The following is a 230,686-nucleotide window of genomic DNA, read 5'->3' on the forward strand; positions in this document are numbered from 1 at the left end:
AGTGGAAACTCCGGCTGTTAAATAACCTATGAAAAACACCAAGATCAAAATTAAACATATATATAAATTTTGAAAAATATTTTTTATTTTCTTTTGTAGTTGCTTTTCAGCAGTTTCAGGATATCTGATTCTTTAAATAGTATTTTGCCTTCTATTTGAATATAAGGCAATAGCCGATCATCCCTGTACTGTTGAAGTGTGCGCTTGCTGATATGCAGTCGCGAGCAAACCTCTGGACCTGATAAAAAGATTTCACCATTGAATACCGGGCGGTAGTGTTCCCTGATAAATAAGAGTTCTTTTTTTATTTGGTTTAGCGTATCTAAGTATGCCTGCCCTTCATCGTTATTTTCTTTTAATTCTTTCATGCATTTTGGGTTTGGATTGGAGAAGTACTGCAACATCTTCGTATTTAAAATAATTCTTCCTGTTGATACAACTGGCAGCAAGTAAGCCACGGTCTTTATAAGATTGGAGGCTACGTTTACTTATATTAAGCAGGATACAGACTTCCTGCGCATCCAGCCATTTTACAGGTCTTCCAAGGTATTCATAAGGCCGAACCAGTTCTTTGGTTAATACTGATACCTCTGCCAGCGCTGTGGTGAAGGCAATAAATTGGACCTTTTCAAAAAACACTATTTCCATTGTTCACGGGTTTTGATAATCGTAAACTTATACTGGATTACAAGCCCTGGGTGGATAATTGCCAACAGTTGTATAATTTGGCTTAAATAAGCCTAAGAGTATATATAAAAAAGCTGTCTCATACACAGCATGAGCTGGCTATGGACAGCAGCCTGTGTGATCAGGCCTTACTTTGTTATGAACAGTCGCTGATCGTGCTGTTAATAGGGGTTGTCTGTATGGACAACCTTTATCGCGCTTTCAGCATTTTAGTTTAAATTTCAGATAGCAGCTGAATAACTTTTTTGCATCCTACAATTGGGCCGTTCTACTTGCAAGCCTTACAGGAGACAGAGATAGCACTCAATAGAAAATCAACATAAATGTTTTAATTCTTCTTAAGTGGCAGTTTCCAGAAATAAGCGGGATCGTGTGTAATTGTGTTGCCCTTCAAGTAATGGTTTTGCGTTTCATCAAATCCCGACGGCACAAGGGAGACGAATTGCAACTCTTTGTCCAGCGGCCGGTACCTGCTTTCGTTATTGAACCGGCTCTGGTTGGTACATTGTATCCAATAAAGGTTTTTGGCCATATAGTAGTCGAGGTACCAGTCTTTGGTTACTTGTGTTTCTTTGTTCAACTTCAGTGGACTGTTGTTTTTCAGGCGGTCTCTCACCTCTTCTATACTCAGGATACTGTCATGCTCGTCCATCACATAAATACCGTGGGACGCATCCATCCAAAGCCATTTATTCAGTGTTTCGGAATAAACACAATTGATAACATGACAGTCAGTATCCTTGTCATCTTTGGGCATACAAGTCACGTAGCGCGATTTAAAACCCAACGCCAGGTACATTTCATTAAGAGTCATAGCCTTATGGCGGCAATTAATACCCCTTCCGGTTGTCTTATGGTAGTTGTAAAAATCTATGGCATCAAACTCACATAGTGCCCAATTGGTGCCGTCGTAGGCGATTTCTCGGGTTACAAAGAGCATCACATTAATGAGTCTTGATACTTCGTCGCCATTACCTGAAATGGAATCAAGGTTGAAGTACCGTCGTATTTCTTTGAGGTTGGATTGATCTGCGGACTGGTAGTAAAATGCAGGCAATGAGTCTTTGTACTCGGTATGGTAGCTGCCTGACTGCTGAAGCAATAGCAGCTTGTCGTATTGTTTTAATTGCCCGAACAGTAATATGAATTTTTTCTCTTTGCGGATGTTGTCGAGATCAGTATCCTTTTTGACATGCTGGTATTCGGTATAACCAAAATTGATCGCGTTTTCAAAACTAGCAATTGCCAGCTTTTTCTGCCCCAGTAATGATTGTACACAGGCGAGGTTATAAAAAGAATTTGCTTTTATCATTCTGATATTGGACTCGACTTTCTTCTGTTCCGTCGGCGATAGTTGTAATTTATCCAAATTCGAAATTACTTCTTTCAGCACCCATTCAGCTTTTTGGTATTCTTTAGCCGTGTAATGGGTATTATACTGCGTTGAGAGATCGGAAAGTTTTGCCAGGAACGTATTCCAGTTGGCTGAATTGGTTTGTGCAAGTGAGCAGAGTGCAAAGAGAAGTGCCGCAACAAAAGTGATCAAGGATTTCATGTTCAATTTAGTTTTAGTAGAAAAAGGAGTTGGTTACAGCACTCTATGCTCTTCAGGTCACAAGGTTTTATGTATGCGTAGTTATACTGTTCCGTAATTATGATTATGTAAAGATAGAGAGGGCGGCTCAAAAGGACACCTCTTTTTTGTGGTTGTTCACAGATATAGATAAAAATAAACTGCTGAGTCTTGTAGTTGTTGTTGCGTTGTCGTTTAATAATGCATGGGTAAATCAGACGTCATCTTTAAAATATACAATCAGCAGCAGACCATGCTACCGCCTGCGGACCTGAAAGAGTTGGTAGAAAAGACACACGCGGTATGGATCATCAATATTATAATCGATCATTTGAATATTGATGGTATTTAGCAGCCAGTATAAAGGTCGCGGTACCACCAGTTACAATAATCCGCGTATGCTGCTCAGGGCGCTGGTATATGTCTATATCTGTAACGAGTACAGTAGCCTTAGAATAGAACATTATTGAGGCGGGGAATCGTCCAGCCGATATAGAAGCTGTTTTTGATACTAGCAAACACAACAAAGGCGTTAGAGCGTTATGATCAGAGGAATGGAAAAAGTATTGATAGAAACAGGGCTCCAACTAGCAACATAAAAACCTGAAAACGACCGACTCGCTCCTACGAAAATGAAAAAACCGCCTCAAATATTTTGAGACGGCCTCTTGTTGGGCAGTGAGGTTTGTTAAGCGCTTTGGTAAAATTGCGTCATGCCCTTTATTTTATCAGCCGCCTTCTCCATGTCTTTACCTATTTTTTCATTGATGATTTTAGCATAGATCTGGGTAGTGGAAAGTATTTTATGTCCCATCATTTTGCCTAAAGTTTCCAGTGGAACACCTTCGGTAAGTAAGAGGGTAGCAAATGTATGACGGGCGCTGTGAAAAGTAAAATACCGGTTCTTTAAGGATTCTATTTCACCGAATAACTTTCTCAGGTTCTTGTTGCATGACGTATTACAGGACATAGGAAAGATCCGGTCATCTTTTGAGACGCCCTCATATTTTTCAATGATCAGTTTGGGTATATCCAGCAAGGGTACATTGGAAGTAGTCACCGTTTTTTTCCTACGGGTGATTATCCAGCTTTTACCATCAAAGAAATCCTGGATGTTACTTTTGGTCAGCCTTTTAATATCTATATAGCATAACCCTGTAAAGCAACTGAAAAGAAAAAGGTCTTTTACCAGTTCCAGCCTTTCATTGGATGGCTGGTGAGCTATTAGTTGTTCTACCTCCTTTTTAAGTAGGTATCCCCGGTTTGTTTCTTTACAGCTGTTTTCATATTCATCGAAAGGATTATGATTGAGCAGCTTGCGTTTGATCGCCAGCTTGGTGACTGTAGTCAGCCCTATCATATACACCCAAATGCTGTTGTGTTTTAAACCAACATCACCCCTGAGGTAGAAATCAAAGTCCTGGATGAACTCTGGTGTCATATCACTAAATGAAATATCTTCTTTTTTGTGTTTAGTGGCAATATAGTCTTGCAAATGTTTAAGCAGCGTGCCATATTTATCATAAGTAGAAGCCGACCGGGTTCCATTGTCCACCATTTTTTTAAAGTTCTTGTTGAACTGTGTAAAAAATGCAACGATAGAGGGGTCGTTGATGTTATTGCCCAGCACTATATTTTTTAGCTCTTCAGCTTTTACCCTGCCTTGCTTACCAAGTAAAGCAGTATAACATTCTTCAGTACGCAGCCGTACTTGTCCGAGCTTCTGATTAAGGGTCAGTGCTTCTTTACTTTTACCGCTTACCCTTCCATACTTTAAGTCCCAGTTTTCGGGGCTTATGTCAAGCTTCGTACTAAATTGAGCGATTTCTCCATTGATGGTAATTCTGGCCATAACAGTTACCATCCCGTTTTTCTTAGGAGCATTTTTTTTGAGATAAAATAGCAGCTTAAAAGTGCTTCTTTTTGTTGTTTCCATAACTCTAGGATTTTAATGTTTTAAGTTATAATCTGTTGAGTTACAGTTGTGTATGAAAGGTAGCGCAGATGAGTGCTGTATTACTAAAGCGGTTTTAGCTTAAATTTAAAACAGGTAATGATTTAGTAACCTATCTTTTGCAGAATAGCTTCATTCTTTTGCATTGTCCTGCATGAAAGCTTAAAGAACAATTTTAATAAAACCCAGTACTGTAGCCACTTTGCTCCGTTTTTTCCTCCTTTTTCTTTTTTGCTGTATTTTTAAAATATAAAAATTACCTGGGCGGAAGTTTTGTAAGTAAGGAGAAATTCAAAGAATGCTTTATCATTTCTTCGGAGAATTACAGCAAGCTTGAGCCTTATTTGCTGCTTCCTGTACAAACACCTGATCATTTTAAAAAGTCCGGTGGCCAGTACGCTATAAAATCTGATATCCGGTATCATACATTTGACCCCAACGTTTTAGATCTGGATGGCTGGAAAGCCCTGGGATTTTCTGAAAAACAGGCAGGCACAATTGTTAATTACCGTGACAGAAATCTCAGGGAAGTTTTAAATCCCTGGAAGATATACAGAAGTGTTTTGTTATTTCTGCTGATAAATTTCAGGAGTTGAAACCTTATATTAAGCTTGCCCCAACAGCAAATCAGGTTCAAAAACAGGAAACCGATTTTTCAAAAACCGACCTTAATACTATTACGTTTAAACAATTGCTGGAATTCGGACTGGATGAAAGAAGTGCCGGATCGATCATCGGCTTTAGAAAAAAACTGAGAGGTTTTATCAATAAACAACAAATTTTAGACACTTATAATATTGATAAAAATCTGGTTCAAAAACTAATTTCTATTGCTCCGCTGGATGTTTCAAATGTCCCTAAATATACTTTAACAGAAGCTCCTGAAGAATGGCTGAAAGATCATCCCTATTTCAAATATTCTGCTGATAAAATCATATTCTACCGGACTACCTACACAGATGACAAGAAAATCCTAAAGCTTTTAAAATTAAAGCCTGAGTACGAAGAAAGAATGAAATTGTATTTAAAATAACTGAAAATCATATAGTAAAAACTACCCAAAACAATATCTGCTATTTTGGATAGTTTTTAACCTGGTGCATTATTTTAAGTTTTAGTGATGCATGTAGCTGCTGGGACCATTGGTTCCTTCAATCGATTCGGGGAGTATTCCGTATTTGTTGCGCAAATCAATTGTTCCTAATGTTTTCCCTGTCTGAATTTCAATGACACTAATGGTGCCGGAATTTAAGTTTGGAAGATCCAACAGGTTATTTTGTACTGCTACAACTTCTTTTCCTTTTTTGGTCTTAAAGAAAACCATATGATGTGCTCCTTTATCTGCGGTAAGGGTTTTTAAAAGCTTTAGTTGGGGAAGGTTACTTATATCAAAAACCAGAACTTTTCCGGGATCTGCAAAACTTACATAAAGTCTGCTGTTATCATCGATGTACATTTCGAGTGCCCAGCCTAATCCTTGCGCACTTCCTTCAAATATTTTACTAAAAGCATCATATTTCTTGGTTGTCGCATTGTATGGAGCAATCCAGATATCACCGCCTAACATTGTTGTAGCAAGGGCATATTGTGGAAATTTTCCACGCAGCAACAGAACCTCAACAGGACTGGACATATCCGTTTGGGAGTCTGCTACCAGATAGGTCTCTTTTAATTCATAGGTATTCATATCTAATAAAGTACAGGTATTTCCCATTCCGGTAGTAAGATCCGGGTGAATGGTTGAAGTGACCATCATTATTCCTTTTTCCTCATTAACAGAAATACCGTGCGGGTACATAATAAATTGATTAGGGTTGGTTTGAATAGGTGCCTTAATTGTTTTAATAAGCTGGTTATTATTTGCGTTAAAAACACCTATGCTGCCATCTCTTGGGCCTCCTGCCCCTCCCATAAAAGTCATAAAATATCTTCCATCATTGGTAAAAAATAAATTTTCTCCTACTGTATTTTCACCTGTATCAATAGGTGTGGCATCAACTAATTTTGGCTGTCCGGTTTTGTCTTTTTCCGTTTTTATCTGGTAGAGATACTTCCCTCCTAAAGCAGTGGTATATAATTTATTTGCACCCTGATTATAATAGAGATGGTGAGGCAGGACGCCAACGCCCAATTCAAGTTTGCTGCTGATATGTCCAAAATTTGGGGCTTCAGGATCAAGCTCAATTACCGCTATTCCATCCGATAATCCTTTCAAGCTTCTATAGTCAATGTAGAATGAAGTATCATGCGGAAGATCTACATTATGGTTATCATTTTGACAATTATAAAATATTGTTAAAATAATAAGGGAGAGTAAATTAAACTTTAATTTCATGGTGTTTTAGTTTTAATAGTTAGTTTCATAAATATAATATATTTTCACCAACAAACTAAAAATATTACACCAATGTGTGAATATTAGCAAATTATAAATTTACATATTTTCCATTACTTTATTCAGACACATTAGTCAGAAACAGGAACTCTGATCATTTAACAAAATAACAGGCATAAAAAAGTAAGCAGGAAATATTTTCCTGCTTACTTTTTATTATTAATGATCTGAATTTAATCGATTGTTTTACTGGAATCTGTAAGAAGAACGTTAAGTGTATTGAGTTCCTGCTCTGTAAGGTCACGCCATTTTCCCACCGGAAGATCCAGCTTAATGTTCATGATACGGATGCGTTTCAGCTTTTTTACTTCATAGCCGAGGAATTCACACATTCTGCGGATCTGCCTGTTCAGTCCCTGGGTAAGAATAATCCGGAAAGTCATATCATCGATCTTTTCCACTTCACATTTTTTAGTGACCGTATCAAGAATCGGGACTCCGTTTCTCATTTTATCAAGGAATTTAGGCGAAATGGGCTTGTCTACACGAACGATATATTCTTTCTCGTGGTTATTTCTTGCCCTCAGGATTTTATTAACGATATCTCCGTCACTGGTGAGCAGGATAAGACCTTCACTGGGTTTATCCAGCCTTCCGATAGGGAAAATCCTTTTCGGGTGGTTAATATAATCTACGATATTATTCTTTTCCCGTTTCGTGTCTGTAGTACAAACGATACCCACAGGTTTATTAAAAGCAATGTAAACAGGCTTATCCTGAGGTTCGCGGATCGGTTTTCCATCTACTTCCACAAGATCTTCATCCGAAACTTTGGTCCCCATTTCCGGAACTTTCCCGTTAATTGTTATCCTTCCTTCTTCCAAAAGCTTATCTGCGGCTCTTCTTGAACAATAACCAACTTCTGATAAATATTTATTGATACGCGTTTTTTCCATTAGTCTTCTCCGTAACCTGTATAATTTTAATTTCCGGGTATAAGTAAAAATACGACTTTTAATTATAAACTTTCAAATCTGTATTCGTTCTCCAGGAAATCTGTTGTTGCATTTTCGATGCTATAATCCCCTATTTTAGTACGTCTGAGCTGAGTAAGGTAGGCTCCTACTCCCAATTCCTGCCCGATGTCATGAGCCAGGCTTCTGATATAGGTTCCTTTTGAACAGCCTACTGTAAAACTGACCAAAGGAAGGTCTATTTTAACATCATTAATGTAGAAAATAGTCGTTTTCCTTGATTTCATTTCAACCTCCTCTCCTGCTCTGGCCAGGTTATAGGCTCTCTGTCCATCAACTTTTATTGCCGAATATACCGGCGGCTTCTGTTCTATTTCCCCTACAAATTTTTCAAGAACTTCTTTTATCTGTTCTTCCGTAATGTGGGCTATATCCTGGTGAAGTATTTCAGGTTTTTCCGTATCATAGGACTCTGTCTGTACGCCTATTTTAATTTCGGTCCAGTATTCTTTGGGAGCATCCTGGATTTCAGGAATTTTCTTTGTGAATTTCCCACAGCAGACAATAAGAAGGCCGGTTGCTCTCGGATCTAAAGTTCCGGCGTGGCCTATTTTAAATTTCTTGGGAAGATTAAACTCTCTTTTGAGCTTGTATTTCATTTTATTGACAGCCTGGAAAGAAGTCCAGTCCAAAGGTTTGTCCAATAAAAAAACATATCCTGATTGCAGTTCTTCGGCAGTCATTATTCTAAAATTTCGGTGATACTTACTAAACTTGGCAGCTTATTAACTTTCTGCCTGCATTCAGGGCCGTTTTCTACATTGACAAAACATTTTTTATCGCCAATGAAGTAATATATATTATTAAAAGGATACACGGAATTATTAGGGGCAATATTCACCGTATAATGTTCCGGTAAATTGAATTTATAACTTGTTTTACTGACGGATGTAATTTTCTGACGGTAACATTTTCCTTCTTTGCTATATTCCATAAAAGGTTTGTGGTCCAGCTTTTCATCCGGCACAAGCTCTTTGCAGATTAATACATCTTCAGCTGTATTTTTTCTTTCAGTTCAACAAAGAATTCTGTTCTTTCGCCGGTGTTATTCTTTACGAACAGCACATGGGCAGGCGTACAGGAAACAATTAAACCGGCAAATACCAATAGCTTTAAAATAGTATTAATCTTCATGAACTTATTTAAAGAAATAGAAATAGATTAGCAGGGCAATTCCCACAAAGATACGGTACCATCCCCAAGGTCTGAAACCATATTTGTTCAATACCCCGATGAATGCTTTAATAGCGATCAGAGCAACGATAAATGCCACAATATTTCCTATCACAAAGACCATGATATGATCCTGAGAAGCCATAATCATTTCATATCCTTTTTGAGGGTTTCCGGTTTCTTTACCCCAGGTTTTCAGGAAAACGGAATATACGGTTACTGCCAGCATGGTTGGAACTGCCAGGAAAAATGAAAATTCCGCCGCAGCTTTTCTCGTCAATCCCTGCGACATTCCTCCAATAATAGAAGCAGCACTACGACTGGTTCCCGGCATCATCGCCAGACACTGCCAAAAACCTATGGTAATTGCTTTCCTGATGGTAATTCCCTTTTCATCATCAATGACAGGATTCTTGAACCATTTGTCTGCAAAAAGCAGAACGACTCCTCCCAATACCAAAACCGAAGAAATAGCGATCTGGTTTCCCAGAACGGCTTCAATTTTATCATCAAATAAATAGCCCAGAACCAATGCCGGAACTACGGCAAAAGCAAGCTTATAGTAAAACTGAAGATTTTTCAGATCAAAAAACTTTTTCCAATAGGCCACCACAACGGATAAAATAGCCCCAAACTGAATAGACACCTGGAACATTTTCAGAAATTCATCTTCCTGCAGTCCCATAATGTTGGCTGCAAATCCCATGTGTGCCGTAGAAGAAATAGGAAGATACTCTGTAAGCCCTTCAATAATAGCAATAATGATTGCTTTAATTAAATCCATATTTTGTGTATATAAAAAGTTTAAAGATTAAAAGATTCTGAATTTAGAAAGCTTATCTAAATCCGTTCACCTTTTAATCTCTAAATAAAGAATGTATAATTTATTTTCTTTTTAAAATAGCGTAAACTTCTATTGCAAAGCCTATCACTACAAACAGCGGCGCAATTCTGATCCTGCGGATGGAAAAAATACCGTCATTCCATGCATTGGGATCAAATTTACCATCTACCGTGTTAGCGTCCGGTCCCATCATCAGTAGAAATCCTACTACGATAAAGGCCAGCCCAATCAGCATCCACTTGAAGTTCTCCTGCCCGAAATAAAAGGTATTTTCCTGTGGTACTTCGGTTTCCTTGCCAAACTCTGAAGCGGCCAGTTTATTTGTTTTTTTGCTCATTATTAAGAGTAATATAAATCGTCAACGTTTGATTTTAAGAATCTCCATGTAGCGAAGATAGTACTTAAAACAGAGATAAAAATTCCTACTCCAAGCACTAAGATAACCAGCCAGAAATATTGGTTGGTATCCTGTACGAAAGCCGAACCGATCTGGCTCGTAAAGTAATACCATACCCCACCAAGTGCCAGAAGCCCGATTAAGGATCCTATAGCCCCCAGAATAATTGCCTCAATGATAAACGGCTTAAGAATAAACCTCCTTTTTGCCCCTACCAGCTGCATGGTTTTAATGATAAATCTCTTGGAGAATATTTTCAGACGGATTGAGTTGTTAATCAGAACAACTGCCAGAATCAGGAATAAAATAGAAAAGCCAAGGATCCATTTCAGGATTCTGCTCAGGTTATTGTAAACGTCCACCATCAGAGTACTATCATTTTTAACATCTACAATTCCCGGGACGGCTTTAATTACTTTAATCGCTTCATCAATTTTAGCCGGATCCACATATTCAGGCTTTAATGCCACCTCGATAGATGAAGGGAAAATATTTTCTTCAAAAAGCGCATCACTGTCTATCCCCATTGTTTTTTTGGCTTCTTTAGCCGCCATATCTCTTGAAATATAGGTCGCTTTTTTCACAGGAGCTAATGTCTGTACCTTTTTAAAAGTTTCTTCCTCTAGTTTTGCAATTTTTACAGAATCCTTTACATCAAAATTTTCATCAAAATAAGCATTCACAACAAGCTGTTCTTTTATGTAGTCAGAATACTTCTGGGCATTGATTAAAATAAGCCCCATTAATCCTAACAAAAATAACACTAATGCGATACTTATTACTACTGTAATATTGCTTGACCGAAGCCTTTTCTTATTAAACTCATCAACAGATTTAGCCATTAATATTAAAATTTTTGGCTAAAATAGAAAAAATCTTCCGAAATTTGGGACGAAATAAAGAAAATCATTGTTAATAAAATCATAAAAAACTTTGAGTGTAAAAGCAAAAAAACATCTTGGACAGCACTTTCTGACAGATGAAAATATCGCGAGAAAAATCGTGGAAGGTCTTAGTTTTGAAGGCTATAAAAACGTCATGGAAGTTGGTCCCGGAATGGGCGTTCTTACCAAATACCTTCTGGAAAAAGATCAGTCGGTCTACCTGGCAGAGATTGATACCGAATCTATAGAATACCTGAAAAACAACTATCCGAAGATTACGGAAAATACTTTTGTGGGAGATTTCCTGAAGCAGGACTTCCATTTTATCGATGGAGAACAGATTGCGATCATCGGTAATTTTCCGTACAACATTTCTTCCCAGATTCTTTTCAAAATTGTTGATTATTATCAGCAGATCCCTGAAATGGTAGGAATGTTCCAAAAAGAAGTGGCTGAGAGAACGGCTGCCGTACCCAGAACTAAAGATTACGGCATTCTTTCTGTGCTGATCCAGGCATATTATGATGTATCTTACCTTTTTACGGTTCACGAAAATGTATTTAACCCGCCTCCTAAAGTAAAATCAGGCGTTATCCGGCTGACAAGGAATCCGAAAGAAGGCCTGGCGGGGAATGAAGTTCTTTTTAAACAGATCGTAAAAGCCGGATTTAACCAGAGGAGAAAAAAGCTTTCGAATTCCTTGAAAATCCTGAATATTCCCGAAGCCTTAAAAACTCATGAATTTCTAGATAAAAGAGCGGAAGAACTCAGTGTTATAGATTTTATCGGTTTTGCCAATCTCTGGAAACAGAATCAATAAAGATCAATTCAAAAAATTAAAAAAGCCTTTCAAGTTTTTCTTGAAAGGCTTTTCTGTATGCTTTATCTTTTATTCGCGATTCTTAAGCATGATCCATCCGGACCAGTTCATCTGAGCTTTTGACTTAGGGTACTCAAAATTAAATTTATACCAATAAGTCGCTGTAGGAAGTTTCTTTCCTCCTACCGTTCCATCCCAGACCGGTTTTTCTTTAGAGAACCTGAACATTTCTACTCCATATCTGTCAAAGATAGATCCTGTGAAATTTTTGAATTCACCCAATGCTGTAAGATCCAGTACATCATTCACACCATCATTATTCGGTGTAATGATATTATTGATCTGAAGGGTATAGAAATCAAAAGTTCCTACGCAATGAGTTCCTACTCTTCTGATCAATATGGTATAGTTGGTATTGTCTAGAAGATTAGTGAAAATATTGGACTGCTGCCATGTAATTCCATTATCCAGGGAATATTCCAAAGTACTTGGAGTATTGTTCATCATAGGATTCTCAGCAATAATCGTCACTGTTTTTTTGGCACTTTCATACTGAACGGCTGTTACGAAAGGAGTGGCCGCCCCTCCTACTTTCGCCGTGAAAATCTTTTTACAGAATCCGTTATCAACTTCTACAGTGTAAATACCCCAGCTGTCTGCAGTAATAGTCTGAGTAGTTGCTCCCGTACTCCATAAATATTTATAGTTCGGACCGGCACCTGCGTCTAAAGTAATACGGTCACCCAGACACATTTCTACATCTTTTAAAGGTGAGGTAATTTCAGGAGTAACCTCTACTGTAATGGAAGCCGGGTTTAATGAACGACAGCCTTTTGTACCGACTGCATACACTGTAAATGTCGTAGTCTGGTATAAAGTTACCGTTTGGGTATTGCCGGTACCAGGGAAATTACCCCACTGGTAGGTTACCCCACCATCAGCAGTCAGTGTTACTGTTTCTCCCGGACATATCTTGATACGGGAAGATTTAATACCCGCCTTTGGTGTGGTTTCTTTTTGCAGGGTGAGTTCTATCATTTTGCTGCAGAAACCTCCGTTGGATACTACAACATACAGGATCTGTCCGTCCGTCCCGTTATAGTTTAAAATATTCTGAATATAATTACCATTCTGAGCCAAAGCATCAGCCTGATCAACATAAAACTTGAATACTGCTCCCGGAGTCGGGCTTATTGAAGGCATAGCTTCAGTCAGGTCAAAAGTGGTAATATCCGGTGTGGAACATAGCAGAAGCGTAGCATCCTGTGCCTGCGGAGTAGTTCCTCCATGAATCTGTATAGTCGCTTTACCCGGACAAGGATTCCCCGGAACACTTACCTCAATAGTATAAGTTCCCGGTTGAACAGCCGTAATGGTATTAGTCGTTGCACCAGTTATAGGGGCACCATTCAGATACCACTGGTATAATAAGTTAGGGTCGCTTACCGAAGCAGTAATTAACTGAGGTTCGTTATCACAAACATTAATATCAGAAGGTAAAGTGGCACCGCTAGGGTCTAAAAGCTCAACACCAATATTAAATGATCCTCCTTCTAAAAATACGGCAGAATCCCAGCCATGATCTTCATAACTTCCCGGTGAATAATCTGCAACGACCATTTTAAAGTGATATTGCTGCCCTGCCATTACAGTCGCAGTTGCAGTAAGAGGAATTGTTCTTCCTTCAAAATTTGTTTCAACATTACCGGTATTATAACCTCCAAAAAACTGTTCGTTAACAGCAGGGCATCCCCCGCCACCAGTAATTAACGGGTGAATATTGGTAATACTCACAGGACCGGCACCACCGGGAAGTATTGCCATATTCTGGTAAGGCCCACCCGATGTAGGTCTAAGCAAAATAGCAAAGGCATCTGCGTACTGACATGGAAATGAACCGGAGTACTCTTCGGATGCCAGGATATAATTAAATTTAATCTGTGAAGTAGTAGGAACAAAGTCGAATTCCAGAAGAACAGCATCCGTCAGTGTCCCGGTAGATCCAATGGCCTGTGCAAGATCGGAATCCGTTCCTCCTCCGTTATTGTCACTCAGGTTTCCTTCCGGTCCGTTACCGGCTCTTCTGGCTTTCCCTGTAGAAAGTACGATCCCATCTTTAAAAGGAAAATTGGTTGTTCCTTTGTGGAAATATCCCCATGATCTGTCAGCATCAGATACGGCATGGTTCGGAGTAATTTTCACATTGGATACCGCAGGTGTTACGCAGGTATTTGTACCTGAAGAGATCAGGACATCTTTTACCAGTTGTGTAATGGAATAGCTGGATTCCGTATATCCCGGAGCATTCACATCAATAAAAGTGCCCGCTTTCTGAGTAGCTGATCCTGAGGGTTGATTTTTGGGAGGCTTGCGGGGCCCGTCTGTTTGAGAATATAAAAATGTCGATACGACTAAGAAAAATAAAAGGAATAGTAGATTTCTTCGCATAATACTTTTGTTTCAACAAATTTAATTTATTTCTAAATATATCCTATATTTTTTATCTATTTTTTAATATAAAAAAAACAAACCTTCCAAATATGGAAGGTTTGCATGTTAGTTTCTATTTTTTAGCAATATCCAGCCTGAGCGGAGTTCAAGCTTTTTACTTGCCGGATTTTCCCATTGTACCTTATACCAGTAAGTGCCAGTAGCAAGGTTCAGACCTTTTAAAGAGCCTCTCCAGACTGCATCGGTTTTAGTAGCCCTGAAGAGTTCTGCACCATAGCGGTCAAAAATTGATGCTGCAAAATTATTATAGCCGCTGATTCCGGAGAAATCAATCGTATCATTCACTCCATCCATATTAGGTGTAATAGCATTGCTGATTACAAAGGTGAAGTAATCCAATGTTGTACCACATTTTGCATCTACTACCCTTACCATCAGATGGTAATTGGTATTGTTCAATACATTATAGAATATATTGGATGACTGCCATACTACTCCGCCGTCTATGGAGTATTCTAAAGCACCTCCTGTAGGATTGCTTGCCGTAAGGGTAAGCACATGGTTATCGTATACGACATTCGTAAATTTAGGCAGATCCGGATTTAACAGTTTCCCAGTAAATGTTTTGGAACACGTTCCGTTACTGATGGTAACGGTATAAGTTCCGGGAACATTGGTAGATATGGTTTGAGTGGTTGCTCCGGTATTCCATAAGTAGGTATAATTCGTACCTGGGCCGGCATCTAAAACTCCTGTATCTCCTTCACATACATATACATCTTCCAATGTAGATACAATTGCCGGTACCACTTCAATCGTTACTTTCGCCGGGTTTATTGAGCTACATCCATTACCTCCAAGTGCATAAACAGAGTATTCCGTAGTAATTGTAGGGGTAACTACCTGTGTATTTCCATTACCGGGAAGTCCTACCCAATTGTAGGTAACTCCACCTGTAGCGGTAAGTGTAACGGATTCTCCGGCACAGATTTTTATTTTGGATGCCGATACTCCTGCTGTTGGAGGTCCAACAACAACAGTAACCGTTGCCGGTGTTGCAGAAACACAACCATTAGCAGATACTGCATATACGGTATAAACCGTAGTTAAAGTCGGTGAAACTACTTGTGTGTTCCCATTTCCTGGAAGTCCCACCCAGTTATAGGTAACCCCACCAGAAGCTGTCAAAGTTACAGATTCACCCAGACATATTCTAGGTTGTGAGGACACCACAGTAGCTGTTGGCAATGTTGTATTTTGAGTTACAGTTACGGTTGCTGTATAAGTACAGGTTAAATTCCCAGGCTGTGACACATTGGTAACCGTAAGTGTATAAGTTCCTCCTGCATTAACTACAGGGGTAAGAGTATTCGCACCTGATACAATATTCCCGCCTCCTGCTGCTGTCCATGCAATGGTAGATCCTGCAGGCACTACAGATGCCGAAGCATTTAATGTAGTCTGAGGTGTAGTACAGGTTATTTCCTGCGGTGCTGCTATCGTAAGTGTTGTTTCAGCTGTTCTCAGTAGTTGAAGAGAAACTACATAATGACATCCTCCGTTTTTCACCAACACATATATAGTCTGATTTCCCGGAGGAGAATAATTTGTAGGGGTTGCAATGAAATTAGCATTGCCTGCAAGAGCATCAGCCTGGTTGATGTAATAGGTAAAAGTAACTCCAGCTCCTGCAGAAGTAATCTGACTCTGAGCAGTTGTCAGGTCATAGGTAAGTCCCGGCGCATAGCATTTATGCAATACAGCATCCTGTACAGTAATAGGCTGTGAAACTTCAATAGTGATTGTTGCAGGATTTTGAGATACACATCCATTGGCTCCTACTGCTGTTACTGTATAAGTTGTGGTTGCAGTAGGTGATACGGTCTGTGTATTTCCTGTTCCCGGAAGGCTTGTCCAGTTATAGGTAGTACCTCCTGATGCCGTTAAGGTTACCGATTCACCGCTGCATATCTGGATTTTGCTTGCTGTAAGTCCTGTAACCGGCGGAGCGCTGTCCCCGGTAACTGTAACATTGGCAGTAGCGGTACAGATTACCCCTCCTGGCTGATAGGTTTTCGATATAGTTAAGGTATAAGTTCCCGGAGCATTGATAACCGGGTTTAAAGTAGTTCCTCCTGAAACGATATTTCCTCCTGTAGTTGTCCAGTTAAAAGTAGATCCTGCAGGATACACAGAAGCTGAAGCATCCAAAGTCGTCTGTGAGCTGGCACAGGTTAATACTGCCGGCGGCAGAATTGAAGCTGTCATTTGAGGAGCTTTTACCAGCTGCAGCTCAGCTACTTTGGAACAGAATCCGTTTTTGACAAGAACATAGACTGTCTGTCCTCCCGGGCTGGAATAGGTGGCAGGGCTGGGAATCGTATTAGCATTTCCGGCATTGGCATCTGCCTGGTTTGCATAGTATGAAAACGTTGCACCGGGCGTTGTACTGATAGAAGCATTTGCGGAAGGCAGGTTAAAAGTTGCATTTCCGGCGGTATAACAGGCCGTCAGGGTCGCATTCTGTACGGTCGGGGAAGTTCCTCCCACTACTGTAATGGTTCCCGTTCCGGGACATGTATTTCCCTGGATGAATACCTGAACACTGTATACTCCAGGCTGTGTAGCAGTATAGCTCGGACCAGTCTGGCCAGGAATAGGATTATTATTTAAAAACCACTGATAGGTAACATTAGGAACCTGTACAGAGGCTGTAAATGTCTGTGGAGCATTATCGCACATATAAACCGTATCAGGAAGCTGAACTCCTGCAGGGTCTAAAATTTTCACCCCAATATCGAATGATCCTGCTTCCAGAAATACTGCTGAATCGTAGTTTCTGTCACTGAAATCTGCCAAAACCATTTTAAAGTGATAAGTTACCCCCGGAGTTACGGTGGCTTTTGCAGTCAAAGGTATTGTGCGTCCGTCAAAATTGGTTTCAATAACCGGATTGTTTATTCCTGCAAAATAAGAAGGGTTAACGGCACCACAACCTCCGGGAATTGCCGGGTGGATATTGGTAACACTTACAGGTCCTGCGCCTCCGGGAAGCACTGCCAGATTGGTATAGGTAGGATCTGTTGCCTTTTTTAGCAATAAAGCAAATCCGTCTGATTTGGTACAGGCAAACTGGAACCCGGGAGCATATTCTTTGGAGGCAAACAAATATCTGAATGAAATTTCTGTAGAAGCCGGTACAAAGTCAAATTCTATGTAGGTGGCATCTCTCAATTCGGCATTATTAATACCCAGAGCTGAAGCCAGATCTGTATCTCCAAGAGTATTTATACCGTCATTCAAAATACCCTGATAAGTATTTCCTGCTTTTGCAGCATATCCTGTAGAAAGAACGATACCTTTTGCAAATGGAAAAGCTGTAGTTCCTTTATTAAAGAATCCCCAGCTACGGCCAGGATCGCTCACTGTTAAATTGGGAGAAACACTTACGTTGCTTACATTAGACGTAGAACAGGCTCCTCCGGAGATCAGCACTTCTTTGACCAGCTGTGTAATGCTGTATCCGGACTCTGTGTAATTGGGTGTATTTACATCTATAAAAGCACCGGCTTTCATAGAGGTTGCATTGGCTTTTTTGCAGGAATCGTTGCTCTGTCTATGTTCTGAGCAAAAACAAAGTTTCCGATTAATGCAAAAAATAACGCCAAAAATAAATTTCCAATCCTCCTATTTAACATTTTATAGTATTTTAAACAAAAATACTATTTTTTTTGATTGAAAGTTAATTTAACACAATTTACATTATCACTAATACAAGTTTATTTATTCTGCAATATAAATTTGCTTTATTTGAAAATAATAAGAAAGGCTGACAAAAATGCCAGCCTTTCTATAAATTATATAATGATTATTCTAAGTTTTTAAGAAGAATCCATCCTGTTTTCACAGCCATTTGTTTACTGGCAGGATCCTGGTAAGTTACCTGGTACCAGTAAGAGGCGGTAGGCAGACGTTTCCCCTGGAAATAGCCATCCCAATACGGTCTGGTTTTTCCGGCTCTGAATACTTCTTTTCCGTAGCGGTCGAAAACCAAACCATTAAAGTCTTTATAACTGCTTACCCCGCTGAAATCAATGATATCATTCACATTATCTCCGTTAGGGGTGATCACATTCTTCATGACGAATGTAAAGTATTCCAAAAAGCCTACACAGCTGGTATCCTTCACTTTAACCCGGATAGATATGACCGTATTTTTAGGAACATTGGAAAATACATTGGAAGATTGCCATGTAAACCCATTGTTTACGGAATATTCCAGGATACCGTTGCTAGGGTTAGTGGCTGTAAGGACCATTGTTCCGTTGTCGTTATAATCAACTTTTATAATTTCCGGAATCCCAGCCTGTATTACCAGGGTTTTAAATTCTTTGGAGCACACTCCGTTGCTGATCGTTACCGTATATTCACCCGGCGTTCCTACTGTAATAGCCTGCGTTGTTTCTCCGGTATTCCATTCGTAAGTATAGCCCGGACCGGATCCGGCGTCCAAAAGGATCATATCTCCTTCACAGATCTGGCCTCCTTTCAATGAAGAAACAATGGCAGGAACTACGTCAATGGTAATAGTTGCCGGCTGTAAAGATTTACACCCTTGTGCACCGATAGCATATACGGTATAAGTGGTGGTCTGGGTCGGGCTTACTGTTCTTACTCCTCCGCTTGCAGAAGTATCTCCCCATTGATAGGTGACACCGCCGGAAGCAGTCAGTACCAGAGATTCTCCTTCACAGATTCTTAATCTTGGAGCATTAAGCTGAGCAACAGGTGTTTCTTCTCTTTTTAAGGTCAGGGTCACAAGTTTGCTACAGAAAGCACCGTTGGAAACGACTACGTAAATTACCTGTCCGTCGGTACCGTTATAGTTTGTAAGGTTTGTAATAAAGCTATTGTTCTGTGCCTGGGCATCCGCCTGATTGGCATAAAAACGGAATACTGCACCTGCGGTTGTACTGATCTGTGGCTTTGCATCTTCTAAATTGAAAGTACTGTGGGCAGGAGTGGCACAAAGTTTCAGTGTTGCATTCTGGGCAGCCGGAGATGTTCCGCCTATAATGGTAATGCTTGCCTGCTGACATTCTGTTCCACCAACGAAAGTTTTTACTTGATATACGCCCGGTGAGGTAGCTATGTACGTAGCACTCGTTGCATTAGGAATTACAACTCCATCTTTATACCATTTGTAGGTCATTCCCGGAACGGTAGATACCTGTGCTTTTAATATCTGAGGGGTATTATCACACATATTGATGGTATCTCCCAAAGGATTTCCGTTACCGTCAACAATAGTCATTCCGATATCAAAAGATCCTCCCTGCAGAAATACAGCAGAGTCATAACGCTGGTCCAAAGCATCTGCAAGGACAAGCTTAAAATGGTATGTCTGGCCCGGAATAACCGTTGCCACTGCTGTAAGAGGAACTGTTCTTCCTATAAAATTGGTTTCAATATTTGTAGTATTCAGTCCGGCGAAATATTGTTCATTAATAGTTTCCCCATCACATCCTACTCCATGCGGTATAATATTCGTAACACTTACAGGGCCTGCCCCTCCGGGAAGTACTGCCAGATTGGTGTAGCTAGGATCACCGACTTTTTTAGAAGAAGGGCAAAACTGTCGGCAAAATCACCACATGGGAATCCGCTTGTATATTCTTCCGAGGCAAATAAATAATTGAATTTTACCTGGTTGCTGTTCGGAACGAAATCAAATTCAACGGCTACTACATCCTTTAAGGTAACCGGTGGATTAACGGCAGCTACAAGATCAGGATCATTAATACCGGAACCCGGAACTTCATCTGAAAGCGGGTTGGTTCCTTCGTACCCGTTTCCGGCCCTTCTCGCTTTACCGGCGACTAATACTATACCATCATTGAAAGGAAAGTTGGTAGTCCCTTTATTAAAATATCCCCAAGCCCTTTCCGTATCCGTTGCCAGCTGATTGGGAGATACCGTAACATTGGTTACATTAGGAGCGGCACACACAGACCCTCCGGATATCAGTACGTTTTTTACAAGCTGTTCAATGGTATAAGCAGACTGAGGATAAGTCGGAACATTCACATCTATGAATGCACCTGCTTTCATGGTAGCAGGGGTCGCTTTTTTGGGAGGTGATGTCCTTCTGATATTCTGGGAAAATACTGCTGCAGAAGTAAACAGTAATACCAGAAATAAAAAGTATTTGTTTAATCTATAACCTAACATTTTATAATTGTTTGTTCAAATGTAGCAAAAATATCAGTAAAAAACATCTTTTTAACACAACATACAAACAATTCACCATATGCATTCACAATAAATTTATTTTATAATTATATATTCCACAAAATTAGTAGGATTTGTTTTTTCATATTAAAACAAAAACAGACCGGATATATTAACCAGTCTGCTTACTTTTAAGAAAATTATTCTTTTTTATTCATTGTCTTTTTTCAGCTGCTCTATTTCTGTCTGAAGCTGGCTGATAATATCTTTCAAAGCCTTGATTTCATTTTTGTTGGAACTCACATTACTTTTGAGCATTACATTTTTGGCTCTTTCATTATGGTCTTCATCATCTTCATCCTCGTTGATTTCCTCAATGTCTTCCTGGATATCTTCAATGTCCTCGTTGATCTCCTCGATATCCTCACTGATCTCTTCAATGTCTTCGCTGATCTCTTCGATATCTTCCTGAATGTCTTCAATGTCTTCACTGATCTCTTCGATATCTTCCTGGATATCTTCGATCTTTTCATGGCTCTTGTTGACAGACATCTGAATGAAAATAGCCAGATAAATTGCTTCTAAAGAGACTACTGTGGTAAGGATCAGAAGCATTTTATCAAACTCAACAATATTGAGCATGGGCAGAAGAAATGAGATGATAAAAAATAAGGTATGAACAATAAGTGAAGGGATAGATCCCACCCACCAAGTAATACCATTGGCTATTTTCTCTAAAGCTTCTGTTTTTTCTTTTTCCTTTTTCATCTTTTCTGTGTTATAAAAGTTCTTTGGTTACTCCAAGACCAAACAGGGCAAAATCATACTTTGCCGGATCATTTTCATCGAATTTCCTGATGGCAGCATCCAGTTCTTCCACGGTTTTCCAGTCGTTCTGAGTTCTGAAAACCAGTCCGAGCTTTCTGGAAATATTCCCGGTATGTACATCTAACGGAATCGAAAGGTGTTTCTGGTCTATATTCTCCCAAATACCAAAATCCACGCCACGTTTGTCTTTCCTCACCATCCATCGTAAAAACATAATGATCCTTTTGGAGGAAGAGTTTTTATAAGGAGAGCTGACATGTTTATGGCTCCTGTGCTTTTCTGTTTCCAGGAAACTGCTTCTGAATCTTTCAATAGCATGTTGGAAATTCGTCTCCTGATCTTTTACAAGGAATAGGTTTTCCAGACTTTCATTTTCTTTATAGATTTTATGGAACTGCCTGATGAAGTAAGCAAAATCCTCACCGTTGAATGTTCTGTGAATGCTTTTGTCCTGAAGAGTTTCCAGGTCCTTTTCAGAATGGTTCAACACGAAATCATAAGGAGAATTTCCCATGATATCCAGCATTTTATCTGCTGACCGGATGATGGATTTCCGGTTTCCCCATGAAATAGTGGCTGCCAGAAAACCTGCAATTTCGATATCCTGTTTTAAGCTGAAACGGTGCGGAATCTGTATAGGATCATCTTCAATAAAGTCAGGACTGTTGTACTGATCTGCCTTTTCATTCAAAAAGCTTTTTAGTTCTTCAAAATTAAGCATACAGGTTCTAAATTTTTACGCTTTCCAGTGCTTTTGGTAGAAAGGTATTGGGAAAAACATTTCTTGCCTCATCAGTAAACACTGTCAGGTCTGCATACCGGTTTGAAAAATGTCCCAGGATCAGTTTTCCCACTTCGGCTTTCTGAGCGATCATTGCTGCTTCCAAAGCAGTGGAGTGTCCCGTATAGTCTGCCATTTCTTTCAGATCGTGAAGGAAGGTGGATTCGTGATACAGGGCGGTTACATTTTTAATGATCGGGATCACTGTTTCAAGATACCGGGTATCGCTGCAGAAGGCATAGGAAACAGGAGGTGCTGGATCCAGGGTCAGCACTTCATTTTTAAGGACATACCCATCCTTCAAAATAACATCTTTTCCTGCTTTTATATTGTGATAATCGCAGGTTTCTATTTCGCTGTACTTGGCAATTTCCTTCATATTCAGGTGCCTGTCTTTGGGTTTTTCTTTAAAAAGATATCCGTTGCAGTATATCCTGTGATCCAATGGAATGGTATATACTTCTACCCTGCTGTCCTCATAGATCTTTTCAGAATAATCTTTATCCAGCTCATGATAAATCACTTCAAAACCCCTGTGCGTTTCTGTAATGGTAAAGATGGTTTCCAGCATTTTCTTGATTCCTTTCGGCCCGTAAACATGCAGGGGAATATCTCTCCCCAACAAACGGAAGGAGGCAATGAGACCCGGAAGACCAAAACAGTGATCCCCGTGAAGATGTGATATAAAGATATGATTGATCTTTGAAAATCTCGCTTTCGCTTTTCTTAGCTGTACCTGGGTTCCTTCTCCACAATCGATCAGGAAGTGTCTTTCTTCCATTTCCAGCAGCTGTGCCGTAGGTGAAGAATTAATGGTCGGAATAGCCGAATTGAAGCCTAATATCGTTAAATAAGTACTCAAATCAATAGTTTATTGTAACAAATGTACGACAGAAAATCTAAACATAAATTTAAAGATTCAGGTTTAAATGCTGAAAAGCATAGAATATTATTCTTTTACTTTTAAGAAGTCCAGAAAGAGGTCTAATGCCTGTTTGCGGTGGCTGATCTTATTTTTATCTTCAGGATTCATTTCCGCAAAAGTTCTGTCATAACCTTCAGGAACGAAAATAGGATCGTAACCGAACCCTTTGTGTCCTTTATTTTCTGTAAGTAAATTTCCGTGTACTCTTCCTTCAAAATAGCGGGCACCATTTTCGTCATAATAGCAAAGAACAGTAATGAAATAAGCTTTTCTATTTTCCTGACCTTCCAGCTCGCTTAAAACCTTTTCGATATTTTTTGCAAAATCATGGTCTCCTGCATAGCGGGCAGAGAAAATTCCCGGTCTGCCATCCAGAGCCTCTACAACAAGCCCACTATCGTCTCCTAAGCTGGGAATTCCGGTTTTTTCGAAACAATATTTCGCTTTGATCAGGGCATTCGCATTGAAAGAATCGCCATCTTCTACAATCTCTTCGTGAATATCATAATCTGTAAGGCTTTTTACGGTAAAATCGTTTCCTAAGATCTGTTGTATTTCTTCTTTTTTGTGTTCGTTATGGGTAGCAACTAATAATTCCATTATTTCTAAAAATTTTCTATCTTGAAGTTTTTTATCTTGTACTCTGCTTTAATATATCTGTTTAATTCCTTAATTATATCTTTAGCTTCGTTTCGTAGATCCGCCTTATCTGAACTATCGTTAAAGGTTCGGAAAATCTTTGTCGGATTGATAATCAGAACCGGTTTTATCATATTATTCCTCAGTCTTATTTCGATGGTTCCATACATCCTTCTTATCGATTTTTTTCTAATATAAGCCTGTTCATCTTTGCCGGATATGATGAATTCTTTAATATCCTGAAGTTCATAGGTGTCCGATATAAGTAATGTTTTTCTGTGAACAAGTTTTCCCTCTTTTTTTAAAATTCTGACAATATTTCTTCTGACTCTGATAATCATAGAAACAGCATCAATAAAAAACACACACCCTGCAATAAGAAACCCTGCACCTATAACCAGTTCCAATATTGTATTTTTATAAACAGCCCCATATAGAAAAAGGGAACCTATTGATAGAGGTAGTATGGCTATGGTAAGTTTAACAGCAAAATCAATCCAGTCTTTTTTCGAGAGAGAATAATGCAATGAAACTATTTCTTCATTTTCTTCAATTGAAAAGTTACCGATCTGCTTTATCATGAAAAGTTACATTTCAGTATAGTGTACTTTGTTCCTTACCGTAAAAAGATAATAAAACAAAGAAAAAAGTACAATTCCGGCAGCTAAAATAACCCATTCGGAAATTTTAAAAGCATCGGCAAAGCTTTCGCTTTTGGTATAAGTGACCAGCAATGAAGAACACAGATTGTTAAACCCATGCAGCAACATTGGCAGCAGCAATGATTTTGTTTTGTAATACACCAGCCCCAATACACATCCCAGTAATACTGCTCCTACAAACTGCCATGGATTGGCATGAACCAGTCCAAAGATAATGGAGGCATAGACAATAGCTCTCCTGGGATCTACTCCTTTATTCATGAGTCCTTTCTGAATAATTCCCCTGAAAATAATTTCTTCAAAAATAGGTGCCATAATCACAGTCATGATGATCATAACTACCGGTTCAAAGGTCAACTGCTCCATAAGCTGTGAGAAAAATTCATAATATTTTCCCCAGAAAGGGCCTGTAGTCGGTATGAGAGAGGTGATAAATTCTGAAATAAACATCATCCCGATCATCATAGGAAATATCAGGAGGTAGGTATAAAAATTCGTTGGTGAAAAATTGAAGTTCAGTTTTTTCCGGTGGAAGGTCTTACGATAAAAAAATCAAAAAAGGCAATAGCAGTTAAGAATCCGGCTGCATTGGTCACCATCAGAAACCAATCTTTCAGTTCGAGATTTTCCCTGAAAGCAATTTTCCAGAAACTGCCGAAAAAGAAACAGCCATTGTTCCTATAAATAACCCTGCCAGTAAAACAAGACCGCCTATCCATGTAAAGGTAAACTTCGGATACCTGCTATTTTCCATACTTTTCTCTGTAAAAAGTTTATAAAAACAAAGGTAATTTTTTTGAAAGCCTTAGGCAACTAAAAAGGGAAATTCTTGGATACAGGTTTCGGGGTGCGGGTTTCGAGTTCTGGGTTTTCACTGTTGAAAAGTTTTAAAGATTAAGTGTTTTAGAGTTTGATGGCTTTGATGAAAATATAAATTATTCAATTTTGCTTCATTGCCGTTGGCTTCGAGAGCCTCAGCCAACTAATATTTGTTGTTCATTCATTACTTATTGGGTTATACACTTCTGAGCCACAAACTCGAAACCCGCAACTCGCAACCGTAACCCGAATCCCACAACTTATTCTCTCAAATTATTTGAAACCTCGTAAAAAATCCCGATTTTTGCAACTTCAAAATACACTATGTCAGACTTAATCAAAGAAATACAAAAAAGAAAGACTTTCGGGATTATTTCCCACCCGGATGCCGGAAAGACAACCCTTACAGAAAAGCTGCTGCTTTTCGGGGTGCTATCCAGGAAGCCGGTGCGGTAAAGTCCAATAAAATAAAAAAGGAGCTACCTCCGACTTTATGGAAATCGAAAGACAGAGAGGGATCTCCGTGGCGACTTCCGTATTGGCTTTTGAATACAGAGACCACAAAATCAACATCCTGGATACACCGGGTCACAAAGATTTCGCTGAAGATACCTACAGAACCTTAACAGCTGTAGATTCTGTAATCGTTGTGATTGACGTTGCCAAAGGGGTTGAGGAACAGACTGAAAAACTGGTGAAGGTCTGCAGGATGAGAAACATCCCGATGCTGGTATTCATCAATAAACTTGACCGTGAGGGTAAAGATGCGTTTGATCTTTTGGATGAGGTTGAGCAGAAATTAGGACTAAGAGTGGTTCCGCTATCTATTCCAATCGGTATGGGAAGTGATTTCCAGGGAATTTACAATATCTGGGAGAACAATATCCAGCTGTTTCTGGAAGAAAAGAAACAAAAAGTAGGTGAAACTATAAAATTTGACGATATCAATGATCCTTCAATAGATGAGGTAATCGGCGAAAAAGCTGCACAGAATCTGAGAGACGAGCTTGAGCTTGTTCAGTCTGTGTATCCTGAATTCAACCGTGAAGATTATATGAACGGTGATTTGCAGCCGGTTTTCTTTGGTTCGGCTTTAAATAATTTTGGAGTCCGTGAGCTATTGGATGCATTCATTGAAATTGCTCCGATGCCTCAGCCTAAAGAAAGTGATGTACGTATTGTGAAACCGGAAGAGACTAATTTTACCGGATTCGTTTTCAAAATTCACGCGAATATGGATCCTAAACACAGGGACCGACTTGCCTTTGTAAAAATCGTTTCGGGAACATTTAAAAGAAATGAAAACTATCTACTGGTAAGAGAAGGCAAAAAAATGAAATTCTCTTCTCCTAATGCTTTCTTCGCCGACAAAAAAGAGGTGGTGGACGAAAGTTTCCCGGGAGACATCGTAGGACTTCATGATACAGGAAGCTTCAGAATTGGGGATACATTGACAGGAGGAGAAAAACTGAGCTTCAAAGGAATTCCGAGCTTCTCACCTGAACATTTCCGTTATATCAACAACAATGATCCTCTTAAAGCCAAGCAGCTGGCAAAAGGTATTGACCAGCTTATGGATGAAGGGGTTGCCCAGTTATTTACCCTGGAAATGAACAACAGAAAGATCATCGGAACGGTTGGTGCGCTTCAGTATGAGGTTATCCAGTACCGTCTGGAGCATGAATATGGCGCCAAATGTACATATGAGCCTCTTTCCATGCATAAAGCATGCTGGGTGGAAGCTGATGAAAAGTCTGAAGAGTTTAAGGAATTTGCAAGATTAAAGCAGCGTTTCCTTGCAAGAGATAAGTATAACCAGCTTGTATTCCTTGCAGATTCTTCGTTCACTATTCATATGACGCAGGAAAAGTTCCCGAATGTGAAACTGCATTTTATAAGCGAATTTCAACAAAGCTAAATTGTGATAAAAACAAAAAACCGTTCAGAAGAACGGTTTTTTTATTTATTGTGATGATCTGTTATCTAGGTACCATCATTAGTTTCTTAACAATTTTTTCCCCATCTACGGTAACATGAATCATATAGGATTCGGTAGGTAAATGTTTTAAGTTAATCTGCTCCAGAAGTTCATCAAATATATATTTGGTCTTTTTAGGAACAATCAGTTTTCCATCCATTGAAAATATTTCGTAAGTAACAACGTACGGACGAAGGGGAACCTGTCTTGGGAAATCTGCTTTGATATAAACATATCCATCATTGGAAGGTACAGGATAGATCATCAGCCCCTGGTATACTCTTGTAGGTATTACCGGATTTCTTGGATCTGGTCCCGGATCTACTACCGCTGATGAATTAATTGTAAAGTTCTTTAAATTGACATTAAAGAATATATTATTAGCAGCTTTCACCATAATTCTGGCATTATTGGTAATGGTACCAAGACCGCCCGGAACAGTATAATTATAAGAACCTGTATTAGGAGTGCTTGCCACCAAAACAGTTGAGAACGTAAGACCTCCGTCTTTTGACAACAGGATTGTTACATTAGGTGCGCTTATCGGTGCCGCTGTTGTATTGGCTACATCCCATGTAATTGGATACGACTGACCCTGAGTCCAAACAACTCCGGTAGTGTTTTGTGAAGTTACGTTAAACGGGCCTGCAGCTGCATTTACTGTAACTACCATATCATCAGAATTGTTTCCAGAACCTCCCGCTCTGTTGTCACGAGTAGTAAACCTGAAGTTATAGGTTCTCGCAACATTCGATAAAGCTTCTACAGCAATTTCTGAACCTTGAGTGGTCGTGCTTCCAGCTAATACCGAAGTCATTGCTGGAAAATATCTGACAGGAGTAGTTTGCGGAGTCCAGGATCTGAAAGTAGGACCAGAAGCTTTTGTTGCAGTTGCCGCAGAGTTTGCTCCGGTTTGCCCGGAAACGGCTTTATCCATTTGCTCCCAGATATAGGTCAAAGTATCTCCATCTCCGTCAGTACCTGTTCCTGTAAGCACAAATGGAGTGCCCTTCGGAATGATATAATCTAATCCTGCATCAGCTGTAGGAATCGTATTTCCGGTATTGGTAACTACCGGGCAGGTTTTTGTTTTAATGTTATTGGTAATCTGCTGAATGCTTATAGCATGGAAAAACGGATCTGAATGTTGTTGCACATCCTGGTTGGTAATCCCTGCATATCCCATAATGGTAGACCCTGAACCGGGCTCCATATTTACCCCTGCTGATTCAATATTGTGAGAAAATGTATGGTTCCCTCCAAACTGATGCCCCATTTCATGGGCAACATAATCAATATCAAAATTATCACCAGATGGAATACCATCTGCCGGCGAAGTATATCCACTTCCTTTTGATCCATTGGTACAAACGCAGCCAATACAACCAGCATTTCCACCACCACCGGTTGCTCCGAATAAATGGCCGATATCGTAGTTTGCTTCTCCAATCGTCGCAGTTAAATTACTCTGTAACTCAGCATTCCAGTTATTCATTTGAGCTGAAGGGGAATAAGGATCCGTAGCTGCATTCGTATAAATTACAGTATTATTGTTGGCAATAATGACCATTCTTGCAGAGAAATCTTTTTCAAAAACCCCGTTTACACGAGTCATTGTATTATTCATCGCTGCCAGTGCACCCACTACTGTTCCTCCGAAATAGGTTGTATATTCACCTGTACAGGATAAGGCTAACCTGAAAGTTCTTAATTTTCCGTCATCAGCATTGGGTCTTGCGGTAAGATCAGAATTATTCAGACCTTTTTGAGCCACATCAAGCACCGTACATTCAAATTTATCTAAACTCTCTTTTTTGTCTGATTTTTTATAAACGACATAGGTTGAAAGGTCTTTCGTATAGGGCTCGATAAAAACCGCCGATTTGTTTCCATAAATCTCCATTGAAGATAATCCCAGTGGTGAAGTACTGAAATAAATGGTAGAACCAGGGTCGTCCTCACCTACCCCGACATAAGATTTAATATCCGGGTATTTTGCTGCCAATTCAGGATCGAAATTTGAGTTTTCTCTTACTTTGAAATTTTCAAACTCGCCATTGGAATTCGGGAAAGAAATAATAATATCAGACTTTCCTTTAGCTGCAAATCTTTTGGGTGCTTTCGCCAAAGCATTCTTTAAATTATCAAAATCAAGACTATAGATTCTTGGGTGAAGAATGCTGGTCTTATTTTCAAAGATTTCAGAAGTATTTTTTGAGACACTTCTTTCCAAAGCCGGCTTGTTTGTGCAAAAAAAACATTGGAAATAAGAAATATCCCCATCAAAAGTATTTGTTTTTTCATATAGTTTTTCTTTTTTAAACTTATTATTACGGTTATTAATCTTTTTAATATTAAATAATATAATTTCATCATCAACAAATGTGGATGATTGCGCTATTAAAAACGAGAACAAAACACACGTCTTTCATTATAAAATCTTAAAAAGCAAATGTAAATATTATAATATTCATAATCAGCATTTGAATGTTATTTTTCAAAAAAATGTTAAATTTATTATAAAACAATCACAAAAAATATAACCCGTTACCATTATTCACTAGGAAAAATACAAGACAATAATGAATAAAACAGATTGTTATTCTATGTATTTTTTATAAAGCTTTATTTTTTCAACCTGATGATTATAAAAAAATAATCATTTAATTTATTGTTGAAAATAATTTTCATTCAATTTGTTTTTGTAAATCTTTTGTAAAATAAGTTCAATAAATTGATTTTCAATTTATTAAAATTTTACCAGAACAATACTTTCTATTTACAAAAGTATGCTTCCGTTCCACCACTAATTTTACTTCATCAAAATTAATGTTATGAAAAAGTTCATATTACTGGTAGCTGTATCCGGCACTTTCATTATGTGCAAAAAGGCAGAAGCAACAAAATCCCAGATAGAAGATACTATACATGCGTCAGACAGTACAGCTGCTGCTGTGAATGAAACCATAAGTTCCATAAGCAATACTGCGGATAAAGTTTTAGATTCGGCCAATGTCAGGATAAAAGACTTTGATGATACTAAAGGTGAAATTCAGCAGAAAATAGAAAATACCTCCAAAATGGTTGACTCCTTATCTGATAAAATTTCTTCCATAAAACTGGAATCAAAGATCGAAAAAAAGGATTCGGCAGAGAAAAAAGCCGAAAAAATTGTGGTGAATGTCCCGGCTCCAAAAGTTATTAAAGAAACAAAAATTGTTTACAGGGAGAAACCTCAGAATGATGCTTATGAGCTCAAAAATAAGATGGTGAAAACCGCTATTCTTTCAGTAAAAGCGGACAATGCGGAAACCGTAAAGGAACTTGTAAAGGAAGAGACGGTAAAGAATAACGGTTTTATAAAAAGTGAAGAGCTTTCCTATATTGCTACAGAACCAGCCAACAGAAGCTCTTACGACGAAAACAGCCAGAGAGTATACTATATGGATATTAAGGTTCCGATGCAGAATTTTGACGGCTTAATGAATGACCTGAGTGATATCGGTGATATTGAGACCAAGAGCATACAGACTTCCGGAGACAGCTATGCAGAAAATACGTTATGTACCATAACCCTGACCCTCACAGATCAGTCAGAGCATAAAAAAGCTCCTGAAACTTTCGGTGAAAAATCTTTGGCAGCAGTTTCCTCCGGTTGGAATGTGATCACTTCTGTATTCTTATTTATCCTTCCATTATGGCCTTTATTCCTGATCGGTGGCATAGGATATTATTTTTTCAAGAAGAGAAATAATCAATCGACTGGCAACCCTCAATAATTTTATTTTAATAAAAATCAAATCCCTGTAGGATAGCTTCTTCGTATCTTTAAGCATTCGCAATTGAGGCTGTATGACAGCTTGTAGAATATCTGATTTTAATAAGTATGTAATTTAATCAACCGACTTTACCTTGGTTAAATGTATATTATAAAAGTGGTTTGTAAATGGAAAGGCTCCCGATTGGGAGCCTTTCACTATTTCATATTCACTACTTTGTCTACGATAAACTTTGTGTTTCCTCTCCACGGAAGCGCGCCATTGTATTCTTTGTAATGAAGATCGAAAGTTTTGCCGCTGTTGGTCTCCAGCTGCTTGAAAATTTCAGGATCTTCTACAGAAAATTCAAATTCATAGCTTGTAATGGTTCCGGTCTTTCCTTTTCCAAAACCTTCCTGAATGAGTTTTCCTTCATATGTTTTGAAAACATAGCCTTTTTTCATGGCATAATTCAGATAGCCAGACTTCACTCCTTCCCCGAAGACGAAATAATATTTATACCATACCGTTACTCCTATCAGAAGAAGAATTACACCGAGGCTGATCCACAAAGTTTTTTTCATAAGAAGTGTGTTTTATAGTTATTATTTAGCGATGCTTCTGGAAATCACAATTTTCTGGATTTCAGAAGTACCTTCGTAGATCTGCGTGATTTTCGCATCTCTCATCATTCTTTCTACGTGGTATTCTTTCACATATCCGTATCCACCGTGGATCTGTACGGCTTCAATAGTCGTATCCATAGCCACCTGAGAAGCATATAATTTGGCCATTGCACCGCTTTCAGAGATATCTTTACCTGCATCTTTCTCACATGCAGCTTTGAAGCACAACATTCTTGCCGCCGTAATCTGAGTAGCCATATCTGCCAATTTAAAAGCAATCGCCTGGTGGTTGATGATCTCAGTTTTGAAAGCTTTTCTTGTTTTAGCATATTTCAGAGCCAATTCGTAAGCACCTGAAGCAATACCCAATGCCTGAGAAGCAATACCTATTCTTCCTCCATTCAATACTGCCATGGCAAAATTGAATCCGAATCCGTCTTCCCCGATTCTGTTTTCTTTCGGTACTTTTACATTATTGAAGATCAAAGAGTGCGTATCACTTCCTCTGATTCCCAGTTTGTCTTCTTTCACCCCTACTTCAAATCCTTCCCATCCTCTTTCAACGATGAAGGCATTAATTCCTTTATGCTTTTTCTCAGGATCCGTCTGTGCAATGACAATATAGTAAGTAGCAGTACCTCCATTGGTAATCCAGTTTTTGATACCATTCAGAAGGTAATAATCTCCTTTGTCTTCTGCTGTTGTTTTTTGGGAAGTAGCATCAGAACCTGCTTCAGGCTCGGATAATGCAAAAGCACCTATAACTTTTCCGCTCGCAAGAGGGGTAAGGTATTTCACTTTTTGTTCTTCGGAAGCAAATTTTTCAAGACCTGCACAAACCAGAGAGTTATTTACGGACATTACAACCGCTGCAGAAGCATCTACTTTTGCGATCTCCTCCATTGCCAGAACGTAAGAAACGCTGTCCATCCCTGCTCCTCCGTATTTAGGATCTACCATCATTCCCAGAAGTCCCATTTCACCCATTTTCTTCACTTGCTCCGTAGGGAATTTCTGATCACGGTCTCTTTCAATAACTTCAGGTAGTAGTTCATTTTGTGCAAAATCTCTTGCAGCCTGCTGAATCATCAGCTGTTCTTCCGATAAATTAAAGTCCATAAAAAATAATAATTAGATAGCCGTAAATTTACACTTTTTAACGAAACCTGAAAATAGAATTGGAAATTAGGGCTGGAAGGCGGTACAGATTCAAATTCAGGATGAAAATAGATGATTTACCAACATCTGTATTTTTGAGATAATAATGATGAATTCTTGTGATTATTATGGCAGGCATTCAATTAATTCACGATTGATGATTTGTGATGATCACAATTAAAAAAAATGCTTATATTTAAAATTCTTTAAAAATTGCTTAAAAAATCATGACAATCAAAAGATTATTCGATATTCCAAACTACGCTTTAGAAAAATTTCCTAAAGCGGACATGTTTGTGACTAAATACCAGGGTGAATGGAAAAAAACTTCAACACTGGAGTTTATCAACCAGGGAAATAAAATATCCAGGGGATTACTGAAGCTGGGTATAAAACCCGGTGACAAGATTGCCCTGATCACTACCAATTCCCGTACGGAATGGGCGGTGATGGATTTCGGGCTATCCCAGATCGGTGTAGTTTCGGTTCCTGTTTATCCGAGTATTTCTGCTGAAGATTATGAATTTATATTTAATAATGCTGAAATACAGTATTGCTTTGTATCCGATAAGGAACTTCTTGCCAAGGTAATGAAGGTGAAACATAATATCCCTTCACTTCAGGGAATTTTTACTTTCGATAATATAAGCGGGGCCGCCAACTGGAAAGAGATCCTGGATCTTGGCGAGGACGATTCTACACAGATTGAGGTGGAAGATCTTTCCAATGCCATCAATTCTGAAGACCTGGCTACCATTATTTACACTTCAGGTACTACAGGAAGACCCAAAGGAGTGATGCTGACCCATCATAATATTGTTTCCAATGTGTTAGGTTCTGTTCCGAGGATTCCTAAGAAAAAAGTCTGGATTACAAGGATACAAGAGTTCTGAGCTTCCTTCCTATATGCCATATTTTTGAAAGGATGCTTTTTTATCTTTTCCAATACAATGGTTTTTCAGTTTATTTTGCTGAAAGCATTGATAAAATGGGTGAAAATGTGAAAGAAGTAAAGCCGCATTATATGAGTGTGGTACCCAGACTGGTAGAAAAAGTATATGATAAGATCTACAACACCGGTTCTTCAGCCGGCGGGCTTAAATCAAAAATATTCTTCTGGGCTTTAGATTTAATCAGTAAGAAAAAAGACATTTCCAAACCTTCCGGATTACAGGGAATCATTGCAGATAAACTGGTATTTTCTAAATGGAGAGAAGGATTGGGAGGAGAAATCGTCACTTTGGTTTCCGGTTCCGCCGCTCTGTCCACAAGATTGAATCTGATGTTTCAGAATGCCGGTATCCCTATCTTAGAAGGTTACGGTTTAACAGAAACCTCTCCGGTTATTTCCGTAAACAGTTTCGAAAAAATGAAGATCGGTACAGTGGGCAGACCACTGGATAATTTACAGGTAAAGATTCAGGAAGATGGCGAAATCACGGTAAAAGGTCCATCCGTCTTCAAAGGCTATTTTAAGAATGATGAGATGACCAAAGAAGCTTTTACAGAGGACGGTTATTTTAAAACAGGAGATATCGGGCATATTGACAGTGAAGGATTCCTTCAGATCACTGATCGTAAAAAGGAAATGTTTAAAACCTCAGGCGGAAAATACATTGCCCCTCAGACTATTGAGAACCAGGCTAAAGCTTCAAAATTCATTGAACAGATTATGGTTGTGGGAGATGGCGAAAAAATGCCATGCGCATTGGTACAACCTGATTTTGAATTTGCCAAAAACTGGGCCATGAGAAATAACCTGAATATAGGTTCCACCCCTGCAGAAATTGCCAAAAGCCCTGAATTAAAAGAAAGAATAGAAAAAGAAATAGATGGGATTAATGAGCATCTCGGAAACTGGGAAAAGATCAAAAAAATTGAGCTTACCCCTGAAGTATGGGCGATTGATACTGGCCTTCTTACCCCAACTTTAAAGCTTAAGAGAAAAGCGATAAAAGAGAAATTCATAGATCTGTACAATAAAATGTATGAACATCATGACTAACAATACGAAAGCTGCTTCGTTTCTGAAGCAGCTTTTTTTATGTTTCTTGGCTATGTTTTTGGTAAAACCGGAGATTGATTTTTTAATTTATTTGAACGGGCTGAAACCTTTCTATATCCGGATATCGTCAGCACATTAAATAATTCTACTCTTTACTCTAATGTCTTAACAAAAATGTGTTTCATTTTTTAAATACAGAAAGCTATGCTTATGTCCTTTCATTAAAAAACAGCTTCGGCGGAAACTTTGTTTCCGCCGAAGCTGTTTTTATCTTAAAATCTGATTAAAATTTAATTACAGATTTCATTTTTTCATTTTCTTCCATTACCAATTCGTCATCTACAAGGATTTTTCCTGAGTGCTCATCAATAATGATTTTCTTTCTTTGGGCGATCTCCATCTGCTTTTGAGGAGGAATAGTGAAGAATGAACCTTTCGGTGCTCCTCTTTCCAGACCTACAACAGCTAATCCGTTGATAGAGCTTTTTCTGATTCTGTTGTATGAAGAAAGCAGTCTCTCATCAATTTTACCGGCAAACTCTTTAGATTGTTCCAATAAGTATTCTTCTTCTTTCTGAGTTTCAGAGATCAGACCATCCAATTCTTCTTTTTTGAATTTTAAATGGCTTTTCAGATTACTGATCTTATCATTAAGCTCGCTTAATGTTTCATTTTTGTGAGCAATTTTAGCCCCGAATTCTTTAATTCTTTTTTCAGCAAGCTGAATTTCCAGATCCTGGAATTCTATTTCTTTTCCTAATGCTTCAAACTCTTTATTGTTTCTTACATTATCCTGCTGAGATTTGTATTTTTCAATTAAAGTTTTTGCATGGTTAATCACTTCATGCTTGGTTTTGATCTGATCTTCCTGATCTTTAATGTCTGCATGAAATTTTTCAGCTCTCTTCTCAAGTCCTTCAATCTCAATTTCAAGATCTTCAACTTCAATTGGCAATTCTCCTCTGGTATTTCGGATTTCATCCAATCTTGAATCAATGATCTGTAAATCGTATAAAGCTCTTAATTTTTCTTCAACTGAAATATCGTTGGTTTTTGCCATATTTAAATGAAATAATTTACTGGGTTTGTTTTTTCAATAGATTTTGAAATTGCAAATGTACTAAATTTTTGTGACAAAATTTCAAATAATTGTTGAGTTACAAATTGTTCTGATTCATAATGGCCTATGTCACAGATCAACATTTTGGATTCTGCCTGAAAATAGTCGTGGTATTTGATATCTCCCGTCAGGTAAGCATCACATTTTTGGGATAAAGCAGCTTTTATACCACTGGCTCCGGATCCGCCCAGAACTCCTACTCTCTTTATTTTTTTATGGGTAAAATCGGAATGTTTAATGATCTCAAGACCGAATTTTTCTTTTACCATTCTTAAAAAATCCTGTTCATCCATTTCATCATCAAGTTCCCCGTACATTCCCAGGCCGGAATATTGGTTCTCGTTGTCCAGCTGATAAATCTGATAAGCCACCTCTTCGTACGGGTGTGCAGCCTTCATGGCAGAAACAATCTTTCCCTTTTTATAATCTTCAAAAATAACGGAGATCATATCTTCGTCAGCGTTTTCACGGATATCCTGTTGCCCTGAGAAAGGATTTGAGCCTTCAACCGGCCTGAATGTTCCTTCTCCGTTCAATGTAAAACTGCATTCGTCATAAAAGCCTATATTTCCGGCTCCTGCTGCAAAAAGAGCTTCTTTTACGTTTTCAGAATGATCTTTTGGAACAAAGACGCTTAACTGTTTCAGGCTATTTTTTTCGGCTGAAGGATTTTCAGGTCTTTTAACCCCAACTGACGGCAAATTCCGTAATTTACTCCAAAGAAGTCATTGTCAAATGCCGTGTGGATGGCATAAATGGCAACTTTGTTCTCAATAGCTTTCAGTACTGCCTTTTCCACATAATTTTTACCAGTAAGGGATTTTAATCCGGAGAAAATAATGGGATGAAAACATACAATCAGATTACAGTTCTTCTGAATAGCCTCATCCACAACATTTTCCAAAGCATCATGACATACAAGTATTCCGCTGACATTCCGGTCAGGAACTCCGCACAGCAATCCTACATTATCAAAATCTTCTGCCTGCTGCAGGGGAATACGGGTTTCTATTTTTGAAATTACTTCGCTTATTGTCATTTTATTCTGTATGTTTGCTACGAAAATAACGATAATTTGTTAATTTTAAAAAACATTGAAAATGGAAAGAGAACATAATCTTGTTCCTGAAGACAAGCTTTGGAAAAGATTTCTTTACAGGGTAATCTACCGTGCCGATACGAAGCTTGGTAAGCTATTCGACATTACCTTATTATCTCTTATCCTGATAAGCACTGCCATTATTATGATGGAAAGTGTTCCCAAACTTGACAAAAAATTCCATTACACATTTCTGATCCTGGAATGGATTATTTCAATCTTTTTCACGATTGAATACTGGATGCGGATCAGTGTAGTAAAAAATAAGAAGAATTATATTTTCAGCTTTTTCGGAATCATCGATTTTCTGGCACTTGTTCCTTTCTACCTGAGTTTCTTTTTTCCTGTGACGAAATATTTCCTGATCTTCAGGATGCTCAGAATGCTGAGAATTTTCAGGATTTTCAATCTTCTGGATTTTATGAATGACGGTTACCTAATTGTCCGTGCTTTAAAAAACAGCTCCAGAAAAATATATATTTTCCTTCTGTTCCTCATTATTTTTTCGGTGATCGTAGGCTCGCTGATGTTTATGGTGGAAGGTGGAAGACCCGGCTTTGAAACGATTCCCCAGGCCATTTACTGGGCAGTGGTAACAGTAACAACTGTGGGTTACGGAGATGTGTCTCCCATCACTCCGATGGGTAAATTTTTCGCCGTTATTTTAATGCTTGCCGGTTACTCTATTATTGCTGTTCCGACAGGAATTGTAACGGCAGAAATGCGCAACAAAAGACAGAATCTGGAAAAGATCTGTGACCAGTGCGGAAATGAAGATATAGATGATGATGCAAGGTATTGCAAACAGTGTGGCAAGAAATTAGCTTAGTATTTGGTATCGATATTAATCTATTAACCCAATACCACAAAAATCATGGAACCAAAAAAGAAAAATAAGCCTAACAGTCTCGTCATTATCCTTTTCTCTTTAGTTGTACTGATGATCATTATTTATTTTATACTCGTAATGTTTTTCCCCGCTGTCTTTGAACATATGACCACAGGAGATATACAACCGGTACCCAATAAGTGATAAATGATGAGTGATGAGTAATGAGTAATATAAAAAAGACGGCTGGTGCCGTCTTTTTACTTATATATTATTTATTCTGATTATTTTTTGATTGCTTTGATCATCTGTTTGGATCCGTCTTTCATATTTAAAGTAACAAAATACAATCCTTGCTTCAGGTCTCCTAAGTGAAGAGCAGAAGATGGATTTTCAATGGTTTTACCAATCGTCCTGAAATATCGGAAACGGATACTGATTTTACCAGATCTGCTTTTGAAATATTCAATACATCAGTAAACGGATTCGGATAAGCCTTAATATCTTCTTTGTCTTTAGTAACTTCAGAGGTTGCCAGTGTTGCAGATTCTACTTTAAAGTTATCAATAAAGAATTCGTAATCTTCAGTGTCATTCACAGTTCCGTCGGAAGCATAAAATGCAAAGACTGTATTGGCTCCCGTATAAGATGTTAAATTATAAGAATAAGTAGTAGAGGCATTGGATGGTGTATTGGCTGCATTCCATGTCTGCAGAACCGTCCATGTAGTTCCTCCGTCACCGGATACTAAAAACTGAACCACATCATCAGATCCCATAGCAGAAGGTGTAGTCTCGAAAAACTCTGTAACTCCATAATCGAATTTAACTCTATACCCCCCAGCAGACAGATTGAAAGGTACGGTTTTCAGCCAGGCTGCAGTTCCGGTAAAATAAAGGTTTATTTTAGCAGAGTTGTTACCGTCTCCCGCATTAAGGAAATCTCCGTCATACCATAATTCTTCTGTATCATTAGGCCCTGTTGTTGCATCTCCGCCTGAAGCCTGCTCCCAGCAATTTCCCGGGAATGTGGAGAAATCATTGGTGTAGGCCGTTGTAGGCACTACAACAGCACAGTCGGTGGTGAATGTTGTTCCTAAGGACCATCCACTTCTGTCAGCAGCACTGCATACGGATCTTACCCACACATAGTAGGTGGTTGCAGCAGTCAATGAATTTAAAGGAGTAGATAAAGTTGAAGCTCCTACACTTCCTGTTGCAGCAGTAGTACTTACCGGAGCTGTATTGGTAGTAGAATAATAATATTCGTAGCCTACTCCAACAGTACTGGTTGGTGCCGTCCAGGAAATAGAAGCTGAGTTTGAGGTAACACTGCCGGAAGATAAGTTACCCGGTGACAGGCAGCTTGGTGCAGCACCTATTACTACCGTATAGTCATGGGCTTCGCCATAACCGGCTGTATTACAAGGCTCAGGCTGGCTTGAGTACCGGTCCCCCACTCTCATCCTGTAAGTTCCGGGTGTAACTGTGGAAGGAATTGCTATGACGCCATTGGTAAATAGATCAGTTCCACTGGAAGCTTCAGCTACCAGCTCAGGTGCAGCATCATCAAAGGTTCCGTTGTTATCAAAATCGATCCAGACCCGTACATTTTGATCTTCGTAGTCGTGAGTAATGTTGAAGGCATAGTTAACACCTGCATTCATATTGATGGTCTGAGCTGTATAATCTGCATATGCTGCCTGAGAACATCCTGTATCAAGATGACTAAACCCGGCTGAGGGAATAGTAAAACTGTCTATCATATCTCCTCCACTACAGCCACTGGAAAACTCCGGCGTACAATAGGTCTGCGCAAAGGCACACGTGCTAATCGTTATTAAATTCACAAGTAAAATCTTTTTCATATGCAATTATTTTATGGTTTAAACAAATTTAATAAAAAAAATACAAGAACCCTTTGATTTAAACAGAAAAAAAGACAGTTTTTTACTGTCTTTTTATTAATATTTTAACTTCAAATTCTATAAATGAAGTCTTAAAATAAATTTTCAACCTTCCCAACTACAACAGGAGATAAAACTCATAAAAAAATAGCAGCCATTTTTGGCTGCTATTGAGTTTAATTATGATTAATAAAATTATTTCTTAATCGCTTTGATCGTTTGTTTTGATCCGTCTTTCATATTAAGAGTTACAAGATATAATCCTTGTTTTAAATCTCCCAACTGAAGAGCTGAAGAAGGGTTTTCAATAGTTTTTACCACTCTTCCCGCAACATCAACAACCGATACTGATTTCACTTTAGAGATATCTGAAATATTCAGAACATCTGCAAAAGGATTCGGGTATGCTTTAAGCTCATTTTTAGCTTGTGAAACTTCAGATGTTGCTAAAATTGATGAATCGTAAGCTGAAACCTGGAACTGACCATCTGTTGCTGTTGAATATCTCCAAACACTGATATACAATATTGCTCCAGGTGTCTGACCTGTTAATACAATTTTAGAGAAATTTCCATTTCCATCGTCGTCATTACATGCTATAGAAGTAGTCGTTGTACAATCTGCAAATACTGAAACTACAGTGTCTGCAAGTGCAGATCCAGTTACCGCATCTGTTTCAATAGTTAAGCTACCTGAAGCCGGCACCACTACACTATACCATACATTTCCTCCCACGTTTGTTGGGGTAGTTAAACAACTTGCTGTTAAAGCTGGTGTATTAGTTGAACCTGCAGTATTTCCTGTTACAGCATGATGAGCAAATGAAGCTCCTGGAGTTAAGGCAATAGCCCCTGAACAGTTATCATTAGCAGGAGGAGGAGGAGGAGTTCCTACACAAATAGTAAATGATGCAGTAGTAGTTGTTGTTGAAGTATAGGTCCATACTCTTACTTTATACTCCTGGCCAACTGTCAATCCTGTTAAATCCATTGTATTAGGATCACTACACATCACTTGTACCAAGCTTCCACAAGCACCGCTATAAGCAGCCATTGCCATATCTGTTGATCCTGATACATTGGAAAGTGTTACTCTGTGTGCAGTATTTGTAGCTGTAAACTTATACCACACATCATCATTTGTTCCAGATGCAGCACACGATGGTGCAGTTTCTGTAGAAGGAGTAGCACCCAGTGTTGTTCCTGAAGCAGTAGTACCACATGAATAGTCCGGATTTACTGTCAATGCAACAGCAGCTGAACAATCGTCATTTGCAGGTGCAAGAGCAAAAGAAACCGGCCCTACCCAAGAACTTTGATCATTAGCAGAACAACGAGATCTTACCCAAACGTAATAGGTACTACCCGCAACAGCATCATTAATTACATAACTTGTTCCTGAAATAGCAGTCATATTCGGTGTAGAAGCAGCTGTAGGAGCTGTACTTGAAGTGCTGTAGTAAATATCATATCCGTTTCCTGGCGCAGTAGCAGGTGCAGTCCAGCTAATAGTTGCTGTTGTAACTGTAGTTGCTGAAACTACGGGAGTTACAGGGGATGAACATGTAGGCATTTCTTTTATTTCTACATCATCCAGCAATAGGTTATCATAGAAATATCCGTGACCTGCAACATCTTTATCAACAACAAATCTTACCTGCACAGTAGCTCCGTTATAGGCAGCAGGTAAAGCAACACCTTCTGTTCTCCACACAGAACTGTTGGTAGATGAAGTGAAGATAGTTTCCCATGTTGAGCCTGTTACATTTTTCACCTGCACAGTAAGCTGATTATTATCGTAACCTGTTGGCAAGGTTCCTCCTGCTCCATTTAAATGATTTTTAAACCATTTGAACTGAACATAAGGAGCTGTAAGACCAGCAAGGCTAATTTGAGGAGAGGTTAAAGTAACATCATGAACCCCTGTATAAGGAGAAGATGCATCTACAAAAGCAACTGTTCCTGAAGCCCCCATACCTGTAGTACCATAATCCTGAGTGCCCGTAAATTGCCATAAAGCATAACTTGTATTGTTTGTACTGGAATTAGCCCAGCAGCTTGGTAAAGATCCTGAATTGAATGATTCCAGGAAAGGAGCCGGTAAAACACCACAAATAGTTGTAAAGTTTCTTTCAGAGCATGAGGCTGAGGTATTAGTCCCATCATATGCATTAACACTATAATAGTATTTTGTATTGTTTAATAATGGGGAACTGAATGTATAAGAAGTTACATTCCCCAGATCTGCGTTATTAACAATATCAGTTCCTCCTGCAGTGGTCCCTACTCTCAGTTTATAACCGGTAGCTCCTGTTACAGCTCCCCAGGTAATAGTTGGTGTAACAGATACTCCTGTAGCCGCTGAAGCTGGTGCAGAAACCGTAGGACAAGGAATATTTAATGTTGTAAAAGATCTCTCACTGCATCCGGCAGATGGAATTGAACCGTTATATGAACTTACTGTATAGAAATACTGCTTATTATAACTTAGTGGTGTTGCAGGAGTATAGGTAAGAACGTTCCCTACATCTGAATTGTTCAATACATCAGTTCCTCCCGCAGTAGTACCGATAGACAATCTATATCCTGTAGCATTACTCACGGCTACCCATGTAATAGCGGGGGTAACAGAAACTCCTGTTGCAGCAGCTGCAGGCGCAGATACAGTCGGACATAGAGGCACAGGATTAGGAGTAAGGCCAAGTAATGTAACTACAGATTGTGTAGCAGATCTCGTTCCTGTTTGTGTAATTGATGCAGGATTGGGATTGGTGCTATCGCTTCTGTAATACAAGGTCTGATTAGAACCGCTTGAGTAGGTATAAAAACGTTCTCCACCATCATCACCAGCTTTGTTTTCATCTATAGCAATTACCAGATTACTAGCATTGTCATAAGCAAAAGGTGTTGGAAGAGTAATTTCCACAACACCAGCATTGTTTGTTACAGTCCCCGCAAAAACCTGTGTAAGCGAAGAAGTAGGGATCCAGTCTGTTGTAGACGAAAAAGCATTCTTACTGGTAAGCCCTAAATAAACTACAACATCATTAGAATTTGTAATAACAGATGAAGCTCCAAGATAAAATTTTAATCCGGTAATATTTCCTGCTGCATCAGCATTAATATTAGTCTTTGTTAAAATTTGCTGTGCATAGCTATAACCATAATAGGTACTCCAGGGTACTGTCGTGGCACTTGTAGATGCCCCGGCACTAGTAGTTCCGGAACCCAAAGTGATTTGAGCCGAAAATAATGTACCTACTAAAGAGAGGTACGTTAGTAAAAGTTTTTTCATATGTAGTAAAATAAAATTAGAGGGTAAAAGTAAATAAATATTTCATAAAAAATCAAAAATTATCTTAAAATATTACATACAATACTTTAAAAACCAGTAATTAATACCACAAATCAAATAAACGTTTAATTTCAATGTTAAATCACTAATATCTGATATTTATATAACACGCTGATATATAATAACTTATACTGAAATAAAAAATCACTAAAAATAGATAAATTTCCGACTTAACATAAAATAATTTTTTGTATTTTTTTATCAACAATTACACTTTATTTTTATCATTAAAGTAAAAAAGCGGCAAAATGCCGCTTAATAACTCTAATTTTTACCAATTATTAATTCAGATAAAATTCATACTTATTGAGAAGCTGAATTTCCTTAATCAAATCTCCGTTCAGATCGACGGAATGTTTCATGGACTGAACTTCAATCTGGGAATCATCTTCAATATTTTTAATGAAGAACTTAAGCTTCTGGTTTCCTTTATTTCTTTCAAGAACCGTTCTGAAAAAGTCAAGGTCTTCCGGGCGGACATCCATTACGTCCATCACTAGGGAAATACTTTTTGCAAATCGTTCAAAAGCTTCCTGAAGCTCTATAACATCAACTACATTCACAAAAACCCTTCCGTCCTTCACCTGTGCAAATTTTATTTTAAAAATCACAAATCTCTGGACTTCCAGCTTTTCTTTAAGGCGCATATAATCCCTGTCTCCCAACCTGAAGGAATAAGATCCTGAATAATCTTCCAAAGTTACAAAAGCAACTTTTTCACCACTTCTGAAACCATCCTGCACCCTGTATTCGGTAATTAATCCGGCTACCGTATACTCTTTTCCACCGCCGCCGTTCTCTCTTTCTTTCTGAACGGTTTTCCAGTCCTTTTTCTTTTCTTCAAAAAGCTCTTCCTGCTTATTGGAAAAAGCCTGCTCTTTGTAAGCATCCACCTCATCCAGGTTCAAAAACAGGAAATTACCTTTAGGTTCAGCCTTTTTTGTTACTTCTTCTATGATTTCCTCATCCCCTTCCCCTACCGACATATCATCGGAAACAATTTCAATAAGATCTATTGTTTCATCCTGGGAATCTTTCTCTAAAATAGGGACTTCTTCGGTTACCGGCTTTTCTTCGTCTTTTTCCAGGACACTTTTTTAGAAAGCCTGCCCTGCATAAACTGGAACTGATATTTGAATTCATCCAGCGGGTGTGCAGACAAATAGAATCCGATGATTTCTTTCTCTTTATTAAGTTTGTGCATATTAGGCCACTCCGGGCACGGGAGCAGTTTGGGCTGTTCAATCTGTACCTCATCGGCAAAATCAGCAAAAAGAGAATGCTCCATTTCATTTTTACTTTCCTGGAAGCTCTGTCCGTACCTGATGAGTCTTTCCAGGTTTGTTTTTCCGGACATATCAACGTCAAAATACTGACCTCTGTGATAAGATCCCAATTCGTCGAAAGCTCCGGCCAGCACTAAACTTTCCGCCACTCTTTTATTCATTTGAGAAGGAAGAATTCTTTCAAAGAAATCATACACATTTCTAAATCTTCCGTTAGCTTCTCTTTCTCTTGTAATAGCCTCACTCGGCCCTTCCCCTATTCCTTTAATAGCTCCCAGACCAAAACGGATCTGCCCTTTTTCGTTTACTGAGAATTTATACTGGGATTCATTGACATCCGGTCCTAAAACATCCACTCCGATACTCTTACAGTCCTCCATGAACATGGTAATAGAATCTGTATTGTTGATGTTATTACTCATTACACTTGCCATATATTCAGCCGGATAATTGGCTTTCAGGTAAGCGGTATGATAAGCAATTAAGGCATAGCAGGTCGAGTGGGATTTGTTGAAAGCATATTCCGCAAAAGCTTTCCAGTCGTTCCAGATCTTATTTAAACGGTCTTCATCAAGATTATTTTTCTTACCTCCTTCAATGAATTTGGGGTACATTTTATTCAGAACGTCAATCTGTTTTTTACCCATTGCTTTTCTCAGTGTATCGGCTTCACCTTTGGTAAAGTTGGCCAGCTTCTGGGATAAAAGCATTACCTGCTCCTGGTATACGGTAATTCCGTAAGTTTCTTTTAAATATTCTTCGGTCTCAGGAAGGTCATAAACAATTTCCTCAATTCCGTGCTTTCTGTTGATAAAGTTCGGGATATATTTGATGGGACCCGGACGGTAAAGTGCATTCATGGCAATAAGATCGGCAAAAACAGTAGGTTTAAGCTCTCTCATGTATTTCTGCATTCCCGGACTTTCATACTGGAAAATCCCGACGGTTCTTCCTTCTTTAAAAAGCTGATAAGTCTTGGCATCATCAAGCGGAATTTCATCCGGATCGAGATCAATATTATGTCTCTGTTTAACCAGCTTCATGGCATCCTTAATGATCGTAAGGGTACGGAGACCCAGGAAGTCCATTTTCAGAAGTCCCGCACTTTCAGCGACTGAGTTATCAAACTGGGAAACTAAGATATCAGCATCTTTCGCCGCAATGGTAATCGGAACAAGGTTACTTACATCTTCAGGGGTGATAATTACCCCGCAGGCATGGATTCCCGTATTCCTGATACAGCCTTCCATTTTTTGGCACTGGCCAGGACATCGAAGCGGGGATCTTCAGGGTTGTCCAGAACCATTCGCATTTCATCCACCAGCATCTGTTCCTCCGGTTTCAGCTTATCATATTTAGCCAAAGCTTTGGCAATATTCATTCCCGGGCTTGGAGGAATCAGTTTTGCAATATTATTGGTATCGGGAATAGGAACATCCAGAACTCTTCCGGCATCTTTAATAGCAGATTTTCCACCAAGAACTGAGTAGGTAATGATCTGCGCTACCTGGCTCTGACCATATTTTTCAATCACCCATTTAATGATCCTGTCACGTCCTTCATCATCAAAATCGATATCAATATCGGGCATGGAAACCCTTTCCGGATTCAGGAATCTCTCAAAAAGGAGGTCGTATTTAATAGGGTCAACATTGGTAATTCCGATACAATAAGCTACCGCTGAACCTGCTGCAGAACCCCTTCCTGGGCCTACCCAAACGCCCATATTCCGGGCTTCGTTACAGAAATCCTGTACAATAAGGAAGTATCCGGGATAACCTGTATTGGCAATTACATCAAGCTCAAAATCAAGACGTTCCTTGATTTCATCTGTAATTTCTTCATATCTTTTTCTTGCCCCTTCATAAGTTAAGTGAGTAAGATAAGCCATCTCTCCTCTTTTTCCTCCATCTGCTTCATCTTCTGCATGAATAAATTCTTGAGGAATGTCGAACTTGGGAAGAAGAACATCTCTTTTTAAGGTATATGGACTGAATTTTGCAAGGAATTCATCGTAAGCTTCAAAAGCATCCGGATAGGCCAGAAACGCTTCTTTAATCTCGTCACTGCTTTTAATATAATATTCTCCTGTAGTTAACCCTCTTCGCTTTCCGAAGCCTTTTCCTACCGGTGTCGTTAATTTTTCACCATCTTTAATGCAGCTCACGATATCCTGGATATTTGCATCTTCTTTGCTGGTGTAGAAGGTTTCGTTCTGAGCAAGAATCTTCGTATTATATTTATCTGCCAGATATAGCAAAACTTCATTTAAATGTTCTTCTTCCGGCAGCTGGTGATTCTGAAGCTGTACATAAAAATCATCTCCGAAAGTGTCTTTCCACCATTTAAAGAGCTCCTCTCCTTTCTGTTCCCCGGTATTAAGAATGGCATCCGGGATATCTCCCAAAATTCCGGAGGTCAGTGCTATAAGACCTTCTTTATACTCAGCAATCAATTCCCTGCTGATTCTCGGTACTCCAAAATAAAAACCTTTTAAAAATCCTATACTTGAAAGTTTTGCCAGATTTTTATAGCCGTTAAAATCTTTTGCCAGAAGAACAACCTGAGTTCTTCTGTCCGGATCATCTTTTGTAAACTGCTTTTGCTCATACCTGTCTGAAATATAAAATTCACAGCCTACAACAGGAATAAGCGGTTCAGAAACAGGTTCCTGTTCAGTAAATTCCGTTCCGTTCTCTTCTGCTTCCTGTTTTTTTGCCAGATATTCTTTATGCTTTTTCGCGCGGTCACCATTCGCAGCCTCAACGGCTGAAACAAATTTAAAAGCGCCCATCATATTCCCGATGTCGACTATTCCTACTGCCGGAAAATTATCATCGGAAGCCTTTTTGATCAGATCATTAATGCTTGAAGTGGCCATCAGCGTAGAAAAAACACTGTGGTTGTTAAAATTGAAATACTTACCGATATCAATTTCATCAATACTTCCAAAATCCTGTTGTTTTTTCTTATTGTTAAAATCGGCAACCTGCCTTCTGATAACAATATTAAACGGTTGTATCGGATCCGGATAAAGCGTTTTGAAATAGCTCAGCTGGTCTTCTGAAATTTTCAGGATCTCAGCAGGAATTACTCCAATCCTCATCATTTCAAAGAATACCCGGGCCGTTGCATTTACGTCGGCAGCTGCATTATGGGCTTCGTCAAATTTGTGACCGTAAAGCTTTTCATACAGCTCTTCCAGTTTAGGAGATTTATATCTTCCGCCTTTTCCACCGCCAAGCTTACAGTAATCTGTTCCTAAAACCATAGTATCGGCTTTAGGCTTCTCCTGAAGGTTGTCTTTTATATTTTTCCTGTAGAATTCTGCTCCTACAATATTGTAATCGAATTCTACATTATGCCCGGACACTACCCTTACTCTATCCAGAACCTGAGAAAACTCTTCCAGGACCTCCTGCAGGTCCCTTCCTTCTTCGTTGGCTATTTTGGTGGTAATTCCGTGAATCCTCGCGGCATTGAAGGGAATATCATACCCTTCAGGTTTTATTATATAATCCTGATTTTCAATTAAGTTACCATTATCATCATGCACCTGCCATGCAATCTGGACCATTCTTGGCCAGTTGTCGGAATCTGAAAGCGGAGCATTGAAATTTTTAGGTAATCCGGTTGTTTCTGTGTCAAAAATTAAATACATATAAGTTTCTAACTTTTTTAAAAAGAGAATGTAAAGTTACTTCATTTTTTCCAGATTTCTGCCTTATAAAGTTATAAGTCAACATCGTTATTGATCTTCTGCAAGAAAAGGACAGTTTCGATAAAATCTGCAAACAAATGATCTTAACAGGAACAAGATTTTTACAAAATACTAACGCTTGTTAGTATTTTATTTTTTTGTGTATATTTGCTTTCTATGGAAAATACACTTCACGAAAAGGTTTCTCAGGATATTTTGCTTAAAGCGTATAATCATATGATGCTGGCTAAGGCTATGGCGGATATCTATGAGGAAAACAGAAATATCTGTAAATATGTTCATAGTACTTCAAGAGGTCACGAAGCCATCCAGCTGGCGACTGCTTACCAGTTAAAAAAGAAGACTGGGTATCTCCTTATTACCGTGATGAAAGTATTCTTTTAGGGATCGGTTTTGAACCCTATCAGCTTATGCTGCAATTGTTGGCAAAAGCAGAAGATCCGTTTTCAGGGGAAGATCTTATTATTCCCATCCTTCCAGCAGAGACGAAAACAAACCCAAAATCATTCACCAGAGTTCTGCAACAGGTATGCAGACCATTCCTACGACTGGTGTGGCACAGGGAATAAAATATATCCAGGATTTTAATTTACAGCAATTCGAGAATAATCCGGTTGTGGTTTGCAGCCTTGGAGACAATTCTGTAACGGAAGGTGAAGTAAGTGAGGCTTTACAGTTTGCAGCCCTTCACCAGCTCCCTATCATATTCCTTGTACAGGATAACGAATGGGGAATTTCCGTAACTAAAGAAGAAGCAAGAACCTGTGATGCTTACGATTTCGTAGCAGGATTTACAGGGCTTAGCAGAATGCGTGTGGACGGAACAGATTTCGTGGAAAGCTTTGAAGCCATGAAAAAGGCTGTAGATTTTGTAAGAAACGAAAGAAAACCTTTGGTTGTCTGTGCCAAAACCGTTCTAATCGGTCATCATACATCCGGTGTAAGAAGAGAATTTTACAGAGACGAAGAAGATTTAACAAAACATAGGGCAAAAGATCCGGGAGAAATCCTCAGAAAACAGCTTCTTGAATCAGGAGTTGACGAAGATCTTTTAAAGCAGATCACTAAAAAAGCCCGTCTTGATGCAGAAGAAGCTTTTGAAAGAGCAAAAAATGCAGAAGATCCGAAGCCTGAAACAGTAATGCAGCATGTTTTTGCCCCTACTCCAATCACAGAAGAAACTGGAACCCGTGAACCTGCAGGCGGTGAAAAAATCGTGATGGTAGATGCTGCTATCCATGCGGTTCAGGAGTTAATGTGGAAGCATCCTGAAGCTCTTCTTTACGGGCAGGATGTAGGAGAAAGAATCGGAGGTGTTTTCAGGGAAACAGTGACTTTAGGTAAGAAATTCGGAAGCAAAAGAGTATTCAATACTGCTATCCAGGAAGCATACATCATTGGTTCAACGGCTGGAATGAGTGCTGTAGGATTAAAGCCTATCGTGGAAGTTCAGTTTGCCGATTATATTTACCCGGGGATCAACCAATTGATTACCGAAATCTCAAAATCAAGCTATTTAAGCCAGGGAAAATTCCCTGTAAGCAATATTATCCGTGTACCAATCGGTGCATACGGTGGTGGCGGGCCTTACCACAGTGGAAGCGTTGAAAGTATATTAGCCAATATCAAAGGAATTAAAATAGCCTATCCAAGTAACGCAGCCGATTTCAAAGGCTTATTAAAAGCTGCTTACTACGATCCGAACCCTGTTATTATGCTGGAGCATAAAGGTTTGTACTGGAGCAAGGTTCCGGGAACTGAAGATGCCAAAACCATTGAACCGGCAGAAGATTATATTCTTCCTTTCGGAAAAGGAAAAGTGATCATTGAAGCGCATCAGAATGAAACTGAAAAAGGCAGAACTTTACTGGTTGTAACCTACGGAATGGGGGTTTACTGGGCTAAAGAAGCTGTGAAGAACTTTGGCGGAAGAGTTGAAGTAATTGATCTGAGAACAATCATCCCTCTTGATGAAGAACTTGTTTTCGAAAGAGTGAAAGCCCATGGGAAATGTATTGTTCTTACCGAAGAGCAGCTTAACAATTCATTTGCAGAAGCATTTGCACACCGTATTTCGAAAAACTGCTTCAAATATCTTGATGCTCCTGTTGAAACTATGGGCTCCCTGGATGTTCCGGCAGTTCCTATTAATCTGGTACTGGAAAAAGAAATGCTTCCCAATGCGGAAAAGCTCAGCAAAAAGATTGAAGAAATGCTGCGATATTAGTCAGCTTTATAAATTATATGGAACCTCTAATTTTTTAGAGGTTTTTTTATTACATTTAAATAAGCATTAGAAAACCCTGTTTGGTATTTCTTTTGTTTATATGCACACCAAATTTCGTACAGCATTATGATCACCACAAAATACGTCAATTACAAACAGGTTTTAAACCTTTCCGGTATCCATTTGATCTGGATTTCTGTTTGGTGCACCCTGATTACAGCACTGTTTTATTTTTTCAACTGGCATTGGATGATCATTCCCTGGGTACCGGTGGCATTAATTGGTACGGCAGAAGCTTTCCTGGTAGGTTTTAAAAATAACCAGGCCTATGACAGGTTGTGGGAAGCCCGGAAAATATGGGGCGGAATTGTTAATTCAAGCCGGTCATTTGCTGCCATGGTCTATGCTTTTGATACTGAAAATGAAGAAACCGGTGTTTTTGACCTGGAAGACCGCAGAAAAAGAATCATTTACCGCCATATTGCGTGGCTTTATACTTTCCGGGAGCAACTCTTGGTTCCTGCAGAATGGGAGCACATCAGCTACGAAGAAGATAGTTTTAAAAATATTGACCTCAAACGTCACAGGCTGATCAAAGCGGGGTTCCCTGATTACGGAAGAACTCCTATCTTTTTGCATAAATATCTTTCTGAAGAGGAATTCGAACTGCAGTCCGAGTATAAAAATTTCGCTACGTATCTGATTTCAAAGCAAGCCAAAGAGATCAATGAATTAAAGAACAAAAAAATCATTTCCGAATTTAACCAGATGCAGCTGCAAAACTCTTTGAATGAATTTTATAATTACCAGGGGCAGGCTGAAAGAATTAAAAATTCCCTTCGCCAAGGCAGTTTGCGAGTACCGCATTTGTATTCAATATCCTTTTTATCCTTTTGCTTCCCTTAGGTTTGGTCAATGAATTTGCCAAGCTAGGCGATTGGGGAATCTGGACTTCTATCCCATTCTGTATTATCATCGGATGGATCTATATCATCATGGAACTGGTAGGCGATTATTCTGAAAACCCTTTTGGCGGATTAATGTTTGATATCCCGATGCTTTCTATATGCAGAGCGATAGAAATTGACCTTTTACAAATGGGAGGTGAAACGGAGCTTCCGGAAGCCATCTCATCCAAAAACGGAGTTCTGGTATAGATTTTAAAGTACAATTGCCGTTGTATTCTTCACTTCAGAGATCATAAAAGAGCTGTGGGTGCTTGCTATATGCTGAAGTGCCGTCAATTTGCTGAGCATAAAATTACGGTAATCCTCCATATCCTTCACGCCAATTTTAAGGATATAATCGTAATCTCCACTCACATGAAAACATTCCGTGACTTCCTGGAGATTCATTACTTCTCTTTCAAACTGCAGCACAAATTCTTTTTTGTGCTGTGTTAATTTGATGTGACACAATACAATAAAATCCCTGTTTATTTTATGACGGTCAAGTAAGGCTACATATTTTGAGATCACGCCAAAGTTTTCAAGCTTTTTGATGCGTTCATAAACAGCTGTTACAGACAAATTAAGCTTGTAAGCCAGCTCTTTGGTTGTTTGCTTACAGTCTTCCTGGAGGAACAGCAGCAGTTTTTTATCAGTTTCATCAAAGTTCATAGATGTTTTTTTGGATAAAGTTTAACAAATTCAAATATAATAAACATATTTTCTATATAATATAAAAATTATAGATTTATATTCTACAAATTCAAATATATCTTGTAATAATTATGAAAACAGAGCATATTTAGGCCGATAAATAAAACCTAAAGCTTATGGAAAATTTTAATGCAGCTAATGAGATACAGGATCTTCAGTATTTTGGAGAATTCGGAGGGGTAAATCCATCTATTTCTGACAGTTCTACGTATACATTCCTTTCTGCTAAAACTATGTTTGATACTTTTGAAGGCAACGCGGAAGGATGCTATTTATACTCAAGACATTCATCCCCGATGAATCTTTATCTGGCACAGGCACTCGCAAAAATGGAAAACACCGAAGCCGCCAACGTTACAGCATCCGGAATGGGAGCTATTACCTCAGTCCTCATGCAGGTATGCAAAAGCGGTGACCATATTATTTCCAGCAGAACGATTTACGGAGGAACTTATGCTTTCCTCAAAAATTTCCTGCCTCCTTTTCATATTGATACCACTTTTGTAGATATCAGCAATTTTGAATCTATAGAAAATGCCATAACTCCCAATACAAAAGTTATTTATTGTGAAAGTGTAAGCAATCCGCTTCTGGAAGTAGCAGATCTCAGAAAGCTTTCTGAAATCTGTAAAAAATATAATTTAAAACTGATCGTAGACAATACTTTCTCCCCACTTTCTGTTTCACCAACATTACTGGGAGCTGATATCGTTATTCACAGCTTAACAAAGTTCATTAACGGAAGCAGCGATACCGTAGGCGGTGTTTACTGCGGAAGCCAGGAATTCATTAATGACACTAAAAATGTAAATAACGGAGCATGCATGCTGCTGGGCCCTACCATGGACAGCTTCCGTTCTGCAAGCATCCTTAAAAACCTGAGAACTCTTCACATCAGAATGAAACAGCACAGCCACAATGCCATGTATCTTGCTGAAAGATTTGAAAAGGACGGTCTGAAAGTATCGTATCCGGGCCTGAAATCCCACAAGGACCATGAATTGATGAAAAGCATGATGCACGAAGAATACGGATTCGGAGGTCTGCTAACTGTAGATGCAGGAACCACTGAAAAAGCAAATGAGCTGATGGAAATGATGCAGCAGGAAAATCTGGGATATCTGGCTGTAAGCTTAGGATTCTACAAAACTTTATTTTCATGCTCGGGAAGCTCCACATCATCGGAAATTCCGGAAGAAGAGCGTGAAGCAATGGGCATATCGGACGGACTGATCAGATTCTCGATCGGACTGGATCACGACATTGCAAGAACTTATGAAAAAATGCGGGAATGCATGCTGAAAACAGGCGTTCTCAACCATGAAACTTTATTCATATCCTAATTTATTGTTATAAAAGCTGTTGGAACTTCCGGCAGCTTTTATTTTTTATTTAAGGTGGAAATGTTTGGGAAAGGCTTCTTCGGGCTTCATTCTGAAAACATTCAGCAGCACCCATGATTTCAGGAAGCCGTATCCATAGGAAAACATCTGGATATAAGTGGAAATCACCGCCATTCCGGCAATGCTGATATTTTTAATGACAATCAGTGCATGGAATAGTACAAGGAATGTATACAGCCCGTAAAACGCCAGGATAATTCCTCTGCCCAAAACAAAATACTCTATAAATCCTAAAATATAGCCCAGCATGAAAAGTGTAGGAAATGCAAATGAGATTTTGACATAATTGGGATGTCTTTGGTTAAGAATGGGTCTGGCACATCCAAATTGATAAACCTGCTTTGAAAATTTGCCTAAATCTACCCTACGCTTATGATATACAGCAATATCATCAAAAAATGCAGTAGTAAAACCGTTTTCCCAAAGGGTCATGGACAGGTCCGGATCTTCACCGATCCTCATTTCGGAAAAGCCGCCTACTTTTTCAAAAACCTCTTTCTTTACCCCCATATTAAAACTTCTAGGCTGAAATCTGGAAACCGCCTTTTTACTTCCCCTGATTCCACCTGTTGTAAAAACCGAAGTCATTGAGTATGAAATGGCTTTTTGCATCAGGTTAAATCCTTTATGGGCTTTATCCGCCCCACCGAAAGCATCACACGGAATGGTCTCAATATCTTTTTTAAGATTTTCGATATAATCTTTTTCTACAATCACGTCGCTGTCTACAAACAGAAGCCAATCATTCTGAGCTCTTTTCGCCCCATAATTCCGGGTCAGACCGGGACCGGAATTATCCTTCCTGAAATATTTGATATCCAATAGTTCTTCAAAGTTGTGAATGGTTGGTTTAAGGTCAATAAAGGATCCGTCATCCACAATAATCACTTCAAACTCTTTGTCTGTCTGAAAAGTCAAAGAATTCAGCAATTCAAAAAGTTCGTCTTTTCGGTTGAAAATGGCAACAACAATGGAAATGGTAGGTCTCAAATTGAAAATTTTTCAAAATTACTTATTCGCTGAGGAACCTACAAACAGTTTAACAGGTTATTGGAAGAAATTTACTTTTAAGCCAACTGAGGATATTCATCCCATGAAATTCTTAACAAAATGATTTGACATTTTAAACAAAATAACAAGAATAAACAGCCTGTACCTTTGCTATAGAAATTTAAACCCAAAAAAATGACACACAACATCAATCCACTACAGCACCCTATCCAGTCAGGGTTTAACGCAAAGACTGCAGCATCGGAAATTATAAAAGGAACCGACCTTACCGGTAAAACAGTAATCATCACAGGCGGCTATGCAGGAATCGGCCTCGAAACGACTAAAGTTCTTGCAGCTGCGGGAGCCAACGTAATTGTTCCTGCGAGAGACATTGAAAAAGCAGGAAAAAATCTTGAAGGTATTGACCATATTGAATTTGAAAAAATGGATCTGATGGACCCTGCCTCTATTGATGAGTTTAGCCAAAGATTTCTGGCATCCGGAAGAAAGCTTGATCTTTTGATCAATAATGCCGGAATTATGTGGGTGTCTCTGAGGAGAGACAGCAGGGGCATCGAATCACAGCTGGCAACCAATTATCTGGGGCAGTTTCATCTTACAGCCAGACTTTGGCCTGCATTGAAAAGATCAGGCAATGCAAGGGTTCTCAGTGTTTCTTCATACGGCCACCAGATGTCCGATTTTAATTTTGAAGATCCGAACTTTGAGCAAAGGGAATATCAGACCCTGCTGGGATACGGACAGTCGAAGACAGCCTGTAATTTATTTGCCGCAGCATTGGATGAAAGAGGAAAAAGTTCAATATCAGAGCCTATTCTTTACATCCCGGCTCTGTTTTCGGAACCGATCTCGGAAGAGAAGAACCCATAGACCTTTTTATTCAGATGGGTACTCATGATGAGAACGGAAAAATAAAACCTGAAGTTGAAGCTAAATTAAAAACGATTCCACAAGGTGCTGCCACCACAGTTTGGTGTGCAACGAGCCCTGCTCTTCAGAATATCGGTGGAGTTTACTGTGAAAACTGCGATATTGCCGAAATAGATCTCGGACAGATAGAACACCGATTTGATGATCCTGAAACCATTCGCGGTGTCCAGCCTTATTCAATTGACAGAGATAATGCAGAAAGATTATGGACATTGAGTGAGCAAATGCTTGGCTTCAGATTCGATACGGAATAATCTCATTTTAATACATTTGCATCTATAAAACCAAGATCATGGATTTCAACATACAGTACATCACTCCGGACATCAAGCTCTCTACCTATGACGATAAGCTTTTCAAGACTGAGACCGTTTTTGAATTTCATATGCTCGTCTGGTTTATATCAGGGGAAACAAAGATCATCCAGGCTGATAAAACCTATGTATTCAGGGCCGGGGACATCTTCCTGATCCCGAGAAATCATCTGGCCACCATCATCAATTATCCCAAAGACGGACTTCCCCATAAAGCTGTAGTAATGCACCTTACGACAGAGCGGCTGAAACAGTTTTATGCTTCCGTTGAAGTGAAACATAAAGCGTTTAGCCGGGAGTCTAAAATTCACAGTTTTCAGAGTCATCCATTGCTGAAAAGCTGCCTCGCCTCCCTGATCCCCTATTTTGAAATGGAAGGACTTTTTCCGGAAAATATTGCCTCACTAAAAATCACTGAAGCCATCAGCATTTTAAGGGAATCTGATCCGGATATAGATGCTGTTCTCACCGATTTTGAAGAACCGGGAAAAATTGACCTGGCCGGATTTATGGAAAGAAATTATATGTTCAATATGTCTTTGGAGCGTTTCGGATACCTGACGGGCAGAAGCTTATCCACTTTCAACAGGGATTTCAGAAGGATTTTCCATACTACACCTCAGCGCTGGCTTACCCAAAAACGCCTTGAATTGGCTTATTATCATTTAAAGGAGAAGAATAAACGGCCTTCGGATGTATTTCTGGAGGTAGGTTTTGAGGACCTCTCCCATTTCTCGTATGCCTTTAAAAAACAGTATGGCTTTGCACCTTCACTGGCAATATAAAACAAAATAGGCTGTACTCCTGTGGTACAACCTATTTTTTATTTTAATTACTACTGTAATTATTTTTTCTGTGAACTATCCGGATCTTTTGAATCCTTCTTTTGAGATATTACATTATGATTTAAAGCCTTTCTTTCAGGTTTTGAAGGTGATGATTTTGATCCAGAACCCAAAAGACCGAATAAATCAAAAACAACATCAAATATGTCAAAAAAATTCCAGGACATCAGTTTATTATTTTAAACTTTATTTATTATCTTCTAATTTATGTACCTTTTTCGTGCCCTCGTACATTTCGTACTGAAGGAATCTTGTTTCCAGTTTTCCATTGAAAAGCTTGATTTTTCTTGAAGGACGAAGCCCGATTTTTTCACAGCTTCCAGATCGGAAGAGATCAGCCATGCTAAAGTATTGGGATAACTTGTTTTGAATGTATCGCCGATTTTCTTGTAAAAATCATCATCGTTTATAGAAATTCTCTCATCGTAAGGAGGATTGAAAACCATCAGTAATGGGAAAAGATCTTTCTTGGAATCAAAGAAGTTCTGTTTTCTTACTTCAATCACATCTTCCATTTCAGCTGCTTCAATATTGATTCTGGCTGCATTCAGCATTCTGGCATCAATATCATAACCGACAATCTTTCCTGTAAATTCTTTTACCCTGTTAACTCTGACTTCTTTAATTTTAGCAAAAAGATCGGCATCATAATTATTCCAGTTCTGGAAGGCAAATCTTCTTCTGAAAATCTGTGCAGGAAGATCCATGGCAATCATGGCCGCTTCAATAAGAAGGGTTCCTGAACCACACATCGGGTCTAAGAAGTTTCCTTTTCCGTCCCAGCCTGCCAGCTGCAGCATTCCGCTTGCCAGCACTTCATTGATAGGAGCTTCGCCCTGTTCTTTTCTATATCCTCTTTTAAACAAAGGATCTCCTGAAGAATCCAGAGAAACAGTAACCAGTTCCCGGTCGATATGCAGGTGGAATTTGATGTCAGGGTTTCTTGTTTCTACGTTCGGACGTCTGTTGAATTTATCCTGAAAATAATCAACAATAGCATCCTTCATTTTCAGAGTCACAAACTGGGAATGCTTGAATGTTTCCGAATTTACAGTGGAATCAATCGCGAAAGACTGATCTACATCCATATATTCTTCCCAGGCAATCGCAGAAAGTTTACTGTAAAACTGGTGCTGGTTAAATGCCTTAAATTCAAATACTGGAATTAAAATTTTTAATGCAGTTCTTGCGGAGTAATTAATTTTATAGAGGAAACCCAAATCTCCTTCACAATTAACCGCACGGTTTTTAATCTCTACATTTCGTCCTCCTAATTTTTTGATTTCTTCAGCAAGAATCTGCTCCAGTCCGAAGAATGTCTTTATCTGAATCTTTAGATTTTCTGTGTTCATAAATATATCTTAAAAGATTTAATGATTTAATAATTAAAAGATTACGGATTCAATTTTATTGCTCATTGAATTTTTCGATCTTCCAATATTTAAATACTTTGCTTTTAACCGCACAAATTTAGTTATTTTTGCATTATGGAATGGTTTGAATCTTGGTTTGATACGCCTTATTATCATCTTCTTTATAGCAACAGAGATTATACGGAAGCAGAAAATTTCATTACAAAGCTTACTGAAGACCTTCAGTTACCGCAATCATCCAAGATTATTGATCTGGCGTGCGGAAAAGGCAGGCATTCTGTTTTCCTTAACAAATTAGGCTACGACGTTCTCGGGCTGGATCTTTCCAGACAAAGCATTGAATTTGATAAGCAGTTTGAAACCCAGACTCTTCTTTTCAATGTTCACGATATGCGGAATCCTATTGATGCAGATCCCATGGATGCAATATTCAACCTGTTTACCAGCTTCGGATACTTCGACAATGAAAACGATGACAAAAAGTTTTTCAGTCGGTTTATGATGTTTTAAAACCGGGAGGCTATTTTGTTCTTGATTACCTGAACGAAGAATATGTAAGAAGAAATTTAGTTCCTGAAACCACCATAACCCGCGGTAATATTGATTTTAAGATCCTGAAAAAGATCGAAGGAAGACATATCATCAAAGATATCCGTTTTGAAGCGGACGGAAAGCCTTTTCATTTCTTTGAAAAAGTAAAGCTTCATACCCTGGAAGCCATCAACTCATATGCAACCGACTGTGGTTTTGAAAGAATTAAAATCTGGGGCGATTACCAGCTGAATGAATTTGACCGTGAGGTTTCACCACGATGCATCAATTTATTTAAGAAAAAGGCATGATAACCGTCGTTTTACTGATATTAAGCGTCATCACAGGCGTTTTTTTAGGCAAGCATTTCGGAAAAAAAGAAAAGCTGGCTAAAAATCTGCTGGTGCTGAGCGCCGGATTCCTGATCACGATCTGCCTGAATGAAGTTTTCCCGCAGGTATATACTTCTGAAGCAGGAAGCAGTCTGGGAATTTTCGTTATAGCAGGTGTTTTGCTTCAGATGATCCTAGAAGCCCTTACAAAAGGTTTTGAACATGGACATTTCCATCATCATAATGAGCACAACATTCTTCCTGTGGCATTAATGGTGGGCTTGTTTATCCATGCTTTTATTGAAGGAATTCCGTTGGCTAATGAAAAGGAACATTTATCCCCGTATCTTCTGGGAATCGTATTTCACAATCTTCCGATCTCCTTTATACTCGGAGCTTTTTTGTTCAACAGAAAAAACGAATCTAAAACTTCGCCTTATCCTTCACTGCTGATTGTAGCGTTATTTGCTCTTGCTTCTCCAATGGGAATGCTTCTTGGAAATTATTTCAATCCTGATCTGCAGCCTTATTTCCTGGCTATTGTAGGAGGAATTTTCCTTCATATTTCATCCGTTATTATTTTTGAAAGCAATAAAAACCACAATATCGACTGGGTAAAGATCGGACTTGTCATTATTGGGGTTTCTTTAGCACTGATCATGCATTTGTTCCATCATCATCCTGTAGCCGGACATTCACATTAATCTTTTTTATACCGGATCAGCAAATAAAAAAGCCCCGAATTAAATCCGGAGCCTTTCAATTTAATCACTCATTACACATCTGGAATTAGAACTTCCAGCCTAATGTAATAAAGAAGTTATTCCTGTTATTTTTAACTTCTGAAACGGCAAAGTAATCTGATGACATAATTCTTGTATCAGAATAATAAGCTGTATCAGTAGAAGGATTACCTGTTTCTATACCTCTTAAGAAAGGATTGCTGTACTTGGACGTTACATATTGATAAGATGCATCTATATAAAATGATTTGAAATCATATCCCAGACCAAATGAGGCAAGGTTTCTGTTATTCAGCATCATATTGCTGTATGACTGATCTGATGTGGAAGCATCCGGATTTACCTGGCTTACCGTTAAAGCATCGAAAGGATTGGATACGTAAGAATAACCACCTCTCAGCCTAAACTGCTGTATTCTGTATTCTGCCCCTATTCTTACTTCAGACAGATTCTTATAATTGTCTTTAAAGAAATTGTTTAGTTCAGTTTCAACCCCTGTAACTACTTTGTATTTTGGTTTTGTAAGCCCAAGGGTATAGTCTACATTCAATGAGAAGTTTTTGCTGGCAACAAAAGCAGCGCTTACCGTTGCTTTAAGCGGTGTTGTAAGATCTCTGGATTCACCACCCGTACCATCTCCATAATCAGGATCGTTATAGAAATTGTAAGCCCTGTCTATACGCCAGAAAGTTGGGGTTTCTATGGAACCACCAATTCTGAAATTAGGGCTAAGCTTTCCGATTACCCCTAAGGAAGCAGAAAAACCGGAAGATCTTTCACTCATAGGCGTATTCTGTCTGTTAAAATACTCTATGGAGCCATTGTCTAATGACTGGAAGGCTGCCGTATCATACTGATCTATGGATGCACTTAAAAAATTGAATCCTGCACCTATATATAAATTATGATTATAATTGGCACCTACCCCAAAACTTGTTCTGGAAAGATTTCCATATCTGTTATAGGCATGTCCTGCCAATGATGCGCTTTTATCCGTAAAATCTTTGATCACATTACTGCTTCCGGGAGATTCTACATAATTATCCAATGATTGATTGGAAAAATTGATCCCGATATTGATGAATTTCCATCCTGTTTCAGTCATAAGAGGAAAAGCCATTACAGCACCCGCGTTTCCAAGATCCGTATTGGTTTTACTGTAATCAATGGTAGATCCGGCCCAGGTACTCTTATTTTTATTTCCTGCGATAGACAGCGTTCCCGAAACTTCTCCGGAAATAGCTACTCCCAAACCTGCAGGGTTGGTAAGCAGTGAATTGGCATCGCCTCCTAATGCTCCGTTAGCCCCTGCCATTGCATTAAACTTTGAAGAACCCACCATAGGAGTACTGGAATAAACATCTACAGTATTTCTCAATATGGAAACATCCTGTGCCTGCGCAAAAATGCAGCAGAAACACTCATTAATACTAAAGATTTTTTTAACATTATTTTTTTAATAGTTATTAAGTTCAAAATTATCTGCCGCCTCTGAAGCCGCCGCCTCCGCCGCCAGATCTCATACCTCCTCCGCCTGAAGAGCCACCTCTGAAGCCGCCTCCGGAACTGTTAAAACCTCCGCTTGATCGGAAACCTCCATCATTAGATCTGAAACCTCCATTGTTATTATAGTTTGGCTGTGAGTTATAACTAGGTCTCGGTTGAGAATTTGAATTACGGAATCCTCCTGACTGTTGCTGCGTTCTGTAACCGCCGTTTCCTTGTCTGAATCCTCCGTTGTTGTAAGAACCGCTATTTCTAAAGCCTCCGTTCGTACTTCCGTTTCGGTACCCGTTGGTTGATGTATTTCTGAAACCGTTTCCACTGTTTCTGTAGGTATTGGTTCTGTAAACAGCATTGGTTAAGCCCGGATTACTGAATCCTCCGCCACCGCTTCTTCTGTAAACAGGTCTGTAACCGTTACCCCAGTAGCCGCCGCCCCAATATGGATAGCCGTAACCGCCACCCCAGAATGGGTCGTAGTATCCTCCCCAATAAGGAGAATATCCCCAGTAAGGGCTTCCCCAGCCCCAGCCGAATGAGCCACCCCAGCCCCATCCAAATGAGCCGCCCCAGCCCCAGGATAAATTCATACCCCAGCCCCAGCCGCGGTTCATGCCCCAATACGGGCTATAACCATACCATCCCCAAGGATAATAACCCCAGGAATTGTCATAATAGTTGGTCTGAGATCCGGCAAATGCACCCCAATCGGAATCGGTAGCATTCGTATTCCAGTTAGCATTGGTCCCGCTCCATTCGTTATATCTGTTATTCTGCTCTCTGGAATTGGCTTCTGCATTCTGGATCACGTTGGAATCCTGGTAGTAGTCATAGTTTTCGCCTACCCTGTTACCGCCATCATTGATGATCACGCCTTCCGGCAGTGTATCTTTGTTGGGGTCGTAGTATACCCCGTCAGTCTCGGTGTATCCACCCATCTGGGCACCACAGGAGACAAGCAGCAATCCGCCTGCTATTGTTAAAACCCCTTTGGATTTTAACATACCAAGCAAATTTTTATGTATATTTCTTTTCATGATAACGTAAAGATTTTTAATTTAAATTATATTTGCAATCTGTACCAAAAATGTACCAAAACACTGGTAAAAAAATCTATCAAAAATAGATTTTTATTTTTAGATTACAATAATCAACAAAAGTTAAAAAAATTTAAAAAAATAATGGCAAAATTAACCTCAAGAAGCGAAGATTACAGCAAATGGTATAATGAGTTGGTGGTAAAAGCTGACTTAGCTGAAAACTCTGGAGTGCGAGGATGCATGGTAATTAAACCATACGGCTATGCAATCTGGGAAAAAATGCGTGATGAAATGGACAAAAAGTTCAAAGAAACAGGTCACGTTAATGCTTATTTCCCGCTTTTTGTGCCCAAAAGCCTGTTTGAGGCAGAAGAAAAAAATGCAGAAGGTTTTGCTAAAGAATGTGCAGTAGTTACCCATTATAGATTAAAAACAGATCCGGACAATCCTCACAAGCTTATTGTGGACCCGGATGCCAAATTAGAAGAAGAACTTATCGTACGTCCTACTTCTGAAGCAATTATCTGGAACACTTACAAAAACTGGATCCAGTCTTACAGAGATCTTCCGATATTAATTAACCAATGGGCCAACGTTGTCCGTTGGGAAATGAGAACCCGTCTGTTCCTTAGAACAGCAGAATTCCTATGGCAGGAAGGGCACACAGCCCATGCTACCAAAGATGAAGCAGTGGAAGAAGCTATAAAGATGAATGATGTATATGCAGATTTTGCAGAAAATTTCATGGCAATGCCTGTTATTAAAGGATTGAAAACACCTTCTGAAAGATTTGCAGGAGCTGATGAAACCTATTGTATCGAAGCATTAATGCAGGATGGGAAAGCACTTCAGGCAGGAACATCTCACTTCTTAGGCCAGAATTTCGCGAAAGCTTTTGATGTAAAATTCACCAATAAGGAAGGAAAAATAGAACACGCATGGGCAACTTCATGGGGAACTTCTACCCGTTTAATGGGAGCACTTATTATGACGCATTCCGATGATTTCGGACTGGTACTCCCTCCTACCCTTGCACCAATCCAGGTAGTGATTGTTCCGATTTTCAAAGGAGATGAGCAGCTGGCACAGATCAGTGAAGTGGCTCTTGATATTCAGGCTAAATTAAAGGCAAAAGGAATTTCAGTGAAATTCGATGACGATACACACAATAAGCCGGGATGGAAGTTTGCGGAATATGAATTGAAAGGTGTTCCTGTGAGAATTGCAATGGGACCAAGAGATCTTGAAAACAGATCTGTTGAAATTGCAAGAAGAGATAATTTAACGAAAGAAGTCCGTTCTATTGATGGTCTGGATTCTTATATCGAAGAACTGTTACAGACTATCCAGAAGGATATTTATGAAAAAGCTTTAAACTTCAGAAAAGACAACATCACAAGAGTTGATACTTATGAAGAGTTCAAAAAAGTTCTCGAAGAAAAAGGAGGCTTTATATATGCTCACTGGGACGGAACAGCAGAAGAAGAAGAGCAGATTAAAGACGAAACAAAGGCTACCATAAGATGTATTCCTTTGGATGACGACGTTGAAGAAGGAGTTTCCATGGTAAGTGGAAAACCGTCTAAAAGACGTGTATTATTCGCAAAAGCTTACTAATTTTTTTTGCTTATTTCCAAAGGTTTGCCGGGAAATTAAATAAATATTCAAAAAAAATGACTTTTGGACAGATTTTTGTTTAAATTTATGCAACATTAATCTAAAAAAATAATTTATTATGTCTTTAAATGTCATTGATTTAATTAAAGGACAGTTAGGTCCCGCTTTAGTTTCGCAAGCAGCTTCTCAGTTTGGAGAAAGTGAGTCTGGTATTTCAAAAGCAATCGGAGGTTTATTGCCTGCCGTTGTTGGAGGATTAGCAAACAACTCTGATAATCCCGGAGTTTTGGATGCTATTACCAATGCCTCGTCAAGCGGAATTTTAGGAAATTTACTAGGTGGTTCATCAAGCAACCCTGTAATTTCCAATCTGTTGACCTCTATTTTTGGAGATAAGATCAGTGGAATCGTGAATGCTATTGCTACCTATGCAGGAATCAGCAATAACACTTCCAGTTCCCTTCTGAATTTAGTAACAGGAGCTACGGTAGGTTCTATCGGTAAATATGCTGCTGATAATAATTTAGGCAAATCTGGTATTTCCAACCTGTTGGGTGAACAAAAAGGAATCATTTCTTCACTTTTACCTGCAGGACTTTCTCTTGCATCTCTGAATATCGGGGACTGGGCAAAAGGGTATAAATTTGATAATGACAATGATGCCATCAGACCAGCAGCCAGTGAAGAGCCGAAAATAGAAGTTACAAGAAGTACTACATCTGCAGGAACCAATCCTGACAGAAATAATAATGATGGCGGAGGTTCAATCTGGAAATGGTTGCTTCCGCTTTTACTTTTAATCGCTGCGGCTTATTTCATCTGGAAACAGTGTGATAAAAAACAGACGACTACAACGACCACTACCGCAGACTCTACTGCAGCACCTACGGATACAGCTGCTACTGTTACAACCACGGATACGGCTTCAACAACAGCTGCCGCACCGGTAACAAGAACAGATGAAAATATTGATCTTAACGGTGTTATGCTGAAAGGTTACAAAGGAGGTATGGAAGATCAGATGATTACTTTCCTTAAATCGGGAGATTATAAGAATGCAGCTGATGATGCAGCATTAAAAGATAAGTGGTATGATTTTGACCATGTAAACTTTAAAATGGGAAGTTCTACTGAACTGGAAGCAGGTTCTCAGGGGCAGCTTGATAATCTGGTAGCTATTTTAAAAGCATTCCCGGATGCAAAAATCAAAATCGGAGGTTATACTGATAAAACAGGAAATGAAGCTTCCAACGTAAAATTATCTCAGGCCAGAGCTGATTTCATCAAAAATGCTTTAGGAAAAGCAGGAGTTGGTGCTCAGGTTTTAGGAGCTGAAGGTTACGGAAGTAAATTTGCAAAAGTAGATGCTAAAGCTTCTGATGCAGAAAGAGCAGCGGACAGAAAAATGTCTGTAAGATTTGCAAAATAGGTCTTTAGAATCTTTAAAAATAGGATCCCGGAAACTAGTTTCCGGGATTTTTTTTATTTCATGGCTTTCATATTTATATTTATTTAATTAAATTTGTTAGTCATTTCTAACATTTATGAATTTCAAATTAAATAACGCCTGGCGTAAAGATAAAACATCACATTCCCTCTCTGAGGTATATTCCTCTATAAAAGTTCCCCGAAATGCCCCGTTTTGGAGAAAGTATCTTGCTTTTGCCGGACCTGGGCTGATGATTGCCGTTGGATACATGGATCCGGGAAACTGGGCCACGGATATTGCAGGCGGGGCACAGTTTGGATATACCCTGCTTTCGGTAATTCTTATTTCAAACATTTTCGCAATGGTTTTACAGCACTTATCTGTAAAATTAGGTGTTGTTGCCGAAAGAGATCTTGCACAGGCCTGCCGTGACCATTTTAATCCCGCTACTAATTTCATTTTATGGATGTTCTGTGAAATAGCCATTGCAGCGTGTGACCTCGCCGAGGTAATTGGATCTGCCATAGCATTAAATCTTCTTTTTCATATTCCTTTAACCTGGGGAATTGTCATAACAACCGTAGATGTTCTCATCATTCTTTTACTTCAGGCTAAAGGCTTCAGATGGATAGAAAGTATTGTCGGCGGACTTATTTTTATCATTCTTGCATGCTTTATTTATGAAATTGTCATTTCGCAGCCGGCCTTTAATGAGATTCTTGGCGGATTGGTTCCTCAAAAGGAAATCATTCAAAATCCGGCCATGCTTTATATTGCGATCGGAATTCTGGGAGCTACCGTTATGCCTCATAATTTATACCTCCACAGCAGCATTGTCCAGACAAGAGATTATCCAAGGGATAAAGAAGGAAAAAAGGAAGCCATAAAATTTGCAACTATCGACAGTACGGTTTCACTCATGTTGGCTTTCTTTATCAATGCAGCTATTCTTATTCTGGCCGCAGCAACCTTCCATACTACAGGAAATAAGCATGTAGCAGATATTCACGATGCCTACAAGATGCTTACTCCCATATTAGGAGCCTCTATGGCAAGTATTGCTTTTGCCATTGCTTTATTGGCGTCAGGACAAAATTCTACGCTTACGGGAACTCTTGCGGGACAGATTGTCATGGAAGGTTTCCTCAATATCAGGTTAAAACCATGGCTCAGAAGATTAATTACAAGACTGATTGCTGTAATTCCCGCTTTAATAGTGACAATCCTCTATGGTGAAAAGGGAACAACCGATTTGTTGGTTTTAAGCCAGGTCATTTTATCCATGCAGCTGAGTTTTGCAGTTGTGCCATTAGTTATGTTTACCAACGATAAGGCTAAAATGGGGGAATTTGTCAACAAACCTTGGTTAAAAATAGCAGTCTGGATTATTTCGGTTATCATCATTGTTCTAAACCTTTATCTGCTTTACCAAACATTTACGGGATAGAAGTATAATTGGGTGAACTGTCAATCGTCAATGGTGAATTTTTAGTCCCACAATTCACTATTCACTTGCATAGCAAAATTGACCATTCACAACCAAAGAATAATGAATTACCGTGAATAGTCAATTGTCAATGGTGAATTTCTAATCCCAACAATTCACTATTCACTTGCGAAGCAAAATTGACCATTCACACTTCACTCTTCATTCCTTTTTCTGCCTTAATGTCCATTTTTTGCATTTGGCAGGTTCTTTGTCAAACAATTCTTTAAATAAATATTGAATTATGGAAAATCAGGATATTAACGAAGAAAGCATCAATAATCAGGAAGAAAACAACATTCAGAACGAAGCTGTATCTGAAGAAAATGTGACAGCAAAACCTTCTGCAGAGGAACTTTTGGCAGAAGAAAAAGACCGTTACATCAGATTATACGCTGAATTCGAAAATTATAAAAAAAGAACGGCAAAAGAGAAGATGGAATTCTTCCAATATGCCAACCAGGATCTGATGATCTCTATGCTCGGAATTTTAGATGATTTTGAAAGAGCTTTAAAAGAAATTGCTAAAAACGGCAATGCATCAGACCTTCAGGGAGTAGAGCTGATCTATCAGAAATTTAAGAACAGACTTACTGAAAAAGGTTTAAAAGCGATGGAGGTAAATGCAGGTGATGCATTCAATGTTGACTATCATGAAGCTATTACCCAGATTCCTGCCCCATCTGAAGATCTGAAAGGCAAAATCGTAGATGTTATTGAAACAGGATATACTTTGAATGATAAAGTGATCCGTTTTGCAAAAGTAGTAACAGGAAACTAATAGTAAATAAATGATAAATGATGAGAGATAATTGATTGACAGCAGGTTTCAAACTATTAGCAATAGGCTTCAATTATCATTTATCAATAATCAATTATAATCAATATGTCAAAAAGAGATTATTACGAAGTTCTTGAGATCAGTAAATCTGCATCTTCCGACGAAATAAAGAAAGCGTACCGAAAAATGGCCATTAAATATCACCCTGATAAGAATCCGGGAGATAAGGAAGCTGAGGAGAAATTCAAGGAAGCTGCCGAGGCCTATGAAGTACTAAGCGACGATCAGAAACGTGCAAGATACGACCAGTTTGGCCATGCCGGAATGGGTGGTAACGGAGGTTTCGGAGGCGGAGGCTTCGGCGGAGGGATGAACATGGAAGATATTTTCAGCCAGTTTGGAGATATTTTCGGTGGAGGCTTCGGAGGCTTTGGTGGAAATGGCGGCGGACGCCAGCAGGTGAAGGGCTCCAATTTGAGAATCAGAATTAAGCTGAATCTTGAAGAAATGGTGAACGGAACCCAGAAAACCATCAAAGTAAAGAAAATGAAAATGGCAGAAGGGGCGACTTCAAAAGTATGTCCTACCTGTAACGGTTCCGGTGTTCAGCTTAAAGTAATGAACACGATGTTCGGACAGATGCAGACCCAGACTACCTGCGGTACTTGCCAGGGAATCGGGAAAGTTGCAGATAAAATTCCTGCAGGTGCTAATGCACAGGGATTAATCAAGGATGAGGAAGAAATTTCCATCAATATTCCGGCAGGAGCCAGAGACGGCATCCAGCTTAATGTAAGAGGAAAAGGAAATGATGCCCCTTTCGGCGGAATTCCGGGAGACTTATTGGTGATCATTGAAGAGGAAGTAGATAAAACCATCAAGAGAGAAGGTGATAATCTTCATCAGGAATTATATGTTTCTTTTGCAGAAGCAGCTTTAGGAACCAAAAGAAGTTCCTACGGTAGGCGGAAAAGTAAAAATTACCGTTGATCCGGGAACTCAGTCCGGAAAGATCCTCAGACTGGCAGGAAAAGGCCTTCCAAGCATCGACAGCTACGGAAAAGGTGATATGTTCATCCACATTAATGTATGGACTCCTCAGAAGCTTACGAAAGACCAGAAAGATTTCTTTGAAAAACAGATGTCAAGCGGCGAAATGGTTGCAGAACCTTCCGGAAAGGAAAAAACTTTTTTTGATAAAGTAAAAGATTTATTCAATTAAAAATATTTAAAAAGAGGCTTTTTAAGCCTCTTTTTTGCTACTAAAATTTTCGGCGCGGCTTCTACGAAGCCGCGCCGAAAATTTTTAGATTTATATAAATTCTATTTCTTTTTCACTAAAGAAACAACACCCTTCCCCATTGTAAAAAGGGCAACAGCAAATAAACCTCCTGCAAGACCAAGAATAATTTCTTTTACTATAGTAAGAATCTCATTAGAGGACCAGGAAGGCAAAACATGGTGAAGAAATTCTATTCTGTGTGCAAAAATACCGCCGGCAACCATAATCAAAGCAATCGTTCCGATAACTCCCAAAGCTTTAATGACAATTGGTAATGCTTTCACCAATAAATGCCCTAGCTTTCCAAAGAAGCCTTTGTCATTACTTTTTTTGATTAATTTGAATCCTGCATCATCCATCCTTACAATTAAGGCAACTATACCGTAAACTCCCACTGTCGCTATAAAGGCAACCAGACTCGTTACCAAAATCTGTGTAATAAAAGGGTGGCTTTCTTCCAAAACTGTTCCTAAAGCGATAATGACAATCTCAATGGATAAAATAAAATCTGTGGTAATGGCCGATTTTACCTTTGCTTTTTCTATTTCCTCATCACTTCTTTCGTCTTCTGCAATTTCTTCTACTACTTCATGGCCTTTTTTATCGCGGTGGAAAAGAAATTCTATGATTTTTTCAACACCTTCAAAAGACAGATATAATCCTCCCAGGATCAACACATAATTGATCGCCGGAGCATAGAGCCAGTTGAGAAGAAATACAATAGGAAGAATAATGAGCTTATTGATAAAAGATCCTTTTGTAATGGCCCATAAGACCGGAATTTCCCTTGAGGAAAGAAAACCTGTAGCCTTCTCTGCATTTACTGCCAGATCATCACCAAGGATACCTGCTGTTTTCTGCGTAGCTATTTTACTTGTAACGGCCACATCATCCATCAGTGCTGCAATATCATCTAAAATTGCAAAAAAACCAGATGCCATATTATTTTAATATTTTTTTAATATATGTTAAGTCGGGCAAAAATAATTATTAAAATCTATTTTTATTTGATTCTGTATATTAATTTTAAATATTTTCTGCCTATAAACGTACTATTTGAAAAAACTCTGCTTACTTTTACTCTGTTTTAAAACAATAATCATGCTCAACAAGTTCCGTATACTGTTTTTAGGAATAAGTTTTATATTCTGCCTATTCTGTTTTCCTTTAAAAGCACAAAATAAAGCGACTATAAAAAGAGAAAGTGTAGAAAAGAAAAAAAGGAAACTGACAGTATTATCAAGGCATATGCAGATGTCAATAAATTTAACGGAACTGCATTGATCCACTATCACAATTCAACCATTTTCGAAAAACCTTATGGCTGGCAGGATGCGGAAAATAAGATTCCAAACCGGAATGAAAGCATTTTTCAGATTGCTTCTTTAACCAAATCTTTTACTGCATTAACTATTATAAAACTCAGTGAAGAAGGAAAACTATCTGTGAAAGATCCTGTCTCCAAATTCATTGCAGATTATCCCAGGGGAAATGAAATTACTATTGAGAACCTTCTTACCCATACTTCGGGAATTTATGAGCCATTACGCAATAAGGAATACTTCCGGCTTCTTCATACCGGAGAGAAAATTACTCAAAATAAGGAACTTTCTTTTTTAAAGATGAACCTTTAGATTTCGAGCCGGGCACCCGGTTTTCCTATACCAATTCCGGGTATATTCTGCTCGGAATTATTATTGAAAAAGTTACAGGTCTTTCTTATGAAGATGCCGTAAGAAAAATCATTTTGGATCCACTGAAAATGACTCATACAGGCTTTGATTATTTGGCACTGAAAAGCCCATATAAAACAGTTCCTTATTCGTACCTGTCAAAAACAAAGCATGAAAAAACGGAGATATGGAATCCTGAATTAACCGGCCCGGCAGGACAGATTTACAGTACTGCTGAAGACCTGTATAAATATTACCAGGGGCTCAAAAACTATAAAATTGTTTCGAAAGAATCATTCAGAAAAATGACTACTCCATTTCTTAGCGGTTATGGTTACGGCTGGTTTATCGATGATCTCTACGGAAAAAAACTGATCAATCACGGTGGGAATATAGAAGGTTCAACAAGCTATTTTGCGATGCTTCCTGAGGATGATATCTGCATCATACTGCTTAACAATATTACGAGTAAAAAACTGGAAAAAGCAGGCAATACAATTTTAGCCGCTCTTTTAGACCAGCCTTTTGATCTTCCGAAACCTAAGAAAGAAGTAGCTCTGGATGCTTCATTACTTAAAAGGTATGCGGGCGATTATGCCTTACCGGAAAACAGCATTATCCATATTTTATATGAAAACGGACAGCTTTTTATTCAGAATAATAATGATCCTAAAGTGAGAATGCTGGCTGAAAAAGAAGATGTCTTTTTCCTTGCCGATGATGATACGGAAATCACATTCACTCTAAAGAATGGAGAAAAAGATATTATAACAATCAAAAAGGGGCTTGCATCCCAAACGGCTGAAAAGCTTTAATAACGGAGCCTGAACTGTCAAACATCATCTTTCAAAAATATTGTATTCCGTAACTTTTTTTTACATTTAATTAATGAAAAAGCTGATTCTCAGATACCATTTTTTTGTTGTAGGATGCCTCAGTTTCCTGTTACAGTCCTGCAATACCAAATTCAGGGTTTGGGTAGGTACCGGCGGCCAGCAGAAAATATACAATTTAAAATACGGAGAGCATAAAAGACAGAAAATGGATGTTTTTCTTCCGTTGGATTACGCACAAGATGCTCCTGTAGTTCTGATCGTACATGGAGGCGCCTGGACTCTCGGAAAAAAGGAACATATGATCCAGATTCAGAAAATGCTGTTTGAAAACAAAATCCCAAGTATCAACATGAATTACAGATTGGTATCTAAACGGAAAAACATTACTTACAAACAACAGCTGGAAGATATCGGATTGGCAATCAACAAGTTTAATTCTCTGGCCGAAAAAGCTGAACTTCTGCCTGACAATTATATTCTTCTGGGAGAAAGTGCAGGCGGGCATCTTGCCCTACTCTACGGCTACAAACATCCTGAACAGATCAAAAAGATCGTTTCCATGAGCGGTCCTACAGATTTTTACAGTCCGGAATACCTGAATTCATTCTATTCCAAATACACTTCTCCAACCTTCCAGAAAGTGGTAGGAACGAAATTTGACCGCAAAAATGTATCTGAAGCCTTTAAAGAAGCAAGCCCGATCGCCAATATATCCAATGTTCCCACATTACTGTTTCAGGGAAATAATGATTTTCTTGTCAACCAGCATCAGGGTATTTCCATGGATTCTGCGCTTACGAAACAGAATGTACCCCACAAGCTTGTGTTTATGAAAAGAACAGGTCATGCTCCCAGGTTTTTCAGCAAAATAAAAAGAGACAGCATCATCTATCCGAATATTCTGGAATGGATAAAAAAATAACCTGCGGGAAAGCAGGTTATCTATATTTTCAATATTATTTCTTATTCAAGATCTTTATCCTCGTATTTTGAAAAATCTTCTTTTTTACCAAAAACAAATTTGATAATCACAGGAAGTGTGGTTATCAGAACAATAACGATGATAATCAGTTCCAGCTTTTCTTTTAAATTGATACCAAACTGCTCCTGGAAAAGTTTGTCCAGATAATGCCCTGCAAAGATCAGGATAAATGACCAAAGTACTGCTCCGATAATATTATCCCTTAAAAACTCTTTTTTATCCATTTTTACAATCCCGGCAACAATAGGGGTAAATGTTCTTACCACCGGTAAAAATCTGGCCATAATGATGGCCAACGCCCCATGTTTTTCAAAAAAATCATGAGCCTGATAAAGATATTTTTTCTTGAAAAGCATTGTGTCTTGCTTTTTGTATAAAGCAGGACCTGTTTTCACCCCAAAATAATAACCTATTTCGTTTCCTATAATGGCGGCAAGCGCTACACATGAAGCAAGAATAGTGGTATCCAAGAAATCGCTCCCGGTGGAGCCAAAAGTCTCTTTGATGATTTCAACTGCATAAATGCCCGACACAAACAGTAATGAGTCTCCAGGTAAGAAAAAACCTACAAAAAGACCTGTTTCTGCGAAAATAATAAATAAAATAAGCCAGAACCCACCCATTTTAATGTAAAACTCGGGATTCAGTAAATCCTTCCAGCTATTGAAATCTTCCATATATAACGATTAACAACAAAAATAAGCGTAAAAAGTCTGAAACAAAAATTAATTATAAGTTTTTAACTAAAATCCGGGCATGATATTTTACAAGTCCATATCATCGTCTGAAACTGCAGTTCCATCAGCCATCAGAAAGGCTTTCAGAAATGGTGTGATATTTCCGTTCATCACGGAATCCACATCCGAAGTTTCGTAAGCAGAGCGGACGTCTTTTACCAATTTATACGGATGCATCACATAGTTTCTGATCTGGCTGCCCCACTCTATTTTCATTTTGTTGGCTTCTATCTCGTTTCTTGCTTTCATACGGGCTTCAAGCTCCATTTCATAGAGTCTTGAACGAAGGAGCTGCATGGCTTTTTCTTTGTTTTGAAGCTGAGAACGGGATTCGGAGTTTTCAATGATAATTCCGGTCGGTGCGTGGCGAAGACGTACGGCGGTTTCTACCTTGTTAACGTTCTGTCCACCGGCTCCGGAAGACCTCATGGTCTCAAATGAAATATCGGCAGGATTGATATTGATTTCAATAGTATCATCCACCAACGGATAAACATAGACGGAAACGAAACTGGTATGCCGTTTTGCATTACTGTCAAATGGTGAAATTCTCACCAGCCTGTGCACTCCGTTCTCTCCTTTCAGGTATCCGAAAGCATATTCACCATCAATTTCGAGGGTAACAGTTTTCACCCCGGCTACATCACCTTCCTGATAGTTAAGCTCACGGATCTTATACCCTTGCTTTTCAGCCCACATGGTATACATTCTCATCAGCATTGAAGCCCAGTCGCAACTTTCCGTACCTCCGGCTCCCGCAGTAATCTGAAGCACCGCAGAAAGTTCGTCGCCCTCATTGGAAAGCATATTTTTAAATTCAAGGTCTTCTATTTTCTCTACAAGCTGTGGGAAAGTTTCATCCAGCTCTTTTTCAGAATCGGGATCTTCTTTGGCAAATTCTGCCAGCACCTGAAGATCTTCAAACTGGGTACTGATTTCTTCATAATCTTCCACCCATTTTTTTGGAACGGAGCTGCTTCAGAAATACCTCTGCTTCTTTTGGATTATCCCAAAATTCGGGAGCAGCGGTTTTTTCATCATCATTGGCTATTTCTATCTTCTTTTTTCGATCTGAAGGTATTTATATAAATCGCCGATTCTGGCCTGTACTTCTTTTATCTGGTCGTTGTTGATCACGAATTTTTTATTTTATACAAAAATACGGATAAAATTATGAGTAATGAAGAATAAGCTACTTCATCAAAACCTTTTTATATTTGTTAATATGTATAACCTTATCAAAAAGAATTAATTTATTCAATAAATTAAAATATGAGCGAAAGGTTTTTACTATCTCTGATATTTTTAATTATTTATTTTTTATGGCTTTAAAGGTTTTAACGGTGCCATCTTTATATTGCAATAAAATAAGATAAACACCTTCATAAAATTCTTTTAAATCAAGCTCTTTTGAGGGTGCTAAAGTTTTAATTAGTTTTCCTGAAAGATCATGAACTTTAATAGACTTAACATTTTTAATATCTGTAATATTTAACACATCTGTAAAAGGATTTGGATAAATATTCAGATCGTCCTTTTTATTAATATCTTCTACCGCTAAAACATTAGTCTCTATTATTTTGATATTATCAATGGCCAAAGCACGTATAAATCCATTAGCATATGCATCAAACCCGAAATAGTAAATTCCATTAACCGGTACAGTAAAAATATGTTCGGCAAAACCGCTGCCTGGCAAAGACTGATAATCCGCCAAAACTGTTGTCATTGAAGTCGATGCTGGTGAAGCTCCGTATGCCACTTTTAATTTGTCATAAGCAAGAGTGGTTCCTTTACCATATTTATAACTTATCTTATATTGTTTTCCTGATTCCAAATTTATACCAGGTGTGAAAAACCAAGAAAAGGTATTGGTAACATCATTAAAATGAAAAGCTTTACCCGGCCAATATATAGAATTCCCACCCATTGAAGAGTAATAATAATTATTATAGACAGTCCAATTATTTCGAGAGTCTTCACTTTGTAATATTGTACAGTTGGGTATACTTCCAGCAATGCTCCCTTCAAAATCCTCTATATAAGGAACACTGTAAGAAGGTTCACAACCAGCAAAGAAACTTGTTCCTTTCCAGTCGCTGAATTGGGAAGAAGAACATCTGCTTCTTACCCATACGTAGTATCTTTTACCTGGAGTTAAGGATGACAGATTCTGTGAAACTCCTGAAATTCCTTGATAACTTGGTATGGTTGATTCTGTAGGTTCAACATAGCTCGTGCTATAATATAAATCATACCCTTCAACAGGATTTGAAACTGATGCATTCCAATTTACAACTGCGCTATTTTGAGTGATCGACCCTACCGAAACGGTATCAGGAATCAGACAATTTGATATATTAATACTAATATCATCAATGTTAAGCATGCCTTTTCCCGTAGTTCCTGTGGGGGTATAACCATTAAATCCAAAGAAATATTCCCCGGTTGACACAGGTGTAAAATAGACAATTTCAGTTTCTGCATTAGTAGTTTGAACGGCTGTAAAATCTTTTATAATATTCGTCATAGAAGTAGAATTAGCAGCAGTACCATATGCCACTTTCATCCGATGATTTACTGCATCCTTGATGTTTTCGTTTCCCTTTTTAAATTTTAAAACATAATTAACTCCTGCCTGAAGACTAAGCTTTGGAGTATACCACCAAGTGTTCACTGAAACATTATCAAAATTCACATACAACACTTTACCTGGAGCGAAGTCCCAACCTGAAGCAATTGTAGTTACCCTCCAAGAATTGGCATAATATGGAATTGCTTCTACTGCTGTACATGGAGGTATTGAAGTTACTCCAGTTTGCTCAAAATCCTCATTATATGGCACATCACTAGAACAAGGAGTCGTCAATGTATAACCAGATCCCCAACTACTAATTCCTGAATTACAATGAGCTCTCATATAAATCTTATATGTTGTATGAGGTAATAGCCCACTCAGAAGGAGGGATAATCCTGAAACTCCACTAATTGTTGGTGGTGTAGTAGGGGTAGGCAAAGTATTATTTGTGCTGTAATATACATCTAAATTATTTACAGGAGATGAATTACCACTAATAAACCAATTTATAACAGCACTATTATGGGTCAAATTAGTAACATGATCTACCATAGTGGAAAGACAAGGAATAGTCTGTGTAAGAACTACATCATCAATGATCAGCTTCCAGTCACCTGAACCAACATTATTGGCAGTAATTCTAAATCTGTTACTACCTCCTGAAAAGTTTCCCGGAACCGTTCCTGTAAAAGTTACACATGCAGCTGAAGGATTTGTTAAATCAATCTGAGAACCTACTAATTGAAAATTATTTGCAGAACCGCTTGCTGAATATTCCACTTTTATATTTCCATTCACTGCGGGATTTGCAGGATCTGTTGCTATAACTCTATACTTAAATGATATGGAAACCGTAAGGCCATTAGAATTTGCTATCGAATAGAGCGCGGAAGCTGTCTGTAAAGCAGAAGAAAGATGCGAAAGTATTGCACCGTCTCCACTGCATGGTATACTATTCGCGGAAGAAATTCTCTCAAATCCGGAATAGCTCCATCCTGCCGGAGTTGAAGGATCTTCAAACCCCTCATTTACAGAAAACTGAGCATAGGATACTATATTTAACAAAAGTAATAAAAACCCTAGTACTTTTTTTTCATTTGAATTGAATTTATACAAATATAATATTTTACATCCATGAATTTCATTTCTGCATGATATATTCATTTTTAAGAAAATTATTTTTATAAATTTTATAGGTTGTTGATTTAATATCAGCTCTACTTTAAATCATTTCAGCCACCATCTCTCCTATTTTCGGGGCCAGTGCCACTCCCATCCCGGAAAGCCTTACGGCGCAGAACTGTCTTTCTGAAAGTTGTTTTACAATAGGCGTTTTTTCTGAACCCATCGCCATAATTCCAGACCAGCGAAGCGCGATCTTAAAATCCTGCCCGGGCAAAATGACGTTCCGTAAAAAATTTTCCAAATGCTTTTGCAGAAATTCTGTGGTTTCAAAATCTGTGGTTTCTTCGGTTTTAAAATCCTGATTTCGTCCGCCACCCAGCAGAACTCTGTTTCCTAAGTTCCTGAAATAATAAAATCCTTCATCATAATGGAAAGTTCCCCTGAGTTTCAGTCCGTCAATGGGTTCCGTTAAAAGAATCTGTCCGCGTGCAGGAATAATTTCCTCTTTTTCAAGAAATCTTGAACTGAATGCGTTGGTGCAGTAAATCATTTTATCAGCCTTTACAGTAAGGCCTTCCGAAATATGGATCTCTATCTCATCCTGATTTTCATCAATCTTTTTCGCGCCGGTTCCAAAAAGAAATTCAATTTTCAGTTCATGGCATTTTTCAAGGAGTTTTTGCAATAACTTCCCGGAATGCAGGCTTCCTTCACAGGGATTTTCAATCAGAAATTCAGATTTTCCGAGACCGAATTCTGCTATTTTTTCCTGATTAAGGATATAGGTCTGCTCAAGGTTTGTTATTGTTTTCAGCTTTTCATTTACAGTATCTAAATGCTGTAAGGGTTCACTGTTATTTAAAATTTCATATCCACCGCTCAGTTCAAAATCTATTTCGTTACTCTTAAAATAGCTTCTGATTTTCTGGAGCCCTTCGAACCTCATTTTAACCAGTTCCAAAGTTTTTTCCCATCCCATTTTCTGAGAATCGGCAATCACTTCTGTAAGGCTTCCAAAGCATGCGAAACCTGCATTACGGGTTGAAGCTCCCAGCGGAATTGTATTTCTTTCAGTAATGAGAACAGATTTTTCCGGATATTTCTCTTTAATGGATATAGCTGTCCAAAGCCCGGAAAATCCGGCACCAATGATAACCATATCTCTTTTCCTGTAGAAGGTTTCGAGTTCCCAGATGCTGTTCATTTTTTTGTAAAATGTAAAAGGTATTTATGTATTAATGATGATTTAGGTGTCAGATTCTAGATTTCAGATTTCAGACTGAGGTATTTAGATAGTAGATGTAAGATGCAGGTACAAATTTAAGCTTAGGCATTAAAAAGTACTCATAGTGTTGCAAAGCTTCAACCATACATTAAAAACACTTCAACTCTAAAACTCTACAGCTCTAATACTCACTCACCCTCAAACTCTAAAACACTCCAACTCGAATCCCGAATCCCGCAACCAACTACCGCGTTACCCCTGTGACTTACCGTCCTCTTCCTCATTATGCTGGAATCCAATTGCTCTTCGCGGCTCTTCTACAGCTTTATAAGTATCCAGTTCTTTTTTCAAAGCCTGAATTCTGAATTTGAATTCATCGAAATTATTGATAATCGCATCTGCAAGGAATCTTGCGACCTGATCCAGATATTCTTCAGTAAGTTTTCCGGCTGCATCCCGTAATGCTGCATCTAAAAGTTGCTGATCAATCTGAATGTTTTCATTTCGGGTTCGCTGGTACTGATTTTTTAGCCGTTTTTTAAGACTTTGTGTAAAATCAATCAGCATGGTATTGCTGAATGCCTTCATTTTGGATGCTACTTCATGCCAGAACGGAACTTTGTCGGCTTTGTTCTTTTTGAGGATTTTATATAGCAGGGAATCTTCTTCAAGCTCTTTGGTCATCGCATACAGAATAATTTCCGAACGTTCTGCTGCATTGGGTGGGAATATCGGGATCATCACATCAAATCTTCCGGGAGCAAGAATTTCTTCATCAATCTCCGAAACAGAATTTGCAGAGCCTACCATCAGCAGTTCTTCTTTTTCAAATTTGCCGATGTAATGCAGGATCAGTTCCTGGGTTTCCAGATTGCAGGAAGCAAGGTCTGTTTCTGCCCTCCTTTCCATCATGATCTCATCGAAATCATCAAGAAAAAGCAACACTTTCTCTTCTTTCATCATGGTGAGCAGAAAATCATTGAAATTGGTTTTATTGCCGTCTATGAAAGAGGTTCCCAGATAATGTTTTTTGACTTCTTTAAATTGGTATCCGATAATCTCTGCGATTTTGTTTGCCCAGAAAATTTTTCCGCTTCCCGGAGGTCCGTACAGGACAATTCCCGCAGGTTTGTGAATTCCCCAGTCTTTGATCTGCTGAGGATTCAGGAAGGGCTCCAAAACGCCTGATATATAAAAGAACAAATCCCTGTAGCCAATAAAGTCTCTGTACTTCAGACTGGTTTTCTGTCCAAAATAGTCATAGACGAACTGGTAATTCCCACCAAGCTTATTATCGATGCCATAGCTTGAGATCGATGAGCGGAAAAATCCGTTATCAAAAATATTGGGATTGGTCTCCTTGATAGCTTTTTCCACTTTCTCCTTGGGCTGATTGATCACCTCAGCGATCTGCTCCACGGTTTTATTTTTGTCCAGATCTTCTTCATAAAGCTTTAAAAAATCCATATTCTCACGGGCAAATTTTTCAAAATCTTCTTTCACTTCAAAGTTGGTACTGATGCATTCACCAAGCTCAAGGTCAAAATCCTGGATAAACTGCTTGATGGCTTCTGCGGAAACATTCAGCTCTTTAGCTAACTCAATTAACTTCATAAACTACCGATTAATTCAATCAAATTTAATATTTTAATCTTAATAAATAATTGAAAATATGGTAAAATAAATATTCATATTCCGCTAAAGCTGGCAGAAAAACGCAACATATCCCGGGAGTTCTTTATTGAACGGAAACTTTCTCAACCATATCATTCACCGCTTTTTCTATTACTTCCGGCTGATCCTGATTGATATAATGACCACTTTTTTCAGCTATAATCTGTTTGCTGTCAGTGGATAAATTCAGCAAATCTTTCTGCATCCTGTCCCATGCTCCCAGCATTTCATTTTTTATTTTCTGATCTTTAATGAAGCTGTCATATTTTGTTTTATCTCCTGCCGTAATAACATACAAAGGAACAGAGCCAAAGGTATTGATGACCGCTGCTTCTGTTTTAACAGATTTCATGTGATCCTGCTCTTCCAGTGTAGCATCGGCACTTTTGTAAAGCAGGGCCGGCATCACAGAATTCTGATATTGGTATCGGGCATTTGCCGGAAACATATTTTTAAACATAAGTCTTGCCGCCCCGAATGTATTGGCAAATTTTAAAATTCCGCCCGGCAGGCCTTGATTAACCATTTTATATAATTGCGGGGACAGGTATTTTTCATCAGCAGGATACTGGCTGTCTACCAGGATCACTCCGGCAACGTCCTGCGGGTATTTCTGAACAAAAAACCGGGTAAGCATCCCTCCGAAAGAATGCCCAACCAGAATATAAGGTTTGGGAGCCCTGGATTTCTCCAGAAGTGTATGAAGTTCTTCGGCCATTTTATCGCCTGTTTTGGAATTTGTCCCTCTTTCACTCCATAAAATCCCCGATCTGTCATAGGAAAATGTGGTATAGGATTTCGGAAGATCCTGCTGAATATGATACCATTGCAAATGCCCCGCAGGATCGAAAGCGGTTTCAAAAACTACTGTAGGACCTCCTTTCCCTTGCTGCAGGTAATGCATCTTGTGGTTTTCAACTTCTGCAAATTGCCCGTCAGGCTTTATTTTTTCAGCTATTGAACGTGATATTCTTTCATAAACAAATCCGGCCATCAACAAAAGGAAGATGATCAAGAGCAGGGCCATCAGTATTCTTTTTATCCATTTAAGGGTATTCATAGTTATTTTTTAAGTAATTGTTTTTCAATGGGTCTCTATTCAGGGAAAATAGTTACACCATTAAGACAATAACAGGATGATGATGATTACATTTCACTGTATCTTAATGATTCAAAATAAAACACGGGCTGTAACAATCCTTGAGTTATACAGACTACTACTATGTAAAACAAATTACATGGAAAAAATTTTGTCAGTAAAGAATTTAACAAAAAAATTCAAAAGGACTGTGGTGAATAATATTTCCTTTGATGTAGAAAAAGGAAATGTCTATGGTTTATTAGGTCCCAACGGAAGCGGAAAATCTACTACTTTCGGAATGCTGCTGTCTACGATCAACCCAACCAGCGGAGACTGGTACTGGTTTGGCAAAAAAGGGACGGACCCGGATACTCTGAAGAAGATAGGAGCTATTATAGAACAGCCCAATTTTTACCCTTACCTGGACGCTGAAACCAATCTTAAGATTGTAACCGAGATCAAAGGAACTCCTCATACAAGAATTGATGAAGTCTTAAAAACAGTAGGTCTTCTGGACAGAAAAAAGATGCTTTCAAAACCTATTCTCTGGGGATGAAGCAGCGCCTGTCCATCGCATCGGCCATGCTGAACAATCCGGAGGTGATGATCCTTGACGAGCCTACCAACGGACTGGATCCTGAAGGAATTATCCAGATCCGTGAGATCATCAGCAATATTGCCAGACAAGGCATTACATTATCATCGCCAGCCACCTTCTGGACGAAATCGAAAAGATATGCAGCCACGTCATTGTTTTAAAGGAAGGAAATGCCATCTACAGCGGAAGAGTGGATGAAATGACTGCCAATAACGGTTATTTTGAGTTAAAAGCTGATAATAATACACTGCTTTTAAGTGCCCTGCAAGACCTTCAATGGTTCAGTGCCGTGAAAACCGAAGGTGAGATCATTAAAGCCCAGATTCGTGAAGATGCATCGGTATCTGCTTCCACATTAAACCAGAAGCTTGCCGAAAAGGGAATCTATCTTTCTCATTTAACGAAGAAAAAACTGTCTCTGGAGACCCAATTCCTTGAACTTGTAAAAAACACGAATACCCATGCTTAAATTACTCAAACTAGAATATTATAAAAATCTGAACTACAGACCGTTCAAGATTTTCACCATCCTTTACTTTGCCATTCTGATTGCTCTTTTATTTATCGGACTGGTAGATCTGGATATTTTTGGAGGAACCATCAATTTAAAGGAACAGGGAATTTATAATTTCCCGGAAATATGGAATTTCACTACATGGATTGTTGCCCTGTTGAAAATTTTCCTGGGTCTGATTATTGTTTTTTCAATCTCCCAGGAGTTCACCAACAGAATGTTTAAGCAAAACACCATCGATGGACTGAGCAGAAAGGAGTTTATAGAATCAAAACTTTTAACGATTACCATTTTCACAACTGTTTCTACACTGATTGTATTTATCATCACCATGTTTTTGGGTCACCAATATTCCAAAGTGACTGATCCTGCAAAAACTTATGAGGAAGTTTATTATATCGGAAATTATTTTGTGAAGCTGTTTACATTCTTCTCTTTCCTGATGTTCCTTTCGATATTACTAAGAAAATCTATGTTCGTATTCCTTGGTTTCTTTGCCTATTGGGTAGCTGAAAAGATCTTAACAGGGATTGAAGCTTACCAGAAACTAAGCGGGATGCAGGGAGAACAGAGAAAAGCAGTCCTTGAGAATGACTTCTTCATTACCAGTCTTTTACCATTGGAAAGTATGTCCAACCTGATTCCCAACCCGTTAATGCGCCTGAATCTTGTCAAAGTAATGGGCGTAAAGTATGAAGCCCACTATCCTACAGAAAGTATGATCGCCTGCGTTATCTGGTCTGTGATCTTTATTTTGGGGTCTTACTGGATTTTGAGAAAAAGGGATTGGTAGGTTTTACAATTTAATTCAAAGATTAAAAGATTCAAAAATTTAAAGATTAAGTGGTCCATGGGATCACTTTTTTGTTTTTAACAGAGCTATAATGTTAAAAATGAAGTCTTTCTTGTCCAGGTATTTGGTTTTTCATTAATTTTATCAAAAGGACAGGAATGAAAAAATTTACTACTTCCCTGGTTTGATCAGCGCTATACTCATTCCGCTGCTGTTCTGGTATTATGGAAATAAGAGGGTTCAGCCGCAGTATACCGTAATGGACCTGGGAATTCCGGCAAAACATAAATACAATGATACTTTAGACAATACGCTTGAACCTTATAGGAACTGGAACTGCAAAAAAATTGTGGTAAAACCTAATACAGCTCTTCAAAACCAGCAGTATTATGTTTCGGAACTGAAAAAACTTCAGGCTAGAAATGAAAAAGAGACGGGAATTGAATTTGTAATCGGAGATAAAAATAATCTGCAAGATCTTATTGCTTTATTTGATGCAATGGCATTGGCAAAACAAGAATCTTATGGTGTAGATATAGAAAAAACCAACCATATTTTTGCCATTCATCAGTATAAGGATCCAAATATGATTGAAAAAAGACAAGGGATTGATTGTGGAACTGAAGCCGCTACTATTCATTATACAGTGCATGAGAACTATAAAGGTGTTGAAAAACTGAAATACCTTCTTCAGTTGCCCAAACAATCTTATTATTTGATATTCAGCTTTTTATTGTTTTTGAATATCTCTATGTTCAGCATTAAGAAAAATCTCCAGATTCAAAGAAAAAGACTGATATGAAAAAAATTCACTATTTCCCTGGTTTGATCAGCGCTATACTCATACCGCTGCTGTTCTGGTATTATGGAAGCCGGAAGTTTGAAGAAATAAACCTCAATGTTATTGATATCTGGCTTCCTGCAAAAGCGAAAAATGGAGAAAAACAATCGCTTTTAAGCTTTGAACCTTACAGAAACTGGAATTATAAAAAAATAAGAGTTGAACCTGATAAAGCTAAGGAAAATTCAGCTTTCTATGTTTCGGAAATGAAAAATCTGCAAAAAAGAAATGAAAAAAATACTGGAATTGAATTTATTTTAGAGAAAAGCAATACTTATGGAGATTTTGCGTCTTTATTGAATGATATGGCAATGGCCAAACAGGAGACCTATACATATGATTTAGAGAAAACTGGACATTTATTTGCAACTGTTAATTATATTGACCCAAATGCCATAGACCCCGAATATGAATGTCTCCTTTGCAATGATGTCATTGGCATAAATGAAGTTTATAAAGTGACTTTTTTTGATGAAGTTCAGCAATTTTTAACTCATCTTCCTAAAGAAGCGTATTATATTATTTTTGGATTTCTGTTCCTTTTGAATTTTTCAATGCTCAGTATAAAAGAAAGATTTCAAATTCAGTACTAAAGGGTATTTTATTTTGGGGCCTGTCTTTGGTTATTAATTATATAAATAATTAAACCTTATAGGTTTTAGAAACCTATAAGGTTTAAATTAATAAAACACAAACAACTGCTTCATCCGTAAATCTGCAGGAGAGTTTTATATTTTAGCCTAGGCAAAAAACAAAGACCGCTTTTCAGCGGTCTTCCTTCCTATTACTTTTTATCCAGCAGAGAGATATAATCTCCGTAGCCTTTTTTCTCCATTTCTGCTTTCGGTATGAACTTCAGCGAAGCACTGTTGATACAGTATCGAAGTCCTCCTTTATCCGCGGGACCGTCTGTGAAAACATGTCCTAGGTGGGCGTCTCCGGTTTTGCTTCTTACTTCCACTCTTACCATTCCTGCAGATTTATCCATTTTTTCTTCGATCAGCTTTTTGGTGATCGGTTTTGAGAAGCTTGGCCATCCGCAGCCTGATTCAAATTTATCGGTAGAAATAAATAAAGGTTCACCTGTTGTGATATCCACGTAAATTCCTTCACGGGTTTCGTCCCAGTATTCATTTTGGAAAGGTCTTTCTGTTGCATTTTCCTGAGTCACGTTATACTGTTCTGCAGTCAGTTTTTCTTTTAACACTTTTTTGTCCTGCTTCTGGTATTTTACTTTAGGAAGCGGGTTCGCATTTTTAGCCATTTCAAAAAGTCCCGGTTCGATATGACAATACCCTCCCGGATTTTTATCCAGATAATCCTGATGATAGTCTTCTGCTTTATAGAAGTTTTTCAGTTCAACAGTTTCTACCACTACAGGCTGAGAATAATTGGCAGATAATTTCGATACTTCATTTTTCACAACTGTTTCGTCTCTTTTATTTGTGAAATAAATACCCGTTCTGTACTGGTCTCCCCTGTCGTTTCCTTGTTTGTTAAGACTTGTAGGATCAATTGTTTTAAAATAAAGATCAATCAGCAGCTTCAGATCAACCTGGTCAGGATCATATTTTACTTTCACTGTTTCCGCAAAACCTGTAGTATGGCTCACCACCTGCTCATAAGTAGGGTTCTGGGTATTTCCGTTGGCATAGCCTACTTCAGTTCCTACAACCCCGCGAATCTGCTGAAAAAAGTGTTCCGTACCCCAAAAACATCCTCCTGCAAAATAAATTTCTCTTACATTTTTATTATCCATAATTTCCTGATTTTCCTTTTCTTTTGTTAATTCTTTGGACTTAGAATTCTTAAAAAGTCCCGATCCTGCAGCAAAAACTGCGACACCCAGAATAATTCCGAGCACGATAAATATATTTTTCATTTTTTTCTTTTTATCCATTACTTTGTATTGTTTGTAAGATCATTAAACCAAATCCTAACAGCATCACATCCTTCAGTATAAAGAAATCTGTGACAGGAACTCCATCTACAACCTTCCACACTCCAGGGGTTGTAAAAAGATAGCTCAGCGTTACCAGAAAGGTGACTATCATTCCGATTGCGGCATACTTCCTTAGAGATGCAAATTTCACACTAAATACCAGAAGTAATGCAATGATTATTTCTATCGCTCCGATAGCATTTGACACCGTCTGTATCCCTGCTATTTTATATACGAAGAAAGTAAGAAAATGGTTTTCCACCAGAGGTTTGATGGCAGCAGCTTCTGTGGGCGTAAATTTGAATATTCCGATCCAGAGCAGAATGAGTACAGCTCCGAAAAGCGAAATAAAATACCCTGATTTGTACGTTGCAGATTCAACGTTAATTGATGATGTTCCGTTCATGTCTTTTAGATTTTGAATGATACTTTATTATTTTCAAAAGTATAGTCGGAACCGTTTCAAAATCCTGACAGTATTTTGTCTAAATATCTAATTTATTTAAAACTTTATTTTTAAAAGACTGAATATCAGAATCATTTATTTCAATATTTTCTTTATGAAAACGTTTTCTTTTTAAAATATCATCTAAAATCTTCAGCTTTTCTTCATAAGCCCGGCACCACTTGCAGATTTTTAAGTGCATGGAAAGCTGTCGGTCTTCCTTTCGGGAGATGAGCTGTGCATTCCTCTTTTCCATCAGCAGGGTTGCTTTGCTGCATGGCAGGAACAGAATATGAATTAATTTTCTCAACATGTTTTGGTATGGTTATAGTTTGGCAAACCAGTTATTATCCAGGCATTCCCTCAGCTGCATTCTGCTTCGCTGAAGAACCTTCCACAGGTTAGTCGCAGAAATCTGCAATTCCTGACTCACTTCCGGTGCTTTTTTCTCCTGAAGGTAATACATTTTCAGCGGAATCTTCCATCTGGCGGGCAAATCCTCAATACAGTCCTCCAGGGTTTTATTAAAATCATCATTATCCAGCAGCTCGGTTTCTTTTTCTGAGACATTCCAGTCATTCAAAACGCCATCATTTTTCCAGGAACCGGTTTCATCAAAAAAATGATCCAGGCTGATCTGGGGTTCAGATTTATATTTCTTCCGGTAAAAGTCTGCGGCTTTTCTGTTTAAAATAGCATTCAGCCACGTCAGCGGCTGGCTTTTCCCTTCAAAAGATGCGTAAGACGAAAATGCAGCCAAAAAAACTTCCTGCACTATATCTTCAGCTTCAGTCCTGTCTGAAAGCAGATAGACTGCCCTTTTCAGAAGAGATTCCGAATATTGCTCTACCCAGCTTTTCAGCGTTTCGTTTTTCGTCATCAGCACATTTTAATATGATTAGCTCCGTATAAAACCAGAAGAAAAATTACGGAATATAGTACAGTAAGAAGTAATGCAAAATACCTTATCTTATTTTTTCTTTCAAGCTTTAAACTCCAAACTGCTAATATCCAACTTACAATAAGCATTGGAATTAATAGATAAATACAAAAATTCACTAATACAGACATTACAGAGTTTGTAATATATTCATTAAATAAATAGATGAAAATAATCAAGACAGGATAAGCAAATAAAATTACTATTATCCACTGAGCCAGTATTTGCGCTTTTGATTTCAATCTGTTTTAAATATTTTCAGAAAGGTAAATATTTTTTCTAAAATATTCGTTATTTGTTAGGGCAGATAGAATTGAAATGGCCTTGTTTTTAAATAATATTATTGAGATAGCTTCGTTGCCTACACTCCTCCCAATGACATATTGGAAAATAAGATTAATATTATTTCCATATATCCTGCACCATTCAAAACATAGCATAAAATTATTACAAATCGCCTAAAAACATTAAATTTGCATCTTATCAAAAATTGATAGTTTTAAAAGCAAAGCAGTACTATGACATCACAAGAGATACGTCAAAAATTTTTAGATTATTTTAAAAGTAAAGACCACCTGATCGTTCCTTCAGCTCCTATCGTGCTGAAAGACGACCCTACCCTTATGTTTTCCAACTCAGGAATGACGCAGTTCAAGGATTTTTTCTTAGGCTACAAAACCCCTATGGCCCCAAGAATTGCCGACACCCAGAAATGTCTTAGAGTTTCCGGAAAACACAATGACCTGGATGATGTAGGTAGAGATACTTATCACCACACCATGTTCGAAATGCTGGGGAACTGGTCTTTCGGTGATTATTTCAAAAAAGATGCTATTGCTTTTGCCTGGGAATTACTGACTGAAGTATTCGGAATTCCAAAAGAGAACTTATATGTAACCATTTTCGAAGGGGATGCTTCCGAAAACCTTGAAAGAGACCAGGACGCTTATGATTTCTGGAAATCACACATTTCTGAAGACAGGATTATCAACGGAAACAAAAAAGATAATTTCTGGGAAATGGGTGAAAGCGGGCCTTGCGGACCATGCTCGGAAATCCATGTTGATTTGAGAAGTGAAGAAGAAAAAGCTAAAGTTTCAGGACTTGAATTAGTCAATAACGACCATCCTCAGGTAGTGGAAGTTTGGAACCTGGTTTTCATGGAATTCAACAGAAAGGCAGATAAATCCCTTGAAAAACTTCCTGCACAGCATGTGGATACAGGAATGGGCTTCGAACGTCTTTGTATGGCACTTCAGGGGAAATCTTCCAATTACGATACAGATGTTTTCACTCCGCTTATTGCTAAAGTGGAAGAACTTTCAGGTAAAAAATATACCGGAATTTTAGAAGACGAAAAAGATATTGCCATCCGTGTTGTTGTAGACCACATCAGAGCGGTTGCTTTTGCTATTGCAGACGGACAATTGCCTTCAAACGGAGGTGCCGGATATGTGATCAGAAGAATTTTAAGAAGAGCTATCTCTTATTCTTACCGCTTTTTGGACATGAAAGAGCCTTTTCTTTATAAACTTGTTGCCGTGCTTCAGAAGCAGATGGGACCTTTCTTCCCTGAAATTGAGAAACAGGGAAAACTGGTTGCTGAAGTCATTAAAAGTGAAGAAGATTCATTCTTAAAAACAATTGAGAATGGTTTGATCAGAGTTGAAAAATTAATTCAGCAAACGATTGCAGACGGGTCAAAAGTATTACCAAGTGTAGAAGTTTTTGAATTATATGATACCTACGGGTTCCCGGATGATTTAACGAGAATTATTGCTGAGGAAAAAGGTTTGACGATTGATGAAGATGGATTTAAAGCTGAAATGGAGAAACAGAAACTTCGTTCAAAAGCTGATTCTGCCCAGAAAGTGTACGATTGGGTAACACTGGAGGAAAGAAGCGAAAACTTTGTAGGTTATGACCAGATTGAAGCTGAAACTTATATTACAAGATACAGAAAAGTAGAAAATAAAGACGGGGAATTTTACCAGGTGGTATTAAGCAACTCTCCTTTCTATCCGGAAGGCGGAGGTCAGGTTGGGGATAAAGGAGTTCTGGAAAATGCTGTTGAAAGCTTTGAGGTTTTAGAAACGAAAAAAGAAAACGGGCTGATTATCTCTTTGATCAATGGTCTTCCTAAGGACGCCGGAGCGGTTTTCTATGCTAAAGTTAATGCTGCCGACAGAAAAAATTCGCAGGCCAACCACTCTGTAACCCACCTTTTGCATGAAGCCCTGAGAGAGGTTCTGGGAACTCACGTGGAACAGAAAGGTTCTTACGTAGGCCCTGATTACCTTCGTTTCGATTTCTCTCATTTCAATAAAATGACGGAAGAAGAACTGGCTCTGGTAGAAGAAAAAGTAAATCATAAAATAAAGGAAAGTATTGCCTTACAGGAATTCAGAAGCATCCCAATTCAGAAAGCTTTGGATAAAGGAGCTATGGCTTTGTTCGGTGAGAAGTATGGCGACAATGTGAGAATGATCCAGTTCGGAAGCTCTAAAGAACTTTGCGGAGGAACCCATGTAAAAAATACCATCGAAATCGGTCATTTCAAAATTGTTTCTGAAAGTTCTGCTGCTGCGGGAATCAGAAGAATTGAAGCCATTTCCGGAGATAAATCTGAGGAATATTTCAAAAACCTGGAAAAACAAATCACTGAGCTTTCCCAATTATTGAAATCCAAAGATGTAGTAAAATCCATTGAAAAGCTGATGGAGGAAAATGCTTCATTAAAGGCTGAAGTTGAAGGATTCAAAAAAGAAAAGGCAAAAGGAGAAATCGGAGACTGGAAAAATGCTTACGAGCAAAAAGGAAACAAACAGCTGCTGGTGAAGAAAACTTCCCTTGATGCAGGTTCTGTGAAAGATATTGTTTTCCAGCTGAAAAGAGAGATCCCTTCATCCGTAACCGTTATTCTTTCTGATGCTGACGGAAAACCAATGATCACCGTCGGAGTGTCTGATGACCTTGCTGCAGAATACCAGGCCGGAGCTATCGTTAAAGATCTTGCGAAAGAAATCCAGGGCGGCGGCGGCGGAAACCCGGGTTTTGCAACTGCCGGAGGTAAAAATATTGACGGTTTGGAGAATGCTTACCAGAAGGCACTGAATATTTAGGATTAAACGTCATTTCAATATAAAACATTAAAAACTTCTGAAAAATTTCAGAAGTTTTTTTTATTTATAACCATTCTAATTATTGATCTTGTCTTAACAAACCATTACCTAAACTTAAACTATTTGTTTCGTCCCCGTAAAATATAATTCACACTAGACCTTTAGTTTTGCTACAATCGAAATTCAAAAAAGTAATTATGAAAATTAACAAAACTATCGGAGCATTATTGTTCGCTGCTATAGCTTTTCAGGGCTGTAATGATGATAATAATCAACAGGAAACCAATCCTGTCAATGAGAATATCAAGATTGACAACTTTTCGCAGGAACCGGCATTCGTCTATGGGATGACCGGGTTTGAAAACCTGAAAATCACTACCCTTATTTCAAGTTCTGATGTTCTTACAGGAACTCCGAATTTCGTTTTTGCAGGTCAGCCGGACGGTATGGGAATTATGAAAGATCCTAACTCCGACGGTTATTTAATGATTACCAATCATGAGATCACACAATCTGTTTCAAGAGTTTATTTAGATAAAACATTCAGGCCTGTTAAAGGGGAATATATTCTGAACGGAATCGGTGGTATGACCAGATTATGTTCTGCGACTCTTGCTACTCCTGAAATTCACGGATTCAGTGCATTTCTTACCGCCGGAGAATCGGGTGAAGAAAGTATGGTTCATGCCATCAATCCATTGGCTCCGGCTTCTCAGGCAGCTGACCAGACCAGAGTAAAACCGGCATTGGGGAAAGCTTCCATGGAAAATGCGGTTCCGCTTCCTAAAGACATTTCAGGAGGAAAAACGTATATCGTGATCGGCGAAGACCAGTCTTATTCATCATCACATCAGTCTGCAGGGCAGCTGATCATGTATGTTTCCAACACCCCTGGAGATCTTGAAAACGGGAAGCTGTATGCTTTAAAAAGAACCAACAACAACTATACGGAAACCAATATGGTGAAAGGAAGCTCTTATGATGTAGAATTTGTAGAAATTACCAACGCTAAAAACTCAACCGGAGCTCAGATTAACCAGAAAAACATTGACAATAATGCCATCCGTTTTTCAAGGGTTGAAGACGTAGATTACAGAAAAGGTGCTGGGAAAGGAAGAGAAATTTACTTTACAGCAACCGGAGAATCTTCAGACGGGGTAACGCCGAAACCGGGATTAACGATGTGGGGAAGAGTCTACAAACTTGTTCTTAACGAAAGTAATATGCTGACCGGAAAACTGGAAGTGGTGGCAGAAGGAGATTCTAACCCCGGAAATAATCTGATCAATCCTGATAACCTGTGTGTAACTGAAAATTTCGTCTACATCCAGGAAGATGGCGATTCTTACTATACTGCCGCAGCACATGATTCTTACATCTGGCAGCTGAATATCGCCACAAAACAGTATAAACCATGGCTGAATATGAAACACAACAGAACAGATTCGGCATGGCAAACAGCTTACAACCAATCCGGGGCACTTCAGAAATTCGGTTCATGGGAATATGGAGCGATGGTTGATATTTCAGACATCATCGGAGTTCCGAATACATTTACGGTAAACATACACTCACACACATGGCAGAAAGACAAGTTCAAGAATGCTGACGGTGCCGGTGTGAATACCAATAAAGAAGGTGGTCAGGTAGTAATCATCAGAAACGTAGAAAAATAATTTTAGTATCCAATAAACACTCAAAGTATCAGCGGGAGATTTCCGTTGATACTTTTTCACGCCTATGAAAATGCTTTCCAGATACCCGGTGCTTCTTGTTTTATGCACTGCTTTTTTTATTGCGGCACTTTTTCAATGCAAAAGTGATAAACACCTTCCCATTAATGAGGATTTGAGTGTCGTAAAAAGTCAAATTATCAAAAATAATACGTCATTCGAAAAACAGATCAACAAACTGATGGATCTTGTCTCCAAAAATGCGGATGAAAAAACCATTCAGGAGAAATTTTCTGAGCTCAGAATAACTTATAAAAAAATGGAATGGGCGGTAGAATATTTCTTACCGAACTCAGCCAGATTCATCAACGGTCCTGCTCTTCCCGAAATTGAAATGGATGAACACACCGAACTGGAACCCGAAGGTCTTCAGGTTTTGGAAGAAATTTTCTTTCCTTACACTCATGAAAATAAAGACGAAGCAATCCGGTATCTGAAAAAACTGATCAACAAAAACAATACGATTAAAACTAATTTTCAGGCAATCACCATCAGTAAAGATCAGGTTTTTGATGCAGCGAGACAGGAAATTTTCAGGATTTCAAGCTTAGGAATCTCCGGTTTCGATACTCCTCTTTCCGGAACATTTTTGAAAGAAATGCCCTACTCTCTGGAAGCAGTACAACTGACTTTAAGGCAGATTTCTACAGAGAAATCCAAAAGCAAAGCATTGAAAAACATTGACGCAGCAATAAATTCAGCCATTGGCGTTCTGAAAAAAATACGGACAGGAATACTTTTGATTATGTGAACTTTATTCCGGACCATTTAAATAAAATCTCTTCCCTATTATTAGAATTTAAAAAACAGGAAGGTATTCCGGATATTGAAGTGACTACTGCCTTAAGCAAGAATGCCGCTACTTTTTTCTCGAAAAATGCTTTTAATCCCAATGCATTTGTACCCGGAAAAGAATTTGAATTTTCAGATGAAAAAGCTGCTTTGGGCAAAAAACTGTTTAACGATAAAATTCTTTCCAACAATAATAACAGAAGCTGCTCGACATGCCATATTCCTGAAAAAGCTTTTACGGACGGACTTGCCAAATCTATGTCGCTTGAGAATGCAGAGCTTCAGCGGAATGCGCCTTCATTAAATTACGCAGGTTTCCAGCACGGACAGTTCTGGGATATGCGAAAAGACGATCTGGAAGGGCAAAGCTCGGATGTAATCTCCAACAAAGAGGAAATGCACGGTGACCTGAACATTATTCTCGGTAAAATCAACCAAAATAAAGAATATCTCCCTGAATTCAGGAAAATCTACAACAGTCAGAAAGCTGAAACCTGGCAGCTTCAGAATGTTCTGGCAAGCTATATCCGTTCTCTCGCAAAATTCAATTCGAAGTTTGATGATTATATGCGAGGAAACCGTACTGCAATGTCAGACAACCAGAAACAAGGCTTTAATCTTTTTATAGGAAAGGCACAATGTGCTTTATGTCATTTTATTCCTCTATTTAATGGTACTGTTCCCCCCAATTTCAAAAAAACAGAGCAGGAAGTGCTGGGAACTTCTGTCAATGGAGACAATAAGATGTTTGATAAAGATCTTGGAAGAGGAAAATTCCATGAGACCGTTAAAGCCTTACAGCATTCCTTTAAAACGCCAACCCTAAGAAACATTAGTAAAACAGCTCCTTATATGCATAACGGAGGTTACAAAACATTAAAAGAAGTAATGAATTTCTATAACAAAGGCGGCGGAAAAGGTTTTGGGTTTAAAGTTGAAAACCAGACGCTTTCTGATACTCCCCTGCAGCTTACAGATAAGGAAATGGAGATGATCATTGATTTTATGAATGCACTTGATGATCGGTGATTTAGAAATCTGTGTCAATCTGTGAATAAGCGAGAGATTTTAATAAATTCTTTTGTCTTGAAACAAAAGAACCAAAAATTCAAGACTGCAAACTTCCGCTAAAAATGAATCCTGTTCTCTAAAAATTCTAAAACTCGTGCGGATTCAATATTGTTGCTTCGGCTTTATATTTGTGCCGCACTCAAACAGTAGAATTTTCTTAACGTTCACAGGAATCATTTTCTTAACGCTCCAGTTTCCTATGTCGGTATACTGCTATTGTAAAGATTGTTCTCAAAACATTTGTATCACTCCTTAAAACCTTTAGCTCAAAAATCTGCGTAATCTGCAAAATCTGCGAGAGCCTTAAACAATTCTTTTGTCTTGAAACAAAAGAACCAAAAATTCAAGACTGGAAACTTCCGCTAAAAATGAATCCTGTTCTCTAAAAATTCTAAAACTCGTGCGGATTCAATATTGTTGCTTCGGCTTTATATTTGTGCCGCACTCAAACAGTAGAATTTTCTTAACGTTCACAGAATTCATTTTCTTGACGCTCCACTTTCCTATGTCGGTATTACCGCTATTGTAAAGATTGTCCTCAAAACATTTGTATCACTCCTTAAAATCTTTAGCTCAAAAATCTGCGTAATCTGCAAAATCAGAAAAGATTTGATGTAAATATTTCACTTAAACCTATCTCATGTGTGAAATCAGCTTAAGATAATTTTCAGTCCATTTTTCTATGATAAAATTAGATTGAATCTATATCACAACATATCATAAAAACTTTCTTACAACAAGAAATATCCTTACTTTTGATCTAGTTTTTGCATGAAAAGGTTTTTACTCTTACTGTTTTTTTTAATGTCTTTCTTTGGTTATTCCCAATCAAAGATCAGGGTCATTGACGATACTGACCAGAAGCCGATTTCCAATGCTAAAATATCCTGTGACGGCAAAGTTTTAGGGTTTACCGATATTCAGGGTTCATTAGAATTCAAAGCATCATGTGCTACCATTGAGATTCAGGCGGATCGCTACCAGAAAGAAACGGCTTCTGTAGAGGCTGATATGGAAGTTTCGCTGTTGAAAAAAACATCGAAAACCACTGATATTGAAGAAGTAGTCATTGAAGACCGGAGCGATCCAAGAGCTTTGGAGGTCCTGAAAAAAGTGAACCGGTTATTTAAGGAAAATTCACCTAAAAGCTTAGATTCCTATTCTTTTAAATCGTATGAAAAAGTCTCTCTGGATATAGATCAGGACAGCATCAGCCAGTTTAATAAATTCTTTAATGACACGGATTTTTTCAAGAAAAAGAGAGAGAAAGATTCCATAAGCAATATCTCGGCAAAACAAATCTTTTCAAAAAGCAAACTCTTCCTGTGGGAAAGAGCTCAGGAGTTCCTGTATGCCAAACAGTACGGTGAAAAGATCAATATTCTGGACAACAGGATTTCAGGTCTTAAGCAACCTATCTATGAAATGATTGCTGTGCAGCAAAGCAACAGGGATAAAATTCCAAACCAGATCAAACAGGAAAACAGAGGTCTTTACCGGTATTTCCTTTCCGATACCATTGAAGTGAATGGTAGAAAAACATTTGTGATCCGCTTCCGTGAGGTGAATTACAAAAAGCAGGACAAAAAAAGAAAGTACAACGGCGCCATTTATATAGACACGGAAACCTACGGAATCCAGAAAATAGAAAATTTCAGCAAGAACAAAAATGACGGCATCATTACCAGTACCTGGGTTTTCTATAATAACAAATGGTTCCTGTCTCAGGAAAAGGTAAAACTCAGAATGAGCAGGGTGGCTATGGAAGAGGATAACAAAAAGAAAACGGAAGAACATCCTGAAAAGAAAGACAAGACCAGCTTCGGAACCTATGCTTTCCTTACTTCTACCTATTTTGATTTCAAGTCACCTTCTGAAGAAACCAAAAATGATTTTAAAGGCTATACCTTTTCTGTGAAAAATGCAGACGGACGTCTTCTGGACCAGTACAGGACGGAACCTCTCACGGAAAGGGAAAAAAACACCTACACCACCATTGACAGCCTGGGCCAAAAATATAATATCGACAATAAAGCCAAAATACTGACCGCCCTTATCAACGGGCAGATCAGGATGGGTATTGTAGATTTTGCGGTAGACGAAATTGTGAACTACAACTTGTATGAAGGTTTCAGAGTAGGCTTAAAAGCTAAACTGAATGAGACTTTCAACCCTTATTTCTCACCGGATTATTATTTTGCCTACGGCTTTAAAGATGATAAGTGGAAATATGGAATCGGGCTGGATATGAAGACCACACTGGACAAAAATTCATTTTTCAGGATTGAATATTATGACGATGTAACAGCATCCGGAGAATTCTACAGAAGGCTCTGGAATTTCAAGATGAGAACAATGAATTACGGAAATAACATTAATAATGATAAATATTATCATTTCAGAGGAGCTTCCCTATCCTATCTGAACGATGTTACTAACGGGCTTACATTGGTTTTTGCAGCAAAAAGGAACATCGAAGACGCTAAGTTTGATTATGCCTTCAGGGGAAGAGGCGGAGAATTTGATAATTTCAATACTTTATTCACCTTAAAATATTCACCGAACTCTACCAATATCATGACCCCTCAGGGAAAATCGATTATTGATCAAAAATATCCTGAGCTGTATTTCAACTATGAACAGAGTTACAAAATACTGGGTGGAGATTTCAACTATACCCGTTTTGATGCATTGTTCGTCCATAACTTCAAAACCATACTCGGCACTACAGGATTCAGGCTGTATGGCGGAATAGTGTTTGGCGAAGCACCAATCTGGAAACATTTTACTATGAACGGACTGGCTTCTCCGAAAAAGGATTTTAATTTTAACCTTACGTCTTATCTTGGTTTTGCCACACTGGAAGGCGGAAAGTATTATAATGACAAATTCATCGCCTATTATTTTACCCACAAGCTTCCTTTGTATTTCAAAAGTTTCGGACAGAATATTTCCAGCTTTGATTTCGTATTAAGAGGAACTATCGGAGATATGAAGCATCCCGAATATCATGATTTTAAATTCAGAAAACTGGATCACCTTTACCAGGAAGTAGGCCTTGAATGGAACAATTTCCTGTCCAGTTATTTCAATTTAGGATTGTTTTATAGGGTCGGTTACTACACCACTCCCAATTTTAAACAGAATTTTGCCATCCAGTTTAAACTGAAACTCCTGGAATTTTAAAATCTGTCAAGCTTTAAAAATCCCTCCAAATTTAGTCAAAATCATAAATACATAAATACATAAATACATAAATCAAAATATGCAGAGAATAGAAATAAAAGCAGAACAGTTTTTTGAATTATTAAAATTAAAAGATACCTCGATGTGGGAAATTTTCTCACAAATGATCGACGGCAATGAAAAGGAAATTATATTTCTGGATAACGAAGACAAAATCCTTTTCAACTATATCCTTCCTGCTGAACAGGAAAAACTGGAGGAAGACAGAAAAGAATTTTCAAAACAGTTTTCAGATAAATTGGCTAACTTCAATTAAAAATTTTAGATGAATAAAAATTATATATTCTCTATTCTGGGTTTTCTTCTCTTTAGTTTCGGAAATGCCCAGAATTATAAAAAGCCACTGGTTTCTGCCATCAAAGAAGCTGATCTTAGGAAAGATATGTATGAGCTTGCCGCAGACCAGTTCTGGGGACGCGAGGCAGGAACTTTAGATGAATTAAAAGTATCCATGTGGCTCGCTGATAAAGCCAAGGAAGCCGGAATGAAGCCTGCCGGTGACAACGGTACATTTTTTCAGTTTTTTGATATGTACAGGCATCAGGTGATTCCTCAAAGCAGTTTAAAGATTGGTGACAACACCCTTAAATTATGGAAAGATTTCCTAGTGACAGAACCTGTCAACTCTTCCATTGATGCTGAAATAGTCTATGCCGGAAACACAGAACCTGAGAACCTTTCCCAACTGAATATCAAAGGAAAAGTTCTTGCCGTAAATGCTTCCGATAAAAATATAGATAAGGAAATGACTCTTTTTGTAAGAAGATATCCCGGATTTGTTCGGACTAAATATTACAATAAAGCCTATGAGCTGGGAGCCAAAGCAATTATCTTCATCACTGATGATATTTCCGAAAAAAGCTGGGTTGAAGTTCTTCCACAGATGACAAGAGGAATCTACGGTGTAGAGGGCCTGAGAGAAAAAATCACCACTAATATCCCTGTGTTATGGATCAAAAGAGAACATGCAGACTGGGTAAAAAACAACCCTAAAATTTCTCTTAACCTGATCACAGAAACCTATAAATACCCTTCAGTAAACATCATAGGAAAAATTGAAGGCACAGGCCCTAAACTTAAAGAGGAATACGTTCTATTCAGCGGACATCAGGATCATGACGGAATCAGACATCCCGTAAAAAATGACACCATCTACAACGGCGCAGATGATAACGCCAGCACTTGCGTGGCCATGCTGGCCATGGCCAGAGCCTACAAAAAGCAGCCCGGAAAAAGAAGCATTCTCTTTGTTTTCCATGGTGCAGAAGAAAGAGGATTACTGGGATCCAGATGGCATGCTGCTCATCCGGTAGTCCCGAAAGAAAAAATTGTTGCAGTGCTCAACGGTGATATGATCGGAAGAAATGACAATAATGAAGCTGCGCTCTTAGGAGGAAATGCACCACACAAAAACTCTGAAGAACTGGTAAAAATGGCTGAAGAAGCCAATAATGAAAGTACAAAATTCAAATACCTGAAAGATTGGGATTCTCCGAATCATGCAGAGTATTTCTATTTCCGAAGTGATCATTTACCCTACGCAAAAATCGGTATTCCTGCTCTATTTTTCACCAGCGTACTGCACGATCAGTACCATACCCCACAGGATGAGTCTGAAAATATCAATTACAAAAAGCTTTATAAAATGACAGAATGGATGTACAGAACATCCTGGAAAGTAGCCAATGAGGCGGAACGTCCGAAGGTTATTTCAAATTTTACGCTTGAGAGATAAAGTTTCGGCGGCCCGGATGGGCCGCCGAAACTTTTTTTGTCATTGCGAGGAGCGCAGCGACGAAGCAATCTATTTTATTCTTTTCTCTCTAATCTTTATTCAAATTACTTCACTGCCGGGTTCATAATGATGTAGAGACTTAATATATTCTTTTGTCTTGAAACAAAAGAACCAAAAATTCAAGACTTGGAAACTTCCGCTAAAAATGAATCCTGTTCTCTAAAATTCTAAAACTCGTGCGGATTTGATATTGTTGTTTCAGTTCGATGTTTGTGCCGCACTCAGACAGTAGAATTTTCTTAACGTTCACAAAATTCATTTTCTTACCGCTCCAGTTTCCTATGTCGATATTAATTTCCTTCAAAATATCTGTATCGATCCTTAAAACCCGTAGCTCAAAAATCTGCGTCATCTGCAAAATCTGCGAGAGATAATAACTAAATAAGCAGATTCATCAAAGACGGATCATTATTCAGATAATTGACAAAAAAGTCATACTTCTTCATATTATTGAGCAATGGCGTAAAATCTTCACTTTGTTTCAAACCGATTCCTACCACAGCAATTCCTTTCTCTTTTGAATTTTTTTGAGTGTATTCAAAGAAAGTAATATCATCATTTGGTCCCAGAACATTCAGAACAAAGTTCTTCAGAGCTCCCGGGCGCTGGGCAAACCTTACCAGGAAATAATGTTTCAAACCTGCATATAGCAGAGCCTTTTCTTTAATCTCTTCCATGCGGGTAATATCATTATTGCTTCCACTGATGATGCACACCACATTTTTCCCTTTAATCTGATCCTTATATTTTTTCAAGGCAGCTACCGAAAGAGCTCCGGCGGGTTCTACCACTACAGCATCTTTATTGTAAAGTGAAAGAATGGTTTCACATACCATTCCTTCATCCACAACAGCCATTTCATGGAGTACGTTTTTACAATGTTCAAAATTAAGATCGCCTACTTTCTGCACCGCGGCACCATCCACAAAACGACTGATCTTTTCAAGAAGTACCGGCTTTCCGTTTTCCAGTGCTTTTTTCATACTGGCTGCGGCAGATGGTTCTACCCCAATGATCTTTGTCTGTGGAGACAATTCCCGGAATACAGTACAAATTCCGGCAGCCAGGCCGCCACCGCCTATAGGAACAAAAAGGTAATCAACAGGTTCACCCGACTGCTCAAGAATTTCCAAAGCAGCTGTAGCCTGACCGTCAATAATATCCTGATCATCAAACGGATGAATGAATATTCCCTGCTTATCACGGCAAAAATCCAGTGCGGCATCTTTTGCTTCATCAAAAGTATCCCCAAAAAGAACAATATCTATAAAATCGCCTCCAAACATTTTTACCTGTTCCAGTTTCTGTCCCGGAGTAGGCAAAGGCATAAAAATAGTTCCTTTCACCTTCATGGTATTGCAGGCAAAAGCTACTCCCTGGGCATGGTTTCCTGCACTGGTGCAAACCACGCCTTTTGCAAGGTCTTCGGGAGACATCACTGCCATTTTATTGTAAGCTCCCCTGATTTTGTAGGATCTCACCTGCTGCAGATCTTCCCTTTTAAAGCTTATTTTGGCTTCATAAATACCGGACAGGTTATTATTAATGGCCAAAGGTGTTCTTACCACTACATTTCTGAGTCTCCGGGCTGCCTTATAAACATTGTCCAACACAGAAGGATACGTTTCTTCTTTTAACATAGCAGGTGGATTAATTGTTCTCCGGTCTGAGACTGCGGACAGTCTTCCCTGCTCTCCACATTTCACTTTCTCTAAGCTCTGTAAGCTCGACTTCAAGTTTTTCTCTGTAATCAGATTTACTGTTGCTGTCAATGGATCGTTGGGCTTCATCACCTTTTGCCACACTGTCATACAGTTCTTCAAACAATGGAGAGGTAGCATCCCTGAAACGTTTCCACCAATCTAATGCTCCTCTTTGGGCTGTAGTGCTGCAATTCGCGTACATCCAGTCCATTCCATTTTCTGCAACCAAAGGCATTAATGATTGGGTTAGCTCTTCTACTGTTTCGTTAAAGGCTTCGGAAGGGCTGTGGCCGTTTTTCCTTAAAACATCATATTGTGCTGCAAATATTCCCTGTACAGCTCCCATCAATGTTCCTCTTTCTCCTGCAAGGTCGCTGAATACTTCTTTTTTAAAGTCTGTTTCAAATAAATAACCGCTTCCTATAGCTATTCCCAATGCGGTTACTCTTTCCCTAGCCTTTCCTGTAGCGTCCTGATATACGGCAAAACTGCTGTTCAGTCCACGGTTCTGTAAGAACATTCTTCTTAATGAAGTTCCTGAACCTTTTGGTGCAACCAGAAACACATCAACCTCAGCAGGGGGAACAATTCCGGTACGTTCATTAAAGGTAATCCCAAAACCATGGGAGAAATACAAAGCTTTTCCGGGAGTAAGATGCTGCTTCACTTTCGGCCAGTATTCGATCTGGGCTGCATCACTTAAGAGATAGCAGATAATGGTTCCTCTTTGCAGAGCTTCTTCTATTTCGAATAGTGTTTCTCCCGGTACAAATCCGTCTGCTAATGCCTTATCCCAGGATTTTGAGTTCTTTCTCTGGCCAACAATTACATTAATTCCATTATCTTTTTGGTTAAGCGCCTGCCCCGGCCCCTGTACTCCATAACCGATTACGGCTACCACTTCATCTTTCAATACTTCCTGAGCCTTCTGTAATGGAAACTCCTCTCTTGTTACTACATTTTCTTCTACTCCGCCAAAATTCAATTTTGCCATTTCTTTAATTTTTTTATTGTTGTTAATGATTTATTTAAATTAATTTCTGATCAGCTTGCATGTACAATGGCTGTCAGGTAAGGGTTTTTATGGTAATGAACTTCCAGTACATCTACCTGTTTTTCCATCTGCCGGGTGATCTTCTGTACAGATTCTTCTGTTTCCCGGATAACGATGACAAACTTTTTAACCTTTTCAATATCAGAAGGTCCTGCATTAAAATTCACAATCGGGATTCGTCTCCTTGAGAAAATAGCGTTAATCCTACCGATTAATCCCAGATAATCTTCTGTATAAGCTGTTATGGTATATTCCCTGTTTTCTGATTTCATCTTTTTATATTTTATTGTTATGGTTTATTGTTGGTCAGTACGATTTCGGCAACACTTTTCCCTTGAGGAATCATCGGAAAAACATTATGTTCCTTTCCTGTCATTACTTCCAGAAGGAAAGCTCCTTCATGATGAAGCATTTCACTGAGACCGGCTTCAAGTTCTTCCCTTTCTGAGACTCTTTTCCCCGGAATATGATAGCCTTTGGCTACCTGTACAAAATCCGGGCTTTGAATATCTACCGAAGAGTATCTTTCCTCATGAAACAGCTCCTGCCACTGTCTTACCATTCCCAGATAGCAATTATTAAGAATTAAAATCTTGATATCAGGCCTGTACTGCATCAGCGTTCCAAGCTCCTGGATATTCATCTGGGCACCTCCGTCTCCCATCACCGCAATAACCGGACGTTTGGTTCCATAAGCTGCCCCTATTGCTGCCGGGAGGCAAAATCCCATAGTTCCCAAGCCACCGCTGGTAATGTTACTTCTGGAATGTTTGAAACTGGAGTATCTGCAGGTTGCCATCTGATGCTGGCCAACATCGCTTACAATTACAGCTTCGCCCTTTGTCATCTCATTAAGGTGACGGATCACTTCTCCCATTGTAATTTCACCTTCTGAAGGGTGCAGTTCGTGACTGATCAGCTGATGATGCTCAATTTCATAGCAATCTTTAAATTTCTGATGCCAGTCTGCATATTCTCTTTGTTTTATAAGCTGGGTAAGTATGGGTAAAGTTTCTTTACAATTTCCAAGAACCGGTACTTCAACTTTTACATTTTTATTGATTTCTGCTTTGTCAATATCTAAATGAATTATTCTGGCCTGTCTGGCATACTGATCCAGTTTTCCGGTAACACGGTCATCAAAACGCATCCCTACTGCAATCAAAACATCGCATTCATTGGTAAGGATATTGGGGCCGTAATTTCCATGCATTCCTACCATTCCTACTGCTTGTGGGTGATCGGTTGGAATAGCGCTCATTCCCAGGACAGTCCATGCTACAGGAATCCCTGATTTTTCAGCAAACTGCAGGAATTCTTTTTCTGCGTTTCCCAGCATAATCCCCTGCCCTGCAATGATGAAAGGCCTTTCCGCATTATTGATCAGCATACTGGCTTTTTCAATGTTTTCTATCTGGGGAACAGGATCCGGCTTATAGCTCCGCAAAGCGTGGCAAGGTATATACTCTCTATATAAAACCTTTTGCAGCTGAGCGTTTTTTGTAATATCTATCAATACCGGGCCGGGTCTTCCCGACCTTGCAATGTAAAATGCTTTTGCCAGTACTTCGGAAAGTTCATCTGCATCGGTGATCTGGTAGCTCCATTTCGTAACGGGGCTGGTTACATTCATCACATCAATTTCCTGAAAGGCATCGGTTCCCAAAAGATGTTCAAAAACCTGCCCTGTAATGCATACAACAGGAGTATTATCAAGTAAAGCATCGGCCAAACCTGTCACAAGGTTGGTGGCTCCGGGGCCGCTGGTAGCCAGCACCACACCTACTTCTCCTGAAACTCTTGCAAATCCCTGGGCTGCATGTACAGCTCCCTGTTCATGACGGACCAGAATATGTTCCAACTGATCTTTATAATCGTAAAGGGCATCATAAATTGGAATAATAGCTCCTCCCGGATATCCGAATATCGTTTTTACTCCTTCCTGAAGAAATGCTTCAAGGATGATCCGGCTTCCGCTGATTTCTTTTTCTCTGGATACATTTAGATTCTTCATTCTATTTTATTAAGTGATTTCGTCTGTTACACAGCCTTCAGCAGCTGATGATACGGTAAGTGCATATTTGTAAAGCAATCCTTTTTTTACTTTGAGTTCAGGTTTTTGCCATCCTTTTTTCTCTCCAGTATTTCTTCTTCGGAAACTTTCAGCTGTATGGTATTGTTTACGGCATCTATTTCAATCAGGTCGTTATCTTTTACAAAAGCGATGAGGCCACCTTCATATGCTTCGGGAGTAATATGCCCCACTACAAAGCCATGAGTTCCGCCACTGAACCGTCCATCGGTAATTAAAGCTACACTTCCGCCCAAGCCTGCTCCGATCAGAGCACTTGTCGGCTTCAGCATTTCCGGCATTCCGGGTGCCCCTTTTGGCCCTTCATGACGGATTACAATAACGTCTCCGTGCTGTACCCTTCCGTTTTCAATTCCTTTGATCAGATCTTTTTCTCCGTCGAATACCCTGGCTTTACCTGAAAATTTTTCACCTTCTTTTCCTGTTATTTTGGCTACACTTCCCTTTTCTGCAAGATTTCCATACAATATCCTGAGATGTCCTGTTTCTTTGATGGGATCTGATAAGGGTCTGATAATTTTTTGTTTTGAAAAGTCCAGACCTGGAACATTTTCAAGATTTTCAGCGATAGTTTTACCCGTTACTGTCAGGCAGTCGCCATGCAATAATCCTTCTTCCAACAGGTATTTCATTACGGCAGGTGTTCCGCCATGCTCATGAAGGTCCTGCATCAGATATTTCCCGCTTGGTTTAAGGTCAGCCAGCACGGGAGTACAGTCGCTCATTTTCTGAAAATCATCCTGGGTTATCGTAACTCCGACACTTTTTGCCATGGCTATAAAATGAAGAACAGCATTGGTGCTTCCTCCTAAAATGACAATGAGGCGAAGTGCATTTTCAAAGGCTTTACGGGTCATTATATCTGACGGTCTGATATCTTTCTCCAGTAGTAATCTGATATACTTTCCAGCTTCAAGACACTCATTCTGCTTTTCTTTGCTCAATGCGGGGTTGGATGATGAGTACGGAAGACTCATTCCCAGTGCTTCAATGGCAGAAGACATGGTATTGGCCGTGTACATTCCTCCGCATGCCCCAGCCCCGGGACAGGAATTTTTAATCACTCCGTTAAAATCTTCTTCTGAAATTTCTCCAGCTATTTTTTTCCTAAGGCTTCAAAAGCGGAAACGATATTAAGCGGTTCATTTTTATAACATCCAGGCGCTATTGTTCCGCCGTACACCATAATTGAAGGTCTGTCCAGCCTGCCCATCGCGATAATGGTTCCCGGCATATTTTTGTCACAACCCGGTAATGCAATAATTCCATCGTAGTATTGTGCCCCGCAGATGGCTTCAATACTGTCTGCAATAACATCACGGCTCACCAGTGAATACCGCATACCATCTGTACCATTGCTCATCCCATCGCTTACCCCTATCGTATTGAAGATCAAGCCTGCAAGACCATGTTCCCAGGTCCCTTTTTTGACTACTCTAGCAAGATCGTTAAGATGCATATTGCAGGTATTCCCATCGTAGCCCATACTGGCAATCCCGATCTGTGCCTTATGCATATCTTCTTCTGTAAAACCTATTCCATAAAGCATTGCTTTTGCGGCAGGCTGTTCACTGTTTTGTGTGAATGTTTTTGAATATTTATTTAACATATAATCCTGCATTTGCTGTTTTATCATTTCTCAGTGTAGTACCAGAATTTTTAATTTTTTCGAAATTCATAAAGGAATTTTTACTTAATTTTGGTCCAAAGCTATAGCTTGTAATATTTTTTTTATTTTCACTTTTAAGAAAATTACAATATTCAATCATTTAAAAAATAGACACAATTAATTGACAATCAAATATTTATAATCCAAAAATTTACAATGACAGAAGTCTTACCCGTTTCATGTAAGCCCGTTGCACTTTGTCACTTGCCGTGTCTTTCCAGTTCTTGGTAAAAGGAACATCATCCAAAGAATCCAGTGCTACGATCTCAGCTGCTGTGCCACAGAAAAAAGCAGCATCAGCACCTCTCATTTCTTCAGGTTTAAAGAAGCTTTCCTTAACGGGAATATTCAGCTCACTGCAAATTTCAAAGACCGTCTGTCTGGTAATTCCCGGCAATATATTTCCTTTTGCAGGGGTAAATAATGTTCCATCTTTTTCGTAAAATATATTGGCTCCTGAACTTTCAGCAACATTGCCGTTTTCGTCAAGCAACAGGGCTTCATCGTAACCTTTGTCTTTAGCATCCTGACAGGCCAGAATAGAATTAACGTAATGTCCGCCTACTTTGGCTTCCACTTTAAAGGCTTTAGGATTCGGACGCTGAAAACCTGAGGTCATGATTTTCATTTTGTCCGCTAGATAGCCGTTGCTCCATTCCCAGGCAAGCAGGGACAGATAGGATTCTTTTCCTTTTGAAAGTGACATATTGGGAGAACAGGTTACGAGCGGTCGGATGTAAGCATCACTGAATCCGTTTCGTTCTAAAAGTTCATAGGTAAGGTCTGTAAGCTGGGAGACTGAATAATGAAATGGAATATGCATAAGCTCTGCTGATCTTTTAAGCCTTTCATAGTGCTCTTCTGCCTTAAAGATCCTGGTTCCCTGTTCGGTGCTGTAGGATTTTATCCCTTCAAAAACGGAGTAACCGTAATGCAAAGATTGCCCGTAAAGGTCCGTTCCAGCTTCGCTTGCCTTGAGAAAGTTTCCATTAAAATACACGATAGTGTTGTCGCTGTAATACATTGTATAGGGTTTAAAAAAATTAACAAAAGGAAATAAAAAAAGCCCTCTCACGATGTGAGAGGGCTCAGATATGTACAGTCATAATCTATCCTTCTCACCAACGCAAGGGAATAATAATGACGATAATAATTACTGCTAATAACTGATTCATAATTTCTGAAATAAAAAAAGCCGTTTCATATTGAAACGGCTTCTATATAATTTAAATTAAAATATTTTACAATGCCGTTTCCTTACTGCTGCTAATAACAACAATAATAGTAGAAATGACCATAATATTTTTCTGATTCGTAAAATTCATACTGCAAATGTATAAACTTTTAATTATTACGCAAGCTTTTTTAACACTTTTTATTTTTTTCACAAAATTGCCTGATCGTATCTGTTGCTTCAGCTACATCATGTACCCTTAGAATCCGGGCTCCCTGCTCCAAAACTTTCATATGGAGTTTCTGAGTTTCTTCATTGATGTTCAGAGGAGATTTCCCAAGGGGTTTATAGATAAATGATTTTCTTGAAATACCTATCAGTAAAGGAAACTTACCAAATCCAAGATATTCAGTTTCATCGATCATTTTCATCTGGTCTTCTACTGTTTTTCCGAAGCCAAACCCCGGATCAAGAATAATATCTTTAACTCCTTTTTCAAGAAGTTCGCTGGTTTTCCTGGAAAAATAACGGTTGACCTCGAGGGTAATATCTTCAAATTTTATTTTGTCATGCATGATTTCATAAGATGGGTTTACATGCATCAGAATGTAAGGAAGTTTTGTTGCAGCTGCTGTATCAAACATTTCAGGGTCAAACTGTCCTCCGGAAATATCATTAATGATGTCGATTCCTTCATTAAATCCGAATTTTACGGTTTCTGAGTAGAAGGTGTCAAGTGAAATCAATGCTTGCGGGAACTCTTTCTTAATCTGAGAAATGATGTTTCCTATTCTCTCAATTTCTTCTTTGCTGCTCAGAAATTCAGCATGCGGACGTGTAGATTGTGGCCCGATATCAATGATTTCTGCCCCGTCTTTCAAAAGTTTTTCAGTGTGCTCCAATGCAGCTTTCTCACTGTTAAACTTTCCGCCATCGGAGAATGAATCCGGAGTCAGATTCAGGATTCCCATGATTTTTGGGGTATCTAGTTCTACCAGTCTTCCATTGCAGTTGATGGAGTGATGTTGTGTGGGAGGGTTTGAGGGTTGGAGAGTTGGAGGGTTGGAGAGCATGTTTATGGGTGATGATTGATGATTGATGATTGATCTGTATTCTGCAAAATTACTACTTATTGGGGAATGTTTGCTGTTGCTGTTTTTTTAGTTGCTGGTTTCTGGTTATTAGTTTTTAATTTTTTTTTCGTTTAAATGATTCAAGCCATGAAAATTAAGACTTTAAACATCAAACTTTAGACTTTGAACTTTGAACAATACAATTGAAAATACTACTTCTATTCTTTAAACCGACAACCAGCAACTAAAAAACCAGCAACCAGCAACTCTTAAACCTTCCACCCCGAAACTCGAAACACGAAACACGAAACCAAACGCTGACAAAAATCAATCACCGATTCCTGCTACCTAAAACCTAATTCGTATATTTGGGAGATTAAGAAAATTTATGTCAGAAACATCAGTACAGTTCGGGAAAGTTATCAGTCAGTGCCGTGATCTTTTCAGCAAAAAATTACAGGATTATGGGGCAGCATGGAGGGTTTTGAGACCCAGCTCCATTACGGATCAGATTTACATTAAAGTCAACAGGATCCGCACGCTGCAGATGACGGATAAAAAAATGGTGGATGAAAGTGAAGAGGATGAATTCATTGCGATTGTAAACTATTCTATCATCGGGCTTATTCAGCTTGAAAAAGGACTTTCGAATGATTTTAATGAAAATAAGGAGGAAATTTTAAGCCTTTATGATCAATATGCTCATGAAGCCAAGGCTTTAATGGAAAGAAAAAACCATGATTACGGTGAAGCATGGAGGGATATGAGAATTTCATCCATTACCGATCTTATTTATCAGAAGGTACTGAGAACGAAGCAGATCGAGGATAACCAAGGGAAAACTATTGTTTCCGAAGGCCTGGATGCCAACTATTTCGATATGCTGAACTATGCAGTTTTCTGCCTGATCAAGTTCTCTGAAAAAGAACCAACTTCCGAATCCAAAAAATAATTTAATATGATCAAAGGTTTATTACGTTTCATTATTGCTGTTATATTCATTCTTTCAGGCTTCGTAAAAGCGGTGGATCTGGTAGGATTTTCTTTCAAGATGGAGGAATATTTTGCACCGCCGGTTTTCAATATGCCTTTCCTGGAAAGGTTTGCGCTTCTGTTCTCGATTATTGTGGTAGTACTGGAGCTTTTCTTAGGTTTTATGCTGCTGCTAAAACTGAAGCTCAAGTTCACGCTTTCAGCATTAATTGCGCTTTGTATCTTTTTTGGATTTCTCACGTTCTATTCTGCCTATTTCAATGTAGTAACGGACTGCGGGTGTTTTGGTGATGCCATAAAGTTTACCCCATGGCAGAGTTTCATTAAGGATATTGTGCTTCTTGCAGGCCTTATTATACTGTTTGTCCTTTATAGAAAAGAATTTATTAAAAAGGATGCCTATGGAAGTACTGCAAAGGAATCTTCAGGTAAGTTCAAATATGTTCTTTTAGGACTTTTTTCTGTCATTATGATTTACATTATGGCTCAGGGAATTATGCATGAACCGGTGATTGATTTCCGTGATTATAAGGTAGGTACTGATATTAAAGCTGAAAAGGGAAAAATTAATAAAAATCCGTCTGAATACAAGACTTTTTATTCGCTTAAAAATCAAAAAACCGGAGAGGTTCTGAAGGTAAATCAGGATGATTACATCAAAGAAACAAAATACTGGTCGGAAGGTTCTCCATGGAAAATTGAGGAAGGGAAAAACGAATCTGTTCTGACGAAAGAGGGCTATAAATCTGAAATCGGAAAGTTCAAAATTGAAGATCCTACGGGTATGGAACTTACGGACGAAATCATTAACGCCCCAAAAGCCGTGCTTGTGTTTTCTTATCACCCGAAAGAGGTTCCTGCGGATCTTTTCCGTGAGGTTGAAGCCAAAGTGAATGCTCAGAAAGGGGCTGTTATTTATGGTATTTCCACAGATCATAATACTTTTAAAACCATTAAAAATGCTATGATGGACGGAACTGCAATCAAAACAATTGCGAGAAGCAATCCATTTGTCCTGACATTGGAAAAGGGTAAAATTGTAGACAAACAGCCTGCAAAAGACTACGTGAAGTAGGATGTTGACGGTGAATGGTGAATCGTCAATAAGTGAATTTTAAAACAGACTGTTTCGGAGTGAAAGACTAATGAATAAATTATTCAAATATCAAATTTAAACACTAAACTTAAACATACATTTAACAATGCAAAAATCAAATAAATCAATCGCCGGTTATCACCTTTTAATGATCCTTTCTTCTGTGGATGGAGAATTTGCTCCTGAGGAAGGAATGCTGGTTCAGCAGTATATGGCGGACGAGTTTCCATTCAGGATGAATCTTGACAATGAGCTGGAAATACTGGCTCTTTTACAGCCTGAAGAGTGGAAAGATCACTTTGAGTTCCATGCCAGATGCTTCCATGACGATTCTACGGAAGAGGAGCGTGTAAAGTTTGCCCAATTTGCCAAAACGCTGATCAAAGCTGACAATAAGGTAACTGACGAAGAGCATACGTTCTACAAGCTTTTGAAAAATCTGTGGAATTTAGCGTAAAGGGTTTGATTATCAGAAGAAATTAACAAATAATTTACTGCAGATTGTTATGCTATTTAATGAATCTGCATACAATATCAATAAATAACTTTAATAAGACTATGAGAAGAAAAATAGTTGCAGGAAACTGGAAAATGAACAAAAATGTCATTGACGCCCAACAGTTAATGATTCAATTACTGAGCTATAAAAACAATCACACCACGAACTGCGAAGTATGGATCGCGCCGCCTTCTTTATATTTAATGATGGCGAAAGATATCTTCGAAAAAGATGAGATCGGTGTATTTTCTCAGGACATGAGCGAGCATGAAAGCGGTGCTTACACAGGTGAGCTTTCTGCAGATATGCTGGAATCTATCGATGTAACCGGTTCACTGATCGGACACTCGGAAAGAAGACAGTATCACGGTGAAACAGATTCCCACTGCAACAGAAAGATCAAATTAGCTCTTGATAAAGGACTGATCCCTGTATACTGTAACGGTGAAACACTTGAACAGAGAAAAGCGGGACAGCATTTTGAAGTGGTAAAAAACCAGACTGAGGTTGCTCTTTTCACTCTTTCTGCCGAAGAGATCAAAAAAGTAGTGATTGCTTACGAACCTGTTTGGGCAATCGGTACCGGAGAAACGGCTACTCCGGAGCAGGCTCAGGAGATCCATGCACACATCAGAAGCATTATTGCTGCAAAATACGGTCAGGAAGTTGCCGATGAAGTTTCTATCCTTTACGGAGGTTCCGTAAAGCCTGATAATGCTAAAGAAATTTTCTCCCAGCCTGATATTGATGGAGGATTAATCGGAGGCGCAGCTTTAAAACTGGAGGATTTCTCTAAAATTATTGAAGGATTTAATTCGTAGGTTTCGGCTAATGCCGATGGGATTATAATTTTTCATTCAATGGGCTGAAGCCCACTGCTATTGAATGTTTTATAATCTTATACAATCAAAAACGGCGGCATCTTCGATGCCGCCGTTTTCTTTAAAAAATCTAATTATTGAATATCGACTACATACATTGTTCCTTTATCTACTTTCCCGGTTTTAGGTAGAATCTTGGCTTTCGGATTGCCGTTGCCGTCGTCTAAAATCCCAAAATCGTCATCATTGAAGACTGCCAGTTTATTATTTCCCAAATAAACAATGCCTTCAAATTTATCATGCTCATAGCCTAATTTTGCAACCAGATCTACGGCTAAGACTTTGGACACCGGTTTTATCCCGGCAGTGGCAATTTCATCCCAAGTGGATTGTTCCAGCGTTTTATTATTGATTTTCATTCCGTCTACAGCTGTAATATCGGTTCCGTTGACATCTGAAGCACCGGAAATATTAATCCTGTATACTTTTTGGTCCCGCCCTGCGATCCGAAGTTCCCGTCTCTTTCGATAACCAGGAATTCTGTATTGCTGATCGCTGTAATATCACATATCGAATCTGAACCGCCGCCGTTTTGCTTATACAGATACTGCTTGGTTTGGCCGGTTGCAATATCGAAAGTGACGATTCTTGTTAAGGTTGTGTTTGTGGCTAAGGCTTTAGTCGGCACATACATGGTAGATTGTATTGTTCCTACCAATGTTTTTCCGTCCGGGGTGATGCATAATCCTTCCATTCCTCTGTTGGCTCTTCTTTTTGCCAGAACAGCAGGCAGTTTTCTTGGTCCGGTATTCACTCCTATCGGGCTAATTCTTTCAAGTTCTACTCCGTCTGCGCTATAATGTACGATGTGCGGACCGTATTCATCAGACACCCAAAAAGTTCCGTCTGCTGCTGCTACAATGCTCTCGCTGTCCAGTCCGTAATTATCCGTTCCTAGAACATTTCCTGACGAATCATAGGCTGTTTCTCCTGTACTTCCCATTCCTGCAGGGTTTGGAAGGCCGGTAATCGGTTTGCCTGAAGGGTTTTTCAGTTTAATATATTTAATAACTTCAATATTCCCTTCTGCATTGATCTTAAAATGCATAATGGTTGGGGTAAAATTCGGGGCTGGAAATTTCTTGCCGTTCAGATAGTCTGTATTCGGACCACGGTCGGTAATGACATAAAATTCCCCTTTTCTATTTGGATGTGCGGCTGCACCGGAACCGAATCCGCCGTTAATGACATCTACTCCATTAACCGTCACCAGATTTGAAAAAGGAAATTCCTGAGGAAGCTTGGCATAATTGATATCCTGGTTGTTCATCTTATCGTCATCTTTACACGATACGAGTGCTGTGAACAGTACAGCGGATAACAGCAGTTTTTTCATATTTACTTTTATGCCGCGAAAATATACATTGATTGTAAACTGAGCCTGAACTTAATGATAATTATATTTTAAGAATGTTTGCTGAATGGTTTGACTTTTTAACCACCCCGTCAAAAATTCTTTGAATTTTCGCCACCCCTCCACGGGAGGGGAATTTTGATCCGACGAATTTTTGTCATTATCATTATGAAAATCTCTGATTTTCAAAGAACTTAAGTGGTCTTCTGTTTTCAAGCTTTTAAACTTCAAAATAACTAAAGTGTAAAAAGACCTTTTACTTCGTTTATTGGTTAAAATAAAAAACGCACCTCATCGGTGCGTTTCAATATTCCTGAAAAGGAAATTATTTTTTCTCTGTAGATCTCTGTAAAACCTCGTCTACCATTCCGTAGCCTTTTGCTTCCTCGGAAGTCATCCAGTAATCTCTGTCTGAAGCTTTTTCAACCCAGTCGTAGGTTTGGCCTGAATGCTGAGCAATAATGTCATAAAGCTCTTTTTTAAGCTTTAACATCTCTCTCAGGTTGATCTCCATATCGGAAGCTACCCCTTGAGCACCTCCTGAAGGCTGGTGAATCATTACTCTTGAGTGTTTAAGCGCTGAACGTTTTCCTTTTTCTCCTGCCACGAGTAAAACGGCTCCCATTGAAGCTGCAATACCTGTACAAATGGTGGCTACATCCGGCTTAATGATCTGCATGGTGTCATAAATTCCCAAACCTGCATATACGCTACCGCCCGGAGAATTGATGTAGATCTGAATATCTTTTGATGGATCTGCACTTTCTAAGAACAGAAGCTGTGCGGTTACGATGTTAGCAACCTGATCGTCGATGCCTGTTCCTAAAAAGATAATTCTGTCCATCATCAGACGTGAAAATACGTCCATCTGTGCAACGTTTAATCTTCTTTCTTCCATGATATACGGCGTAAGGTTCGTTGGGCCGTACATTCCCATATACTGATCGGTAGCCAGACCGCTGTTTCCTAAATGTTTTACAGAGAAATCTCTGAAGTCTTTTTTAATGTCCATATTTCTATTATGTATTATTAACTATTTTTTTCAAAGTTTAAATTACAACTTTTATTCCTAAAATTTTATAGGACTTTTTGTCACAGAATATCTGCCTGATGATCAGCAGAATGTCTGTAATTTATCTTTTCCTATCAACGTAGATGCCTTTGATGGGCGAATATTCGATAATATTGCTCAATCTGATCGAGGCTTGCTTCAGCAGGGTGATCTTTTTAATCAGTTCATAGTATTTGGTTTCATCTGTACCTCTGTACTCGTCCAGCTGCCGCGCTGTTTCTTTAATCAGGTAATCAATGTACCTGTATTTATGCAGCAGGACGTCGCCTTGTACCTGTTCGGCTATTTTGTCTCCGTAATTGGGTGGATAGATATTCCTGGAGCCCCAGTTTTCAAGTTCATCCAGAGGCATTAAGGCATCAACCACCTTGGAAGTAATTTCTTCATCCATAAATGTCACAAAAAAATTGCCGCTCCTCAGTTCATCTTTCTGGATACCCTCTTTTACCTGGTTGATGATAATTTCATTTCCTTTTACCAGAAAATTATACTGTTCTTCTTCAAAATGCATCAGGATTTCTTCAATAACCGTAATCTGATACTCTTCATTCTTTTCATTTCTCCTTTTCAAAACAATATCTCCAAACATCAGCATATGATCAACCAGTTTGCTTTCCATAAACAGGACATCATACAAATAGGGATCTTCTTTTTCTTCATCTAAAGGAACAATTTCCAGCTTGGGCTGAACTTTTTCCTTCTGCTGCTGAACATGCTGGTTCTGTGTGATCTGCTTCTGAACATCCAGCTCATTGAAAAGACTCTGCTCGGAAAGTCCGAATTTATTGGAAACTTCTTTCAGATAGACTTCTCTTTTCAAAGCGTTCTGAACAAAACCGACGGATTTTACAATATCCCTGATGGCTTCAGCTTTTTTGATAGGATCATTCCCGACTTCCTTTAAAAGAATCTCAGCTTTAAAATCAATAAAATCCATCGCTTCATTTTCGATGAATTTTTCTACATATTCCTGCGAATGTTTCCTGGAAAAGGAATCAGGGTCGTCCCCATCCGGAAAGAGGAGAACACGGATGTTCATTCCTTCGGTCAGAAGCATATCAATACTCCTGAAACTGGCTTTGATTCCTGCATTATCACCGTCAAAAAGAATGGTTACATTTTCTGTAAGCCTTTTGATAAGTTTGATCTGCTCCGTTGTCAGGGATGTTCCTGAACTGGCCACTACATTCTCAATTCCGGACATATGAAGCGCAATGACATCCATATATCCTTCCACAAGAAGACATACATTTTTTCTTGAAATCGCCTGCTTACTCTGGTTTAATCCATAAAGTACATTGGATTTGTGGTAAATTTCCGTCTCCGGGGAATTGAGGTATTTGGCTGTTTTTACATTATTCTTCAAAATTCTGGCTCCGAAGCCTAAAACTCTGCCCGAAAAACTATGAATCGGGAAGATCACCCTTTCCCGGAAACGGTCGATTCCTGAGGGTGTATTTTCGGGAAATATAGACAGTCCGGACTTTTCAAGAATTTCTTTTGTATATCCTTTTTCTTCGGCATACGCTGTGAAAGCATTTTTCTTCTCGGGTGAATACCCAAGCTGAAATTTCCTAATGATATCATCTTTCAGCTCACGCTCCCTGAAATACGCCAAACCAATACTTTTTCCCTCCTCCGAGTCCCAAAGTATTTCCTGATAGTAGCTGTTCGCCACTTCATGAATTTTATACAGCTGGTCTTTCTCTGTCTGGGCATTTTTTGCTTCTTCAGAAAACTCGCGCTGATCCTCTTCAACTTCGATTCCGTATTTTTTTGCCGCGTGGCGAAGAGCTTCGGGATAAGTAAAGTTTTCGATCTCCATCAGGAAAGAAATGGCAGTTCCCCCTTTACCTGTCGAGAAATCTTTCCAGATCTGCTTGCTTGGCGATACTACAAAACTCGGTGATTTTTCCTCATGAAAAGGACTGAGTCCTTTGAAATTAGACCCCGCTCTTTTCAGCTGAACGTACTCTCCTACAATTTCTTCTACCCGTATCGTTGAGAAAATTTTATCTATGGTCTGCTTGGAAATCATGATGTAAAATTAAGAAATTAGTTTTTCAATGTTAAATTTAAATTTCCAAAAAAGCCATAATTTTCTGTCAAAACCTTATTTTTGATGTTTTATATCTTAGATAAAATTGGATACCTTCAATGATCAACGATTACAAAACATTTAATATCTATATCCCTTCTAAAAATTTTGTCTGGACAAGATCAAGAATAATTTTGATTTTAATGACCATTTCTTTTGTTTCTATATTTTTTCTGTTGTATATTTTAAAAATTCCTGAAAAGCAGATTCCTAGATGGTTAGGGTTGAGCATTTTTGCTCCTATGCTAATTGGCTTTTTAGGATATCTTATAAACATGTGGTTTCCGGAAGAACTAAAAGGTAAAATTGAAGGAAAACTTATCTTTGAAAAAGAAAAAATAACCATTGATAATGAAGTTTTTCTTATTAAAGATTTAAAATATATTGAAATCATCCAAAATGATCATAAAGGCCGCTACATTTCCCGCAATGCTTTTGATGGAATGTTTTCACAAGGCTGTAATAATATACTTAAAATAAGACTTTTAAATAATCTGGAAAAAAAATGTTTCTTTCAGATTAATCATCCACGGGAACTTTTGCAAATATCAAATCAGCTAAATTTTTATATCGAAAACGGCTTACTCACCAAAGAAGCAAGAAACACTACATTAAACTATAATTGGTATGGATTTTACAATCAATAAAATTGAAGACTGGCAGGAAGTTGTCGACAGCATCATTCCGCAATTAAAGTATAACATTCTCCTTTTAAAAGGGAATCTGGGCGCAGGCAAAACGACATTTACCCAGTTTCTTCTTAAAAAACTGGGAAGCAGCGATGAAGTGAACTCTCCTACCTACTCCATTGTCAACGAATATAATACCCCAAAGGGAAAGGTTTACCATTTTGATCTTTACCGTTTAAAAAATATCGAAGAGGTGTATGACATCGGCATCGAAGAATACCTGGACAACGCTTTTTTATGCATCATAGAATGGCCTGAAGTGTATGAAGAAGAGCTGTATGGGCTTAACTACCACACTATGAGCATTGTGAATACGGGTGATGAAAGAGAAATTTTATTCGAGTAAATATTATGTATCTTTGCTTACTAATTCATAGTAAAATAACAACCTGTAAGATCTAATTTAATTAAAGAATGAGTACTACAAACATTTTTACTCCTTTTACTGAAGAAGAATTGATGCCGAAGGAAGAAAAATTGGAAGTTATCAAGAAAGGAAAACAATTCAGCATTGGTATTCCTAAGGAAACCTGTCTTAATGAAAGGAGAACGTGTATTACTCCCGACGCTGTGCAGGTACTGGTAGAACATGGCCACGAGCTTATTATAGAAGCAGGCGCCGGAGAAGGTTCTTTTTTACAGATCTTCAGTATTCCGAATCCGGAGCAAAGATCACCAATGATCCTAAAGAAGCTTTCGGGCAGGATCTTATTTTAAAGGTCAACCCGCCTACGGAAGAAGAGATTGAATACATGAAGCCTAATACCTATCTGGTTTCAGCCCTTCAGATCAATCTCAGGGACAAAAATTATTTTTTAAAGCTGGCAGAAAGAAAAATCAACGCCATTGCATTTGAATTTATTGTAGACGAGTACAAGCAGCTTGCTTTGGTAAGGCTGGTGGGTGAAATTGCAGGAACGGTCTCTATTTTATATGCATCAGAGCTCCTTGCTTTGTCAAACGGCTTAATGCTGGGCGGCATTACAGGAGTAAGACCTGCAGAAGTTGTTATTTTAGGAGCAGGAATCGTGGGTGAATTCGCCACAAAAGCAGCCATAGGACTTGGAGCGAGTGTAAGGGTTTTCGACAATTCACTTTCAAAGCTGAGAAGACTTCATACCCTTGTAGACAGCCGCGTTCCGACTTCCATTATCGATCCTAAAGAATTAAGCAAAGCATTAAGACGTGCAGATGTTGTTATCGGTGCCCTTCCAAGATTGAATATGACCCCGATCGTTACAGAAGAAATGGTCACAAGAATGAAAAAAGGCAGCGTTATTATTGATATTACGATAGACAACGGCAAGGTGATCGAAACCTCTGAGCTTACAACGATGGATAATCCTTACATCATTAAACACGGCGTGATCCACTGCGGACTTCCGAACCTTACCTCCAGAATGCCGAGAACCACGACCAAAGCAATCTCCAATTTCTTCCTTTCCTATATCCTGAATTATGATGAAGAAGGCGGTTTTGAAAATATGCTGATCCGCAAAAACGAAATGAAACAGAGCTTATATATGTATAAAGGAAGACACACTAAAAAAGTGATCTGCGACCGTTTCGGACTTACCTATCATGATATCAATCTTTTAATTTTCTAATGAAAAAACTTAAATTCTATTTAATAGGCCTTGTTCCGGGGCTGCTTATTGTATTTTTTATTTTAAACAAAAAAGGGGCAAGCTGCAGCGGGTATCTTCCCAACAGCCGGGTGATTGCAGAAACCCTTTCTAAAGAGTTTACCTACTCTGAGGATTTCAAAAAAGGAATGATTACTTATAAAATTGATGAAAAATTTGTAAAAGACAGTATCATTACCAAAGGAAAAGTGGATTTCGACAGAAGTCATGCACAGAAAAAGCCTTGCCCTGACTATGTTCTCAACTATCCTGAAAAGAACCCTACTTACGAAATTACGTTCGAAAAATGTGAGGAAACAGCGACTCTAAACAGCCTGAAAAAACTTAAATAATCCTGATCTTTTAGTTAAATTTGCAGAAAGATCATTAACGCTATTTTTATGGAAGGCAATTACTACATGATCCACGATTATCTGATATTCATTGGAGTTTTTGCTATTTTCTTTCTGCTTACCGTGAGTATTTACCTGCTCAGCCAAAACAATAGGATCAAACAGAGAAATACCCGCCTTTCCGAAACCAACAAGCTTATCGAGCAGAAACTGAATGAAGTACAGCTGGAGCACATCGGTACAAAACTGAATCCGCACCTGTTTAAAAATATCCTGAATTCCGTACAATCGCATGCTTACCAGACGTATATGTCCTTGGATAAGCTCGCCAACGTCCTCGATTATATTCTGTACGAAAGCAATAATAAATTTGTAAGCCCCAAAGAGGAGTTAGATTTTGCCTTAAGTCTTATTGAAATCAATAAAATAAAGGTTAATCCCCTTTTCGATTTCAGGATTAAATCTAGGATCGATAAATCTGATACCCTCTATGAAGAAAAGGTTTTTGCTCCCCTGATCTCCGTTGACCTTATTGAAAATGCCTTCAAGCATACTGATTTTCTAGCCCAGGATTCTTTTATCTCAATTCATATGGAGCTTGAAAACAGGATTTTCGTGATGAAAGTAAGCAACAAGGCCTCTTTAAAAAACAGCCTTGCAAAGGAAAACAGCGGCTTCGGAAGCCAGTCTCTGGATCAGAGACTTAAAATGATCTACAACAACCACTACCACCTGGAAAAAAGCTCGAAAAACGGTATATTCACAGCAGAATTAAAAATCAATTTAGGAGAATTCTATGATAAAATGCGTTATTCTTGATGATGAATTACTGGCCATCAGCTATTTAAAACTTCTATGTGAGCAGATCGAGAATGTAGAAGTGGTAAAAGCATTTAATGATCCTAAAATTTTTCTGAACGAAATAGACAGCCTCGACTGTAATCTCTGCATCCTTGACATTGAAATGCCGGGCATGACAGGACTTCAGGTAGCAGAGCGCATTTCCGGATCTAAAAAAATCATATTCACCACCGCCTACAAAGAATATGCAGCAGAAGCTTTCGATCTTAATGTGGTAGATTACGTGAGAAAACCCATCAAAAAAGAAAGACTGATCCAGGCCTTTGAAAAAGCAAAAGAGCTGGTAGATGTTCCTCATAAAAAGGATTTAATTGAATGGAACACCAATATCGGCAGAACAGTGATTTTCACGGAACAGATCACTTACATTAAAACCTCTGAGATCGACAGCCGCGACAAAGACATTATCCTGAACGACGGCACCACCATCGTCCTGAAAAACCTGACTTTTAAAAATCTTCTTGAAATGCTTCCTCCCAAAGATTTCGCACAGGTAAATAAAAAGGAGATCATTGCCCTGTCTTCCATCAAAGCTTTTTCTACCAACGAAATCATTACCACTGTTCAGATAGAGAATAATTCCCTGAAACTACAGATTGGCGATGCTTATAAGCACTCATTAATGGAACTGTTCGGAAAGTAACTTCAATTTCTCCAATTTTGTGGTATCTGATATTTGTAGGATTCATTTCTCTCTTATTCCTTTCTATCAGTATATTTTATTAATGAGGGGTGATTTTACAAAAAGCATGCTTGTCGAAATCCATTTTATTACATTTTTCAGAACATTTATTACATTTTAAAAAGAGAAGTTGTTTACATCAATATATTCTTATCAACTTTGCATTAAAATATAGGAATCATGAATTGGGGAAAATACAGAAACATTATCTTTTACATCAGTACCATTGCATTCTTTTCATGTCTGATGTACTGGTTTTTTATTGAGGGTAAAACGTTGGAGATAGGAGAAAACATTACTCCTGGTAAGACCACAGGCACCACCATGTGGGAAAACTTCTCGGATTCATTTCTTACCAATCTTCATCATCCTCTCGCACTGCTTCTTGCCCAGATCGTTACCATTATTCTGGTAGCCAAACTTTTCGGATGGATCTGTGTAAAGCTTAAACAGCCCTCAGTAATTGGAGAAATGATTGCAGGTATCGTACTGGGTCCATCTCTTTTCGGGCTTTATTTCCCGGAACTTTCAGCTTTTATTTTTCCAAAAGAATCATTGCCTAACCTGCAGTTTTTGAGTCAGATCGGTCTGATTCTGTTTATGTATATCGTAGGAATGGAGCTTGATCTGAGTGTACTCAGAAAAAAAGCGCATGATGCTGTGGTGATCAGCCATGCAAGTATCATTATCCCTTTTGCACTGGGAGTCGGGCTCTCTTACCTGATTTATAAGGAATTTGCCCCGGAAGGAATTCAGTTCAGTTCCTTTGCCCTCTTCATAGCTATTGCCATGAGTATTACAGCTTTTCCTGTGCTGGCAAGGATCGTTCAGGAAAGAAACCTTCATAAAACAAAAATAGGAACCGTTGTGATTACCTGTGCGGCGGCAGATGATATTACGGCATGGTGTATCCTGGCGGCAGTTATTGCCATTGTAAAAGCCGGATCTTTTTCAGGATCATTATTTGTAATCCTGATGGCCATTCTGTATGTATTCATCATGATTAAGGCAGTAAGACCGTTCCTGAACAGAATCGCCGAATCCCAGAAAGGAAAAGGTTTCATCAATAAAGGACTGGTTGCCATCTTTTTCCTTGTACTGATTATATCATCTTATGCAACAGAAGTTATTGGTATCCATGCACTTTTTGGAGCATTTATGGCCGGTGCGATCATGCCTGAGAATGTAAAATTCAGAAATCTTTTCATAGAGAAAGTGGAAGATATTGCTTTGGTATTATTGCTTCCTCTTTTCTTTGTATTTACCGGATTGAGAACCCAGATCGGGCTTCTGAATGATCCTCATTTATGGAAAATCGGGGGATTAATCATTCTTACTGCGGTAGTCGGTAAATTTGTAGGAAGTGCACTGACTGCAAAATTCCTGAATATGAGCTGGAAAGACAGCCTCACCATTGGTGCACTAATGAATACCAGAGGGCTTACAGAGCTGATTGTTCTGAATATCGGATATGATTTAGGCGTTTTAGGCCCAGAACTGTTTGCCATGCTTGTGATTATGGCACTTTTTACCACCTTTATGACCGGGCCTTGTCTTGATCTCATCAATTATCTTTTTAAAGGTAAAAAATCAATGATAGAAGAAGATGAAGAAGAAGAAGAAAATGATGCCAAATACAGGGTTCTGCTATCTTTTGAAACCGCCAAGTCAGGAAGTACCCTCATTCATCTTGCAGATAACCTCACGCGTAAAATGAACGGGAATAAAAGTGTAACCGCCATGCATATTGCCCCTGTTGATGAACTTCACACTTTCGACATCAATCACTATGAAAAAGAGCAGTTCAAAGAAATTATCGAGACTTCACATGATCTGAATCTGGAAATAACTACCCTCTTCAAGGCTTCCACAGACATTGAAAACGATCTTACGAGCATTTCAAACAAAGGAAATTACGATCTCCTTCTGATCATGCTTGGCAAATCGATGTACGAAGGAAGTTTACTGGGCAGGCTGCTGGGGTTCACCACAAAGATCATCAACCCCGAAAAGCTTTTTAATACGGTAAAAGGAAAAGGAAATATTTTCAATAACTCTCCTTTTGACGATTTCACGCTGCAGATTCTTGATAAAACCAATATTCCGGTAGGAGTTCTGGTGGAAAAAGATTTCAAATCGGCAGACAAGGTGTTTATCCCTATCTTTAACCTGAGCGATTTTTACCTTCTTGAATATGCTAAAAGATTGATTAATAATAACAATTCGCAGATTATCATTCTGGATGCAGCCGGGCAGATCCGCAACAATATCGAAGTGAAAGAACTGATCAGAAGTATTGAACAGGTAGCGCCGAATCATATTACTTTATATAACGAAAAAAAGATTGAAAAAGAGTTTCTTAACTCCCAGGACCTGATGCTGGTTAGCAGCAAAAGCTGGAAAAACCTGATCGATACTAAGAGTCTCTGGCTGTCTGATATTCCTTCAACCTTAATTATCTCTAATCCATAAATAAGAATAAACAGTACCTTTACAGAAAATTTAGTATGTGCCGATATGCTATGGTGGCTTATAAGCCGCATTATGCGTGTTTCAGCTGTCAAAAAACCTTTAAACGCTATTTGTTGAAAGATATTAACAGGAATGCAGACACTTCTGTTGATGCCAAATGCCCGCAATGTGGGGAATTAATGGCCAATATGGGACTGGATTTTAAATCTCCTGCAAAGAACGATGACAAACAGTGGCAACATATCAAAAGCCTCTACCGTGTAGGAATTACCTTTCATTCCTGCGGATGTTCCGGGCCCGGATATATTCCTGAAGACAAAGAAACCCTGATTTCTTATCTGGAAAAGATCCGCTCCGATTATCAGCAATCTCTTACATTCTGGAGAAACCGTACCGAACCCGAAAATAAGACAGAACGCGAAAAAGATTATCAGCGAAACTGGCAAAAGCTATCAGCTATTAGCAATAATGCTAAAAAGGAAGGGGTAAGCAACCTTGAAGGAATAGATTACTGGATTAAAAGAATCCATGAAGTAGAAGAACGCCTGCGTCTTGCTGCCCAATAAAAGAATATCACTATTTTTAAGCATTCTTCCTGTAGTAAAGAAACTGAATCTAATATTTTATATGAAAAAAATAAGTCTGGTCTGCCTTGGCCTTTTCATTTTTACAGCCTGTAAAAATGAATCAAAAAAACAGGACATGAAACTTTAATTGCTAAAAAAGACAGTATTCCTGCTCAAACCCACGTTACAGAAAATATACCTGCAGCTAAAACCAAGGAAACTCCTGTCCTGAAAGAATGCACGGAAAAGCAGATTGAATACGAGACCGAGCAGGAATGTATCTTTAAAAACACCAGCATTGCGCAGGTTTATCAAAGAACTATAAAAGATAACGAAATTGAAAAGGCAGAACTTCTATTGGCCGTTCTGCCGGAAAAAAGCGTTACAAAAGAAATAAATAACGACGGACTTATCTCTATAAGCTATACCGTTTCTCCTAAAAAGACAGACATTGAATTCCAGTTTGAAGGCGGCGTAACCACTTTAAGCCTGGAACAGCTTGATAAGGATGTAAAAAGAATAATCATCCACAGTGCCGATTAATAAAACCGGAAAATCAAAATAAGAATTAGAATTAAAATATCCTGAGTTTAAAAAATATTTTATACCTTCGCTCTGTGAATTTCAATAACGGAACATATTATTATAGAATTTTTAACTCAGATCTGGGCTAGGATTCTTATGAACATAACTTAAAACCTCGTCCCAGGACGGGGTTTTTTATTTTAAAAATTTAAAAAGATGAAAATAAGTATTATTGGTACAGGTTTAATCGGGGGTTCGATGGCTTTAAAATTAAGGGAAAAAGGCATTGCAGATTTCATCTACGGAATCGATAATAACCAGCAGCATATCAGTGAAGCACTGAGTCTTAATATTATTGATGCCGGTACTGATCTGGAATATGGTATTAAAAATGCCGACTTTATTATTATCGCTGTCCCTGTGGATGCAGCCAGAAAGCTATTGCCCGGAGTGCTGGACCTCATATCCGATAAACAGACTGTGATGGATGCCGGATCTACCAAAGCCGGAATTGTAAATGCCGTGAAAGATCATCCCAAGCGTTCAAGGTTTGTAGCCTTCCACCCGATGTGGGGTACAGAAAACAGTGGTCCCGGATCTGCCGTTTCCGAGAGTTTTACCGGAAAGGCCGGAGTAATCTGCAATAAAGAAGAATCTGCTGCCGATGCTCTTCAGTTGGTTGAAAAAGTGGCAGAAAACCTGGACATGCACCTGATCTACATGAATGCCGAGGATCATGACATTCATACGGCATATATTTCCCATATTTCCCACATTACTTCCTATGCTCTGGCCAATACTGTTCTGGAAAAAGAACGCGAAGAGGAAACCATTTTCCAGCTTGCCAGTTCCGGTTTTTCCAGTACGGTGCGTCTTGCCAAATCTCATCCCGAAATGTGGGTCCCAATCTTTAAACAAAACAAAGAAAACGTACTGGATGTTCTGAATGAGCACATCACCCAGCTTAGGAAATTCAAGGCTGCACTGGAAAAGGAAAACTATGAATACCTTGAAGAGCTGATCAGCAATGCCAACAGGATCAGGGGAATTTTGAGGTAATTTTTTTGGAGAAAAGGTGAAAAGGCGAATTTGCTGATTTGCTAATTCGATGATTTGATGATTTGATAATTCGATGATTTGATGATTGGCTAAATAACTAAAAAAGGGCAAAACCGGTTAATACAATCAGTTTTGCCCTTCTGCTTTTTTACAATTTAGCCTTTTCGCTTCTTAACATTCAGGAACGTTTACTGCAATAGCTAATCCGCCTTCTGAAGTTTCCTTGAAACGGTCACTCATGGACAAAGCGGTTTCCCACATGGTCTGAATTACCTCATCCAATGTTACTTTTGCCTTTGCAGGATCACTTTCAAGGGCAATATTGGCTGCTGTGATTGCTTTCATGGCTCCCATTGTATTTCTTTCGATACATGGGATCTGTACAAGTCCTCTGATAGGGTCGCAGGTAAGCCCTAAGTGGTGCTCCATAGCAATTTCCGCCGCCATTAATACCTGGCCTATGCTTCCTCCTAAAATTTCCGTGAGCCCTGCTGCTGCCATCGCAGAAGAAACTCCTATTTCCGCCTGGCATCCGCCCATTGCAGCAGAAATCGTTGCATTTTTCTTGAATAAAGTTCCGATCTCACCGGCTACAAGCAAAAATCTTACGATATCATCCTCACTTGTAAATTCTGTAAAGGCCTGGGAATACATTAAAACTGCCGGAATCACACCGCTGGCACCATTCGTAGGTGCTGTGATGATTCTTCCGAAGCTGGCATTTTCTTCATTGACTGCAAGCGCAAAACAGGCAATCCATTTATTAATATTCGTGAAATTCTCTTCCGCATCCACAACCTGCTGAAACCACTCATCAATATTGGTATAGATCTTATCTCCCAATAGCTTCCTGTTAATCCCCGCGGCTCTTCTGGTAACGTTTAAACCTCCAGGTAAAACGCCTTCTTTATTAACTCCTTTGTAGATGCATTCTTTGATATTTCTCCAGATATTCAAGGCTTCCTTTCTTGTTTCTTCCTGGGATCTCCAGCTTTCTTCGTTAACAAGGATCAGGTCTGAAAATCTTTCAAAGCCTAACTTTTCACAGTATTTTATAATATCCGAGCCGTGATGACATGGATATAAGGTTCGCACACAGTGTTTCTGGATAGAGTTTTTTCCTGGCTGGCAATAAATCCTCCGCCTACAGAATAAAAATCCTGAACAAGCTCGGTTCCGTCTTCAAAAACCGCTCTAAAAATCATTCCGTTAGGATGAAAATCAAGGGATTTATGCATATTTAAAACCAGATGGTGCCCATAAATAAAAGGAATTTCTTTTTCTCCTCCCAGATTAATGATCTGGTCTTTTTTTATTTTTTCTATTTTCTCATCAATTTTTGAGGTATTGATGGTTGTAAAGTCTTCACCGTTCAACCCGAGCATTCCGGCAATATCTGTTCCGTGCCCGATCCCCGTTTTGGCCAAAGAACCAAAGAATTCGAGGAAAACTTCCTTTACCTCTTCAATTGATCTTTCTCTTTTTATAATTCTGATGAATGCTAACGCAGCATTCCAAGGTCCCATCGTATGCGAGCTGGACGGGCCTATTCCTACTTTAATAATTTCAAAAACCGATATTGATTCCATAAATCACTGTTCATTTCCACTGAAAACAAAGATACATGATAAAATATTAATACCATCAGTCTCAAATTAGGTTTGTTATTAATTTAACCTGAGTTCGGGTTAAGATATTTTCGTTTGTATAATAAGATCAGGAAGTTTGAAGCCGGAAGAGGGAAGTTATTGAAGTCCAAAGACAAAAAATCCCGCGGTTTTTATTATTTTTTTAATCCTTCAACAAATTTAAGGGTTGATGTTTAATATCATTGTCTAATAGTAACTTCCAACCTCTCTCTTCCTGCTCCCAACCTTTTAATATTAACTTATCATCCCGAACTCAGGTTAATTTACCATTTGAGGCTTTCTTCGTGCTGGGAAATATCAAGTCCTTTATTTTCAGACTCTTCCGAAACCCTGAGGGTAATCATCGCGTTGGTTATTTTATACAAAAGCAGGGAACCGAAAAATGTAAAAACCGATACAAGCACCAAAGCAGCCATATGATGGGCAAAAACCTCAATTCCCCCGTGAAGAAGACTAGCTTTTTCACCATGGGCAAAAACAGCGGTAAGGATCATTCCCATAATGCCTCCTACTCCATGGCACGCAAAAACATCCAGGGTATCATCTATCTTCTTTAAAGCTTTCCAGTTCACCATGATATTGGAAACAATAGCTGTTGCAAATCCTATAAAAAGACTCTCGGGGATCGTTACAAAACCACAGCCGGGAGTAATGGCAACAAGCCCTACAACAGCTCCGATGCAGGCTCCCAAAGCGGAAACACTTCTCCCGTTGATCCTGTCAAAGAATATCCAGGTCATCATGGCAGAGGCAGAGGCAATGGTAGTTGTTCCAAAAGCTGTTGCTGCAGAGGCATTGGCACTTAAGGCAGAACCTGCATTAAAACCGAACCACCCGAACCACAGCATACCGGTTCCAAGAAGAACATAGGGAATATTGGATGGCTCATGATGCGGATTTTTCCTGTTTCCAAGTACTAAAGCACCTGCCAGAGCAGCAAAACCGGCACTCATGTGAACAACCGTTCCGCCTGCAAAATCCTTTACTCCAAAATATTTATTCAGAAGCCCATCGGGATGCCAAACCATATGACAAAGCGGTGTATAAATGAATAAGCTGAAAAGCACCATGAACAGCAAATAAGAAATAAAACGTACCCGCTCGGCAAAAGAACCTGTAATAAGCGCCGGAGTAATAACAGCAAATTTCATCTGAAAAAGGGCAAAAAGGACGAAAGGAATAGTGGAAGCCATCATTTTGTGAGGCAATGCCCCAACATGGCTGAAAAACGGATAACTCAGCGGGTTTCCTACGATTCCGTAGTGTACTCCATTAATGTTAAAGCCTAAAGAATCTCCAAACGACAGGGAAAAGCCAACAACCACCCACAAAATGGAAATAACACCAAGCGCAATAAAGCTTTGAAGCATTGTAGAAATTACATTCTTCTTTCCTACCATTCCTCCGTAAAAGAATGACAGCCCGGGTGTCATCAGCAATACAAGTCCGGCAGCGGCAAGAATCCAGGCCACATCTGCTCCTACGATCCTGTCTTCGCTAAGAAAGTTTCCTGTGTTGGGAAGATCTGCTACAGGACTCCAGAATAATCCTCCGAATGCCACAAGGGTAATGACAGAGAATGACACGATCCATTTTAAACCAATTTTCATATAATTTATATTTAACCCCATCAAAAGTAAATATAAATTTTATAAAAACATATAATTTTAATCAATACCCCTTAAAAAAACATGGTAACATTTTATATACATACTTTAAACAAAGACTTCTTTTAGTATTTTAGATACTTCTTTATATTTTGTCGCAGGAAAAAGATGGGTCCCGCCTTTAATGATATAATCCGGCTTCGAATATTTAATAGGAAAAACAATGTCTTTATCTCCCAATATCTGAATAACCTCCGGTGTTTCTTCAAACTTCCATTCGGAGACCTTTTCTACAGACCATTTCAGATAATAGGGATCCCTGACCTTAAAATATTCGAGAATCTTCGGATTTTTAGGGTCGAACAGTTTTCTGACTACGGAATAGACATTTGTAGCTTTATCATTAAACATCCCTACAGGAAGTATCCTCGGAAGCTTTGTAATCTCGCCGGTCTTTATAAATTTAGATTTTTCCTTATCTGATTTAATGCTTCCCAGAATGACCACCTTTTGCGCAGGCTTCAGCTTGTTGATTTCCTGCACCATAATGCCACCAAATGAGTATCCCAACAGACAGAACGGCTCGGAATCGTCTACTTTTTCCGCCATTCTTGCTACATAGGAATGAAAGGGCTCATTTTTTTCAGGGATAAGCCAGTCTATAAAAACCAATTCACAGTTTTCGGGAAATTCCAGTCTTTCAAGCACTTTAAAATCTGCTCCGAGACCGCTTACTACATAAATTTTCATAGTACTAATTTAAGAAAAACATGGTAAAGAATTTAATATTATCGTATTTCTGAAACATTAAGATTGAAGGTTGGGTCACGTTAAGCTTTGATTTAGATTATCTGTAAATTTATCTTCCCTGCTTTTTTTAAACAAAATTTCTAACGCAAAGTTTTAGTTTGATTCTTTTAAGCAAAGGTTGTCGACTACGTCGCTGATTAAGCTTTGGGGTTAATCTTGGTATTATGCATAAAAAATGGACGATTTATAAAAACCGTCCAATACATTTTCTTTTAGTATTTTTTACTACTTTTTCTTTACAGGAACTCTGTTGTCGTTATCCAGCTTTTCTGTAGAAACTTTGAACTGAATGTCCATTTCGTTCTTGATGAAATAATCTTTCAGTGAAGACTGGTAGAATACTTTGAAATCTCTTCTGTTTAATGAGAATTTCGCAGATTCCATTACTACCGTAAACTGGGTTACATATACGTTTGCCGGGAAAGAAATGGTTTTTCTCACTCCTTTGATGGTAACATCACCGTAAACTGTTGAATTGTACTCACTGTTTGCCAGAGGAATAATTTTAGTCAGATGGAATTTTGCAATCGGGAATTTTTTCACCTCAAAAAAATTGGTGCTTTTCAGCTCATTGGTAAGCTTTATCTGATCTTCCTCTGAAACATCTCCCGCCATCATGCTTCTCATATCTATAATAAACTCTCCGTCTACAAGAACAGTTTTATCAAAATTGAATTTCCCGCTTTTCAGCTTTACCGTCCCTGAATGCGAAGAAGCCTCAGTTTTTACAACTTTATATCCCCACCACCTGATCTCCGATGAAGTCACTTTGGAAACCTTATCAAATTTCTTCTGTGCAGAAACAAATGATATGCTCACACACATCATAGCAAACAATAGTAATCTTTTCATTCTTTTTTATTTACAATTCAACAAAAATAAAAAAAGTGTAGAACTTCTACACTTTTAACAATCTTTTTTGATTAAATTATTTAGCAGTCACCTTTACAAGCATATCGATGTCATCTTTCACAAAAACATCCTGCATGGTAGACTTGTAAGCAATATCAAATTTCTGTCTGTCGAAAGAGAATTTATCAGAAACAAGGCTTACTACTCCTTTGCTGTAAGCAATCTTGGCAGGGAAAGTGATTGTATTCGTTTTTCCTTTTACAGTAAGGTTTCCTGTTACCAGAGAGTTATAGATCTTATCGCTGTTTTTCTTTACGGAAGTAATTTTGAAAGAAGCAGTAGGGAATTTTTCAACTTCAAAGAAGTCACCGGTCTTAAGGTGTCCGTTTAATTTTTGCTGGTATTCTCCGGTAAGGTCAGTTGAAGTGATAGAAGTCATATCTAAAACGAAGTTCCCTCCTACCAGGTTGTTTCCTTTCATGATCATGTCTCCGGATTTTACTTTCACAGTACCGTCGTGAGAGCTTGCCTCAGATTTTGCTACTTTATACCCCCACCAGTGAACATCAGACGCTACAACTTTTTTTGACTGTCCGAATGCAAGGCCTCCGGCTAAAACTGCTAATAAGAATATTTTTTTCATTTGAATAAGTTATTTACTTGTTTAACGGTGCAAATGTAGCCAACTTATCCGATAGATTTCATTGATGTATATCAATAAAGCCAATTATTTCTATGAATAATATCATTCCATAAAAAAACTCCGAAAATTTCGGAGTTTGTATTTTAATTTTGATAATAAGCGGTATACAGTGCAGCGCCTTTTAACGCCGTGTGGTTCTGCTTGATCAGATAGATCGGAGTGTTTTTCAGCAATCCTTCCATTTTATCACTGATCTTGAATTTATCATAGAATTTATCTTTGTCAATATACTCTCTGATCGTTTGCGGAATATCTCCCGAAATCAATAGCCCGCCGGTTGCTTTAAGCTTCAGGACAAGGTTGTTGGCTTCTCTGGCAAGGAATTCAACAAAGGTATCTAAAGCAATTTTACAGATAAGAACATCTTCTTCTACTGCAGCCTTGTAAATTTCTTCCACGAAGTCTCCCTGAGCAAGACGCTCTGCCAGCCATTCCGGCTCCGGGTGTCTTTTTACATCTCTCAGGAACCTGTAAATATTGAAGAGACCTGTTTTAGAAAGTACATTTTCCCAGCTCACAATACCGTAGATATTGTTCAGAAACTGATAAAATTCAACTTCGACATTGGTTCTCGGCGAGAATTCGGAGTGTCCGCCTTCCGTTGCAAAAGGTCTCAGATTTTTCCCGTCAAAGAAATATCCGGCCTCACCCAGTCCGTTTCCGGGAGCCAGGATGGCTACATTTCCTTTTTCAAGATGCCCGCTGGTATAGATCGGGTCCAGATCACTGTCCTCAAGAAGCGCCATTCCGTAGGCCGATGCTTCAAGATCGTTCAGCATATCTCCTTTCTCAAAACCGAAATCTCTGGTATATTCTTCAATATCTAAGTCCCACCCTAATCTTGCAGGGTTACTTTTACCATCAATTACAGGTCCGGGCACAGCCACAGCCAGTCGTTTTACATTGGCCAGCTGATTATCCTGAATGAATTTTCTTAATATATCAGAAAATGAAGTATAATCTTTCGTATTATATTCATTCTGAATTTTTACCTCAAGCCCTCCGTTACCGGAAGCAAAATAGCCCAAGATTGTTATATCTTCACGGAGACTTGCACCAATGATTGTTACATTATCATTATTGGCGTTGTCTACTCCTGGTAAATAAAGCGGAAATTTTGGATTCAAAATCATAACCTCAAATTTTATCAAATATAATAATAGTTTTCGTAAATCCTGCAGGGAAGCAAAAAACCTTTTCATTTTCATAAAAAGGTTTGGTTAATAATTGCTTATATATAAATCTAACTACTTTCCTAATGGAATATTGTACCCGAATCCTACACCGATGTTCCCCACATTGTAGTCCTGTCCGGCCAAATCGCCTTTATCTCCTACAAAAACTTTCTGATACTGTACGAAGAAGTTCCAGTCTCTGTTGTGGTAACCGATTTCCGGCTTGATATAGAAACCTCCGTCCGGTCTGTTTACAGAACTATTGGCAGCCACTTTGTCATCTCCAACAAGGAAACCGTATCCTAAATCCGTTCCAAAATAGAAACCGGTCTGCTTAGGATAAATTCTTATCAAAGCTCCTACAGGGATTACTCCTACATCATTATTATCGTAACCATTGTTGCTTTTTCCAAAATAGTGGGTATATCCTGTTGCGATACCTAAACCAAATCCGGGAGTGATCAAATTCTGGTAAGAAACGTCTACGCCTACAGCTGCAGAAAGATTATCTGCCGGAACTGCCAAACCAGCGTTTGCTCCTACCTTGATCATATTATTCATTTTTGAGCTCTGTGCACTTGCGATACCTGCTGTTAAAATACCAGCCAGTAATATTGCCTGTTTTACCATTTTCATAACTCTAATTTTAAATTTTACTAATGCAATAGGCTGTAAAAATCGTGCCAAGGAAAGGTTTTTCTTTGATTTTAACACTCAATTACCCTGTAAAATAATGAATATCAATATGTTAATTTTTATTAAAAATTAAATGATTGTTTAAGTAAAATCTTAATAAAAACTAATATTACGGATTCTTAACCGTTATCATTTTAACCTTTTTCTTTCTCTATCATCCAAAAATCAAATCTCTCACCATGCCTGATTCATTACTATATAATAAACACCTACTCTGGCGCGCCGGTTTCGGAATTGGAATCAACCAGATTGAGGATCTTAAAGATAAAGATGCAAAACTGCTGGTCAGTGATTTGTTTACACAGGAAAATTTCACAGAAATCGGTTATGAAACCCCTGATGCAGATGCTGCAGACTATACAATGGATAGCAGGACACCGGCTGAAAAGAAAAAAGAGATGCAACAGATGATCAGGCAGCAAAACAACGAGCTGAACCTGAATTTCCTGGAAAGAATGGTGAACGGCAAAGATCAGATGAGGGAAAAGATGGCCTTTTTCTGGCATGGACATTTTGCCACGAGAATCAATAATTCAAAATTTAATAAACAGCTTCTCAATACCATAAGGAAAAATGCACTGGGGAATTTTAAAGACCTTCTTTTTGAGGTGAGCCAATCTCCTGCCATGCTGAATTTCCTCAACAACCAGCAGAACAAAAAAGGCCATCCGAACGAAAATTTTGCCCGCGAGGTAATGGAATTATTTACCATGGGAAGGGGAAATTACACCGAAAAAGATATCAGGGAGGCTGCCAGAGCTTTTACAGGCTGGGGATATGACAAGGAAGGTTATTTCAAAGAAAGAGCAAATCTTCATGATACAGGTTATAAAACATTCCTCGGAAAAACCGGAAATTTCACAGGAAGTGACGTTTTAAACATAATTCTTGAGCAGAAGGCCACAGCAAGGTTTATCACGGCAAAAATATACAGGTTCTTCGTTAATGAAAATGCAGACCACAGTGTTGTGGAGCAATTGAGTGCAAACTTCTACAATTCCGGGTACGATATTAAAAAACTGATGACCGAAATCTTTTCCAGTTCGTGGTTTTATGACAAAAAAATATCGGGAACAGGATAAAATCCCCCATAGAACTGATGGCAGGAATGATGCGGATGCTTCCTATGAACATTCAGAATCCGGAAAACCTGATCGTCTATCAGAAATTGTTGGGACAAATGCTTCTCTATCCGCCCAATGTATCAGGATGGCCAAGCGGCAGATCATGGATAGACAGTTCAACCCTGATGCTTAGACTTCAGATCCCACAGATCTGGTCCGGGCTTCGTCCTTTGGAATACAGCCCCAGACAGGATGATGATATCGACATGGGCATGAAATCCCGTGAAACCGCTTTCAACAAATCGTTTAAGAATCCTAATATCACAATCGACTGGAACAGGCTGGAAAAAGTGTTTGCAGACAAAAAATGTGAAGATTATCTGATCCAGAATACCAAAACCCTTGATATGGACTCTGTGAAGAGTTTTTCTGATAAAAGTGTTAAGATGAATATTATCAATTTGATGTGTACACCGGAATACCAGTTAAGTTAGGGAGTAGATGATAGGTTGCAGGTTGCAGGTAATAACAGTTGCAGTTTAGCCTTACAACCTTTGATATCATTGTTGCAACAGAATATGAATAAATAGATCAATCATAAATAAAATACAGCCCAGTCCTGCAACCTAACATCTGCCACCTGCCACCTTTAAAAACAATATTATGCTAATCAAAAGAAGAGAATTCCTAAAAATAAGTTCATTGGCTACCGCATCGCTCATGATGCCCAATTTCCTGAAAGCAATGACATTGGATGAAGCTCTGGAGCCCAGTCAGAAAATTCTTGTGGTGCTGCAGTTTACAGGTGGAAATGACGGGTTAAATACCATTATTCCGTCAAAAAATGATATTTATTTCAGGGAAAGGAACAGTATAGCGATCAAAGATTCTTTACCGCTGAATGATGAAACAGGAATCAATCCTGCACTTTCCTATTTTAAAGAACTTTTCGACAACGGTGAGCTTTCAGTGATGAATAATGTGGGTTACCCGGATCCTGATAAATCGCATTTCAGAAGTATGGATATCTGGCATTCTGCCAGCCGCAGTGATGAGTTTCTTGAAACCGGATGGCTGGGGCGTTTTCTTGATGAAGAATGCTACCGGTGCGAGCATCCCACACAAGCTCTGGAAGTTGACGATATGCTGAGCCTGGCTCTGAAAGGAGAAAACAATAAGGCTTTTGCTTTCAAAGATCCGAAAAGGCTTTACCAAACATGCCAGGAGAAGTATTTTAAATTTCTTTATGATCATCATCATGACGATGAAACAGTTTCTTATTTATATCAGACTTTAGGCTCTACCATTAACAATGCCGATTATATTTTCGAAAAAAGTAAGTCTAAAAAAACAGAGCAAACTTATCCAAATTCTCAGCTGGGAAAAGATTTTAAAACCGTAGCTTCCCTGATTAAATCTGATATCAATACCCAGGTTTATTATCTTTCCGTAGGAAGTTTTGATACGCATGTGAATCAGAATGACAGACAGAAAAAGCTGTTCACCGACATCAATGAAGCGGTAAAGGCTTTTGTCACCGACCTGAAAAGCAATGGAGTCTTTGAAAATGTGCTGTTAATGACTTTTTCAGAATTTGGAAGACGGGTTGCCCAAAATGCCAGCAACGGAACAGACCACGGAACAGCCAATCAAATGTTTTTTATAAGCGGAGGTCTTAAAAGAGAGGCCTTCTGAATGCACTTCCCGACTTGCAGAAACTGAATGAAGGAGATCTGATCTATACAGAAGATTTCAGAAAAGTTTATGCTACCATTTTGAAAAACTGGCTTAAAGCAGATTCTTCCAAAGTGCTGGGCTGGAAAAATGGAGTGTATGATTTTATTTAACTGCATCTGAAATAAAACTGCCATTCTGATTTTTTATCAAAATGGCAGTATGATTGCTTTTTTAATCCCTCGCAGATTTTGCAGATGTCGCAGATGTTTGCGTTTTAATTGCATTACTTTGTTTTTTACTGCTTGAAGATTTTTATGAAGCTGTCTTTTTCAAGAGTTTCCAGTGAGAAATCGAAATCGGCTTCTGCTTTTTCCGTTGTAATCTCAGCACCAAGCTCTTTTACAAGCTCGTTGAAAGACATGGCTTCATACCATTGCTGATACAATGCACTTGTTGCCATCATGGAAACCTGGTTATTTCCTGAAACATGAGAATGTCCGGCTCCGAAATTCAATAGTACGAAACATTGTTTTTCGTTTTTGGTCACCAGCATTCCCAGGATCGTTTGCTTCTGAACAGAATTACATCTGGCTTCAGCAAAGAGATTGTCAGGGTTCATCATATAGCTGTAGGAAATATTATCTCCTTTTCCGATCACAATTTTATATCCGCAATTCGCATCTCCGCTGAAAACGTTATTCATGACAAGCGTTGGCATACACTGCCCTTTGTTGGCATAAAGATATTCAACGGCACCGTGAGGAGCGGAAGTTATATCCCCGGAATACATCAGTTGGCCGTCACCCTGATTATAAGCGGCATTCCAACCTATTTTTCCGGCGATATTCAGTCCTGAAAGATCGAGATCCCAGGCACCCCATTTATTTTCCCAATAAATACCCACAGCCAGTCTTTCGCCATAAAAACGGGTTCCGGCAGGAATATTTCCAACAAACATCTTTTCGGAAGTTGGTAATGCAAATTCTACATTCTCAGGGAAATAGAATTTCTTTCCGGATAAGTTTTCATATTTCAGTTTCAGATAATCCAGAATAAAATCATAGTTGAACTGATTCACGTAAGTTTCCTTACCTTTTTTCACCCAGGATTTTCCGTTTCTCACTCTGTAAACAAATGTATCCTGGCCATACATTCTTGAATAACATGCTGACAATGCTTTGAATAATGCAAACGGTGTTGCATTTTCCAGCCAATGCCAATCGCTGTTTTCCAGCAATGTATTCGTAGCATCATTCAAAGGGTTTGAAATCAGCGGTTTATGATACACTTTAGAAAGCTTCGATATTTTATTGACTGCTTTCGGAGCTCTGTTTTTATAAGCAAGGAACAACGGCTTGAATCGGTTAAAAATTTCCGCCAGTCTTTCCATTCCGAAGCTTTCAAACAGATAGGTTGGATTGAATTTACTTTGCTTGATTAAATCAATCAGATCATCACTTTTGATCAAAAGCGTCGTATTGGTTGTTTTATAAATAACATAACGGAAAAACTCAACAGGATTTTCAGGGTATACATCGTACAGATCGGCTATTTTTATAACAGCTTCCTTATTTCTGATGTTTTCTTTTCCTGTAAAATCGTATTCCAGCTCCGTATGTAAAATATAAAGCAATTCATCAATAGTTTCTTCTTTTAAAGCAATTCCGGATCTCAAAAGAGACAGGCATTTTTCCTGCATTTCTTCTGCAGTATAGGCTTTGATGACTTTAAAAACCAGCTTGGTATCCGGAACATTCAATATTTCAGAAGGAATATAGATTTCGCTCTGGAAATCGCTTCCATACGTCGAAATATAATGCTGGATCTGCTCAAAAAACAAATCGATTCTGGAAGTATTTTTTATTTTCGCCCAGGATTTATGAAAGGTCTTATTCAAATCATTTCCATTTAATTTTTCTTTTGCATAATAAGAAATGATCTCATTTTTTGCCCATAGAGCATCAGGTTCAATGATAAAACCGTCATTCGAAATAAATGGTTCAGCATTCGATTCTTTAGCTAATACAGCATTGAATAATTTTAGTGTTTTCATTGTTTTTAATTTTAAAAATAAGTGAGGAGTAAATTCATTAAAAGTGAGGGATATAGGAACTCCTTTTACCTATAATTTATAAAAAGCGGGGAGTAATTTACCGAAAATATAGGAACTCCCTTTGCTTTATAATTTGTAAAAAGGCGGAAAGTAATTTTAACCTATAGGAACTTTCTTTGCCTTATTTTTTTTATTTTGAGGAGCAGACAGGACTCGAACCTGTGACACACAATTGGGATTCATAGGAACTTTATTTGCCTGCAGCGAAAAGTAATTTTGTTGCTCTAACCATCTGAGCTACTGCCCCTGCCTTATGAAAAAAGTTTTCATTAACTTTACAGGCTTTACACCTGCAAGGTTTGGTTATTAGTTCTTGTAAACCTTATAGGTTTTGAAAACCTATAAGGTTTGAATATTGTATTAATAATTATACTTTTCTGAATTTCTTCTTTTTCTTCCACGGAGCATTCTTCTGAACGTCTCCGGCCATGATACAACCGTAAGGCATCACCTCATCCAGGACTTCACAAAGTCCGTATTCTTCAATCTGCGCTCTTACGTTCTTAGCACTTTTATAAGCGCTTGGCAGCTCGGAAATATCAATTTCATTGGAGAAGAAACGGATATCTAATCCTGCTGTTTCCTCGTTGAAGATTTCCTCAGTCGTTTTATGAGCTAAAGATCTCTTATGCTGGCTTCTGCTGAAATTTCTTCCGGCTCCATGCGGTGCAAAACCCAAGTTTCTCCCGTTGGTTTTTCCCTGAACGATCAAAACGGGTTCTGACATATTCAGTGGAATCAGTCTTGGTCCGGTGATATCCGGCATAAACTTGTCATCCAGCGGAGTGGCTCCTTTGGCATGGTAGAACAGATCACCATCTTTGAAGACGAAATTATGTTCGTTCCAGTATCTATCCTGCTTTTCTCTTCCCAGCTTATTTAAAACCGCATCATGAATATTGGTATGATTTTCCTTGGTCCATGATCTTATTAACTGTAAAGCTTCCCAATAGGCTTGTCCTTCAGGTGTTTCAAAAGGAATCCAGGCATTTTCTTTCAATGTTTCAGGGAAATCTCCTGTCTGAAACGGTTGGCCACCTTCATTCCTTTATCGTAAAGGGCGGCACCCGGTGCTCTTGAACCGTGATGGGTCACCAGCATCGTATTTCCTGTATTTTTAGACTTTCCTACGAACAGAAAATGATTTCCGTCTCCCTGGGTTCCCATATGAGAACGGGCAATGCTAATCAGCTTTTCATCATTTAAAAATTCATTTTCTCTGAATGCATCCATCAGTTCCTGAGACATCGGCATCTGCTCTCCTCTCGGTCTTCCTCCATATCCGAAATGCGTTACTGAATGGGCAGCATCCAATACTTCTTTAGGATTAGCATCACCAAAATCTGTCAGCATTACAGAACAGCAGATATCTGCACTATGAAATCCTGGATGAATGGCATTTTTGGCAACCACCACTCCACCTACCGGGATCAGTCCTTCAGGTCCTGTAGGACAGGCATCCGGCATCAGGGCTCCCGCAGTCAGTGTAGGGGTTTTCATCAGAACTTTCATTGTGTTGATCACTTTCTCTACATTATCATCTTCACTTTCATGTTCAGCTCTAATATTGATGACAAAATCTTTGGCTGTTTCATGAAGGGGAATAATATCAGGCTGTCTGAACTGTTCAAGATATTCCCTGATCTGAGTTTCATCCAGATTATTTTCATTAATATGTGTAATAGCATCTTTAAACCATTTACCTGGTCTGTATCCTAATTCAATTAAATTATTTCCGTTAAATTCCATTAGTCTTTCATTTTGATAGTGCAAAGTAAAAACACAAGTACGCAATAATTTTGCGCAGATAAAATTATTTTAATTATTTTTGTAAAAAAGTGAAAAGCGAAGAAAATCTGAGAAAACAAAAGTCAAAATACAAAGGTTAAAACCTGTATAATTATTTGATTTTCAACACAATTCTCTATTCATTTTCATAATCAATTATTTAAACTAAAAAAGTATGCTATTAGAACAATTAAAAATCAATCCTGAAACGATTCAATTCAAAGAGGTTATCAACTATATTGATGAACATTATGATTTTACTCCAACCTCATTTAAAAATGGAGATACAGTGAATGAAGCCGGCCAGAATAATGGTTCATGTAAAGTTTTCAGTTTTGCCAGACTTCAGGGGCTGCCAAAAGATCAGACACTTCCTCTTTTTGGAGAGTTTTACAGGGAAGATGTATTAAAAAATCCGGAAGGTACGGATCACCAGAACATCAGGAACTTTATGGAATACGGATGGGAAGGGATTTCCTTTGAAGGAGAAGCATTGAAGCAGAAGTAATTATATAGGTCAATGGTGAATTTTGCTTCGCAAATGAATTGTTAATTTTGAGAAAAACTATTGATACATCATAAAAATTGACTTGCAAAGCAAAATTCACCTATCACTTTTCACTATCACTATTAAAACAAAGATCCATGTCGTCCAATAAAAATGCCCTCATCCGTTACAAAACATTAGACAAATGTCTTAAGAACAAATACCGTAAGTATACATTGGAAGATCTTATTGATGCCTGTTCTGATGCCCTTTTTGAATTTGAAGGAAAGGAATCTTATGTCAGCAGACGGACCGTGCAGCTCGATCTGCAGAATATGCGTAGTGAAAAATTCGGATATGAAGCCCCTATTGAAGTTTACAACAGGAAATACTACCGCTACAGCGATCCCGAATACAGCATCCATAACATTTCTGTGAACGAAAGCGACCTGAAAGCGATGAATAATGCGGTTCAGATCCTGAAGCAGTTTAAAGATTTCTCTATGTTTAAAGAAATGAACGGGGTTATTCAGAAGCTTGAAGACTCTATTCATTCTACAGGGCAGAAATCCATTATTCACCTGGATAAAAACGAACAGCTAAAAGGGCTTGAACATATTGATATCCTTTATGACAGCATTTCCAACAAAAAAGTCCTGAATATTCTGTACCGCAGTTTTACGGCCAGAGAATCCAGCAGCTATACCGTTCATCCGCAGCTTTTGAAGGAATTTAATAACAGATGGTTCCTGATCTGCCTGCATAAAGGAAAAATGTATAATCTGGCCTTGGACAGAATGGAAAAAATCGATTTGAAAGAAAATATTGACTATATCGATAAAGACCTGGATGGAGATGAATACTTTAAAGATATTGTGGGCGTTACCGTTTCCGAAACTCTGGCTCCAAGGAATGTTATTTTCTTTGTAGATTCATCCAATGCTCCTTATGTAAAAACCAAACCGCTCCATAAAAGCCAGGAAATCGTAAGCGAAAATGAAGAAGGGACAATATTTAAGATCCGTGTACAAATTAATTTTGAGCTTGAAAGACTTCTGCTTGGTTTTGGAGAATGCTTGATTGTTCACCAACCCCAAAAACTAAGACTGAAGCTGCAGGATAAATTTAAAGCCGGATATAAAAATTATGAGAATTTAATCGTTCCGGGTGAAAAGTGATCCGTTTAAACTTAATTTTCAGTAGAAAATTGGTAAAAACCCATTCAGATCTTTCAACATCTAAACTTTAATTATGACTGAAATTCGTCGGATCAAAATTCCCCTCCCGTGGAGGGGTGGCGAAAATTCGTAGAATTTTTGACGGGTGGTTCAAAATCCGACGAAACGGTTAAAAAAAAACAAAAACTTTCCTCTTCCCAAACACCTTCCAGCAGAGAGATTTTCAAAATGGCTTGGAAATTGTAGTAATCTGTTTATTAAAAAATCATACTATGAAATCAAGAATATTTAAAGCATTGATTGCCATTATAGCACCTATTGCGATAGAATACATCGTAAAAAAGATATCTGAGAAATTAGATAAGAAAGAAGAAGATAAGGGAAAAGAACCAAAGCAGATTACTGCTTAAAAAGTAGAAGTAGTTAGAATTTAATTTTATTGAAAAGAGGCTGTCATTTATTGTACAGCCTCTTTTTAGTGTTCTGCTCTTTACAGAAAGCATTCTTTATGTACATTTAATACTCTTACAACCATCCGTTAAGAATACTAAGATTATTTTTTCTTTGAAGCTTTGGCTATCGGATTGTAATCCAAACAGATTCTTATCCAGTATTCGAAATCATCCTTTTTTTGAAAACCTGCGGGTTCTACATAGCAGTAGCCTTTAAGTTGCTTTCCCTTCATTATCATAGGAAGAAAACCGTTTTTTCCGAAACTTCCTCTTCAAGATCAGGATGATAGCGGCACATCAGGTTGTCATGGCTCACATTAATACACATTTTGCCATTCACCAAAAAAGATAATCCGCTGAACATTTTCTTTTCACTGACCTCAATTCCGGGCTCTTTAGAAAGCCTTTCCCGGATTCTGTCTGCAAGATTTGTACTGTAAGCCATAAAATAATTTTAGAATTAAATTTAGCAAAAAACACCTTAACAAGGCTTATTTTCATTGTTAATAAACTTATTCAAATTAATGAAAATAAAATTTTATTTAAAATAATTATTGTTTTACGATAATTAATTATACATTTGCAATAGTTAAATAATTATTGCCATGAACCAGACTAAAATTATTTCGAAGATACTGTACTACATCTGCTCCGTAGTTTCGGCGGGCTATTTTATCATCACCATCTATTCGGTGTTCTGCCTGGCGACGGGTTTTGCAGTAACCCCTTATGGCGATGGCAAGTATCTTCATATCAATTTTCCCTTTACAGAAAAACCGTTTATGAATATTGATGACAATTATGCCTATATCATTTTCTCTTTTTTTGCGGTTTTACTTGCTTACGGGATATTTTTCTGGGTTTCAGCCTTGGTTTTCAGGGTATTCTTTCAGGAGAAATTGTTTACGGCGGGCAATATACGCCTGCTCACGATATTTTACAGATATAATATTTTCATTCCGCTACCATTGGTAATTATTACCAGTTTTTTTGTGGAAGTGGAAAGTGTTGTCTGGGGATTGGTTTTTATCCATTTCATGTTGGGAATTTTCTGTCTGTTTCTTGCAAATATCTTTAAGCAAGGACTACATTTGCAAAACGAACAAGATCTATTTATATAAAATGCCAATTATAGTCAACTTAGATGTCATGCTGGCCAAACGAAAAATGCAGAGTAAAGAATTGGCAGAAAAACTGGGAATTACTCCCGTTAACCTTTCCATTCTTAAAACCGGCAAGGCAAAAGGTGTCCGTTTTGATACCCTGGAAGCCATCTGCAAAATTCTGGAATGCCAGCCTGGTGATATTCTTGAGTACCGGGAATAGAGCTTCGGTTTCGGGATACGGGTTTCGGGTTTAAAGTTTCAAGTTCTTAATTACGAGGTTTAGAATAACAGGATTCAATCGTAAATCTTAAATAATATCTCAATCTTAATCTTAATTAAAAATCTTGATTCTTGGTTCTTGATTCTTGACTCTTGATTCTTGACTCTCTCTCCGACAACTTCCCTCCTCCATCTTCCTTCTTCCTTTTTAGCGACCCTCTACAGGTCTGCTCTACCCTTCTATTATCCAAACCTTATCATTATGAATACCTTAACCATCAACCATCTCAGCCTTATTTACAAAAACGGGTATCAGGCAGTTAAAGACCTGTCACTTGAGATATCAAACGGAATGTTCGGGCTGCTCGGGCCCAATGGCGCCGGAAAATCATCTTTGATGAAAACCATTGTAGGATTACAGAAACCTACCTCCGGAAATATTATTTTCAACGGGACGGATGTTTTAAAAGATCCTGATCATATCAAGCGAAATCTGGGTTTTCTTCCGCAGGATTTTGGGGTTTATCCAAAGGTTTCAGCGTATGACCTGCTGGAACATATTGCCGTACTAAAAGGGATCACAAACCGTACAGAATGTAAAAAACAGATCCTGAACCTGCTAGAAAAAGTTAACCTTTCAGAATTCAGGAAGAAGGAAGTCCATGCTTTTTCCGGAGGCATGAAACAGCGTTTCGGAGTAGCCCAGGCTCTGTTGGGAAATCCGAAGATTATTATCGTGGATGAACCTACCGCCGGTCTGGATCCTGAGGAACGCAACCGTTTCAATGCTTTGTTGAACGAAATCAGCCAGGATGTTATTGTAATTCTTTCCACCCATTTGGTGGAGGATGTCAGAAATCTCTGCTCGGAAATGGCTGTCATGAACAAAGGCCGGATCCTCCGGCAGGGAAAACCGGGAGTATTGATTTCGGAACTGGAAAACAGGATCTGGTCGAAACCCATCAGCAAAGATGAGCTTGAAAACTACGATTCCAGCCATGAGATCATCAGCAGGCAGCTGATTGAAAGAGAGCTTCACATTACCGTATTTTCAGAAGCGAAACCTGAAGATTTCGAACCCGTAAATCCACTGCTGGAACACGTCTATTTCCATACTCTTACCCAAAAACCTTAACTATGAATGCCCTACTTTTATTTGAAGCCGGACGCATTTCCAAGCACTGGCCAGCCTATCTTATAGCCCTGATCCTAGTAAGTATAGGTATATTCTGCGGTAATCAATTCAACCTTACCGTTGGAGACGGGATTTATCTGAATTCGCCCTATACCATCGGTTTCATGACAGGAATGCTCAGCTTATCCATCCTGTTTATTGCTGTAATTTATGCTGTTCAATTTCTTTTTAAGGATTCTGATTCAAAATTTGACCTTTTATTATTCTCATTTCCTTTTTCCGGATGGACTTATCTGAGTGGAAAGTTCCTTGTCTATTTTCTGCAGACTTTCTTTAGCTTTTCCTTTTTAATGACAGGCTTTCTCATAGGCCAGGTTCTGCGGACCGGAAGTGAAATGCAGCATCATTTTAATATTGGATATTATCTTTATCCTATGTTGATTTTCGGGTGTATCAACTGTTTTTTTGTATGCAGCTTTCTGTTTTTTGTTTCATTGACCACTAAGAAAAAACTGCTGGTTGTTGTAGGCGGATTGCTTTTATATGTACTGTATATGATTGTTTTGGTCTTCTCCAATTCTCCGTTTATGGCAGGAAGCTTACCCCAGTCGATAGAAACACAGCAGATTTCGTCTGTTTTGGATCCTTTCGGCCTGTCACCTTATTTCTTTGAAGCAGGAACATTTTCTGTTCAACAAAAAAATATTTTAATTGTGCCTCTTTCGGGATATTTATTGCTTAACAGAGTAATTTACCTGAGTATTTCTGCTGTATTCCTTCTACTTACCGACCGTTTATTTTCCTTCTCGGATCATTCAAAACAAAAAGTAAAGAAAACATTGCAGCAACCCGAAATCACAACTAAGGCAACGTTTTCTTATGGTGTAGCGCCAACAGATTTTGGCTGGAAAAATACATTCAGATCCATGCTGTCCTTCGCAAAGGTTGATCTGCTTTATCTTTTCAGAGGAATCCTCATTCCTGCAGTTTCCATACTTCTGCTTTTCTTCATCGGGATGGAAATGTACGCTGAGATTGAAAAAGGTATCCGTCTTCCACAGAAGTATGCCGGATCAGGTCTTATGGCAGCAACCATTTCAGAAAATTTCCCCTTGTTCGGTTTTCTACTTGCCGCTTATTTTATTAATGATTTATATTGGAGAAGTCATTCATCAGGCTTTTCGCAAATCGAAAACACGACTTTTTTTCGGAAAGCAAGCTCACAGGTCATTTCATTGCCATCAGCATTCTCCTTTTTTTCTTTACCGGAATTTTAATATGCGAAGGCATCTTATTTCAGGGGCGTATCACTACCTTCATATCGATTGGAGGGCCTATCTGGGAGTTTTTCTTTTTAATACTTTTCCATTAATTCTTTTTTCAGGATTGATCCTTTTGATTAATACTTGTATCAGAAACAAATTCATTGCTTTGGGTATTTCTGTTTTAGCAGTATTTCTTCTCACCGGTCCGGCTTCCGGTAAAATACTTCCTTATCCTCTTTTCAGAATATTTTCAGATTTTAAAGGAGCTTACAGTGATTTTAACGGATATGGACCTTACGCTCTTGCTTTTACAGAAAGACTTGTATTTGGTACCGGAGTCATTGTCTTTCTTTGGGTGATCAATAGAATTTTCAGGACTAAAAAGCGCAGTCGTTTTATTGTTATTGCCGGCATACTTTTACTCTCTTCAGGGGTTTTTGCCGGTACATTTTTTATGAAAGGCTATATTCCTAAAAATGAAGGAAAAGCAGTTATAGAAGCTATCCGGTACGAAAAAGATTTTAAAAAATATGAAAACCTGCCACAGCCTGAAATTTCAGATGTTACCACCGAAATCAGACTGTATCCTTCAGAAAATGCATATGAGATCATTGGAAAATATACCTTAACGAACTTTACGGATCAGCTGGTCAATAAGATTCTCATTAATTTCAATCCTGATCTCAAATTGGAATCCGCTGCTCTTCTATCCGGCTCTGAAATTCTGAGAATTAATAAAAATATCTCTGAAATTGAATTAAAACAACCTTTACAACCCAATGGAAAAGCCCATCTTGAATTCAAACTCTCATATAAATGGTACGCCGTTAACGGGCATCAGTCTTTTAATGCCATCATAAAGAACGGCTCTTTTATGAGGATCAGCAGATATTATCCGGTGATCGGGTACCAGAAAACGGAAGAAATTCAGGATGAAAAACTGAGAAAAGAAAATCACCTCGGAAAGCTTAAGGAGATGAAAAAACCTGAGGCTCCTGAAGTTTCTAAAAAGGATTTTATCAATTTAAATATGACCATTTCTACGGAAAGTGGCCAGACCGCGATAGGTACCGGAGATCTGGTCAGAAAATGGACAAAGTCAGGGCGCAGCTATTTTCAGTACAAGGCAGAAGATATTCCGTTCCGGTTTGCTGTTTCTTCAGGAGATTATGAAGTAAAAAGTACGAGCTATAAAGGAATTAAAGTTCAGGTTTTCTATCACAAAAACCATTTCGAAAATGCAGATCATCTCCTTGAAAATGTAAAAATCACATTGGATTACTGTACGAAAAACTTCGGAAAATATCCCTTCAAAACAATCAATTTTGCTGAAATTTCATCTTTTACCAGAGGTTTTGCTGCAACTGCTTATCCATCTGCTGTTTTTATGCCTGAAGATATGATTTTCCATGCCAATATTCATGCTGATAAGAAGCAGGATGTCATCAATGAACTTGCCGGGCATGAGCTTTCCCATCTGTGGTGGGGAAATAATCAGATTGATCCCGATGACAGGAAAGGTGCGGTAATGCTTACCGAAACACTCGCTATGTACACAGAAATGATGCTGTACAAAAAAATGCATGGTAAAGAAAAAATGATGGAAAGAATAAAAATGCACCAGCAAATTTACGAAAGTGAAAAAGGTTTTTCTGAAAATGTTCCAATTTATAAAGTAACAGGAGACGCCACGCATATATCTTATTCTAAAGGGGCTGTAGCTATGGTAAAATTGAGTGATCTGATCGGGGAAGAAAAAGTGAATAAAGCATTAAAAAGCTTTCTACAGAACAATAAATACCCAAAGAAACCCTCCTCTCTTGATCTGCTCAATGAGTTCTATAAAGTATGTCCTAATGAAACCGCAAGAAAGCAGGTTGATATATTATTTAAAACAATATAAATCATTCATCAACCAACTATTTATTCAAAATCATACGCAAACATCTGCTCAATCTGCTAAATCTGCGAGAAAATATTTTTAATCACTCGCAGATTGAGCAGATTGAGCAGATTTCTTTTTACCCATGCTTTATAGATAATAATGTATTGTAACAATTTTTAAACAAATATCAGAAAACACAATAGGTCAGATTATTTTTTACTTCTATTCATAAATCAAAATAAATCCCTCAATTTGAGGGATTTATTATATCTAAAGATTAATCTTAAGCTTCAGCTGAAGGGTTCTGATCTGCGGCAGGTTTTTCACCTTCCGGTCTTGCATTCTCTGGTCTGGCCGGTCTTTCAGGTCTTCCTTGTCCTTCTTGTCTTGGTTTTCCTTCAGGTTTTGGAGGTCTTGGTAAAAGCACTTTTCTTGAAAGTTTCATTTTCTTACGGTCATCATAACCCATGAACTTCACTTCTACTTCATCCCCTTCTGCATAAGGAACTTTGTCTAAACGAGACCATTCGATTTCAGAAATGTGAAGAAGTCCTTCAGTACCTTTTGCAATCGCTACGAAAGCTCCGAAATCCATTACTTTCACAACTTTTCCTTTGTAAACCTCTCCTACGACAGGAACAAAAGTGATTTCATTGATCTTGGCAACAGCAGCATTGATTTTCTCTCTGTCTGTACCGGCAATTTCGATACGTCCGATCTCACCGATCTCTTCGATAGCAATTACCGTATCCGTATCTTTCTGCATCTGCTGAATGATTTTTCCACCAGGCCCGATTACTGCACCAATGAAGTCTTTGGAGATCTCCATAACTACCATTTTCGGAGCGTGAGGCTTCACATCTGCTCTTGGTTCAGCGATTGTTTCTGTGATTTTATTCAGAATGTGTAATCTTCCGTCTTTAGCCTGCATCAAAGCTTTTTCCATGATGTCCATAGAAAGTCCCTGGATTTTGATATCCATCTGGCAGGCAGTGATACCGTCTTCAGTACCAGTAACTTTAAAGTCCATATCTCCAAGGTGATCTTCATCTCCTAAGATATCGGAAAGTACCGTGAATTTTCCTGATTTTGTATCGGTAATAAGTCCCATTGCAATACCAGAAACAGGTTTTGTAATCTGTACACCTGCATCCATCAGAGCTAACGTTCCTGCACAAACTGTTGCCATTGAAGACGAACCGTTTGATTCAAGGATATCGGAAACAATTCTGATAGTATATGGGTTTTCTTCAGGGATAACAGCCTGTAATGCTCTCTGGGCAAGGTTTCCGTGTCCTACTTCTCTTCTTGAAGTTCCTCTTAAAGGTCTTGCTTCACCGGTTGAGAACGGAGGGAAGTTATAGTGCAGGAAGAATTTTTCGTCGTGTTGAGAAATAACGCTGTCCACCATGTTGGCATCTTTTACAGAACCTAGTGTTACAGCAGTCAGAGACTGGGTTTCCCCTCTTGTAAATACGGCAGAACCGTGAGCTCCAGGAAGATAATCGATTTCTGACCAGATCGGACGGATCGTCTGAGGATCACGGCCATCAAGACGGATGTTGTCTTCAAGGATCATCTGACGCATTGCTTCTTTCTCTACATCATGATAATATACTTTTACGAAAGGTGTTACTCTCTCCAGTTCTTCCACATTATCTACATACTGTGCTAAAAATTCATCAAGAACTGCTTTGAACTTTTCGTGTCTTTCTTCTTTTCCGGATGGAGTTTTTGCCACTTCATATACTTTATCGTAGCATTCTTTCCAAACTTTCTCACGAATAGCTTCGTCGTGAGTTTCGTGGCTGTATTCTCTTTTCGGGAAAGCTTTACCTACTTTTTCAGCTAATCTTTCCTGAGCTTCAATTTGTTTTTTAATTTCAGCATGACCGAAGATGATTGCTTCAAGCATTTCCTGCTCAGAAATTTCTTTCATCTCCCCTTCCACCATTACAATAGAATCTTTGGTTGCTCCTACCATAATGTCAAGCTCTGAATTTTTCAGTTCTTCATAGCTAGGATTGATGGCCAGTTTACCGTCGAATCTTACCACTCTTACTTCAGACATTGGCCCGTTGAAAGGAATATCGGTAATAGCAATGGCTGCAGAAGCTGCCAAACCTGCTAAATCATCAGGAATTGTTTTTCCGTCATAAGAAATTAAAGAGATCATTACCTGAACTTCAGCATGGAAGTCTTCAGGGAAAAGCGGACGTAGAACCCTGTCTACCAAACGCATCGTTAAAATCTCCTGATCGGAAGGTCTTGCTTCTCTACGGAAGAAATTCCCTGGAATTCTTCCACCTGCATAGAATTTTTCTCTGTAATCTACCGTTAATGGTAAAAAATCTACACCAGGATTTGCTTCTTTATTGGCTACAACTGTTGCTAAAAGCATCGTTCCACCCATTTTTACTACAACAGATCCATCAGCCTGCTTAGCCAATTTCCCCGTTTCAATAGTGATTTCTCTGCCGTCTGCAAGAGTAATCGTTTCTGTAAACGCTTGAGGTACACTCATAAATTTGTCGTCTTAATACTCCGTATTGAGTATGAATTAATATTTAAACTCTTTAAATTTTCGTGTGCAAAGGTACTATATAATAATGAAATATTAAATTTTCAGCCCGAGAAATAGCATGCCGGACCCTAACATAATTCCCTTTACCTAGTATTAAAGCATTAAAAGTTATTCTGACAGTATTTCTGTATTTAACAGATTTCTTTAAATGAAACGGTTGTCATTTTAAACCTTGTATTTCATTATTCATAACAAGCAAAATAAAAAATCACCTTTAATGATCAATTGTTTAAAGCTGATTACAAAGTATAAACGGGCTGAGCCAAAGTTTTTTAACAAAATCGATCATAGAGTCCGGTCATTTTTCGTATTATTGTCTCAAAATAAGTAAATAATATTTTTTATCTTTTATGAAAAATAATTATTTATAGAAAAATACCCGAAAAGTTGCAGAAAACCGGCCTCAGCCTTATATTTGCTTGCTTCTCAAAATATATGCAGCAGAACGAAAACAACTGAAAGAGCTAATCATTCTTTTTCAAAATAAATAAATGTTTATGATCAATAAAGAAGTAACACAGAGCAGGAATTATACGGTTCCTTTAATCACAATCACTTTGCTCTTTTTTATGTGGGGATTCATCACCTGTATGAATGACATCCTGATCCCCTATCTGAAACAGCTTTTCAAACTCACTTTTTTCGAATCGATGCTGGTACAGTTTTGCTTTTTCGGAGCTTACTTTATCGGTTCCCTGATCTATTTCCTGATCTCTATTTCAAAAGGAGATCCTATTAACAAAGCAGGTTACAAGAAAGGAATCATCTTCGGGATTTTCCTGGCAGCTTTGGGCTGTGTCTTATTTTATCCGGCCGCCACTTTTTCTTATTATCCTCTGTTTTTGGGGGCTCTGTTTATTCTCGGACTGGGTTTTACCGTGCTTCAGATCACAGCAAATGCTTATGTATCCTTGCTGGGCAGTGAAGAATCTGCCTCCAGCCGTCTGAATATGACCCAGGCTTTCAATGCGTTCGGAACAACCATTGCCCCGGTACTTGGCGGACATTTGATCTTTGAGTTTTTCTCATCGCCTGACGGTTCATTCAGTGCCGTGGCCACCAGAATTCCTTACCTGATCTTTGCAGGTATTCTACTATTGGTTGCTTTACTGATTTCCAGAGTAAAACTGCCCTCTTTCCAGACCCAGGAAGAAGAAGTTGTAAAAGGATGGGGAGCCCTCCAGTTCAGCCACCTGAAATTTGGAGTTTTTGCCATGTTCTGCTACGTAGGCGGAGAAGTAGCTGTAGGAAGCTTTATCATCAGCTTTCTGGAACAGCCTCAAATTATGGGCTTTAACGAAATTATCAGCAAAAATTATCTTTCTCTGTATTGGGGTGGCGCCATGATCGGGCGTTTTCTTGGGGCTATTTCTTTAAACCAGTCACTAAGCCAGGGCAAAAAGGCCATATATATGTTGGGGGCAGCTGCTGCTGTTTTCCTTGTGATTTTCAGCATTGTAGATCTAAGCTTTGCCCAGATCAGTTTCTTCATAGCTTTTATTGTACTTAATTTTATCGCTTTCTTTATCGGAAAAGCAGCTCCGGCAAGAACCTTATCTATTTTTGCAGCAGTGAATGTGGCGCTTCTCATTTCAGCAATGGTAAATCATGGTGAGCTGGCGATGTACAGTATTTTGGGAATCGGAATTTTTAATTCCATTATGTTTTCGAATATTTATACGCTGGCTATTTCAGGATTGGGCAAATATACCAGCCAGGGATCTTCTTTGGTGGTAATGGCTATACTGGGAGGTGCTATTGTTCCTATTTTCCAGGGCTACCTTGCAGATCAGGTGGGTGTACAGCATTCATTTATCATTCCTGTGTTCTGCTATCTGGTGATTCTGATCTTTGGAGCATATTGCAGTAAATATTTAGGCCATGTTGAAAGCACTGAAGCGAAATCGGGACACTAGATTTTAAAACAACATTTTAATCAATCATATAAAGTGAGATGTTTCAGAACGTCTCACTTTTTGTTTTAAATCCGGAAATGTAACTTTTATACTGGATCATATACTTATCGGATAATCAATACCTTTTGCAATGAAGATTCAGTTACAGCTTGAGTATTTTGCCTTTTTACTGTTGGGAATATTGGCTTTCGAACAAACAGGGCTTTCATGGTGGTGGTATGCCGGGTTGTTTCTGGCTCCGGATATTTCCATGCTTGGATATACCGTCAATAATAAAACGGGAGCATTTTTCTATAACTTATTTCATCATCTTGGGCTGGCTGTTCTGATCTATCTTGCCGGAACTTATCTTTCTCTTCCTTACCTTCAGATGGCAGGCGCCATTTTGTTTGCCCATTCGGCATTTGACAGGTTGCTGGGCTATGGACTGAAATATCCGGACAGTTTCCAGAATACCCATCTGGGAAAAATTGGAAAAGAAAAGAAATAAGGATACAAAAAAAGCAGCTTCTTTCGAAACCGCTTTATCTTGACAATCTTTGTAGATTATTTTCTTAAACCTAGTTCAGCGATGATCGCTCTGTATCTTGCGATATCTTTATTTTTAAGGTAATCTAGTAAACTTTTTCTCTTACCTACCAATTTCACTAGAGATCTCTCTGTGTTGAAATCGTGACGGTTAGCCTTTAAATGCTGAGATAAGTGATTGATTCTGTAAGTGAAAAGAGCAACTTGTCCTTCAGCACTTCCTGTGTCTGTTGCAGATTTTCCATGTTTTGCGAAAATTTCCTGCTTTTTTCTGTTGTTAAGTACATTCCAATATTGTTTAATGATTATTATGTAACGGGTGCAAAATTACAACTATTTTTTAACTCAGCCAAACATTATTGATTTCGTGTATCAAAATTAATAGAAAAAAATGTTAAAAAATTCTTAATAAATTATGCGTCATCCGACGAAAAGGCAGTAATTTTGCATACGGATTACACAATGAAAAAATTTATATTCTTTACAGCGTTCAGCACTTTTTTATTAGTCGGTGTCATTTCAGTGAAAGCACAGAGAAATGCAGACAGTAAAACAAAAAAATCCTATACTTCAATCCCGAGGTAGAACCTGATATTGAAGAAATCAAAGAGCCTACCAACCTCGCTTTTTTCAGTGCTGTATCCGATAACTTCAGCGGAAGGAAGAATAAAATGCTCAGAGCTGAAGTACAGATTCCTTTCGATCATGTGGAAAAACAAGCTATCACCGATTACTGTGTCAATAATGATGCAGATTTTGCCATTGTTCCAAAAGTAAGATATTTCAAAGTCGGGATCGGTAAATATGTATTTTCCAATCAGGTGGTGGTCAGCATGAAGCTTTTTGACGCAAGCGGAAACCTGATTACAGAAGCCGATTATGATACCTACCGCAAAAATATGCGCCTCCTCGGCTCTACCGTAAATTCTATTAAAATAGGCACTGACGGGGCAATAAAAGACATCCTGAAAAAACTCAGAAAGCTTAAGCCTTCGGTTGAAGCGGAGTTATAGGGTGAGGCTGGCGGCTTGATGATTCGTTATTTATCAATAATCAATATTCTAGTGTGAATGGTCAATTTTGCTGCGCAGGTCAATGGTCAATTGGGGCTGCTTATAAAGTTTACGACTGACTTTCGCTATTTATCAATAATCAATGTTCTAGCTGTGAATGATCAATTTTGCTGCGCAGGTCAATGGTCAGTTGGGCCTGCTTATAAAGTTTACGATTGACTTTCGCTATTTATCAATAATCAATATTCTGGCGTGAATGGTCAGTTTTGCTTCGCAGGTCAATGGTCAATTGGGGTTGTGTAAAAAAATTCACCATTGACTTTTCACTATTCACATTTTACTTATTTTCCAATAAAAGCCAAAAACCTCTAAACACCCTGATTATTAGATCAATATTTTCATCATACGGTGAATAATTAAATATTTTTTATTATTTTAGTTATGCAAATTAAAACTTATATAATATGAAAAATTTAAAGAAACTCAACAGAGATCAGCAAAGACAGATCAACGGTGGCGCAATCAACAAATGCAGCCTTACAAGACCTTGCAGTATCGGATGGTGCTGTGACGGCGTTTGTAAAGAATATGCCTGTATAGAGCCTTAACTTAATAATGATTAAGCTATGAAAAATCTTAAAAAGCTCACCAGAAAAGAACAAAAGACGATCAAAGGAGGAATCATCCAAACGTGCCGGGATCATTCCCAGTGCGATTTCGGAGAATGCTGCGAGGGAAAAATGTGTGTTCCTTCTCCCTTCCCATTATGTGGACCTATTCTCGAATAATATAGGTTTTATGAATTAAAATTTAATTTTTGAACATCCGCTCCGGCGGGTGTTTTTTTGTTTCAAAAGAATATTATAAAGTATTTACAGTTTAATTGATCCTTAATTTTACCGCTTTCCTTCATAGTCTTAAATATTTGAATTATTTTTGCATATCCAAAAAATTTCACGTTTTGAATTCCAGAGACGAACTTATCTTTAATCCTGCCGATATTGCCGAAACTCTTAGCAACCTTCCTGCTGATGAGAGGCTTCTGGCATTTTTAAAAGTTCCGAAAGAGTACAAAGCAGAAGTTTTTTCCCATCTTGATCCTGATTTTCAGGAAGAAACCATCAGAAGTATCGGAAGCGAGGAAGTTTCTGAAATTCTGAACGGAATGACACCGGATGACAGGACATCACTTTTTGAGGATTTCCCGGACGAACTGATCAAATATTCGATCAATCATCTTAATCCGCAGGAAAGAAGGATCGCCCTGAAGCTTCTAGGCTATGATTCAGATTCCATCGCCCGTCTGATGACCCCTTACTACATCCAAATCCGTAAAGAGTGGACCGTAAAAAGATGTCTGCAGCAGATTAAAAAAGTAGGTAAAAGAGTGGAAACCATGAACCATCTTTACGTGGTGGATGAAAGAAACCGCCTGATTGATGATATTGCGTTGGGAAGCTTACTTTTAGCCGAAGAAGATACACTGATCTCAGATATTACCGACAATCATTTCGTAGCGATTACCACCACTACTTCCAAAGAAGACGCAGTAACCTACTTTGAAAAATACGACAGAACTGCCCTTCCCATTATAACAGAAGCCGGTGTTCTTGTAGGTATCGTAACCATTGATGATATCCTTGACCAGATTGAGCAGCAGAATACAGAAGATATCCAGAAATTCGGGGGTCTTGAAGCGCTGGATGATCCTTATACCCAAACGTCCCTGATGGAAATGGTGAAAAAAGAGGAACATGGCTGATTATTCTTTTCTTTTCCGAAATGCTTACCGCCTCTGCAATGGGTTATTTTGAGGATGAAATTCAAAAAGCGGTAGTTCTGGCTCTGTTTGTCCCTCTTATTATTTCCAGTGGAGGAAATTCCGGTTCCCAGGCAGCAACCCTTATTATCAGGGCTATGGCACTTCAGGAAATTGGTCTTAAAGACTGGTGGTACGTCATGAAAAAGGAAATCTTTACCGGATTATTCCTGGGCGGTATTCTTGGAGCCATTGGTTTTTTAAGAATCCTGATCTGGCACAAAATAGGACTTTTTAATTATGGAGTGTACTGGCCTTATGTAGGTTTAAGTGTAGCTGTTTCCCTGGTTCTGATCGTCCTTTGGGGAACACTTTCCGGTTCTATGGTTCCTTTCATCCTTAAAAAACTGAAACTTGACCCTGCTACTTCTTCTGCCCCGTTTGTAGCAACCCTGGTGGACGTTACCGGTCTCATTATTTATTTTTCCGTTGCAGGACTTTTCCTGACAGGAAAACTTTTGTAATTTAGGCAGACAAAGTCTGAATATGAAAGTTGTTTCTCTAGTCCCCTCTATCACAGAGGCATTATTTGATCTTGGCCTTACTGAAAATGAAGTTGTCGGAAGGACCAAATTCTGCATCCACCCTGAAGGTAAAGTAAAAAGCGTCCCCGTTATCGGCGGCACAAAAAACATCAATATTGATAAAATTAAATCTCTTAAACCGGATCTTATCCTAGCCAATAAGGAAGAGAATATCAAAGAACAGGTGGAAGCACTGATGGAAGACTATAAAGTTTTAGTAACGAATGTGGAGACCATTGAAGATAATTATTACCTGCTTAAAAACCTCGGAAATATCTTTAATAAAGAAGAACGGGCACAACAGTTCAATCTTAAGATTTACGATGTTCTGGAACAGGCCAAACTTGAATCACCCACAGTAAAAACAGCTTACCTCATCTGGAAGAATCCTTATATGACCATCGGTTCGGACACTTTTATCCATAAGATTTTAACAGAAATAGGCTTTGATAATATTTTTAAAGATAAAACCCGCTACCCTGAAATTAAAATGGAAGATCTTGCCGATGCAGATGTAATTATGCTTTCTTCCGAACCATTCCCCTTCAAAGAAAAACATATTGAGGAAATGAAAGCATTTTACCCTGATAAAAAGATTATGATCGTAGATGGTGAAGCTTTTTCCTGGTATGGAACTCATCTCGCAAAATGCGAGGATTATTTCAAAGAATTATTGGCGGAAATTCATGCAATGCAACGGTAATCTTTTTAAACGAGGCAAAAGATTTTAAACACTTAAGAGTATTAAGTTTATTATAGAGCGCAGAGAAAGAGCACTTAAGTTTACTGAAATCAAAGATTTTCATTTTCTAACGACAGAAATTTGTCGGATCAAAATTCCCCTCCTCCGGAGGGGTGGCAAAAATTCAAAGAATTTTTGACGGGGTGGTAAAAAAACTTCAACCAATCTCAACTGGTGGCTTCTAGTGCCTCAGCCACCAGATGGATTTTATACTACAGCTAATTACTCAATCCTAAGCCAATAAAAAGGCTCCGATCTTTGATCGGAGCTGATATTTATATTTTAAATTGAAATTCAATTACAAAATCTTGGAAACTTCATTACAAAGCCATTCCAGCAATTCGCGATCCTCTTTTGTGAACGGATCCACAGTATGGGAATCAATATCGATCTGGCCGATATTCTGGCCGTCCTTGAAGATAGGAACTACGATCTCAGCTTTTGTATCAATGGAACAGCTTAGGTAATTGCTTTCCTGGTGAACATCCGGAACTACGAAGGTCTCATTGGAAACAGCAACCTGTCCGCAGATTCCTTTTCCGTAAGGGATAATGGTATGATCTGTAGGAGCTCCCACGTAAGGACCTAATTTCAGTTCATCCTTGTCTCCGTTCTTAAAGTAGAAACCGGTCCAGTTGAAGTAAGAAATTTCCTGATCCAAAAGGTGGCAAACTTTCTCAAGCTTTTCCTCTGTATTATGTTTGGGACTTTCAAGAATGAAAGAAAGCCTTTTTTTTATTTCTGACATTTTATTTGTTTTTTAGGAGAATTGTTTGAAGGAAAGCTCTTCTTTATAGCCGAACATTCCACGTTCTTTTATCATTTCTGCAACGCCGTCAGGAACCTGATTTTCCCAGCCTTTAACGCAGCATGCAATTTTTCTTAAAATTTCTCTTGAATAGATTTCCAGGAACTCCGGGTTGTGATTCGTAATATCTACAATACGGTTATTGTGCTTGAAATATTTGTAAAGTTCTTTCAGATTCTCTTCCACTTTAAGATTCGAAGAATCCAGCAATTCATGGGTTTCAGGATCTTTGTACGGATAAAGGTATACTCTCATTCCGTTTCTGAAGAACTTTCCGAACGCTTCCAGAATCCCTCCCGAAAGATCTTTATAGTATTTTTCGTCAAATACCATCAGAAGGTTATTTACTCCCATGGCAACTCCTATATCTCCGGTGGTGTAGGATGCAAAATAATCGATCAGCCTGTAATATTCCGAGAAGTTTGAAATGATAACGGTGTAGCCTAGTTTGCCCAGAATATCCACCCTGTCCATAAAGTCTCTTTCATCGATATCTCCATCTGCCCTAAGGTTTGAAATTGTAATTTCAATAAGCACTTCTGTTTCTTCATGGGTACAGGTAGCATCTTTCTGAAACATTTCAAGACCGTTTTTAAGCATGTCGATATTCACTTTCGTTACCGGCCTGAAGCTTCCTCTTACCGCGAATATGTTTTTTTTGTATAAAACATCGGCAGGCAGCATATTACTTCCCTGAGAATTAAAAATTACCGCATCTGTCATTCCGTGCTTCACAAGCTGCAGAGACATCAATCGGTTATCAACATAGTCAAAAGCAGGTCCGCTGAAGTCGATCATGTCAATTTCGAGCCCGTCTTTTGCAATGTCGTCGTATAAAGATTCAATTAAAGTTCTTGGATTATCGTAGTAATGAAAAGCTCCGAATATAAGGTTTACCCCGAGGTTTCCTAAAGTTTCCTGCTGCAAGGTAGCATCATTTTCGTTAAACTTTACGTGAATAACAATCTCATTGTAATCTTCGTTTTCTTTTGTCTGGAAACGGATTCCTACCCAGCCGTGGCCTTTCAGTGTTTTGTCAAAATTAATCGTCGTTACCGTATTCGCATAAGAGAAAAATTTTCTGTTCGGATTATTTTCTCTGGAAATCCTTTCTTCAATCAATGCAACTTCATATCGGAGCATTTTACGAAGACGGTTCTGGGTAACATACCGGTTTTTGACCTCTTTTCCATAAATGGCATCACTAAAATCTTTGTCGTAAGCAGACATCGCCTTAGCAATTGTACCGGAAGCCCCTCCTGCTCTAAAAAAATGACGAACAGTCTCCTGCCCTGCTCCAATCTCTGCGAAAGTACCATAAATAGTAGGATCTAGATTAATTGTTAATGCTTTTTGTTTAGGAGTTAGTTTCTGATACATTAGGACGTGAAATTTTTCGTAAATTTACCAAAATTAAACCAACCTCAAAAGAAAATGAAGTTGAAATTTTTAGGAACCGGTACTTCCCAAGGTGTACCCGTTATAGGCTGTACTTGCGAAGTATGTACCTCCGAAAATCCCAAAGACAAACGCTTCCGCTCCTCCGTAATGATTACTACAGAGGAAAGCCGGAAAATACTGATCGACTGCGGGCCGGATTTCAGGCAACAGATGCTTCTTAATCACGAACACAACGTTGATATCACTCTTCTTACCCACGAACACAACGACCATGTGATCGGGCTTGACGATATGCGCCCACTGATCTTTAAAAGCGGAAAAGATATGCTCATTTATTGCTATCAAAGGGTTGGTCATGAGATTAAAAAACGTTTTCCTTATGCTTTCACCGATGTAAGATATCCGGGAGCACCTGCTTTTGAGCTTCATGAAATTGAAAACAAACCTTTTCAGGTTCTGGATACGGAAATTACCCCTGTTGAAGTGATTCATTATAAAATTACGGTCTTCGGATATAAGTTTAAAAACATGGCTTATATTACCGATGCCAATTTCATTTCAGATACGGAAAAAGAAAAGCTAAAGAACCTGGATGTGCTGATCCTGCCCTGCATCCGGAAATTTGATCCGCATCCCGCCCATTTTATTCTTCCGGATGTGATTGCCCTGTTTAAGGAGCTTCGGCCTAAAAAATTATTTCTAACCCACATCAGCCATCATCTCGGGCTGCATGATATTGAAGATAAGGAGCTTCCGGAAGGAATGCATCTGGCCTACGATGGTCTGGAAATAGAATTTTAAAATTTTTCCTTCAAAAAGCTTTTGAACATTAAAAAAAGTTTCTATATTTGCACACCAATTTAACACTAGCCCAGGTGGCGGAATTGGTAGACGCGCTGGTCTCAAACACCAGTTCTTAGGAGTACCGGTTCGATCCCGGTCCTGGGTACAGAAAACCTCTGAAATCTTTTTGATTCTCAGAGGTTTTTAATTTTCACACTCCCGACTTAATTTTTGGGTAACAATACTAAAATTAAAACTATTATTTGCCAAACTTTGTTCCACTTCTTTTTCGGTCAATGCCCAAAAATCAGTCACAGATAGTTTCATTATCTATAAAAATGAGAGTGCTATATTCCGGTTTTGAAGAAATAATAGCTATAAAAATAACAAAATAAGGATGGGTTGATTACTGCAAGCCAATATTTCAGTATATATTTTCCTACTCACCTAGTTTTTCACGGTGCATATTCCCCCAATCAGACATCGCTTTCAACATTGGAGCCATGGTCATCCCAAGATTTGTCATGCGGTATTCTACCCGTGGCGGAACCTCGGGATATACTATCCTCTCAATAATAGTGTCATTTTCCAGTTCTCTCAATTGGTTAACCAGCATGCGTTCAGAAATTCCTTCAATAGATTTTTTTAATTCCCCATAACGCATTGTTCCATGATTTAGCCTGCAAAGGATCGCCGGTTTCCACCTTCCCCCCACTACGCTCAGTGCTCTGGCCATTCCGCAACTGGCATTAATGAGTTTTTCATTCAAAGCGTTCGTAGATGTATTCTTTCTCATTTCTTACTTTTTTGTTAGTACTTAACAATTTCATCAGTACTTACAAATATATGATTTTACATCTACATTTGTATAAAAATTAAGCAATGAAAAATTTATCAGATAAAATTGCCGTTGTAACTGGCGGAAGCCGTGGAATAGGCTCGGCAATCACTCTTAAACTAGCTTCAGAGGGAGCTAAAGTAGTATTTACCTATCAAAATTCAGCAGAGAAAGCCCTGGCTCTGGCAGAAGAAATTAAAAACATTGGCGGAACTGCGATTCCTATGGCTGCAGACAGCTCAAGCCCGGAAGATCTGAAAAACGTTATAGAAAATACTGTGAAAGAGTTCGGAACGGTAGATATCTTAGTGAATAATGCTGGAATTTATGTCGGTAAACCATTTGAGGATTACTCGTTAGAAGATTACCACCTGACCATGGATGTGAATGTTAGGGCTGTTTTCCTGGCATCACAGGAGGCTGTCAAGCACATGCCTGAAGGCGGCAGGATCATCTCAATAGGAAGTAACATGGCAGAGAATGCCATTGGTCCCCAAACAACCTTGTATACTATGAGTAAATCTGCCTTACAAGGGTTTACCCGTGGTCTGGCCCGTGACCTAGGTTCAAAAAAATTACAGTCAATCTTGTGCAGCCTGGCCCAATCAACACGGATATGAATCCTGACAATACGGAATTTGCAGATTTTCTCAGAACCCGAATGGCTCTCGGAGAATATGGTAAAGCAAAGGATATTGCTAATGCCGTTGCATTTTTAGCTGGAGAAGACAGTGGTTTTATCACAGGAGCATTTATTACAGTTGACGGTGGCTTTAATGCTTAGATGTAATAGTTTAGCAGAATAATAAAGAGGGTATTCATCTTCATGAGTACCTTCTTTATTATTTCCGTAAATTTATTTTCACCTATTCGCTGGCAGGTTCAATAAATGCATACAGATGTTTTACTTTTCCGTTCTCCGTCAGGAAAAAGTCCATACTGTTGAGCATCCCTCTTCCGGTCTGAATGTGCCCAAAAAGTCGCGCACTGTTCTGAAGTGGCTCTATACGTTTTGCTTCGGAAAATTTATACGAAGGATCCTCGACCATAAGTTTTCCTATAAAATCAGAAATAGCTTTCAAGCCATCAAGGATAATCTCTTTATCATACATCTTAATATCATCTGCATAAATTTTTTTAAGAAGCTCTTCACGTTTTTTTACGTCTTTTTCATTCCAGGCGGCAACGTGTATTTCCTGTAATTGGTCAAATAAGTTTTCCATTATATTTTATTTTTGTTCAAAAATTTCCTTATTGCTGTATCCCGTACTTTCTAATTAAACAAAGTTATCCCGAATGAATTCGGCTTACGATGAGATATGATAAAAAAAAATGTTGATGTAGATCAACATTCCGCACTCAATATTTCTCTTTACATTTCCCTTCGAAGACAGGTTTATCGGAACTCCTATCTTCCAAAAAGTACGGCTCCAGCCGCTATCGGTCAATTTATCCCAAGTATGATATTTCCTGATTACACACCTTTTGTTTATCTTTACGAAATGCTTACTGCGCTTTTAAATTATCTGGACCAACAAACCGGTATTCCACTCTCAGAGGAGGATATTGAGTTGATGCGTAAGGCATTTATTCCCAGAAAGTTTAGAAAAAGGCAGTTCCTGTTACAGGAAGGTGATGTATGTAAGTATATTTCCTTTATTGTAAAAGGAGCCGTTCGTCAATATACGGTAGATGAGAAAGGAAACGAGCACGTGCTGAACCTTGCCATAGAAAATTGGTGGACCTCGGACAGGGAAAGCTATCATAAGCTAACCCCATCGATATATAATATTGATGCCTGGGAGGAAACTCAAGTATTGATGCTTCCAAAGGCAGATGGCTGGTATGATAAAGTTAACTCTATTCCCGCTTTTTGTCAGTTGCGGATAAAACTTGACGATGCCCATCATATGGCCATGCAAAGTAGGCTGCATTCCTCCATCAGCTATACTGCAGAATCTCGATATGAAGAATTGCTTCGAAAATATCCTGATTTCCTGAAACGGTTTCCACAGCACATTATCGCTTCCTATTTAGGAATTACCAAGGAAACGCTTAGCCGAATTCGCAATCAATCTCTTAAAAAGTAAAATAAAATCTTCCATATAAAGTTGTTGATGTCTATCAACAGTTTTTATTGCTGCCCGTCAACTCACCTCATTTTACTAGGGCTATGAATGCAAATAACCTCTGAAATTTTGATTATCAGAGATTTTTATTTTTCATGGGTGGCCAAAATGTTGACTATTATTTTTTTCGCTTGTTCCTAGGTTCTCTCTCATTATCTCGTACAGCTTTTCAGTAACTTTTCTACATCACTGTTTTAACGCCTAATTTGATTTGTTTTACGATTGGTTATTTCATTTTAGAGGGTTTTATTATTAATTCTTTTATCATTTAATTTTATTTATTTTTGCCTCATGAAAAAAATTTATCCTAACCTTAATTCCCTTCGGTTTATAGCGGCCTCATTGGTTATACTTCATCATATCGAACTTTATAAAAATTTATTTGGATTAAAAAACTTATGGGATGTTCCATTTTTTCAAGTAATCGGCAAGTTAGGTGTCGTCTTATTCTTTGTTTTAAGTGGATTTCTTATTACCTCTCTTCTACTTCATGAAATTGACCTAAAGGGTAAAATTTCAATTAAAAATTTTTATTTAAGGCGTATTTTAAGAATCTGGCCACTTTATTATTTAATTATTTTTCTAGGCTTTTTTGTTTATCCTTATATTCCATTTTTTGATATTCCTAATAAAGAAGTTTTCCCAAATGTGCTGGAAAATAGAATTCCAAATATTTTTTTCTATTTAACAATTTTTGCAAACCTTGCGATTCCAATCTTTAAAGATGTTCCATATACCTCACAAACTTGGTCAATTGCTACGGAAGAACAGTTTTATTTACTGTGGCCCTTTCTTTTTATATTTTTCCGAAAGAAATTACTTCCGGCGATGCTAACAATTTTGATAGGATATTGGTTTTTAAAATATATAATAGATGAAACTCACTATCCTTTAAAATTTATTAGCTTTCATACCAAAGTAATCATTTCAGGTTTTCTCTATTTTTTTAATATAAACTGTATGGCAATCGGAGGCATTTTTGCTGTATTGGTTTCAAAAAATTATAAATTTTTAAAGTTAATCTTTAATAAAACTGTTTTTATTTTAACCTCAGTTACTACCATCGGTTTATTAATTTTTGGTGTACAATTCGGATTTTTCCATTACGATATTTATGCTGTCCTTTTTGCGGTTATTATTGTAAACTTAGCTTGCAATAGTAGATTTAAAGACGTTTTAGAAAATAGAATCACCAATTATCTCGGCTCAATATCATATGGAATTTATATGTATCATTTTATAGCCTTAACAATTGCAATTAGACTATCAATTTATTTCGATACTTTATGGATCATTTATCCAATAACGTTTATTATAACTTTTATTATTTCTCATTATTCCTATAAATATTTTGAAAATTTCTTTTTGAAACTAAAATCAAAATTTGTCTAATTAGATTGATTTAGGAATAATAAGCTCACGGCTTCGGTCCTAGGTACAAGAAACCTCTGAGATTTTTTAATTCTCAGAGGTTTTTATTAATAAAAAAAGCATTCATCCAGGATTACCATTTGATCTTTGGCAGTACCTTTTTTATTTCTTTTCCTATATTATTCCCAGCTTTGCCTACTTCATTACCAATATTCTTTATTATTTTTACTGCTTCATGATTTTTCCCGGGGCCGTACTGAATATCGTGAACTGTGTTATTCCATGTTTTTACAATGTCATTAGTGGGACCAAACTGGTTCTGCAGCTCGAGCCCGATTTTATTTAAGCCTTTTACAATATCATTATTTTTACCAAAACAGCCGGAATCACCACCTACTCCATTGGTCAAACATTTATCAAGCTCTCTCGACATCAGCTGTCCGCCTGCACAGCCGGCAAAAACATAAGGCTGGCCTCCGGAAGTTACAGCGCACTGTACTACAATCTGGGCTTCTGTATTCAGGTTAAGTTTACCCGCTCCATAACACATGGCGGTATTCATAAAGCTCACCTGCCCATATTGCCCTTGCTGCTGTACACAGGATAAAAGCTTCTGAAGCTCAGGATCGGAAGATTCTCCGGCTAAGCATAAAGGATATTTGGTATAATCATTTCCGTACTGCTTATAACATTTAAGCAAAGAAGCAGAAATTTTTCTCTCGTTGGTACCTCCCATGGTTCCTACCAGACATAGGGACTGCTCCTCTGGTGTTGAAGCATTTTTCACACAGTTATAAATTTCGTTTTCTTTCTTTCCGGCCATATTCGCCACCATGCAGTCGCCAAATTTCTGCTTGTCCAATGTTCCGTTAAAGCTCATCGACTGTTCATAACATCCTTTTGCGGTCTGTTCATTGGTGATCATCAGATCCCCGTACGGATTATTGGTGTCTACAATCTGTGTGGGCAGGGGTTGAAATCCATCCGGTGTCTGGACACCAACATTCTGGCTGTATACCGGTGGGACATAATTAATCGTAGGGTTCTGAGGAACCGGAACATCTGCATAGCCTATAACCCTGCTTCCCAGCATATAATCAAGCTCAATCACATTTCTGTTATAGTCCAGAAAAAAGCTTTCTGGTATGGATTGGCAGCAGGAAGTCTCAGGTACATCATTCCGGAAGGATCGCGGAAAGTCATGCCTCTGTTCATAGGATTCCCGTCCTGGATCGTCATTCCGTCACTATACAGAGCAAAGCTCTGCCCATGCACCTGATCATAAATCCGCCCCATTAAAACAGGCTGTGAATAAAGATGCACACAGAGAATAAGTAAGCAGACACTTACAAAAATCTTGAAGCTTTTTAAAGGTAGTGTTTTCATGGTGTTTCGTTTTATTAGAAATTATTTATTTCAACTGTAAAACTGGTTATAAGAACGAAACAAGTCAATTACACTTTTGGGTACTATTTTTCCGGGATTTCGGTAATTATTTTCAAAAAAATCCTATCCCAAGTATTTCTAAGGATAGGATTCACACCTAAATAAAAAACTATGTTATACAATAAACAGCCCTGCGATAGCCTGGGCCTCACTTCCTGTTAGTATTTCATCATAAGCCGCAGATCCTGCCGCTGCTCCGAAAGCACTTCCGGTATTGTATCCGGCCTGATTTACATTATCTTCTCCTGCGTATACAGGATCTGTTGCAGAAGGCATGCTTCCTCCATTAGCTAATTCTATCCAGCCTTTATTTGCTCTCATTCTTCTTACCTGCGAGGCATGTCTTGCTTCTACAGAATGAATCTGTAATGCGGCCTGCAAAACAGCACCGTTGGCCATGACATTTCCAGCCTGTCCTTTATAAGCACGGACGCCGGTATCTTCAAAAGCCTGTGCCAGAATAAGAAACTGATTATAATCTGTAAAAGGTGTGAAACTTCCGCCAGCCGTGAAATCAAAATTTGGTTTTGCCCCGGGAGTTACTCCTAAGGAGGTCAGTGTGCTTTTAAGGAACGTTACGTGAGCCGATTCATGCTTTGAGATCTGCATGAAAACAGGCCGGTCTGAATTTGGAATAAGTCCGGCCGCAGCCAGTCCCATCGCATAATATTCGTTTTCCAGATATTCCAGAACCAATGCCAGCTGTAAGGCATCGGTAAGGGCATTTTTAAAAACATTTCCGGATGAATGGTCCGGCGTTTCCGCCTTAGCTGATGTTGTCATCAACGCTCCCAAACCTAGTGGAACCGAAGCTACGGCAGCTTTTTGGCCGAATGCTGAAATATGGGTAAGAGTTTCTAATCTTGTTGCTTCTGTGGTAAAAAATTTATCATTAGAAAGCTTATCGAGTAATTTAAGAATGTTCATAACTGTAGATTTTGAAAATGAATAATTAGCTGATTCCTCTTTCTTTCCATGTGAAAGGAGTTTTGATAAACCCTCCTGCCGCCATAACGATGTCTTTAGGCTCTTTGGCAAGATCAAGTCCGTTACTGTCAATCACATCATCCCCTGAAAAATCTGTTGAACCAGGATTGATGATATTTCTGATCGCAGAAGCATGTCTTGCTTCCACAGAAACGATCTTTCCAGCAATTACCAGATAGGCTGGATTTGTAATATACTTCCCGGCACCGTTATAGGCTGCAACTCCCGTATCTTCCAAAGCTTTTGCTGTGGCAAGAACTGAGTTTCTGTCGTTAAAATTCACATTGGAATACTGGAATTGAAGAGTTGGCAAGACATTCGAAGTCGCTCCACTGATGGCGGCTTTAAAAAAATCGCGGTGAATAACCTCGTGATGGTAAAGATCAATAAAGATCTCCTTTTCTATACTCGAGATCCCAGAGTAGAAATTATTGACCACTTTGGTATAAAAATCAGCCTCCAGCTGTTCCAGTGCATAGGCATAGTTCAGAACTCCGACGTCGCCGGTTCCAAGGTCAAAAACCTTATCACCCATCATTCCGAAGTCTGTATCATCATCGCAACCGATGAGGGTAAGTCCTGCCATAGCCAGTCCTATACCACCCAGTTTCAAAAAGTTTCTTCTGCTTGTATCCAGAGTCGCTCCCTGGCTAGAAACATTAATCGTTTTTTTCATAATATTATTAGGTTTGAGTGTTGAGAATATAAGAGAGAAAAAAACAGCATAAAAAATTATGCTGCTTAAAAACTAAAACATTACGGCATCAACACCGTATCAATCACATAGATCACTCCATTTGACTGGTTCACATCAGCTATTGTCACTTTGGCACTATTTCCTTTGGCATCCTGTACATAAAGGTCTTTTCCTTTGGTCCAGAAAGTAAGTCCTTCACCTTCTACTGTTTTCATCATGCTTTTCCCGTTTCCAGCTTTTACGGCGGCCCAGATATCTTTGGCATTGTATTTTCCTGCAAGAACATGATAGGTTAAAATCTTGGTAAGCATTTCTTTATTCTCAGGCTTTACAAGAGTTTCAACGGTGCCTATAGGAAGTTTAGAAAATGCGGCATCAGTAGGAGCCAGTACGGTAAAAGGTCCTGCACCCTGCAAGGTTTCTACCAGACCTGCTGCTTTTACGGCGGCTACCAAAGTTGTATGATCTTTAGAATGCACGGCATTTTCAATAATATTTTTGGAGGGATACATTGCTGCACCACCTACCATTACTGTTTTTTCTTTCATCATTTGTGCAGTTACCTTCCCACTGAAAGCAAATGATAAGGCTACCATTGTCAGAGCTGCGATTTTTGTGTTTGTGTTCATTTTATTGATTTTTTAAGTTAATGTCTGTTTTTATTGTGTTCTTAGAATCATTTACGATGTTGATTGAGAATCAGATTTAAAAAGTTTGTTTTTTTATTATTTTTTTTAAAAGCCTTTTTAGAATCTCGTCAAACAGGAAGTATTTACCGGTATTGATGATTTAATGATAATCTTAATAGGATCTATAAAATCATTTACGACATAAAAGATTTTCCGGATGTTATTTGTAATATATTTTATTTTATTACATTTGAAATGAAAATTATACACTATCAAAACAACCTATTCGGAAGAAGAGCTTATCGTTTTACTTAGAGATAGAAACGAATCAGGCTTTCATTATTTATATGATCATTATGCAGGAGCACTGTATGGTGTGGTTTTCCGAATCGTACAGTCTAAAGAATATACGGAGGAAGTTATCCAGGATGTTTTCGTTAAAATCTGGAATGCTGTTCATCAGTATGATTCATCTAAAGGAAGATTTTATACCTGGATGATTAATATTGCCAGAAATACGGCGATAGATTATTTAAAATCAAAAGGGTTTCAGAATGAGCTTAAAAACCAGTCACTTCCGGATTTCGTATATAACTCTGCAGAACTTTCAACAACTAACAATTCGTCCGATTTTATTGGATTTAATAATGTTCTTAAAGGTCTGGAAACAGATAAACAGGAACTTATTGATCTGGCTTACTACCAGGGATATACCCAGAACGAGATATCCGAAAAACTGAAGATACCCCTTGGAACGGTGAAAACCAAAATGCGGAATGCACTTATGAAATTAAAGGATTTGTTAAAAGATTATCAATAAATTGAACACAAAAGAATACATATCATCCGGAATTATAGAATCTTATATTCTAGGTCTTGCTTCTCCTGAGGAAGCAGGGATTTTGGAGTGTGTGATGAAAAACAATGCTGAAGTAAAAGCGGCTTTTGAAGAAGCACAGAAAACTTTAGAAGATCTGGCAACAAGCCAGGCCATAACTCCTCCTGCTGATTTAAAATCCAGAATCTGGAATAAGATCCAGCAACAGGAACAGACTGCCGAAAAAGTACAGCCTGTTGTTACAGATATTCCTGCTGCAAGACCTCAGGAAGAGACTAAACGTCAAGAGAAAAGCAGCTGGAAAGCCTATGCGGTTGCTGCTTCCGTGTTATTTCTGATCAGTGCTGCCGGAAATCTTTTCTGGATGAGCAGCAATGCTGAAACGAAAAAGAAATGGCTAAAATGCAGACTGAGAATAAGTCGCAGGAACTTGCCATGCAGAAAATGAATCAGAAGATGAGTATGTTTTCCAATCCGGATATGCAGATGGTAATGCTGAAAGGAGTAGAAAAACATACGGACTCCAAAGCAATGGTTTTCTGGGATAAAAAAACGAAAGAAGTATATCTTAACGCTGAAAGTCTTCCAAAAGCTCCGGAGGGAATGCAATATCAGCTGTGGGCTATCGCCGACGGGAAACCTGTAAGCGCAGGTATGTACAGCGAAGAAAAAGACAGCAAAATAGCTCTTGCAAATATCCCAAAAGCACAGGCATTTGCCATAACACTTGAAAAACAGGGCGGCAGTGCAGTTCCTACTATGGAAAATATGTATGTAATGGGCGAAATCTAAGCCTTCCGTAAATCAGCATAATTGAATATATTCTAAACAGATATGAACTCTTGCTTATGTGAGAGTTTTTTGTTTTTAAATGCTTTACTATCATCCGAAAAAACATGATATATTCCCTCAAAATACTCTAAAGTTTCACTTCTGTTCCTCAAAAACGGCTATATCCTGCTATATTTGCCTGAAAAAATAATTCGACAATTTATCATCAATGAGTTTATTATACGTTAACTGGAATGTAAGTCCCGAAATTTTCAATATTTCCGGCTTTCCTTTAAAATATTACGGCATGCTGTTTCTTGCCGGTCTTGTTTTATGCTATACCATCTTAAAATCTATCTATAAAAAAGAGAACCTGAGCACTCAGGCTCATGAAGCTCTTTTTTCTTATGCTTTCATCGGAATTTTAGTCGGTGCAAGATTAGGCCACTGCCTATTTTACGATTTTGATTATTACGCTCAGCATCCAATTGAGATTTTCCTTCCGATCCAAAAAGGGGCCGACGGAGCTTATCACTTCTCAGGATATGCAGGGCTGGCCAGCCATGGCGGAGGAATCGGGCTGATTATCATGCTTCTGCTTTATGCCAGAAAATTCTCCATTAAATTCATGACCGTTCTGGACGTCATCGCTATTGCAACCCCTTTAGCGGGAGCCTTTATCAGACTCGGTAACCTGATGAATTCTGAAATTATAGGAACCCCTTCCAATGCGCCGTGGGCATTTATTTTCAGACAAGTCGACAATATCCCCAGACACCCTGCACAGCTGTATGAAGCTATTTGTTATTTTATTATTTTCTTACTGGTATATTCTGTTTATAAGAAAGATATCTTTAAGGTGGGAAAGGGATTTTACTTTGGGATCACTACCCTGCTGATCTTTATTGTACGGTTTTTTATTGAATTTATAAAAGTGGACCAGGTGGATTTTGAAAAAGGGATGAGCCTGAATATGGGACAAATTCTAAGTATCCCTTTTCTGTTTCTGGGACTGTTTTTTATTATTAAAAGCATCCGGGACCGTAGGGACGTCAAAGTTTCATAATTAATAAAAAAATTTAAAAACCTCTGAGATTGATCATTTCAGAGGTTTTTTATTAAGGATCAAATGGGAGCATAAAAATTTTTTCCATTGAAGCTGCAAAATCAGTTAAAATTAAAAATTTCATTTTTTTGATCCTTATATGAGAGATATATCCCATTACGTACCAGCTGTATACACTCTCAGATTGCCCTGAAATTCGGCATCCGCATAAAAAAATCCAAAATTTGTGAGTTTTAGGCATAGCATTTGCTACTTTACGAATCATATTATACACCACTTCATTTTTATAATATATTATTTTCCACAATCCTCAGGCAACTGAGGATTTTTCTGTTAAATTAAGGTATTGGATTGTACTTTTTGTTTTGAACAATAAAATACATTTTTGATAATCAATGATTTAAAATAGGTTTATTCAGTTTATTATCGTATATTTGTATATTAATTGATAGGCCGCTGCCTTTGCCCTCTGTAATAGTATAGACATTCTTTCTTTTCAGTTCCCGCTTTTTCAGACGCCTCATTTTTTAAAAAATTCACTTCTTTTACTGATGAACGGCCAAAACAAACAGCTTTCGACGTTTCGTTTCACAAGGAAGATCAGACGGATGACTGCAACTTACAAGTATTTGGCAGATCAGTAACCAGTAACTACAATATAAAATTTAATACTAAAATAATTTATGGCAGACTCTTTTTCTAAAAAGAAAATTTCAAGAAAAAAATTCAAAAACAAAAAGAAAAAGCGCTGAGACGCGAAGATCGTAAGACGAACAACAACAAAGGGGCAGAAGATGTTTTCATGTATGTAGATGAATTCGGAAGACTTACCCCTACCCCTCCTGAAAACAGAGAAAGACAGGAAGTAAACATTGATGATATCCAGCTTGGTGCCGCTCCGATCGTTGAGGAAGACATCAGAAAGACAGGAATCATTACTTTCCACAGTGAGAAAGGCTACGGCTTCATTACTGAGGACAGCAGCAAAGAAAATGTTTTCTTTCACAACAACAGCTGTGCACACCCTGTAAAAAGGGTAACAAAGTATCTTTTGAGAAAGAAAAATCTCCAAAAGGCTTCTCTGCTGTTAATATCCAGTTAATCAAATAATGATCAGATCTGCTGAAAAACTGCAGGTTTTGTAAGACAATAAAAAGCCACCTTTAGGGTGGCTTTTATCGTAAGAACCAATTCATAATAATTGGTACAATTTATTTTTTATTGAACATTTTCTCCAGCACGGCATGCCGATAGCCGAAGATATGCTCCAATTTCTTTTTAACGAAAACCGCATGGGCTAATTCACCCAAAAATCCCATAGGAAGCTCATAATCTACAGTGTCTTTCATTAATACTCCCTTTTCATTCGGAATGAATTCATGATGGTGATGCCAGAGTTTATAAGGGCCTTTTTTCTGAAAGTCTATAAAGCTCTTTTGAAAATCTACTTTGATAATTTCCGTCTGCCATTTCATTTTTATCCCGAATAGCGGTGAAACGTAATAGTCGATCAGCATTCCTTCATAAATTTCGTCATTCTCCATTGCAGTCAGTACAATGAAATTCATGTCTTTTGGGGTAATTTCCGAAAGGTTATTGGCGGAAGAAAAGAACTTCCAGGCTGTTGCTATATCACAGTTTAGCTGCTGTTTCCGAAAAAGTCTGTGCTTCATAATTTTCTCAATATATTTACAAATAGATCCACATAAGTACAGGTTTACCAGAACCTTTTATCATTGGATCAATCTCCCTCATTGCGTTGTTGGAAACAGTGGGACAGCCCCATCCTTCAGGCGAGCCTTTTGGAAATACTTCATCATCACTCATCCTATCCCAGGAATGAAAAACGATGAATCTTTTCAAGGCATTACTGTTAGTTTCTTCCAAGCCGTGCATCACGTATTTTACGTTGATTCCCCATTCGCTGTATGCTCTTTCCTGCAGTTTATATTTACCTAATGATGACAGATGACTTCCGTCTTCATTACTGAACTTCGGATTCTCGTTTGAACTGTCTAAACTCCACGGGTTTGAACCGCACCCATGACCTACTAGGTATTTTTTTATCACTGATTTCTTTTGAAAATCCCAGATAAACATTCTCTTTACTCCGGAATGAAGGCTCATATCGATTAGAATACAGAAATCCGTATTGAGTTTTTTTGAATCACAGAATTTGAAGGCTTCTTCCGCTTTTATTGTCATTTTAGAAAAATCTGCCTCTGGTTTTTTCTCTACCTGAATGTCAGGGCTTACTGAAGCCTGATGATTTCTTTTACCGGGTTCATTACTGCATGAAAGCAGAACATAAAATGCAAGAATTACTGCAAAAAACTTCATTGAATTATTTATAGTGTCTGAAGATACCAAAATCGGAAGCCGTCCAGAGAGCAGCTTTCTGGCCTGCGGCTTTCAATGCATCGTTTGTCCAGGTATTGCAGGTATTCAGGAAGCTGTATTTTCCTTTGGCATCATAAAATGCATCATTTACATCATACACCGCATCGGTGGGAATCAGGATAAAATTCCCGTTCTGATCTCTGTCGAATTTATCCTCTACAAATTTCACCAGTCTTTTGTACTGATCCCTACTGATCATTATCTTCTTACAGTCTTCCCCTTCTTTCATGGCTGTATAATAAGTGCAGTGCATTGCAGAATCGCTAAGCCAAAAAGCAGCTTTAAAAGCTGTGGAAAATTTCAGGTCAGCCCAGGTTGGAGTATCCAGGTAAAATCCTTTATCGCCCCAGCCTATTCCTATATAATTATAATCTGTTCTTTTTGATTTTGTATTGGAAAACGGAACTTTTGCGCTCCAATCCTGAAGATCATTTTTTACAGGCATTACGACATCTGTATGCACTCCGTTGGTGTAAATATAGATGGGAATATCTTTCGGCTGCCCGTCATTTTCCGCAGAAACTTCTATAAGCGGCAGCAGAAGCGCCATAACGACGTACAGGGCAACAATTCCCAAAATAATTCCCAATGTTTTCAGGAGGTATACTATTACAATTTTCACAGTCATGTTTAATAAAATTTAATCTTCAATTTTCCGTAAAAGTATTTGTTTTAATCGAAAAAATGATTAAATTTAGTTACGAAATATTCACAAATATGCGTAAAAATACAAAATCACAAAAAAGATTTAAAATAAGAGTAAAAACAGCTCCGAAAAGAGTACAAAAAAAACGTTGATTTTCTGTGGGACATTCGTCTCCTGAAAGTCAATTTTTCTTTTTAGGAAAAGTTTTCTGCAGATTCTTAGTGAATTAAATCTTATCCTCCTTAAGACTACAGCTTAAGGGATGGCCGGTTACCCTCCTGAGTTTTGGAACCTTACCATTCCAGATGAGGATTTGTCACCACAAATTTATCCTAATGTTTATCTGCGGAACGTTCCAAAAATTCGATATTCCGCTTCAGTCCTGCAAACTTTGTTCTTTTTACGGGAGATTTTCTGAAGATCTCTGAAAATATTTCCTGGGTAATTTCTTTCCACTCTCCTTTCTTAAAGTTTTTTAATGCATCATTCGGAGTAAACCTGCTCTGGAGATTTGGGGAGGAAAACCGGTTCCAGGGGCACACATCCTGGCAGATATCGCATCCGAACATCCAGTCTTCCATTTTGTTTTTAAAATGATCAGGAATTTCGTTTTTAAGTTCTATGGTTGCATAGGAAATACACCGGCTTCCGTCAATGATCTTTTCCGAAACAATCGCGTCTGTAGGGCAGGCATCGATGCACTTCCTGCATGTACCGCAATGATCTGTGGTCGCATGGTCGGGAATCAGTTCAAGATCGCAGATAATTTCTGCCAGGAAATAGAAAGAGCCATTTTGTTTGGTGATCAGATTGGCATTTTTCCTACCCAACCTATTCCTGACTTTCTGGCCCAGCTTCTTTCCAAAACAGGCGCAGAATCTACAAAAACACGGAACCCGAACTCGCCTATCTCCTGCTGAAGCTCCGAAACCATTTCCCTGAGAATTTCTTTTACCACCTCATGATAATCTTCTGCGTAGGCATATTTTGAAATTTTATAATTTTCCAGTTCAGAGATCTTTTCTTTTGGAAAGTAATTATAAGATAGTGAAATAACGGATTTTGAACCTTCTACAAGCAGCCTGGGATCCAGTCTTTTATCGAAATGATTTTCCATGTATTTCATTTCACCATGGAAATTATTTTTAAGCCATTTTTCAAGGTTAGGAGCATCCTCTTCTAAAAATTCCGCTTTCGAGATACCACAGCTCTGAAATCCAAACTGTTCTGCTTTGGACTTGATGAGTCGGGAGTATTTTTCGGCACCGGCATTAAGGATTTCCATTCTGCAAAATTAAGATTAATTTACCAATCTGAAGATTTCAGGTAAAAGGTGTACTAAGCTTAACTTTTAAGGTTTTTTTGTGAAAAATTTAAGTTTCGATAAAGAGTTTTTTAAGCAAAAAATTACGTATTTTCGTTATTATTTTTAATCTAAATTAAATATTATGTCTTTAATAGAAGTTATACAGTCAGGAAACTATAAATTAATCGATGTTCGTGAGCCTATGGAGCTTGAAATGGACGGTAATATAGATGGGGCTCAAAATATTCCTTTGGGTGAGGTAGAGGACAGAAAAGAAGAAATTTTATCTGCTGAAAAACCTGTGATCTTATTCTGCAGAAGTGGAAACAGAAGCGGAAAAGCATTGGAATATCTTAACAGCCAGGGCTTGAAGGACGGTTACAACGGCGGAGGCTGGGCCGAACTGAAAGCAGTATTAGAAGCAAATCAAGGAACTTTTTAAGTTCCTTTTTTATATACCATTCTATGATGAATCTGCAGGAGAAATTTACGGAACTTTGTCTTCACTATTCAAAAGACCGGGATCTTATTGAAGGTCTGTGGCTGGAAATTGAAAAGAAATATTCGGAAAAAGGGCGGCATTACCATAACCTTTTCCATCTTGAAAGCATGTTTATGGAGCTGGAAAGTGTACAAAGCTCTATAGAAGATTATCATACGGTTTCATTTTCTGTATTTTACCATGATGTCATTTATGATGCTTCTTCAAAGTCCAATGAAGAAAAAAGTGCCGTCTTTGCAATGGAACGGCTTCAGAAAATAGAGTTAAATCCGGATATGATTTTAAATATTGAAGCCCAGATACTGGCAACAAAATCCCATCACAAGTCCGATGATACGGATACGAACTATCTTCTGGACGCAGATCTTTCTATCCTTGGAAAAGATTCTGCTATCTATTCCGATTACACCCGGAAGATCAGGAAAGAGTATTCGCTATACCCTGATATTCTTTACAAGCCGGGAAGAAAAAAGGTGCTGAAACATTTTCTGGAACTGGAAAGTATTTTTAAAACAGAGCATTTCAGGGATAAGTACGAACAACAGGCAAGGGAAAATTTAGCTGAAGAGCTTAAGCTTTTATAACAATGAAAAAGGAGATGCAGCAAAGCCACATCTCCAGAATGGAACCATTCATTCAAACACAACTTATCCATCAACTAAACCAAAGGGTAAATTTTAGAAGTTTCCGGTAGGAATTTTTTTCATCAAATTTGTTTTTAGAATCTTCTGTATCGTTGACTGATGTTTCAAAAATAGAAAATAAAATATCACATAAAGGTGATTTTATTTGTTTGTTATATGTAATTTTTCAAAGTAATTTACCGCCCAGGAAAACTGAATTCTGAAATCAAAAAAGGTTCATCTTTTTGAAATAAGAGGTTTAAAATTTTATCAGAAAACTAAATTTTCGATTTTCATATTTTCATCAAAACTTGTACATGGTTAATATACAAACAGTTTAAAAATATGTATTTGCCTGTTGAATTGTGGAGCTATTTGTACAAATTGCATCAATAAATTAAGCCCGGCTTGTTATAATGCATAAAAAAGCACCTTGCTGAAATCAAGATGCTTCTGTTACTGCTGATTTTACTTCCAGACAGCTATATTTTTTCTAAAACTCTGATACTTTATTGAGAACCAGCTCCGGAACTTCTTTATGCGGTGTATGCCCTATTCCGGGAATGATATATTTCTCTGCCTTACCACTAACCTGAGAAACTGTTTTCTCGACCTGATCCAGAGTACCATATTCGTCGGCCTCTCCCTGAATAAATAATAACGGGCAGTGAATATCTTTTAAGAGGTATTCAATATTCCAGTTTCTGTAGTCATCACGGGTCCAGGTTTCCGTCCAGGCTCTGAAAAGTGTTTCTACTTTATCACCATGATATTTAGCAAGACGTTCAGCAAGGTTGGTTGTTTTATAGGCATCCACAGCATCATTAATTCCTTTCAGGGTAACATCTTCTACAAAGATATGTCCTGCTTCACAGATAACAGCTTTAACTTTTTCCGGATATTTTGCCGCTGTGATGAGGGAAATAGTTCCTCCGTCGCTGTGCCCGAATAAGATGGCATTATCAATATTAAGCTCTGTTAGCAGATCATTTAGCAGATCAGCTTCAAGTTCCATGTAATTGACAGGCCTTTCGTGGGTAGTCATAGGTCCGGATTTTCCATAGCCAGATCTGTCATACATCAAAACATTACAGTTTGTCATTTCGGACAGTTTTAACGGAAAATCTCTCCAAAGCTGCGTACAGCCTAAGGAATCGTGAAGGAAAACAATAACTGGTCTTCCCTCAATTGTATTGTTGTATGCTATATAAAGTTTCTGATCTCTTACTTCAATGATTCTCTCTTCCATCTGTTCAGATTCTATAAAGCCGGTACTTTGACATCTTCAAATTCTTTCAGCAAATTCCTGAAAACGGTTTCTACCGGCAATATATCATTAATTAAAGCAGAAACCTGCCCTATTTCCAGCTCGCCATCTTCCATATCCCCTTCAAACATTCCGCGTTTGGCTCTTGCCCTTCCCAGTGAGGCTATTAAAGCTTCTTTATTTCTTCCTGACTGGTAAATATCTTCCAGTTCATTGAAGAACTTGTTTTTGACCATTCTTACAGGCGCCAGCTCTTTTAAAGTAAGATGGGTATCGCCTTCGTTGAGTTCTGTGATTTTCTTTTTCCAGTTTTCGTGGGCACTTGCTTCAACGGTAGCGGCAAAACGGGAACCGATCTGCACACCATCGGCACCTAAAATCATGGCAGCCTTGATCTGAGAACCCAATGCAATTCCACCGGCAGCGATCAATGGTTTGGAAATATGCTTTTTCACATTCGGGATCAGGCAAAAAGTAGTAGTCTCATCTCTACCGTTGTGTCCTCCTGCTTCAAAGCCTTCAGCTACAACAGCATCTACTCCCGCCTCTTCACATTTTACAGCAAATTTGGTAGAGGAAACTACGTGGGCAACTTTTATTCCTTCCTTTTGAAGGGTTTCCGTATAGGTTTTAGGATTTCCGGCAGAGGTAAAAACGATCTTTACGCCTTCCTCCAGTATAATCTGAATAATTTCTTCAAGATTAGGATATAACATGGGTACATTGACGCCAAAAGGCTTATCTGTAGCCTGCTTGCATTTCTGAATATTTTCTCTTAAGATGTCAGGATACATGCTTCCTGCCCCGATCAGCCCCAATCCGCCACAGTTAGAAACCGCCGAAGCCAGCTTCCATCCTGAATGCCAGATCATTCCGGCCTGGATAATAGGATACTGTATGTTAAAAAGCTCTGTAATTCTATTTTGCTCTGTCTTCATGTTATGAAGTTTTTTTGCTGAGTTAAAATCTATAAAATTGCTCATGCGTAAAAATACTAAAAACCCCGGATTTTAAAGGAAGTATCTTCATTTTTTCAGCCATAAAAAAACCTTCAGAAATTCTGAAGGTTTTGTATTTATTTTTTGATGGATTCTTTTTTCCAGTTGGCTTTGAACTTACAGTTATCGTAACGTCCGTCAATGGATATGAAGGTGGTCGGTAGTTTGGAGTTGACAAACTTCTCAATCATTTCATTCCGCTTTTTATTGAGCGCCATCTGTTTGATCCTATTATAGTCTGTTTCCAGGGTAATCTGGTGAGCCGGAATAACATCTTCTACCTTAATCATCTTAATGACTTTTCTTTTGTTATCCTCATCTTCGAACGGCGCAGTAATATCCCCTTTGTTCAGACCTGCCAATTCGTAAGTAATAGTTCCAGGGATACTTTCTCTCTCTATTTTGTCCGAACCATCAGCTCCTGAAATAATTCCGGCATTGAATTTCGTTTTCTTATCATCTGAGAATTTATAGGCAGCATCCTTAAATGTTATTTTACCGGCAATAATAAGACCTTTGATACTGTCTAATTTTGCTTTTGCCGTTTTTATTTCATCATCTGTAGGAGTAGCTTTCAACAAAATATGTCTTGCATCGTATACTTTCCCTGATTTTTTGATCAGCTGGATAATATGATATCCGAATTCCGATTCAACAGGATCTGAGATTTCGTTTTCCTGAAGGTTCAGGGCAGCCGCTTCAAACGGTTTTACCATCTGTCCTTTGAAAATATTTTTGTAAAGTCCGCCATTGGCAGCAGATCCCTCATCTTCGGAATAAATTCTTGCCTGGCTTTCGAAGGTTTCCCCAGCTGCAATATCTGCCTTGATTTTCTTTAATCTGTTGATGATATCTTGTTTGTGGGCTTCTGTCAGCTTAGGATACACCATGATCTGTGCTAAAGATATTTCATCCTTTACCTCAGGAAGCTGCATTTTATAAAGGTTGTAGAAGTCTGTAACCTCATTAGGCGTTACGTCTGCCTTTTCAGTGATACGCTGATATTTCGCCTGCCCGTAATACTGGTCGATATCGATCTTTTCGATAGCGTTTTTCATCTCATACCCGTTTCTGAATTTATAGGCAGCAAGCATCGTTTTTTCATCCGGAAACTGGGAAAGTAACTGACGGTATTTTGCATTAGCCTGCTCTTTAATGGCAGCAGAACGGTTTTCAATTAATGTATCTTTTTTGGCTTCGTAAACAAGAAGCTTATTGCTGATCAGGTTTTCAAGGAAGTCGCATTTATCTGTTTCAGAGGCTCCCTGTTGTTTGGCATAGTTCATCTGCTCATTTACATCCGATTCCAAAACAATTTCATCCCCAATAACAGCAGCAATACCATCCACTAATTCTCCCGGTTTTAGCTGAGCATTCATGTTTGAAGAGAATATCATCATGAAAATTCCAAGAAGAAAAGTGATTTTTAGTTTATTTGTCATTTTACTATTTTAAACAAGTTGCAAATTTAGAATTCTTAACGAATTTGTCTAAATTTTTTATTATAAATATTTCTTAAAAAGACTTATTTATTGCAGTTCAACATCGAATGTTGTTAATTCTTTGAATTGTCTCAATCTGCTGAATACATCAGATTCATTTACTTCCTCGATTCTTTCTGTTCCGAATTTCTCAACAGTAAAGGAAGCCATAGCTGAACCTACGATCAGGGCAGACTTCATGGTTTCGAAATCAAACCTGCCTTTTTTAGCAAGATAGGCCGCAAAACCTCCTGCAAAAGTATCTCCTGCTCCGGTAGGATCAAAAACTTCTTCCAAAGGAAGTGCCGGAATTGCAAATACTTTATTGTCGTGGAAAAGTAAAGCACCATGCTCTCCTTTTTTAATGATTACATACTCAGGTCCCATTGTATGGATCTTTTTAGCTGCTTTTACCAAAGAATATTCTCCTGAAAGCTGTCTTGCCTCTTCATCATTAATGGTAATAACGTCTGTTTTGGCAATCATATCCATCAGGATATCCCAGGCTGAATCCATCCAGAAGTTCATGGTATCAAGGATAACCAGTTTAGGACGGTTGTTCATTTTTTCCAGTACGGACAGCTGAACACCCGGGTGCAGGTTTCCTAGAAGAAGGATTTCCGCATCCTGCATAGAATCCGGAATTTTAGGGTCGAAATTCTCTAAAACATTCACTTCTGTAGCCAAAGTATCTCTGGTATTCAGATCATTATGGTATTTCCCGGACCAGAAGAAGGTTTTTCCTTCTTTTACGATCTCAATTCCTTCAATATTTACATCTCTGTCTGTAAACATATCAAGGTGCTCCTGAGGGAAATCTCCTCCAACAACGGAAACAATACCAGATTTAACGCCTAAAATAGAAGAAGTAATACCAATATAAGTGGCTGCACCTCCTAAAATTTTATCAGTTTTACCAAACGGCGTTTCGATTGCATCAAATGCAACGCTTCCTACAACTAAAAGTTTCATATATTTTTCAATGTATTTTAAAAGTCAATTATTTTTTCCATTCAAAAGTGTCCAGCAGGTGTTTCATATCATTTTTGATATAGCTCACTGCCGGGGCCAGAGAGTCGGGTTTTGGCCTTGTGTTAAAGTATAGATAAGCAGTCACAAAATGTTTTGTGCTGTCTGTAATGTAAAATTGAAGATTGGAAGCACTCTGCCCCTTCAGTTCATAGAAGTTTCCGTACACTTTTTTGTCCGGATATTCGAATGATTTGGTATCTATGGAACTTGCTTTAATCGTATGTTCGTAAACCATTTTCTCTGCTTCTTTAATGTGGTCTGCAAAGTCATTCTGTATAGGATAGTAGGTCACAAAAACCTTGGCTTTCATTTTAGGGTAATTGATATAGTACCAGCACAGCTTTTTGGCATCGGAAATAGATGCAAAATCTGAATATTCAAAAGTATAGGCACAGTTATTCTCAAACTTCTGATAGGCTGGCGCCGGATATTCCAGACGGAGTTCCCCGTAAGGTTTCGGAACATGGTCTTTTCCGCACGAAATTAAAAGCAGTGATACAAAAATAAAAATGACGTTTTTTATCATTTTGCAAAAGTACAAATTAGATTTCAGATTTTAGGAGACAAATTTCAGTCTTTCAGTGAGTTTTGGATATAGTTTTCCAACGGCTTGGGAAAGGATTTTTCATGAGAGTCCTCCAAGTCGGTAATGAGATACTGATTTGCAGATACAAATCTGTTCCAAACCACTTCTGAATCAACCTCAACACTTGAAATTTCAATCGTCAGATTCTTATGCGTAAGTTTATGGGTGATTGTTTTAATACCTTTGATAAACGGTTCAAGCTCTGCTGAAATAGCGGTAGGAAACTCAAATAATTTCTTCCAGATGAAGTCATCTTTTCTTTGCCTGATCAGGAACTGCCCGTTTCTGTGCACAAAATAGTATTTCAGCGATAAGTCCGAAGCTTTGACTTTCTTGGTTTTTACAGGATAATCCGATGTTTTATCCAGTGAAAATGCGAGACAGTCGTCATTTACAGGACATTCACTGCAAAGAGGATTTTTAGGTTTACAGATCTCGGAGCCAAGATCCATCATTGCCTGATTAAAATCGCCTACATTTTCGGGCATAATCAATCCCGCAAGTTGTGAGAAATAGGAAAAAGCCCTGGAATTAGAAATATCAAAGTCATCAGCAAAAATACGGCTTAAAACTCTGTAAAAATTACCATCTACCGCTGGCATTTTGCCACTAAAGCAAATACTTGAAATGGCAGCTGCCGTATACTTCCCTACTCCTTTTAATTTTAAAATCTCATCATAATCTGCCGGGAAAACACCATGATAATCGTTCATGATCTGTTGTGAAGCTTTGTGGATATTGATCGCCCTGGAATAGTACCCAAGACCTTTCCAGTAGAGCAAAACTTCATTTTCTTCTGCTTCGGCCAGAGTTTTTATATCCGGAAACCGGTTAATAAAATTGTTATAATGACCGAGTCCCTGGCTGATTCTTGTCTGCTGAAAAACGATTTCGCAGATCCAGATTTTGTAAGGGTCTTTGGTCTGTCTGAAAGGCAGATCCCTGGCATTTTTCCCATACCAGTTCAGGAGCTTGTTTCCGATATGAAGAAATTCCGAACTTTTATTATTTTTTTCCAAAAAGAGTCTGTCTGTTTAAAATTATACTGGGATCTGAACGAGCTTTTAGATGCTTCAGATTCCCGTCCTGCAAAGATAAAACTATTTATCCTTTTTAACGGAGTATACCGGAGCTGCTTTCAGCCACTGATATTTAAGGTTTCTTTCTGCTGCGATAAAGCGGAAACCTTCCAGTTTTTTCAGATAAAGATAAATTGAATCGTTTTTAAGCTTAAGCCTTTGATCTGAAAGAAACATAAAAGGATAGTCTGCCACTGAATCTCTTATTGTTTTTAATACTTTTCCGGATCTTACTTTGTAAAGAAAGAAGTTTTTTCCTCTTCCTTTCGAACTGTCAGCAAGTTTCACTTCTGAACTTGCAATAACCAGCTCGCTGCCGTCAAAGCATTCTTCTTCATTCATGATGTAAGCTTTTCCCTGCTGACGCTCGTCTTTAAAAAGATCTACGGCATAATGATCCGGCGCCTGGTATTTTTTTCACATCCCGATAATATCATCAGAATGAACAGAGGCAGAAAGCCTGTCAAACTTTTTTGATCACATTAATTTTCATATGAATTGGCAGTAAAAAACCGATGTATAAATGCATCGGTTTTTTTATTTTAATTGGGTTTGTTATTATTCCTGAGTGTATTGTGCATCCCATTCGTTGCCATCATCTCCTTTGTGTCCGTCTAATTTGATCACGAAACTTTTTGTAGGGAAATAAGGCGTCATACGGATATCAAGCCATACTCTGTCTTTGTTGACTCTGTCCTGCTCGAAACGAACAATTTTGAATTTTTCAATCAATTTATCCGGTCCTTTGATATTGTCGAGGAATGTTACGATCTGTCTTCTCAAATCGTCTTCGTTCTTGGCATTCCAGTTTTCGAAGGCTCTTCTGTTCAGGAAGTCCAGTAATACTTTGGTTACATAGTCGAATACACGAACTACGGAATAGGTCTGAAGACCGATATTATCTCCTGTGAACAATGTTTTGGCAGAGAATGCCATGATCTTTCCGTATTCGTTAACCATCGGAACAAGACCCATTTTTTCCAGTTGAGAAATTTCACTTTTCTTCAGCTCGAATTTTACAGCATCCACCTCGTTGATATTACCGTGTTTTTTACCTGCTGCTACCTGCGACATCAGTGTTTTGTGGATTTTTCCGGCTAATGAAGTGGAAGGTGGAAGCTCTACGTTTTCCTCTTCTCCTACTTCTTCTGCTCTTCCTCTTCCTACCAGCCAGTTACACGTCATAATAACGTTACTTCTGTGAAGCTCACCTCCTGTAAGGTTTGCAGAGTGGAATAAATCTACTACGTCATCCGGTTTGTCAAGGTTGGCGAAGTCGGTCACCATCATTACTTTGTTCTCGTTACAGATCTTTGCCCATTTTTCAATGACTTTATTTGAGCCTAAGTATCCAGGGATTGCCAGGATAGAATAGTTATCTCTAAGATCCAAACGGTCGTAATAGTTTTTGAATTCTTCTGAAATAGCATCGATAAATAAAGGATTATCAAGATCTGAAACCTGTTCAAGGCTTGCATTGACGATGCTTACGTTATCCACTTTATCCAGTTCTGTATTTTTGTAGAACTGGGCTACCGTTCTGTAGTTGGTTTCCAGCAAACGTACTGCATCCAGTGTATTTTTCAGATTGGTCTTTAAATTCTGGTCTGCGGCCTGTGCTTTGGCCTTGCAGGTATCTGCCATTTTATCTGCAGATTCGTTTCCTTCCAGAAGGCTTACCCAAAGGTTTATTTTTTGAAGAAGCTCTTTTCTTTCGTCTGCTTTATTATTGTCGTTCAAGAAAATTTCTTTCCTGGCTTTTCTCGTTGGGTTCATATTGGCGATACCGTCTACAACGGATTCAACAAAGCCAAAACCTCCTATTTTATTAAGCTCTGCAAGCGGGTTGCCTTTCGGCTGCCCTGAATGTTGCTGCTGACCCTGCTGCTGGCTTTCTTGTGCCTGTAATTTGCTATCCATGATTTGATTTAGTGTAAATAATTATTTTTCAAGTTCTTGTGCCACATCTTTCAGTACTTCGATGAATGCAGCTCTGGTCTGTTCATTCTCAAGCATATTACGCAGAATCTTATTGGTTTTCAGCTGGCGTACGATTTTGTTGTACTGCTCCTGTTCCATGCTAAGCTGCTGTAAATACTCTGATTTCTGGGTAAGATTTTTAGGGGTGAAGTCTGCAAGGTTCTGAAAACGGAATTCCTCTTCCACTATAGTTCCTTCTTCCGTTTCGTGCTGTACAGCTACGGATGGTTGAAAATGTCTGAAGACGTCTTCCACTGTTTTTAATCCTGTTACAATTTCAGGAGTATAAGATTCCTCTGTTGTAAGCTGGCTTACTATCAGCGATTTGTTTTCCTGTATTTCCTGAATCGCTTCATTAGCGTCTACTTTTACCTCGTTGCCGCCAACACCATAATTAAACATTGCCATATTATTGTTATTTTGAGATTTCTGATTTTGGTTCGGATCTGTCTTTGAGTAATTTACCGACGAATCGAATAAATTACCAATCCAATGTTTAAATTTAAAAAAAAACTGTAACATACAAAATTTTGTAAAGATTTTTCTTGAAATATTTAATTTGACCTAATTTATATTTAACGTAAAATCATGACTTTACGATATCACTAAACTATGAAAAATAAATAAACTTAAGCCAGTTTGGATCAGAAATTAATATTATTCGGCTGGAAGCTGGAAGAGGGAGGATCGAAGTTAATAAAACTCCCTGAAATGCTGATTTTGGTTTCAATAGTCTCTCTTTTCCGGCTTTCTGACATCATTAAAAACAAAATATCTTATTCATGACTCAGATTAAAATATGGATTTCTCTGATGTGAGGAAAAAATTCTTTATATTTAAACCAAGTAAACAGTGTCATGAAAGATGTAAAGATCGCGTTTAGAAAACCCATATACCCCGTTTCTGAAGCATTAAACCAGTATTTGGAGAAACATAACAGAACAACCAACATCCAGTTTCTATATGAAGACCTGCTAAGATTCAGCGACAGTATAAGTATTCTGGATAAGGACGGTAAGGATACTTTATGGCTTGGTGTAATGTACTCTGAACATGAATTTACAGAAATAGAGGCTAATTTAAATAAAATTTACACTCTTCTTCATTCCGATGGAGATGAAGCGACTTTACCTTATCTGAAAGTGGATACGATCGACTTCTGTACTTTCGGAAACTCCAAACCTTTCCGGATTCGGGTGAGAAATATTCTCAACGACAATCATACTAATTTTTATATCAAGCAAGCCGATGCTTCCCGTATATACGGACTGGAAATTGAAGACCTTCTTTCTCCCAACCGGATTAATTTTTTGATTCATAAAAATACTTTGATAGAAGAGCATATCTTAGGAATTCCGGGAGATGTTTTCATCCAAAAGCATTTACTTAACTGTACAGAACTGGAAAAAGCACAGATTTCCAAGGAGTTTGTAAAGTTCAATGAACGCTGCCTTATCGGGCTACTGGGTGACATGCGCTCTTACAATTATGTAATTATTCCTATTCACGATTTCGATCAGGTGATTTACAGAATCCGTCCTATTGATTTTGATCAGCAAAGCTATGAAGGGAATCTGAAAGTTTATCTTCCCCAATATTTCAAAGAAAACAATGCAATGGTTAAGATGGTTCTGGAAAAACTGAAACCTAATTCTATAGAACAGTACCGTAAAGAAGTCCGTTCGCAGATTGTAAAAAGAGTGACAAGCAGCCAAAGCAGATTCAATGAGCTTATTTCTATTATGAAAAAAGAAGAGATCGCGCCGGAAGCCAATGTCACAGAGCTGAAAACAGCTTTACAAAAACTTACCTACGATGTAAACTTCAAATATTGTAAAACAATGGGAGACATTATTGAAACCGGAATAAATTTTATAATCCGAAATTATAAGAAAGCCCATTAAAAAAGAGAATCCATCCCAATTAATATGAGATGGATTCTTTGTTTTCTAACAATTTTCGGCTGTTCTACCAAATTTTTATTCTGTCCTGAGGCGTTTTATACATTTTGTCTCCAGGTTTTATATCAAATGCTTTGTTGAATGCATCCTGATTCACCAGCGGACCAAATGCCCTGAACACTCCCGGAGAGTGCGGATCTGTCTTCACCTGATTGATCATATACTGGTCTGTAGATTTTGTTCTCCATACCGTTGCCCAGCTCATAAAGAATCTCTGGTCCTGGGTAAATCCACTGATTTTCCCTGGATTTCCTTTGTCTTTAAGATACATCTGAAGGGCATCATAAGCTACTGCTACTCCACCAAGATCGCCGATGTTTTCACCGCTTGTAAATTTACCGTTCACAAAGCTTCCTTTTACCGGTTCATAGGCGCTGTACTGGGCAGCAAGCTGGCCTACTTTTGCGTCAAAGTTCTTACGGTCTTCATCCGTCCACCAGTTGTTAAGGTTTCCGTCACCGTCAAAACGTGAACCGCTGTCATCGAATCCATGAGAAATCTCGTGGCCTATTACCGCTCCGATTCCCCCGAAGTTTACCGCTGCATCAGCTTTAGGGTTATAGAAAGGAGGCTGAAGAATAGCTGCCGGGAAAACGATTTCGTTGTTTGATCCGCTGTAATAAGCATTTACAGTTTGCGGAGACATTCCCCATTCTGTTTTATCAACCGGTTTTCCTACTTTGTCAAGGCTTCTCTGATACTGCCATGCCGATACATTCTGAAGGTTGGAATATAATGTTGCACCTTGTTTGGGAGATTCTACTTTTAACTGGGAATAATCCTTCCATTTGTCCGGATAAGCGATCTTCACCGTGAATTTAGAAAGTTTTTCCTGGGCTTTTACCTTTGTGGCAGGAGACATCCAGTCGATATCATTGATATGCTGTTTGAATGATCTTAAAAGGTAATCGATATAGGTTTCCATCTGAGCTTTTGCTTCTGGAGTGAAATATTTTTCAACGTATAATTTCCCGAAAGCTTCGCCAAGAACCCCGTTTACAAGAGAAAGACCTCTCTTATTCATCGGACGCTGCTCTTTCTGGCCCTGAAGGTATTTTGAATAGAAATCGAACCTGATCTGCTCCAGGTTATCATCAAGATTACTTGCGTTACCATTAATCAGGTGATATTTCAGGTAGTCTTTTAACAACGGAAGATTTTTCTGAGTCAAAAACTGATCCATATTCTGGTAATATTTCAGTTCCCCAATGATCACTTTATCGGTATTCACTCCTGCATCCGACAGGTATTTCGCCAGATTGATATTTTTAACAACACCTGATAATTCAGATACATTTTTCGGGTTGTATCTTAAATTGGCGTCTCTGTTCTGCTCTAATGTAAGGAGATAATTGGCCAGCTGTTTTTCAAAATCAACCACATTTTTTGCAGCTGCATCAGAATTTTTATACCCTAACACTCCGAATAGTTTGCCTACATAAGTCTGGTATTCTGCCAGGGTCTTTGTATTGGCTTCATTTACTTTCTGATAATAATCTCTTCCTAATCCCAGGTCCGGACCGCCAAGATATACAGCGTTCATTTTGGAATTCTTCATGTCTGCTCCTACTCTCCATCCGTAAAATGAGTTATCTCCTAATTTTGTAGCTTCAAGAAGGTATTTTTGAAGGTCATTCAGGTTTTTAATGGCATCTATTTTTGCCAGATCTCCTTTGATGGGAGAAAGCCCTTCAGCATTTCTTTTGTTTACATCCATGAAAGAGGCATACAGGTTCTGGATTTTCTGCCCTTCGGATCCTTCGGAATAACTTTCTGATAAAATTTTGTTCAGAATATCCAGGGAAGCATCATCCACATTTTCTCTCAACGCATTGAAAGAGCCCCAACTTGCCTTATCTGAAGGAATCTGAGTGGTTTTTACCCAATTTCCGTTCACATAGCTAAAAAAGTCATCCTGCGGGCGAACGCTCTTATCCATATAAGATAAATTGATTCCTTCTTCTTTCACTTCTTCTTTTTTTACTGGTTCTGTAACGGCAACTGTGGTTTCAGTCTTAGTTTCTGTACCGGCAGTCTTGGCCGTTCCGCATGAATTTAAAAATACAATCCCTGAAAGGGCAAGTACTCCAATATTTAGCTTTTTCATTAAAGATAATTTTTGATTTAACACAAACTTACCAAATATACGAACTTTAATGATAGGTGATTAATGATAATTGATAAATGATAAAAGGCTTTCGGGTTTCGAGTTCCGGGTTTCGAGTTTGAGAGTATTCGTGTTATAGGGTTTAGGGTGAGTTTTGTTAAAATGATATTTTGATTCATTTTTAACATTGAAAAGTATAATTATCATAATTCGAACCAGAATTTGTAACTCTCAACCGGAACTCGAAGCCCAAAACTCGAAACCCGTAACTCCTCCAACAAAAAAACCGCTCATTGCTGAACGGTTTTGCTATTTTTTGGTAACGATTACCAGATTTTAATTCTGTCCTGAGGAGCTTTGTATAGTTTGTCTCCCTGTTTTACATCAAATGCTTTGTAGAAAGCATCAACGTTGATAAGTGGACCGAAGCTTCTGAAATATCCCGGAGAATGCGGGTCTGTTTTCACCTGGTTAACCATATATTTTTCGCTGGATAACGTTCTCCAAACGGTTGCCCAGCTTAGGAAGAATCTCTGATCCTGAGAGAATCCACTGATTTTTCCTGGATTTCCTTTATCTTTTAAATACATTTGAAGGGCATCATAAGCAATGTTTACTCCACCTAAATCAGCGATATTTTCACCGTTTGTAAAGGTACCGTTTACGAAAGTTCCTTTTACCGGCTCGTATTTGTCGTACTGTGCAGCAAGAGCTTTTGTTGCTTTCTCGAAGTTGGCTTTGTCTTCCGGCGTCCACCAGTCAACAAGGTTTCCGTCTGCATCGAACTGGGCACCTGAATCATCAAATCCGTGGCTCATTTCGTGACCGATAACAGCACCAATTCCTCCAAAATTAACCGCAGCATCAGCTTTAGGATTGAAGAAAGGTGGCTGAAGGATTGCAGCTGGGAAAACGATTTCGTTGTTTACCGGATTGTAGTATGCATTTACCGTTTGCGGCGTCATACCCCATTCTGATTTGTCAACCGGCTTCCCGATTTTTGCAAGATCTTTGTTATATTGCCATTGCGTGATGTTCTGAAGGTTTGAATATAATGTTCCTCCTTTAGACTCAGGAACGATATCCAGTTTTGAATAGTCTTTCCATTTGTCCGGGTAAGCTACTTTTACAGTGAACTTGTTTAATTTCTGCATTGCCTTTTCCTTTGTAGTAGAAGACATCCATGCTAAATTGTTGATGTGAACGGCAAAGCTTTTCTTTAAATAATCGATCAGCTCTACCATCTGCGCTTTTGCTTCAGCAGGGAAATATTTTTCAACATATAGTTTTCCGAAAGCTTCCCCAAGAGTACCGTTGATAAGCTCAAATCCTCTCTTGTTCAATGCTCTCTGTTCCTGCTGGCCTCTTAAATATTTACCATAGAAATTAAATCTCATGTCACCTAATTTCTCACTTAAATAAGAAGCACTTCCGTGGATCATATGGAATTTTAAATAATCCTTGATCACAGGAAGGTTCTGAGCGTTAACCAGTTTATCAAAATCTTTATAATATCCGATTTCCCCGATGATCACTTTATCTGTACTTACGCCTACTTTTTTCAGGTAAGCAGGGATATCAACGCCTTTTACCAATGTTGAAAGTTCAGCCATCGTTCTTGGGTTGTACTGCAAAGTATTGTCGCGGCTCTGTTCGTTCGTCAGATAAGTCTTTGCAACGCTTTTCTCAAAATCAACGATTCCTTTGGCAGCGGCATCAGCATTTTTATAACCTAATTCTTTAAGCATAGACGCTACATACTTCTGGTATTCAGCGAGAGCTTCCGTATTTTTTTCGTTAACTTTCTGATAATAATCTCTTCCTAATCCTAATGAAGCATTTCCTAAATAAACCGCATTCATTTTAGAGTCTTTAAGATCTGCATCTACACCCCATCCGTAAAGTGTATTTTCACCGTCTTTGGTTACAGAAGTCAGATAATTTTGCAGGTCAGCCATGTTTTTGATGGCATCAATTTTATTCAGGTTTTCCTGAATAGGCTTGATTCCGTCTGCATTTCTTTTCTGCATGTTCATGTAAGTAGCATACAGATCCTGGATTTTTTTACCTTCGCTTCCGTCTGCAAATTTATCTTTCAGAAGGGAGTTCAGGATGGTCATTGAGTTGTTATCCGTATCTTCAGCCAGCTTGTTGAAGCTTCCCCAGGTTGGCTTATCGGATGGAATTTTGGCTGTTTTCATCCACGTTCCGCTTACGTAGTTGTAAAAATCATCCTGCGGACGTACAGAAGTATCCATAAGGCTAAGGTCCAGACCGTTATCTGTACCGTTAGCGATTGTTTTTACAGTTTTTGCCTGCCCGTTCACTGTGTTTAGTGCACAAACTCCGGCTAATAAAAACAAAGAAAGTGTTAGTTTTTTCATTATGATAGCAAATTTTATAATAAGTCTGTTGTTTTTATCATTTGTTACTTTTTATCAATGACAAATTTAAACAAATCTCAGGAAGCTACTATCTCTTTTACATTTCCTGTTCTTTTTAAAAATCCCCAGGACTGCATTTCCCCTTTCAATGCTTTTCTCAGACTTCTGAATAATACGATATACATCAACCATCTGTATCCGAACCGCTGCGGAATAACATACAACAGATTAGATAGTTTCTCCCGCTGCATAATGAAGGCAATCAGAGCCAGAGACGCATCTACCAAAAGAAAAATAAGATAATAGGTAAATATTTTCCCGCCATTTCCGGATAAAATTCCAAAGAACATAATCAGGTCTGCCAGAGGTGAAAAGAACGGGATAATATATTGAAACAATAAGATATTCGGCATTGCCCAAAGCCCGAGTCCTTTATATTTCGGATTGAGAAATGTCTGGCGCTGTTTCCAGAACATCTGCATAATTCCATAGGTCCAGCGGAAACGTTGTTTTAAAAACTGTTTCACACTTTCGGGTGCTTCAGTTACGGCAACCGCTCTGTTTTCATTGGCAACCGTATATCCGGCTCTTAAAATTTTCACGGTAATATCACAGTCTTCTGCCAGGGTATCGGTAGAATATCCGCCAGCTTCGATGATCACAGATTTTTTAAATGCCCCGATCGCCCCGGGAATTACTGTTACTGCATTAATGTAAGCATAGGCCAGCCTGTCGAAATTCTGGCTTGTGGTATATTCTATCGACTGCCATCTGGTGAGCCAGTTCACCGTATTTCCTACTTTTACGTTCCCTGCCACCGCAGCGATTTTCTCAGTAGGATTTGAATTTAAAAACCGGGCGATCAGATATTTTACAGCATCATACTGGAGTTTGGTGTCTGCATCAATACAAACTACGTATTCCGCGTCAGTCTGAGAAATTCCATAATTCAGTGCTGTGGCTTTTCCACCGTTCGATTTGGTGAAAATTTTCAGTTCCGGATGATCTGGAAATGCTTCTTTTGCTTTCTGATAGGTTGAATCCTTACTTCCGTCATCCACCATGATGATATCGAAGTTGGGATAGGTCTGCTTTAATAAATTATCCAGGGAAGAAACAATATTCACTTCTTCATTATAGGCAGGTACAATAATGGATACTTTCGGATAGGTTTCCAAAACAGGAAAATCAACCAGCAATTTTTCTTTTCTTCTTTCCTTAAAGGCCCAATACATCATCAGAATCAATCTCACCAGACCTAAACCAATAAAGATGGTGAAAAGAGCCACCAGAAAATGACTTATTTCATAGATTACCGTTGCAAGAACCAGATTGAGCTGCATGATATAATAAGATCTTGTTTTAGGAACTTCCGGCATCAACACGTTTTTGTTTTTATGCAGAATACTGGCAAGGTTCGTAAAATGATAGCCTTGTTTCTGAAGGGTAGGAATTAAGGTTTTAAGAGCTTTTACCGTTTCTTCCCGGGTATCTCCGCCGGCATCATGCAGAAGAATAATATTTCCCCGCTGCTGTCTGATCCCTGCCATTACTCTTTTTATGATCTCATCTGCCTTGATTCCGGGCTGCCAGTCTTCAGGGTCAATATTTTCTCCGATATCAAGGTAGTTTTGCTGTCTTGCCAGTGCCACGGGAATAATTTCCTCGGAAGTGGTAGGCTCGGAATCCGCATTATAAGGTGCCCTAAACAAAATAGTACTGTGCCCTGTTACACATTCTATAAGGAGTCTGGTAAGTTTCATTTCCAGCAATGCTCTTTCGGGGCTTACTTTTGCCACGTTTTCATGAGTGAAAGTATGGTTTCCTATTTCGTGGCCTTCACGGTAAATTCGTTTAACTAACGGAAGGTTTCTTTCAGCATTGAGCCCAACGAGGAAAAATGCAGCCGGAACATGGTATTTTGACAATACATCTAAAATCTGCGGAGTGTAGGTCTCGTCAGGACCGTCATCAAAAGTCAGTACAAGGTCTTTCTGTGGTGCTTCCCCATATTTTTTCACTTCATAAGAACTTGGATAGGTGATGTAGTTCTCATCTGTAATTATTTTTTCTTTAGGATCTATTTCCAGGGCTATTTTTCCGTCATGAGGGGTATTCAGAACATCCAGCACTTCTCCGTCGCCAATGTAGTCTACCATCGTCTGGCCTTTTACATTTTCCAGTTCTTTCAGATTAAGCTTAGACATGCCATTTGAAGTAAGATCTTTATCGTAAAAATTCCAGATTCTGCTGTCTTCACTACCGAGTCTCCAGACCGCAGTTCCTGCCAGCGGATATTCGGAGGAAAAACGCATGGTATTGAAAATAGAGGCAGCGTCATTAAAAAATACGGTGTGGGTATTGTTTTTAGAATCTGTGTAGGAGTAATTTAAATTGAATGTATTATCATCAAAATTAATAGCTGCTTTACTCGCGCTGGCTTTTGTAATGGCCTGCATATAGGTAACGGATGTATTGTCTTCCTTGTTGGTACTCCAGTCGTAGCCATACGCCCCCAAACCAAGGATTATTTTTTCCGGAGAGGTTTCTTTAAGGATTTTTTCCGTTTGGGCTTCTATCCATTTTTGTGAAGAGACCGGCCCCGCATCGCTGTCTTCTGCATATTCGTCATAGGCCATCAGGATGAAATAATCCACATAAGGATTCAGTTTACGGATATTATAATCATCATTATCCGTCATAATATCCATCGTAACCAAGAGCTTATTCTGTTTGAATGTTTCTGAAAGCTCTTTCATAAAGGCAATGAGGTATTCGTCGGAATCCAGGTTCATATCTTCAAAGTCAATATTGATGCCTTTGAAATGAAATTTCTGGCACTGCTGGGCAAGTTTGCGGATAAGCACAGTTCTTTTTCCCGGATCTTTCAATACTTTTCCAAGTCCTTCAGATCGGAATTCCCTGTCGGAATTGTTGCTTAAGATAGGCATTGCTGCCACTCCGGTTCTTTTAAGGATTTTGTATCCTTCAGGATCTATATTGGTCTTTAAATCTCCCGTTTCAGGATCGAGGAAAAACCATTCGGGAAAAACGAGATTGATATGTCTGATATTTCTTTTCAGGGACATCAGCGACTGCGGGTCCCAGGCTACATAGAATGCCGAACGGATCCCGCCCGGAAACTGGGACCAGCTTTTATTCTGATTTTTTAATCTTTCAGCTCTTGCCTGCTGGATTTTAGCAAGATTGGTATGCATTGTTTTTTCAGAAATAAAGCTTCTGAAACCTTTGTATTCTTTGGAAATTTTATTTTCCTGAAGATAGGGCTTACTGGCCGTCATTACCGCTTTATAATCTTCTTTGAAAGGTATTTTCGGGCTTTTGTCGAGCTTCATCATTAACCCTAAAGCAAGAATAAGCAATACTGCAACGAAAATAAAAATGCGGCTGCCCCATTGTACACTTCTCCAGCGTTTTTTGCTGTCAGTCTGAAAAATCTGTTTTGAATCTTCCACGTTATGAAATTTATCAAGAGGATTTCAAAAAGCGTGAAAAAGGGCTTCAATTTTAATTAAAATAAAATTAAAAAATCAATTGGCTTTTAAGTATTTATAAGAAGTCCTACGAGATCCTGAAGAATTTTCTGGGAAACGAAGTACATGAAATCCAGCCGGTCCAGATGAGGCATATATAATTTTGAAGTAGATTCCTTGTCTTTTATCCTGATGGTATAAAAAACGGTTCCCACTTCTTTGCCGTCCTCTCCTTTTCCCGGGCCTGCAACTCCGGTCGTAGACAGTGAAATATCAGTATCAAACAGTGTTTGGCAGCCTTTGGCCATTTCACTTGCTACCTGCTCGCTTACTACGGTAAACTGATCTACTGTTTCCTTCGAAACCTTCAGAATTTCAATCTTTTTATCCGTGGAATAAGGTACGATACCTCCCATAAAATGTTTGGAGCTTCCGGAATTGGAGGTGATCATTTTTGCCAGCTCGCCTCCGGTGCAACTTTCTGCCGTGGAGATGGTGAGTTTTCTTTCATTAAGAATCTCTGCAAGAATTTTTTCTATTTTGTCTTCCGAAACAGCAATAACATGATCTCCCACCAAAAGAAGCAGTTTCTGAATCTCATCTTCTGTCTGCTGTTTCAATACGGTTTCGTTATCTCCCGATGCTGTAATTCTGAGCTTTACCCGGGTTCCTACGGGCAGGTAAGACAATGCAAGGTTTTCAGGAAGTGCCAGTTCCCAGTCCTCGATCATATCTGCGAGAATACTTTCAGGAATTCCCACTACAGAAACGATTCTGGTATGGATATAATAAAGGTTGAATTTTTCTTTTAAATAAGGAACGATCTGGTCCCTGATCAGCGGCTTCACTTCATAAGGGACACCGGGAAGACTGAAGGATAATTTCCCGTCCTGTTCCATCATCATGCATGGCGCTGTTCCGAAATGGTTCTGAAAAACAACAGATTTTGTCGGAACAAAAGCCTGTTCCCTGTTTCTTTCAAGAATATCAATTCTTCCTCTTCTTTCCATATAGTTTTTAAGATGATTGAAGGTTACCTCATCCAGCGCAATTTCATCATTGAAAAATTCGGCCAGTGCTTTTTTGGTTTTATCATCCCTTGTCGGGCCAAGGCCTCCTGTGGTTATCACCAGGTCACCCAATTCAAAGGCTGCTTTTAAAGTATTTTTAATGGTATCGATCTCATCTGAAATAGTGAAGATCTGTATAACCTGTATGCCTATATTTTTGAGCTCTGTGGCAATAAAATTAGAATTGGTATCAACGGTATTTCCTGAAAGGATCTCATCACCGATAGTAATTAGAACAGCTTTTTCCATATTTAAATTCTTGAAAAAAAATCTTCTGCAAATGACGGTAAAAAATGTAGAAGGGCAAAATGGTTAAGTAATCAAAACGTGAAAAAGTGAAAGGGCAAAAGGGTTAAATGGCAAATTTGCTTTTTGCTCCCTTGCCCTTTTAGCAATTTCTCCCTTTTGCCCTTTTGCCTTTTTAGCAATTTAGCCCTTTTGTCCTGACTAACTATTGATTATGCTTCACCCAGATAAGCTCATCCGTACTGTACCCTATTTTTTTAGCTTTTTCAATGAAACGCTGTCTTATGCTTTCGGGAAGGGTTGTGGTACGGGAAAGGATCCACAGGTATTTCAGGCTGCTTCCTGCCACTAATGCATATTGATAATCTTCATCAATATCAATCACATTATAGCCGGCCCAGATGGGTTTGAAAAAGGATACTTTAAGACGGGCATCTGTTTTATCTTTTACAAATCTTGCTTCTCCTACAGATTCTTTCCATTCTTTTTTAATATAATCGTAGCCTTTATTGCTGACCCGGATGGAACCGTTGGGATTTTCGGAGTATTCGGCAGTTACATTGTCCATATTTTTCTCGAACCTGTAATCGAAACGGGCAATTTCATACCATCTGCCCAGATATTTTTTAGCATCAAAATTCTTAACAGCCGTCGCACCTTTGGGAATTCCCCCAGAACAGGAATTTAAAATAATCAGACCCAGGACACCTAAGGTGACCGGAACGGCAATTTTCTGAAGAGTTTTCATAATGGAATATTTTGTGTGATGGGGTGAAAGCTTCAAAAATAATGCCTTTGGGCTGTTAAGGAACGATAAATTCTAGGAAAAGACTTTCAGGAAATTATCTTTGAAACTCCCGGAAACTTCAATTTCGGTGTTGTCCGAAAGCGTAACGGTTCCGCTTTTGTGATAAGATTTTACAAATCCTGTATTGATGATATGAGAGCGGTGAACCCTTACGAACGGGCTTTCAAGAAGGTCATCAAAATGCTTCAGGAAACGGCATACCATTTTTTCGAGCCATCGGTAAGGTAAACCTGGGTAAAGTTTCCGTCTGCCTGCAGTCTCAGAATGTCTTCGGTTTTCACCACATCAAATCCCTGAAGGGTCGGTAAGATAAGCTGTTGTTTTTCGGGCTTCAGCTTTAGGTTTTCGAGAAGAATTTTATTACGGTTAAGCTCTTCTTTGCTTTCAATGCTTTCGGCTACTTTATTCACCGCCAGAATAAGCTCCTGAATATCAATCGGTTTTAAGATATAATAACTTGCGGATTTGTTGAGTGCCTGTAGTGAATATTGAGAAAATGCCGTGATAAAGATGGTTTCGTAGGAAAATTCTTTGGTGGCTTCCAGCACATCGAACGCATTACCGAAAGGCATTTCAACATCCAGAAAGACCAGTTGCGGCTGTTTTTCGGCAATCAACGGAACTGCTTCCCTTATATTTTCCGCCTCGCCTGCAATTTCTACCTGCGGGCAGTATTTTGTGAGATAGTTCCTGAGGACTTCTCTGGCAATGATCTCGTCGTCTACGATTACGGATTTTATTTTCATTTTTTCAGGTAATAGGTAGTAGGTAATAGGTGGCAGTTATTAGATAGCAGTTAACTGGTGGAGATTATAGGTATTTTCCGTTTTTAAATTTTAAGGTCCGGTAGGTGACTTTTGATGTTTCATGTTCCTTACAGTCACCATTTACTTCCTGGTTTTTGGTTTCAACGGATATGGTTTTGATCTTCAAATCTGTGAAATTATTGGTCTTTGTTTTATCCATTATAATCACTGAACGATCATCATTGAATTCCCCTGAGCATCTGGTATCCCATTCTCCGCCGTGGGAGCTTAATTCAAATGTGTTCAAAACTTTTTTAAGGGTTTTACCTTCAGGATAGTACAGTGAAATAGTGTCTGAGGAATACGGATTGGGCTGGCTTCCGTTGGCAACACTTACCGTTACACCAAAAGCGCGGATACCGCTGCTTATGTTGTATAGTCCTGTATCTATGGTTATACTTCTCAGCATAATAGCATCGGAAGTAATTTCCTCAGGATCGAAATACTGATTCTTTACAGCTCCTTTTTCATCTGTGATTACAATATAATTCCGGACTACGAAAAAATCTTCTTCCTCTTTGCCCTGCAGGATAGGAAGAACGGCAATATATGAATCTTCTGCATTCGGCATTTTCTTTTCCGTACAGAATTCTTCTTTAATGGTAGTCTTATCAAGCTTTAAGCTTTTCACTATATTTTCAAAGCGGGTGCTGTTTATTTCCTGTCCGAAAACTCCTACGAACAAAAATATCAATATCCCTGTGAATAAATGTTTCTTCATTTTATGCCAGATTAATCTTAATAGTCACCAAAACCCCGCTGTTATTCTCCTTATCCTTTATGGAGCAGGTTATTTCTTTTTTATAAAGGTCATTCAGCAGACTGATCCTTTCGAGGGTATTCTTCATTCCCCGCCCTTCTCGGGTTTTCTGGTGCAGGGTTTTCTGCTTTTTGCTTTCTTCAATACCAATTCCATTATCCTCGATAGTGATCTTTAGATGCTGAGTTTCTTTTTCAAAGCTCAGTTTTAAAAATCCTTTGTCAGTTCTGTAGCGCAATCCGTGCCATACTGCATTTTCGAGGAACGGTTGGACAAGCATTCCCGGTACTTTCAGGCTTTGCATGTTCAGGCTTTCATCTAATTCAATTTCATAATCGAATTTGTCTGCAAAACGGGTCTTCTCAAGAGCGAGGTAATTCTGAAGCAGATCCAGCTCCTGCTGAAAAGGAATGAAGTCTTCGGCAGAGTTTTCCATTACCCCACGCATCAGTTTGGAGAATTTTGTAAGATACTGATTGGCTTCCAATTCATTATTGGTGGCGATAAAATGATTGACACTGTTTAAGCTGTTAAAGATAAAATGCGGATTCATTTCACGTCGAAGCGACTGGAGGGCAATTTTTTTATTTTTAATCTGAACTTTCTTCAGTGTCCTGAAAATAAAGACAATCAGTCCGGTAAGCAAAACCAAGGCTCCGATCAGGCTGTAATTAAATATATTTTTTCTTCGGATCAGTGCATCTTTCAGCTCTTTTTCTTTTTCAAGCTGTGAAATTCTCTGTTCGGTATCTTCCAGTATCTTATTATCTACCAGGCTCCTGTCCTTGGAAACCAAATCGGGAAGCCTTCCCAGAAAATCCCTGTACAAAGAGACTGAAGCGTCGGTATTCCCTGCTATATTATAAAGACTGTCCAATTTTTTTACACTTTTCTGGGCTTCCAGGGTATGTCCTTTTTCCAGGGCAATTCCGTAGGCATTTTTCAATAAGGCCACAGCTTCTTCCGGGTCATTTTTTTTAATATAGATATCGGCCAACTCCTGAATCTGATTGACTTTTTCCTGTGAATTGTCTTTTACAAAATCTTCTTTCAGGACTTTCTTTTTGGCTTCAATGGCTTTTTCGAAGTTCTTGTTTTCCACATAGAAATTGGTCAGTTTCTGATTGATTTCCAAGGCCTGCTGCGGGGCTTCTTTTTTAGAAAGCACATAAGCATTGTTGAGGTTTTCTTCTGCTTTGGGAATATCTTTCTGCTGTATATTGACATCTGCCATCTGGCTGTAACTCGTTGCAAGATTTCCTTTATCTTTATCCTTGAGGCTGATATTGATATTATCCTGGATCGCTTCTGCTTTCTGCTCAGCTGAAGGAGAGGAAAGCCTTGCAGCATCATTAGTATTAACCGCTCTGCTTTTTTCACTGTAGCTAATTTCAGCCGCCCTGCTGTAATTACTGATAGCCGGGGTTATTTTGTTCTGCTTTTCCTGTGCCTGGGCGATTTTACGGGTTACTGCTTCCAGATTTTTTTGTCGTCGAGGTTTTTATAAATATTTCTGGCTTTTACCAGGAATTCTTCGCTCTTGGCATAATTCCCCTGATTGTAGTAGTCGTTGGCAATGCCAACATAGGTATCGGCAACGCCTTTATTATCATTATTGTCGACTGCTTTTTTCAGTCTTGCCGCAGATTTATAGGCTTTGGTAACCCGTGTGGAATCCTGTGCTGTACAGATATTTCCTGCAGCAAGAATGAAGATAAACAGTATTTTGAAAACTAATTTCACGGATTTCGGATCTTTAATGCAAAGTAAGTAAAACTTTATGTATCCTTATCTATTCTTTACCAAGTCAAAACTCCGTTTCACCAAGTTCTGCAGATTAAAAATGAGGATATTAGCAGTTTATATTTTTTCAGCTGGTAAAAGTTATTAAGATCAATCACTCTGATTTAAAATTTTAAACAAAGCCTGTTTTAATATACTTAATCACTTAAAATCTCTTAATGGTTAAAAAGTCTTCTGCTATGGTTTTACTGTTTTAAAGCCATCCACCAAGTGAAAACACCGTTTCACCAAGTCCCACCGTTTCGAGTTCCGGATCTCGGTAATTTTACTTCAGAATTTAAAACAAGAAATTATGAAATTAAGACATTTTTTATTGATCGGAATCTTTACTCTGGGAAGTTTTGCTCATGCACAGGAAGTAAAGAAAAATGCCATTGAAGTAACAGGTATTGCAGAAATGGAAGTGGAACCGGATGAGATTATCTTCAACATCGGCATTAAAGCGGATAACAAGAACGATCTGGCAGATAATGAAAAGAAGCTGTTTGAAACATTGAAGAATGGCGGAGTGAAGAATGAAGACATCAAATTTAAATCGATGTACCAGAATGTGTATGCAAAGAATGGAAAATTCACGAAAAGCTACCAATTTAAAGCAGGTACAAAAGCCAATATCAGTAAAATATTTGAAGACCTGAACCAGAAATGGGTAAGCAATCTGAATGTGGCAGAAGTAAAAAACACTAAAATTGCAGATTTCAAAAAAACAGTGAAGATCAATGCTCTGAAAGCTGCCAAAGAAAAAGCAGACTACCTGCTGGAAAGTATGGGTAAAAAGGCCGGAGCTCCGCTGGAGGTCATCGAAATTGAAGATTATACCAGCGATACGGTTCTTCCTGTAGCCTATAAAAGCAGCCTCAGAAATGTACAGCTGGAAGCAGCAGATGCCCCGGTAGATTTTTCTTTTGACAACATCGAGAATATCAAGCTGAAATACAGCATCAAAACAAGATACGAAATCCTTTAGAATTAACAGATTTAAAAGACAGTCCGAAAGGGCTGTTTTTTCTTTTCCACCTCGATCCTGGAATTCACCAAGTGAAAGTAAGGGTTCACCAAGTCTCCTGATTTTCAGCTTTAAATACAGATAATTTTACTTCAGGAATTTAAATTAATAAACTATGAAACGCTATTTATTATTACTCGTTACATTTTCCATATCGTTTTTAAAGGCGCAGGAAATAAAGAAAGAAATAGAGTTAAAGCAGGCCACCGTATTCCTCCAAGGGGCCAAAGTATTCGGAAGCACATCTGTTAATCTTCAGAAAGGAAGAAATATAGTGAGAATCATCAACCTTCCCAACAATCTGGATGAGAACACTTATAAAATCAATCTTGAAAAGAATACTACCCTCCTTTCCATAACTCCTCAAAGTAATTTCCTGAAAAATGATGAATTGTCCGAAGGTGAAAAGAAACTGGATGATGAAAGAAAGAAGCTCCAGAGACAGGTCAACTTACTGGATATCCAGATCAGGAATCTGACCGGCGAACAGAATATCATTAATGATAATCTGAAAGTTTCCACCAATGATAAGTCTACTCCACAGGAACAGCTTATTAAACTGACTAGGTTTTACAGAGAAAGAATGCTGGAAATTGATAATCAGGTTTTTGCTTTGAGTGAGCAGAAAAATGTTTTAGACGAAGGCATTGCCAAAATCAATAAGCAGTCCGCCGAAGAACAGACGAACAAAAATACCAACAGAAAAGAGCTCCTTCTTGAAATTCTTGCAGATAACGAAACTCATCTGGATTTAGGAATCAGCTATATCGTTGCTGATGCAGGCTGGGTTCCTTCTTACGACTTACGTGCCGAATCGGTAAAGAAGCCGCTTGAGATAGTTTACAAAGGAAAGATTTATCAAAAAACAGGACAGGACTGGAAAAATGTAAAGCTTTTTGTTTCTACCTACAGGCCGTCGTACAACCAGGACAGACCTATTCTGTCTCCGCTTTATGTTGCTGAGTATACAGTTTACAATCCACAGGCTGAAACGTCCTATTATAAACTGAAAACAGTCAGTAAGGAAGTCAATTCTTATCAGATGAGGGAAGATATTGCTGTCAAACCAAGCCAGATTCCTGTAGCAACCGTTTCGGACAGCCAGATGAATGTAATTTATGAGCTGAATTATACTCAAAACATTGTAAGCCAGGAAAAAGAGCAATATGTGATTCTGGATAAAAAGCAGATCGATGCGAATTACAAATACCATACAGTTCCAAAACTGAGCGATCAGGTATTTCTGATGGCATTCGTTAAGAACTGGCAGAACCTTAACCTGATCTCCGGAGAAGCCAATATTTATTTTGATGACAATTATATCGGAAAAACCAGTATCACAAGCAATTATGTGAAAGATGAATTCCCAATTTCTTTAGGCGTGGATGAAAGAATTACCGTAAAAAGAATCAAGCTTGAAGATAAGACTTCCCAGAAAACTTTAAATACCAATAAATGGGAAACGGAATCTTACCAGATCAGCATCAGGAACAACACCAAAGAAAGTATCGAACTGGAAATCCTTGACCAGCTTCCGATCAGTGAAAACTCCAAAATCCTTGTTAAAGCCTTAGAAACAGGAAACGGGAATTTTGATGAGAAGACAGGAAGCATCCTTTGGAACAGGAACATCAGCAGCGGAGGTTCGGATAAGATTATTTTCTCTTATGAAGTAAAATATCCGAAAGAGATGCAGATTCAATATTACAGCAGATAACCAATAAAAAATAGTATTATGACCACTTTAAAAATCTTAGCACTGGCCGCTGGGGCCGCTTTTTTAAGCTCCGGCAGCTTATCAGACATCCGATGCTCAAACAGCCATACGGCAGACAGGACGGCATTTATTCAAAATGCTTCTGTGAAAGACCTTCCGGTTCCTTCAAAGGATAATAAGATTCAGGTTGCCCTTCTCATGGATACTTCCAATAGTATGGACGGCCTGATTGATCAGGCAAAATCGAGACTGTGGAACATTGTGAATACCTTAACCACACTGAAGTACAACGGGCAGGCTCCCCAGATTGAAATTGCCCTATATGAATATGGGAACGACGGTATCCGCGATGATAACTATATCCGCCAGGTGACGCCTCTTACCCAGGATCTGGATCTGGTTTCCGAGAAATTATTCGCTCTGAGAACCAATGGAGGCAGTGAATATTGCGGAGCCGTAATCCGGGATGCATCCATGAACCTGAACTGGGACGGCAATGAAAAAAGCATGAAACTGATTTATATTGCAGGCAATGAGCCGTTTGATCAAGGGAGAGTAAATTACAAAGAAGTAATTTCCAAAGCTAAAAGTAAAAACATCTATACCAATACTATTTTCTGCGGAAGCAGGGATGAAGGGATTCAGACCTTCTGGCAGAACGGTGCTTCATTAGGCGACGGAAAATATTTCAATATCGACAGTGACAAGAAAGTGATTTATATTGAAACACCTTATGATGTGAAAATTTCAGAATGCAATACAAAATTAAATGACACGTACATCTTCTACGGAAGCCACGGCTCCGAATATAAGCTTAAACAGGCAGCTCAGGACAAGAATGCCGAGGTACAGTCAGTATCCAATTACGTAGAGAGAACCGTTGCCAAGTCTAAGAAAAATGCTTATAAAAATGATCATTGGGATCTGGTAGACAAGGCTGAAAAAGACGCCGGCTTCATTGCCACAGTAAAGGAAGATGCGCTTCCTGCCGAACTGAAAGGTAAAAGTACGGAAGAGATCAAAAAGGCTGTTGCTGCAAAATCTGCAGAACGCGGGAAGATCCAGAAAGAGATCGAAGAGCTGTCTAAAAAACGCCAGACTTACATTGATGCTGAAATGAAGAAACGAGGTACTACAGATTCTGACGATCTGGGGAAAGCCATCGAAAGATCTGTGATAGAACTGGCCAAAAAGAATGGCTACAGTTTGTAATTTATTAAAAAAGCCGTTTCAATAGTTTGAAACGGCTTTTTTTCTAAGGTTTAGGATGTAGTAAAGGTTTTCTTCATATTTCTATTTTATCTGATAAATATTAAAGAGGGATGAACCTCCTGACACTAAATTTAAAGCAACAAGTGTTGTTTTTACTCCAAAGAACATCTGGTCTCCTGCATTCAAGGCAACCATAGTCTGGGCTTTCCTTACAGGCGGCGACACATTAATGGAAAGCACACTTACAACTAAATAGCTTTCTTCTGCCATTAATACAGGCGAAGCAGTTCCTTTCTTCACAAAAATCCCTACTCCCAGATCGTCAGCAGAAACAAGGTTTGAAGCCTTTATCTGTACATATACTCCATAAATTCCATCTTTTGGTGCTGTAAATGTATTGTCGGATATATTGAAATCGTTATGCTCGTCTATAAGCTCTTTATCAAATGCTATCTTTAGCCAGTTGGTAAAGCCTGCAATAACAACCAGGGGAATCGTGGGATCTGCTCCGGTACCTGAAACATAGGATCTTCCGCCTGAATTCAATATCTGATCTCTTGAAACTGTCTGAACATATCCGCCGCTATTTCTTACCAAAAGAGAATCTGCACAGGGAGCTTCTATACATTTTTCTGCCATGCGAAGTCTGAAATTACCATTTACATCCAGCATTGCCGTCGGATTTTCTGTATTTATACCGATCTGGGACCCAACTTTTGCTGCTAATAAAAAAACAGCAATACTAAAATTTTTCTTTTGCTTTTCATGATCTATGGTTTGTATTGTGAAGCAAATTTAGATTTTAGAGGTAGAATAAGTCCACAGAAATTTCATAAAACAGTGACTTATTATCCAACGCTAACTCACTAATTAACAAATGTTAATATTAGAATTAAATATAGATTCATTGTCTAAATAAATTAAATAATAATTTATAAATTCCTAATTAAAAAACACGGTATGGATTACGATGAATTTATAAAAATCTATTTTGAGCAAAACAAATATTTAGACGAAAATGATAAACAGAAACTGTTGGGGATGGTAAAAATAATAAATTACCCCGCCAATAAAATAGTATTATATAAAGGGGAACAAACGGAGTATGTAGGCATCATTGAAAGAGGATTAATACGTGCTTATGATAAAAATAACAAGACAGTCTGGTTTTTTCACGAAAATAGTGTCTATGGATCGCTGGAAGTTTTAATGCAGAAACGTCCTTCATCACTTACCTATGAAACCCTGGAAGAAACAACAGTATTTTTATTTAATTATAATGATCTGGAGAATGTTATTAATGATTATCCTCACATTTCAACACTGCTTTTAATGTTTTGGAAGAATACCGCGAGGGAAATTTATCTTAACTTTTCAGCCTTCCTTCATTTAACTCCCGAAGAAAGATACCTGCATTTGCTTAGTCAGGATTCCAGATTAATTTTAAGGGTAAAATCTAAAGACCTGGCTACTTATCTGGGCGTACATCCTGTTTCATTAAGCAGAATGAAAAAAAGGTATTTCAATCCCAACAATAAAAAGTAAACCGGTGGCTTCGAGTGCCTCAGCCACCTGCCCTATCTGCTATCTGCCAAATTTAAAATATTCTGACAACAGATGTTTTTTGTTTTTCATAAAGCGGGAAGCCATTTCCATTCCCGTTACAGAGAAAGTAATTCCGTTTCCTCCAAATCCAAGGACAAAGTAAGAATTCTTAAACTTTTTGTGCTCTCCGATATAAGGCAGCCCGTCTTTGGTCTCTCCAAAAGTTCCGGCCCAGACAAAATCTGTATAGAAATGGTAATCAGGTTTTATTTTTTTCAGCGTTTTCAGGATTTCTTTTTCTTTTTTATTCAGAAGAATATCGCGTTTTTCAGCATCATAAAAATCTTCGTCACCACCACCTATCAGGAGTCTCCCATCATCCGTTGTCCGCATATAGATATAAGGGTCATCCGTATTCCAAACCAATGTATTGGTTATATTCTTGAATTTATCAACATCTATTTCGGAGACTATTGCATAGGTACTTTTTAAATTGACAAAATTTTCTTTGAGCAAGTTTTTACTTTCATAACCGATACAATAAATCACCTTTTTTGCTTTGATCTGGAAACCACTGTCTACCGTTACCAGATTGAAACCTTTATGATATTCCACTTTTTTCATTTCGGTTTTATCGAAGATCCTCAATCCCTTTTTTATATTGTACCCAAACAGCTCATGAGCAAATTTGAAAGCATCAATACTCGCTCCCTGACCTGATACAATACCGCCGTAGGTGTTTTCAAATCCGAACTGCTTTACAATTTGATCTGCTTCCAGCCATTTAACTTTAAATCCTGCATTTTTCCTGGCTTCATATTCCTTTTTAAGCCAGTTCACATCCTTCTTTTTTGAAGCAAAATACAAAGACTTTTTTCGTTTAAAACCAGCATCGGACCTGATTATTTTTGTAAGCTTTTCAAGAATATCAATAGCATCTGAACAGGCTTTGTAACTTTCTACCGCTCCTTTCTTCCCTATCATTTCGGTAAGTTCATAAAGAGGGATATCTATTTCGTACTGCAGCATTGAAGTGGTTGCAGAAGTACTTCCGTTACAGGCCTCCCGCTTATCAATCAGGATGGTTTTATAGCCGTCACTGACCATTTGGTGGGCAATCAGGCTTCCGGTAATGCCTCCGCCTATAATCAATACATCACATTCTTCATTTGTTTTCAGAGACGGATATGAAGCTGTTAATCCGTTTTTTAAAAGCCAGAAAGGTTCATTCGATTTTAGATCCATAATTGAATATTATATTTGAAATAATAACATTTATAAGTACTTTAACTATTTTTTGCCAATTTGTGGTGCAATTATTGTACCCAGTTTTAAAATCCAACCACTAAAATAATTACTATGATAACTATTATTCCAGAAGCTCCGGAAAATGTTGCGGCATTCAATGCGACCGGAGAAGTGACTAAAGAAGACTTTGACAACCTTGTCATTCCTCATGTAAAAGAAAAGGTAGAGCAGTTCGGTGAGCTGAATTACTTATTGTATTTGGATACTGATCTGGATAATTTTACCATGGGAGCATGGCTGAAAGATGCATTTTTAGGATTACAGAACCTTACAAAATGGAACCGTACAGCTATTGTTACAGACAAAGAAGGGGTACAGAACTTTACGGATATATTCAGTGTTCTGATGCCGGGAGAGTTTAAATCTTTCCCTAAAGAAAATTTGTATAATGCACTTTATTGGTGTAAAAACGGCAATGAAGTAGAAGTTTAGCATTATTTTGATAAAGAAAAGAGCCTTTGTTTACTATCAAACAAAGGCTCTTTTTTATATTTAAAATTTTAACAAAAGGTATAAAGTACCTCTTGATTCATAAGCTTTTTCTCTATTTATCACACGGAACACATTCTACCACTGCATCGTCACTGTCAGGAGTTTCTTTGCCGTACAGATATCTGTATCGCAGGCTTATTGCCAGGCCAATGAACGTCATCCCCACTCCTACCAATGAAGGATATTTGAATGAAAATCCATATTCCAAAGGAATTCCTCCTAAAAATGCTCCCATCGCGTTAGCAATATTAAAAGCCGCCTGCATAAATGCTGCAGCCATCATTTCACTTTTAGGCGCAGCCTTCATCATCATGATGTTAATAGGTGCGGCAACAGACATGGACAACGCTCCGCATACAAAAGTCAGGATAAGTGCCATATTCTGATGGTCTGCAAAGAAAAATACACCTGCAAGAGAAATCATCATCAGGAAGATTAATAATACACATGTTTTTTCAGGTCCCAGACGGTCAGAAATAAATCCTCCGGCCAGATTCCCAACAACCATTCCCGCTCCTGCCAGGATCATCACGTAAGCCATCTGATTGGTCTGAATTCCTGCTACGATTGTCATTAAAGGCGTAATATAGCTGAGCCATGTGAAAAGTCCCCCGAATCCAATGCCTGTAATCCCTAAAACCAGCCATGACTGTTTATTTTTAAGAAATTTAAGCTCCTCAAGAAAATGAGTATCCTGGTTAGCCTCCGTGGCAGGAAGCCATAATTTAAGAAACAATATGGCAAAAAGGCCGATGAATGCTACAATTGCGAAGTACAGCCTCCAATGATAAGCATGCCCGATATAGGTAACCAGCGGAACCATGATGAGGTTGGCTATCGTAAGTCCTGTAAACATTAAAGAAATGTAAAATGCCTCTTTTCCTTTCTCGGCCATCCGCGATGCCACCACCGTTCCGACCCCGAAAAATGCCCCGTGAGGAAGCCCGGACATAAACCTGATGATCAGCATCGTAGTGTAATCGGGAGCTACCGCAGAAAGTCCGTTGAAAAGTGTGAAGAGGATCATCAAAACCATCAGTACTTTCTTAGGCGGAAATTTCACCGAATATCCGATCAGGATCGGGGCTCCAATGACAACTCCCATGGCATAAGCCGAAATCAGGTGACCGGCTTCAGGAATGGTAATCTTCAAGGTGTGGGCAATATCAGGAAGCAGCCCCATTACGGTGAACTCTGTAGTTCCTATTCCAAGACCGCCTATAGCCAGCGGTATTATTCTTTTATCAATCTTCATTGTCAGTAAACTTCTTTTTCGAATTAATTTTTTAGTGATTTTTTTCCTGAAAATAAAGCCAGACCTCTATTTTACTTTGAAAATGCAAAATTCGCCAGAAATATTGTTTTTTACTTCTCTTGAAATGATCATAATTTGCTCCATATTAACCTTTTTATGTATTTTTAAAATCAGAAACAATCAAATGAGAACAAGATGAAGATTCAAAAAGAAATTATTGAGTTTGAAGACGGAAAGTCTTTCAAGCTTTTTTCACCTTCTTTGAAAAACTGCTTTTTCTGGCATCATCACCCGGAAATAGAGCTTGTTTATGTGGAAGCCATCAATGGAATCCGGCACGTAGGCAGGGATATTTCCGTTTTTACTGAAAGTGATCTGGTTCTGATTGGTTCCAATGTGCCTCATCTTAACTTTGATTATGGCATCCAGACAGAATGCAGGCAACTGGTGGTTCAGATGAGGGAAAATTTCCTTCAGAATACGATTCTTCCCGTTCCTGAATTTGAAAGCATTAAAAAGCTCCTGGAAAGATCATACCTGGGACTTTCATTTTCAGGTGAAACCAAGAGCATCGTTATTGAAAAACTTAATAATATAAAGGATAAAAACTCTTTTGATTCCCTGATAGGATTGATAGAAATCCTCCAGATCCTTGCCGGTTCGGACGAAGTAAAGGAACTTAACAAAGAAGACACGAGGATAAAATGGTTCCTGAACGATAAAATCAGAATGGGAACGATCTACGATTACATTCATGAAAATTATGATAAAAAACCTAATGTCAACGAAATTGCACAGATCGTAAGCCTCAGCACTCCGGCTTTCTGTCGCTATTTTAAAAAGCAAACGAATATGACCTTCACCGATTTTGTCAACAATTACAGGATCAGCCAGGCTAAAATATTCTTATTGAAAGATTATTCTGTAACGGAGGTTTGTTTTCAGGTGGGTTTTGAAAGCCTGTCGTATTTTAATAAATTATTCAAGCAACATACTGGTGAAACGCCTTCAGAATTCAGGAAAAAGCATTTGAAGAATATTGAGGTGCGGAATTAAGAGCTATTATTTAACCAGTTCTAAAAGCTGCAGCATCATTGTAATGCCCATAAAAGCCATTGTTGCAAGATATCCAATATATGATACATAAGTCCCTTTTCTATAAGAACTAAAATATTTAATATTAGTAATAAGACCAATGCTATTTAAAAGAATTAAAACAGAAAGTATTATTTTCTTACCAGGAAAGTAGGCCCCTAATATCCAATAATAAAATGCAATTCCAAGTAAAACAATAATTAAAGAGAATAAATCAATTTTTCTGTTCATATTGTGCGTTTTTGAATTTCTCTTTTACAAAAGAAACTGTATACTGATAAGAAAATTATTGATAAATATACAAATACGTAATAAATAATTTAGCTTCAAAAAATTGAAAAGGTTACTGAGATAAAGCCACACCCATATTAAATATTTTTGCAAATTCCCTTCATCTTTTAATTCTTTTAATCAAAAAAAACCGCCTCATTTCTGAAGCGGTTGTATTTTTTAGTGAATATGTTTTTCAGCGTGATAAGAGCTTCTTACCAATGGAGAGCTCTCCACATGTCTGAAGCCTAGGCTTCTTGCAAAGTCACCCAGTTCATCAAATTCTTCCGGTGTGATGAATCTTTTTACCGGCAGATGCTTTTTGGTAGGCTGAAGATACTGTCCCAGTGTGATAACATCAACATTGGCATTTCTGATATCCTCAATCGTCTGGAAAACCTCATCTTTGGTTTCTCCCAAACCAAGCATCACTCCTGTTTTTGTTCTTCTCTGGCCAGCTTCTTTTAAATATCTGAGAACGTCCAAGCTTCTTTCATATTTAGCCTGAATTCTAACTTCTCTTGTCAGACGTTTTACTGTCTCCATATTGTGAGAGATTACTTCCGGAGCCACTTCTACAAGCCTGTCGATATGTTTGGTGATTCCCTGGAAATCAGGAATAAGTGTTTCCATTGTGGTTCCCGGAGAAATTCTTCTTACGGCATTCACAGTTTCTGCCCACAGGATGGATCCCATGTCTTTCAGATCATCACGGTCTACAGAAGTAAGAACCGCATGCTTGATTTTCATCAATTTAATAGAACGTGCCACTTTCTCCGGCTCATCCCAATTGACATCAAGCGGCTTTCCTGTTTTTACACCGCAGAACCCGCAGCTTCTTGTACAGATATTTCCTAAGATCATGAACGTTGCCGTTCCTTCTCCCCAGCATTCACCCATATTCGGACAGCTTCCGCTCTGGCATATGGTATTTAATTTATATTTGTCCACCAAAGTCCTAAGTTCTCTGTAATTTTTTCCGGTAGGAAGTTTTACGCGGATCCACTTTGGCTTTTGAACGGTAGTATCTTGAACTAAATTTTCCATTTCTTAAATTGAAGTTCAAAGTTAAGGAATTTTTAATGGAAACCATCTACCGGCAAAATTGATGAAACAGATAATATAATAAAGAAAACTGTTCCTCTTTAATAAGAAGACTTTTCATTCCTCAATAAAGACAAAAAATTAGTCGGATCCAAATTCCCCTTCCTTGGAGGGGTGGCTAAAATTCAGTAGAATTTTTGACGGGGTGGTTAAAATAAATTATTAATGATCATCAAACTCATTATTCTTCAGAAGCTCCGCAAGAACCTTTTTGGCACGCATGACCCTGACCTTGGTATTGGCAACTGAAATCCCAAGTTCTTCCGCAATTTCTTTGATGCTTTTTTCCTCAAAAAATCTTAACCTGATGATGTCCTGATAATTGGCGTCCAGCGATTCAATGGTTTTGATGATCTTTTTCTGCTCTTCATTGGAGATCATCAGCTCTTCCGGAGATTTTGCAAACTGATTTTTAACCTCATCAAGATTTTCAGTAGGATCCTGGTTCTCGCGGCTTCTTTTTCTCCAGAAATCAATCACGGTATTCTGCGCAATTGTCAGCACCCAGGTTTTAAACTGAAAATGCGGATCGTACATATCCAGTTTCGACAACACTTTTGAAAAAACATTCACCGTGATTTCATCTGCATCATTTTCATCTTTCACTTTTTTCATCACAAAAGCAAAAACATCCACCCAAAAAATATTGATGAGTTTGGTCTGGGCCTTCTGGTCCTTTTCTTTTGCCTTTTGAATAAGCAGGAATAGCTGTTCGTCGTTCATTATTAACAAATATAATTTTTTTAAGTGAAAAAGCCAATAGCTGAACTTCTCTGTTCTTATTATACTTATGAATTTCTTATCTTTGCCCCATTAAAATTTTAAAGAAAATTATAGATGAATTCCTTTATAGAAGAACTGAAATGGCGTGGTCTTTTTGCCGATATGATGCCAGGAACCGATGAACAACTGAATAAAGAGGTAACTACTGCATATATTGGTTTTGATCCGACTGCTGATTCTTTACATATCGGAAGTCTTATCCAGATCAAAATTCTGGCGCATTTCCAGCAGCATGGGCACAAGCCTGTTGCTCTGGTAGGAGGTGCTACAGGAATGATCGGAGATCCTTCGGGAAAATCTGCAGAAAGAAACCTGCTGGATGAAGCCACACTTCTTCATTATGTAGACTGTTTAAAGAACCAGCTTTCAAGATTTCTGGATTTTGATGCTGATGGTCCAAATAAAGCAGAACTGGTCAATAATTATGACTGGATGAAGAATATCTCTTTCCTTGATTTTGCTAAAAATGTAGGGAAAAATATCACCGTTAATTATATGATGGCGAAAGACTCCGTAAAAAAGAGATTTTCAGGAGATGGCGGAGCAGACGGGATGAGCTTTACAGAATTTACGTATCAGCTTATTCAGGGATATGATTTCCTTCATCTGTATCAGAATAATAATGTAAAGCTGCAAATGGGTGGTTCCGACCAGTGGGGAAATATTACCACCGGTACCGAACTGATCCGCAGAAAAGCTCAGGGAGAAGCATTCGCTTTAACGGTTCCTTTGATCACAAAAGCAGACGGCTCTAAATTCGGGAAATCGGAAAGCGGTGAAAATTACTGGCTGGATAAAAAGAAAACGTCTCCATACAAGTTCTACCAGTTCTGGCTGAATGCTACTGATGATGATGCCGAAAGATTCATTAAATTCTATACATTCTTAGGTAAAGAAGAAATTGAAGCTTTGATTGAAGAGCACAAAACAGCTCCCCACGAAAGAAAACTTCAGAAGAAGTTAGCTGAAGAGGTAACAGTATGGGTACACGGAAAAGATGAGTACGAAAAAGCGGTGAAAGCTTCAGAAATTCTTTTCGGACGCTCTACAGCTGAGGATCTGGTAAGTCTTGACGAGGAAACATTCCTGGAGGTTTTCGACGGTGTTCCTCAAAAAGAGCTTCCTAAGGCTGATGTCCTTGGAATCAGTATTATTGATCTTCTTTCTGAAAAATCAGGATTCTTAAAGTCTAAAAGTGAGGCTCAGAGAGAAATCAAAGGAAATGCAGTTTCTGTAAATAAAGAAAAAGTAAATGATACTTACACCGCCAATGAAGGCGACCTTATCGACGGCAAATTCTTGCTCCTTCAAAAGGGTAAGAAAAGCTACTTTATTGTGAAGGTACAGTAAAAATCTTTAATGATATTATTTGAAAGAGCGGCTTTGATTCCAAAGCCGCTCTTTTTTAATACAAAATAACCTGAAAAGTTACTTCATCTTTGAAGAGAGTTAAACATAAAATTATAAAGTCTTACTGTTTGTATATAAATAATCATTTAATTGAATGAATACTGCTTTGTGAAATCGGCCCCGTTGGTTGTTAGATTAATAGCTTCATCAACTACTGCGGTTCCGTTTTTTTCTATTTTATAAGTTCCTGTAATGGAAGAATTATAGTTGATCACCTGGATTGAAGCTGCTAAACCTGCAATAGGAGTATTAGTCTCAATAACATAGGTTTTGGTAGAACCTGTAAAACTATTGTCGTTTAATCCTACAGCTGTTTGTCCGTTTTGAATAGTCCCGTTAATTTTCCAGATGGAAGTACTGTTTTGATGATCACTTCCTGAAGCAACTACCGAAACATAATCATCGGTAGAATTTACCCCGTTCAAAGTAACAGTTATTTTATAATTGGCGCCTCCACCTACAACTGTTCCTGCATCATCGTCATCATCTTTGCTGCATGAAGATACAAAACCTAAGAGAAGCGCTGTTATTAAAAAAGCAACTGCATTTCTGAATGTTCTGTGTAAACCGATTTTTTTCATAATTCTCATATTTTAATTTATAAACTAATTCTTACATGTGTTTTATTTATATTTTTTCATCAAACCTTTCAATGTTTTATTTTAATCATTCCACGCTTCAAAGTTGATTCAGATGTGTATCACAAAACTATCCCGTACGTCCGGAAAGGACAATACATAAAAAACAGTATTTACATCTACCTGTTTTTAGGTATTTTGCACCCATCTTTAAATGGCTACTTTAAAAAATGAAGTACCTTACAGGTGCATATTATTTTTTTTAATACATTCATAAAATATTCATAATAAAAATCATGATTACACAAAAAACATGAAAAAACAGTTACTCTTATTATTAATTTTGTTTTTCGGCATACTCCATATTGAGGCTCAGTCTCTCTATTTTTATTCTCTGGAGAAAAAGAATAATAATTTTGACAGTTTGGTTATGGCTGCCAACAATGAAACTGTTGATACAATAAAAGCTATTAAGTCCTATCAGATTGCCGCAACCTATTTTACCAAGCAGGATATTGAAAATTATCAGAAGTATCTGAAACAGGGACTTGAAAATTCTTCCAACAGCCCTGTGTACAGAGATATAGGGCTTTATTATCAGTCTATTATAAACTACACAAAGCCCGATGCCGTTAATCTTCTTGAAAAAGATTTCACCAACATAGAATCCCTTCTGAAAAAGTATAAGAGTAATGAAGCCAAAAAATAAGGATCATCATGTTCCAGAACAAAGCATTATTCAGGATCATTCAGAATAAGGAAGTAGAGTCTATGAACATCCTTACGAGTAAAGCAATACCACTGTCTAAGACTCTAAAAGATTATGAGCTTACAGGCGCTTTATACAAAAGTATGGGGATTTTATTCTATAACTCAAAAGACTATCCCAAAGCCATAGAATACATGAATCTGGCTGAAAATTCTATCAATAAACTGAAAAAACAAACGGCACAGTCCAAAGCGATTAAGGGAGAAGTTATTTTGTTTAAGGCAGATGCTCTGATGAGAGAAAACAAAATGGCTCAGGCCAATGCAGAATTAGAAAAGACCTATGCTATCATCAAAGATTATCCGGAATCCAATTTTTATTCACTTTATTACTGTACTTTAGGGTATTATCATATGAAGCAAAAAAATTATCCGGAAGCGGTAAAACTTTTTGCCAAAGGATTAAGCAATGCCGAAAAATATAAAAATACAGTAATTGCAGAAAGAATAAAGCTGTTTGAAGGACAACTTAACAGCGAGCTGAAAGACTACAGCAAATCCAATAAGATTTTTAAAGAAGTTTATGACAGCACTCCTTATCAAAAAAACAAGCAAGAGGTTTTAAAAGAACTTTCCAAAAACTACTCCGCACTAAAGGATACCACTAAAGCGAACCTTTATGCTGAGCGGTATATAAATTCTTTTGACAGCCTCAACACGGTTTCTATTCATAAAAACATTGCTGTTCTTGAAGCAAAATACAGGAAATCCGAGAGGGATAAAGAACTGGTTCAGAAAAAGCTGGAAATCAGCAAAAAAAACAAATATATGTGGATTCTGGGACTCGCTTCCCTTTTATCAGCCGGATTTATCATTTTAGGTTTTTTAAATTTCAAAAAGAACAAAAAATTTCGGAACAGCGCGAAATAAATCTTCAGCAGGAAATAAAGGAAATCCAGCAGCGAGAAGAATTAGCGCTTACAAAGGCTATTCTGGAAGGAGAAGAGAGAGAAAGAGCCCGCATTGCCAAAGATCTTCATGATGGCCTTGGCGGAATGCTTGCCGGAGTTAAAATAAATTTTTCTACCTGGTCTTCAACCCACCTGGAAGCAGACCGGCATAAAGATTTTTACAAAATTTTAAACCAACTGGACAATTCCGTTACCGAACTGCGCCATGTGGCCAGAAACCTCATGCCGGAATCTCTGTTGAGCTTCGGGCTGGAAACCGCCCTCAAAGATCTGTGCGAATTCTATATCCGAAAAGATCTTAAGGTAGACTTTCAGGCTATTAACATTAGCAAAAGCACTCCTTTATCCATACAGCTTAATATTTACAGAATTGCACAGGAATTACTGGCCAACTCTGTCAAACATTCCGGAGCCACCAATATACTGCTGCAATGCTCACAATCTGATGAAAACTTCATGATCACCGTAGAAGATAACGGAAAAGGATTCAAAGAAGAGGATTACAGAAAATCTCAAAGTATGGGCCTTCATAATCTCAGAAACAGAGTAGATTATCTGAAAGGCAAAATGGAGATCAATTCGGATGACGAAGGAACAACTATTAATATTGAATTAAATACCCATGCAGTCTCATAAAATAAATATCGTGATCGTAGATGACCACCCCATCGTCATTGAAGGATTAAAAATGATGCTGAAAAGCCAGTCGTTTCTTACTGTTTCGGAAACTTTTACATCCGGTTCAGACCTCATTGGTTTTCTCCGGTCCAATGAAACAGATATAGTTCTTCTGGATATCACACTGCCGGATGCCAACGGAATAGAACTTTGCCGGGAAATCAAAAAAATATCGCCCAACACTTCCGTGATCATGTTCAGCAACCGCTCGGAACGAAGCATTATTATGCAGTCTATACAAAACGGAGCCAGCGGATATATCCTTAAAAATACGTCAATAGAGGAACTGATAATTTGTATTAAAGGAGCTCTCTCAGGGAATATTGTTTTTTGTGAAGAAACAAAGCAAATTATCAGCAGACCCTCACAGAACGATCTTCCCGTGCCAAGGATCACCAAACGCGAGAAACAGATCCTTCGTATGGTAGCGGAGGGGAAAACAAGTGTTATGATTGCCGAAGAGCTTTTCCTCAGTCCTCTTACTGTAGATACCCATCGTAAAAATTTATTACAAAAATTTCAGGCGAGAAACTCTACGGAGCTTATTAACCGTGCTATACAGTATCAGCTGATCGATGAGTAAATGCTGATAAAATTCTAAACGAGAAAGAAAATCAATTCATAAAAATAAAAAACCGCCTTTAAAAAGCGGTTTTTATATATAAGTAAGTTATTCTATAATTCTAAGAAGCTGTAATCAATAGAAGCGACCAGCGGCCCTGCTCCCACCATCTTTTTGGTTCTTACAATTTCGCCGTCTATCCAAAGATTAACTACCAGTTCAGAGGTAGCATCCGGAAGATCTGCTTTAGCATCAAGGTTTAATTGTGCCTGGCTTGAATTTACAAAAAATTCACCGCTTGCCCATGTAGTTCCTACAGGATCGAAAATATCGGTTTTTGTGGTTCCTACCTGTGTTACGATAGCTCTGATCACTCCTCCGGTAGTTGTTTTCACTTCAAACTGAACAACGTGATCTGTGAATTCATCTTCATCGTCATCCTTTTTACAAGAATTAACTACAGTAATTACCGAAAATAATAAAACGAATAAAAAAGAAAGTCTAAGTAAACTTTTTGATTTGTAAAATTGCTTCATTTCTCCAAATAGATTTTTAATGTTTCAAATATAGGTTTTTTATTAATATAAAAATAACTTTTATGAAAAATTTCCAATAAAGTTTTCCAAATAATATCAAATCAGCAAAAAAGCATAATAACACTAACAGCCTATCTTTGAGCGGGCATTGCTTCTGGATAATCAGGCATAAAACAGACCTTTCGTATTTTGAATTTATAATATGATTTATTAATTATATTTGCTGTATGAATTTAGATTATATAGTAAGAGAACCGGAACATATCACTCCCAATACCACTGTTCTTTTTATGCTTCATGGCTATGGAAGCAATGAGCAGGATCTTTTCAGCTTCAGGGAAACCCTTCCCTCCGACTGGCTTATCGTAAGTTTCAGAGCACCCAGAGATACTCAGTTTGAAGGCTATTCCTGGTTTGACATTGATTTCAATAATCCTGAAAATTTCATCGACATTTCCCAGGCTAAGGAATCACTGGACAGTGTGCTGGAGAATATATTAAAAATTATCAACCACTACGGACTTACAGAAAGTAAGGTCCATCTGTGCGGTTTCAGCCAGGGTGGAATTTTATGCTATGCCTTAGCCTTAAAACATCCGGAGCTATTCAATTATGTAGCCTGCCTCAGCAGCTATCCTGAGGAGAAACTTCTGGACGGTATCGTAAAAGACAAAAAGAAACTGGAAAGGCTCCGTTTCTTTGTTTCGCACGGAACCGATGATGCTGTTATCCCAATGGAATGGGCAAGAAAAGCCGCAGATCTGCTTTATGATCTGAGCTGTTATTTTACTTTCAGAGAATATATGAGCGGACACGGTGTGAATCAGAAGAACTATATGGATCTGATGGATTTCTTCGCAAAATAGCCCTATCCGTTTACAATAATTTCAACTAATACAGCTGCTTCATTGCAGTTTATACAAACATTCCTGTTTTTGGAATGTTTTTTTTATGGATAATAAGGATTATTTCAGTAAATTCAGTAAATGAAACTTACGCTTTTTTTACTGGCCTTATTCTTCAGCATTTTTATCGGTGCACAGAATTCTTTTGAGCTGGTTAACGTTAAAAAAGCTGTGATCCCTTTTAAACTTATCAACAACCTTATTTTCATTCCCATCAATGTAAATGGCGCCGAGCTTACCTTTATGCTTGATACCGGCGTTGCGGAAACCATTCTTTTCAGTCTGGACAATAAAGAGATCAAATTACAGAACATTGAAAAGATCAAATTTTCAGGCCTCGGAGGAAATGTAAGCATTGACGGTTTTAAATCTGACCGTAATGTTGCCAAAATAGGTGATCATATCATCAATTCTTCTATGCTTCTGTATATTGTTATAGATGAAGAATTCAATATTTCATCCCATATAGGAATTCCTGTGAACGGTGTTATCGGATATCATTTTTTTAAGAATCATCCGATTTTGATAGATTATGCCTCTAAAAAATCACTATCTACGAAGATTCTGATATTTTCAAAAAGAAAATCCGGAAGTTTGATGAGCTGCCTATGAGCGTGGAAAACGACAAACCTTACCTCATTGCCGACGTTGAGATGACGAATGAAAAGAAGGATTCAAAACTGCTGATAGATCTTGGTAACAGCGATGCCATATGGCTCTTCCCTACCCTCATTAAGGATTTTGTCTACAACAGACCGAATATTGATGATTATCTGGGTCGCGGTTTCAACGGAGATATTTACGGAAAACGAAGCCGTATTCACAATTTTTATCTTGGAAACTTTAAATTCGAAATGCCTCTCACCGCAATGCCTGATGAGTATTCTATTCAGCATGTTACCTTGGTAAAGGACAGGAAAGGATCTGTGGGAGGAGAAATAATGCGCAGGTTTTCTGTAGTTTTCGATTATCCGGCCGGAAAGTTGTATCTTAAAAAAAATAAGAACTTTAATGATCCCTTTCATTTCAATATGAGCGGACTGGATTTTCAGCAGGATGGACTGGAATGGCAGGAAGACCGGATAAAAATTGAACCTAAAAAATTATCTGAAGCCAATACTGAAATTTCCGTGATCAATAATTTTCAGTATAAATTCACTTTAAAACCTATCTTTTCAATAGCCGGCGTAAGGAAAGATTCTCCGGCGTTTAAAGCAGGTCTGAAGAAAGATGACCGCGTTATAACCATTAATGGAAACCGGACCGCCGATATGACCATGGAAAAGATCATGGAAATGATGAAATCCGACGAAGGAAGAACAATCACAATGGTAGTCCAGAGGAAAAATAAAGAAATGACCTTTAGTTTTGTACTGGAAGACCCTATACCCTATCAGGAATAAAATATGAAGACAGAAGAAAGCACCATTGATAAAATAAGAACCCGGCCGAGATTCAAAATGTTTACCCATCTTACCAAAGAAGAGTATGCAGAAAACCTGAAAAAATATCTCGCCGACCATAAAGATGAATTTTCCGGAAATATCAATAAGGAAGTGGCCACCATATGTGTGGAAACGAAATACGACAATTACTGGAAACCGAGACTGTCTTTACGGATAGAAATAGAGGACGGGGAAACGGCTATACGGGGAGTATTCGGTCCCAGCTCTGCGGTGTGGACCTTCTTTATGTTCCTTTATTTCTCCTTTTCCATTTTGTGGATGACTTTCTTCACGATGTATTATGTAGAAAAGCAAATAAAAAGCGCCGAGTTCCCATGGGCTCTCAACGCTTCATTTGTTATGTTATTTTTTATCCTTCTTACTTATGCGGCAGCCAGATTCGGGCAGCACAAGGGCAAAGAAGAAATGCTCAAGCTTAGACGCTTTGCCGAAGAATCTACTTCACAGTTTGAAAAGAAAATTAATTAGCCGGAATTTCAGCTGGTTTTTCAGTCTGAACAGGCTCCATAGCTTTAGCTGCTTTAATAGAATCGGATACTTTTTCCCTGTTGTCCTGTTCTTTGATCATTTTGTCAATATGAGGTTCCAGAAGCTTCGTCATTTCTTCCACTGAAATATTATTTGCATTAGGATCATCCAAAAGTTTTCTCCACGGCTTTCTGCCGCCCCATTTGTAATCACCGAACACCATTACCGGAGTTCCTTTTGCTTTGGTAGTAGCGCCTCCAGGGTTCAGGATCCAGGTATCAGCATAAGAATACAGCCACTGGGCATCTTTCATCAACAGACGCAGGCATGAGTGCGATGCAGGATAACCTGGAAGATCATACTGATGCCATCCTATCCCCCTGCATTATGAATATTAAAATTGTAAGGAAGCTTCCACTCGCTGCTTACCGTTGAGATTGAAAGTTTCTTTTTCCAGTTGGCAAAAGTAAGTCCTCGTGTTGTCTGCGCAGCCTTTTTCCCCATACTTGTCGGGCCCCATTTTACCAGGCTTCCATTGGAGTATACTCCGTATGCCTGTATCGGATAAGAGAAAATCACGAATTTCTTCACTCCGCTCAATATGTCCAGCTGCATTGGAAAAGGTGAATATTCCATCAGGGTTGTATCTATCTTTGCGGGAACTACCAATGTATCGGCATTCCATTTATTTTTAGAATCCAGTCGGTTCAATGCCAGAATAGCATATCGTTCCTTCTCATTGTATTTTTTACTGAATTCCGCATATATGGAATCTCTGAGTTTTTTATCTTTAGGAAGAACAAGGGCATTATAGAACCCGTTTTCCTGCATGGCAGGCGGAACAGATTCTTTTTTCACAACAGAATCTTTCTTTATGGAATCTTTTTCCACAGCAGGAGTTTCTGACGATGAAACCGTATCTTTAAAAGTATCGCTTATTTTTTCTATTTCTTTTTTACACGAAATAAGCATGGCAGCACAAAAAAGTGCATATAAAAATGATTTCTTCACAGATATGTTTTTCATAAATAAAACAGGCTATTTAGTTTGGCTATCTTGTGCAAATATCAGACCTAAAATTGAAACCCCAAAGACATTGTAAAAAATACCGTAAAAAAACGGTAGTAAAGTATATTGGTTTACAGAAGTTTATTGGTTTTTGCATAGGCAAGAGCTTCTGCAATATTATTTACTCCAATTTTTTCAAAGAGCTTTTTACGGTGAAATTTTACAGTATCGGCAGAGATAAATAATTTTTCTCCTATTTCATTAATGGTATGCCCGCTCATATACAGACTGAGGATTTCGTGTTCTCTTTGGGAAAGCCTGATCTTCTCTCCTTTTTCCCACTGGTCTGCTTCGGGATCATACTTCCAGAGTTCATCGGAACCTTCTTTGCTTACTACAATATTCCCAGCCGAAGTACTGCCGGAAAGGGAGACGATGCACAGCGATTTCCAGATCTGCCCTTTTTCCGTAAGAAACATCGGTGTAAGTTTATGATTGACCAATACCATATTCTTTTTGCCGTTCATAAGGTGAAAATCGTAAGAAATGGAATAAAGCTTACGCTCCTCAACAGGAATTTTTTCATAAAACTCAAAACCGGCTTCATTGATCTTAATTAAAAGTTCCACATCCTCAGGCTTTACATTCTGAAAATAAAAAGCATAGCCCATTTCTTTTACTTCTTCTGCCGATTTCCCACACAAAAATAATGGATTATCCGAGACATATTCAAATGCCCTGGTCTGATAATCTATGACATACAGGCTCTGATAGGTAAGCCTGGAAAACGCCTTTACAGCCTCCAGATATTCTCCTGCCTGGCTGCGGTCTATTTCCGCATCGCTGCGAACCTCGTTTTTGTCATTAAAAAACCTGTTGATCTCTTCCATATATTTTTATAAACCGATAATAACTACCCAAAAGTGTAGTATTTCTGATTCATAAGCAAATCTACACAAAAGTGTAGCGGATATCAAAATACAGTGGTCTAATTTTGTTAAAATTAACCATCAATTCTATATTAAAAAGAGAAATTTAACAATCTGAAGATGAAAAACATATATTTTATTCAGTTTTAATCCTGCATTACTTTCATCCTACAGATTTTACTTCAATAATGTAATCAATAACCATGAAATAAAGAGGCTGCATGTAAATGATTCGGTCAAGTTTAATAGATTCATCATCAAGTTTTTATCGTAAATAACTCAACCTGCAAAGGTTAATTCAGACTGAAATATAAGCAACAACGACCGAATTAAAGCAGCACTTATGATCAGCATTCCAGAATTTCCAAAAAACACACAAACGATCGAAACATCATACTGCTGATCTTATTACTGTCTTAAGGCAGTAATTTTTGTTTTTATTGTTTTGAACGCTTGAGTTATTTAAACGTATCTAAACTGTCAATAGCTCATTCGATGCAAAAAAGCTTCAGCACACATTTAATCTCTGTTTCTTGAAAACTTTTCTCTAGATTTGCCCCAACAGTAAATAACAGAGTTTATGAAAAAGATAGGACTGGTAGGCGGTATAAGCTGGGTATCTACATTAGATTATTATAAATTCATCAATGAAGAAGTCAATGCCCGGATGGGAGGGCTTAATGCTGCCGAATGTATGATATATTCCCTGAATTTCGGCGACATTCAGGCAAAAGGATGGGTTCATTCTTATGAATTATTGTTTAATGCCTGTGAGCATCTTAAAAACAGTGGCGCAGACCGTATTGTTCTGTGTGCAAACACGGCTCATCTCTTCGCAGATAAACTTGAAGCCGCCTTACAGCTGCCCATTATTCATATCGGAGCTGAAACTGCAAAAGCAATCCGTAAAGCCGGCTTAAAAAAGATCGGGCTGCTGGGGACTAAGTTCACCATGGAAATGGATTTTTATACAGGTAAACTTGAAGAGTACGGGCTTGAAGTACTCGTTCCGGAAAAGCAGGAAACAAGAGATTATATTCAGCATACTGTTAAGGAGGAACTGGGAGTAGGATTTATTAATCCTGAAACCAAGATTAATTATATCTCCATTGTAGAAGATCTTGTGAGCCGTGGTGCAGAATGTATTATCCTGGGCTGTACGGAAATTCCCCTGCTGATCAGCCAGAATGATTTTAAAATCCCTGTTTTTGACACTACGAAAATACATTGCGAAGCTATTGTGGAGTATATTGTTTCATAAGTATACAATGACTTTCTTACCTTCTTCGGCTAAGTAAATAAAGACAAACAAAAACCCCTTCAAAAATTTGAAGGGGTTTTAAGATCTTGCGATCCGGACGGGACTCGAACCCGCGACCTCCGCCGTGACAGGGCGGCATTCTAACCAGCTGAACTACCGGATCAATTTTTTAAAAGAAATTGAGAAAACTTCTGCGATCCGGACGGGACTTGTACTTTTTCAGAAAAAGCCCTATCCATGAGCTTTATGCTGTTCTCCTATTTTGTAGGTCACCGAATAGGTCACTTTTTTAATAAGATTAAGAGCGTTTGTTTTTAACTGGTGCAAATATATAGATTTTTTTTGTTGCTACACAAAGAAATGGCATTTTTCTTTTAAAACAACTGTAAAGATCAGACTGTCAAATATAAAATTTGGTTATAATCTAAATCTTTAACTAAACAAAACCATAAAGATCATTTAAAAATCCTCGATACAATTTTATAAATAAAATTAGTTGTTTTAATTGACATCCTTCTGTTCTAGGTGAAACTCAAAAAACGTCATTCAGCCCTAGGAAATTTAACCATAAGAAAATACTGAAATTAATGGCTAGCCAACCTGAAAAGCAACATAAGGAGAATATAAAAATTTGCCTCAAAAAGTTGTGAGTTTATTCTTCTGTCAACCATTCTTCGTCAGCAAACACTAAAAGTTTTTTCATTTTCTTGTTCAGAAACTCGCATTTTTGCTTTATCAATTTGCGATGTAGTTGACAAGCTGATAATGTGACGTTATTTTCCCAGCATCAACATCATTTTTAAGTTTCTCAAATGATTTTTCAGAAATAACATTATTTATCAACAGTTTTTCACCATACTTATTAAGTTTATCAGAGCTTAACCATCCTTCATAAGCACTTTGATCTGCTAAGTCAGGTAAGAGCTGAAGAATATATACATAATCATTGTTCCCAATCTTTTTTTGACTGATCATTAAATTGCTTGACTGTTACTAAGCCGCAATTCCTGAGCCTGGAAAGGTACAGGTGCAGCTCTTTATTTATTTTTGCCTGTACAGGTGGTTTTGGCTTTTCATTTCCAAAATTCAACTGCATTCCTAACTCTGAATAGTAATGCCCCGGTTAGCTTCTTAAATTCTATTTGATAAAGCGAACGTAAGTAAGTGCTATTTGATTTTGTTTCATTTCGATTTAGTACTTCTTCAAAATCCTTGATTTGTTTTTTTTCAATGAGTTTATTCTCCACTAACTTTTGTAAAGTATTATCCATAATTTGTCCCTTGACGGAATATGCTGTCAAAATAAATAAGGTTAATGCATATAAAAGAGTTTTCTTAATTACTAATTTATCTTTTATTCATTCGGCATTTTACTTCTAAACTCATTGTACAAGTTCCAAAATCTAATAATAAATCTTGAAAGAAAAGGCAGTAAATCAGTAATTCCCAATGTTACTACAGAAAGGTTTCCCTTGCAAGAACCTTAAGTTTTCTGTATATAAGTAGTTACTTTTACTACATCCCTTGCACCTTTTGTAAAGATGAGGAGGAGAATGTTTATGAGTAATTCAAAAAAAGTAAAAGCACCTACATAAAAAGTCGCTGTATAAAGAGAAATGGCCCAAAAGTATCCTTTAAAGTTAGGCATCCAAGTTCTCCACAGGATAAGTCAATTTTGGTTTGCTTCGACTCTGAAAACCAATCCAACAGGTTTTCCATACATTCACTTTGCTCCATTTTCGGTAATAACCAAATATGGTTTTATAATGTAGCGTCTTATCACTAAACAGATGTAATATCAGCAACAAATGCCATTGAATTCCCGTTTTCAACTTATACAAAATACAATTAACGACTTCATATAAAGGAGCTTGTATTTTTAAAACCTCTTTTGGGAGTTGGCAGATAAGGTACTATTTCTATTGTATTTTTCCTTAGCCCTTTATAAATAAGGGGTTAAAGATTTTTTTATGTTTTGCAACATAAATTTCTTCGATCTTTTTTATTTTCAAAAAGTCAAGATGACTTCATTATTTAATTTTAAAAGCAATAGCATTGTAATGCTGAATTTGATAAGCTATAAAAAGTATTAAAACAGCACATAATACTAATATAAAAAAATATCTAAAGAGGAGTATTTCCTTTTTTTCCAAGATTCATATTCCTCTTTTTGATAATTTCTCTTAAAGAAGCCCTTTTTATTCTTCTTTTTTTAGTCACTTTAGGTTAAAATTTCATTCTTTGAATTCTGACTGCATTCAATATTGCCAATAAAGCAACTCCTACATCAGCAAATACAGCTTCCCACATCGTTGCTAAACCACCCGCTCCAAGTATTAAAACAATTCCTTTTACTACAAAAGCAAGAATAATATTTTGCCATACTATCCTTTTTGTTTTCTTTCCAATATTGATAGCCATTGGAATTTTTGATGGTCTGTCATCTTGAATTACAACATCTGCAGTTTCGATAGTGGCATCACTTCCGAGTCCGCCCATTGCAATACCTACGTCACTTAAAGCCACAACAGGAGCATCGTTCACACCGTCCCCTACAAATGCCACGCTTTCTTTTCTAGTCTTGATTTCTTTGACTTTATTGACCTTATCTTCAGGAAGTAAATCTCCAAAAGCATTATCTATTCCAATCTGCTCTGCCACATATTTTACAACGGTCGTTTTATCACCACTCAGCATTGTAGCTTTTACATTTAAATCATGAAGTTTTTCAACGGTCTTTTTTGCATCTTCTTTAATGCTATCTGCAATAGTTATAAAGCCTGCAAAATTTTTATCATATGCAATAGCAATCACAGTATAAACAATTTTTGATGGATCCACATCATATGTAATATTAAATTTGTCCATTAATTTAAAATTACCCACCAATATTTCTTTACCTTTAATCGTAGCTTTTAGACCATGACCAGCAATTTCTTCCGGATTTTCCAAATTGATTGAATTGTCAATTTCCCCTACATACTGATGAATAGCTGTAGCTACTGGATGGGTACTTTTGCTTTCCAAAGTGTTAACCATATGAAGGATCTCATCTTTATTAAATTCGGTTTTGATGTTAACTTCCTGAACTTTAAAGACACCTTCAGTCATGGTTCCGGTTTTATCCATAACTACATTCTGTATAACCGCAATTTTATCTAAAAAATTACTTCCTTTAAATAATATTCCATTTCTACTTGCAGCTCCTATACCTCCAAAATATCCCAAAGGAATAGAAATTACCAAAGCGCAAGGGCATGAAATAACAAGGAAAATCAAAGCTCGGTACAGCCAGTCTTTAAAAACATAATCATCAACAAAGAAATAAGGAAGCAGACAAATTAAAATAGCTAATCCAACAACAATTGGGGTATATATTCTCGCAAACTTCCTAATAAACAATTCAGTAGGTGCTTTTTGAGCAGTTGCGTTTTGTACAAGTTCTAAAATTTTACTTAATTTGCTATCTTCATAAGCAGTATTTACTTTTACTAATGCTAGACTATTCATATTAATCATTCCTGCCAGAACAGTTTCACCTTTACTTTTAGTATCGGGTTTACTTTCTCCTGTCAAAGCAGCAGTATTAAAAGAAGCTGTTTCACTGAGTAATTCTCCATCCAAAGCAAGTTTTTCTCCTGGTTTCAGCTGAATAACGCTATCAACCTGAACTTGGGCTGCTTTTATAGTTTTAGGCTGGTCGTTTTCCAAGATAGTGACTTCATCGGGACGCTGATCAAGTAAGGCCTTGATGTTACTTTTAGCTCTTGATACCGCTAATGTCTGAAACACTTCTCCCACAGCATAAAATAGCATTACCGCTACTCCTTCCGGATATTCTCCAATTACAAATGCCCCTATTGTGGCAATCCCCATAAGAAAAAATTCGGAAAATATATCTCCTCCTTTAATACTTTCAAAGGCTTCTTTCAGTACCGGTATTCCAACAGGCAAATAAGCTGCTGCATACCAAACAATACGTACCCATCCTGTAAACCATTCAACCTTTATATAATTATCTAAAGCAATACCTGTCAATAATAACAAAAAGGAGATTATTGCTGGTAAAAACATTTGAAAGATCGTTTTATTGGTATCATTGTGTTCATGATCATGGCCATCACTATCCCTGTGTGTTTCATGCTTATGCTTGTTAGGAGTGCAACATCCAGCATCTTCAGCAAGGTGCTTGGCTCCGGCATCTTTATAGATTTTCCCTTCTTGCGGAGTACAGCAAAGCTGATTACCCTGTTCATCGTAAATATGTTCATGTTTCATAATAATATTTGGTTTTTATTTTTTATATTTTTTTGTGAAAAAGATAATACATTCCTCATATAGCAAATCATCAACCATGCCAAGCTCCCATAATTAAAAGAAGTATTACGGGCAAAGAATTAGATGTGGATGGCAATTTTGTGTACATCTAAACATGCTTCACGAATACACTCGTAATAAGTTGGATGTCCGTGAGAAATGCGTACAATATCTTCTGATGCTGCCCTGAATTCCATTGCAATGGTAGCTTCACCTATCATATCTGAGGCTCTTTCACCAATTATATGAATACCCATAATTTCATCGGTAGTTTCATCAACTAAAACTTTTATCAACCCTGTGGTATTGCCATTTGCAATAGCTCGTCCAGAAGCTGAAAAAGGAAATTCTCCTACTTTATAAGAATTTCCCAATAGTTTAAGCTCTTCTTCTGTTTTACCTACAGTTGCTACTTCAGGATTGGTATAGACAATATTCGGTATGAGATGATAATTGATATGAGGTTTTTGCCCAGCGATGGTCTCGGCAACAAATACTCCTTCTTCAGAAGCTTTATGAGCTAACATTGCACCTTTTACAACATCACCTATAGCGTAGATTCCTGAAATATTGGTTTCTAGATTCTCATTAGTTTCTACTTGCCCCTTCGAATTAACATTCACTTGAATTTTTTCTAAACCTAAATTATCTGTGAAAGGTTTTCTGCCAATTGCAATTAGGCAATAGTCACCTTCTATAGTAATAGTTTGTCCGTCATTAGACTCTGCATTTACCGTTACATGTGTTCCATGATTAGTGGCTCCGGTTACTTTATGATTTAATAAAAATTCGAAGCCTATTTTTTTTAATGATTTTTGTAATTCCGCTCCCATTTTTCTGTCCATTGAAGAGATCAGGCTGTCTGTATACTCAAGAACCGTAATTTTCGTTCCCAATCTTGCAAAAACAGAGCCCATTTCCATTCCTATTACACCACCACCAACTATAATTAGTTTTTTTGGAATTTCTTTAAGAGACAACGCTTCCGTAGAGCTTATAATACGCAGTTTGTCCATTATGATATTAGGTAATGATATCGGTTTTGAGCCCGTCGCAATAATTACATTTTTTGTTGTAAGTTTTTTTCTTCAGTCCCAGACTGTACAAGGATTGTATTTTTATTGATAAAAGAACCTACTCCCTGGAAGACTTCTACTTTATTCTTTTCCATCAAAAACCTAATTCCTCCATTTATTTTGGCTATAACCCCCGCTTTCCGTTCCATCATTTTGGCTAAATCTACTTGTAGGTTTTCTACAGAAATTCCATGTTCATATACTTTATTTTTTATTTCTATATAACGTTCAGTACTATCAAGCAATGCTTTTGAAGGAATACATCCAACATTAAGGCAAGTGCCTCCAAGTGTAGGGTATTTTTCAATGAGGGCAGTTTTTAACCCTAGTTGCCCGCAACGTATTGCGGAAACATATCCGCCGGGACCAGAACCTATTATAATAACATCAAATTGATTTTCCATTTTTAAATTATTTTATGATTTTCTAAGAGAGTTCATTAAATGATTTTATAAATGTATCTCATTTTCTTCATATCCTTCATACTCGATTTGAAAAGTAGTATGAGTAATTTTGAAATCGATAGTTGCCTTATCAATTAAAGCTTTTAAAATAAGATTGCGACTTTGGGTTTCTTCAGTCACTACATGAGCACTCATAGCATTAATTCCAGATGTTAAAGACCAAACGTGTAAGTCATGAATTTTTTGTACTCCTGGAATTTCTTCTAAAGCACTGCGTAGTTTACTAATATCCACATCTTTTGGCGTTCCTTCAAGCAAAATATTTACTGCTTCCATCAATAATCTCCATGTTCTTGGAAAAATCATTAATCCTATAAGTGCAGATATTAAAGGGTCAGCGTAATACCATCCCGTAGTTAGCATGATAACTCCCGCTATCATCACACCAATAGATGTAAGCATGTCTGAAAGCACTTCAAAGTAAGCACCTTTCATATTAAGACTTTCATTAGAATCTTTTCTAATAATAAAAATTCCGATAATATTTACAAGCAAACCTATTCCAGCAACGATCATCATAGAACTACTTTGTACTTCGGGGGATTTTTAAATCTCTGCCATGCTTCATACAAAACATACATTGATATCCCTAATAAAACTACCGCGTTGATAACCGCCGCAAGTATTTCTGCTCTGTAATATCCAAAAGTTTTTTGTGGACTTGCTTTTCTCTCACCAATTTTTATAGCTATAAATGCGAGAAGCAAACCTACAACATCTGTAAGCATATGAGCTGCATCCGCCAGTAATGCAAGACTTTTTGTAAGAATGCCCCCAATAACTTCCGCAATAAGATAAATGCCGCTTAGAGAAAGAACAATGAGTAAGTTTCTTTTGTGCCTGCTTGATGCTGAAACTGTTTGTTTTTTTGTATCATTCATAATTTATTGTATTTGTTGGCTCAATTCACATTTCATAATAAGTGGTATTTTCTTTTTTATTAGGAATATCTTTATCCCCTATCATTTGGAGTATATTAATCTCTATTGTCTGTGCCAGAGAAGTCATTGGAGTATCTACAGGAGTATTTTCAAAAGGATCTTGCATAATAATTGCAGTTTTCTCTATGGCTATAAATATTACTGGAATAATGATCGTAGTTGCGATCTCCACGATCAATTGAGAATCTTCTAAACCAAAAGGGAGTATAAATGCAAAGACATAAATTAGTGAATGGAGTAGAACACTGTAGGACCTTGGAAAAACAGTATTTTTCAATCTTTCACATTTTCCCATGCTATCACAAAGTTTCATGATAACTTCATTAAGCTGAATTTCTTTGAAATCTGAAATCCCATTTTTTTTTGCAATTTTTTGTATTTGCATAGAATGTTTGTCAAGTAAAGCATTAGGTATATTTACAGCTACAATTTCATGTAACTGCAAATATTCCTTAATTCTATTGGAAAAAGGTTCTTTTCTTAATGCCTCAGCTAATGCATATACCCAAATAATCTGTCTTTCAGCAAAGACTTTTATTTCTGCATGATCCTCAGGAAAAAATTGTTGAATAAGTCTTAAAAAAGATCTTGAATCATTAACAATAGCACCCCAAACTGTCCTTGCTTCCCACCATCTTTCGTAAGATTGTGCTGTTCTGAATGCTAATAATAGAGATATTGCCGTACCCAACAAAGCCGGAATACTTAATGGAATAGATATCTTTTTGAAAGTCGGATGGAGGTCTAACAATCCTATGCTTATAGCAAATATAAAAATTAGAACAACTTGACTTTTGATCTGTTCTATAAAATACCATATTGAAATCCTTTTGTTTAACAACATGATTACTTACTTCTTTAAATTAAAACAACAATAAATTACGAGAATTAATGCTCATGCTCACCTGAGTTAGATAGTTTTGCATTCACAAAAAATGCTCCTTTAAATACAATTTTAGCATCGGATGAAATTTCATTTACTGGAGTAATAGCAGTATAACCCATATCTGTTGAACCTTTTATTATTTCCACTTTTTCGAAATTAATTGTTTTGGACTGTTCTTTAGCGTGGTCTCCAGCTTCCTTTTCATCTTTATGACCATGCTCCTTTTCTCCTTCATCATGACCATGACCATGGTCATCATCTATTGCACCTTCATGATCTTTCTCTTTTTTATCGGTTTTCACAAAGATGTAATATTTCCCATCTGCTTCTACAATAGCTTCATTAGGAACCGCCGCTGTTGTAGAATTATCTAAGCTTACAATTCCTGTAATATTCATTCCATCTATCAATCCCAGTTTATTTCCTGTTACCATAGCATGTACTGAAATAGTTTTGCTTTCATTTTCAAAAGAAGAACCGATACTGTATACTTTTGCATCATATTCAGTTTCAGGATTATTGGTTAGTTTAAAATGAACGATCTGCCCAATCCTCATTTTGGGCAAATCTTTTTCAAACACCTGAAGATCAAGATGTATGGAATTATTATCGATAATATCTAACACTGGAGAAGAAACATCTACATAGCTTCCAATTTGAGCATTGATATTGCTAATGGTTCCACTTATTGGGGCCGTGATGACCAGACCTGACCTTAGATTGCTGTTTCCTACTTTTGACGGACTGATGCCCATTAGCTGAAGTTGTTTCTGTAAAGATGATTTTTGAGTTCTTAAACTCTTTAGTTCTGCATCCGCGTTTTGAAGATTCTTTTTGCCCCAGCATCATTGTCAAAAAGTTCTTTTTGTCTTCTGTATTCTTGTTCTGCATAGATAATTCTACTATTTATCGTAAGATATTGTTCCTGAAGCTGAATATATTCAGGATTACTGATAGAAGCCAATACCTGCCCTTGTCTTACATAATCCCCCATTTGCACATTAATCGTTTTAATAACTCCGCCATATAATGAAGTCACAGTAGCTTTTCGATTATTTGGAACTTTTAAAACACCATTGGCTTTTACAGTAGAAGCAAGTTCTTTCATTTCTATACTTCCCAATGTTATTCCCATTGCTTTAATCTGTTCCTCAGTCAGGGTTGCAATAGTTTGAGGAATTTCCTCATGATTTTCTTCGGTTTTTTCTATTTCTATATTCTCTGAAGAGACTTCCTTTTTCTCGCAACTTATGGCAAAAACAGAAACAAATATCAGAGATAAAATACTATATTTAATTTTCATTTTATTTATTAATTATTGAATTAATGGTAATTACAGATTCGTTGACTTGCTGAATAGATTCCAAATATTTTAGTTGAATATTGGTTGCTGTCTGTAATGCAAAAAGATATTCAACATAAGAAATTTCTCCAGTTTTATATCCTAATTGTCCAGCTTTCGATATTTTTTCGGCATTAGGAATCGCTTGAGTTACATAATAATCATATTGTTCCACATTCTGCTGATATTGATTGAATGCATTTTCCAATTGTGCTTCTAATTGCTTTTCTTGGAGTTTTGCATTGGATTCTGCCATTTGTCTCTGGTATTCCCAAGACTGTATCCTTGCTTTTGTAGCTCCAAAAGTCAATGGTATTGTAATCCCTACATTTGCGTAATGAAATCTGTTTCCACCATTAAAATATTGTTCCTGTCCGTTTATCGTCTGAAAACCGATTAGCGATTGATTTGTATATCCTAAAGTAAATTCAGGTAGCCCCTGAGATTTTTCAACATTTTTATTTTTTTCTGCTATTTCCATTTGTTGATAAAATGCTCTTACTATTGGATGATTGGCAACTGATGCACTATCGAGAAAATTATCTATTCTTAAAGGATGATAATCCTTTGTGAAAGGTACTA

At 38.2% G+C, this 230,686-nt stretch carries 197 protein-coding genes, 3 tRNA genes and 22 pseudogenes (1 of these 222 cut by a window edge); 99 read left to right on the forward strand and 123 right to left on the reverse strand.

Features of this window, described 5'->3' with window-relative positions:
- Nucleotides 1-83 precede the first annotated feature (83 nt).
- The 3 genes from N4G44_RS19110 to N4G44_RS19120 form a co-directional block, all read right to left on the reverse strand.
- Nucleotides 84-368, reverse strand: a complete 285-nt coding sequence (locus tag N4G44_RS19110; RefSeq protein ID WP_474925099.1) for a helix-turn-helix domain-containing protein — start codon at nt 366-368, stop codon at nt 84-86.
- Nucleotides 346-648, reverse strand: a complete 303-nt coding sequence (locus N4G44_RS19115; RefSeq protein ID WP_474925097.1) for a helix-turn-helix domain-containing protein — start codon at nt 646-648, stop codon at nt 346-348. The genes N4G44_RS19110 and N4G44_RS19115 overlap by 23 nt, the downstream gene beginning before the upstream one ends.
- A 367-nt stretch (nt 649-1,015) precedes the next feature.
- Nucleotides 1,016-2,242 (reverse strand): TPR end-of-group domain-containing protein, encoded by a 1,227-nt coding sequence (locus N4G44_RS19120; RefSeq protein ID WP_474925094.1) that lies wholly within the window; start codon nt 2,240-2,242, stop codon nt 1,016-1,018.
- 223 nt (nt 2,243-2,465) lie between these two features.
- On the opposite strand from N4G44_RS19120, the gene N4G44_RS19125 reads away from it, so the two are divergent.
- Entirely contained in the window at nt 2,466-2,612 is a 147-nt protein-coding gene (locus N4G44_RS19125; RefSeq protein ID WP_474925091.1) for a hypothetical protein, read from the forward strand.
- 336 nt (nt 2,613-2,948) lie between these two features.
- Here N4G44_RS19125 and N4G44_RS19130 read toward each other — a convergent pair whose 3' ends face one another.
- A complete protein-coding gene (locus tag N4G44_RS19130) occupies nt 2,949-4,196 on the reverse strand; it encodes a site-specific integrase (RefSeq protein ID WP_474929063.1) in 1,248 nt (415 codons plus the stop codon).
- A 610-nt stretch (nt 4,197-4,806) separates the two neighbouring features.
- On the opposite strand from N4G44_RS19130, the gene N4G44_RS19135 reads away from it, so the two are divergent.
- Nucleotides 4,807-5,247, forward strand: coding sequence for a hypothetical protein (locus N4G44_RS19135; RefSeq protein WP_474929065.1), 441 nt, complete (start codon nt 4,807-4,809; stop codon nt 5,245-5,247).
- Nucleotides 5,248-5,328: 81 nt separating this feature from the next.
- On the opposite strand, the gene N4G44_RS19140 is transcribed toward N4G44_RS19135, so the two are convergent.
- The 8 genes from N4G44_RS19140 to N4G44_RS19175 all read right to left on the reverse strand — a co-directional run bounded on the left by N4G44_RS19140 (nt 5,329) and on the right by N4G44_RS19175 (nt 10,839).
- Entirely contained in the window at nt 5,329-6,549 is a 1,221-nt protein-coding gene (locus N4G44_RS19140; RefSeq protein ID WP_474929070.1) for a hypothetical protein, read from the reverse strand.
- Nucleotides 6,550-6,782: 233 nt separating this feature from the next.
- Nucleotides 6,783-7,505, reverse strand: coding sequence for a 23S rRNA pseudouridine(2604) synthase RluF (gene rluF, locus N4G44_RS19145; RefSeq protein WP_474929072.1), 723 nt, complete (start codon nt 7,503-7,505; stop codon nt 6,783-6,785).
- Nucleotides 7,506-7,567: 62 nt separating this feature from the next.
- Nucleotides 7,568-8,266, reverse strand: a complete 699-nt coding sequence (truB, locus tag N4G44_RS19150; protein ID WP_474929074.1) for a tRNA pseudouridine(55) synthase TruB — start codon at nt 8,264-8,266, stop codon at nt 7,568-7,570.
- On the reverse strand, nt 8,266-8,517 hold the full coding sequence (locus N4G44_RS19155) for a hypothetical protein (protein ID WP_474929076.1): 252 nt from the start codon (nt 8,515-8,517) through the stop codon (nt 8,266-8,268). The genes truB and N4G44_RS19155 overlap by 1 nt, the downstream gene beginning before the upstream one ends.
- A 47-nt stretch (nt 8,518-8,564) precedes the next feature.
- Nucleotides 8,565-8,717, reverse strand: coding sequence for a hypothetical protein (locus N4G44_RS19160; protein ID WP_474929078.1), 153 nt, complete (start codon nt 8,715-8,717; stop codon nt 8,565-8,567).
- Nucleotides 8,718-8,721: 4 nt separating this feature from the next.
- Complete coding sequence (locus N4G44_RS19165) at nt 8,722-9,540, reverse strand: undecaprenyl-diphosphate phosphatase (RefSeq protein ID WP_040995878.1); 819 nt, start codon at nt 9,538-9,540, stop codon at nt 8,722-8,724.
- Nucleotides 9,541-9,640: 100 nt separating this feature from the next.
- Nucleotides 9,641-9,937: a DUF3098 domain-containing protein gene (locus N4G44_RS19170; RefSeq protein ID WP_474929081.1), complete on the reverse strand. Its 297-nt coding sequence runs from the start codon at nt 9,935-9,937 to the stop codon at nt 9,641-9,643.
- Nucleotides 9,938-9,939: 2 nt separating this feature from the next.
- Nucleotides 9,940-10,839, reverse strand: coding sequence for a cell division protein FtsX (locus N4G44_RS19175; RefSeq protein WP_474929084.1), 900 nt, complete (start codon nt 10,837-10,839; stop codon nt 9,940-9,942).
- 91 nt (nt 10,840-10,930) lie between these two features.
- Between N4G44_RS19175 and rsmA the strand changes: the two genes are divergently transcribed.
- Nucleotides 10,931-11,701, forward strand: coding sequence for a 16S rRNA (adenine(1518)-N(6)/adenine(1519)-N(6))-dimethyltransferase RsmA (gene rsmA / locus N4G44_RS19180; RefSeq protein WP_474929086.1), 771 nt, complete (start codon nt 10,931-10,933; stop codon nt 11,699-11,701).
- A gap of 69 nt (nt 11,702-11,770) precedes the next feature.
- On the opposite strand, the gene N4G44_RS19185 is transcribed toward rsmA, so the two are convergent.
- The 11 genes from N4G44_RS19185 to N4G44_RS19235 all read right to left on the reverse strand — a co-directional run bounded on the left by N4G44_RS19185 (nt 11,771) and on the right by N4G44_RS19235 (nt 24,972).
- Nucleotides 11,771-14,149: a choice-of-anchor L domain-containing protein gene (locus N4G44_RS19185; protein WP_073063989.1), complete on the reverse strand. Its 2,379-nt coding sequence runs from the start codon at nt 14,147-14,149 to the stop codon at nt 11,771-11,773.
- A gap of 108 nt (nt 14,150-14,257) precedes the next feature.
- Nucleotides 14,258-17,728 (reverse strand): choice-of-anchor L domain-containing protein, encoded by a 3,471-nt coding sequence (locus N4G44_RS19190; RefSeq protein WP_474929089.1) that lies wholly within the window; start codon nt 17,726-17,728, stop codon nt 14,258-14,260.
- A 292-nt stretch (nt 17,729-18,020) separates the two neighbouring features.
- A complete protein-coding gene (locus N4G44_RS19195) occupies nt 18,021-19,742 on the reverse strand; it encodes a T9SS type B sorting domain-containing protein (protein ID WP_474930104.1) in 1,722 nt (573 codons plus the stop codon).
- Nucleotides 19,709-20,383 carry a choice-of-anchor L domain-containing protein gene (locus N4G44_RS19200; RefSeq protein ID WP_474929091.1) on the reverse strand — a complete coding sequence of 225 codons (675 nt, stop codon included), beginning with the start codon at nt 20,381-20,383 and terminating at the stop codon, nt 19,709-19,711. Before N4G44_RS19200 ends, N4G44_RS19195 begins: the two co-directional genes overlap by 34 nt.
- 210 nt (nt 20,384-20,593) lie before the next feature.
- Nucleotides 20,594-21,151, reverse strand: coding sequence for a DUF1003 domain-containing protein (locus tag N4G44_RS19205; RefSeq protein ID WP_040995868.1), 558 nt, complete (start codon nt 21,149-21,151; stop codon nt 20,594-20,596).
- A gap of 10 nt (nt 21,152-21,161) precedes the next feature.
- Entirely contained in the window at nt 21,162-21,932 is a 771-nt protein-coding gene (locus tag N4G44_RS19210; protein WP_474929094.1) for a TIGR02757 family protein, read from the reverse strand.
- Between the two features lie 7 nt (nt 21,933-21,939).
- Nucleotides 21,940-22,854: a ribonuclease Z gene (locus N4G44_RS19215; RefSeq protein ID WP_474929096.1), complete on the reverse strand. Its 915-nt coding sequence runs from the start codon at nt 22,852-22,854 to the stop codon at nt 21,940-21,942.
- Between the two features lie 87 nt (nt 22,855-22,941).
- Nucleotides 22,942-23,517, reverse strand: coding sequence for an RdgB/HAM1 family non-canonical purine NTP pyrophosphatase (gene rdgB / locus N4G44_RS19220; RefSeq protein ID WP_474929099.1), 576 nt, complete (start codon nt 23,515-23,517; stop codon nt 22,942-22,944).
- 5 nt (nt 23,518-23,522) lie between these two features.
- The gene (locus N4G44_RS19225) at nt 23,523-24,137 is read right to left on the reverse strand and encodes a hypothetical protein (RefSeq protein WP_474929101.1); all 615 of its coding nucleotides are present in this window, start codon (nt 24,135-24,137) and stop codon (nt 23,523-23,525) included.
- 6 nt (nt 24,138-24,143) lie between these two features.
- Nucleotides 24,144-24,671, reverse strand: coding sequence for a lysostaphin resistance A-like protein (locus N4G44_RS19230; RefSeq protein WP_474929103.1), 528 nt, complete (start codon nt 24,669-24,671; stop codon nt 24,144-24,146).
- A 160-nt stretch (nt 24,672-24,831) separates the two neighbouring features.
- Complete coding sequence (locus N4G44_RS19235; RefSeq protein WP_474929106.1) at nt 24,832-24,972, reverse strand: hypothetical protein; 141 nt, start codon at nt 24,970-24,972, stop codon at nt 24,832-24,834.
- A 389-nt stretch (nt 24,973-25,361) separates the two neighbouring features.
- Here N4G44_RS19235 and N4G44_RS19240 point away from each other — a divergent pair.
- Nucleotides 25,362-26,955: pseudogene (locus N4G44_RS19240) on the forward strand (peptide chain release factor 3).
- Nucleotides 26,956-27,016: 61 nt separating this feature from the next.
- Here N4G44_RS19240 and N4G44_RS19245 read toward each other — a convergent pair.
- Complete coding sequence (locus N4G44_RS19245; RefSeq protein ID WP_474929109.1) at nt 27,017-29,248, reverse strand: reprolysin-like metallopeptidase; 2,232 nt, start codon at nt 29,246-29,248, stop codon at nt 27,017-27,019.
- A 601-nt stretch (nt 29,249-29,849) separates the two neighbouring features.
- Between N4G44_RS19245 and N4G44_RS19250 the strand changes: the two genes are divergently transcribed.
- The gene (locus N4G44_RS19250) at nt 29,850-30,794 is read left to right on the forward strand and encodes a DUF4349 domain-containing protein (RefSeq protein WP_474929111.1); all 945 of its coding nucleotides are present in this window, start codon (nt 29,850-29,852) and stop codon (nt 30,792-30,794) included.
- Between the two features lie 197 nt (nt 30,795-30,991).
- On the opposite strand, the gene N4G44_RS19255 is transcribed toward N4G44_RS19250, so the two are convergent.
- Together N4G44_RS19255 and N4G44_RS19260 are read right to left on the reverse strand one after the other, a co-directional pair.
- On the reverse strand, nt 30,992-31,357 hold the full coding sequence (locus N4G44_RS19255; protein WP_034704893.1) for a hypothetical protein: 366 nt from the start codon (nt 31,355-31,357) through the stop codon (nt 30,992-30,994).
- A gap of 21 nt (nt 31,358-31,378) precedes the next feature.
- Nucleotides 31,379-32,518, reverse strand: a complete 1,140-nt coding sequence (locus N4G44_RS19260; protein WP_040995855.1) for an acyl-CoA dehydrogenase — start codon at nt 32,516-32,518, stop codon at nt 31,379-31,381.
- A gap of 266 nt (nt 32,519-32,784) precedes the next feature.
- On the opposite strand from N4G44_RS19260, the pseudogene N4G44_RS19265 reads away from it, so the two are divergent.
- Nucleotides 32,785-34,562, forward strand: a pseudogene (locus N4G44_RS19265) (AMP-dependent synthetase/ligase).
- Between the two features lie 283 nt (nt 34,563-34,845).
- Here N4G44_RS19265 and N4G44_RS19270 read toward each other — a convergent pair.
- Nucleotides 34,846-35,622 (reverse strand): zinc ribbon domain-containing protein, encoded by a 777-nt coding sequence (locus N4G44_RS19270; RefSeq protein ID WP_474929113.1) that lies wholly within the window; start codon nt 35,620-35,622, stop codon nt 34,846-34,848.
- A 2-nt stretch (nt 35,623-35,624) separates the two neighbouring features.
- Nucleotides 35,625-36,721, reverse strand: a pseudogene (locus tag N4G44_RS19275) (Nif3-like dinuclear metal center hexameric protein).
- Between the two features lie 61 nt (nt 36,722-36,782).
- Here N4G44_RS19275 and N4G44_RS19280 point away from each other — a divergent pair.
- A complete protein-coding gene (locus N4G44_RS19280; protein ID WP_474929115.1) occupies nt 36,783-37,610 on the forward strand; it encodes an ion transporter in 828 nt (275 codons plus the stop codon).
- Between the two features lie 45 nt (nt 37,611-37,655).
- Complete coding sequence (locus tag N4G44_RS19285) at nt 37,656-37,814, forward strand: hypothetical protein (protein WP_474929117.1); 159 nt, start codon at nt 37,656-37,658, stop codon at nt 37,812-37,814.
- A 163-nt stretch (nt 37,815-37,977) separates the two neighbouring features.
- Here the strand turns inward: N4G44_RS19285 and N4G44_RS19290 are convergent, their stop codons facing one another.
- The 3 genes and pseudogenes from N4G44_RS19290 to dnaE all read right to left on the reverse strand — a co-directional run bounded on the left by N4G44_RS19290 (nt 37,978) and on the right by dnaE (nt 47,817).
- Complete coding sequence (locus tag N4G44_RS19290) at nt 37,978-39,477, reverse strand: GEVED domain-containing protein (RefSeq protein WP_474929118.1); 1,500 nt, start codon at nt 39,475-39,477, stop codon at nt 37,978-37,980.
- A 234-nt stretch (nt 39,478-39,711) separates the two neighbouring features.
- Nucleotides 39,712-42,810: a fibronectin type III domain-containing protein gene (locus tag N4G44_RS19295; RefSeq protein WP_474929120.1), complete on the reverse strand. Its 3,099-nt coding sequence runs from the start codon at nt 42,808-42,810 to the stop codon at nt 39,712-39,714.
- Nucleotides 42,811-43,151: 341 nt separating this feature from the next.
- Nucleotides 43,152-47,817 (reverse strand): annotated as a pseudogene (dnaE, locus tag N4G44_RS19300) (DNA polymerase III subunit alpha).
- Nucleotides 47,818-48,033: 216 nt separating this feature from the next.
- Between dnaE and N4G44_RS19305 the strand changes: the two are divergent.
- The 3 genes and pseudogenes from N4G44_RS19305 (at nt 48,034) to N4G44_RS19315 (ending at nt 51,261) form a co-directional block, all read left to right on the forward strand.
- A pseudogene (locus N4G44_RS19305) lies at nt 48,034-50,104 on the forward strand (alpha-ketoacid dehydrogenase subunit alpha/beta).
- A gap of 126 nt (nt 50,105-50,230) precedes the next feature.
- Nucleotides 50,231-51,010, forward strand: coding sequence for a bestrophin family protein (locus N4G44_RS19310; RefSeq protein ID WP_474929122.1), 780 nt, complete (start codon nt 50,231-50,233; stop codon nt 51,008-51,010).
- Nucleotides 50,998-51,261 (forward strand): hypothetical protein, encoded by a 264-nt coding sequence (locus tag N4G44_RS19315; protein ID WP_474929124.1) that lies wholly within the window; start codon nt 50,998-51,000, stop codon nt 51,259-51,261. Before N4G44_RS19310 ends, N4G44_RS19315 begins: the two co-directional genes overlap by 13 nt.
- Nucleotides 51,262-51,264: 3 nt before the next feature.
- Here the strand turns inward: N4G44_RS19315 and N4G44_RS19320 are convergent, their stop codons facing one another.
- Nucleotides 51,265-51,723, reverse strand: coding sequence for an Lrp/AsnC family transcriptional regulator (locus tag N4G44_RS19320; protein ID WP_474929127.1), 459 nt, complete (start codon nt 51,721-51,723; stop codon nt 51,265-51,267).
- A 158-nt stretch (nt 51,724-51,881) separates the two neighbouring features.
- On the opposite strand from N4G44_RS19320, the gene N4G44_RS19325 reads away from it, so the two are divergent.
- Nucleotides 51,882-53,108 carry an aminotransferase class I/II-fold pyridoxal phosphate-dependent enzyme gene (locus tag N4G44_RS19325; RefSeq protein ID WP_474929129.1) on the forward strand — a complete coding sequence of 409 codons (1,227 nt, stop codon included), beginning with the start codon at nt 51,882-51,884 and terminating at the stop codon, nt 53,106-53,108.
- A 45-nt stretch (nt 53,109-53,153) separates the two neighbouring features.
- On the opposite strand, the gene N4G44_RS19330 is transcribed toward N4G44_RS19325, so the two are convergent.
- Entirely contained in the window at nt 53,154-54,158 is a 1,005-nt protein-coding gene (locus tag N4G44_RS19330) for a glycosyltransferase family 2 protein (protein WP_474929132.1), read from the reverse strand.
- A 195-nt stretch (nt 54,159-54,353) separates the two neighbouring features.
- Between N4G44_RS19330 and N4G44_RS19335 the strand changes: the two genes are divergently transcribed.
- From N4G44_RS19335 to N4G44_RS19345, 3 genes are read left to right on the forward strand one after another with little or no spacing between them, the layout of a single operon-like run.
- Nucleotides 54,354-55,052, forward strand: coding sequence for an SDR family NAD(P)-dependent oxidoreductase (locus N4G44_RS19335; RefSeq protein ID WP_474929134.1), 699 nt, complete (start codon nt 54,354-54,356; stop codon nt 55,050-55,052).
- Nucleotides 55,053-55,066: 14 nt separating this feature from the next.
- Nucleotides 55,067-55,366, forward strand: coding sequence for a hypothetical protein (locus N4G44_RS19340; protein WP_474929136.1), 300 nt, complete (start codon nt 55,067-55,069; stop codon nt 55,364-55,366).
- 38 nt (nt 55,367-55,404) lie between these two features.
- Nucleotides 55,405-56,211: a helix-turn-helix domain-containing protein gene (locus N4G44_RS19345; RefSeq protein ID WP_474929138.1), complete on the forward strand. Its 807-nt coding sequence runs from the start codon at nt 55,405-55,407 to the stop codon at nt 56,209-56,211.
- Between the two features lie 59 nt (nt 56,212-56,270).
- On the opposite strand, the gene N4G44_RS19350 is transcribed toward N4G44_RS19345, so the two are convergent.
- The gene (locus N4G44_RS19350) at nt 56,271-56,438 is read right to left on the reverse strand and encodes a hypothetical protein (RefSeq protein ID WP_474929140.1); all 168 of its coding nucleotides are present in this window, start codon (nt 56,436-56,438) and stop codon (nt 56,271-56,273) included.
- Nucleotides 56,439-56,457: 19 nt separating this feature from the next.
- A pseudogene (locus N4G44_RS19355) lies at nt 56,458-57,623 on the reverse strand (THUMP domain-containing class I SAM-dependent RNA methyltransferase).
- 135 nt (nt 57,624-57,758) lie between these two features.
- Between N4G44_RS19355 and N4G44_RS19360 the strand changes: the two are divergent.
- Nucleotides 57,759-58,486: pseudogene (locus N4G44_RS19360) on the forward strand (class I SAM-dependent DNA methyltransferase).
- On the forward strand, nt 58,486-59,211 hold the full coding sequence (locus N4G44_RS19365) for a ZIP family metal transporter (protein ID WP_474930105.1): 726 nt from the start codon (nt 58,486-58,488) through the stop codon (nt 59,209-59,211). The pseudogene N4G44_RS19360 and the gene N4G44_RS19365 overlap by 1 nt, the downstream one beginning before the upstream one ends.
- A gap of 85 nt (nt 59,212-59,296) precedes the next feature.
- Here N4G44_RS19365 and N4G44_RS19370 read toward each other — a convergent pair whose 3' ends face one another.
- Together N4G44_RS19370 and N4G44_RS19375 are read right to left on the reverse strand one after the other, a co-directional pair.
- A complete protein-coding gene (locus N4G44_RS19370; protein ID WP_474929142.1) occupies nt 59,297-60,628 on the reverse strand; it encodes an OmpP1/FadL family transporter in 1,332 nt (443 codons plus the stop codon).
- A 100-nt stretch (nt 60,629-60,728) separates the two neighbouring features.
- On the reverse strand, nt 60,729-61,757 hold the full coding sequence (locus N4G44_RS19375) for a prolyl-tRNA synthetase (RefSeq protein ID WP_474929144.1): 1,029 nt from the start codon (nt 61,755-61,757) through the stop codon (nt 60,729-60,731).
- A 177-nt stretch (nt 61,758-61,934) separates the two neighbouring features.
- On the opposite strand from N4G44_RS19375, the gene proS reads away from it, so the two are divergent.
- The 5 genes and pseudogenes from proS (at nt 61,935) to dnaJ (ending at nt 68,328) form a co-directional block, all read left to right on the forward strand.
- Nucleotides 61,935-63,410: a proline--tRNA ligase gene (proS, locus tag N4G44_RS19380; protein ID WP_474929146.1), complete on the forward strand. Its 1,476-nt coding sequence runs from the start codon at nt 61,935-61,937 to the stop codon at nt 63,408-63,410.
- Nucleotides 63,411-63,528: 118 nt separating this feature from the next.
- Nucleotides 63,529-64,839, forward strand: a complete 1,311-nt coding sequence (locus N4G44_RS19385) for a DUF937 domain-containing protein (protein ID WP_474929148.1) — start codon at nt 63,529-63,531, stop codon at nt 64,837-64,839.
- Nucleotides 64,840-64,954: 115 nt separating this feature from the next.
- Nucleotides 64,955-66,286 carry an Nramp family divalent metal transporter gene (locus N4G44_RS19390; RefSeq protein ID WP_474929150.1) on the forward strand — a complete coding sequence of 444 codons (1,332 nt, stop codon included), beginning with the start codon at nt 64,955-64,957 and terminating at the stop codon, nt 66,284-66,286.
- Nucleotides 66,287-66,569: 283 nt separating this feature from the next.
- Nucleotides 66,570-67,106, forward strand: a complete 537-nt coding sequence (locus N4G44_RS19395; RefSeq protein WP_425551454.1) for a nucleotide exchange factor GrpE — start codon at nt 66,570-66,572, stop codon at nt 67,104-67,106.
- Nucleotides 67,107-67,211: 105 nt separating this feature from the next.
- A pseudogene (dnaJ, locus tag N4G44_RS19400) lies at nt 67,212-68,328 on the forward strand (molecular chaperone DnaJ).
- A gap of 101 nt (nt 68,329-68,429) precedes the next feature.
- Here dnaJ and N4G44_RS19405 read toward each other — a convergent pair.
- Nucleotides 68,430-69,329: a DUF808 domain-containing protein gene (locus tag N4G44_RS19405; RefSeq protein WP_474929152.1), complete on the reverse strand. Its 900-nt coding sequence runs from the start codon at nt 69,327-69,329 to the stop codon at nt 68,430-68,432.
- A gap of 297 nt (nt 69,330-69,626) precedes the next feature.
- Here N4G44_RS19405 and N4G44_RS19410 point away from each other — a divergent pair, with 297 nt between their 5' ends.
- From N4G44_RS19410 to N4G44_RS19425, 4 genes and pseudogenes are all read left to right on the forward strand, one after another.
- The gene (locus N4G44_RS19410; protein WP_474930106.1) at nt 69,627-70,022 is read left to right on the forward strand and encodes a serine hydrolase domain-containing protein; all 396 of its coding nucleotides are present in this window, start codon (nt 69,627-69,629) and stop codon (nt 70,020-70,022) included.
- A 41-nt stretch (nt 70,023-70,063) separates the two neighbouring features.
- Nucleotides 70,064-70,498, forward strand: a pseudogene (locus tag N4G44_RS19415) (serine hydrolase domain-containing protein); the annotation flags it as partial.
- Nucleotides 70,481-70,876: a DUF3471 domain-containing protein gene (locus N4G44_RS19420; protein ID WP_474930107.1), complete on the forward strand. Its 396-nt coding sequence runs from the start codon at nt 70,481-70,483 to the stop codon at nt 70,874-70,876. The pseudogene N4G44_RS19415 and the gene N4G44_RS19420, both read left to right, overlap by 18 nt.
- Before the next feature lie 73 nt (nt 70,877-70,949).
- The gene (locus N4G44_RS19425) at nt 70,950-71,819 is read left to right on the forward strand and encodes an alpha/beta hydrolase (RefSeq protein ID WP_474929154.1); all 870 of its coding nucleotides are present in this window, start codon (nt 70,950-70,952) and stop codon (nt 71,817-71,819) included.
- 41 nt (nt 71,820-71,860) lie between these two features.
- On the opposite strand, the gene N4G44_RS19430 is transcribed toward N4G44_RS19425, so the two are convergent.
- From N4G44_RS19430 to N4G44_RS19455, 6 genes and pseudogenes are all read right to left on the reverse strand, one after another.
- A complete protein-coding gene (locus N4G44_RS19430; RefSeq protein WP_474929156.1) occupies nt 71,861-72,556 on the reverse strand; it encodes a DedA family protein in 696 nt (231 codons plus the stop codon).
- An 87-nt stretch (nt 72,557-72,643) separates the two neighbouring features.
- Nucleotides 72,644-73,753 (reverse strand): annotated as a pseudogene (prfB, locus tag N4G44_RS19435) (peptide chain release factor 2).
- Nucleotides 73,754-73,925: 172 nt separating this feature from the next.
- Nucleotides 73,926-76,310 carry a fibronectin type III domain-containing protein gene (locus tag N4G44_RS19440; protein ID WP_474929158.1) on the reverse strand — a complete coding sequence of 795 codons (2,385 nt, stop codon included), beginning with the start codon at nt 76,308-76,310 and terminating at the stop codon, nt 73,926-73,928.
- A gap of 106 nt (nt 76,311-76,416) precedes the next feature.
- Entirely contained in the window at nt 76,417-77,523 is a 1,107-nt protein-coding gene (locus N4G44_RS19445) for an NAD(P)/FAD-dependent oxidoreductase (RefSeq protein WP_474929161.1), read from the reverse strand.
- Nucleotides 77,524-77,796: 273 nt separating this feature from the next.
- Nucleotides 77,797-79,158 (reverse strand): ATP-binding protein, encoded by a 1,362-nt coding sequence (locus N4G44_RS19450; protein ID WP_474929163.1) that lies wholly within the window; start codon nt 79,156-79,158, stop codon nt 77,797-77,799.
- A gap of 124 nt (nt 79,159-79,282) precedes the next feature.
- Nucleotides 79,283-80,278, reverse strand: a complete 996-nt coding sequence (locus N4G44_RS19455) for an alpha/beta fold hydrolase (protein WP_474929165.1) — start codon at nt 80,276-80,278, stop codon at nt 79,283-79,285.
- Nucleotides 80,279-80,456: 178 nt separating this feature from the next.
- Here N4G44_RS19455 and N4G44_RS19460 point away from each other — a divergent pair.
- The 4 genes and pseudogenes from N4G44_RS19460 (at nt 80,457) to N4G44_RS19475 (ending at nt 83,638) form a co-directional block, all read left to right on the forward strand.
- Nucleotides 80,457-81,366 (forward strand): annotated as a pseudogene (locus N4G44_RS19460) (ABC transporter ATP-binding protein).
- On the forward strand, nt 81,359-82,204 hold the full coding sequence (locus N4G44_RS19465; RefSeq protein WP_474929166.1) for an ABC transporter permease: 846 nt from the start codon (nt 81,359-81,361) through the stop codon (nt 82,202-82,204). Before N4G44_RS19460 ends, N4G44_RS19465 begins: the two are co-directional and overlap by 8 nt.
- A gap of 184 nt (nt 82,205-82,388) precedes the next feature.
- Complete coding sequence (locus tag N4G44_RS19470; RefSeq protein WP_474929168.1) at nt 82,389-83,006, forward strand: hypothetical protein; 618 nt, start codon at nt 82,389-82,391, stop codon at nt 83,004-83,006.
- Nucleotides 83,003-83,638, forward strand: coding sequence for a hypothetical protein (locus N4G44_RS19475; protein WP_474929170.1), 636 nt, complete (start codon nt 83,003-83,005; stop codon nt 83,636-83,638). Before N4G44_RS19470 ends, N4G44_RS19475 begins: the two co-directional genes overlap by 4 nt.
- Nucleotides 83,639-83,829: 191 nt before the next feature.
- On the opposite strand, the gene msrB is transcribed toward N4G44_RS19475, so the two are convergent.
- The 4 genes from msrB to N4G44_RS19495 form a co-directional block, all read right to left on the reverse strand.
- A complete protein-coding gene (msrB, locus tag N4G44_RS19480) occupies nt 83,830-84,927 on the reverse strand; it encodes a peptide-methionine (R)-S-oxide reductase MsrB (RefSeq protein WP_474929172.1) in 1,098 nt (365 codons plus the stop codon).
- 10 nt (nt 84,928-84,937) lie between these two features.
- Nucleotides 84,938-85,393, reverse strand: a complete 456-nt coding sequence (locus N4G44_RS19485) for a DUF417 family protein (RefSeq protein ID WP_474929174.1) — start codon at nt 85,391-85,393, stop codon at nt 84,938-84,940.
- Between the two features lie 79 nt (nt 85,394-85,472).
- On the reverse strand, nt 85,473-85,745 hold the full coding sequence (locus N4G44_RS19490) for a hypothetical protein (RefSeq protein WP_474929176.1): 273 nt from the start codon (nt 85,743-85,745) through the stop codon (nt 85,473-85,475).
- A gap of 12 nt (nt 85,746-85,757) precedes the next feature.
- The gene (locus N4G44_RS19495; protein WP_474929177.1) at nt 85,758-86,312 is read right to left on the reverse strand and encodes a sigma-70 family RNA polymerase sigma factor; all 555 of its coding nucleotides are present in this window, start codon (nt 86,310-86,312) and stop codon (nt 85,758-85,760) included.
- A gap of 578 nt (nt 86,313-86,890) precedes the next feature.
- Between N4G44_RS19495 and alaS the strand changes: the two genes are divergently transcribed.
- The 7 genes from alaS to N4G44_RS19530 all read left to right on the forward strand — a co-directional run bounded on the left by alaS (nt 86,891) and on the right by N4G44_RS19530 (nt 98,071).
- Nucleotides 86,891-89,494 carry an alanine--tRNA ligase gene (gene alaS, locus N4G44_RS19500; protein ID WP_474929179.1) on the forward strand — a complete coding sequence of 868 codons (2,604 nt, stop codon included), beginning with the start codon at nt 86,891-86,893 and terminating at the stop codon, nt 89,492-89,494.
- Between the two features lie 197 nt (nt 89,495-89,691).
- Entirely contained in the window at nt 89,692-91,170 is a 1,479-nt protein-coding gene (locus tag N4G44_RS19505) for a PhoX family protein (RefSeq protein WP_474929181.1), read from the forward strand.
- A 70-nt stretch (nt 91,171-91,240) separates the two neighbouring features.
- Nucleotides 91,241-91,978, forward strand: a complete 738-nt coding sequence (locus tag N4G44_RS19510; protein ID WP_474929182.1) for a hypothetical protein — start codon at nt 91,241-91,243, stop codon at nt 91,976-91,978.
- Nucleotides 91,975-93,048 (forward strand): cytochrome-c peroxidase, encoded by a 1,074-nt coding sequence (locus N4G44_RS19515; protein WP_474929184.1) that lies wholly within the window; start codon nt 91,975-91,977, stop codon nt 93,046-93,048. The genes N4G44_RS19510 and N4G44_RS19515 overlap by 4 nt, the downstream gene beginning before the upstream one ends.
- Before the next feature lie 846 nt (nt 93,049-93,894).
- The gene (locus N4G44_RS19520; RefSeq protein WP_474929186.1) at nt 93,895-96,276 is read left to right on the forward strand and encodes a hypothetical protein; all 2,382 of its coding nucleotides are present in this window, start codon (nt 93,895-93,897) and stop codon (nt 96,274-96,276) included.
- A 79-nt stretch (nt 96,277-96,355) separates the two neighbouring features.
- Nucleotides 96,356-96,592 (forward strand): hypothetical protein, encoded by a 237-nt coding sequence (locus tag N4G44_RS19525; RefSeq protein WP_474929188.1) that lies wholly within the window; start codon nt 96,356-96,358, stop codon nt 96,590-96,592.
- A 9-nt stretch (nt 96,593-96,601) separates the two neighbouring features.
- Nucleotides 96,602-98,071, forward strand: a complete 1,470-nt coding sequence (locus tag N4G44_RS19530; protein WP_474929189.1) for a M20/M25/M40 family metallo-hydrolase — start codon at nt 96,602-96,604, stop codon at nt 98,069-98,071.
- Between the two features lie 437 nt (nt 98,072-98,508).
- On the opposite strand, the gene ilvA is transcribed toward N4G44_RS19530, so the two are convergent.
- The 7 genes and pseudogenes from ilvA to folP form a co-directional block, all read right to left on the reverse strand.
- Nucleotides 98,509-99,771 carry a threonine ammonia-lyase IlvA gene (ilvA, locus tag N4G44_RS19535; RefSeq protein ID WP_474929191.1) on the reverse strand — a complete coding sequence of 421 codons (1,263 nt, stop codon included), beginning with the start codon at nt 99,769-99,771 and terminating at the stop codon, nt 98,509-98,511.
- Nucleotides 99,772-99,781: 10 nt separating this feature from the next.
- The gene (ilvC, locus tag N4G44_RS19540) at nt 99,782-100,828 is read right to left on the reverse strand and encodes a ketol-acid reductoisomerase (RefSeq protein ID WP_474929192.1); all 1,047 of its coding nucleotides are present in this window, start codon (nt 100,826-100,828) and stop codon (nt 99,782-99,784) included.
- A gap of 50 nt (nt 100,829-100,878) precedes the next feature.
- Nucleotides 100,879-101,160, reverse strand: coding sequence for an ACT domain-containing protein (locus N4G44_RS19545; RefSeq protein WP_052352609.1), 282 nt, complete (start codon nt 101,158-101,160; stop codon nt 100,879-100,881).
- 17 nt (nt 101,161-101,177) lie between these two features.
- Complete coding sequence (gene ilvB, locus N4G44_RS19550) at nt 101,178-102,902, reverse strand: biosynthetic-type acetolactate synthase large subunit (protein ID WP_474929195.1); 1,725 nt, start codon at nt 102,900-102,902, stop codon at nt 101,178-101,180.
- 9 nt (nt 102,903-102,911) lie between these two features.
- Nucleotides 102,912-104,589: pseudogene (gene ilvD, locus N4G44_RS19555) on the reverse strand (dihydroxy-acid dehydratase).
- Nucleotides 104,590-104,800: 211 nt separating this feature from the next.
- The gene (locus tag N4G44_RS19560; RefSeq protein WP_474929197.1) at nt 104,801-105,673 is read right to left on the reverse strand and encodes an aminotransferase class IV; all 873 of its coding nucleotides are present in this window, start codon (nt 105,671-105,673) and stop codon (nt 104,801-104,803) included.
- 341 nt (nt 105,674-106,014) lie between these two features.
- Complete coding sequence (gene folP, locus N4G44_RS19565) at nt 106,015-106,896, reverse strand: dihydropteroate synthase (RefSeq protein WP_474929199.1); 882 nt, start codon at nt 106,894-106,896, stop codon at nt 106,015-106,017.
- A 388-nt stretch (nt 106,897-107,284) separates the two neighbouring features.
- Here folP and N4G44_RS19570 point away from each other — a divergent pair, with 388 nt between their 5' ends.
- From N4G44_RS19570 to tpiA, 4 genes are all read left to right on the forward strand, one after another.
- Nucleotides 107,285-107,848, forward strand: coding sequence for a DUF1599 domain-containing protein (locus tag N4G44_RS19570; RefSeq protein ID WP_474929201.1), 564 nt, complete (start codon nt 107,285-107,287; stop codon nt 107,846-107,848).
- A gap of 6 nt (nt 107,849-107,854) precedes the next feature.
- Nucleotides 107,855-108,964 (forward strand): BT_3928 family protein, encoded by a 1,110-nt coding sequence (locus tag N4G44_RS19575; RefSeq protein WP_474929203.1) that lies wholly within the window; start codon nt 107,855-107,857, stop codon nt 108,962-108,964.
- A gap of 127 nt (nt 108,965-109,091) precedes the next feature.
- Complete coding sequence (locus N4G44_RS19580; protein ID WP_474929205.1) at nt 109,092-109,442, forward strand: TerB family tellurite resistance protein; 351 nt, start codon at nt 109,092-109,094, stop codon at nt 109,440-109,442.
- A 101-nt stretch (nt 109,443-109,543) separates the two neighbouring features.
- Complete coding sequence (gene tpiA / locus N4G44_RS19585) at nt 109,544-110,305, forward strand: triose-phosphate isomerase (RefSeq protein WP_474929209.1); 762 nt, start codon at nt 109,544-109,546, stop codon at nt 110,303-110,305.
- A 134-nt stretch (nt 110,306-110,439) separates the two neighbouring features.
- Here tpiA and N4G44_RS19590 read toward each other — a convergent pair.
- The 3 genes and pseudogenes from N4G44_RS19590 to dnaG all read right to left on the reverse strand — a co-directional run bounded on the left by N4G44_RS19590 (nt 110,440) and on the right by dnaG (nt 114,829).
- Nucleotides 110,440-111,701: pseudogene (locus tag N4G44_RS19590) on the reverse strand (esterase-like activity of phytase family protein).
- A 343-nt stretch (nt 111,702-112,044) separates the two neighbouring features.
- On the reverse strand, nt 112,045-112,731 hold the full coding sequence (gene clpP / locus N4G44_RS19595) for an ATP-dependent Clp endopeptidase proteolytic subunit ClpP (protein ID WP_040995771.1): 687 nt from the start codon (nt 112,729-112,731) through the stop codon (nt 112,045-112,047).
- A 121-nt stretch (nt 112,732-112,852) separates the two neighbouring features.
- The gene (gene dnaG, locus N4G44_RS19600; RefSeq protein ID WP_474929211.1) at nt 112,853-114,829 is read right to left on the reverse strand and encodes a DNA primase; all 1,977 of its coding nucleotides are present in this window, start codon (nt 114,827-114,829) and stop codon (nt 112,853-112,855) included.
- A 119-nt stretch (nt 114,830-114,948) separates the two neighbouring features.
- Between dnaG and N4G44_RS19605 the strand changes: the two genes are divergently transcribed.
- From N4G44_RS19605 to N4G44_RS19650, 10 genes and pseudogenes are all read left to right on the forward strand, one after another.
- A complete protein-coding gene (locus N4G44_RS19605; RefSeq protein ID WP_474929213.1) occupies nt 114,949-115,536 on the forward strand; it encodes a hypothetical protein in 588 nt (195 codons plus the stop codon).
- Nucleotides 115,517-115,924: a tRNA (adenosine(37)-N6)-threonylcarbamoyltransferase complex ATPase subunit type 1 TsaE gene (gene tsaE / locus N4G44_RS19610; protein ID WP_474929216.1), complete on the forward strand. Its 408-nt coding sequence runs from the start codon at nt 115,517-115,519 to the stop codon at nt 115,922-115,924. The genes N4G44_RS19605 and tsaE overlap by 20 nt, the downstream gene beginning before the upstream one ends.
- Nucleotides 115,925-115,992: 68 nt before the next feature.
- Nucleotides 115,993-117,185 (forward strand): annotated as a pseudogene (locus tag N4G44_RS19615) (alanine dehydrogenase).
- Nucleotides 117,185-117,556, forward strand: a complete 372-nt coding sequence (locus N4G44_RS19620) for a hypothetical protein (RefSeq protein ID WP_474929218.1) — start codon at nt 117,185-117,187, stop codon at nt 117,554-117,556. Before N4G44_RS19615 ends, N4G44_RS19620 begins: the two are co-directional and overlap by 1 nt.
- Before the next feature lie 48 nt (nt 117,557-117,604).
- On the forward strand, nt 117,605-118,375 hold the full coding sequence (locus N4G44_RS19625; protein ID WP_474929220.1) for a histidine kinase: 771 nt from the start codon (nt 117,605-117,607) through the stop codon (nt 118,373-118,375).
- Nucleotides 118,353-119,060 (forward strand): LytR/AlgR family response regulator transcription factor, encoded by a 708-nt coding sequence (locus N4G44_RS19630; protein ID WP_474929222.1) that lies wholly within the window; start codon nt 118,353-118,355, stop codon nt 119,058-119,060. Before N4G44_RS19625 ends, N4G44_RS19630 begins: the two co-directional genes overlap by 23 nt.
- 219 nt (nt 119,061-119,279) lie before the next feature.
- Nucleotides 119,280-121,571, forward strand: a complete 2,292-nt coding sequence (locus N4G44_RS19635; RefSeq protein WP_474929224.1) for a cation:proton antiporter — start codon at nt 119,280-119,282, stop codon at nt 121,569-121,571.
- Nucleotides 121,572-121,684: 113 nt separating this feature from the next.
- The gene (locus N4G44_RS19640) at nt 121,685-122,137 is read left to right on the forward strand and encodes a hypothetical protein (RefSeq protein WP_474929226.1); all 453 of its coding nucleotides are present in this window, start codon (nt 121,685-121,687) and stop codon (nt 122,135-122,137) included.
- Nucleotides 122,138-122,494: 357 nt separating this feature from the next.
- Entirely contained in the window at nt 122,495-122,680 is a 186-nt protein-coding gene (locus N4G44_RS19645) for a hypothetical protein (protein ID WP_474929229.1), read from the forward strand.
- 198 nt (nt 122,681-122,878) lie between these two features.
- Nucleotides 122,879-123,721: a prephenate dehydrogenase gene (locus tag N4G44_RS19650; protein ID WP_474929231.1), complete on the forward strand. Its 843-nt coding sequence runs from the start codon at nt 122,879-122,881 to the stop codon at nt 123,719-123,721.
- A gap of 171 nt (nt 123,722-123,892) precedes the next feature.
- Here N4G44_RS19650 and N4G44_RS19655 read toward each other — a convergent pair.
- From N4G44_RS19655 to N4G44_RS19685, 7 genes and pseudogenes are all read right to left on the reverse strand, one after another.
- A pseudogene (locus tag N4G44_RS19655) lies at nt 123,893-125,310 on the reverse strand (L-serine ammonia-lyase).
- A 323-nt stretch (nt 125,311-125,633) separates the two neighbouring features.
- A complete protein-coding gene (locus tag N4G44_RS19660) occupies nt 125,634-126,980 on the reverse strand; it encodes an ammonium transporter (protein WP_474929234.1) in 1,347 nt (448 codons plus the stop codon).
- A gap of 105 nt (nt 126,981-127,085) precedes the next feature.
- Nucleotides 127,086-127,727, reverse strand: coding sequence for an alpha/beta hydrolase (locus N4G44_RS19665; protein WP_474929237.1), 642 nt, complete (start codon nt 127,725-127,727; stop codon nt 127,086-127,088).
- A gap of 285 nt (nt 127,728-128,012) precedes the next feature.
- The gene (locus N4G44_RS19670; RefSeq protein WP_474929238.1) at nt 128,013-128,639 is read right to left on the reverse strand and encodes a YceI family protein; all 627 of its coding nucleotides are present in this window, start codon (nt 128,637-128,639) and stop codon (nt 128,013-128,015) included.
- Nucleotides 128,640-128,715: 76 nt separating this feature from the next.
- Nucleotides 128,716-129,282, reverse strand: a complete 567-nt coding sequence (locus N4G44_RS19675) for a YceI family protein (RefSeq protein ID WP_474929240.1) — start codon at nt 129,280-129,282, stop codon at nt 128,716-128,718.
- Between the two features lie 143 nt (nt 129,283-129,425).
- Nucleotides 129,426-130,475: a glucokinase gene (locus tag N4G44_RS19680; protein WP_474929243.1), complete on the reverse strand. Its 1,050-nt coding sequence runs from the start codon at nt 130,473-130,475 to the stop codon at nt 129,426-129,428.
- Between the two features lie 114 nt (nt 130,476-130,589).
- Nucleotides 130,590-131,153: a membrane protein gene (locus N4G44_RS19685; protein ID WP_040995748.1), complete on the reverse strand. Its 564-nt coding sequence runs from the start codon at nt 131,151-131,153 to the stop codon at nt 130,590-130,592.
- Between the two features lie 239 nt (nt 131,154-131,392).
- On the opposite strand from N4G44_RS19685, the gene N4G44_RS19690 reads away from it, so the two are divergent.
- The 4 genes from N4G44_RS19690 to N4G44_RS19705 all read left to right on the forward strand — a co-directional run bounded on the left by N4G44_RS19690 (nt 131,393) and on the right by N4G44_RS19705 (nt 134,124).
- Nucleotides 131,393-132,295: a DUF1800 domain-containing protein gene (locus N4G44_RS19690; RefSeq protein WP_474929245.1), complete on the forward strand. Its 903-nt coding sequence runs from the start codon at nt 131,393-131,395 to the stop codon at nt 132,293-132,295.
- Nucleotides 132,296-132,312: 17 nt separating this feature from the next.
- Entirely contained in the window at nt 132,313-132,771 is a 459-nt protein-coding gene (locus tag N4G44_RS19695; protein ID WP_474929247.1) for a DUF1800 family protein, read from the forward strand.
- 169 nt (nt 132,772-132,940) lie between these two features.
- The gene (locus tag N4G44_RS19700) at nt 132,941-133,972 is read left to right on the forward strand and encodes a DUF1501 domain-containing protein (protein ID WP_474929248.1); all 1,032 of its coding nucleotides are present in this window, start codon (nt 132,941-132,943) and stop codon (nt 133,970-133,972) included.
- 14 nt (nt 133,973-133,986) lie between these two features.
- Nucleotides 133,987-134,124, forward strand: a complete 138-nt coding sequence (locus N4G44_RS19705; RefSeq protein ID WP_474929252.1) for a hypothetical protein — start codon at nt 133,987-133,989, stop codon at nt 134,122-134,124.
- A 125-nt stretch (nt 134,125-134,249) separates the two neighbouring features.
- Here N4G44_RS19705 and N4G44_RS19710 read toward each other — a convergent pair whose 3' ends face one another.
- The 4 genes from N4G44_RS19710 to N4G44_RS19725 form a co-directional block, all read right to left on the reverse strand.
- Entirely contained in the window at nt 134,250-136,007 is a 1,758-nt protein-coding gene (locus N4G44_RS19710; RefSeq protein WP_474929256.1) for a hypothetical protein, read from the reverse strand.
- A 198-nt stretch (nt 136,008-136,205) separates the two neighbouring features.
- Nucleotides 136,206-136,314, reverse strand: a tRNA-OTHER gene (locus N4G44_RS19715).
- A gap of 120 nt (nt 136,315-136,434) precedes the next feature.
- A complete protein-coding gene (locus N4G44_RS19720) occupies nt 136,435-137,067 on the reverse strand; it encodes an RtcB family protein (protein WP_474929261.1) in 633 nt (210 codons plus the stop codon).
- Nucleotides 137,064-137,816: a hypothetical protein gene (locus N4G44_RS19725; protein ID WP_474929264.1), complete on the reverse strand. Its 753-nt coding sequence runs from the start codon at nt 137,814-137,816 to the stop codon at nt 137,064-137,066. The genes N4G44_RS19720 and N4G44_RS19725 overlap by 4 nt, the downstream gene beginning before the upstream one ends.
- A 214-nt stretch (nt 137,817-138,030) precedes the next feature.
- On the opposite strand from N4G44_RS19725, the gene N4G44_RS19730 reads away from it, so the two are divergent.
- The 3 genes from N4G44_RS19730 (at nt 138,031) to N4G44_RS19740 (ending at nt 139,930) form a co-directional block, all read left to right on the forward strand.
- On the forward strand, nt 138,031-138,363 hold the full coding sequence (locus tag N4G44_RS19730) for a HopJ type III effector protein (protein WP_474929266.1): 333 nt from the start codon (nt 138,031-138,033) through the stop codon (nt 138,361-138,363).
- Between the two features lie 137 nt (nt 138,364-138,500).
- On the forward strand, nt 138,501-139,520 hold the full coding sequence (locus N4G44_RS19735) for a helix-turn-helix transcriptional regulator (RefSeq protein WP_474929270.1): 1,020 nt from the start codon (nt 138,501-138,503) through the stop codon (nt 139,518-139,520).
- Nucleotides 139,521-139,792: 272 nt separating this feature from the next.
- The gene (locus N4G44_RS19740; protein WP_184161286.1) at nt 139,793-139,930 is read left to right on the forward strand and encodes a hypothetical protein; all 138 of its coding nucleotides are present in this window, start codon (nt 139,793-139,795) and stop codon (nt 139,928-139,930) included.
- Between the two features lie 277 nt (nt 139,931-140,207).
- Here the strand turns inward: N4G44_RS19740 and N4G44_RS19745 are convergent, their stop codons facing one another.
- Nucleotides 140,208-140,417: a TfoX/Sxy family protein gene (locus N4G44_RS19745; RefSeq protein ID WP_474929274.1), complete on the reverse strand. Its 210-nt coding sequence runs from the start codon at nt 140,415-140,417 to the stop codon at nt 140,208-140,210.
- 160 nt (nt 140,418-140,577) lie between these two features.
- Here N4G44_RS19745 and N4G44_RS19750 point away from each other — a divergent pair, with 160 nt between their 5' ends.
- From N4G44_RS19750 to N4G44_RS19770, 5 genes are all read left to right on the forward strand, one after another.
- Nucleotides 140,578-141,093, forward strand: a complete 516-nt coding sequence (locus tag N4G44_RS19750) for a DUF2975 domain-containing protein (protein WP_474929277.1) — start codon at nt 140,578-140,580, stop codon at nt 141,091-141,093.
- Between the two features lies 1 nt (nt 141,094).
- On the forward strand, nt 141,095-141,298 hold the full coding sequence (locus N4G44_RS19755) for a helix-turn-helix domain-containing protein (RefSeq protein ID WP_040995723.1): 204 nt from the start codon (nt 141,095-141,097) through the stop codon (nt 141,296-141,298).
- A gap of 261 nt (nt 141,299-141,559) precedes the next feature.
- The gene (locus tag N4G44_RS19760) at nt 141,560-142,432 is read left to right on the forward strand and encodes an ABC transporter ATP-binding protein (RefSeq protein ID WP_474929282.1); all 873 of its coding nucleotides are present in this window, start codon (nt 141,560-141,562) and stop codon (nt 142,430-142,432) included.
- 2 nt (nt 142,433-142,434) lie between these two features.
- Nucleotides 142,435-143,709, forward strand: coding sequence for a hypothetical protein (locus tag N4G44_RS19765; RefSeq protein WP_474929285.1), 1,275 nt, complete (start codon nt 142,435-142,437; stop codon nt 143,707-143,709).
- Between the two features lies 1 nt (nt 143,710).
- Complete coding sequence (locus tag N4G44_RS19770; RefSeq protein ID WP_474929287.1) at nt 143,711-145,600, forward strand: M1 family aminopeptidase; 1,890 nt, start codon at nt 143,711-143,713, stop codon at nt 145,598-145,600.
- 265 nt (nt 145,601-145,865) lie between these two features.
- On the opposite strand, the gene N4G44_RS19775 is transcribed toward N4G44_RS19770, so the two are convergent.
- Complete coding sequence (locus tag N4G44_RS19775) at nt 145,866-148,106, reverse strand: polyribonucleotide nucleotidyltransferase (RefSeq protein ID WP_474929290.1); 2,241 nt, start codon at nt 148,104-148,106, stop codon at nt 145,866-145,868.
- A gap of 557 nt (nt 148,107-148,663) precedes the next feature.
- On the opposite strand from N4G44_RS19775, the gene N4G44_RS19780 reads away from it, so the two are divergent.
- Both N4G44_RS19780 and N4G44_RS19785 read left to right on the forward strand, forming a co-directional pair.
- Nucleotides 148,664-150,082 carry a sugar MFS transporter gene (locus N4G44_RS19780; RefSeq protein ID WP_474929292.1) on the forward strand — a complete coding sequence of 473 codons (1,419 nt, stop codon included), beginning with the start codon at nt 148,664-148,666 and terminating at the stop codon, nt 150,080-150,082.
- A gap of 130 nt (nt 150,083-150,212) precedes the next feature.
- Entirely contained in the window at nt 150,213-150,572 is a 360-nt protein-coding gene (locus tag N4G44_RS19785; protein WP_474929294.1) for a DUF4260 domain-containing protein, read from the forward strand.
- 56 nt (nt 150,573-150,628) lie between these two features.
- Here the strand turns inward: N4G44_RS19785 and rpsO are convergent, their stop codons facing one another.
- Entirely contained in the window at nt 150,629-150,913 is a 285-nt protein-coding gene (gene rpsO, locus N4G44_RS19790) for a 30S ribosomal protein S15 (RefSeq protein WP_474930108.1), read from the reverse strand.
- A gap of 368 nt (nt 150,914-151,281) precedes the next feature.
- On the opposite strand from rpsO, the gene N4G44_RS19795 reads away from it, so the two are divergent.
- The 5 genes and pseudogenes from N4G44_RS19795 (at nt 151,282) to N4G44_RS19815 (ending at nt 154,669) form a co-directional block, all read left to right on the forward strand.
- On the forward strand, nt 151,282-151,623 hold the full coding sequence (locus N4G44_RS19795; RefSeq protein ID WP_474929296.1) for a hypothetical protein: 342 nt from the start codon (nt 151,282-151,284) through the stop codon (nt 151,621-151,623).
- Nucleotides 151,624-152,087: 464 nt separating this feature from the next.
- Nucleotides 152,088-152,231, forward strand: a complete 144-nt coding sequence (locus N4G44_RS19800) for a bacteriocin-like protein (RefSeq protein ID WP_474929299.1) — start codon at nt 152,088-152,090, stop codon at nt 152,229-152,231.
- Nucleotides 152,232-152,249: 18 nt separating this feature from the next.
- The gene (locus N4G44_RS19805; protein ID WP_474929300.1) at nt 152,250-152,411 is read left to right on the forward strand and encodes a bacteriocin-like protein; all 162 of its coding nucleotides are present in this window, start codon (nt 152,250-152,252) and stop codon (nt 152,409-152,411) included.
- Nucleotides 152,412-152,584: 173 nt separating this feature from the next.
- A pseudogene (gene mgtE / locus N4G44_RS19810) lies at nt 152,585-153,906 on the forward strand (magnesium transporter).
- A 22-nt stretch (nt 153,907-153,928) separates the two neighbouring features.
- Complete coding sequence (locus tag N4G44_RS19815) at nt 153,929-154,669, forward strand: ABC transporter substrate-binding protein (RefSeq protein WP_474929302.1); 741 nt, start codon at nt 153,929-153,931, stop codon at nt 154,667-154,669.
- A gap of 337 nt (nt 154,670-155,006) precedes the next feature.
- Here the strand turns inward: N4G44_RS19815 and N4G44_RS19820 are convergent, their stop codons facing one another.
- Nucleotides 155,007-155,456: a GAF domain-containing protein gene (locus tag N4G44_RS19820; protein ID WP_474929305.1), complete on the reverse strand. Its 450-nt coding sequence runs from the start codon at nt 155,454-155,456 to the stop codon at nt 155,007-155,009.
- A 12-nt stretch (nt 155,457-155,468) separates the two neighbouring features.
- Complete coding sequence (locus N4G44_RS19825; protein WP_474929307.1) at nt 155,469-156,896, reverse strand: TonB-dependent receptor; 1,428 nt, start codon at nt 156,894-156,896, stop codon at nt 155,469-155,471.
- Nucleotides 156,897-156,950: 54 nt separating this feature from the next.
- On the opposite strand from N4G44_RS19825, the gene N4G44_RS19830 reads away from it, so the two are divergent.
- Nucleotides 156,951-157,718 (forward strand): MBL fold metallo-hydrolase, encoded by a 768-nt coding sequence (locus N4G44_RS19830; protein WP_474929309.1) that lies wholly within the window; start codon nt 156,951-156,953, stop codon nt 157,716-157,718.
- Nucleotides 157,719-157,786: 68 nt separating this feature from the next.
- Nucleotides 157,787-157,866: transfer RNA gene (locus N4G44_RS19835), tRNA-Leu, on the forward strand.
- A 273-nt stretch (nt 157,867-158,139) separates the two neighbouring features.
- Here N4G44_RS19835 and N4G44_RS19840 read toward each other — a convergent pair.
- Nucleotides 158,140-158,496, reverse strand: a complete 357-nt coding sequence (locus tag N4G44_RS19840; protein WP_474929310.1) for a winged helix-turn-helix transcriptional regulator — start codon at nt 158,494-158,496, stop codon at nt 158,140-158,142.
- Between the two features lie 86 nt (nt 158,497-158,582).
- Between N4G44_RS19840 and N4G44_RS19845 the strand changes: the two are divergent.
- Nucleotides 158,583-159,322: pseudogene (locus N4G44_RS19845) on the forward strand (SDR family NAD(P)-dependent oxidoreductase).
- A gap of 82 nt (nt 159,323-159,404) precedes the next feature.
- Here N4G44_RS19845 and N4G44_RS19850 read toward each other — a convergent pair.
- On the reverse strand, nt 159,405-159,761 hold the full coding sequence (locus N4G44_RS19850; RefSeq protein ID WP_474929313.1) for a nuclear transport factor 2 family protein: 357 nt from the start codon (nt 159,759-159,761) through the stop codon (nt 159,405-159,407).
- A gap of 237 nt (nt 159,762-159,998) precedes the next feature.
- Here N4G44_RS19850 and N4G44_RS19855 point away from each other — a divergent pair, with 237 nt between their 5' ends.
- Nucleotides 159,999-160,628: a Crp/Fnr family transcriptional regulator gene (locus tag N4G44_RS19855; protein WP_474929316.1), complete on the forward strand. Its 630-nt coding sequence runs from the start codon at nt 159,999-160,001 to the stop codon at nt 160,626-160,628.
- A gap of 330 nt (nt 160,629-160,958) precedes the next feature.
- Nucleotides 160,959-162,059, forward strand: a complete 1,101-nt coding sequence (locus tag N4G44_RS19860; protein ID WP_474929319.1) for an acyltransferase family protein — start codon at nt 160,959-160,961, stop codon at nt 162,057-162,059.
- 112 nt (nt 162,060-162,171) lie between these two features.
- Here N4G44_RS19860 and N4G44_RS19865 read toward each other — a convergent pair whose 3' ends face one another.
- From N4G44_RS19865 to N4G44_RS19885, 5 genes are all read right to left on the reverse strand, one after another.
- The gene (locus N4G44_RS19865) at nt 162,172-163,149 is read right to left on the reverse strand and encodes a hypothetical protein (protein ID WP_474929321.1); all 978 of its coding nucleotides are present in this window, start codon (nt 163,147-163,149) and stop codon (nt 162,172-162,174) included.
- Nucleotides 163,146-163,424, reverse strand: coding sequence for a hypothetical protein (locus N4G44_RS19870; RefSeq protein ID WP_474929323.1), 279 nt, complete (start codon nt 163,422-163,424; stop codon nt 163,146-163,148). Before N4G44_RS19870 ends, N4G44_RS19865 begins: the two co-directional genes overlap by 4 nt.
- 174 nt (nt 163,425-163,598) lie before the next feature.
- The gene (locus N4G44_RS19875; RefSeq protein ID WP_474929325.1) at nt 163,599-164,411 is read right to left on the reverse strand and encodes a ferritin-like domain-containing protein; all 813 of its coding nucleotides are present in this window, start codon (nt 164,409-164,411) and stop codon (nt 163,599-163,601) included.
- Nucleotides 164,412-164,436: 25 nt separating this feature from the next.
- The gene (locus N4G44_RS19880; RefSeq protein WP_474929326.1) at nt 164,437-165,147 is read right to left on the reverse strand and encodes a ferritin-like domain-containing protein; all 711 of its coding nucleotides are present in this window, start codon (nt 165,145-165,147) and stop codon (nt 164,437-164,439) included.
- 80 nt (nt 165,148-165,227) lie between these two features.
- Nucleotides 165,228-165,797 carry a fasciclin domain-containing protein gene (locus N4G44_RS19885; protein WP_474929327.1) on the reverse strand — a complete coding sequence of 190 codons (570 nt, stop codon included), beginning with the start codon at nt 165,795-165,797 and terminating at the stop codon, nt 165,228-165,230.
- Between the two features lie 301 nt (nt 165,798-166,098).
- On the opposite strand from N4G44_RS19885, the gene N4G44_RS19890 reads away from it, so the two are divergent.
- The 5 genes from N4G44_RS19890 (at nt 166,099) to N4G44_RS19910 (ending at nt 169,574) form a co-directional block, all read left to right on the forward strand.
- Nucleotides 166,099-166,617, forward strand: a complete 519-nt coding sequence (locus N4G44_RS19890; protein ID WP_474930109.1) for an RNA polymerase sigma factor — start codon at nt 166,099-166,101, stop codon at nt 166,615-166,617.
- 1 nt (nt 166,618) lies between these two features.
- Nucleotides 166,619-167,083: a hypothetical protein gene (locus N4G44_RS19895; RefSeq protein WP_474929329.1), complete on the forward strand. Its 465-nt coding sequence runs from the start codon at nt 166,619-166,621 to the stop codon at nt 167,081-167,083.
- A complete protein-coding gene (locus N4G44_RS19900) occupies nt 167,038-167,427 on the forward strand; it encodes an anti-sigma factor (RefSeq protein ID WP_474929331.1) in 390 nt (129 codons plus the stop codon). The genes N4G44_RS19895 and N4G44_RS19900 overlap by 46 nt, the downstream gene beginning before the upstream one ends.
- 208 nt (nt 167,428-167,635) lie before the next feature.
- A complete protein-coding gene (lgt, locus tag N4G44_RS19905; protein ID WP_474929334.1) occupies nt 167,636-168,472 on the forward strand; it encodes a prolipoprotein diacylglyceryl transferase in 837 nt (278 codons plus the stop codon).
- Between the two features lie 802 nt (nt 168,473-169,274).
- Nucleotides 169,275-169,574, forward strand: a complete 300-nt coding sequence (locus N4G44_RS19910; RefSeq protein WP_474929336.1) for a cold shock domain-containing protein — start codon at nt 169,275-169,277, stop codon at nt 169,572-169,574.
- A gap of 109 nt (nt 169,575-169,683) precedes the next feature.
- Here the strand turns inward: N4G44_RS19910 and N4G44_RS19915 are convergent, their stop codons facing one another.
- The 4 genes and pseudogenes from N4G44_RS19915 to queG form a co-directional block, all read right to left on the reverse strand.
- The gene (locus tag N4G44_RS19915; RefSeq protein WP_474929338.1) at nt 169,684-170,145 is read right to left on the reverse strand and encodes an SRPBCC family protein; all 462 of its coding nucleotides are present in this window, start codon (nt 170,143-170,145) and stop codon (nt 169,684-169,686) included.
- Between the two features lie 16 nt (nt 170,146-170,161).
- Nucleotides 170,162-170,812: a murein L,D-transpeptidase catalytic domain-containing protein gene (locus N4G44_RS19920; protein ID WP_474929339.1), complete on the reverse strand. Its 651-nt coding sequence runs from the start codon at nt 170,810-170,812 to the stop codon at nt 170,162-170,164.
- Nucleotides 170,813-170,816: 4 nt separating this feature from the next.
- The gene (locus N4G44_RS19925; protein WP_474929341.1) at nt 170,817-171,500 is read right to left on the reverse strand and encodes a TIGR02117 family protein; all 684 of its coding nucleotides are present in this window, start codon (nt 171,498-171,500) and stop codon (nt 170,817-170,819) included.
- Nucleotides 171,501-171,850: 350 nt separating this feature from the next.
- Nucleotides 171,851-172,803 (reverse strand): annotated as a pseudogene (gene queG / locus N4G44_RS19930) (tRNA epoxyqueuosine(34) reductase QueG).
- Between the two features lie 163 nt (nt 172,804-172,966).
- Between queG and N4G44_RS19935 the strand changes: the two are divergent.
- Both N4G44_RS19935 and N4G44_RS19940 read left to right on the forward strand, forming a co-directional pair.
- Nucleotides 172,967-173,266: a rhodanese-like domain-containing protein gene (locus tag N4G44_RS19935; protein WP_474929343.1), complete on the forward strand. Its 300-nt coding sequence runs from the start codon at nt 172,967-172,969 to the stop codon at nt 173,264-173,266.
- 23 nt (nt 173,267-173,289) lie between these two features.
- Complete coding sequence (locus tag N4G44_RS19940; protein WP_474929345.1) at nt 173,290-173,910, forward strand: HD domain-containing protein; 621 nt, start codon at nt 173,290-173,292, stop codon at nt 173,908-173,910.
- A 532-nt stretch (nt 173,911-174,442) separates the two neighbouring features.
- On the opposite strand, the gene N4G44_RS19945 is transcribed toward N4G44_RS19940, so the two are convergent.
- The 9 genes from N4G44_RS19945 to N4G44_RS19985 form a co-directional block, all read right to left on the reverse strand.
- The gene (locus N4G44_RS19945; protein WP_474929346.1) at nt 174,443-175,198 is read right to left on the reverse strand and encodes an alpha/beta fold hydrolase; all 756 of its coding nucleotides are present in this window, start codon (nt 175,196-175,198) and stop codon (nt 174,443-174,445) included.
- An 11-nt stretch (nt 175,199-175,209) separates the two neighbouring features.
- Nucleotides 175,210-176,154, reverse strand: coding sequence for an NAD(P)H-dependent flavin oxidoreductase (locus tag N4G44_RS19950; RefSeq protein ID WP_474929349.1), 945 nt, complete (start codon nt 176,152-176,154; stop codon nt 175,210-175,212).
- A 137-nt stretch (nt 176,155-176,291) separates the two neighbouring features.
- Nucleotides 176,292-177,656 (reverse strand): peptidylprolyl isomerase, encoded by a 1,365-nt coding sequence (locus N4G44_RS19955; protein WP_474929351.1) that lies wholly within the window; start codon nt 177,654-177,656, stop codon nt 176,292-176,294.
- A gap of 87 nt (nt 177,657-177,743) precedes the next feature.
- Nucleotides 177,744-178,667: a PfkB family carbohydrate kinase gene (locus N4G44_RS19960; RefSeq protein ID WP_474929355.1), complete on the reverse strand. Its 924-nt coding sequence runs from the start codon at nt 178,665-178,667 to the stop codon at nt 177,744-177,746.
- Between the two features lie 28 nt (nt 178,668-178,695).
- On the reverse strand, nt 178,696-179,253 hold the full coding sequence (gene gldD / locus N4G44_RS19965; protein WP_474929357.1) for a gliding motility lipoprotein GldD: 558 nt from the start codon (nt 179,251-179,253) through the stop codon (nt 178,696-178,698).
- 44 nt (nt 179,254-179,297) lie between these two features.
- The gene (gene mutY / locus N4G44_RS19970; RefSeq protein WP_474929359.1) at nt 179,298-180,332 is read right to left on the reverse strand and encodes an A/G-specific adenine glycosylase; all 1,035 of its coding nucleotides are present in this window, start codon (nt 180,330-180,332) and stop codon (nt 179,298-179,300) included.
- Nucleotides 180,333-180,413: 81 nt separating this feature from the next.
- Nucleotides 180,414-180,734 (reverse strand): hypothetical protein, encoded by a 321-nt coding sequence (locus tag N4G44_RS19975; RefSeq protein ID WP_474929361.1) that lies wholly within the window; start codon nt 180,732-180,734, stop codon nt 180,414-180,416.
- 216 nt (nt 180,735-180,950) lie between these two features.
- Nucleotides 180,951-182,312, reverse strand: coding sequence for a DUF5458 family protein (locus N4G44_RS19980; RefSeq protein ID WP_073064758.1), 1,362 nt, complete (start codon nt 182,310-182,312; stop codon nt 180,951-180,953).
- 21 nt (nt 182,313-182,333) lie between these two features.
- On the reverse strand, nt 182,334-182,780 hold the full coding sequence (locus tag N4G44_RS19985) for a hypothetical protein (RefSeq protein WP_474929364.1): 447 nt from the start codon (nt 182,778-182,780) through the stop codon (nt 182,334-182,336).
- Nucleotides 182,781-183,229: 449 nt separating this feature from the next.
- Here N4G44_RS19985 and N4G44_RS19990 point away from each other — a divergent pair, with 449 nt between their 5' ends.
- Nucleotides 183,230-184,276, forward strand: a complete 1,047-nt coding sequence (locus tag N4G44_RS19990) for a hypothetical protein (RefSeq protein WP_474929366.1) — start codon at nt 183,230-183,232, stop codon at nt 184,274-184,276.
- Between the two features lie 64 nt (nt 184,277-184,340).
- On the opposite strand, the gene N4G44_RS19995 is transcribed toward N4G44_RS19990, so the two are convergent.
- The 10 genes from N4G44_RS19995 to N4G44_RS20040 all read right to left on the reverse strand — a co-directional run bounded on the left by N4G44_RS19995 (nt 184,341) and on the right by N4G44_RS20040 (nt 197,751).
- Nucleotides 184,341-186,440, reverse strand: coding sequence for a M13 family metallopeptidase (locus N4G44_RS19995; RefSeq protein ID WP_474929368.1), 2,100 nt, complete (start codon nt 186,438-186,440; stop codon nt 184,341-184,343).
- Between the two features lie 326 nt (nt 186,441-186,766).
- Nucleotides 186,767-188,824 (reverse strand): M13 family metallopeptidase, encoded by a 2,058-nt coding sequence (locus tag N4G44_RS20000; protein WP_474929369.1) that lies wholly within the window; start codon nt 188,822-188,824, stop codon nt 186,767-186,769.
- Nucleotides 188,825-188,901: 77 nt separating this feature from the next.
- Nucleotides 188,902-192,300: a trifunctional glycoside hydrolase family 18/polysaccharide deacetylase/glycosyltransferase family 2 protein gene (locus N4G44_RS20005; protein WP_474929371.1), complete on the reverse strand. Its 3,399-nt coding sequence runs from the start codon at nt 192,298-192,300 to the stop codon at nt 188,902-188,904.
- 86 nt (nt 192,301-192,386) lie between these two features.
- Nucleotides 192,387-193,637: a CinA family nicotinamide mononucleotide deamidase-related protein gene (locus N4G44_RS20010; protein ID WP_474929373.1), complete on the reverse strand. Its 1,251-nt coding sequence runs from the start codon at nt 193,635-193,637 to the stop codon at nt 192,387-192,389.
- Between the two features lie 202 nt (nt 193,638-193,839).
- Complete coding sequence (locus N4G44_RS20015; RefSeq protein ID WP_474929374.1) at nt 193,840-194,382, reverse strand: lipocalin family protein; 543 nt, start codon at nt 194,380-194,382, stop codon at nt 193,840-193,842.
- Between the two features lie 72 nt (nt 194,383-194,454).
- Nucleotides 194,455-194,646, reverse strand: coding sequence for a LytTR family transcriptional regulator DNA-binding domain-containing protein (locus N4G44_RS20020; protein WP_474929376.1), 192 nt, complete (start codon nt 194,644-194,646; stop codon nt 194,455-194,457).
- Nucleotides 194,628-195,188: a LytR/AlgR family response regulator transcription factor gene (locus N4G44_RS20025; RefSeq protein ID WP_474929378.1), complete on the reverse strand. Its 561-nt coding sequence runs from the start codon at nt 195,186-195,188 to the stop codon at nt 194,628-194,630. Before N4G44_RS20025 ends, N4G44_RS20020 begins: the two co-directional genes overlap by 19 nt.
- Before the next feature lie 64 nt (nt 195,189-195,252).
- Nucleotides 195,253-195,969 (reverse strand): PA3715 family protein, encoded by a 717-nt coding sequence (locus N4G44_RS20030; protein WP_474929380.1) that lies wholly within the window; start codon nt 195,967-195,969, stop codon nt 195,253-195,255.
- A gap of 1 nt (nt 195,970) precedes the next feature.
- Nucleotides 195,971-197,242 (reverse strand): tetratricopeptide repeat-containing sensor histidine kinase, encoded by a 1,272-nt coding sequence (locus N4G44_RS20035; RefSeq protein ID WP_474929382.1) that lies wholly within the window; start codon nt 197,240-197,242, stop codon nt 195,971-195,973.
- A gap of 233 nt (nt 197,243-197,475) precedes the next feature.
- The gene (locus tag N4G44_RS20040; protein ID WP_474929384.1) at nt 197,476-197,751 is read right to left on the reverse strand and encodes a tetratricopeptide repeat protein; all 276 of its coding nucleotides are present in this window, start codon (nt 197,749-197,751) and stop codon (nt 197,476-197,478) included.
- Between the two features lie 352 nt (nt 197,752-198,103).
- Here N4G44_RS20040 and N4G44_RS20045 point away from each other — a divergent pair, with 352 nt between their 5' ends.
- The 3 genes from N4G44_RS20045 (at nt 198,104) to N4G44_RS20055 (ending at nt 201,746) form a co-directional block, all read left to right on the forward strand.
- A complete protein-coding gene (locus N4G44_RS20045) occupies nt 198,104-198,778 on the forward strand; it encodes an SIMPL domain-containing protein (RefSeq protein ID WP_474929386.1) in 675 nt (224 codons plus the stop codon).
- Nucleotides 198,779-198,932: 154 nt separating this feature from the next.
- Nucleotides 198,933-200,534, forward strand: coding sequence for a DUF4139 domain-containing protein (locus N4G44_RS20050; RefSeq protein WP_474929388.1), 1,602 nt, complete (start codon nt 198,933-198,935; stop codon nt 200,532-200,534).
- 18 nt (nt 200,535-200,552) lie between these two features.
- Nucleotides 200,553-201,746, forward strand: coding sequence for a vWA domain-containing protein (locus N4G44_RS20055; RefSeq protein ID WP_474929390.1), 1,194 nt, complete (start codon nt 200,553-200,555; stop codon nt 201,744-201,746).
- 81 nt (nt 201,747-201,827) lie between these two features.
- Here N4G44_RS20055 and N4G44_RS20060 read toward each other — a convergent pair whose 3' ends face one another.
- Complete coding sequence (locus tag N4G44_RS20060; protein WP_474929391.1) at nt 201,828-202,418, reverse strand: hypothetical protein; 591 nt, start codon at nt 202,416-202,418, stop codon at nt 201,828-201,830.
- 288 nt (nt 202,419-202,706) lie between these two features.
- On the opposite strand from N4G44_RS20060, the gene N4G44_RS20065 reads away from it, so the two are divergent.
- The gene (locus N4G44_RS20065; protein ID WP_474929393.1) at nt 202,707-203,291 is read left to right on the forward strand and encodes a Crp/Fnr family transcriptional regulator; all 585 of its coding nucleotides are present in this window, start codon (nt 202,707-202,709) and stop codon (nt 203,289-203,291) included.
- Between the two features lie 39 nt (nt 203,292-203,330).
- Here the strand turns inward: N4G44_RS20065 and N4G44_RS20070 are convergent, their stop codons facing one another.
- A complete protein-coding gene (locus tag N4G44_RS20070) occupies nt 203,331-204,536 on the reverse strand; it encodes an NAD(P)/FAD-dependent oxidoreductase (protein WP_474929395.1) in 1,206 nt (401 codons plus the stop codon).
- A 114-nt stretch (nt 204,537-204,650) separates the two neighbouring features.
- Here N4G44_RS20070 and N4G44_RS20075 point away from each other — a divergent pair, with 114 nt between their 5' ends.
- The gene (locus N4G44_RS20075; protein WP_474929397.1) at nt 204,651-205,031 is read left to right on the forward strand and encodes a SpoIIAA family protein; all 381 of its coding nucleotides are present in this window, start codon (nt 204,651-204,653) and stop codon (nt 205,029-205,031) included.
- 112 nt (nt 205,032-205,143) lie between these two features.
- Here N4G44_RS20075 and N4G44_RS20080 read toward each other — a convergent pair whose 3' ends face one another.
- On the reverse strand, nt 205,144-206,346 hold the full coding sequence (locus N4G44_RS20080; protein WP_474929399.1) for an MFS transporter: 1,203 nt from the start codon (nt 206,344-206,346) through the stop codon (nt 205,144-205,146).
- A 195-nt stretch (nt 206,347-206,541) separates the two neighbouring features.
- Between N4G44_RS20080 and N4G44_RS20085 the strand changes: the two genes are divergently transcribed.
- On the forward strand, nt 206,542-207,402 hold the full coding sequence (locus N4G44_RS20085) for an AraC family transcriptional regulator (protein ID WP_474929401.1): 861 nt from the start codon (nt 206,542-206,544) through the stop codon (nt 207,400-207,402).
- A gap of 6 nt (nt 207,403-207,408) precedes the next feature.
- On the opposite strand, the gene N4G44_RS20090 is transcribed toward N4G44_RS20085, so the two are convergent.
- The 3 genes from N4G44_RS20090 to N4G44_RS20100 form a co-directional block, all read right to left on the reverse strand.
- Nucleotides 207,409-207,672 (reverse strand): hypothetical protein, encoded by a 264-nt coding sequence (locus tag N4G44_RS20090; protein WP_474929403.1) that lies wholly within the window; start codon nt 207,670-207,672, stop codon nt 207,409-207,411.
- Nucleotides 207,673-207,891: 219 nt separating this feature from the next.
- On the reverse strand, nt 207,892-208,758 hold the full coding sequence (gene lipA / locus N4G44_RS20095; protein ID WP_260539863.1) for a lipoyl synthase: 867 nt from the start codon (nt 208,756-208,758) through the stop codon (nt 207,892-207,894).
- 219 nt (nt 208,759-208,977) lie between these two features.
- Nucleotides 208,978-209,538 (reverse strand): RNA polymerase sigma factor, encoded by a 561-nt coding sequence (locus N4G44_RS20100; protein WP_073064790.1) that lies wholly within the window; start codon nt 209,536-209,538, stop codon nt 208,978-208,980.
- A 114-nt stretch (nt 209,539-209,652) separates the two neighbouring features.
- Between N4G44_RS20100 and tyrS the strand changes: the two genes are divergently transcribed.
- On the forward strand, nt 209,653-210,948 hold the full coding sequence (tyrS, locus tag N4G44_RS20105; protein WP_474929405.1) for a tyrosine--tRNA ligase: 1,296 nt from the start codon (nt 209,653-209,655) through the stop codon (nt 210,946-210,948).
- 146 nt (nt 210,949-211,094) lie between these two features.
- Here the strand turns inward: tyrS and N4G44_RS20110 are convergent, their stop codons facing one another.
- Complete coding sequence (locus N4G44_RS20110) at nt 211,095-211,589, reverse strand: hypothetical protein (RefSeq protein ID WP_474929407.1); 495 nt, start codon at nt 211,587-211,589, stop codon at nt 211,095-211,097.
- A 310-nt stretch (nt 211,590-211,899) separates the two neighbouring features.
- Here N4G44_RS20110 and N4G44_RS20115 point away from each other — a divergent pair, with 310 nt between their 5' ends.
- The 4 genes from N4G44_RS20115 to N4G44_RS20130 are packed head-to-tail and all read left to right on the forward strand — an operon-like array spanning nt 211,900 to nt 214,526.
- Nucleotides 211,900-212,295 carry a hypothetical protein gene (locus N4G44_RS20115; protein ID WP_474929410.1) on the forward strand — a complete coding sequence of 132 codons (396 nt, stop codon included), beginning with the start codon at nt 211,900-211,902 and terminating at the stop codon, nt 212,293-212,295.
- Between the two features lie 8 nt (nt 212,296-212,303).
- Nucleotides 212,304-213,224 (forward strand): tetratricopeptide repeat protein, encoded by a 921-nt coding sequence (locus tag N4G44_RS20120; protein ID WP_474929412.1) that lies wholly within the window; start codon nt 212,304-212,306, stop codon nt 213,222-213,224.
- The gene (locus N4G44_RS20125; RefSeq protein ID WP_474929414.1) at nt 213,125-213,901 is read left to right on the forward strand and encodes a sensor histidine kinase; all 777 of its coding nucleotides are present in this window, start codon (nt 213,125-213,127) and stop codon (nt 213,899-213,901) included. The genes N4G44_RS20120 and N4G44_RS20125 overlap by 100 nt, the downstream gene beginning before the upstream one ends.
- Entirely contained in the window at nt 213,888-214,526 is a 639-nt protein-coding gene (locus tag N4G44_RS20130) for a response regulator (protein ID WP_474929417.1), read from the forward strand. Before N4G44_RS20125 ends, N4G44_RS20130 begins: the two co-directional genes overlap by 14 nt.
- A gap of 92 nt (nt 214,527-214,618) precedes the next feature.
- Here N4G44_RS20130 and N4G44_RS20135 read toward each other — a convergent pair whose 3' ends face one another.
- Nucleotides 214,619-215,041: a hypothetical protein gene (locus N4G44_RS20135; RefSeq protein WP_048503257.1), complete on the reverse strand. Its 423-nt coding sequence runs from the start codon at nt 215,039-215,041 to the stop codon at nt 214,619-214,621.
- A gap of 227 nt (nt 215,042-215,268) precedes the next feature.
- On the opposite strand from N4G44_RS20135, the gene N4G44_RS20140 reads away from it, so the two are divergent.
- From N4G44_RS20140 to N4G44_RS20155, 4 genes are all read left to right on the forward strand, one after another.
- Complete coding sequence (locus N4G44_RS20140) at nt 215,269-215,907, forward strand: alpha/beta hydrolase (protein WP_474929419.1); 639 nt, start codon at nt 215,269-215,271, stop codon at nt 215,905-215,907.
- 120 nt (nt 215,908-216,027) lie between these two features.
- On the forward strand, nt 216,028-216,558 hold the full coding sequence (locus tag N4G44_RS20145) for a retropepsin-like aspartic protease (protein WP_474929422.1): 531 nt from the start codon (nt 216,028-216,030) through the stop codon (nt 216,556-216,558).
- Entirely contained in the window at nt 216,555-217,349 is a 795-nt protein-coding gene (locus N4G44_RS20150; RefSeq protein ID WP_474929425.1) for a PDZ domain-containing protein, read from the forward strand. Before N4G44_RS20145 ends, N4G44_RS20150 begins: the two co-directional genes overlap by 4 nt.
- A 3-nt stretch (nt 217,350-217,352) precedes the next feature.
- The gene (locus N4G44_RS20155; protein WP_474929427.1) at nt 217,353-217,880 is read left to right on the forward strand and encodes a hypothetical protein; all 528 of its coding nucleotides are present in this window, start codon (nt 217,353-217,355) and stop codon (nt 217,878-217,880) included.
- Here the strand turns inward: N4G44_RS20155 and N4G44_RS20160 are convergent.
- The 3 genes from N4G44_RS20160 to N4G44_RS20170 all read right to left on the reverse strand — a co-directional run bounded on the left by N4G44_RS20160 (nt 217,873) and on the right by N4G44_RS20170 (nt 219,778).
- Nucleotides 217,873-218,256 (reverse strand): L,D-transpeptidase, encoded by a 384-nt coding sequence (locus tag N4G44_RS20160; RefSeq protein WP_474930110.1) that lies wholly within the window; start codon nt 218,254-218,256, stop codon nt 217,873-217,875. The genes N4G44_RS20155 and N4G44_RS20160 overlap by 8 nt on opposite strands.
- Entirely contained in the window at nt 218,253-218,906 is a 654-nt protein-coding gene (locus N4G44_RS20165; protein WP_474929430.1) for a hypothetical protein, read from the reverse strand. Before N4G44_RS20165 ends, N4G44_RS20160 begins: the two co-directional genes overlap by 4 nt.
- A gap of 113 nt (nt 218,907-219,019) precedes the next feature.
- The gene (locus N4G44_RS20170) at nt 219,020-219,778 is read right to left on the reverse strand and encodes a response regulator transcription factor (protein ID WP_474929433.1); all 759 of its coding nucleotides are present in this window, start codon (nt 219,776-219,778) and stop codon (nt 219,020-219,022) included.
- 619 nt (nt 219,779-220,397) lie between these two features.
- Between N4G44_RS20170 and N4G44_RS20175 the strand changes: the two genes are divergently transcribed.
- Nucleotides 220,398-221,078 (forward strand): aspartate/glutamate racemase family protein, encoded by a 681-nt coding sequence (locus N4G44_RS20175; RefSeq protein ID WP_474929435.1) that lies wholly within the window; start codon nt 220,398-220,400, stop codon nt 221,076-221,078.
- Between the two features lie 89 nt (nt 221,079-221,167).
- Here the strand turns inward: N4G44_RS20175 and N4G44_RS20180 are convergent.
- The 8 genes and pseudogenes from N4G44_RS20180 to N4G44_RS20215 form a co-directional block, all read right to left on the reverse strand.
- Nucleotides 221,168-221,241 (reverse strand) — tRNA-Asp (locus N4G44_RS20180).
- 572 nt (nt 221,242-221,813) lie between these two features.
- Nucleotides 221,814-222,053: a hypothetical protein gene (locus N4G44_RS20185; protein WP_474929437.1), complete on the reverse strand. Its 240-nt coding sequence runs from the start codon at nt 222,051-222,053 to the stop codon at nt 221,814-221,816.
- Nucleotides 222,054-223,304: 1,251 nt separating this feature from the next.
- Nucleotides 223,305-225,356 carry a heavy metal translocating P-type ATPase gene (locus tag N4G44_RS20190; RefSeq protein WP_474929439.1) on the reverse strand — a complete coding sequence of 684 codons (2,052 nt, stop codon included), beginning with the start codon at nt 225,354-225,356 and terminating at the stop codon, nt 223,305-223,307.
- A gap of 119 nt (nt 225,357-225,475) precedes the next feature.
- A pseudogene (lpdA, locus tag N4G44_RS20195) lies at nt 225,476-226,875 on the reverse strand (dihydrolipoyl dehydrogenase).
- Nucleotides 226,876-226,920: 45 nt separating this feature from the next.
- A pseudogene (locus tag N4G44_RS20200) lies at nt 226,921-227,816 on the reverse strand (cation diffusion facilitator family transporter).
- 25 nt (nt 227,817-227,841) lie between these two features.
- Nucleotides 227,842-228,720 (reverse strand): bestrophin family protein, encoded by an 879-nt coding sequence (locus N4G44_RS20205; RefSeq protein ID WP_474929441.1) that lies wholly within the window; start codon nt 228,718-228,720, stop codon nt 227,842-227,844.
- 44 nt (nt 228,721-228,764) lie between these two features.
- Nucleotides 228,765-230,065: pseudogene (locus tag N4G44_RS20210) on the reverse strand (efflux RND transporter periplasmic adaptor subunit).
- A gap of 1 nt (nt 230,066) precedes the next feature.
- Nucleotides 230,067-230,686 (reverse strand): annotated as a pseudogene (locus N4G44_RS20215) (CusA/CzcA family heavy metal efflux RND transporter); it runs 3,740 nt beyond the window's last position.

The sequence above is a fragment of the Chryseobacterium sp. GTID13 genome, assembly GCF_056172655.1.

Bases quoted from the DNA above. Each gene is read 5' to 3' on its own strand.
- N4G44_RS19405 (WP_474929152.1), bottom strand. From the start codon at position 69,329: ATGGCATCTGGTTTTTTTGCAATTTTAGATGATATTGCAGCACTGATG.
- N4G44_RS19325 (WP_474929129.1), top strand. From the start codon at position 51,882: ATGGAAAATTTTAATGCAGCTAATGAGATACAGGATCTTCAGTATTTT.
- N4G44_RS19205 (WP_040995868.1), bottom strand. From the start codon at position 21,151: ATGAAAAAGGAAAAAGAAAAAACAGAAGCTTTAGAGAAAATAGCCAAT.
- N4G44_RS19725 (WP_474929264.1), bottom strand. From the start codon at position 137,816: ATGGAATTTAACGGAAATAATTTAATTGAATTAGGATACAGACCAGGT.
- N4G44_RS19660 (WP_474929234.1), bottom strand. From the start codon at position 126,980: ATGAAAATTGGTTTAAAATGGATCGTGTCATTCTCTGTCATTACCCTT.
- N4G44_RS19710 (WP_474929256.1), bottom strand. From the start codon at position 136,007: ATGAAAACACTAAAATTATTCAATGCTGTATTAGCTAAAGAATCGAAT.
- N4G44_RS19815 (WP_474929302.1), top strand. From the start codon at position 153,929: ATGAAAGTTGTTTCTCTAGTCCCCTCTATCACAGAGGCATTATTTGAT.
- N4G44_RS19510 (WP_474929182.1), top strand. From the start codon at position 91,241: ATGCTTTCCAGATACCCGGTGCTTCTTGTTTTATGCACTGCTTTTTTT.
- N4G44_RS19110 (WP_474925099.1), bottom strand. From the start codon at position 368: ATGAAAGAATTAAAAGAAAATAACGATGAAGGGCAGGCATACTTAGAT.
- N4G44_RS19140 (WP_474929070.1), bottom strand. From the start codon at position 6,549: ATGAAATTAAAGTTTAATTTACTCTCCCTTATTATTTTAACAATATTT.
- N4G44_RS19430 (WP_474929156.1), bottom strand. From the start codon at position 72,556: ATGGAAGATTTCAATAGCTGGAAGGATTTACTGAATCCCGAGTTTTAC.
- N4G44_RS19935 (WP_474929343.1), top strand. From the start codon at position 172,967: ATGTCTTTAATAGAAGTTATACAGTCAGGAAACTATAAATTAATCGAT.
- N4G44_RS19505 (WP_474929181.1), top strand. From the start codon at position 89,692: ATGAAAATTAACAAAACTATCGGAGCATTATTGTTCGCTGCTATAGCT.
- N4G44_RS19130 (WP_474929063.1), bottom strand. From the start codon at position 4,196: ATGGAAACAACAAAAAGAAGCACTTTTAAGCTGCTATTTTATCTCAAA.
- N4G44_RS19295 (WP_474929120.1), bottom strand. From the start codon at position 42,810: ATGAAAAAACTTTTACTAACGTACCTCTCTTTAGTAGGTACATTATTT.
- N4G44_RS20015 (WP_474929374.1), bottom strand. From the start codon at position 194,382: ATGAAAACTCTTCAGAAAATTGCCGTTCCGGTCACCTTAGGTGTCCTG.
- N4G44_RS19490 (WP_474929176.1), bottom strand. From the start codon at position 85,745: ATGTTGAGAAAATTAATTCATATTCTGTTCCTGCCATGCAGCAAAGCA.
- N4G44_RS19730 (WP_474929266.1), top strand. From the start codon at position 138,031: ATGCTATTAGAACAATTAAAAATCAATCCTGAAACGATTCAATTCAAA.
- N4G44_RS19475 (WP_474929170.1), top strand. From the start codon at position 83,003: ATGAAAAAAATTCACTATTTCCCTGGTTTGATCAGCGCTATACTCATA.
- folP (WP_474929199.1), bottom strand. From the start codon at position 106,896: ATGCTCTCCAACCCTCCAACTCTCCAACCCTCAAACCCTCCCACACAA.
- tsaE (WP_474929216.1), top strand. From the start codon at position 115,517: ATGGATTTTACAATCAATAAAATTGAAGACTGGCAGGAAGTTGTCGAC.
- N4G44_RS20010 (WP_474929373.1), bottom strand. From the start codon at position 193,637: ATGGAAAAAGCTGTTCTAATTACTATCGGTGATGAGATCCTTTCAGGA.
- N4G44_RS19605 (WP_474929213.1), top strand. From the start codon at position 114,949: ATGATCAACGATTACAAAACATTTAATATCTATATCCCTTCTAAAAAT.
- N4G44_RS20115 (WP_474929410.1), top strand. From the start codon at position 211,900: ATGAAAAAACAGTTACTCTTATTATTAATTTTGTTTTTCGGCATACTC.
- N4G44_RS19390 (WP_474929150.1), top strand. From the start codon at position 64,955: ATGAATTTCAAATTAAATAACGCCTGGCGTAAAGATAAAACATCACAT.
- N4G44_RS19230 (WP_474929103.1), bottom strand. From the start codon at position 24,671: ATGATGTTTATTTCAGAATTTATCACCTCTCTCATACCGACTACAGGC.
- N4G44_RS19155 (WP_474929076.1), bottom strand. From the start codon at position 8,517: ATGGAATATAGCAAAGAAGGAAAATGTTACCGTCAGAAAATTACATCC.
- N4G44_RS19915 (WP_474929338.1), bottom strand. From the start codon at position 170,145: ATGAAGCACAGACTTTTTCGGAAACAGCAGCTAAACTGTGATATAGCA.
- N4G44_RS20080 (WP_474929399.1), bottom strand. From the start codon at position 206,346: ATGAAGATTGATAAAAGAATAATACCGCTGGCTATAGGCGGTCTTGGA.
- N4G44_RS20120 (WP_474929412.1), top strand. From the start codon at position 212,304: ATGTTCCAGAACAAAGCATTATTCAGGATCATTCAGAATAAGGAAGTA.
- N4G44_RS19675 (WP_474929240.1), bottom strand. From the start codon at position 129,282: ATGAAAAAAATATTCTTATTAGCAGTTTTAGCCGGAGGCCTTGCATTC.
- N4G44_RS19560 (WP_474929197.1), bottom strand. From the start codon at position 105,673: ATGTATTACAGCGACAACACTATCGTGTATTTTAATGGAAACTTTCTC.
- N4G44_RS19190 (WP_474929089.1), bottom strand. From the start codon at position 17,728: ATGAAAGCCGGTGCTTTTATAGATGTAAATACACCCAATTACACAGAG.
- N4G44_RS19745 (WP_474929274.1), bottom strand. From the start codon at position 140,417: ATGGCTTACAGTACAAATCTTGCAGACAGAATCCGGGAAAGGCTTTCT.
- N4G44_RS20185 (WP_474929437.1), bottom strand. From the start codon at position 222,053: ATGATCAGTCAAAAAAAGATTGGGAACAATGATTATGTATATATTCTT.
- N4G44_RS19820 (WP_474929305.1), bottom strand. From the start codon at position 155,456: ATGTCAGAAATAAAAAAAAGGCTTTCTTTCATTCTTGAAAGTCCCAAA.
- N4G44_RS19395 (WP_425551454.1), top strand. From the start codon at position 66,570: ATGGAAAATCAGGATATTAACGAAGAAAGCATCAATAATCAGGAAGAA.
- N4G44_RS19495 (WP_474929177.1), bottom strand. From the start codon at position 86,312: ATGACGAAAAACGAAACGCTGAAAAGCTGGGTAGAGCAATATTCGGAA.
- N4G44_RS20035 (WP_474929382.1), bottom strand. From the start codon at position 197,242: ATGGCAGATGTCAATATACAGCAGAAAGATATTCCCAAAGCAGAAGAA.
- N4G44_RS19855 (WP_474929316.1), top strand. From the start codon at position 159,999: ATGATATTTCCTGATTACACACCTTTTGTTTATCTTTACGAAATGCTT.
- N4G44_RS19115 (WP_474925097.1), bottom strand. From the start codon at position 648: ATGGAAATAGTGTTTTTTGAAAAGGTCCAATTTATTGCCTTCACCACA.
- N4G44_RS19345 (WP_474929138.1), top strand. From the start codon at position 55,405: ATGGATTTCAACATACAGTACATCACTCCGGACATCAAGCTCTCTACC.
- N4G44_RS19520 (WP_474929186.1), top strand. From the start codon at position 93,895: ATGTCTTTCTTTGGTTATTCCCAATCAAAGATCAGGGTCATTGACGAT.
- N4G44_RS20100 (WP_073064790.1), bottom strand. From the start codon at position 209,538: ATGAACGACGAACAGCTATTCCTGCTTATTCAAAAGGCAAAAGAAAAG.
- N4G44_RS19740 (WP_184161286.1), top strand. From the start codon at position 139,793: ATGAAATCAAGAATATTTAAAGCATTGATTGCCATTATAGCACCTATT.
- N4G44_RS20025 (WP_474929378.1), bottom strand. From the start codon at position 195,188: ATGAAAATAAAATCCGTAATCGTAGACGACGAGATCATTGCCAGAGAA.
- tyrS (WP_474929405.1), top strand. From the start codon at position 209,653: ATGAATTCCTTTATAGAAGAACTGAAATGGCGTGGTCTTTTTGCCGAT.
- N4G44_RS19780 (WP_474929292.1), top strand. From the start codon at position 148,664: ATGATCAATAAAGAAGTAACACAGAGCAGGAATTATACGGTTCCTTTA.
- N4G44_RS20135 (WP_048503257.1), bottom strand. From the start codon at position 215,041: ATGAAGCAATTTTACAAATCAAAAAGTTTACTTAGACTTTCTTTTTTA.
- N4G44_RS19270 (WP_474929113.1), bottom strand. From the start codon at position 35,622: ATGGCAAAAACCAACGATATTTCAGTTGAAGAAAAATTAAGAGCTTTA.
- N4G44_RS19485 (WP_474929174.1), bottom strand. From the start codon at position 85,393: ATGAACGGAACATCATCAATTAACGTTGAATCTGCAACGTACAAATCA.
- ilvA (WP_474929191.1), bottom strand. From the start codon at position 99,771: ATGTTAAAAGAAGAAACGTATCCTTCTGTGTTGGACAATGTTTATAAG.
- N4G44_RS19635 (WP_474929224.1), top strand. From the start codon at position 119,280: ATGAATTGGGGAAAATACAGAAACATTATCTTTTACATCAGTACCATT.
- N4G44_RS19175 (WP_474929084.1), bottom strand. From the start codon at position 10,839: ATGGCTAAATCTGTTGATGAGTTTAATAAGAAAAGGCTTCGGTCAAGC.
- N4G44_RS20165 (WP_474929430.1), bottom strand. From the start codon at position 218,906: ATGAAAAACATATCTGTGAAGAAATCATTTTTATATGCACTTTTTTGT.
- N4G44_RS19825 (WP_474929307.1), bottom strand. From the start codon at position 156,896: ATGTATCAGAAACTAACTCCTAAACAAAAAGCATTAACAATTAATCTA.
- N4G44_RS19955 (WP_474929351.1), bottom strand. From the start codon at position 177,656: ATGACAAATAAACTAAAAATCACTTTTCTTCTTGGAATTTTCATGATG.
- N4G44_RS20110 (WP_474929407.1), bottom strand. From the start codon at position 211,589: ATGAAAAAAATCGGTTTACACAGAACATTCAGAAATGCAGTTGCTTTT.
- N4G44_RS19950 (WP_474929349.1), bottom strand. From the start codon at position 176,154: ATGAAGACAGAGCAAAATAGAATTACAGAGCTTTTTAACATACAGTAT.
- N4G44_RS19650 (WP_474929231.1), top strand. From the start codon at position 122,879: ATGAAAATAAGTATTATTGGTACAGGTTTAATCGGGGGTTCGATGGCT.
- N4G44_RS20175 (WP_474929435.1), top strand. From the start codon at position 220,398: ATGAAAAAGATAGGACTGGTAGGCGGTATAAGCTGGGTATCTACATTA.
- N4G44_RS19280 (WP_474929115.1), top strand. From the start codon at position 36,783: ATGGAAAGAGAACATAATCTTGTTCCTGAAGACAAGCTTTGGAAAAGA.
- N4G44_RS19750 (WP_474929277.1), top strand. From the start codon at position 140,578: ATGAACCAGACTAAAATTATTTCGAAGATACTGTACTACATCTGCTCC.
- N4G44_RS20150 (WP_474929425.1), top strand. From the start codon at position 216,555: ATGAGCGTGGAAAACGACAAACCTTACCTCATTGCCGACGTTGAGATG.
- N4G44_RS19255 (WP_034704893.1), bottom strand. From the start codon at position 31,357: ATGAAAAAAACTTTGTGGATCAGCCTCGGTGTAATTCTTCTTCTGATA.
- N4G44_RS19980 (WP_073064758.1), bottom strand. From the start codon at position 182,312: ATGGATAGCAAATTACAGGCACAAGAAAGCCAGCAGCAGGGTCAGCAG.
- N4G44_RS19620 (WP_474929218.1), top strand. From the start codon at position 117,185: ATGAAAAAACTTAAATTCTATTTAATAGGCCTTGTTCCGGGGCTGCTT.
- N4G44_RS19530 (WP_474929189.1), top strand. From the start codon at position 96,602: ATGAATAAAAATTATATATTCTCTATTCTGGGTTTTCTTCTCTTTAGT.
- N4G44_RS20155 (WP_474929427.1), top strand. From the start codon at position 217,353: ATGAAGACAGAAGAAAGCACCATTGATAAAATAAGAACCCGGCCGAGA.
- proS (WP_474929146.1), top strand. From the start codon at position 61,935: ATGGCAAAATTAACCTCAAGAAGCGAAGATTACAGCAAATGGTATAAT.
- N4G44_RS19665 (WP_474929237.1), bottom strand. From the start codon at position 127,727: ATGAAAATTTATGTAGTAAGCGGTCTCGGAGCAGATTTTAAAGTGCTT.
- N4G44_RS19885 (WP_474929327.1), bottom strand. From the start codon at position 165,797: ATGAACACAAACACAAAAATCGCAGCTCTGACAATGGTAGCCTTATCA.
- N4G44_RS19770 (WP_474929287.1), top strand. From the start codon at position 143,711: ATGCGAAGGCATCTTATTTCAGGGGCGTATCACTACCTTCATATCGAT.
- N4G44_RS20140 (WP_474929419.1), top strand. From the start codon at position 215,269: ATGAATTTAGATTATATAGTAAGAGAACCGGAACATATCACTCCCAAT.
- N4G44_RS19335 (WP_474929134.1), top strand. From the start codon at position 54,354: ATGACACACAACATCAATCCACTACAGCACCCTATCCAGTCAGGGTTT.
- N4G44_RS20085 (WP_474929401.1), top strand. From the start codon at position 206,542: ATGAAGATTCAAAAAGAAATTATTGAGTTTGAAGACGGAAAGTCTTTC.
- N4G44_RS19960 (WP_474929355.1), bottom strand. From the start codon at position 178,667: ATGAAACTTTTAGTTGTAGGAAGCGTTGCATTTGATGCAATCGAAACG.
- N4G44_RS20130 (WP_474929417.1), top strand. From the start codon at position 213,888: ATGCAGTCTCATAAAATAAATATCGTGATCGTAGATGACCACCCCATC.
- N4G44_RS19765 (WP_474929285.1), top strand. From the start codon at position 142,435: ATGAATGCCCTACTTTTATTTGAAGCCGGACGCATTTCCAAGCACTGG.
- N4G44_RS20070 (WP_474929395.1), bottom strand. From the start codon at position 204,536: ATGGATCTAAAATCGAATGAACCTTTCTGGCTTTTAAAAAACGGATTA.
- N4G44_RS19975 (WP_474929361.1), bottom strand. From the start codon at position 180,734: ATGAATGAAGAAGAATGCTTTGACGGCAGCGAGCTGGTTATTGCAAGT.
- ilvC (WP_474929192.1), bottom strand. From the start codon at position 100,828: ATGGCAAAATTGAATTTTGGCGGAGTAGAAGAAAATGTAGTAACAAGA.
- N4G44_RS19920 (WP_474929339.1), bottom strand. From the start codon at position 170,812: ATGAAGTTTTTTGCAGTAATTCTTGCATTTTATGTTCTGCTTTCATGC.
- N4G44_RS19200 (WP_474929091.1), bottom strand. From the start codon at position 20,383: ATGTTAGGTTATAGATTAAACAAATACTTTTTATTTCTGGTATTACTG.
- N4G44_RS19940 (WP_474929345.1), top strand. From the start codon at position 173,290: ATGATGAATCTGCAGGAGAAATTTACGGAACTTTGTCTTCACTATTCA.
- N4G44_RS19160 (WP_474929078.1), bottom strand. From the start codon at position 8,717: ATGAAGATTAATACTATTTTAAAGCTATTGGTATTTGCCGGTTTAATT.
- N4G44_RS19695 (WP_474929247.1), top strand. From the start codon at position 132,313: ATGGCAGGAATGATGCGGATGCTTCCTATGAACATTCAGAATCCGGAA.
- N4G44_RS19910 (WP_474929336.1), top strand. From the start codon at position 169,275: ATGTATGTAGATGAATTCGGAAGACTTACCCCTACCCCTCCTGAAAAC.
- N4G44_RS20060 (WP_474929391.1), bottom strand. From the start codon at position 202,418: ATGCTGGATGTAAATGGTAATTTCAGACTTCGCATGGCAGAAAAATGT.
- N4G44_RS19165 (WP_040995878.1), bottom strand. From the start codon at position 9,540: ATGGATTTAATTAAAGCAATCATTATTGCTATTATTGAAGGGCTTACA.
- N4G44_RS19125 (WP_474925091.1), top strand. From the start codon at position 2,466: ATGGGTAAATCAGACGTCATCTTTAAAATATACAATCAGCAGCAGACC.
- N4G44_RS19375 (WP_474929144.1), bottom strand. From the start codon at position 61,757: ATGTTAAAATCCAAAGGGGTTTTAACAATAGCAGGCGGATTGCTGCTT.
- N4G44_RS19875 (WP_474929325.1), bottom strand. From the start codon at position 164,411: ATGAACATTCTTAAATTACTCGATAAGCTTTCTAATGATAAATTTTTT.
- N4G44_RS19455 (WP_474929165.1), bottom strand. From the start codon at position 80,278: ATGAATACCCTTAAATGGATAAAAAGAATACTGATGGCCCTGCTCTTG.
- N4G44_RS19760 (WP_474929282.1), top strand. From the start codon at position 141,560: ATGAATACCTTAACCATCAACCATCTCAGCCTTATTTACAAAAACGGG.
- N4G44_RS19350 (WP_474929140.1), bottom strand. From the start codon at position 56,438: ATGTCCTGGAATTTTTTTGACATATTTGATGTTGTTTTTGATTTATTC.
- N4G44_RS19685 (WP_040995748.1), bottom strand. From the start codon at position 131,153: ATGAAAATGGTAAAACAGGCAATATTACTGGCTGGTATTTTAACAGCA.
- N4G44_RS19860 (WP_474929319.1), top strand. From the start codon at position 160,959: ATGAAAAAAATTTATCCTAACCTTAATTCCCTTCGGTTTATAGCGGCC.
- N4G44_RS19445 (WP_474929161.1), bottom strand. From the start codon at position 77,523: ATGAACAGCATCTGGGAACTCGAAACCTTCTACAGGAAAAGAGATATG.
- N4G44_RS19260 (WP_040995855.1), bottom strand. From the start codon at position 32,518: ATGGACTTTAATTTATCGGAAGAACAGCTGATGATTCAGCAGGCTGCA.
- N4G44_RS19465 (WP_474929166.1), top strand. From the start codon at position 81,359: ATGCTTAAATTACTCAAACTAGAATATTATAAAAATCTGAACTACAGA.
- N4G44_RS19900 (WP_474929331.1), top strand. From the start codon at position 167,038: ATGCAGACTGAGAATAAGTCGCAGGAACTTGCCATGCAGAAAATGAAT.
- N4G44_RS20045 (WP_474929386.1), top strand. From the start codon at position 198,104: ATGAAATTAAGACATTTTTTATTGATCGGAATCTTTACTCTGGGAAGT.
- N4G44_RS20075 (WP_474929397.1), top strand. From the start codon at position 204,651: ATGATAACTATTATTCCAGAAGCTCCGGAAAATGTTGCGGCATTCAAT.
- lgt (WP_474929334.1), top strand. From the start codon at position 167,636: ATGAGTTTATTATACGTTAACTGGAATGTAAGTCCCGAAATTTTCAAT.
- N4G44_RS20055 (WP_474929390.1), top strand. From the start codon at position 200,553: ATGACCACTTTAAAAATCTTAGCACTGGCCGCTGGGGCCGCTTTTTTA.
- N4G44_RS20000 (WP_474929369.1), bottom strand. From the start codon at position 188,824: ATGAAAAAACTAACACTTTCTTTGTTTTTATTAGCCGGAGTTTGTGCA.
- N4G44_RS20065 (WP_474929393.1), top strand. From the start codon at position 202,707: ATGGATTACGATGAATTTATAAAAATCTATTTTGAGCAAAACAAATAT.
- N4G44_RS19795 (WP_474929296.1), top strand. From the start codon at position 151,282: ATGCTCAGAGCTGAAGTACAGATTCCTTTCGATCATGTGGAAAAACAA.
- N4G44_RS20020 (WP_474929376.1), bottom strand. From the start codon at position 194,646: ATGGTATGCCGTTTCCTGAAGCATTTTGATGACCTTCTTGAAAGCCCG.
- N4G44_RS19850 (WP_474929313.1), bottom strand. From the start codon at position 159,761: ATGGAAAACTTATTTGACCAATTACAGGAAATACACGTTGCCGCCTGG.
- N4G44_RS20030 (WP_474929380.1), bottom strand. From the start codon at position 195,969: ATGAAGAAACATTTATTCACAGGGATATTGATATTTTTGTTCGTAGGA.
- truB (WP_474929074.1), bottom strand. From the start codon at position 8,266: ATGACTGCCGAAGAACTGCAATCAGGATATGTTTTTTTATTGGACAAA.
- N4G44_RS19340 (WP_474929136.1), top strand. From the start codon at position 55,067: ATGGGTACTCATGATGAGAACGGAAAAATAAAACCTGAAGTTGAAGCT.
- N4G44_RS19925 (WP_474929341.1), bottom strand. From the start codon at position 171,500: ATGACTGTGAAAATTGTAATAGTATACCTCCTGAAAACATTGGGAATT.
- N4G44_RS20145 (WP_474929422.1), top strand. From the start codon at position 216,028: ATGAAACTTACGCTTTTTTTACTGGCCTTATTCTTCAGCATTTTTATC.
- N4G44_RS19680 (WP_474929243.1), bottom strand. From the start codon at position 130,475: ATGATTTTGAATCCAAAATTTCCGCTTTATTTACCAGGAGTAGACAAC.
- N4G44_RS19690 (WP_474929245.1), top strand. From the start codon at position 131,393: ATGCCTGATTCATTACTATATAATAAACACCTACTCTGGCGCGCCGGT.
- N4G44_RS20050 (WP_474929388.1), top strand. From the start codon at position 198,933: ATGAAACGCTATTTATTATTACTCGTTACATTTTCCATATCGTTTTTA.
- N4G44_RS19320 (WP_474929127.1), bottom strand. From the start codon at position 51,723: ATGAACTTTGATGAAACTGATAAAAAACTGCTGCTGTTCCTCCAGGAA.
- N4G44_RS19580 (WP_474929205.1), top strand. From the start codon at position 109,092: ATGCAAAAATCAAATAAATCAATCGCCGGTTATCACCTTTTAATGATC.
- N4G44_RS20170 (WP_474929433.1), bottom strand. From the start codon at position 219,778: ATGGAAGAGATCAACAGGTTTTTTAATGACAAAAACGAGGTTCGCAGC.
- N4G44_RS19995 (WP_474929368.1), bottom strand. From the start codon at position 186,440: ATGAAAAAGCTAAATATTGGAGTACTTGCCCTTTCAGGGATTGTATTT.
- N4G44_RS19170 (WP_474929081.1), bottom strand. From the start codon at position 9,937: ATGAGCAAAAAAACAAATAAACTGGCCGCTTCAGAGTTTGGCAAGGAA.
- N4G44_RS20090 (WP_474929403.1), bottom strand. From the start codon at position 207,672: ATGAACAGAAAAATTGATTTATTCTCTTTAATTATTGTTTTACTTGGA.
- N4G44_RS20205 (WP_474929441.1), bottom strand. From the start codon at position 228,720: ATGTTGTTAAACAAAAGGATTTCAATATGGTATTTTATAGAACAGATC.
- N4G44_RS19785 (WP_474929294.1), top strand. From the start codon at position 150,213: ATGAAGATTCAGTTACAGCTTGAGTATTTTGCCTTTTTACTGTTGGGA.
- N4G44_RS19185 (WP_073063989.1), bottom strand. From the start codon at position 14,149: ATGCGAAGAAATCTACTATTCCTTTTATTTTTCTTAGTCGTATCGACA.
- gldD (WP_474929357.1), bottom strand. From the start codon at position 179,253: ATGATAAAAAACGTCATTTTTATTTTTGTATCACTGCTTTTAATTTCG.
- N4G44_RS19735 (WP_474929270.1), top strand. From the start codon at position 138,501: ATGTCGTCCAATAAAAATGCCCTCATCCGTTACAAAACATTAGACAAA.
- alaS (WP_474929179.1), top strand. From the start codon at position 86,891: ATGACATCACAAGAGATACGTCAAAAATTTTTAGATTATTTTAAAAGT.
- N4G44_RS19545 (WP_052352609.1), bottom strand. From the start codon at position 101,160: ATGAAATCAGAAAACAGGGAATATACCATAACAGCTTATACAGAAGAT.
- N4G44_RS20190 (WP_474929439.1), bottom strand. From the start codon at position 225,356: ATGAAACATGAACATATTTACGATGAACAGGGTAATCAGCTTTGCTGT.
- N4G44_RS19225 (WP_474929101.1), bottom strand. From the start codon at position 24,137: ATGATAAAGCAGATCGGTAACTTTTCAATTGAAGAAAATGAAGAAATA.
- clpP (WP_040995771.1), bottom strand. From the start codon at position 112,731: ATGGACATTAAAAAAGACTTCAGAGATTTCTCTGTAAAACATTTAGGA.
- N4G44_RS19840 (WP_474929310.1), bottom strand. From the start codon at position 158,496: ATGAGAAAGAATACATCTACGAACGCTTTGAATGAAAAACTCATTAAT.
- N4G44_RS19700 (WP_474929248.1), top strand. From the start codon at position 132,941: ATGCTAATCAAAAGAAGAGAATTCCTAAAAATAAGTTCATTGGCTACC.
- rdgB (WP_474929099.1), bottom strand. From the start codon at position 23,517: ATGGAATTATTAGTTGCTACCCATAACGAACACAAAAAAGAAGAAATA.
- ilvB (WP_474929195.1), bottom strand. From the start codon at position 102,902: ATGAAGAATCTAAATGTATCCAGAGAAAAAGAAATCAGCGGAAGCCGG.
- N4G44_RS19385 (WP_474929148.1), top strand. From the start codon at position 63,529: ATGTCTTTAAATGTCATTGATTTAATTAAAGGACAGTTAGGTCCCGCT.
- N4G44_RS19525 (WP_474929188.1), top strand. From the start codon at position 96,356: ATGCAGAGAATAGAAATAAAAGCAGAACAGTTTTTTGAATTATTAAAA.
- N4G44_RS19945 (WP_474929346.1), bottom strand. From the start codon at position 175,198: ATGGAAGAGAGAATCATTGAAGTAAGAGATCAGAAACTTTATATAGCA.
- N4G44_RS19630 (WP_474929222.1), top strand. From the start codon at position 118,353: ATGATAAAATGCGTTATTCTTGATGATGAATTACTGGCCATCAGCTAT.
- N4G44_RS19985 (WP_474929364.1), bottom strand. From the start codon at position 182,780: ATGGCAATGTTTAATTATGGTGTTGGCGGCAACGAGGTAAAAGTAGAC.
- N4G44_RS19625 (WP_474929220.1), top strand. From the start codon at position 117,605: ATGGAAGGCAATTACTACATGATCCACGATTATCTGATATTCATTGGA.
- msrB (WP_474929172.1), bottom strand. From the start codon at position 84,927: ATGAAAAATATATTTATCGTGCTCGGAATTATTCTGGGTGTCGCAGTT.
- N4G44_RS19870 (WP_474929323.1), bottom strand. From the start codon at position 163,424: ATGAAAACACTACCTTTAAAAAGCTTCAAGATTTTTGTAAGTGTCTGC.
- N4G44_RS19450 (WP_474929163.1), bottom strand. From the start codon at position 79,158: ATGAAGTTAATTGAGTTAGCTAAAGAGCTGAATGTTTCCGCAGAAGCC.
- N4G44_RS19805 (WP_474929300.1), top strand. From the start codon at position 152,250: ATGAAAAATCTTAAAAAGCTCACCAGAAAAGAACAAAAGACGATCAAA.
- N4G44_RS19290 (WP_474929118.1), bottom strand. From the start codon at position 39,477: ATGAAAAAGATTTTACTTGTGAATTTAATAACGATTAGCACGTGTGCC.
- N4G44_RS19575 (WP_474929203.1), top strand. From the start codon at position 107,855: ATGATCAAAGGTTTATTACGTTTCATTATTGCTGTTATATTCATTCTT.
- N4G44_RS19880 (WP_474929326.1), bottom strand. From the start codon at position 165,147: ATGAAAAAAACGATTAATGTTTCTAGCCAGGGAGCGACTCTGGATACA.
- N4G44_RS19420 (WP_474930107.1), top strand. From the start codon at position 70,481: ATGCTTCCTGAGGATGATATCTGCATCATACTGCTTAACAATATTACG.
- N4G44_RS19775 (WP_474929290.1), bottom strand. From the start codon at position 148,106: ATGAGTGTACCTCAAGCGTTTACAGAAACGATTACTCTTGCAGACGGC.
- N4G44_RS19830 (WP_474929309.1), top strand. From the start codon at position 156,951: ATGAAGTTGAAATTTTTAGGAACCGGTACTTCCCAAGGTGTACCCGTT.
- N4G44_RS19570 (WP_474929201.1), top strand. From the start codon at position 107,285: ATGTCAGAAACATCAGTACAGTTCGGGAAAGTTATCAGTCAGTGCCGT.
- N4G44_RS19120 (WP_474925094.1), bottom strand. From the start codon at position 2,242: ATGAAATCCTTGATCACTTTTGTTGCGGCACTTCTCTTTGCACTCTGC.
- tpiA (WP_474929209.1), top strand. From the start codon at position 109,544: ATGAGAAGAAAAATAGTTGCAGGAAACTGGAAAATGAACAAAAATGTC.
- N4G44_RS19285 (WP_474929117.1), top strand. From the start codon at position 37,656: ATGGAACCAAAAAAGAAAAATAAGCCTAACAGTCTCGTCATTATCCTT.
- N4G44_RS19990 (WP_474929366.1), top strand. From the start codon at position 183,230: ATGAAAGATGTAAAGATCGCGTTTAGAAAACCCATATACCCCGTTTCT.
- N4G44_RS19310 (WP_474929122.1), top strand. From the start codon at position 50,231: ATGATCACCACAAAATACGTCAATTACAAACAGGTTTTAAACCTTTCC.
- N4G44_RS19425 (WP_474929154.1), top strand. From the start codon at position 70,950: ATGAAAAAGCTGATTCTCAGATACCATTTTTTTGTTGTAGGATGCCTC.
- rluF (WP_474929072.1), bottom strand. From the start codon at position 7,505: ATGGAAAAAACGCGTATCAATAAATATTTATCAGAAGTTGGTTATTGT.
- lipA (WP_260539863.1), bottom strand. From the start codon at position 208,758: ATGGAAAATTTAGTTCAAGATACTACCGTTCAAAAGCCAAAGTGGATC.
- N4G44_RS19800 (WP_474929299.1), top strand. From the start codon at position 152,088: ATGAAAAATTTAAAGAAACTCAACAGAGATCAGCAAAGACAGATCAAC.
- N4G44_RS19210 (WP_474929094.1), bottom strand. From the start codon at position 21,932: ATGCTTAATTTTGAAGAACTAAAAAGCTTTTTGAATGAAAAGGCAGAT.
- N4G44_RS19235 (WP_474929106.1), bottom strand. From the start codon at position 24,972: ATGGAAAATAGCAGGTATCCGAAGTTTACCTTTACATGGATAGGCGGT.
- N4G44_RS19755 (WP_040995723.1), top strand. From the start codon at position 141,095: ATGCCAATTATAGTCAACTTAGATGTCATGCTGGCCAAACGAAAAATG.
- N4G44_RS19250 (WP_474929111.1), top strand. From the start codon at position 29,850: ATGAAAAAGTTCATATTACTGGTAGCTGTATCCGGCACTTTCATTATG.
- N4G44_RS19670 (WP_474929238.1), bottom strand. From the start codon at position 128,639: ATGAAAAGATTACTATTGTTTGCTATGATGTGTGTGAGCATATCATTT.
- dnaG (WP_474929211.1), bottom strand. From the start codon at position 114,829: ATGATTTCCAAGCAGACCATAGATAAAATTTTCTCAACGATACGGGTA.